This window comes from Actinomadura atramentaria DSM 43919 (assembly GCF_000381885.1).
GTDB lineage: Bacteria > Actinomycetota > Actinomycetes > Streptosporangiales > Streptosporangiaceae > Spirillospora > Spirillospora atramentaria.
Genome location: NZ_KB907210.1, coordinates 377,140 through 599,448, shown reverse-complemented (window position 1 = coordinate 599,448; position 222,309 = coordinate 377,140). Strand labels below are relative to the sequence as shown.

231 protein-coding genes, 1 tRNA gene and 3 riboswitches (1 of these 235 only partly in view) are annotated in these 222,309 nt (G+C 74.1%); of the genes, 141 read left to right on the top strand and 91 right to left on the bottom strand.

From position 1 onward, the window contains the following. Positions 1-11: 11 nt before the first annotated feature. Positions 12-179 carry a hypothetical protein gene (locus G339_RS38685; RefSeq protein WP_019630995.1) on the bottom strand — a complete coding sequence of 56 codons (168 nt, stop codon included), beginning with the start codon at positions 177-179 and terminating at the stop codon, positions 12-14. A 352-nt stretch (positions 180-531) separates the two neighbouring features. Continuing rightward, positions 532-690, bottom strand: coding sequence for a hypothetical protein (locus G339_RS38680; RefSeq protein WP_019630994.1), 159 nt, complete (start codon positions 688-690; stop codon positions 532-534). Between the two features lie 236 nt (positions 691-926). Here G339_RS38680 and G339_RS0110275 point away from each other — a divergent pair, with 236 nt between their 5' ends. The 3 genes from G339_RS0110275 (at position 927) to G339_RS37620 (ending at position 2,790) form a co-directional block, all read left to right on the top strand. After that, positions 927-1,760: a helix-turn-helix domain-containing protein gene (locus G339_RS0110275; protein ID WP_019630992.1), complete on the top strand. Its 834-nt coding sequence runs from the start codon at positions 927-929 to the stop codon at positions 1,758-1,760. Beyond that, on the top strand, positions 1,757-1,966 hold the full coding sequence (locus tag G339_RS0110270) for a DUF397 domain-containing protein (RefSeq protein ID WP_019630991.1): 210 nt from the start codon (positions 1,757-1,759) through the stop codon (positions 1,964-1,966). The genes G339_RS0110275 and G339_RS0110270 overlap by 4 nt, the downstream gene beginning before the upstream one ends. A gap of 446 nt (positions 1,967-2,412) precedes the next feature. Then, positions 2,413-2,790, top strand: coding sequence for a DUF397 domain-containing protein (locus G339_RS37620; protein ID WP_084693187.1), 378 nt, complete (start codon positions 2,413-2,415; stop codon positions 2,788-2,790). A gap of 183 nt (positions 2,791-2,973) precedes the next feature. On the opposite strand, the gene G339_RS0110265 is transcribed toward G339_RS37620, so the two are convergent. From G339_RS0110265 to G339_RS0110255, 3 genes are all read right to left on the bottom strand, one after another. Continuing rightward, positions 2,974-3,507 carry a hypothetical protein gene (locus G339_RS0110265; protein WP_240489772.1) on the bottom strand — a complete coding sequence of 178 codons (534 nt, stop codon included), beginning with the start codon at positions 3,505-3,507 and terminating at the stop codon, positions 2,974-2,976. Positions 3,508-3,512: 5 nt separating this feature from the next. Continuing rightward, positions 3,513-5,054, bottom strand: a complete 1,542-nt coding sequence (locus G339_RS33200) for an asparagine synthase (RefSeq protein ID WP_157407450.1) — start codon at positions 5,052-5,054, stop codon at positions 3,513-3,515. Between the two features lie 90 nt (positions 5,055-5,144). Then, complete coding sequence (locus G339_RS0110255; protein WP_019630988.1) at positions 5,145-5,345, bottom strand: hypothetical protein; 201 nt, start codon at positions 5,343-5,345, stop codon at positions 5,145-5,147. 131 nt (positions 5,346-5,476) lie between these two features. Here G339_RS0110255 and G339_RS0110250 point away from each other — a divergent pair, with 131 nt between their 5' ends. Then, positions 5,477-6,820: an NsdA family TPR-like regulatory protein gene (locus tag G339_RS0110250; RefSeq protein WP_205625514.1), complete on the top strand. Its 1,344-nt coding sequence runs from the start codon at positions 5,477-5,479 to the stop codon at positions 6,818-6,820. Between the two features lie 507 nt (positions 6,821-7,327). Here the strand turns inward: G339_RS0110250 and G339_RS0110240 are convergent. After that, positions 7,328-8,134, bottom strand: coding sequence for a siderophore-interacting protein (locus G339_RS0110240; RefSeq protein ID WP_019630985.1), 807 nt, complete (start codon positions 8,132-8,134; stop codon positions 7,328-7,330). After that, positions 8,131-9,150, bottom strand: a complete 1,020-nt coding sequence (locus G339_RS0110235; RefSeq protein ID WP_019630984.1) for an ABC transporter substrate-binding protein — start codon at positions 9,148-9,150, stop codon at positions 8,131-8,133. The genes G339_RS0110240 and G339_RS0110235 overlap by 4 nt, the downstream gene beginning before the upstream one ends. A 124-nt stretch (positions 9,151-9,274) precedes the next feature. On the opposite strand from G339_RS0110235, the gene G339_RS0110230 reads away from it, so the two are divergent. Genes G339_RS0110230 through G339_RS0110210 form a run of 5 tightly spaced genes read left to right on the top strand, consistent with a single transcriptional unit; the run spans position 9,275 to position 14,042 of the window. Beyond that, the gene (locus G339_RS0110230; RefSeq protein WP_019630983.1) at positions 9,275-10,306 is read left to right on the top strand and encodes a FecCD family ABC transporter permease; all 1,032 of its coding nucleotides are present in this window, start codon (positions 9,275-9,277) and stop codon (positions 10,304-10,306) included. Further along, a complete protein-coding gene (locus tag G339_RS0110225) occupies positions 10,303-11,331 on the top strand; it encodes a FecCD family ABC transporter permease (protein WP_019630982.1) in 1,029 nt (342 codons plus the stop codon). Before G339_RS0110230 ends, G339_RS0110225 begins: the two co-directional genes overlap by 4 nt. Further along, positions 11,332-12,132: an ABC transporter ATP-binding protein gene (locus G339_RS0110220; protein WP_019630981.1), complete on the top strand. Its 801-nt coding sequence runs from the start codon at positions 11,332-11,334 to the stop codon at positions 12,130-12,132. A gap of 45 nt (positions 12,133-12,177) precedes the next feature. After that, positions 12,178-13,620 (top strand): MFS transporter, encoded by a 1,443-nt coding sequence (locus G339_RS0110215; RefSeq protein WP_019630980.1) that lies wholly within the window; start codon positions 12,178-12,180, stop codon positions 13,618-13,620. Then, the gene (locus G339_RS0110210; protein WP_019630979.1) at positions 13,617-14,042 is read left to right on the top strand and encodes a MarR family winged helix-turn-helix transcriptional regulator; all 426 of its coding nucleotides are present in this window, start codon (positions 13,617-13,619) and stop codon (positions 14,040-14,042) included. The genes G339_RS0110215 and G339_RS0110210 overlap by 4 nt, the downstream gene beginning before the upstream one ends. 19 nt (positions 14,043-14,061) lie before the next feature. Here the strand turns inward: G339_RS0110210 and G339_RS0110205 are convergent, their stop codons facing one another. From G339_RS0110205 to G339_RS0110190, 4 genes are all read right to left on the bottom strand, one after another. Further along, positions 14,062-14,730 carry an Rv1733c family protein gene (locus G339_RS0110205; RefSeq protein WP_019630978.1) on the bottom strand — a complete coding sequence of 223 codons (669 nt, stop codon included), beginning with the start codon at positions 14,728-14,730 and terminating at the stop codon, positions 14,062-14,064. Between the two features lie 154 nt (positions 14,731-14,884). Next, positions 14,885-15,877 carry an alpha/beta hydrolase gene (locus tag G339_RS33195; RefSeq protein WP_019630977.1) on the bottom strand — a complete coding sequence of 331 codons (993 nt, stop codon included), beginning with the start codon at positions 15,875-15,877 and terminating at the stop codon, positions 14,885-14,887. 67 nt (positions 15,878-15,944) lie between these two features. After that, positions 15,945-17,480: an MFS transporter gene (locus G339_RS0110195; protein WP_019630976.1), complete on the bottom strand. Its 1,536-nt coding sequence runs from the start codon at positions 17,478-17,480 to the stop codon at positions 15,945-15,947. Then, positions 17,477-18,166: an LppX_LprAFG lipoprotein gene (locus tag G339_RS0110190; protein ID WP_019630975.1), complete on the bottom strand. Its 690-nt coding sequence runs from the start codon at positions 18,164-18,166 to the stop codon at positions 17,477-17,479. Before G339_RS0110190 ends, G339_RS0110195 begins: the two co-directional genes overlap by 4 nt. A 255-nt stretch (positions 18,167-18,421) precedes the next feature. On the opposite strand from G339_RS0110190, the gene G339_RS0110185 reads away from it, so the two are divergent. The 3 genes from G339_RS0110185 (at position 18,422) to G339_RS0110175 (ending at position 19,309) form a co-directional block, all read left to right on the top strand. Next, positions 18,422-18,495, top strand: a tRNA-Ile gene (locus tag G339_RS0110185). A 118-nt stretch (positions 18,496-18,613) separates the two neighbouring features. Continuing rightward, on the top strand, positions 18,614-19,000 hold the full coding sequence (locus G339_RS0110180; RefSeq protein WP_019630974.1) for a DUF7715 family protein: 387 nt from the start codon (positions 18,614-18,616) through the stop codon (positions 18,998-19,000). Between the two features lie 12 nt (positions 19,001-19,012). Further along, positions 19,013-19,309 (top strand): MTH1187 family thiamine-binding protein, encoded by a 297-nt coding sequence (locus G339_RS0110175; protein ID WP_019630973.1) that lies wholly within the window; start codon positions 19,013-19,015, stop codon positions 19,307-19,309. A gap of 51 nt (positions 19,310-19,360) precedes the next feature. Here the strand turns inward: G339_RS0110175 and G339_RS0110170 are convergent, their stop codons facing one another. Together G339_RS0110170 and G339_RS0110165 are read right to left on the bottom strand one after the other, a co-directional pair. Continuing rightward, positions 19,361-20,197 (bottom strand): hypothetical protein, encoded by an 837-nt coding sequence (locus G339_RS0110170; RefSeq protein ID WP_019630972.1) that lies wholly within the window; start codon positions 20,195-20,197, stop codon positions 19,361-19,363. Positions 20,198-20,252: 55 nt separating this feature from the next. Then, complete coding sequence (locus G339_RS0110165; RefSeq protein ID WP_019630971.1) at positions 20,253-20,810, bottom strand: TetR/AcrR family transcriptional regulator; 558 nt, start codon at positions 20,808-20,810, stop codon at positions 20,253-20,255. Positions 20,811-20,912: 102 nt separating this feature from the next. Between G339_RS0110165 and G339_RS33190 the strand changes: the two genes are divergently transcribed. Next, the gene (locus G339_RS33190) at positions 20,913-22,031 is read left to right on the top strand and encodes a PucR family transcriptional regulator (protein ID WP_019630970.1); all 1,119 of its coding nucleotides are present in this window, start codon (positions 20,913-20,915) and stop codon (positions 22,029-22,031) included. Here G339_RS33190 and G339_RS0110155 read toward each other — a convergent pair. After that, positions 22,021-23,976, bottom strand: a complete 1,956-nt coding sequence (locus tag G339_RS0110155) for a hypothetical protein (protein ID WP_019630969.1) — start codon at positions 23,974-23,976, stop codon at positions 22,021-22,023. The genes G339_RS33190 and G339_RS0110155 overlap by 11 nt on opposite strands. 219 nt (positions 23,977-24,195) lie before the next feature. Between G339_RS0110155 and G339_RS0110150 the strand changes: the two genes are divergently transcribed. The 8 genes from G339_RS0110150 to G339_RS37615 all read left to right on the top strand — a co-directional run bounded on the left by G339_RS0110150 (position 24,196) and on the right by G339_RS37615 (position 27,006). Further along, positions 24,196-24,591 carry a VOC family protein gene (locus tag G339_RS0110150; RefSeq protein WP_026341314.1) on the top strand — a complete coding sequence of 132 codons (396 nt, stop codon included), beginning with the start codon at positions 24,196-24,198 and terminating at the stop codon, positions 24,589-24,591. Positions 24,592-24,761: 170 nt separating this feature from the next. Continuing rightward, positions 24,762-25,595, top strand: coding sequence for a helix-turn-helix domain-containing protein (locus G339_RS0110145; RefSeq protein WP_019630967.1), 834 nt, complete (start codon positions 24,762-24,764; stop codon positions 25,593-25,595). After that, positions 25,592-25,801, top strand: coding sequence for a DUF397 domain-containing protein (locus tag G339_RS0110140; RefSeq protein WP_019630966.1), 210 nt, complete (start codon positions 25,592-25,594; stop codon positions 25,799-25,801). Before G339_RS0110145 ends, G339_RS0110140 begins: the two co-directional genes overlap by 4 nt. A gap of 28 nt (positions 25,802-25,829) precedes the next feature. Next, a complete protein-coding gene (locus tag G339_RS0110135) occupies positions 25,830-26,039 on the top strand; it encodes a DUF397 domain-containing protein (RefSeq protein WP_019630965.1) in 210 nt (69 codons plus the stop codon). A gap of 28 nt (positions 26,040-26,067) precedes the next feature. Next, entirely contained in the window at positions 26,068-26,277 is a 210-nt protein-coding gene (locus tag G339_RS0110130) for a DUF397 domain-containing protein (RefSeq protein ID WP_026341313.1), read from the top strand. 28 nt (positions 26,278-26,305) lie between these two features. Beyond that, positions 26,306-26,515: a DUF397 domain-containing protein gene (locus G339_RS0110125; protein WP_026341312.1), complete on the top strand. Its 210-nt coding sequence runs from the start codon at positions 26,306-26,308 to the stop codon at positions 26,513-26,515. Positions 26,516-26,543: 28 nt separating this feature from the next. Then, positions 26,544-26,753, top strand: coding sequence for a DUF397 domain-containing protein (locus tag G339_RS0110120; RefSeq protein ID WP_026341311.1), 210 nt, complete (start codon positions 26,544-26,546; stop codon positions 26,751-26,753). Positions 26,754-26,796: 43 nt separating this feature from the next. Continuing rightward, positions 26,797-27,006, top strand: coding sequence for a DUF397 domain-containing protein (locus G339_RS37615; RefSeq protein ID WP_019630962.1), 210 nt, complete (start codon positions 26,797-26,799; stop codon positions 27,004-27,006). Positions 27,007-27,165: 159 nt separating this feature from the next. Here the strand turns inward: G339_RS37615 and G339_RS0110110 are convergent, their stop codons facing one another. The 5 genes from G339_RS0110110 to G339_RS0110090 are packed head-to-tail and all read right to left on the bottom strand — an operon-like array spanning position 27,166 to position 31,544. Further along, on the bottom strand, positions 27,166-27,411 hold the full coding sequence (locus G339_RS0110110; RefSeq protein ID WP_019630961.1) for a hypothetical protein: 246 nt from the start codon (positions 27,409-27,411) through the stop codon (positions 27,166-27,168). A gap of 32 nt (positions 27,412-27,443) precedes the next feature. Continuing rightward, positions 27,444-28,763 (bottom strand): adenylosuccinate synthetase, encoded by a 1,320-nt coding sequence (locus G339_RS0110105; RefSeq protein WP_019630960.1) that lies wholly within the window; start codon positions 28,761-28,763, stop codon positions 27,444-27,446. Then, positions 28,760-29,734, bottom strand: a complete 975-nt coding sequence (locus G339_RS33185; RefSeq protein WP_019630959.1) for a hypothetical protein — start codon at positions 29,732-29,734, stop codon at positions 28,760-28,762. Before G339_RS33185 ends, G339_RS0110105 begins: the two co-directional genes overlap by 4 nt. Then, entirely contained in the window at positions 29,734-30,732 is a 999-nt protein-coding gene (locus G339_RS0110095) for a protein kinase family protein (RefSeq protein ID WP_019630958.1), read from the bottom strand. Before G339_RS0110095 ends, G339_RS33185 begins: the two co-directional genes overlap by 1 nt. After that, entirely contained in the window at positions 30,729-31,544 is an 816-nt protein-coding gene (locus G339_RS0110090) for an NUDIX hydrolase (protein WP_019630957.1), read from the bottom strand. Before G339_RS0110090 ends, G339_RS0110095 begins: the two co-directional genes overlap by 4 nt. Before the next feature lie 146 nt (positions 31,545-31,690). Between G339_RS0110090 and ggt the strand changes: the two genes are divergently transcribed. Further along, entirely contained in the window at positions 31,691-33,487 is a 1,797-nt protein-coding gene (gene ggt, locus G339_RS0110085) for a gamma-glutamyltransferase (protein WP_019630956.1), read from the top strand. A 161-nt stretch (positions 33,488-33,648) separates the two neighbouring features. Next, positions 33,649-34,509 carry an oxygenase MpaB family protein gene (locus G339_RS0110080; RefSeq protein WP_019630955.1) on the top strand — a complete coding sequence of 287 codons (861 nt, stop codon included), beginning with the start codon at positions 33,649-33,651 and terminating at the stop codon, positions 34,507-34,509. 39 nt (positions 34,510-34,548) lie between these two features. On the opposite strand, the gene G339_RS0110075 is transcribed toward G339_RS0110080, so the two are convergent. After that, complete coding sequence (locus tag G339_RS0110075) at positions 34,549-36,093, bottom strand: DHA2 family efflux MFS transporter permease subunit (RefSeq protein WP_019630954.1); 1,545 nt, start codon at positions 36,091-36,093, stop codon at positions 34,549-34,551. 156 nt (positions 36,094-36,249) lie between these two features. Here G339_RS0110075 and G339_RS0110070 point away from each other — a divergent pair, with 156 nt between their 5' ends. Further along, positions 36,250-36,732 carry a MarR family winged helix-turn-helix transcriptional regulator gene (locus tag G339_RS0110070; RefSeq protein WP_019630953.1) on the top strand — a complete coding sequence of 161 codons (483 nt, stop codon included), beginning with the start codon at positions 36,250-36,252 and terminating at the stop codon, positions 36,730-36,732. Here G339_RS0110070 and G339_RS0110065 read toward each other — a convergent pair. The 6 genes from G339_RS0110065 to uraH form a co-directional block, all read right to left on the bottom strand. Further along, on the bottom strand, positions 36,729-37,037 hold the full coding sequence (locus G339_RS0110065; RefSeq protein WP_019630952.1) for a metal-sensitive transcriptional regulator: 309 nt from the start codon (positions 37,035-37,037) through the stop codon (positions 36,729-36,731). The genes G339_RS0110070 and G339_RS0110065 overlap by 4 nt on opposite strands. Positions 37,038-37,135: 98 nt before the next feature. Then, positions 37,136-37,726, bottom strand: coding sequence for a histidine phosphatase family protein (locus G339_RS0110060; RefSeq protein ID WP_019630951.1), 591 nt, complete (start codon positions 37,724-37,726; stop codon positions 37,136-37,138). A 15-nt stretch (positions 37,727-37,741) separates the two neighbouring features. After that, positions 37,742-38,860 (bottom strand): alanine dehydrogenase, encoded by a 1,119-nt coding sequence (ald, locus tag G339_RS0110055; RefSeq protein WP_019630950.1) that lies wholly within the window; start codon positions 38,858-38,860, stop codon positions 37,742-37,744. A 75-nt stretch (positions 38,861-38,935) separates the two neighbouring features. Further along, the gene (locus G339_RS0110050) at positions 38,936-40,111 is read right to left on the bottom strand and encodes a glycerate kinase (protein ID WP_019630949.1); all 1,176 of its coding nucleotides are present in this window, start codon (positions 40,109-40,111) and stop codon (positions 38,936-38,938) included. Positions 40,112-40,181: 70 nt separating this feature from the next. Further along, the gene (locus G339_RS0110045; RefSeq protein ID WP_019630948.1) at positions 40,182-41,636 is read right to left on the bottom strand and encodes an NCS2 family permease; all 1,455 of its coding nucleotides are present in this window, start codon (positions 41,634-41,636) and stop codon (positions 40,182-40,184) included. A 135-nt stretch (positions 41,637-41,771) separates the two neighbouring features. Then, positions 41,772-42,113 (bottom strand): hydroxyisourate hydrolase, encoded by a 342-nt coding sequence (gene uraH / locus G339_RS0110040; RefSeq protein WP_026341309.1) that lies wholly within the window; start codon positions 42,111-42,113, stop codon positions 41,772-41,774. Positions 42,114-42,359: 246 nt separating this feature from the next. Here uraH and G339_RS0110035 point away from each other — a divergent pair, with 246 nt between their 5' ends. The 5 genes from G339_RS0110035 to G339_RS0110015 all read left to right on the top strand — a co-directional run bounded on the left by G339_RS0110035 (position 42,360) and on the right by G339_RS0110015 (position 48,515). Then, positions 42,360-43,658, top strand: a complete 1,299-nt coding sequence (locus tag G339_RS0110035) for a helix-turn-helix domain-containing protein (RefSeq protein WP_019630946.1) — start codon at positions 42,360-42,362, stop codon at positions 43,656-43,658. A 180-nt stretch (positions 43,659-43,838) separates the two neighbouring features. Continuing rightward, positions 43,839-44,477 (top strand): copper resistance CopC family protein, encoded by a 639-nt coding sequence (locus G339_RS36570; protein WP_019630945.1) that lies wholly within the window; start codon positions 43,839-43,841, stop codon positions 44,475-44,477. Further along, entirely contained in the window at positions 44,470-46,581 is a 2,112-nt protein-coding gene (locus tag G339_RS0110025; RefSeq protein ID WP_019630944.1) for a bifunctional copper resistance protein CopD/cytochrome c oxidase assembly protein, read from the top strand. The genes G339_RS36570 and G339_RS0110025 overlap by 8 nt, the downstream gene beginning before the upstream one ends. A 51-nt stretch (positions 46,582-46,632) precedes the next feature. Then, positions 46,633-47,871 carry a sensor histidine kinase gene (locus G339_RS0110020; protein ID WP_026341308.1) on the top strand — a complete coding sequence of 413 codons (1,239 nt, stop codon included), beginning with the start codon at positions 46,633-46,635 and terminating at the stop codon, positions 47,869-47,871. Further along, positions 47,868-48,515, top strand: a complete 648-nt coding sequence (locus tag G339_RS0110015) for a response regulator transcription factor (RefSeq protein WP_019630942.1) — start codon at positions 47,868-47,870, stop codon at positions 48,513-48,515. Before G339_RS0110020 ends, G339_RS0110015 begins: the two co-directional genes overlap by 4 nt. On the opposite strand, the gene G339_RS33175 is transcribed toward G339_RS0110015, so the two are convergent. Beyond that, positions 48,485-49,414: a TIGR03564 family F420-dependent LLM class oxidoreductase gene (locus G339_RS33175; protein ID WP_019630941.1), complete on the bottom strand. Its 930-nt coding sequence runs from the start codon at positions 49,412-49,414 to the stop codon at positions 48,485-48,487. The two genes, G339_RS0110015 and G339_RS33175, sit on opposite strands and share 31 nt — an antisense overlap. Before the next feature lie 89 nt (positions 49,415-49,503). Here G339_RS33175 and G339_RS0110005 point away from each other — a divergent pair, with 89 nt between their 5' ends. Further along, positions 49,504-50,034, top strand: a complete 531-nt coding sequence (locus G339_RS0110005; RefSeq protein WP_019630940.1) for a TetR/AcrR family transcriptional regulator — start codon at positions 49,504-49,506, stop codon at positions 50,032-50,034. Between the two features lie 95 nt (positions 50,035-50,129). Then, positions 50,130-51,263, top strand: a complete 1,134-nt coding sequence (locus tag G339_RS0110000; protein ID WP_019630939.1) for a baeRF3 domain-containing protein — start codon at positions 50,130-50,132, stop codon at positions 51,261-51,263. Positions 51,264-51,266: 3 nt separating this feature from the next. Here G339_RS0110000 and G339_RS0109995 read toward each other — a convergent pair whose 3' ends face one another. Continuing rightward, on the bottom strand, positions 51,267-51,980 hold the full coding sequence (locus tag G339_RS0109995) for a metal-dependent hydrolase (RefSeq protein ID WP_033322771.1): 714 nt from the start codon (positions 51,978-51,980) through the stop codon (positions 51,267-51,269). A gap of 131 nt (positions 51,981-52,111) precedes the next feature. On the opposite strand from G339_RS0109995, the gene G339_RS0109990 reads away from it, so the two are divergent. Beyond that, the gene (locus tag G339_RS0109990; protein ID WP_019630937.1) at positions 52,112-52,732 is read left to right on the top strand and encodes an NAD(P)-dependent oxidoreductase; all 621 of its coding nucleotides are present in this window, start codon (positions 52,112-52,114) and stop codon (positions 52,730-52,732) included. Here the strand turns inward: G339_RS0109990 and G339_RS0109985 are convergent. The 3 genes from G339_RS0109985 to map are packed head-to-tail and all read right to left on the bottom strand — an operon-like array spanning position 52,716 to position 55,365. Beyond that, positions 52,716-53,759 carry a DNA polymerase ligase N-terminal domain-containing protein gene (locus G339_RS0109985; protein ID WP_019630936.1) on the bottom strand — a complete coding sequence of 348 codons (1,044 nt, stop codon included), beginning with the start codon at positions 53,757-53,759 and terminating at the stop codon, positions 52,716-52,718. The two genes, G339_RS0109990 and G339_RS0109985, sit on opposite strands and share 17 nt — an antisense overlap. A gap of 32 nt (positions 53,760-53,791) precedes the next feature. Then, complete coding sequence (locus tag G339_RS0109980) at positions 53,792-54,460, bottom strand: ComEA family DNA-binding protein (protein WP_019630935.1); 669 nt, start codon at positions 54,458-54,460, stop codon at positions 53,792-53,794. 53 nt (positions 54,461-54,513) lie between these two features. Further along, positions 54,514-55,365, bottom strand: coding sequence for a type I methionyl aminopeptidase (gene map / locus G339_RS0109975; RefSeq protein WP_019630934.1), 852 nt, complete (start codon positions 55,363-55,365; stop codon positions 54,514-54,516). 70 nt (positions 55,366-55,435) lie between these two features. On the opposite strand from map, the gene G339_RS39365 reads away from it, so the two are divergent. Further along, complete coding sequence (locus G339_RS39365) at positions 55,436-55,612, top strand: hypothetical protein (protein WP_019630933.1); 177 nt, start codon at positions 55,436-55,438, stop codon at positions 55,610-55,612. A gap of 34 nt (positions 55,613-55,646) precedes the next feature. Here G339_RS39365 and G339_RS0109965 read toward each other — a convergent pair whose 3' ends face one another. Continuing rightward, positions 55,647-56,234 carry a hypothetical protein gene (locus G339_RS0109965; RefSeq protein WP_019630932.1) on the bottom strand — a complete coding sequence of 196 codons (588 nt, stop codon included), beginning with the start codon at positions 56,232-56,234 and terminating at the stop codon, positions 55,647-55,649. Between the two features lie 119 nt (positions 56,235-56,353). Between G339_RS0109965 and npdG the strand changes: the two genes are divergently transcribed. The 4 genes from npdG (at position 56,354) to G339_RS0109945 (ending at position 59,529) form a co-directional block, all read left to right on the top strand. Beyond that, entirely contained in the window at positions 56,354-57,046 is a 693-nt protein-coding gene (gene npdG / locus G339_RS0109960; protein ID WP_019630931.1) for an NADPH-dependent F420 reductase, read from the top strand. A gap of 88 nt (positions 57,047-57,134) precedes the next feature. Then, a complete protein-coding gene (locus G339_RS0109955) occupies positions 57,135-58,271 on the top strand; it encodes a potassium channel family protein (protein ID WP_019630930.1) in 1,137 nt (378 codons plus the stop codon). A gap of 131 nt (positions 58,272-58,402) precedes the next feature. Then, a complete protein-coding gene (locus G339_RS0109950; RefSeq protein WP_019630929.1) occupies positions 58,403-58,810 on the top strand; it encodes a winged helix-turn-helix domain-containing protein in 408 nt (135 codons plus the stop codon). Further along, positions 58,807-59,529, top strand: a complete 723-nt coding sequence (locus tag G339_RS0109945) for a hypothetical protein (protein ID WP_019630928.1) — start codon at positions 58,807-58,809, stop codon at positions 59,527-59,529. Before G339_RS0109950 ends, G339_RS0109945 begins: the two co-directional genes overlap by 4 nt. Here the strand turns inward: G339_RS0109945 and panB are convergent. Beyond that, positions 59,520-60,368 carry a 3-methyl-2-oxobutanoate hydroxymethyltransferase gene (panB, locus tag G339_RS0109940; RefSeq protein WP_019630927.1) on the bottom strand — a complete coding sequence of 283 codons (849 nt, stop codon included), beginning with the start codon at positions 60,366-60,368 and terminating at the stop codon, positions 59,520-59,522. The genes G339_RS0109945 and panB overlap by 10 nt on opposite strands. A 247-nt stretch (positions 60,369-60,615) precedes the next feature. On the opposite strand from panB, the gene G339_RS0109935 reads away from it, so the two are divergent. Further along, positions 60,616-62,724: a SpoIIE family protein phosphatase gene (locus G339_RS0109935; RefSeq protein WP_019630926.1), complete on the top strand. Its 2,109-nt coding sequence runs from the start codon at positions 60,616-60,618 to the stop codon at positions 62,722-62,724. 603 nt (positions 62,725-63,327) lie between these two features. Here G339_RS0109935 and G339_RS0109930 read toward each other — a convergent pair. Continuing rightward, positions 63,328-65,118, bottom strand: coding sequence for an NAD+ synthase (locus G339_RS0109930; RefSeq protein WP_019630925.1), 1,791 nt, complete (start codon positions 65,116-65,118; stop codon positions 63,328-63,330). A 34-nt stretch (positions 65,119-65,152) separates the two neighbouring features. Next, on the bottom strand, positions 65,153-66,376 hold the full coding sequence (locus tag G339_RS0109925) for an MDR family MFS transporter (RefSeq protein ID WP_019630924.1): 1,224 nt from the start codon (positions 66,374-66,376) through the stop codon (positions 65,153-65,155). 72 nt (positions 66,377-66,448) lie between these two features. Between G339_RS0109925 and G339_RS0109920 the strand changes: the two genes are divergently transcribed. After that, a complete protein-coding gene (locus tag G339_RS0109920; RefSeq protein WP_019630923.1) occupies positions 66,449-67,447 on the top strand; it encodes an ArsR/SmtB family transcription factor in 999 nt (332 codons plus the stop codon). On the opposite strand, the gene G339_RS33170 is transcribed toward G339_RS0109920, so the two are convergent. Further along, positions 67,386-68,396 carry a terpene synthase family protein gene (locus G339_RS33170; RefSeq protein WP_157407447.1) on the bottom strand — a complete coding sequence of 337 codons (1,011 nt, stop codon included), beginning with the start codon at positions 68,394-68,396 and terminating at the stop codon, positions 67,386-67,388. The genes G339_RS0109920 and G339_RS33170 overlap by 62 nt on opposite strands. A 153-nt stretch (positions 68,397-68,549) precedes the next feature. Here G339_RS33170 and G339_RS0109910 point away from each other — a divergent pair, with 153 nt between their 5' ends. From G339_RS0109910 to G339_RS0109890, 5 genes are all read left to right on the top strand, one after another. Next, a complete protein-coding gene (locus G339_RS0109910) occupies positions 68,550-69,362 on the top strand; it encodes an ABC transporter substrate-binding protein (protein ID WP_019630921.1) in 813 nt (270 codons plus the stop codon). 2 nt (positions 69,363-69,364) lie between these two features. Beyond that, positions 69,365-70,189: an amino acid ABC transporter permease gene (locus G339_RS0109905; protein WP_019630920.1), complete on the top strand. Its 825-nt coding sequence runs from the start codon at positions 69,365-69,367 to the stop codon at positions 70,187-70,189. Further along, positions 70,186-70,953 (top strand): amino acid ABC transporter ATP-binding protein, encoded by a 768-nt coding sequence (locus G339_RS0109900; RefSeq protein ID WP_019630919.1) that lies wholly within the window; start codon positions 70,186-70,188, stop codon positions 70,951-70,953. The genes G339_RS0109905 and G339_RS0109900 overlap by 4 nt, the downstream gene beginning before the upstream one ends. Before the next feature lie 267 nt (positions 70,954-71,220). Continuing rightward, positions 71,221-72,582, top strand: coding sequence for a type I glutamate--ammonia ligase (gene glnA / locus G339_RS0109895; RefSeq protein WP_019630918.1), 1,362 nt, complete (start codon positions 71,221-71,223; stop codon positions 72,580-72,582). Between the two features lie 71 nt (positions 72,583-72,653). Beyond that, positions 72,654-75,752 carry a bifunctional [glutamine synthetase] adenylyltransferase/[glutamine synthetase]-adenylyl-L-tyrosine phosphorylase gene (locus G339_RS0109890; RefSeq protein WP_019630917.1) on the top strand — a complete coding sequence of 1,033 codons (3,099 nt, stop codon included), beginning with the start codon at positions 72,654-72,656 and terminating at the stop codon, positions 75,750-75,752. On the opposite strand, the gene G339_RS33165 is transcribed toward G339_RS0109890, so the two are convergent. From G339_RS33165 to glnA (G339_RS0109870), 4 genes are all read right to left on the bottom strand, one after another. Then, on the bottom strand, positions 75,737-76,525 hold the full coding sequence (locus G339_RS33165) for a phosphatase PAP2 family protein (protein WP_019630916.1): 789 nt from the start codon (positions 76,523-76,525) through the stop codon (positions 75,737-75,739). The genes G339_RS0109890 and G339_RS33165 overlap by 16 nt on opposite strands. Before the next feature lie 13 nt (positions 76,526-76,538). Beyond that, positions 76,539-77,333, bottom strand: a complete 795-nt coding sequence (locus G339_RS33160; RefSeq protein ID WP_019630915.1) for a phosphatase PAP2 family protein — start codon at positions 77,331-77,333, stop codon at positions 76,539-76,541. 342 nt (positions 77,334-77,675) lie between these two features. Next, complete coding sequence (locus tag G339_RS0109875) at positions 77,676-78,071, bottom strand: OsmC family protein (RefSeq protein WP_019630914.1); 396 nt, start codon at positions 78,069-78,071, stop codon at positions 77,676-77,678. A 173-nt stretch (positions 78,072-78,244) separates the two neighbouring features. Then, positions 78,245-79,669, bottom strand: coding sequence for a type I glutamate--ammonia ligase (gene glnA, locus G339_RS0109870; protein ID WP_019630913.1), 1,425 nt, complete (start codon positions 79,667-79,669; stop codon positions 78,245-78,247). 213 nt (positions 79,670-79,882) lie between these two features. Here glnA (G339_RS0109870) and G339_RS0109865 point away from each other — a divergent pair, with 213 nt between their 5' ends. Next, positions 79,883-80,365, top strand: a complete 483-nt coding sequence (locus G339_RS0109865; RefSeq protein WP_019630912.1) for an RDD family protein — start codon at positions 79,883-79,885, stop codon at positions 80,363-80,365. Between the two features lie 105 nt (positions 80,366-80,470). On the opposite strand, the gene G339_RS0109860 is transcribed toward G339_RS0109865, so the two are convergent. Both G339_RS0109860 and lipA read right to left on the bottom strand, forming a co-directional pair. Beyond that, entirely contained in the window at positions 80,471-81,160 is a 690-nt protein-coding gene (locus G339_RS0109860) for a DUF4191 domain-containing protein (protein WP_019630911.1), read from the bottom strand. Positions 81,161-81,203: 43 nt separating this feature from the next. After that, positions 81,204-82,124 carry a lipoyl synthase gene (lipA, locus tag G339_RS0109855; RefSeq protein WP_420804489.1) on the bottom strand — a complete coding sequence of 307 codons (921 nt, stop codon included), beginning with the start codon at positions 82,122-82,124 and terminating at the stop codon, positions 81,204-81,206. A gap of 179 nt (positions 82,125-82,303) precedes the next feature. Between lipA and G339_RS0109850 the strand changes: the two genes are divergently transcribed. Beyond that, on the top strand, positions 82,304-82,801 hold the full coding sequence (locus tag G339_RS0109850) for a YfbM family protein (RefSeq protein WP_240489771.1): 498 nt from the start codon (positions 82,304-82,306) through the stop codon (positions 82,799-82,801). On the opposite strand, the gene lipB is transcribed toward G339_RS0109850, so the two are convergent. Continuing rightward, positions 82,798-83,517, bottom strand: a complete 720-nt coding sequence (gene lipB, locus G339_RS0109845) for a lipoyl(octanoyl) transferase LipB (protein WP_420804488.1) — start codon at positions 83,515-83,517, stop codon at positions 82,798-82,800. The two genes, G339_RS0109850 and lipB, sit on opposite strands and share 4 nt — an antisense overlap. 18 nt (positions 83,518-83,535) lie before the next feature. Further along, positions 83,536-84,276: a Type 1 glutamine amidotransferase-like domain-containing protein gene (locus G339_RS0109840; protein ID WP_019630907.1), complete on the bottom strand. Its 741-nt coding sequence runs from the start codon at positions 84,274-84,276 to the stop codon at positions 83,536-83,538. Between the two features lie 339 nt (positions 84,277-84,615). On the opposite strand from G339_RS0109840, the gene G339_RS0109835 reads away from it, so the two are divergent. Further along, the gene (locus G339_RS0109835) at positions 84,616-84,918 is read left to right on the top strand and encodes a hypothetical protein (protein WP_019630906.1); all 303 of its coding nucleotides are present in this window, start codon (positions 84,616-84,618) and stop codon (positions 84,916-84,918) included. A gap of 117 nt (positions 84,919-85,035) precedes the next feature. On the opposite strand, the gene sucB is transcribed toward G339_RS0109835, so the two are convergent. From sucB to G339_RS0109815, 5 genes are all read right to left on the bottom strand, one after another. Further along, positions 85,036-86,499, bottom strand: a complete 1,464-nt coding sequence (sucB, locus tag G339_RS0109830; protein WP_019630905.1) for a 2-oxoglutarate dehydrogenase, E2 component, dihydrolipoamide succinyltransferase — start codon at positions 86,497-86,499, stop codon at positions 85,036-85,038. A gap of 37 nt (positions 86,500-86,536) precedes the next feature. Beyond that, positions 86,537-87,922, bottom strand: coding sequence for a dihydrolipoyl dehydrogenase (gene lpdA / locus G339_RS0109825; protein WP_019630904.1), 1,386 nt, complete (start codon positions 87,920-87,922; stop codon positions 86,537-86,539). A gap of 96 nt (positions 87,923-88,018) precedes the next feature. Then, positions 88,019-89,500, bottom strand: a complete 1,482-nt coding sequence (locus G339_RS0109820) for a leucyl aminopeptidase (RefSeq protein ID WP_019630903.1) — start codon at positions 89,498-89,500, stop codon at positions 88,019-88,021. A 289-nt stretch (positions 89,501-89,789) separates the two neighbouring features. Beyond that, positions 89,790-90,545 (bottom strand): adenosylcobinamide-GDP ribazoletransferase, encoded by a 756-nt coding sequence (locus G339_RS37610; RefSeq protein WP_084693185.1) that lies wholly within the window; start codon positions 90,543-90,545, stop codon positions 89,790-89,792. Next, positions 90,542-91,489, bottom strand: a complete 948-nt coding sequence (locus tag G339_RS0109815; protein ID WP_019630902.1) for a bifunctional adenosylcobinamide kinase/adenosylcobinamide-phosphate guanylyltransferase — start codon at positions 91,487-91,489, stop codon at positions 90,542-90,544. Before G339_RS0109815 ends, G339_RS37610 begins: the two co-directional genes overlap by 4 nt. A gap of 124 nt (positions 91,490-91,613) precedes the next feature. Between G339_RS0109815 and G339_RS0109810 the strand changes: the two genes are divergently transcribed. Further along, entirely contained in the window at positions 91,614-91,808 is a 195-nt protein-coding gene (locus G339_RS0109810) for a hypothetical protein (protein WP_019630901.1), read from the top strand. 46 nt (positions 91,809-91,854) lie between these two features. On the opposite strand, the gene G339_RS0109805 is transcribed toward G339_RS0109810, so the two are convergent. After that, positions 91,855-92,856: an aldo/keto reductase family protein gene (locus G339_RS0109805; protein WP_019630900.1), complete on the bottom strand. Its 1,002-nt coding sequence runs from the start codon at positions 92,854-92,856 to the stop codon at positions 91,855-91,857. Between the two features lie 37 nt (positions 92,857-92,893). Further along, the gene (locus G339_RS37605; RefSeq protein ID WP_026341304.1) at positions 92,894-93,472 is read right to left on the bottom strand and encodes a DUF3043 domain-containing protein; all 579 of its coding nucleotides are present in this window, start codon (positions 93,470-93,472) and stop codon (positions 92,894-92,896) included. A gap of 135 nt (positions 93,473-93,607) precedes the next feature. On the opposite strand from G339_RS37605, the gene G339_RS0109795 reads away from it, so the two are divergent. The 5 genes from G339_RS0109795 to G339_RS33155 all read left to right on the top strand — a co-directional run bounded on the left by G339_RS0109795 (position 93,608) and on the right by G339_RS33155 (position 97,134). Beyond that, positions 93,608-94,411, top strand: a complete 804-nt coding sequence (locus G339_RS0109795; RefSeq protein ID WP_205625513.1) for a PspA/IM30 family protein — start codon at positions 93,608-93,610, stop codon at positions 94,409-94,411. Continuing rightward, complete coding sequence (gene pspAA / locus G339_RS0109790) at positions 94,408-94,686, top strand: PspA-associated protein PspAA (protein WP_019630897.1); 279 nt, start codon at positions 94,408-94,410, stop codon at positions 94,684-94,686. Before G339_RS0109795 ends, pspAA begins: the two co-directional genes overlap by 4 nt. Positions 94,687-94,850: 164 nt before the next feature. Beyond that, entirely contained in the window at positions 94,851-95,768 is a 918-nt protein-coding gene (gene htpX / locus G339_RS0109785) for a zinc metalloprotease HtpX (RefSeq protein ID WP_019630896.1), read from the top strand. Position 95,769: 1 nt separating this feature from the next. Then, entirely contained in the window at positions 95,770-96,339 is a 570-nt protein-coding gene (pspAB, locus tag G339_RS0109780) for a PspA-associated protein PspAB (protein ID WP_019630895.1), read from the top strand. A gap of 12 nt (positions 96,340-96,351) precedes the next feature. Continuing rightward, positions 96,352-97,134 carry a maleylpyruvate isomerase family mycothiol-dependent enzyme gene (locus tag G339_RS33155; protein ID WP_019630894.1) on the top strand — a complete coding sequence of 261 codons (783 nt, stop codon included), beginning with the start codon at positions 96,352-96,354 and terminating at the stop codon, positions 97,132-97,134. Positions 97,135-97,170: 36 nt separating this feature from the next. Here G339_RS33155 and nadA read toward each other — a convergent pair whose 3' ends face one another. Then, positions 97,171-98,343 (bottom strand): quinolinate synthase NadA, encoded by a 1,173-nt coding sequence (nadA, locus tag G339_RS0109770; RefSeq protein ID WP_019630893.1) that lies wholly within the window; start codon positions 98,341-98,343, stop codon positions 97,171-97,173. 371 nt (positions 98,344-98,714) lie between these two features. On the opposite strand from nadA, the gene G339_RS0109765 reads away from it, so the two are divergent. Together G339_RS0109765 and G339_RS0109760 are read left to right on the top strand one after the other, a co-directional pair. Continuing rightward, on the top strand, positions 98,715-99,077 hold the full coding sequence (locus G339_RS0109765) for a HesB/IscA family protein (RefSeq protein ID WP_019630892.1): 363 nt from the start codon (positions 98,715-98,717) through the stop codon (positions 99,075-99,077). 139 nt (positions 99,078-99,216) lie between these two features. Beyond that, on the top strand, positions 99,217-100,194 hold the full coding sequence (locus G339_RS0109760) for a carbohydrate kinase family protein (RefSeq protein WP_019630891.1): 978 nt from the start codon (positions 99,217-99,219) through the stop codon (positions 100,192-100,194). Between the two features lie 41 nt (positions 100,195-100,235). Here the strand turns inward: G339_RS0109760 and G339_RS0109755 are convergent, their stop codons facing one another. Next, complete coding sequence (locus G339_RS0109755; protein WP_033322755.1) at positions 100,236-100,499, bottom strand: sulfurtransferase TusA family protein; 264 nt, start codon at positions 100,497-100,499, stop codon at positions 100,236-100,238. A 121-nt stretch (positions 100,500-100,620) separates the two neighbouring features. After that, positions 100,621-101,790: a cysteine desulfurase family protein gene (locus G339_RS0109750; protein WP_019630889.1), complete on the bottom strand. Its 1,170-nt coding sequence runs from the start codon at positions 101,788-101,790 to the stop codon at positions 100,621-100,623. A 181-nt stretch (positions 101,791-101,971) separates the two neighbouring features. On the opposite strand from G339_RS0109750, the gene ctaC reads away from it, so the two are divergent. The 4 genes from ctaC (at position 101,972) to G339_RS0109730 (ending at position 106,224) form a co-directional block, all read left to right on the top strand. Continuing rightward, on the top strand, positions 101,972-102,751 hold the full coding sequence (gene ctaC, locus G339_RS0109745) for an aa3-type cytochrome oxidase subunit II (RefSeq protein WP_019630888.1): 780 nt from the start codon (positions 101,972-101,974) through the stop codon (positions 102,749-102,751). A gap of 74 nt (positions 102,752-102,825) precedes the next feature. After that, positions 102,826-104,415: an aa3-type cytochrome oxidase subunit I gene (gene ctaD / locus G339_RS0109740; protein WP_019630887.1), complete on the top strand. Its 1,590-nt coding sequence runs from the start codon at positions 102,826-102,828 to the stop codon at positions 104,413-104,415. 3 nt (positions 104,416-104,418) lie between these two features. Further along, on the top strand, positions 104,419-104,829 hold the full coding sequence (locus tag G339_RS0109735; RefSeq protein ID WP_019630886.1) for a cytochrome c oxidase subunit 4: 411 nt from the start codon (positions 104,419-104,421) through the stop codon (positions 104,827-104,829). Between the two features lie 108 nt (positions 104,830-104,937). After that, positions 104,938-106,224 carry a L,D-transpeptidase gene (locus G339_RS0109730; RefSeq protein ID WP_240489770.1) on the top strand — a complete coding sequence of 429 codons (1,287 nt, stop codon included), beginning with the start codon at positions 104,938-104,940 and terminating at the stop codon, positions 106,222-106,224. 50 nt (positions 106,225-106,274) lie between these two features. On the opposite strand, the gene G339_RS33150 is transcribed toward G339_RS0109730, so the two are convergent. The 5 genes from G339_RS33150 to G339_RS0109705 form a co-directional block, all read right to left on the bottom strand. Next, positions 106,275-107,600, bottom strand: a complete 1,326-nt coding sequence (locus G339_RS33150; protein ID WP_019630884.1) for a M48 family metallopeptidase — start codon at positions 107,598-107,600, stop codon at positions 106,275-106,277. Next, on the bottom strand, positions 107,597-108,868 hold the full coding sequence (locus tag G339_RS0109720; protein ID WP_019630883.1) for a hypothetical protein: 1,272 nt from the start codon (positions 108,866-108,868) through the stop codon (positions 107,597-107,599). The genes G339_RS33150 and G339_RS0109720 overlap by 4 nt, the downstream gene beginning before the upstream one ends. Positions 108,869-108,949: 81 nt before the next feature. Beyond that, complete coding sequence (locus tag G339_RS36560; protein ID WP_019630882.1) at positions 108,950-109,939, bottom strand: CHAP domain-containing protein; 990 nt, start codon at positions 109,937-109,939, stop codon at positions 108,950-108,952. Between the two features lie 13 nt (positions 109,940-109,952). Then, positions 109,953-110,097: riboswitch (cyclic di-AMP (ydaO/yuaA leader) on the bottom strand. 370 nt (positions 110,098-110,467) lie between these two features. After that, positions 110,468-110,635, bottom strand: a riboswitch (cyclic di-AMP (ydaO/yuaA leader). Between the two features lie 417 nt (positions 110,636-111,052). After that, positions 111,053-111,976 (bottom strand): C40 family peptidase, encoded by a 924-nt coding sequence (locus tag G339_RS0109710; protein WP_019630881.1) that lies wholly within the window; start codon positions 111,974-111,976, stop codon positions 111,053-111,055. A 227-nt stretch (positions 111,977-112,203) separates the two neighbouring features. After that, entirely contained in the window at positions 112,204-113,595 is a 1,392-nt protein-coding gene (locus G339_RS0109705) for an NYN domain-containing protein (protein ID WP_019630880.1), read from the bottom strand. A gap of 127 nt (positions 113,596-113,722) precedes the next feature. Between G339_RS0109705 and G339_RS0109700 the strand changes: the two genes are divergently transcribed. From G339_RS0109700 to G339_RS0109690, 3 genes are read left to right on the top strand one after another with little or no spacing between them, the layout of a single operon-like run. After that, positions 113,723-115,528 (top strand): DEDD exonuclease domain-containing protein, encoded by a 1,806-nt coding sequence (locus G339_RS0109700; protein ID WP_019630879.1) that lies wholly within the window; start codon positions 113,723-113,725, stop codon positions 115,526-115,528. Between the two features lie 43 nt (positions 115,529-115,571). Continuing rightward, positions 115,572-116,315, top strand: coding sequence for a rhomboid family intramembrane serine protease (locus G339_RS0109695; RefSeq protein ID WP_019630878.1), 744 nt, complete (start codon positions 115,572-115,574; stop codon positions 116,313-116,315). 44 nt (positions 116,316-116,359) lie between these two features. Then, positions 116,360-116,641 carry an Lrp/AsnC family transcriptional regulator gene (locus G339_RS0109690; RefSeq protein WP_019630877.1) on the top strand — a complete coding sequence of 94 codons (282 nt, stop codon included), beginning with the start codon at positions 116,360-116,362 and terminating at the stop codon, positions 116,639-116,641. Between the two features lie 40 nt (positions 116,642-116,681). On the opposite strand, the gene trpD is transcribed toward G339_RS0109690, so the two are convergent. Continuing rightward, entirely contained in the window at positions 116,682-117,731 is a 1,050-nt protein-coding gene (gene trpD, locus G339_RS0109685) for an anthranilate phosphoribosyltransferase (RefSeq protein WP_019630876.1), read from the bottom strand. Positions 117,732-117,818: 87 nt separating this feature from the next. Further along, a complete protein-coding gene (locus G339_RS0109680; RefSeq protein WP_019630875.1) occupies positions 117,819-118,241 on the bottom strand; it encodes a type 2 periplasmic-binding domain-containing protein in 423 nt (140 codons plus the stop codon). 278 nt (positions 118,242-118,519) lie between these two features. On the opposite strand from G339_RS0109680, the gene ctaE reads away from it, so the two are divergent. The 6 genes from ctaE (at position 118,520) to G339_RS0109650 (ending at position 125,026) form a co-directional block, all read left to right on the top strand. Then, positions 118,520-119,182, top strand: a complete 663-nt coding sequence (gene ctaE, locus G339_RS0109675) for an aa3-type cytochrome oxidase subunit III (protein WP_084693183.1) — start codon at positions 118,520-118,522, stop codon at positions 119,180-119,182. 31 nt (positions 119,183-119,213) lie between these two features. After that, positions 119,214-120,125: a cytochrome bc1 complex diheme cytochrome c subunit gene (qcrC, locus tag G339_RS0109670; protein ID WP_019630873.1), complete on the top strand. Its 912-nt coding sequence runs from the start codon at positions 119,214-119,216 to the stop codon at positions 120,123-120,125. Then, positions 120,122-121,240, top strand: coding sequence for a cytochrome bc1 complex Rieske iron-sulfur subunit (qcrA, locus tag G339_RS0109665; RefSeq protein WP_019630872.1), 1,119 nt, complete (start codon positions 120,122-120,124; stop codon positions 121,238-121,240). Before qcrC ends, qcrA begins: the two co-directional genes overlap by 4 nt. Continuing rightward, on the top strand, positions 121,237-122,865 hold the full coding sequence (qcrB, locus tag G339_RS0109660) for a cytochrome bc1 complex cytochrome b subunit (protein ID WP_019630871.1): 1,629 nt from the start codon (positions 121,237-121,239) through the stop codon (positions 122,863-122,865). The genes qcrA and qcrB overlap by 4 nt, the downstream gene beginning before the upstream one ends. A gap of 90 nt (positions 122,866-122,955) precedes the next feature. Continuing rightward, positions 122,956-124,083, top strand: a complete 1,128-nt coding sequence (locus G339_RS0109655) for a glycosyltransferase family 4 protein (RefSeq protein ID WP_026341296.1) — start codon at positions 122,956-122,958, stop codon at positions 124,081-124,083. Between the two features lie 139 nt (positions 124,084-124,222). After that, positions 124,223-125,026 carry a hypothetical protein gene (locus G339_RS0109650; protein WP_019630869.1) on the top strand — a complete coding sequence of 268 codons (804 nt, stop codon included), beginning with the start codon at positions 124,223-124,225 and terminating at the stop codon, positions 125,024-125,026. A gap of 56 nt (positions 125,027-125,082) precedes the next feature. On the opposite strand, the gene G339_RS0109645 is transcribed toward G339_RS0109650, so the two are convergent. After that, positions 125,083-126,294, bottom strand: coding sequence for an MFS transporter (locus G339_RS0109645; RefSeq protein WP_019630868.1), 1,212 nt, complete (start codon positions 126,292-126,294; stop codon positions 125,083-125,085). A gap of 87 nt (positions 126,295-126,381) precedes the next feature. Between G339_RS0109645 and G339_RS33140 the strand changes: the two genes are divergently transcribed. Together G339_RS33140 and G339_RS0109635 are read left to right on the top strand one after the other, a co-directional pair. Next, complete coding sequence (locus tag G339_RS33140; protein WP_019630867.1) at positions 126,382-127,035, top strand: TetR/AcrR family transcriptional regulator; 654 nt, start codon at positions 126,382-126,384, stop codon at positions 127,033-127,035. Next, a complete protein-coding gene (locus G339_RS0109635; RefSeq protein ID WP_019630866.1) occupies positions 127,032-127,697 on the top strand; it encodes an SDR family oxidoreductase in 666 nt (221 codons plus the stop codon). Before G339_RS33140 ends, G339_RS0109635 begins: the two co-directional genes overlap by 4 nt. A gap of 41 nt (positions 127,698-127,738) precedes the next feature. Here the strand turns inward: G339_RS0109635 and G339_RS0109630 are convergent, their stop codons facing one another. Beyond that, positions 127,739-129,526 carry an AMP-dependent synthetase/ligase gene (locus tag G339_RS0109630; RefSeq protein WP_026341295.1) on the bottom strand — a complete coding sequence of 596 codons (1,788 nt, stop codon included), beginning with the start codon at positions 129,524-129,526 and terminating at the stop codon, positions 127,739-127,741. 218 nt (positions 129,527-129,744) lie between these two features. Here G339_RS0109630 and G339_RS0109625 point away from each other — a divergent pair, with 218 nt between their 5' ends. From G339_RS0109625 to G339_RS0109600, 6 genes are all read left to right on the top strand, one after another. Continuing rightward, the gene (locus G339_RS0109625) at positions 129,745-130,467 is read left to right on the top strand and encodes a copper homeostasis protein CutC (RefSeq protein ID WP_019630864.1); all 723 of its coding nucleotides are present in this window, start codon (positions 129,745-129,747) and stop codon (positions 130,465-130,467) included. Positions 130,468-130,499: 32 nt separating this feature from the next. Beyond that, on the top strand, positions 130,500-131,267 hold the full coding sequence (locus G339_RS0109620; protein WP_026341294.1) for a metallophosphoesterase family protein: 768 nt from the start codon (positions 130,500-130,502) through the stop codon (positions 131,265-131,267). A 72-nt stretch (positions 131,268-131,339) separates the two neighbouring features. Then, positions 131,340-131,777 carry an SRPBCC family protein gene (locus G339_RS0109615; protein ID WP_019630862.1) on the top strand — a complete coding sequence of 146 codons (438 nt, stop codon included), beginning with the start codon at positions 131,340-131,342 and terminating at the stop codon, positions 131,775-131,777. Between the two features lie 115 nt (positions 131,778-131,892). After that, positions 131,893-132,285 carry a hypothetical protein gene (locus tag G339_RS36555; protein WP_019630861.1) on the top strand — a complete coding sequence of 131 codons (393 nt, stop codon included), beginning with the start codon at positions 131,893-131,895 and terminating at the stop codon, positions 132,283-132,285. A gap of 116 nt (positions 132,286-132,401) precedes the next feature. Then, a complete protein-coding gene (locus G339_RS0109605; protein ID WP_019630860.1) occupies positions 132,402-133,346 on the top strand; it encodes an ROK family glucokinase in 945 nt (314 codons plus the stop codon). A 5-nt stretch (positions 133,347-133,351) separates the two neighbouring features. Beyond that, entirely contained in the window at positions 133,352-134,056 is a 705-nt protein-coding gene (locus G339_RS0109600) for an endonuclease/exonuclease/phosphatase family protein (RefSeq protein ID WP_019630859.1), read from the top strand. Here the strand turns inward: G339_RS0109600 and G339_RS39775 are convergent. Continuing rightward, positions 134,053-134,997 (bottom strand): hypothetical protein, encoded by a 945-nt coding sequence (locus G339_RS39775; RefSeq protein WP_019630858.1) that lies wholly within the window; start codon positions 134,995-134,997, stop codon positions 134,053-134,055. The genes G339_RS0109600 and G339_RS39775 overlap by 4 nt on opposite strands. Before the next feature lie 318 nt (positions 134,998-135,315). Between G339_RS39775 and G339_RS0109590 the strand changes: the two genes are divergently transcribed. From G339_RS0109590 to thiI, 5 genes are all read left to right on the top strand, one after another. After that, complete coding sequence (locus tag G339_RS0109590; RefSeq protein ID WP_019630857.1) at positions 135,316-136,032, top strand: lysophospholipid acyltransferase family protein; 717 nt, start codon at positions 135,316-135,318, stop codon at positions 136,030-136,032. After that, positions 136,019-137,200, top strand: a complete 1,182-nt coding sequence (macS, locus tag G339_RS0109585) for a MacS family sensor histidine kinase (protein WP_026341293.1) — start codon at positions 136,019-136,021, stop codon at positions 137,198-137,200. Before G339_RS0109590 ends, macS begins: the two co-directional genes overlap by 14 nt. A 42-nt stretch (positions 137,201-137,242) precedes the next feature. Further along, positions 137,243-137,881: a response regulator gene (locus tag G339_RS0109580; protein ID WP_033322741.1), complete on the top strand. Its 639-nt coding sequence runs from the start codon at positions 137,243-137,245 to the stop codon at positions 137,879-137,881. A 136-nt stretch (positions 137,882-138,017) separates the two neighbouring features. Continuing rightward, a complete protein-coding gene (locus G339_RS0109575; protein ID WP_019630854.1) occupies positions 138,018-139,043 on the top strand; it encodes a 6-phosphofructokinase in 1,026 nt (341 codons plus the stop codon). Positions 139,044-139,207: 164 nt separating this feature from the next. After that, positions 139,208-140,446 (top strand): tRNA uracil 4-sulfurtransferase ThiI, encoded by a 1,239-nt coding sequence (gene thiI, locus G339_RS0109570; RefSeq protein ID WP_019630853.1) that lies wholly within the window; start codon positions 139,208-139,210, stop codon positions 140,444-140,446. Between the two features lie 4 nt (positions 140,447-140,450). Here thiI and G339_RS0109565 read toward each other — a convergent pair whose 3' ends face one another. The 3 genes from G339_RS0109565 to aroF all read right to left on the bottom strand — a co-directional run bounded on the left by G339_RS0109565 (position 140,451) and on the right by aroF (position 143,830). After that, a complete protein-coding gene (locus G339_RS0109565; protein WP_157407445.1) occupies positions 140,451-141,440 on the bottom strand; it encodes a DUF5954 family protein in 990 nt (329 codons plus the stop codon). 119 nt (positions 141,441-141,559) lie between these two features. Continuing rightward, a complete protein-coding gene (locus tag G339_RS0109560) occupies positions 141,560-142,495 on the bottom strand; it encodes an EamA family transporter (RefSeq protein ID WP_019630851.1) in 936 nt (311 codons plus the stop codon). Between the two features lie 273 nt (positions 142,496-142,768). Further along, a complete protein-coding gene (gene aroF / locus G339_RS0109555; RefSeq protein ID WP_019630850.1) occupies positions 142,769-143,830 on the bottom strand; it encodes a 3-deoxy-7-phosphoheptulonate synthase in 1,062 nt (353 codons plus the stop codon). 301 nt (positions 143,831-144,131) lie between these two features. On the opposite strand from aroF, the gene G339_RS0109550 reads away from it, so the two are divergent. The 5 genes from G339_RS0109550 to G339_RS0109530 all read left to right on the top strand — a co-directional run bounded on the left by G339_RS0109550 (position 144,132) and on the right by G339_RS0109530 (position 148,995). After that, a complete protein-coding gene (locus G339_RS0109550; protein WP_026341292.1) occupies positions 144,132-144,755 on the top strand; it encodes a molybdopterin-dependent oxidoreductase in 624 nt (207 codons plus the stop codon). Between the two features lie 93 nt (positions 144,756-144,848). After that, on the top strand, positions 144,849-146,144 hold the full coding sequence (locus tag G339_RS0109545; protein ID WP_019630848.1) for a sensor histidine kinase: 1,296 nt from the start codon (positions 144,849-144,851) through the stop codon (positions 146,142-146,144). A gap of 68 nt (positions 146,145-146,212) precedes the next feature. Continuing rightward, positions 146,213-146,965, top strand: coding sequence for a LytR/AlgR family response regulator transcription factor (locus G339_RS0109540; protein WP_019630847.1), 753 nt, complete (start codon positions 146,213-146,215; stop codon positions 146,963-146,965). Further along, on the top strand, positions 146,949-147,251 hold the full coding sequence (locus tag G339_RS33130) for a hypothetical protein (RefSeq protein ID WP_019630846.1): 303 nt from the start codon (positions 146,949-146,951) through the stop codon (positions 147,249-147,251). The genes G339_RS0109540 and G339_RS33130 overlap by 17 nt, the downstream gene beginning before the upstream one ends. 10 nt (positions 147,252-147,261) lie before the next feature. Next, a complete protein-coding gene (locus G339_RS0109530; RefSeq protein ID WP_019630845.1) occupies positions 147,262-148,995 on the top strand; it encodes a sodium:solute symporter family transporter in 1,734 nt (577 codons plus the stop codon). A gap of 375 nt (positions 148,996-149,370) precedes the next feature. Here G339_RS0109530 and G339_RS0109525 read toward each other — a convergent pair whose 3' ends face one another. The 5 genes from G339_RS0109525 to thiO form a co-directional block, all read right to left on the bottom strand. Next, complete coding sequence (locus G339_RS0109525; protein ID WP_026341291.1) at positions 149,371-150,219, bottom strand: deoxyribonuclease IV; 849 nt, start codon at positions 150,217-150,219, stop codon at positions 149,371-149,373. 69 nt (positions 150,220-150,288) lie between these two features. Next, positions 150,289-152,211, bottom strand: coding sequence for a Stk1 family PASTA domain-containing Ser/Thr kinase (pknB, locus tag G339_RS0109520; protein ID WP_019630843.1), 1,923 nt, complete (start codon positions 152,209-152,211; stop codon positions 150,289-150,291). A 63-nt stretch (positions 152,212-152,274) separates the two neighbouring features. Next, on the bottom strand, positions 152,275-153,054 hold the full coding sequence (locus G339_RS0109515; RefSeq protein ID WP_019630842.1) for a thiazole synthase: 780 nt from the start codon (positions 153,052-153,054) through the stop codon (positions 152,275-152,277). 5 nt (positions 153,055-153,059) lie between these two features. Then, positions 153,060-153,269: a sulfur carrier protein ThiS gene (gene thiS / locus G339_RS0109510; protein ID WP_019630841.1), complete on the bottom strand. Its 210-nt coding sequence runs from the start codon at positions 153,267-153,269 to the stop codon at positions 153,060-153,062. Continuing rightward, positions 153,266-154,387, bottom strand: coding sequence for a glycine oxidase ThiO (thiO, locus tag G339_RS0109505; protein WP_019630840.1), 1,122 nt, complete (start codon positions 154,385-154,387; stop codon positions 153,266-153,268). The genes thiS and thiO overlap by 4 nt, the downstream gene beginning before the upstream one ends. 184 nt (positions 154,388-154,571) lie before the next feature. Here thiO and G339_RS0109500 point away from each other — a divergent pair, with 184 nt between their 5' ends. The 4 genes from G339_RS0109500 to G339_RS39360 all read left to right on the top strand — a co-directional run bounded on the left by G339_RS0109500 (position 154,572) and on the right by G339_RS39360 (position 157,233). After that, positions 154,572-155,783 (top strand): NAD(P)/FAD-dependent oxidoreductase, encoded by a 1,212-nt coding sequence (locus tag G339_RS0109500; RefSeq protein ID WP_026341290.1) that lies wholly within the window; start codon positions 154,572-154,574, stop codon positions 155,781-155,783. 82 nt (positions 155,784-155,865) lie between these two features. Further along, positions 155,866-156,249 carry an Rv2175c family DNA-binding protein gene (locus G339_RS0109495; protein ID WP_019630838.1) on the top strand — a complete coding sequence of 128 codons (384 nt, stop codon included), beginning with the start codon at positions 155,866-155,868 and terminating at the stop codon, positions 156,247-156,249. A 95-nt stretch (positions 156,250-156,344) separates the two neighbouring features. Continuing rightward, on the top strand, positions 156,345-157,016 hold the full coding sequence (thiE, locus tag G339_RS0109490; protein ID WP_019630837.1) for a thiamine phosphate synthase: 672 nt from the start codon (positions 156,345-156,347) through the stop codon (positions 157,014-157,016). A gap of 52 nt (positions 157,017-157,068) precedes the next feature. Next, positions 157,069-157,233 (top strand): hypothetical protein, encoded by a 165-nt coding sequence (locus G339_RS39360; protein ID WP_019630836.1) that lies wholly within the window; start codon positions 157,069-157,071, stop codon positions 157,231-157,233. A 10-nt stretch (positions 157,234-157,243) separates the two neighbouring features. On the opposite strand, the gene G339_RS0109480 is transcribed toward G339_RS39360, so the two are convergent. The 4 genes from G339_RS0109480 to G339_RS0109465 form a co-directional block, all read right to left on the bottom strand. Next, the gene (locus G339_RS0109480) at positions 157,244-158,179 is read right to left on the bottom strand and encodes a protein kinase domain-containing protein (protein WP_019630835.1); all 936 of its coding nucleotides are present in this window, start codon (positions 158,177-158,179) and stop codon (positions 157,244-157,246) included. A 111-nt stretch (positions 158,180-158,290) separates the two neighbouring features. After that, positions 158,291-160,429, bottom strand: a complete 2,139-nt coding sequence (locus G339_RS0109475) for a glycoside hydrolase family 3 C-terminal domain-containing protein (protein WP_019630834.1) — start codon at positions 160,427-160,429, stop codon at positions 158,291-158,293. Beyond that, positions 160,426-160,965: a carboxymuconolactone decarboxylase family protein gene (locus G339_RS0109470; protein ID WP_026341287.1), complete on the bottom strand. Its 540-nt coding sequence runs from the start codon at positions 160,963-160,965 to the stop codon at positions 160,426-160,428. Before G339_RS0109470 ends, G339_RS0109475 begins: the two co-directional genes overlap by 4 nt. A gap of 87 nt (positions 160,966-161,052) precedes the next feature. Next, positions 161,053-162,105 (bottom strand): polyprenyl synthetase family protein, encoded by a 1,053-nt coding sequence (locus G339_RS0109465; RefSeq protein ID WP_019630832.1) that lies wholly within the window; start codon positions 162,103-162,105, stop codon positions 161,053-161,055. Between the two features lie 128 nt (positions 162,106-162,233). On the opposite strand from G339_RS0109465, the gene metF reads away from it, so the two are divergent. Beyond that, complete coding sequence (gene metF / locus G339_RS0109460) at positions 162,234-163,166, top strand: methylenetetrahydrofolate reductase [NAD(P)H] (RefSeq protein ID WP_019630831.1); 933 nt, start codon at positions 162,234-162,236, stop codon at positions 163,164-163,166. Here the strand turns inward: metF and G339_RS0109455 are convergent. Genes G339_RS0109455 through G339_RS0109435 form a run of 5 tightly spaced genes read right to left on the bottom strand, consistent with a single transcriptional unit; the run spans position 163,103 to position 165,759 of the window. Further along, positions 163,103-163,705, bottom strand: a complete 603-nt coding sequence (locus tag G339_RS0109455; RefSeq protein ID WP_019630830.1) for a GNAT family N-acetyltransferase — start codon at positions 163,703-163,705, stop codon at positions 163,103-163,105. The genes metF and G339_RS0109455 overlap by 64 nt on opposite strands. A 9-nt stretch (positions 163,706-163,714) precedes the next feature. Then, positions 163,715-164,044, bottom strand: coding sequence for a hypothetical protein (locus G339_RS0109450; RefSeq protein WP_019630829.1), 330 nt, complete (start codon positions 164,042-164,044; stop codon positions 163,715-163,717). A 12-nt stretch (positions 164,045-164,056) separates the two neighbouring features. Continuing rightward, the gene (locus G339_RS0109445; RefSeq protein ID WP_026341286.1) at positions 164,057-164,881 is read right to left on the bottom strand and encodes a hypothetical protein; all 825 of its coding nucleotides are present in this window, start codon (positions 164,879-164,881) and stop codon (positions 164,057-164,059) included. A gap of 45 nt (positions 164,882-164,926) precedes the next feature. Beyond that, positions 164,927-165,295: an arsenate reductase family protein gene (locus G339_RS0109440; protein ID WP_019630828.1), complete on the bottom strand. Its 369-nt coding sequence runs from the start codon at positions 165,293-165,295 to the stop codon at positions 164,927-164,929. Further along, positions 165,295-165,759: a YbaK/EbsC family protein gene (locus G339_RS0109435; protein WP_019630827.1), complete on the bottom strand. Its 465-nt coding sequence runs from the start codon at positions 165,757-165,759 to the stop codon at positions 165,295-165,297. The genes G339_RS0109440 and G339_RS0109435 overlap by 1 nt, the downstream gene beginning before the upstream one ends. A gap of 280 nt (positions 165,760-166,039) precedes the next feature. Here G339_RS0109435 and G339_RS0109430 point away from each other — a divergent pair, with 280 nt between their 5' ends. The 4 genes from G339_RS0109430 to G339_RS0109415 all read left to right on the top strand — a co-directional run bounded on the left by G339_RS0109430 (position 166,040) and on the right by G339_RS0109415 (position 167,741). Next, entirely contained in the window at positions 166,040-166,471 is a 432-nt protein-coding gene (locus tag G339_RS0109430; RefSeq protein WP_019630826.1) for a hypothetical protein, read from the top strand. Positions 166,472-166,486: 15 nt separating this feature from the next. Continuing rightward, positions 166,487-167,038 carry a phage tail tube protein gene (locus G339_RS0109425; protein ID WP_019630825.1) on the top strand — a complete coding sequence of 184 codons (552 nt, stop codon included), beginning with the start codon at positions 166,487-166,489 and terminating at the stop codon, positions 167,036-167,038. Continuing rightward, the gene (locus tag G339_RS0109420) at positions 167,035-167,346 is read left to right on the top strand and encodes a hypothetical protein (RefSeq protein ID WP_019630824.1); all 312 of its coding nucleotides are present in this window, start codon (positions 167,035-167,037) and stop codon (positions 167,344-167,346) included. Before G339_RS0109425 ends, G339_RS0109420 begins: the two co-directional genes overlap by 4 nt. Positions 167,347-167,444: 98 nt before the next feature. Next, entirely contained in the window at positions 167,445-167,741 is a 297-nt protein-coding gene (locus tag G339_RS0109415) for a hypothetical protein (RefSeq protein ID WP_205625512.1), read from the top strand. 75 nt (positions 167,742-167,816) lie between these two features. Here the strand turns inward: G339_RS0109415 and G339_RS33125 are convergent, their stop codons facing one another. Next, positions 167,817-168,311 (bottom strand): helix-turn-helix transcriptional regulator, encoded by a 495-nt coding sequence (locus G339_RS33125; protein WP_019630822.1) that lies wholly within the window; start codon positions 168,309-168,311, stop codon positions 167,817-167,819. 206 nt (positions 168,312-168,517) lie between these two features. Between G339_RS33125 and G339_RS0109405 the strand changes: the two genes are divergently transcribed. The 4 genes from G339_RS0109405 to G339_RS33115 all read left to right on the top strand — a co-directional run bounded on the left by G339_RS0109405 (position 168,518) and on the right by G339_RS33115 (position 170,006). Next, positions 168,518-168,739, top strand: a complete 222-nt coding sequence (locus G339_RS0109405) for a helix-turn-helix domain-containing protein (protein ID WP_084693182.1) — start codon at positions 168,518-168,520, stop codon at positions 168,737-168,739. Between the two features lie 61 nt (positions 168,740-168,800). Then, the gene (locus tag G339_RS0109400) at positions 168,801-169,070 is read left to right on the top strand and encodes a WhiB family transcriptional regulator (RefSeq protein WP_019630820.1); all 270 of its coding nucleotides are present in this window, start codon (positions 168,801-168,803) and stop codon (positions 169,068-169,070) included. A gap of 64 nt (positions 169,071-169,134) precedes the next feature. Then, positions 169,135-169,818 (top strand): hypothetical protein, encoded by a 684-nt coding sequence (locus G339_RS33120; RefSeq protein ID WP_019630819.1) that lies wholly within the window; start codon positions 169,135-169,137, stop codon positions 169,816-169,818. Beyond that, a complete protein-coding gene (locus G339_RS33115) occupies positions 169,815-170,006 on the top strand; it encodes a helix-turn-helix domain-containing protein (protein ID WP_019630818.1) in 192 nt (63 codons plus the stop codon). The genes G339_RS33120 and G339_RS33115 overlap by 4 nt, the downstream gene beginning before the upstream one ends. Before the next feature lie 97 nt (positions 170,007-170,103). Here G339_RS33115 and G339_RS38670 read toward each other — a convergent pair whose 3' ends face one another. Next, entirely contained in the window at positions 170,104-170,550 is a 447-nt protein-coding gene (locus G339_RS38670; protein WP_169514722.1) for a hypothetical protein, read from the bottom strand. Positions 170,551-170,745: 195 nt separating this feature from the next. Here G339_RS38670 and G339_RS38665 point away from each other — a divergent pair, with 195 nt between their 5' ends. The 12 genes from G339_RS38665 to G339_RS0109320 all read left to right on the top strand — a co-directional run bounded on the left by G339_RS38665 (position 170,746) and on the right by G339_RS0109320 (position 181,764). Next, complete coding sequence (locus G339_RS38665) at positions 170,746-171,477, top strand: hypothetical protein (RefSeq protein ID WP_157407442.1); 732 nt, start codon at positions 170,746-170,748, stop codon at positions 171,475-171,477. Between the two features lie 387 nt (positions 171,478-171,864). Next, the gene (locus G339_RS33110; protein ID WP_157407441.1) at positions 171,865-172,764 is read left to right on the top strand and encodes a phage tail protein; all 900 of its coding nucleotides are present in this window, start codon (positions 171,865-171,867) and stop codon (positions 172,762-172,764) included. 3 nt (positions 172,765-172,767) lie between these two features. After that, positions 172,768-173,754: a phage distal tail protein gene (locus G339_RS33105; RefSeq protein ID WP_157407440.1), complete on the top strand. Its 987-nt coding sequence runs from the start codon at positions 172,768-172,770 to the stop codon at positions 173,752-173,754. Next, on the top strand, positions 173,751-174,905 hold the full coding sequence (locus G339_RS0109365; RefSeq protein ID WP_019630811.1) for a siphovirus ReqiPepy6 Gp37-like family protein: 1,155 nt from the start codon (positions 173,751-173,753) through the stop codon (positions 174,903-174,905). The genes G339_RS33105 and G339_RS0109365 overlap by 4 nt, the downstream gene beginning before the upstream one ends. 1 nt (position 174,906) lies before the next feature. Further along, positions 174,907-175,863, top strand: a complete 957-nt coding sequence (locus G339_RS0109360; RefSeq protein WP_019630810.1) for a hypothetical protein — start codon at positions 174,907-174,909, stop codon at positions 175,861-175,863. 104 nt (positions 175,864-175,967) lie between these two features. Continuing rightward, a complete protein-coding gene (locus G339_RS0109350) occupies positions 175,968-177,050 on the top strand; it encodes a hypothetical protein (protein ID WP_019630808.1) in 1,083 nt (360 codons plus the stop codon). Beyond that, positions 177,050-178,363, top strand: coding sequence for an alkaline phosphatase D family protein (locus G339_RS33100; protein WP_019630807.1), 1,314 nt, complete (start codon positions 177,050-177,052; stop codon positions 178,361-178,363). The genes G339_RS0109350 and G339_RS33100 overlap by 1 nt, the downstream gene beginning before the upstream one ends. A gap of 83 nt (positions 178,364-178,446) precedes the next feature. Beyond that, entirely contained in the window at positions 178,447-178,683 is a 237-nt protein-coding gene (locus G339_RS0109340; RefSeq protein ID WP_019630806.1) for a hypothetical protein, read from the top strand. Positions 178,684-178,786: 103 nt separating this feature from the next. Next, positions 178,787-179,863, top strand: coding sequence for a hypothetical protein (locus G339_RS0109335; RefSeq protein WP_157407438.1), 1,077 nt, complete (start codon positions 178,787-178,789; stop codon positions 179,861-179,863). A gap of 72 nt (positions 179,864-179,935) precedes the next feature. Further along, positions 179,936-180,181, top strand: a complete 246-nt coding sequence (locus G339_RS0109330) for a hypothetical protein (protein ID WP_033322619.1) — start codon at positions 179,936-179,938, stop codon at positions 180,179-180,181. A gap of 346 nt (positions 180,182-180,527) precedes the next feature. Further along, a complete protein-coding gene (locus G339_RS0109325; protein ID WP_019630803.1) occupies positions 180,528-181,073 on the top strand; it encodes an SAV_6107 family HEPN domain-containing protein in 546 nt (181 codons plus the stop codon). Positions 181,074-181,254: 181 nt separating this feature from the next. Then, entirely contained in the window at positions 181,255-181,764 is a 510-nt protein-coding gene (locus G339_RS0109320; protein ID WP_019630802.1) for a hypothetical protein, read from the top strand. A gap of 288 nt (positions 181,765-182,052) precedes the next feature. Here G339_RS0109320 and G339_RS33095 read toward each other — a convergent pair whose 3' ends face one another. Together G339_RS33095 and bldD are read right to left on the bottom strand one after the other, a co-directional pair. Continuing rightward, the gene (locus tag G339_RS33095; protein WP_019630801.1) at positions 182,053-182,847 is read right to left on the bottom strand and encodes a hypothetical protein; all 795 of its coding nucleotides are present in this window, start codon (positions 182,845-182,847) and stop codon (positions 182,053-182,055) included. A gap of 380 nt (positions 182,848-183,227) precedes the next feature. Further along, positions 183,228-183,722: a transcriptional regulator BldD gene (bldD, locus tag G339_RS0109310; RefSeq protein WP_019630800.1), complete on the bottom strand. Its 495-nt coding sequence runs from the start codon at positions 183,720-183,722 to the stop codon at positions 183,228-183,230. Between the two features lie 493 nt (positions 183,723-184,215). Between bldD and pyrR the strand changes: the two genes are divergently transcribed. The 13 genes from pyrR to metK all read left to right on the top strand — a co-directional run bounded on the left by pyrR (position 184,216) and on the right by metK (position 198,648). Beyond that, positions 184,216-184,710 (top strand): bifunctional pyr operon transcriptional regulator/uracil phosphoribosyltransferase PyrR, encoded by a 495-nt coding sequence (pyrR, locus tag G339_RS0109305; RefSeq protein WP_240489782.1) that lies wholly within the window; start codon positions 184,216-184,218, stop codon positions 184,708-184,710. Further along, the gene (locus G339_RS0109300; RefSeq protein ID WP_019630798.1) at positions 184,707-185,648 is read left to right on the top strand and encodes an aspartate carbamoyltransferase catalytic subunit; all 942 of its coding nucleotides are present in this window, start codon (positions 184,707-184,709) and stop codon (positions 185,646-185,648) included. Before pyrR ends, G339_RS0109300 begins: the two co-directional genes overlap by 4 nt. Next, a complete protein-coding gene (locus G339_RS0109295) occupies positions 185,645-186,931 on the top strand; it encodes a dihydroorotase (protein ID WP_019630797.1) in 1,287 nt (428 codons plus the stop codon). The genes G339_RS0109300 and G339_RS0109295 overlap by 4 nt, the downstream gene beginning before the upstream one ends. Further along, positions 186,928-188,055, top strand: coding sequence for a glutamine-hydrolyzing carbamoyl-phosphate synthase small subunit (gene carA / locus G339_RS0109290; RefSeq protein WP_019630796.1), 1,128 nt, complete (start codon positions 186,928-186,930; stop codon positions 188,053-188,055). Before G339_RS0109295 ends, carA begins: the two co-directional genes overlap by 4 nt. After that, positions 188,056-191,385 carry a carbamoyl-phosphate synthase large subunit gene (carB, locus tag G339_RS0109285; protein WP_019630795.1) on the top strand — a complete coding sequence of 1,110 codons (3,330 nt, stop codon included), beginning with the start codon at positions 188,056-188,058 and terminating at the stop codon, positions 191,383-191,385. Between the two features lie 90 nt (positions 191,386-191,475). Then, positions 191,476-192,366, top strand: coding sequence for a dihydroorotate dehydrogenase electron transfer subunit (locus tag G339_RS0109280; RefSeq protein ID WP_019630794.1), 891 nt, complete (start codon positions 191,476-191,478; stop codon positions 192,364-192,366). After that, entirely contained in the window at positions 192,363-193,433 is a 1,071-nt protein-coding gene (locus tag G339_RS0109275; RefSeq protein WP_019630793.1) for a dihydroorotate dehydrogenase, read from the top strand. Before G339_RS0109280 ends, G339_RS0109275 begins: the two co-directional genes overlap by 4 nt. Next, positions 193,430-194,125 (top strand): orotidine-5'-phosphate decarboxylase, encoded by a 696-nt coding sequence (gene pyrF, locus G339_RS0109270; protein ID WP_019630792.1) that lies wholly within the window; start codon positions 193,430-193,432, stop codon positions 194,123-194,125. Before G339_RS0109275 ends, pyrF begins: the two co-directional genes overlap by 4 nt. Before the next feature lie 487 nt (positions 194,126-194,612). Beyond that, positions 194,613-194,939, top strand: coding sequence for an integration host factor, actinobacterial type (gene mihF, locus G339_RS0109265; RefSeq protein ID WP_019630791.1), 327 nt, complete (start codon positions 194,613-194,615; stop codon positions 194,937-194,939). 94 nt (positions 194,940-195,033) lie between these two features. Next, positions 195,034-195,624 (top strand): guanylate kinase, encoded by a 591-nt coding sequence (gene gmk / locus G339_RS0109260; protein WP_026341282.1) that lies wholly within the window; start codon positions 195,034-195,036, stop codon positions 195,622-195,624. 44 nt (positions 195,625-195,668) lie between these two features. Continuing rightward, complete coding sequence (gene rpoZ / locus G339_RS0109255; RefSeq protein WP_019630789.1) at positions 195,669-195,926, top strand: DNA-directed RNA polymerase subunit omega; 258 nt, start codon at positions 195,669-195,671, stop codon at positions 195,924-195,926. 91 nt (positions 195,927-196,017) lie between these two features. Continuing rightward, positions 196,018-197,298 (top strand): bifunctional phosphopantothenoylcysteine decarboxylase/phosphopantothenate--cysteine ligase CoaBC, encoded by a 1,281-nt coding sequence (gene coaBC / locus G339_RS0109250; RefSeq protein ID WP_019630788.1) that lies wholly within the window; start codon positions 196,018-196,020, stop codon positions 197,296-197,298. Between the two features lie 156 nt (positions 197,299-197,454). Next, a complete protein-coding gene (gene metK / locus G339_RS0109245) occupies positions 197,455-198,648 on the top strand; it encodes a methionine adenosyltransferase (RefSeq protein WP_019630787.1) in 1,194 nt (397 codons plus the stop codon). Between the two features lie 54 nt (positions 198,649-198,702). On the opposite strand, the gene G339_RS0109240 is transcribed toward metK, so the two are convergent. Further along, a complete protein-coding gene (locus G339_RS0109240; protein WP_205625511.1) occupies positions 198,703-200,361 on the bottom strand; it encodes an MFS transporter in 1,659 nt (552 codons plus the stop codon). Between the two features lie 95 nt (positions 200,362-200,456). Here G339_RS0109240 and G339_RS0109235 point away from each other — a divergent pair, with 95 nt between their 5' ends. The 14 genes from G339_RS0109235 to G339_RS0109165 all read left to right on the top strand — a co-directional run bounded on the left by G339_RS0109235 (position 200,457) and on the right by G339_RS0109165 (position 213,632). Further along, entirely contained in the window at positions 200,457-202,565 is a 2,109-nt protein-coding gene (locus tag G339_RS0109235; RefSeq protein WP_019630785.1) for a primosomal protein N', read from the top strand. 49 nt (positions 202,566-202,614) lie between these two features. Then, positions 202,615-203,874 carry a hypothetical protein gene (locus G339_RS0109230; protein WP_019630784.1) on the top strand — a complete coding sequence of 420 codons (1,260 nt, stop codon included), beginning with the start codon at positions 202,615-202,617 and terminating at the stop codon, positions 203,872-203,874. 97 nt (positions 203,875-203,971) lie between these two features. Continuing rightward, positions 203,972-204,517, top strand: a complete 546-nt coding sequence (def, locus tag G339_RS0109225) for a peptide deformylase (protein WP_019630783.1) — start codon at positions 203,972-203,974, stop codon at positions 204,515-204,517. Further along, entirely contained in the window at positions 204,518-205,444 is a 927-nt protein-coding gene (gene fmt, locus G339_RS0109220) for a methionyl-tRNA formyltransferase (protein ID WP_019630782.1), read from the top strand. Continuing rightward, positions 205,444-206,889, top strand: a complete 1,446-nt coding sequence (locus G339_RS0109215; RefSeq protein ID WP_019630781.1) for an RsmB/NOP family class I SAM-dependent RNA methyltransferase — start codon at positions 205,444-205,446, stop codon at positions 206,887-206,889. Before fmt ends, G339_RS0109215 begins: the two co-directional genes overlap by 1 nt. A 91-nt stretch (positions 206,890-206,980) precedes the next feature. Beyond that, complete coding sequence (gene rpe / locus G339_RS0109210; protein ID WP_019630780.1) at positions 206,981-207,661, top strand: ribulose-phosphate 3-epimerase; 681 nt, start codon at positions 206,981-206,983, stop codon at positions 207,659-207,661. A 174-nt stretch (positions 207,662-207,835) separates the two neighbouring features. Beyond that, positions 207,836-207,966: riboswitch (FMN riboswitch) on the top strand. Positions 207,967-208,058: 92 nt separating this feature from the next. Next, positions 208,059-208,661: a riboflavin synthase gene (locus G339_RS0109200; RefSeq protein ID WP_019630779.1), complete on the top strand. Its 603-nt coding sequence runs from the start codon at positions 208,059-208,061 to the stop codon at positions 208,659-208,661. Continuing rightward, positions 208,658-209,311: a nicotinamide riboside transporter PnuC gene (pnuC, locus tag G339_RS0109195; protein WP_019630778.1), complete on the top strand. Its 654-nt coding sequence runs from the start codon at positions 208,658-208,660 to the stop codon at positions 209,309-209,311. The genes G339_RS0109200 and pnuC overlap by 4 nt, the downstream gene beginning before the upstream one ends. Further along, positions 209,308-210,579, top strand: a complete 1,272-nt coding sequence (locus tag G339_RS0109190) for a bifunctional 3,4-dihydroxy-2-butanone-4-phosphate synthase/GTP cyclohydrolase II (protein ID WP_019630777.1) — start codon at positions 209,308-209,310, stop codon at positions 210,577-210,579. The genes pnuC and G339_RS0109190 overlap by 4 nt, the downstream gene beginning before the upstream one ends. Further along, a complete protein-coding gene (ribH, locus tag G339_RS0109185) occupies positions 210,576-211,088 on the top strand; it encodes a 6,7-dimethyl-8-ribityllumazine synthase (protein ID WP_019630776.1) in 513 nt (170 codons plus the stop codon). Before G339_RS0109190 ends, ribH begins: the two co-directional genes overlap by 4 nt. 44 nt (positions 211,089-211,132) lie before the next feature. After that, entirely contained in the window at positions 211,133-212,008 is an 876-nt protein-coding gene (gene hisG, locus G339_RS0109180; RefSeq protein WP_019630775.1) for an ATP phosphoribosyltransferase, read from the top strand. Further along, positions 212,001-212,447 carry a PH domain-containing protein gene (locus G339_RS0109175; RefSeq protein ID WP_026341281.1) on the top strand — a complete coding sequence of 149 codons (447 nt, stop codon included), beginning with the start codon at positions 212,001-212,003 and terminating at the stop codon, positions 212,445-212,447. Before hisG ends, G339_RS0109175 begins: the two co-directional genes overlap by 8 nt. Before the next feature lie 58 nt (positions 212,448-212,505). Further along, the gene (locus tag G339_RS0109170; RefSeq protein WP_033322615.1) at positions 212,506-213,087 is read left to right on the top strand and encodes a Uma2 family endonuclease; all 582 of its coding nucleotides are present in this window, start codon (positions 212,506-212,508) and stop codon (positions 213,085-213,087) included. Positions 213,088-213,119: 32 nt separating this feature from the next. After that, positions 213,120-213,632, top strand: coding sequence for a Uma2 family endonuclease (locus G339_RS0109165; protein WP_019630772.1), 513 nt, complete (start codon positions 213,120-213,122; stop codon positions 213,630-213,632). Positions 213,633-213,635: 3 nt separating this feature from the next. Here G339_RS0109165 and G339_RS0109160 read toward each other — a convergent pair whose 3' ends face one another. From G339_RS0109160 to G339_RS0109150, 3 genes are read right to left on the bottom strand one after another with little or no spacing between them, the layout of a single operon-like run. Further along, positions 213,636-214,292 carry a hypothetical protein gene (locus tag G339_RS0109160; RefSeq protein ID WP_019630771.1) on the bottom strand — a complete coding sequence of 219 codons (657 nt, stop codon included), beginning with the start codon at positions 214,290-214,292 and terminating at the stop codon, positions 213,636-213,638. Next, entirely contained in the window at positions 214,289-215,689 is a 1,401-nt protein-coding gene (locus tag G339_RS0109155) for a selenium-binding protein SBP56-related protein (protein WP_019630770.1), read from the bottom strand. The genes G339_RS0109160 and G339_RS0109155 overlap by 4 nt, the downstream gene beginning before the upstream one ends. A gap of 14 nt (positions 215,690-215,703) precedes the next feature. Further along, positions 215,704-216,921, bottom strand: a complete 1,218-nt coding sequence (locus G339_RS0109150) for a sulfite oxidase (RefSeq protein ID WP_019630769.1) — start codon at positions 216,919-216,921, stop codon at positions 215,704-215,706. A 166-nt stretch (positions 216,922-217,087) separates the two neighbouring features. Between G339_RS0109150 and G339_RS0109145 the strand changes: the two genes are divergently transcribed. Further along, positions 217,088-218,209 (top strand): XdhC family protein, encoded by a 1,122-nt coding sequence (locus G339_RS0109145; RefSeq protein WP_019630768.1) that lies wholly within the window; start codon positions 217,088-217,090, stop codon positions 218,207-218,209. Beyond that, complete coding sequence (locus tag G339_RS0109140; protein ID WP_019630767.1) at positions 218,206-218,775, top strand: nucleotidyltransferase family protein; 570 nt, start codon at positions 218,206-218,208, stop codon at positions 218,773-218,775. Before G339_RS0109145 ends, G339_RS0109140 begins: the two co-directional genes overlap by 4 nt. A 3-nt stretch (positions 218,776-218,778) precedes the next feature. Here the strand turns inward: G339_RS0109140 and G339_RS0109135 are convergent, their stop codons facing one another. Both G339_RS0109135 and G339_RS0109130 read right to left on the bottom strand, forming a co-directional pair. After that, on the bottom strand, positions 218,779-220,002 hold the full coding sequence (locus tag G339_RS0109135; protein WP_019630766.1) for a DUF6986 family protein: 1,224 nt from the start codon (positions 220,000-220,002) through the stop codon (positions 218,779-218,781). Positions 220,003-220,063: 61 nt separating this feature from the next. After that, on the bottom strand, positions 220,064-221,002 hold the full coding sequence (locus tag G339_RS0109130; RefSeq protein WP_019630765.1) for an oxamate carbamoyltransferase subunit AllH family protein: 939 nt from the start codon (positions 221,000-221,002) through the stop codon (positions 220,064-220,066). A gap of 205 nt (positions 221,003-221,207) precedes the next feature. Between G339_RS0109130 and G339_RS0109125 the strand changes: the two genes are divergently transcribed. Beyond that, positions 221,208-222,309, top strand: the 5' portion of a protein-coding gene (locus G339_RS0109125; protein WP_019630764.1) for a PucR family transcriptional regulator. 638 nt of this gene lie beyond the right edge of the window; 1,102 of the gene's 1,740 nt are visible here — the first part of the coding sequence; it begins with the start codon at positions 221,208-221,210; its stop codon lies off the right edge, out of view.

Genomic DNA, 222,309 nt, shown 5'->3' with positions numbered 1-222,309 from the left:
GGTTCACGGGGTCAGCGGCGGAGTTCGCGGACGACCGCGCGCGCGAGCCCGTCCACCGACGAGGCGTGGACGAGGCGGTCGCGCCGGGGCGTCCGGACGAGCGCCCACCACTCGCGGGTGAACGTCCCCCACCAGCAGGGCACGCCGGGGAAGCTGCGGCGGAACTCGGTGATCGTCATGGCGGGTCTCGATCGGTGTGCGGTGACGGCCGGACGTGCGTCGGCCGGACGTGGGTCGGCCGGACGTGCGTCGGCCGGACGTGCGTCGGCCGGACGTGCGTCGGCCGGACGTGCGTCGGCCGGATGTGCGTCGGCCGGACATGGGCGTCGCGGCCCGCGCGTTGGCGGCGGCGTCGCGGGCGGGGAGCCGGTGGTGGCGCCGGGCGGGGCCGCGCGGGCGGTGCGCCCGGGGGGACGCCCACCGTCCGTGCGGCCCCCTCCCGGAGGTGGGGGCCGCGCCGCCCCGAATGGGCGCGGCCCCCGGCCACGGCCCGCGGCGGACTCCCCAGCCGCCCGCGGGTCGTGGGGTTCTCTAGAGGCGCAGCGGGTTGGGCAGCCCGACCCTCGCCTTCTCGTTCACCAGGGCGTCGCGGAGCTTGGCGGCGCTACCGGCCATGACGGTCGCGTCCACGCCCTCGTCCGGGTCGCGGAGCGTCGCGACCCAGTCGCCGAGACGATCATCCGAGCGCACACTTCGCCAAATGCGGTGACCTGGGAATTCTTCCTGAAGGCGGGCCAGAGCCTCGGCCTCCGCCGCTTCCGCTTTGATCACGAGACGCACCCCGATTCCGCTGATTTCTTTCGGTGACGGGCCACAAGCCTGCCGTGACGGCGCTATCGTCGGAAGCCCGAGAGCCCCGGATGACGAACAACCCGCGGCACACTCCCCATCGCCGTTGGTTTGGAACCCTCAGCGCGGAGGTGCATATGCCCCGACGTCCGTCCATACCGGACCCCCCGAAGACGCCGAACGAGTTCTTCGGGGTCGAGTTGTTCAATTACCGCAAGCTCGCCGGCCTCGGCCGCGTCGCGCTCGGTGAGCTGCTCGGATACACCGAGCAGTGGATCGGCCAGATCGAATCCGGCAAGTACCCGCCGTCCGAGGACTTCGCGAACGACTGCGACACGTTCTTCGAGACGAACGGGTCATTCCACCGCAAATGGGAATGGATCAAGAAGGTCGAGCGCCTCCAGATCTACCTCCCCGGCTTCGCGGAATGCTTGGAGCGCGAGAAGGAGGCGGTCGTCATCCACGCCTTCGAGCTGTCCGCCGTCTCGGGCATCCTCCAGACGCCCGAGTACGCCCGCGAGCAGATCGAGAAGGACGGGTCGGTGCTCCCGGAGAAGGTCAACGAGGTGGTCGAGTCCCGGATGGCGCGCAAGGAGATCCTCACCGGGGAGGACCCGTGCCATCTCGTCGCGGTCTTCGATGAGACGGTCCTGCGCCGCCAGGTTGGCGGACCGGAGGTCATGCGCGGGCAGATCGAGTACCTGATCAACGCGGCCGAGCGCCACAACATCACGATCCAGATCGTCCCGTTCTCGCGTGGCTCGTACCCTGGCACGATGGGGTCGTTCGAGATCCTCGGGTTCGAGGGCGAGCCCGACGTCGTGTACGCCGAGGGGCATCTCGACGGCCAGCTCGTCCAGCGCGCCGACCACGTGCGGGGCTATAGCCTTCGGTACGACCGGATCAGGGCTTTGGCGCTGCCCGCCGACGAGACCCTGAAGCTCCTTCACGAGATCCTGGAGAGCATGTGAACATTCACGTTCCGTCGGCCGCCCAGTGGCGCAAGAGCAGCTACAGCGGAGGCAATGCCGGTAACTGCGTCGAGGTCGCGAGCTTCGCTCCCGTCACCGGCGTCCGTGACTCCAAGAACCCGGACGGCCCGAAACTGCTGATCACGGCCGCCACTTGGCGCGCCTTCACCGCCCAGGTGAAGTCCGGCACCCACGACCTCCCCTGACCACCCCGGACCCCCAGGCCCGCGCCTGGGGGTCCCCCCACATCCCCACCCGAGTCGCAGACCCAAAGAGTCAAGGGACACGTGGTTCGTATCGACCGCCAATACCGCGCGGACGTCCCCACGTGAGTAGTGAAACCCAACTAAATAAAACCGGCCCGTCGCGCTACTAAAACACCAGGTCAACAAGCCTCCGCCCCGCACGCGCGGGGATGCCCCTTCCGCTCAACGGGCCGCGCTTTGGCGCAAGAGCTCTGCCCCGCGCATGCGGGGACGGCCTGGAGACATTGACGTGGACGACGACATCAGGAGTCTCGACCACGCCCCGCGAGCGGTCCTGTCGTGAACCCCAGAATCGGTCACCGACCCAAACTCCAGAACGACACCGGGCCCGGCGAACGGGGTATGCCCTCCCCGACCGGCTTACCCCGAGCCCATCCGGAGCCCCCATGCCCGCGAACGATCTCCACTGGCGCAAGAGCACGTACAGCCACGGCAACGGCGGCAACTGCGTAGAGGTGGCCGCCTGGCGCAAGAGCACTCACAGCGGCGGCAACGGCGGCGACTGCGTAGAGGTAGCCGCCGCCTGGCGCAAAAGCACTCACAGTCACGGCAACGGCGGTGCCTGCGTAGAAATCGCCCCCGCCTGGCGCAAAAGCACCCACAGCGGCGGCAACGGCGGTGCCTGCGTAGAGGTCGCAGGCTTCACCCCCGCCACCGGCATCCGAGACTCCAAGGACCCCGACGGCCCAGCGCTGTTCCTCACCGCCAACGCCTGGCACACCTTCACCACCCAAACAAAATCCGGCACCCACGACCTCCCCTAGCCACCCAACGCTCAAGAGACCGTCATCGCCCGCGCGCCCATCCAAACGAAATCGGGTCTCCGCACTGGTGACACGCCGGGTCGGCAAGCTCTGCCCGCGCTGGGATGGTCCCGGCCCGGCGTACTCGCCGCTGCCAATCAGGCCGCGCGCTCCTGCCTGCGGGCGGCGGCTTTGATCAGCCGACTACTCCGCAGACAGTTCTCGTTGAACAGTGGCCCTGCGGGCTAGGAGATAAGCGGTTTCGCCGTGCCGTTCAACGGTGTGGGAAAGCGTCCAGCCCTGAACGTCGCGGTAATAACGCACCAAGCCAAGGGAGCCGCATCCTCGCCGCACCCACCGGTAGCCGTTTCGGGCGGCATGGCCGAGCGCCCACCAGGCGATGACGCAACCAGGGCGATCCGCGCGAAGTTCCGGGTCGGTGACCGTGGACGCGAGAAAAAGCGCGCTTTCAGCGCGCTCATCCTCAGTCCACCCCCAAGGCGGCGTCTGGGTGAAAACGCTCGTGACCCCCGCCACCCGCCCATCGGCGACACGCGTCAGCGCCCACACGGGAAACCGAGGATCGGTGATCTGCGCCGCGAGCCGCACCGCGCCATCGGCCCAACCCTGCGCCCCATCCAGATCACGTTCGGCCATCCACCGCGCGCGAGCAAGGATCAGCGCCCCAACCGCATCGACGTCATCGGACCGCGCCGGACGCATCGCGTACTCGCTCACGACCGTCACCGTAGCGTCAGGGCAGGATCGTCGGTCAGTGTTCGGATGGCGTGTTCGACGGCGAGAGCGTCGAACACCTCCCGTTGCCGGTTGCGCGGCCACGGTGTGCCCGCCTCGATCCGATCGCACGCATCGGTGAGCCGGTCCGGGTCGATGAGGCCCTCGTCGACCAATCGGAACCCATCGCTCAACAATCGGCGCAAGAGTGGGACGCCATACCGGACGAGCGCGAGGTCCATCGTCTCGGCGAAACTTTCAGTGACCTTCGGGTGGGTGACTCGGTCAGGAAGGCCCCGTCGGGTGAGGCGTTCGCGAGGGAGCCGCTTGTTGCGGCGCCACTCTTCAGGGAGCCACTCTCCGAACCGGATCAAGCGGGGGTGGGTGAACGGGTGGTAGGGCCATAGTCCGGCCTTGAGTAGGGAAGGAGCGCTGTACCCCATTGCGATGAGCGACATCTCGTTTATGGCTGATGTCGGTGCAAGGCCTTCGTCCGAATGCTGGGCGGCCTGGCAAGTTTTCGCAGTCAGCCACGGCATGAAAACGCGGTCACTGCCGACCGGCTGAGCCGTTATTTCTGTACGGTTCAACGCGACCATCTCGTCGCCGCCCACCCCGGTGAACACGTATCTGGCGCCGCGGTCGGCGAAGCGGCGGTGCAACGTGGTCAGCGCTTCCTCGTATTGCTCATCGTACGGGCTCAACCGTTCGCCGCCCGCCCGCGCACCCTCCGGACAGAAAGGAAGGTGCGCCGACGCGGTGACCTGCTCGTCCGGAACTGCGAAACCGGCCCGGTCGATGAGCAGCCGCCTTCGCTCGGCCTGCAACTCGCCCCGTCTTCCCCCAACGACGACCGCCCCGGGAACAATCGTCCGACCGCCTGGCCGACTGCCGAGGCTGAGTGCGATGTTCGCCGAATCCAGCCCTCCGGAAACCTGCGCGGCGGTCATGTCTGGGATGAAGGAGTACTCGGCGAGGACCTGGTCGAGGACGGTCTCGTAACCGGCGACGACATCGGCTTCCGGAGCCAACTCGCGCGGTGCCCAGTGCTGCGCGGGCTCGGGATAGACCACCAGCGGCGTGCCCGTGAAGTCGCTGCGGATCGTGGCCCGTTCGGTGAGTCGTAGGAGCCCGGTGAACAACGTTTCGGCGGTGTAGCGGAACCGCATCGTTAACAGCCGTGCCGCCTCGCGTTCGTTGAGCGGTGAACCGCGTAGAGGGAGACGAGTCAGATCCCACGACCCGAACAAGCACTGGTCGCGCTCCAGGATGAACAGGGGTGCAGTTCCCCATGAGCCAGCGGTGATGGTGACATATTGAGCGGTGGCGGCGACGCGGCAGAACTCGCCGCTGATCGCGTTCACCGTGTCGCGGCGTTCCCGGACTGTAAAAGTCCAGCCGCCGCCGTCCGCTTCGGGAAGCGGCTCACAGGATGCGGTAAGAGCGGGGTGGTCGAACGGCTCGATGAATGATTCGCGGCACGTCCATCTTTTTCCCGACCATGTCCAGTTTCCGGAGAGGTCGATGTGATTTATGTGCAGGTCCAGCATGGTTGATTGCCGTTCTACTCGGCTGGCCATATAGGCGATGGCCCCGGTGTCGACGTTCGAATGAAACGCGACACCGGGACTGGTGGCCGATCAGGTCTTGATTTCGTCGGAGGTGTGGGCCGTGTCAGCGTGGCCCGGCTCCTTCTTGTAGTCGTAGCGGTCGGTCAGTGTCGGAACGCGTTCGATGGTGTCGCCGGCGAAGATCGTGTCCTCGACATGACTGGGGGGCGCGCTCACGTGCTCGTCTCCGTCCAGTTGAGCGGATTGGCTGATGTAGAAATAGAACTCCACGTGCCGCCGGGCTGGAAGGGGGATGCGTTTTGCTTCGTTTTCCCTTGTTCTCCCGCGCGCGTTCGTGATCCTTGTGACTGGGGGGCGACGCCTCCGCGGTAGCGCCGAGGCGCAGCAGTTGAGGAGAGGCCGTGCCGCGACCACGTACACAACCGATCAGCAACTCCGCGCTCGCTGACGCCATCGAGCGGACGGGTGCGACATACTCGGCCATCGCCGACATGCTCAACCAGGTCGCCGCCGAGAACGATCACCTAGTCCGTGCCACCGCTGCAACGTTGGGTAAATGGCTCAACGGGGCAACCCCCTCGCCAGCGATGATGGCGGTGGCCGTCGAGGCGTTCGCGCGGCTACTGGACGAGCCCGAACTGTCTTCCACCGGCCTCGGATGGGAGCTGCCGGGTGGCCGCGACGCCTCGTCGGACCCCTGGTCCGGAGACCCCGTGACCTGGCTCCTGCGACTGGGACGGGACGACATGCTCAACCGGCGCACACTGATGGCCTCTGCCGCCCTCTACTCCCTCACGGCCGCGACGCCTCCAGCCCACGCGGCGATCTTCGAGAGAACCGGCCCGGCGCGGTCGGCCGGGCGATCCGACGTCGAACGCATCCGCACGGCCACCCATCAGTTCGGGGTGATGGACGACCTCTATGGTGGCGGGCACGCCCGTACAGCCGTTGCCGCGTACCTCGTCCATGACGTCGCTCCGCTTTTGCGCGGCACCAGTGGCCGAGCCCGCCCTTCGCTGTTCAGTGCAGCCGCCGAGTTGGTCTACCTCCTGGCATGGATGGCCGCTGACGACCTGAAAACCGGACTCGCCCAGCGGTATTACGTCCAGGCCGTACGCCTCGCCGACGAGGCGGGCAATCCCGTTCTGCGGTCCACCGCGCTCCGTAGTCTTGCTGTCCAAGCCGTCGAACTCGGGCACGCCGAAACGGCGCTGGATCTCGCCGACGCCGCTGCATCCGGCCTTCGCGCCGGTGCGCCAACGCGTACCCGCGCATGGGTCACTGGAATGCGTGCCGAAGCACTCGCTGCTCGCGATCGGGACGGCCACCGTTCCGTCGCCCTCCTGCGCTCGACCGAAATCCTCCTCGACCGCGCCGACTCCCTGCCCGAAGCCGAACTGACCGGAACCTACCGACAGGAGGCGTACCAGCATCAGGTTGGACTCACCCTCACCCAGCTCGGTGACCTGCCCGGCGCTGAGCAGGCGTTCGCGGCATCCATCGCCTCGCGGCGCCCGACCGAACGCCGGACTCTCGCGCTTGTCGCTGCGCGGTTGGCCGAAGTGCAGCTTCGCCAAGGCAGACCCGTGGACGCCGCTCGTACTGTGCTGGACAGTCGCGGTGCCTTTGACGTCTCCTCCCAACGTGTGATCAACACCTTGCGAAAGCTCCGCGCGGGATGGCAGGTCGCCCGCACGGACGACAAGGTCCAGCAGGCAGACCAGCTCCTCGCCTGCCTCGTATGAGCCGACGGCCGCTAGTGAGATTGTGACCGCGTGAGCCTGTGCCCCGCGGTCGCGGGGATGGCCCCAGGACCGCGATCTGCTCGGCCTGGGCGATGAGTTCCGCCCCGCGCCCGCGGGGATGAGGGCTTCTTTTCTGCGCTGCGCTTGGTCTCGCCGCGTTGTCGGAGGTGGTGCGTAGCGTTCTATGTGTGGATGAATCCAGAGTGGACGAGGTCGCGGCGTTCATCGTCGACGGGTTGCGTCGGGGAGCGGATAGTTGCGACTTTGGATACGACTCCGAGGAACGGGCTGAGCGTCTCCGGGCTGCGGCTCGGCGGGCTGAGGAGAGTCGCGGGCGTTCCGTGGTGGTCGAGGACCGGGGTTTTCAGCCGAACGGTTATGGGTTTTTTAAGGTGCGTGACGCGGAGCGGTCGGGTGCGCGTCCGGGGCGGGGCAAGATTCCGGACGAGGTTATTCGCGCGTATGAAGCTGCGCACTGGCAGGGCTGAGCCCCGCCGGGCGGTGGGATTATTCCTCGGTGTGCGGGGTTCTGCCTGCGGCTACTTCGGCCAAGAGGTCTTCTTCGGTGTCGCCTTTGCGCCAGTAGCCGGTGAAGGTCACTGTTCGGCGGTCCATGCCGAGGGTTTGGACCAGGTGGCGGCGGAGTGCTTTTACCGTGCTGGACTCGCCGGCGATCCAGGCGTAGTCGGGGACAGTGATCGAGGCTGCGGGGAGGGCTTCGGTCAGGTGTTCGTTGTTTGTTCGGGTCAGCCAGTGGATCGGTGTTGACGGCAATTCCTGGCGGTCGGCTGGGTCGGGGACTTCGATCCAGGTCTCGGTGGAGACGTCGGCGGGCAGGCTTTCCAGGATTCCGCCGATTGCGGGGAGGGCTGTTTCGTCTCCGGCCAGGAGGATTCGGGTGGCGGTCGGTGGGGGGCGGAAGTCCACGCCTGAGTTGTCTGCGGTGAGTGGGGCGAAGATCGTTACTTGGTCGCCTGGGCGGGCCTTGCTGGCCCAGTGGGACGCTGGGCCGGTTTCGCCGTGCAGGGCGAAGTCCACGTCCAGTTCGCCGGGGCGCTGGGCTCGCACCGTGTAGGTGCGCATGATGGAGCGGATTGACGGGTCCAGCGCTCGCCAGGCTGTGAACCAGTCGGGGTCATCCACCGGGACTACCGGTCGTTCCTGGCCTGGCAGGGGGAGGAACAACTTCAGGCGCTGGTCGAAGCCGCCGGAGGCGCATTCGTCCACCCGTTCGCCGCCGAATGTCACGCGGGTCATCGTCGGGCCGAGGCGCGCGGTGTGCAGGACGTGCAAGGGCAGGAACGCGTAGCTCACGCGACCTTCTTCGCCGACCGGATCGCCTTGGCGAGGTTCTCCAGCAGCGGCGCGCAGCCGAGGTACGAGAAACGCGGCTCCGCCTCCCACTGGATGACCTGGCCGGCCTTCACCGCGGGCAGCTCCTTCCACGACGCCTTCGAGCCGAGGTCCTTCGGCTGGAGCGCCTGGGTGCGGGAGTCCAGGAGAATGACGTCCGCCTTGTACTTGTCGGCGTTCTCCCAGCTCAGTTCCTCGAAGTACCCGTCCTTGCTGATCTTGTTAGGCGTGATCAGGTTGACGCCGAGCTGCTTGTAGTAGATGAGGTCGGTGTTCTTTCCCGGGTTGGACGCGTAGAACAGGTCCGGGCTGGCGGACGCCGCGAGCACCTTCACCCCGGGGTTCTCCTTGACGGCCGCACGCACGTCCTCAGCCGCCTTCTCGAAGCGCGCCTTTGCCTCGGTGACGAGCGGCGACTTGAGGTCCGCGCCCAGTGAGGCGGCCAGTTCGGAGTACCGCTTGATCGGCTCGGTCAGCGGCACGGCCCCGGTGGAGATCCCCACGGACGGGGCCAGCTTGAAGATCTTGTCCTTGCTCTCGGCCGGGACGTAGAACAGGTCCTTGCCGACGAACACGTTGTCGATCAGAAGCTGCGGCCGCAGCGAAGCGTATTTCTCGATGTTGAACTCGCCGTAGGCGTTCCCGATGATCGTGACCTTGTTCACGTCCACGTTCCCGGCCTGCGGGTCCGGCGACCCGTCCTTGAGCTTCGTCGGCCCGTAGACGCCGACGATCGGCTTCACCACGCCGAAGTCGTGCAGCGCGGCCGCCGCGCCGATGTAGGCGACGACCCGCGTCGGACGGGAGTCCGCGCGCGCCGTCGTGCCCCGGTCGTCGGCGAAGGACCACGCCGTCCCGCCGGACGACGCGCCGCCGCTCCCGCCGCAGGCGGCCAGCAGCGCGCCGAGGGCGAGCGCGCCGCCCGCCGACAGGAACGCGCGGCGGCGGGTGGTCTGAGAACGGGGCGAAGACGACATGGTTCGTTCCAATTCGATCGCGGGGTACCGTGATGCGGAAGGATTCCGGACGGAGGGTTAGGCTAGCCTAACCTAAGTAAGAGCGGCACGCCCGCCCCCGACCCGACCGGAAGCCCCCACCACGGTGTCCCTCGCGCAATCCCCGCCCGCGCTCGCGGCCGAGCACCGAAGACCCCGCCGCACCGCCCGCGCCACCGGGCTCCTGGCCGCGTTCGTCATGCTCGCCGCCGTCGCCGCGCTCAGCCTCGCGGTCGGCGCGCGCCCGCTCTCGCTCGCCGAGGTCTGGGCCGGGCTCACCGACCCGCACGCGCCCGCGTACACCGTCGTCCACGACATGCGGCTGTCCCGCACGTGCCTCGGCCTGCTCGCCGGGACCGCGCTCGGCCTCGGCGGCGCGGTCATGCAGGCCCTCACCCGCAACCCCATCGCGGACCCCGGCCTGCTCGGCATCAACGCGGGCGCGTCCGCCGCCGTCGTCACCGCGATCTCGCTGCTCGGCGTGACGTCCTTCCTCGGCTTCGTCTGGTTCGCGTTCGCGGGCGCGGGCCTCGTCGCGGTGCTGCTGTACGCGGTCGGCGGCGGACGCGGCGCGACCCCGGCGCGGCTCGCCCTCGCCGGGTCCGCGCTGAACGCCGCGCTGTACTCCTACGTCAACGCCGTCGAACTCCTCGACACCGCGTCGCTGGACAAGATGCGGTTCTGGACGGTCGGCTCCCTCGCCGCCGCGCAGGGCTCCACCGCCTGGCGCATCCTGCCGTTCGTCGCCGCCGGGACGGTCCTCGCGCTCGCCCTCGCCCGCCCGCTCAACGCGATGGCGATGGGCGACGACGCCGCGCGCGGCCTCGGCGCGCACCCCGCCCGCGCCCGCGCCGCCTCGATCGTGGCGATCACGCTGCTGTGCGGCGCGGCCACCGCCGCGTGCGGCCCGATCGTGTTCGTCGGGCTGATGATCCCGCACGTGGTCCGCGTCCTGACCGGCCCGGACCTGCGCTGGCTGCTGCCGTACTGCGCGGTGCTGTCGCCGGTCGTGCTGCTCGGCGCGGACGTCGTCGGACGGGTCCTGGCCCGTCCGTCGGAGGTCCAGGTCGGCGTCGTGACGGTCGTGCTCGGCGGCCCGTTCTTCCTGTACTTCGTCCGCCGGAGGAAGCCCGCGTGACCGTCCTGCACATCGCGCGCGTCTCGCTGCGGTTCAGCCCGCGCGCCCTGCTCGTCACGCTCGCGCTGGCGACCGCCGCGTGCGCGCTGGCCGTCGTCGCGATCGGCAGCGGCGACTTCCCGATCGGCCCCGGCGGCGTCGTGCGGGCGCTGCTCGGCGGCGGCGATCCCTCGGACGCGTTCATCGTCCGCGAGCTGCGGCTGCCGCGCGCGGCGACGGCGCTCGCGGTCGGCGCGGCGCTCGGCCTGTCCGGGGCGGTGTTCCAGTCGCTCGTGCGCAACCCGCTGGGCAGCCCGGACGTGCTCGGGTTCAGCCAGGGCTCGGCGACGGGCGTCCTCGCGGTCATCGTGCTCGGCGGCGCGGGCGGCATCGGCGTCGCGGCGGGGGCGGCGGCGGGCGGCGCGGCCGCCGGGCTCGTCATCTACGCGCTCGCCGGACGGCACGGGCTGCACGGCCAGCGGCTCATCCTGCTCGGCGTGGGCATCGCCGCGATCCTGACGGGCGTCAACGGCTACCTCGTCACCCGCGCCCAGATCACCGACGCCGCGCGGGCCGTGCTGTGGCTCGCCGGGAGCCTCGACGGCCGCGACTGGTCCGACACCGCGCCGCTGCTGACGGCGCTCGCCGTCCTCGTCCCGCTCGTCCTGGCGTGCTGCGCGCGCCCGCTGCGGATGCTGGAGATGGGCGACGACGCCGCGCACGGCCTCGGCATCGGCGTCGGGGCCGTCCGGACGGCGGTGCTCGCGGCGGCCGTCCTGCTGACGGCGCTCGCCGCCGCCGCGGCCGGTCCGGTGTCGTTCGTCGCGCTCACCGCGCCGCAGCTCGCCCGCCGCCTCACCCGCGCGCCCGGCCCGAACCTGCTGCCGTCCGCCGCGATGGGCGCGGCGCTGCTGGCGGCCGCCGACCTCGCCGGGCAGCGGGTCGTCCCCGGCCACCAGCTCCCGGTGGGCGTCGTGACGGGCCTGCTCGGCGGCTGCTACCTGATCTGGCTGCTCGTCACCGAGCGCAAGTCCGGGAGGATCTGAATGGACGGCCGTCTGCGCGCCGACAAGCTCACCCTCGCCTACGACCGGCGGACGATCGCCGAGGGCCTGTCCGTCGCTGTCCCCGACGGCTCGTTCACCGTGGTCGTCGGCCCGAACGCGTGCGGCAAGTCGACGCTGCTGCGGGCGCTCGCGCGCATCCTCAAGCCGACCGCCGGGACCGTCGTCCTGGACGGCGAGTCCGTCGCGGGCTGGCCCGCCAAGAAGCTCGCCCGCACCCTCGGCCTGCTGCCGCAGTCGTCGGTCGCGCCGGAGGGCATCACCGTCGCGGACCTGGTCGCGCGCGGCCGCTACCCGCACCAGGGCCTGCTGCGGCAGTGGTCGCGCGAGGACGAGCGGGTCGTGGCCGAGTCGATGGCCGCGACGGGCGTCGCCGCGCTCGCGGACCGCGGCGTGGACGAGCTGTCGGGCGGCCAGCGCCAGCGCGTCTGGATCGCGATGGCGCTCGCCCAGCAGACCCCGATCCTGCTGCTGGACGAACCCACGACGTTCCTGGACATCGCCCACCAGATCGACGTCCTGGACCTGTGCGCCGACCTCCACGAGAGCGGTCGGACGGTCGTCGCGGTGCTCCACGACCTCAACCACGCCGCCCGCTACGCCACGAACCTCGTCGTCATGAAGGACGGCCGGATCGTCGCGGAGGGCCCGCCCGGCGAGGTCGTGACGGCCGAACTCGTCGAGGACGTCTTCGGCCTGCCGTGCCGGGTCATCGACGACCCGGAGACCGGGACGCCGCTGGTCGTCCCGGCCGCGCGCCGCCCCGCGGTCCGCGCGGAATAGTTGTGTGCCTACAATGGTTTTAGTCGTACAACCATTGGAGGTCCGTTGCCCGAACTCAGCTACCGGCGCCGCCTGCTGGTCCTCGCGATCTGCTGTACGAGCCTGCTCATCGTCAGCCTCGACAACACGATCCTCAACTCCGCGCTGCCCTCGCTCCAGCGCGACTTCGACGCGTCCGTCCCCGGCCTCCAGTGGACCGTGGACGCGTACCTCATCGTCCTCGCCTCCCTGCTGATCTTCTCCGGCGCGACCGCCGACCGGATCGGCCGCCGCCGCGTCTTCCGCGTCGGCCTGTGCCTGTTCACGCTCGGGTCGGTGCTGTGCAGCCTCGCGCCCGGCCTCGGCTGGCTGATCGCCGCCCGCGTCGTGCAGGCGGTCGGCGGGTCGATGCTCAACCCCGTCGCCATGTCGATCATCACCAACGTCTTCACCGAACCCCGCGAACGCGCCCGCGCCATCGGCGTCTGGGGCGGCGTCGTCGGGTTCAGCATGGCCGCCGGGCCCGTCGTCGGCGGACTCCTGGTGGACGGCGTCGGCTGGCGCTCCATCTTCTGGCTCAACCTCCCGATCGGCCTGGCCGCGCTCGCGCTGACCACGAAGTTCGTCCCCGAGTCCAAGGCCCCGCTCGCCCGCCGCGCCGACCCGATCGGGCAGGTGTGCGCGATCGTCCTGCTCGGCGCGCTGTCCTACGCGATCATCGAGGCGCCCGTGCTCGGCTGGACCGCGCCGCGCGTCCTTGCCGCCGCCGCCCTCGCGCTCGCCGCCCTCACCGGCTTCGCGCTGCACGCGCGGCGCGCCGCCGAACCCCTCATCGACCCGCGCTTCTTCCGCAGCCTCCCGTTCAGCGGGGCGACGCTCATCGCCGTCTGCGGCTTCGCGGCGCTCGCGGGCTTCCTGTTCATGAGCAACCTGTACCTCCAGGGCGTCCGGCACATGTCGGCGCTGCACGCCGGGCTGTACCTGCTGCCGATGGCCGCGCTGACCGCCGTCACCGCGCCGCTGTCGGGACGCCTCGTCGGCAGCCGGGGGCCGCGGCTGCCCCTCCAGATCGCGGGCGTCTCGATGCTCGCCGCCGGAATCCTGTTCGCCGCGTTCGACGCCGCGTCCACCACCGGGCTGCTCATCCTCGCCAACGTCCTGTTCGGCATCGGGTTCGGGATGCTCAACTCGCCCATCACCAACACCGCCGTCTCGGGCATGCCGACCTCGCAGGCGGGCGTCGCGGCGGCCGTCGCGTCCACCAGCCGCCAGGTCGGACAGGCGCTCGGCGTCGCCGTCATCGGCGCGGTCGTCAGCGCCGGGACGGTCGCGGGCGGCGTGTCCGCGGGCTTCGTCGCGGCCGCCCGACCGGCATACTGGGTGATCGCCGGCTGCGCGGCGGCGGTCCTCGTCCTCGGCGCCTGGACGACGGGACGCCGCGCCGAGCGCACCGCCGAGCGGACCGCAGCCCTGTTCGACGCACCCCGGGACCCGGTGACGACGCCATGACCGCTCCATCGAACGACCCGGCCGTCCGCGCGTGGCACAACCTGCGCGTCCTGCTGCAGGAGCGCGGCGACCGGCGGCGGGAGGTCACCGAGGAGCTCGGGATGAGCTTCTTCCGCACCAAGGCGCTGCGGCGGATCGCGCAGCGGCCCATGACCCTGCGCGACCTCGCGGACGCGCTGATCACCGACCGGCCCTACACGACGCTCGTCGTGGACGACCTCGAACGCCGCGGGCTCGTCGAGCGGACGACCAACCCCGCCGACCGCCGCTCCAAGATCGTCAGCGCGACGGAGGCGGGCCGTGCCGTCGCCGCCCGCGCCGAGGAGATCCTGGGCCGCCCGCCCGCGTCGCTCTACGCGCTGCCGCCCGAGGACCTGGCCGCCCTCGACCGCATCGCGGCGGTCCTCGTCGCGGCGGACTGACGCCCGCCCGGACGCCCGCTCAGGACGGGCGGCTGTTGCCCGCGTCGGTGTCCATCCGCGCCCACGCCGACTCCCAGTCCCGGTCGCGCAGCCGGTCGCAGCGCGCCCGCAGCCCCCAGTAGGCCAGGCCCACCGGGACCAGCGCGCCGATCCCGCCGACGATCCCGGCGTACACCGCGTCGGTGACCGTGCGGCTGTGCGGGCGCGGCCGGACGGTCGGCATGCCGTCCCGGTCCATCCACACCCGGTGCCGTTCGCCGACCTCCGCGCCCTTCCAGGCGGGCAGCGTCCCGACGCGGGGGCGGCCGTCCGGACCGGTCCAGGTGCCCTGCACCGTCTCGTGGACGTACCGGTCGCCGGTCGTGCCGAGCCCGCCCGTCGCGGTGACGGTCACCGGCACCAGCGCGCGGCCCGCCCGCTCGGCGCGCTCCGCGCCGACGCCCGCCGCGTACGCCCAGCCGCCCAGCCAGATCCCGACGGCCGGGGCGGCGGCCAGCGCGAGCGCCAGCAGCCCGGCCGCGCACCAGCGCTGGAACCGGTCGACGCGGCGGCGCAGCGGACTGCGCACCAGACCGAGGCGCCGCAGCGCCCGCAGGGGCAGCGGGCCCCGGACGCGGCGCACCGCGAGCCGCGCGCGGCGGCGTTCGAGCCGTGCGGGGCGGCGGCCGCCCTCACCGGATACGCGCATCGTCCTCACCTCCCCGGGGACCTTCCCGGTAAGAGGCATGTTGCCTTCTTCTCCCAGAGTATTCCGGCGGCGCATGATCGAACAGGCTCCGCGGGCACGGGATCGTGGCCGCCCGTCACGGGCCGGGCTCCGGGGACGCGCGGGACGCGTGCGGTCAGGCCGCCGAACGCGCGCGCCGACGCCTGCGCGCCCGCGGAACCTCCCGCCGCGCGCTCGTGTGCTCCCGCACGAACGCCCCCACCTCGTGCAGCGCCGCCAGCCCCTCCGGAACCAGGTCCGCGAACACCTGGAAGACGTGGACCTGCCCCTCCCACACCTGGAGGCGGCACGGCACCCCCGCCGCGGTGAGCCGGTCCGCCATCAGCTCCGCGTCCGGCAGCAGCATCTCCGTCGAGCCGACCTGGATCAGCACCGGCGGCAGCCCGGACAGGTCCGCGTTGACGGGGGAGACCGCCGGGTCCAGCGGGACCGCGCCCTCCGTCAGCAGCTCCGCGAGCCGCCGCACGCGCCGCGCGGGCAGGTACGCGTCCAGCCGCGCGTTGGCGTGCGCGGCCTTCTCGGTGTGGTCGAGGTCGGTCAACGGGGCCATCGCCACGATCGCCGCCGGGGCGGGCAGGCCTTCCGCCAGCGCCGCGAGCGTCGCCGCGAACGCCAGGAAACCGCCTGCCGAGTCGCCCGCGACGACGATCCGCGCCGGGTCGTGGCCGCGCTCCAGCAGCCACCGGTACGCGCGGACGCAGTCGTCCACCGACGTCGTCAGCGGCGCGGCGGGCAGTTGCCGGTACGCGACCGACAGCACGGCCGCGCCCGCCGCCGCCGAGATCCGCGCGACCATCCGGCGGTGCGTGCGCAGCCCGCACGAGAAGAAACCGCCGCCGTGGAAGTACAGGACGACCCGGTCGTCGTCGGCGCGCGGCGCCCGCACCCACTCGGCGCGGAAGTCGCGGAACCCGACGCGTTCCACGCTCGCCCAGCGCGGCCGGGGCAGCGCCACCGGGGCGGCCAGGTCGATCGCGACGGCCGGGCGCAGCCCGCGCGGGCCGAGCGGCCACAGCGCCAGGACGGGACCGGCCGTCAGCTTCAGGCCCGCCGCCGTCAACCGGGCGCGGACCGTCGTCCCGGGACGGTGTTCGACGAGCGGTTCCAAGGCTTCCCTCGCAGTGGTCCTCCCGGACTGCCCGTCAGCCGGTGAGTGACGAAAGCCTCTTCCCGCGTCAGCGGCCTGTCAAGAGGTGATCAGGGGACTTCCGCGGCGCGGGCGCTGCGGTGCGGCGGCCGGGGGCGGCGAGGGCGACGACGGCGCCGAGCGCGCACAGCGCGGCCGTGATCCAGAAGATCTCCTGGTACTCGGTGCGCAGCGCGGACTTCAGCGCGGCCTCGTACCGGGCCATCGCGGCGGCGAACTCGCTCTTGGACATCAGGAACGGCAGCGGCGTCTCCAGATGCGCCGTCAGCGTCTGGAACCGGCGCAGGCCCCACGCCGTGAGCGCCGCGATGCCGAGCAGCATGCCCATCATCCGCGCGACGACGACCGCCGCCGACGCGATCCCGAACTGCGCGGCCGGGACCGTCCGCAGGACCGCCGACGACACCGGCGCGATGACGAGCCCGAGACCGAGCCCGGTGACGACCAGGTCGGTCTGCATCCGGGGGAGCGGGCCGTACGCGGCGTCCGCGACGGCGGCGGGCCACGTCGCGATCAGCGCGTACCCGACGGCCGCGACCGCCATCCCGACGACCAGCGGCCACCGCTCGCCGATCCGCACCGTCACCAGCCCGCCGAGCACCGCCGCGACGAGCAGCGCGCCGAGGAACCAGGCGAGGGTCAGCGCCCCGCCGAGCGCGTCGTCGCCGAGCAGCGTCTGCGCGACGAGCTGGACGTCCACCAGCGTGACGATCAGCGCCGCGCCCGACAGGAAGCTCACGCCCAGCGTCGCGAACAGCGGGCCGCGCCGGGTGCCCGCCAGGTCCAGCAGGCGGGTGCGGGAGCGGATCTCCCACAGCACGAACGCGACGAGCACGACCGCGCCGCCCGCGAGCGTCGGCACGCCCCAGGACGGCAGCGCGGACTCGTCCGGCGCGGGGTTGTAGACGCCGACGACCAGCAGCCCGAGGCCGAGCGCCAGCAGCATCCCGCCGACGACGTCGATCCTCGGCCGGTCCTCCGGCGCGGGCCGCCCCGCCGGGACCGCGAGATGCACCGCGACCAGCGCCAGCACCGTCAGCGGGATGTTGATCCAGAAGATCAGCCGCCAGCTCGCCGCGCTCGCCACCGCCGCCCCGTAGAGCGGCCCGAGCGCGGAGCCCAGCTCCTGCGCCGACCCGACCGCGCCGAGCACGACCGGCCGCCGCTCCTCGTCCCACAGGTCGCCGGCGAGGGCCATCGTCACCGGCAGCAGCGCGCCGCCCGCCATGCCCTGCACCGCTCGGCCCGCCGTCATCACCAGCACGCCGTGCGGCGGCTCGGCCAGCGCCGTCACCGCCGACCCGACCGCGAAGACGATCAGGCACGCTTCGATCACCGGCCGCCGCCCCAGGCGGTCCGACAGCCGCCCGAGCAGCGGCATCGCCGCGACGTAGCCGAGCAGGAACCCGGTGACGACCGGGGTGATCCGCTCGATGTGGTTGATCGGCAGCCGCAGGTCGTCCAGGACGGTGACGAGGATGGTCGTCACCACGTAGGCGTCCAGCGCGGCCAGCAGCACGACCGCGCCGCCGACGCCGATCGCGACGCGGCGACGGGAGGTCACGCCGGGGCCGTGATCTTGTAGGGCTTGTCGAACTCGGTGAAGTCGATCGTGAGCGAGCCGCCGGAGACGTTCCCCTTCACCCGCAGCAGGCGGTGGTCGGCGTCGGAGATCCAGACCTTGCCCTTGAGGTCCTCGTTGACGCCGGGGATCAGGCCGTTCAGCGCCTCCTTCGGCAGCGTCGCCGCGACCCGGTGCGCCTTCTGGCCGCGGACGTCCTCGGACGCCTCCGCCTTCGGGTCCGTCACCGACGTCAGCAGCTTGGGGATGCCGCGGTTCGGGTCGAGCACCGCCGACGGGTCGTACAGCGACGCGGCCATCGCCTTCGGCACCTTCTTCCAGCCGCCGGTGACCGCCTTCACGTAGAACGTCGGGCCCAGCGAGACGATCTTCATCTCGACGGCCTGGCCGCTCTGCGCGATCTGCAGCGTGCCGTCCGCGTCGCCGTTCTTCAGCAGCCTCATCTCGCCGCCCTTGACGACGATCTGCGGGTTCCCGTCCGTCGTCAGCGTGAACGCCGTGCTGGACAGCGCGGACATCGCCTGCGCGGCCTGCTTCAGCGTGCCGGTCGCGTCCGGCTCGTTCGCGGCGGTCTTCCCGCCGTCGTCGCCGCCCTTGCAGGAGGCGACCGTCACCAGCGCCAGCAGCACCGGGACGAGGGCGGCGGCGCGGCCTCGGAGTCTCGACATGGCCGGGACCTTACCCGCCGGTCACCGGCCGCGTCACTCCGCGAAAAGGATGACGCCTCGGTGGTCCTCACGGGTGACACGTGCGCCGGAGGTTGCCGACAGTGGCCTCGGGGGTGGTATGCCCCGACCTTCGATATAGCGCTCCGTGACCGGTGCGCCATACACTGGCGCGGGTCGTCCTGGGGCCGTTGGAAGGAAATCCGCCGCTCCCTCATGCGGGGCAGACGGGTTCCAGCACGTCAGGACGGTTTTCACGGGGCGGTAGCTCAGCCGGTCAGAGCAGCGGACTCATAATCCGCCAGTCGTGGGTTCAAGTCCCACCCGCCCTACCGACCGCGTCGCCGCGCGCGCCGCCCTCGGGGAGGCGCGCGCCGCCCGCGCGCCCGCGCCGACTGTCGGACCCCCGACGTAGCGTGGGAGACGCGTTTCATGGGAAGGGGTCCGGCCTTGAAGCTGCTCACCGCCACCAAGACCACGCAGGGGTACCGGCGCAACGACTTCGACTGGTGCGTCGAGGGGGAGCTGGTCCACATCGGGGTCGTGTGCGCGCGCGACGAGAACGACCCGGACGGCGGCTGCGGCTGCGGCCGGGCCTTCGCGGGGCTCAACTCGCACCGCGCCACGACGACCGCGATGATCCGCGACGTCGCGGGGTTCACCGACGAGGACTACGTCGAGGCGCTGCGCAGCAGCCTCGAGCAGCAGGGGTTCGACGCGGCGAACGCCGAGCACGAGGCGGCGCTGCTGCGCGCGCTCGTCCGCGACTGGCCGGTGGGGGCGATCGTGGAGCGGCGGCTGGATGAGATCGTGGTACGGCAGGTGGCCCAACCGTAGACGGAGGTAGCGATGCTGGTCGCGTTCTCGGTGACCCCGCTCGGCACCGGCGAGGACGTCGGCGAACTGGTGGCGGAGGCGGTGCGCGTCGTGCGGGCGAGCGGCCTGCCGAACCGCACCGACGCCATGTTCACGACGGTCGAGGGCGAGTGGGACGAGGTCATGGCGGTCGTGAAGGCGGCGACGGACGCGGTCGCGGCCCGCGCGCCCCGCGTCAGCCTGGTCGTCAAGGCCGACATCCGCCCGGGCGTGACGGGCGCCCTGGACGCGAAGGTCGCCACGATCGAACGCCACCTCGCGGCCGACTGACCGGTCGGCGTCGGCTCGAAAGAGCCGGGCCCGGTCGCGGTCGCTGAGCGGTCACCGCGTCGTCAGGACCGCCAGGAAGGTCAGGAGCGAGATGAAAGCGAACCCCGAGCCCACGGCGAGGAAGACCGCCATCACCGCGTAGTGGACGAACCCCAGCGGGCCTCGGGCGATGCGGGGTCGCCGCGGATCGTAGGTGACGTCGATGGCTCCGCGACGAGGCGTCGAGAAACCGGTCACGGTGACCCCGGTGAACCGCCTTCCGTCAGCGGTCGTGAAATCGACGCGGTACTTTCCGTGATCGGAGCGGCGTCCGGCCACCGTCATCCCGCGTCGCCGCAGTGCGAACTCGTGCCGGATGCCTCCCTCGAACACGGCCCGGAAGATGAGCGCGCCGAACGTGGCGAACGGACTCATGAGCAACAGCGTGGCGAGGTTTCCAACGCTGGGGTGGACCAGCATCGGTATTCCGATGAACGGACCGGCCGTCTTCGCCAGGAAGATCAGTTTCAGCACGTTCGGGTCGGTGGGGGCGCGGCGGCCGCGGGTGACGGCGGTGACGAGTGCGTAACCGTCGGGAGCGGTGTCCTCGGCCAGGAGCGACCGTTCGATTCGTTCGGTGAAACTGGTCGCGTTCGGGATGCTGGACGTGCGGAAGCGCAGCGGCGGCGTGCGCTGGTCAGGGGCCGGTTCGCCGCTCAGGGTCATGTGGACCGTGCCTCGGTGGCGTTCGATGGATTGGATCGCGCGCGCGGGGATTTGCCAGGTGGTTCGGCCGCGGGTGATTTCCAGGCGTTGGCCGTTGAAGCGGGCGGAGGTTCGGCGGCCGCGCATCACCAGGTCGTCGGTGTAGACGATCTTGCTGGTGTGCTTTTTCTCGGTCGGGTTCACGCACGTCCTTTCACGGTGCCGTGATTGGGACGCGGGGGCGGGTTCGACGGTTCACTTACCGCTGTGGGAGGGCTCCTGTGAGGACCGTTTCGGTGAGGCGGGCCGCGAGATCCGGGGTGGGGCGCAGGCCGCGGAGGATCACGCGCATCCAGATCGCGCCGATGAGCAGGTCCGTGAGGATCAATGGGTCCGTGTCGGGTGGGAGTTCGCCTCGGGCGACGGCGCGGTCGAAGATGGGGCGTTCGCGGACGAGTCGGCCCGCGAAGTACGCGCGGACGTGGACGGCGAGTTCCGGGTGCTCGACCGCCGCGCCGAGGATCGCGACGGCGATGTCCGCGGTCGGCGGCGTCGTGAGCAGTTCGGCGAACGAGCCGGTGAGCGCCGCCAGGTCGCCGCGTAGCGATCCGGTGTCGGGAACGGCCAGTTCGAGCGGCATCCCCTGGTCGAGGGCCGCGCCGACGAGCGCCGCCTTGGACGGCCACCACCGGTAGATCGTCGTCTTGTTGACGCCGGAGCGCGCGGCCGCGCCCTCGATCGTCAGGCCCGCGTAGCCCTGTTCCGCGAGGAGGGCGAGGACGGCGTCGAAGATCGCCGAGGCGTGGCGTGGCGGCATGGCCCGCACTCTACCAAGAACACAACGCAACGTTGCGTTGCTGCCCGGCCGCCGCCGCACCCCGGATGCGCCCGCGCCGCAAGGGTTCGTAGCCTGTCCCAGATGAACGGGTCGGAGACGGCGGCGGCGGTCCTGCGCGTGCTGCGCGAGGACGTCGGAACGCTGACGGACCGCGTGCTCGACCGGATCGTCGCGGGCATCCCCTCGTACGCGGCCGTCGCGCCCGAGCTGCTGCGCCCCGGCGTCGAGAACAGCGTCCGCGACTGCGTCGCGTTCCTGCTGCACGGCCACGGCCGCGCCGAGGCGCTGGGCGCGGCGAGCGTCGGCGGCGACCGGGCCGCGCACGGCATCCCCGTCGAGGACATGCTGCGCGCGTACCGGCTCGGCGTCCGCACGGTGTGGGAGCGGTTCGCGGCGGAGGCGGCCCGCGCGGGCGCGGACCCGGCCGCCGTCCTCGCGCTCGCGGAGCGCATGTGGGACTGGGCGGACGGCGTCATGGTCCGCGCCGCCCGCGAGCACCGCCGCGTCGAGCTGGAGAACGCCCTGGACGCGCAGCTCCGGCGCGGCGCGTTCGTGCGCGGCATGCTGTCGGGCGGCCTCGACAGGGCGAGCGTCGCGCTCCAGGCGGCGGCGTTCGGCCTCGACCCCGACCGCGAGTACGTCCCGTTCCGGGCGCGGTCGGGACTGCCCGCGCGGACGGTCCTGGCCGCGCTCGAACCGCACCTGCCGCCCGTCGCGCCGCCGGTGGCGCTGCTGGACGGCGACGTCGCCGGCCTGCTCGCCCGCCGCCCGCGCACGCTGGAGGCGGGCATCACGGCGGGCGTCGGCCCGGCCGTGCGCCCGGAGGACGCCCCCGCCTCGTTCGCGCGCGCGACGCGGGCGCTGGAGACGGCCGCGCTGTTCGGCCTGACCGGCGTCCACGACCTGGCCGACCTCGGCCTGCGGGCGCTGGTCGCGGAGGACCGCGAGGTGGGCGCGCTGCTGGCCGAGCGCTACCTCGCGCCGCTCGCGGACCTGCCGGACGTGGAGCGCACGGTCGTCACCTACCTCGCGGGCGGGATGCACGTGGACGACGCCGCGCGCGCCCTCTACGTGCATCCCAACACGCTGCGCAACCGCCTGCGCCGGTTCGAGGACGCGACCGGCGCGGACCTCCGCGACCACGCGACGCTCGCGGAGCTGTGGTGGGCGCTGGCCTACAAGGGCCTGCTCAAGGAGTGATCACGCACGGCCCCCCTCCGCAGACGTCGACGACCTGGCCGGTCTCCAGGAACTCGGCCTTCTGCCGCCGCGCGTCGGCGTTGCCGCGCGGGTCCGAGTGGGGGTCGCGGCCCTCGGTCGGCGGCGTGTCGGTGAGCGGCGGCGCGGGCGACCCGCTGTCCCAGACGACCAGCGCCGATCCCGTGTACGGGTAGGACGGGATCGGCGGAATGCCCCAGAACGGCACCTTGTCGGGGTCGCGGCCGGGCGTGACGGCGGGCGCGTGGATCTTCGCGCCGATCGTCCGCGCCTCGACCTGCGCGGCGACGGGCGCGACCTGGTGGTCGCCGAACGCGACGTGCATCAGCACCCGGTGCGCGGGCGTCCCCGGCAGCGGATCGTCGGTGAGGTGCGCGGCATATCCGTCCGCTTCGCCCCGGTCCCACAGCATCTGGATGAGGCCGAGCCCGATCTGCTGATCGAGTTTGTCGGGGTAGAAGATGTTGAGCACCTGCGCGTATTCGGTGAAGTCGGCGCTGCGGTTGAGCAGCGTGCTGTAGTTCATCGCGGGGACGCCGAGGACGGCCCGGGGCAGGTCGGGTGAGATCGCGGTGAGCGCGCCGCCCATGATGCCGCCCTGGCTGTTCCCGTCGTAGGCCAGTTCGGCGGCGGGGTCGATGAGGGATTTCCCGGACGCGTCCTGGAACGCCTTGTTCTTCGCGAATCCGCGCGTCATGGCGCGGCCGAGGAAGATGAAGTTCAGGAATCCCTGCTGGGTGCGGTCCGCGATGGTGGAGAAGCGCGTCAGGTCGACCAGGGCGCTCGCGACGTTGACGATGTCCTCGGTGGCCATGCCGATCCACTTGGTGGCGCAGAACAGGAAGTCGTGCTCGTTCGCCATCGACTTCACGTTCCCCGCGCCGACCTCGTTCTCACCGCCGAGCAGGCCGTGCCCGTACAGCGCGGGTTTCGCGGGCTCGGTGAATGCGGCCTTCGGTATCTCGCACTGGAACGGGACGATCTGGTTGTTGCCGGGGAGTTGCGCGGGCAGCCCGTCCTTGCCCCGATGGAAATTGCCGCCTGGTGGGCCGCCGTACAGTTCCATATAGCTGGGCGCGACGACGAAACCCTTCACCTCGCGGGCGATCTTGTCGTCCACGTCGTCGGTGACCTGCGTGACGACGAAGTCGGGGGACTTGTTGCCCAGTTTCCCGAGCGCGTCGTCGCGGATCTTGAGGACGTTCCCGGTGAGGCTCTGGCGGCTCGCGACCGTGAAGTCCCACGCCAGGTACAGGCCCTCCGCCGTCACGCCGCGCGCCGCCAGATCGGACAGGACGCCCTTCGTCGCGCGCTGCCGCGCGGCGAGCGGATCGCTCGACGGCAGCGTCCCGCCGAGCAGTTTCGCGAACGTCGCGTTCGGGGCGATCAATGCGCCCGAAGCGTCGCGCAGATTCCGCAGCGCGACCGCGTACCGGTGGCCCTCCGTGAAGTTCTTCGCCGGACGGACGATCAGCGCCCGGCGATCCTCGGGCGCGTTCGCGTCCAGCTCGGCCCAGTACGGCCAGCGCTCGCCGGTCGCGGTGTCCACGACGACGATCGGGGCGTCCGCGTGGAGGGACGCGCCGATGTCGGTGATCGGCGCGGCCTTCGTCCGGGCCAGGTCCAGGCCCGGGACGCGGCTGAGCAGCGCCGAGCCCGGCGAGAAACCGTCCGCCCGGTTCCACTCGGCGGGCGCGATCGGCACGCCCAGGACGTTCTTCAACGTGGACTTCATGTCCACCCGGCGGCCGGTCGGCGTCGCCGCGTCGGCCTTCGTGTACCAGTCGCTCGGGAACGGCAGCAGGCACGCCGCCGGGTCGATCGGGTCGCAGCCGTCGCCCGGCGCGGCGGACGCGGCCGGGGGCGCGGCGACGCCGAGCCCGAGGGTGAGGACGAGCGCGGTGAGCACCGCGAGCAGCGCACGCAAGACGCACCTCCAGGGGGTTCCCGGAGATCAGATATCAACCGGAGTGTGACGTCAAGCACTCGTTCTCGCCTGTGGATAACCGCCCGGAAGTGGTGGGTCGGCGGGGTAGCGCGACGTCATGCCCAGCCGAAGCCCGTGCTGGCGCGGACCGACCGGCCGATGAGTTCACCGCTCGCGGACGGTCTGTCCGTCGAACCGACCGTTCTCGACAGGAGCGCCATGTCCACGATCCAGCCAGTGATCCTCACCGCCGACCACGACGTCCTGCTCGGCTTCTACACGGAGCTGTTCGGCGCCGAGGAGATCTTCCGGGTGCCGGAGAAGGGCCCGGCCTTCTACGTCGGACTGCGCGTCGGCGACACCGACCTCGGGCTGGTCACCAAGAAGGACCCGGGCGACGGGTCGGCGCCGCGCATCCTGCTCAGCGTCGCCGTCGAGGACGTCGACGCGATGCTCGACCGGGTGACGGTGCTGGGCGGCGCGGTGAGCGGCGGCCCCAACGACATGCCGTGGGGACAGCGCGTCGCCCACGTCAAGGACCCGGACGGCAACGCGCTGAACCTCACTCAGCAGATCCCGGCGGCGGGGGCCCGGGGGAGAGAAAAGCGCAAATAGCCCGAATTGGGAGCACGTAGGAAAGGGTGCTCTGTTTCTTTCCGTGACCGCTCGCGGGCCCGGCGTGACGGGTCTATCGTCGGACGCACGAGAACCCCGGATGACGAATGACCGGCGGCACGCTCCCTAATGCCGCCGGTTTGGAACCTCGCGCGCACGGAGGATGCGTTATGCCCCGACGTCCGTCCATCCCGGACCCCCCGACGTCCCCGAACGAGTTCTTCGGGGTCGAGCTTTACAACTACCGGAAGCTCGCCGGGCTCGGCCGGGTCGCGCTCGGCGAGCTGCTGGGATACACCGAGCAGTGGATCGGCGCGGTCGAGTCCGGCAAGAACCAGCCGTCCGAGGACTTCGCGAACGACTGCGACACGTTCTTCAAGACGAACGGATCGTTCCACCGCAAGTGGGAGTGGATCAAGAAGCTCGAACGCCTCCAGATCCTCCCGCCCGGCTTCCCGCAGTTCCTGGAGAAGGAGGAGGAGGCCGTCGTCCTGCACGTCTTCGAGACGATGTTCGTCACCGGAATCCTCCAGACGCCCGAGTACGCCCGTGAGCTGATCGAGAAGGACGGGACCGTCACGCTGGACAAGGTCGAAGAGATGGTCGAGACGCGGATGGCGCGCAAGACGCTCCTGACCGACGACGACCCCTGTCACCTCGTCGCGATCTTCGACGAGATGGCGTTGCGGCGCAGGATCGGAGATTCGGAGGTCATGCGCGGCCAGATCGAGCACCTGATCGAGATGGCTCAGCGCCACAATGTCACGATCCAGGTCGTTCCGGGCAGCGCCGGGGCGTACCCGGGGCTTCCGGGCGCGTTCGAGATCCTCGGGTTCGAGGATGAGCCCGACGCCGTCTACGTCGAGGGGCATCTCGACGGTCAGCTCATCCTGCGCGGCGACCAGGTCCGGGGCTATAGCCTTCGGTACGACCGGATCAGGGCTTTGGCGCTGACCGCCGACGAGACCCTGAGGCTCCTTCACGACATCCTGGAGAGCATGTGAGCAACCCCGTTCCGTCGGCCGCCCGGTGGCGCAAGAGCAGCTACAGCTCCGGCACCGGCGGCAACTGCGTGGAGGTCGCAAGCTTCGCCCCCGTCACCGGCATCCGCGACTCCAAGAACCCGGACGGCCCGAACCTCCTCGTCGCCGCGGAAACCTGGCGCGCGTTCACCGCTCAGGTGAAGTCCGGCGCGCACGACCTTCCCTGAAACTTCAGAACGAGATCCTGGAGGGCACGTGAGCAATCCCGTTCAGCCGCTCGCCCGGTGGCGCAAGAGCAGCTACAGCTCCGGCACCGGCGGTCAGTGCGTGGAGGTCGCGAGTTTCGCGCCCCTCGCGGGCGTCCGCGATTCCAAGAACCCGGACGGCCCGAACCTCCTCGTCGCCGCCGAGACCTGGCGCACGTTTACGACCCAGGTGAAGTCCGGCACCCACGACCTCCCCTGAAACTTCAGAACGAGATCCTGGAGGGCACGTGAGCAATCCCGTTCAGCCGCTCGCCCGGTGGCGTAAGAGCACCTACAGCGGCGGCACCGGCGGCCAATGCGTGGAGGTAGCGAGTTTCGCTCCCCTCGCGGGCGTCCGCGACTCCAAGAACCCCGGTGGCCCGAAGCTGTTCGTCGCCGCTGACACGTGGCGCGCGTTCACCGCTCAGGTGAAGTCGGGCGCGCACAACCTTCCCTGAGGCTTCCACACGAAATCCTGGAGGGTACGTGAGCACTTCCGTTCAGCCACCCGCCCAGTGGCGCAAGAGCAGCCACAGTGGCGGTACCGGTGGCAACTGCGTGGAGGTAGCGAACTTCGCGCCCCTCGCGGGCGTCCGCGATTCCAAGAACCCCGGTGACCCGAAGCTGTTCGTCGCCGGTGACACGTGGCGCGCGTTCACCGAGCAAGTGAAATCGGGCGCGCACGACCTCCCCTGACACGTCAGAACGAGATCCTGGAGGGCACGTGAGCAATCTCGTCCCGCCGCCCGCTCGGTGGCGCAAGAGCAGCCACAGCACCGGCACCGGCGGCCAATGCGTGGAGGTGGCGAGTTTCGCGCCCCTCGCGGGCGTCCGCGATTCCAAGAACCCGGATGGCCCGAAGCTGTTCGTCGTGGCCGACACGTGGCGCGAGTTCACCGCCCAGGTGAAGTCGGGCGCGCACGACCTCCCTTGAAAGCCCGCGCACAGCAAGCTCCTTCGAGATTCTGGAGGGCACGTTGAGCAATCTCGTCCCGCCGCCCGCCCGGTGGCGCAAGAGCAGCCACAGCACCGGCACCGGCGGCAACTGCGTGGAAGTAGCGAACTTCGCATCCCTAACGGGCGTCCGCGACTCCAAGAACCCGAGCGGCCCCAAACTGTTCGTCGCCGCTGACACGTGGCGCACGTTCACCGCTCAGGTGAAGTCCGGCATCCACGACCTCCCCTGACACCCGCACCGCAGAGCCCCCAGGAAGCACGACCACCCTGGGGGCTCTGGCGTACGACGGCTTCTGCCCGGCGGGCGCAAGGCGACGCGGTCGGCGATCAGAGTGCCAGGGCGTGGCGCAGCGTGCGGCCGACCTTCATCATCGTCGGCATCAAGGGCCTCAGCCGCGTCGGGCGGTGCGGTAGGCGCGGTCCTCGTCGTCCATCCCCGCCGCCCACGCCGCGTACCCGGTGGCCGCAACCTGCCGGTCTACGGCTTCCCGGCCCGCGCGGATCAATGCGGCGATGATCTCCGCGTCGGAGGCCCCGGCCGCCAGGTTCCGGCCGGTGAGCCGGGCCAGTGCGTCTCGCTCGGGCCTTCGGGGAGCGTGCATCCGCTCCAGGGCGATGAGGTCCTCTGGTCCCATTGGAACACTCTTGCGAACTCCCATGCGGCCCGTTATACAGCACCCGACGCGGCATGATTTGCCGCGCCGAATGCTGCATGACTGGGTCTCCCCGCGCCGGTCCAGTGTTTGTCCGATGTTCTTGGGCCGTGGGAGAGGAGGACGGCCGGGGCGTTCGTGGCTGTTTCGGCTGCTGTTATCGGGTCGCCTAGCGGTTCGTAGATCGGGCGGGCGGTCAGCAGGCGGGTGGTGAGGTGTTCGCGGGTTGTCAGGTCGTTGTGGTGAGGGAGTCGGGTCAGCGGGTTCTGTTCGTCTGGGAGTTCGTAGGCGGTGCAGCGGAGTAGGTCGGGGTTTGAAGCGGCGACGTCCATGTGGGTTATGGCCAGGGCGTCTATGCCGCCGCAGGCTTCTGCTGCGTAGCGCAGGGCTACTTCGTCCAGGTGGCCTACGCGGAAGGTGCCCTGCCAGGGGTTTTTGGTGTTGTGCGGGTCGGGCAGCGTGAGGGTCGGGTCTTCGGTGACGAAGGGGCCTGGGCCGTGGCGGGTTGTGTAGGTGCGGAGGACGCCCAGGCGTTGGGATGGGCGGGTTGTGCCTGATTCCGCGAGGAGGGCTTCGGCGTTTTTGAATGTTGTTGTGGACCAGGTTGTGTGGGGGTGGAAGCCGTGGTCTTCGTCCAGGAGGACGCCTTGGGCTCCTTCGAAGACGACCGGGCCTGCTGCCAGGAGAGCCGCCAGGTATGTGTCGTCTACCAAGGTGACGCGGTCGGCGAATGCTTGGAATGCTTTCGCGCAGTCTTCTGCTGGTGGGACCGGTGGGCCGTCCGGGAATTCCGCGCGGTAGCGGTCGTGTAGGGCGGTCAGAACTCGGTTCAGGCGGGTGGGGGAGTGGCAGTCGGCCGCTCGGGGGGCTTCGGTGGGGTGGGTCAGGGCGTAGGCGGCGGTTTCTCCGATGCCCATTCCGCAGGAGCCGTGGCGGGCCGCGCCCCGGGCCAGTTCGCGCGCTCGGTTCGCGGCTCGGTGGTACGGCGTGACGAGCAGCGCGCGTTCGTCCACCGTCAGGCGGGCGAAGGCGTCGGGTACGCCGACCGCGGCCAGGTGGTCGGCTTCGGCGGCCAGAGCCAAAGGGTCCACCAGGACGAAGCGTGAGAGGTGGGTTCGGACGCCCGGCGTGAACGTGCCCGAGCCGAACTGCGCGAACGTGTGGTGGCGGCCGTCGTCGGTCACCACGTTGTGCGCGGCCTGCGCGCCGCCGTTGAAGCGGACGACCGCGTGGACCGGCTCCGGCCCCCGTGCGCAGAGCCGGTCCACGACGGTGCCCTTGCCCGCGTCGCCGAAGCCGAGGTCGACGACGATCGTGTGCGGGCGCACGGTCACAGCCGCGTCGTCGCGGACGGGCCGTCGCCGGGCTCCAGTCCGGCGGGCGCGCCCGAGCGGACGACCGACGTCCGGGACTCCGCGAGCGGGGCGAGCGCCCGCGAGACGCTCGGCCCGGCCGTCGAGCCCGTCTCCGCGAGGTGGCCGAGCCCGGCGTCGAGGTCGATGGCGTCCTCCCCGAGCCCCACGGTCAGCGCGATGGTCTCGCAGACGGCCGCCGGATCGTCCAGGTACAGCACGTTCTGGCCGAGCAGGTCCCGCCAGAAGTCCCGCAGCCGCGCGTCGCCCGTGTGGTACGCGCCCTCGGGGATGATGAAGTACACGTCGTACAGGCGCTGCGCCTCCCGCAGGATCTCCGCGACGGGCACGTCCTCGCCGATGCCGGCGCCGATGACCTTGGCGACCTCGCGGGCCTTCACCTTCGGGTACGCCAGCTCGTCCCCGATGAGGAACAGGTAGCCGCGCCGCCCCCGTTTCTCGAAGCAGTCGAGCGCGGTGTGCCGCGCCATGAAGTGCAGCGCCAGCTCGTAGGACTCGCGCATCTGGCCGCCGCCCCCGCCCTCCAGCAGGATGCGGCCGAGGTCGTCGTCCATCCGGTTGTCGGCCTCGAACTGGCCGATCTGGAGCGGCGCGCGGTCGCACGTCGCGTCGCCGACCGCGCCGAACAGGATCTGCGGGTGCTCGACGTAGCCCTTGCGCAGCAGCAGCCCGAGCAGGCCCGGGAGCTTCTGCTGGAGGGCGCGCGGGACGCCGCCCATCGAGCCGGTCACGTCGAACAGGACGGCGATGCCGACCGATTCGGGGTGCTCGTCCGAATCGCGGCTCTCGCGCAGGGCGACGCCCTTCGGGTCGAGCGACGGGTGCGTCGAGGTCGCGCCGGAGTCGCTGTACGCGAACGCGCTCGCGCCGGTGGACCGGCGGTAGCTCTCGGCGGCGCTGTAGACGTCGGTGGACCAGGTTCCGCTTCCCATCAGGGATTCTCCTTCGCAGGGGGCATCGTGAACGGACGGAAACGGCGCGGGCCGTACAGCCGTTCGAGAAGTTCGTCGAGTTCGCCGAGCAGCGCCCAGGCGTCGCCGGGACGCGCGGCGGGGGACGGCAGCGTGCAGCCGCGCGCGAACCGGGCGAGTTCGGCGGGCGCGCGGTCGCCCATGAGGTCGGTCATGCACAGCGTCGCCAGATGGACGTCCGTGGCGGGCACGGCCGGGCGCTTACCGGTGACCTCCGGCGGATACCGGTCGGCGTACCGTGCGACGAGCGCGGGCACCCGGTCCCCGTCCAGCGCGCTGTAGCACCAGTCCACGAGCACCACGCCGTGCTCCGCCGGATGGATCATGACGTGCTCGGGCAGCACCGCGCCGTGGACGACGCCCGCGCGGTGCGCGAACCCCAGCGCGACGAGCAGCCGCCGCCACATCCACGCCGCGTCGCGCGCGTCGAGCCCGGCCGGGTACGCGGTGCGGACGTCGGCCAGCGACACGAACCCGTCGAGGCGGTTCAGCGCGTTGACGCGCCGCTCCGCGCCCGTCGCCGCGTCCCGGTGCCGGAACGACTCGACCAGGCGCGGCACGTACGGCAGGTACCGTGGGTCGCCGCGTTCGGCCAGCCGCCGGAGCGCGGCCGCCTCGCGTTCGAGCAGGTCGGAGTCGGCGGGGTCGCGCGGCATCTTGAGGACCGCGTCCGTGCCGTCGTCGGCGGGGGCGGCGTACAGGACGGCGAGGTCGCCGCGTGCGACGGGCGGGCCGAGCCTGTACGCGCGGCGGGATGTGGTGATGGTCCGCGCGCCCCGGTAGGCGCGCCACAGGTCCCCGAGGCGGACGAACCCGGCCGCGTCGCCGCCCGGCGCGTCCGGGTGCAGGACGCGGGCGAGCCGCCGGTACGTCCGCTCCGCCTCGGCCGCGTCCGCGCCGAACAGCTCGGCGGGACCGCGCGCCGCGTCGATCTCGGCCAGCGCCTCGGCGGCGTTCACCGGACCTCCTCCTCCCGGCTCGGCCGCAGCAGCGCCGGGTGCAGCAGGCGCGCGTCGCCCGCCCGATACAGGCGCGGGCGGGGGCCGCCGCGCCGGCCGGGCGCGTCCGAGGTGCCGCCCGTCCCCTCCACGAAGCCCGGGACGGACAGGACCTTCCGGTGGAAGTTGCCCGCGTGCAGCTCCTCGCCCCACACCGCCTCGTAGACGGCGCGCAGCTCGGGGATCGTGAACTCGGCGGCGCAGAACGCCGTCGCCAGCGGCGTGTACTCCAGCTTCGCGCGGGCGCGCTCCAGCCCGTCCGCGAGGATGCGCGCGTGGTCGAACGCCAGTGGGCGGGTCGTGCCGGGCGGCTGCGCGCCCGCCGCCGTCAGGCCGAGCGCGGCGACCGGCGTCCACGCCGCGTCGGCCGCGTCGCCGCCCGCCGCCGGGTCGGGCAGCGCGGGCGCGAACGCCAGGTAGGCGACGGACACGACGCGCATCCGGGGGTCGCGGCCGGGCGCGCCGTAGGTGCCGAGCTGCTCCAGGTGCAGGCGGTCCAGCGCGGCGTCGGCGGCGGCGAGGCCGGTCTCCTCGGCCAGCTCGCGGACGGCCGCGTCCGGCAGGTCCTCGCCGCCGCCGTCCGCGCCGCCCGCGACGACGAACCCGCCGGGCAGCGCCCACGCGTCCGCGAACGGCGGGTGCGCGCGGCGGACGAGCAGGACCGACAGCGCGCCGTCGCGGATCGTCAGCGCGACGACGTCCACGGTCACCGCGACGGGGTCGTAGGCGCGCGGGTCGTAGGACGCGAGGAATCCGGCCTCGTCGCGGGTCATCGCCGCCTCCTGTCGTTCTCAACCTGAGTTAATCTCGAATCGAGAATACGTCGGAACAGTCCCGGATGTCCAGTCCGCGCGGCTGGCCATCGCCGCGGATCGGTGAAACGGTGAACGCAGACCCGTGTGATCCGCAGGAGGCCCCCGTGTCCCGCCGCACGACGTTCGCCCTGGTCACCGCCGCCGTCACCGCCGCCGCCTGGCTCGTGCCGGCCCCCGCCCGCGCCGACGCCCGGCAGGCCGTCGCCACCGGCTACGGCGGCGCGGTCGCCACCGTGGACCTCGACGCCAGCCGCGCCGCGCTGGAAGTCCTCAAGGACGGCGGCAACGCGATGGACGCGGCCGTCGCCGCCGCCGCGACGCTCGGCGTCACCGAGCCGTTCGTCGCCGCGATCGGCGGCGGCGGGTACCTCGTCCACTACGACGCGCGCACCGGCCGCGTCGAGACGGTCGACGGGCGCGAGACCGCCCCGCGCGCGACCCGCGACGACGCGTTCGTGGACCCCGCCACCGGGCAGGCGCTCCCGTTCGACGACGCCGTGACCAGCGGACTCAGCGTCGGCGTCCCCGGCACCGTCGCCCAGTGGGACCGCGGGCTGCGCGAGTTCGGCAGCCGCCCGCTCGGCGCGCTGCTGCGGCCCGCGATCCGCGTCGCCGAGCGCGGGTTCACCGTCGACCAGGAGTTCCACGACCAGGCGGCGGTCAACCAGGCGCGGTTCGCCGACATCGTGCCGACGCGGAAGCTGTTCCTGCCCGGCGGCGAACCGCCGCGCGTCGGGTCCACGTTCCGCAACCCCGACCTCGCCGCGACGTACCGGGAGCTGGCGCGGCGCGGCCCGTCCTGGCTGTACGGCGGCGGGCTCGGCGCGGAGGTCGCGGCGACCGTCGCGCGGCCGCCCGTCGATCCGGCGGCGGCGCGGAAGGTCCGGCCCGGCCGGATGACGGTCCGCGACCTCGCCGCCTACCGCGCGCTGACACCGCCGCCGACGCGCGTCCGCTACGAGGGCCTGGACGTGTACGGCGCGCCGCCGTCGTCGTCGGGCGGCTCGACGGTCGGGGAGGCGCTGAACATCATCGCCGCGCTGCGCCCCGACCGGCGCGACCCGGTCGCGGTCCTGCACGCCTACCTGGAGGCGTCCAAGCTCGCCTACGCCGACCGCAACCGGTACGTGGGCGACCCGGCGCAGGAGGACGTCCCGCTGCGCGCGCTCCTGTCGAAGAGGTTCGCGGAAGGGCGCGCGTGCCTGGTCGGTCCCGCGAAGGCCGCGCCCGCGCCCGTCGCGCCCGGCGATCCGGCGCGGCCGGGCTGCACCGCGCCCGGCGTCGCCGCGCCGACGCCGTACGAAGGCCAGCAGACGACGCATCTCGTCGTCGCGGACCGGTGGGGGAACGTCGTCGCGTACAACGTCACGCTGGAGCAGTTCGGCGGCAGCGGCCTGACGGTTCCCGGCCGGGGCTTCCTGCTCAACAACGAGCTGACCGACTTCACGCTCCAGCCGCCCGCGCCCGGCGCGCCGCACGACCCGAACCTGCCCGGCCCCGGCAAGCGGCCGCGCAGCAGCATGGCCCCGACGATCGTCCTCGACCACGGCCGCCCACGGTTCGCGGTCGGGACGCCCGGCGGCTCGACGATCCCCACGACCGTCCTCCAGATCCTGCTGAACCGCCTCGACCTCGGCATGGACCTGCCCGCCGCGCTCGCCGCGCCCCGCGCGACGCAGCGCAACACCGCGCAGGTGTTCGCCGAGCCCGCGTTCATCGCGCGGTACAAGGCGAAACTCGCCGCGCTGGGCCACGACGTCGCCGAGTTCCCGGGGCCGCCCGCCGGGGTGATCGGGGCGGCGACGGCGCTGGAGTTCCTGCGGCCCGGACTCGTCCAGGCCGTCGCGGAGCCGGTCCGGCGGGGCGGCGGCAGCGCGCTGGCCGTCCGCCCGGCCCGCTGACCGCGCGGCGACGGACGTGTCACCTCGGGTGTGACCCACGTCATAAACGGGAATGTAAGTCTTCGGTTACCGTGGCGGGCGTGGTTTCCTCGGCCCGGAGAGAGAGCGCCCCGCCACGGGACGGGCGCGCCGCCGGGAACGTTCGGCGAGAGGGGCTGACCGTGCGGGAGAGCGAACGCGGGGACGAGGACTACGGCCTCTTCGGTCCCGGGTCGGTGACCTGGCACGTCATGGGCGAGCCGGTGCTGATCGTCGGCGGCGTGCGCGCGCTGCTGCTCCAGGCGCTGCATCCCCGGACGATGTGGGGCACCGCGCAGAACTCCGAGCTGATGGACCCGAGCGCCGCCTGGTCGCGGCTCGCCCGGACCGTCGAGTTCGTCCGCGTCCGCACCTACGGCACCCGCGACGAGGTCGAGCGCATCGGCCGCCGCGTCCGCAAACTCCACTCCAAGCTCACCGGCACCGACCCGCGCACCGGCGAGGCGTTCCCGGTGGACGACCCGGAGAACCTGCTGTGGGTCCACCTCGGCGAGGTCGACTCCTACCTCGACATCGCGCGCCGCGCCGGGGTGCCGCTCACCCGCGCCGACGCCGACGCGTTCGTGGACGAGCAGCGCCGGGCCGCGGCCGTCGTCGGCCTCGACCCGGCGGACGTGCCCGCGTCCGTCGCGGAGATGCGGGACTACTACGCGATGATGCGCCGCGACATCTTCGCCTGCGACGAGGCCCGGCTGGGCCTGCGCCGCATGTTCAACCCGGCCGTCCCGCGCAGGATGCTGCCGCTCAAGCTCGCCGCCCCCGCCGTCGGGACGCTCGTGGTGTCCACGCTGCCCCGCTGGGCGCGGCGGATGTACGGGCTGCCGGGCCTGCCCACGTCCGACCTGGCGGCCACGCTGACGCTCAAGGGCCTGTACCGCACGACGCGCGTCCTCCCCGAGCGGTACCGCTACTCGCCGGACGCGCGCCGCGCGCTGGAGCTGACCCGCGGCCTGGACGACGCCGGCTGGCCGGTCGCGTCCTGACCGCGGGCTTTACCACGGGCCGGACCACGGGCCGGACCGCTAGAGGTGCGGCGCGACCTCCGGCACCTGCTCGGCGGCGGGCTCGTGCGGCAGGTGCCGCGCGCCCCGCCGGGGCAGCAGCAGCGCCGGGACGATCAGCGCCGCCGTCAGCCCGAGCGCCAGCCAGAACGGCGCGTGGAACGACTCGGCCAGCAGCGGCGCGACCTTGACCCGCACCGCCTCGGGGATGTCGCCGAACCCGCCGTGCGACCCGGACGCCTGCGGCAGCCGGTCGCCGATCTGCCGGGACAGCAGCACCGCCAGCAGCGCCGAGCCGAGCGAGCCGCCGAGCTGCATGATGATGTTCAGCGAGCTGGTGGCCCGCGCGACCGCGCGCTGCGGGAGCGTCGCGATGGCGGAGCTCATCGTCGGCATCATCGTCGCGCCGAGGCCGAGGCCCCGGACGAACAGCGCGCCGCTCAGCAGCCAGTACGACGTCCCGGCGGAGACCTGCGTGAACGCGATCGTCCCGAGCGTCAGCAGCACGATCCCGAACGGGACGACGCGGCCCGCGCCGAGCCGGTCGGTGAGCTGCCCGGCGACCGGCATCGCCAGCGCCGCGCCGAGCCCCTGCGGCGCGAGCAGCAGCCCGGCGGCGAACGCGGTCTCGCCGCGCGCGGTCTGGTAGTAGAGCGGCAGCAGGAGCAGCGAGCCGATCAGCGCGACGCCGACGAGCAGCACCGCCACGGACGCGGTCGCGAACGTGCGGTCGGCGAACAGCCGGACGTCGATCAGCGCCCGGTCGCCCCGCTGGAGGCTGTGCGCGACGAACAGCGCGATGAGCACCGCGCCCGCCGCGAGCCAGCCGTAGGTGTCGGGCGAGCCGAAGCCGTGCGCGTTGGCCTGCGACAGGCCGTAGATGCTCAGCGCGAACGCGGGCGGCAGCAGCACCAGGCCGCGCAGGTCGAGCGCGGCGCGGCCCTCGTGCGGCTCCCCGGCGGGGATGCGCCACCAGGCGAGCGCCAGGGCCAGCGCGCCGACCGGCACGTTCACCAGGAAGATCCACCGCCAGTCGGCGTTGTCGACGAGCCAGCCGCCGATGACCGGGCCGAGGATCGGCCCGAGCAGCATCGGGACGCCGACGATGCTCATGACGCGGCCCATCCGGCGCGGCCCGGCGGCCATCGACAGGATCGCCATGCCGGTCGGCATCAGCATGCCGCCGCCGAGCCCCTGCAGGACGCGGAAGACGATCAGCGACTCGATGTTCCAGGCCGCCCCCGACAGCGCTGATCCGGCGACGAACAGGACGATCGACGTCATCCAGACGCGCCGCCCGCCGAAGCGGTCCACCGCCCAGCCGGTCAGCGGGATGACGGTGCCGAGCGCGAGCATGTAGCCGGTGACGACCCACTGGATCGTGGACAGGTCGGTCTTGAAGTCGTGGCCGAGCGTCTTCAGCGCGACGTTGACGATCGTGGTGTCCAGAATCGCCATGATCGTGCCGGAGACGATCACCAGCCCGAGCACCAGGATGCCGCGGTCCAGCCGGTCCGACGCGCCGGGCGGTCCCGGCGGCGCCGCCGCGGACGGGGTTTCGGACATGGGAGCCCCCTTGGGAAAGGTCGGCGGGCCTCGTCCCCCGAACGAGGCCGCGGGGAGATGCCTTGAAGTTCAAGGTATTGGCAGTGGGCCACGAAATATGTTGAACTTCAAGCCATGCGCGCGCAGTCTCCTTCCGACCCCGCTCGGTCGCCCCGGGTGGACGACGACACCGTCGAGCTGATCCAGCTCCTCGGCCGCATCATGCGCGCGCTGAAGAAGCCTGGTCACGGCGGCACCGGGCCGCCGAAACTCGTCGTCCGGCTGAAGGAGGCGGGCCTCGGGCCCCGGCACATGCCCGTCCTCATGACGCTCATCACAGCGGGGCCGTCGGCCGTGGGGGAGCTGGCGGCGCGGGTCGGGCTCGGCGCGGCCACCACGAGCCAGCTCGTCGGCGAACTCCAGCGCGCGGGGCTCGTCGAACGCGGCGTGGACGAGCGGGACCGGCGGCGCGCCCTCGTGCGCATCGCGGAACCGTGGCGGGCCGAGGCCGAGGAGGTCCTGCGCACCCGGCTCGACCCGGCGCGGCGGATGCTCGCCGCGCTCACGCCCGTCGAGCGCGAGCACTTCCTGCGCGGCCTCCGGCTGCTGGTCGAGGAACAGGAAGCCCAGGACGACCAGACGGGCTGCGGCGCTCCCTAGCCGCGCCGCATCAGGCGGCCGACCGCCGCCATCAGCTCGGTGGACATCGCGTCGCCCTTGCCCTCTTCGGCGCCCTCGGCGACGCAGTGCCGGACGTGCCCGTCGAGCAGGCCCAGCGCGACCTTGTCGAGGGCGGCCTGCACGGCGGAGATCTGGGTGAGGATGTCGATGCAGTACCGGTCGTCGTCCACCATGCGCTCGATCCCGCGCACCTGCCCCTCGATCCGGCGCAGCCGCGTCTGGAGCTGGTCCTTGGTCGCGGTGTAGCCGCGGACCGGGGTCTCGCCGGGGCTCGGGGTGGTCATCGTCGTCCTCGCAATCGTGCCGGTCGGAGCGCGCGGCCCGCGCTGCCATCCTATGCGGCTCGTCCCGGTTTCCCGCCGATCGCGAAGACCGCCGCCGGTCAGCCCGGCGGGACGTTCCAGGACGCGATCACCGGCCGTCCGTGCTCGTCGCCGAGCCGCGAGACCGTCCCGGTGTCCAGCGCGAACAGCCGGCCCAGCGACGGCTCCAGCCCGAGCCAGCGGGCCGTCAGCACCCGCAGCACGTGCCCGTGCGCGACCAGCGTGACGTCGCCCGAGGCCAGCAGCGGACGGCACCGGTCCAGCACGGCGTCCACCCGCTTGCCGACCTGCTCCACGCTCTCGCCGGGGTGCTCGGCGTCGCCGGGGACCACGCCGTCGTCCCACAGGTACCAGCCGGGCCGCCGCTCGCGGATCTCCGCGCTGGTGATGCCCTCGTACCCGCCGTAGTCCCACTCCCAGAGGTCGGGATCGACCGCGTCCACCGCCAGCCCGGCCAGCTCCGCCGTCCGCAGCGCCCGCCCCGCCGGGCTCGACAGCACCCGCACGGCCCCGCGCAGCGCCGCCGCGCCGCGCAGCGCGCGGGCCTGCTCCTCCCCGCGCGGGGTGAGCGGCAGGTCGGTGCGGCCGGTGTGGCGCCTGGCCCGGCTCCACTCGGTCTCGCCGTGCCGGAGAAGGATCAGTTCGCCCATGCGGCCACCTTACGGTCAGGACGCCAGGACGACCTCCAGCGGCGTGCGCTCCAGCCCGTGCGCCTCGGCGACCGGGCCGTTCACGACCCGTCCCGCGTGCGTGTTCAGGCCGAGGGCGAGCGCCGGGTCGGCGCGCATCGCCTCCCGCCAGCCGAGCGCGGCGATCTTCAGCGCGTACGGCAGCGTCACGTTCGTCAGCGCGTACGTGGACGTGTTCGGCACCGACCCCGGCATGTTCGCCACGCAGTAGAACAGCGAGCCGTGGACGCGGTACGTCGGGTCCGCGTGCGTCGTCGGACGCGAGTCCTCGAAGCAGCCGCCCTGGTCGATCGCGATGTCCACCAGCACCGACCCCTCCTTCATGTGCGCGACCAGCTCGCCCGACACCAGCTTCGGGGCCCGCGCGCCGGGGATCAGCACCGCGCCGACCACCAGGTCCGCCTCGACGGCCTGCTGCCGGACCGAGTACGCCGTCGAGACCAGCGTCCTGATCCGGCCGCCGTGCGCGGCGTCGATGGCGCGGAGGCGGTCGACGTCCACGTCCATCACCGTCACGTCCGCGCCCATCCCGGCGGCGATCCGCGCCGCGTTCAGCCCGGCCACGCCGCCGCCGATCACCGTCACGCGCGCCGGGGCGACGCCCGGCACCCCGCCCGGCAGCACCCCGCGACCGCCGTTGAACTTCATCAGGTTGTACGCGCCGACCTGCGCCGCGAGCCGCCCCGCGACCTCCGACATCGGCGCGAGCAGCGGCAGCGAGCCGTTCGGGAGCTGGACGGTCTCGTACCCGACCGCCGTCACGCCCGCCGCCAGCAGCGCGTCCGCGCAGTCCCGCGACGCGGCCAGGTGCAGGTACGTGAACAGCGTCTGCCCGCGCCCCATCCGGTGGTACTCGGCGGGGACGGGCTCCTTCACCTTCAGCACCAGCTCGGCCTCGCCCCACGCCGCGTCCGGGCCGTCGACGATCTTCGCGCCCGCGTCGGCGAACTCGGCGTCGGGCACCGCCGAGCCCGTCCCCGCACCCCGCTCCACGAACACCTCGTGGCCGTGCCGGGTCAGCTCGTGGACGCCCGCCGGGGTGATCGCGACCCGGTACTCGTTGTCCTTGATCTCGCGCGGAACGCCGATCCTCATGCCTACCTCCCGGGTCGGGCTCTCCCCGTGTATGCCCGGCCGCCGGGGGCGGCAGTCACGGCGCGGAGGCGCAGGTCACAGGGAGGCGAGGGGCAGCCACTCGTCCGCGATGGCGACGGTGAGCTGCTCCAGCAGCGGCCCCGCCCGGCGCATCGAGCGCTCGACGTCCTTCTCGATGTCCGCGAGCGCGTAGACGGCCTGGATGCGGCTGCGGCGCAACTGCTCGCCGGTCAGGCCGCGCCGCCCGGTGACGGCCACGACGGGCGTCCCGGCGCGCGCCGCCGACCGCGCCACCCCGGCCGGGGTCCGGCCGCGCAGCGTGCGGGTGTCCAGCGCGCCCTCGCCGGTGATGACGAGCCGCGCGCCGCGCGCCCGCTCGGCGAACCCGAGCAGGTCCAGCAGGAACACCGGGCCGGGCCGGACGGCCGCGCCGAGCAGCGCCAGCGCGGCGAAGCCCGCGCCGCCGCCCGCGCCCGCGCCGGGCAGGTCGCGGGCGGTGCGCCGGGCGGCGGCCTCGGCGAGGTCGGCCCAGCGGCGCAGGCCCGCGTCCAGCAGCCGGACGCCGTCGCGGCCTCCGGAACCCGCGTCGGTGCCCGCCGCCGGGACGCCGGACCGGCCGAGCAGCGGCCCGGCGGCCGTGCCCGCGACGATCAGCTCCGTCCGCGCCAGATCAGGAAGCCCGCGCAGGTCCAGCGCGTGCAGGTTGCGCAGCGCGGCCCCGCCGGGCGGCAGTTCGCGGCCGAGCGGGTCCAGCAGCCGCCCGCCGAGGCCCTGGACCAGCCCCGCCCCGCCGTCCGGGGCGGCGCTCGCGCCGAGCCCGAGGACGATCCGCCGCGCCCCGCCGCGCACCGCGTGCCCGAGGAGCTGCCCCGCGCCGAAGCTGGACGCCGTGAGCGGCCGCGGCCGCCCGTCCGGCAGCAGCCGCGGCCCGCACGCCTCCCCGAGGTCGACGACGGCGGTGTCCCGCTCGACCGCCAGCGACGCCGTCACCGGCCGCCCGGTCGGCCCCCGGACCTCCACCGGCACCCGCCGCCAGCCCGCCGCGACCGCCGCCTCGGCGAGCCCGTCCCCGGACGCGGGGACGGGCATCTCCACCACCGGCAGGCCGGGCCGGACGCGCCGCAGCCCGACCGCCAGGTGCCGGGTCACCGCCGCGGCCGACAGCGAGCCCTTGAACCGGTCGGCGGCCAGCAGGACGTGGCCGCGGACCCCGTGTCCGGCTGGCTCGGGGGGTTCGTCCGCGGGCGCCACACCACTGCCTTTCGCCGAGGAGGAGGGCGGCGAGCGTGAGACTCCGCCCTCTGTCTAGTTCATCTCGGCACTATTTAACGCCCAGGACTTCTTCCACGACGTTCAAACCGAAGTAGAGGACGAACACGATCGTCACGATCCACAGCAGCCAGCCCGCTTCGCGCGGCTTCCCGCGCGCGACCTTGATCAGCGTGTAGGAGACGATCCCGGCCCCGATGCCGTTGGTGATCGAGTACGTGTACGGCATCACCACGACGGTGAGGAACGCGGGGATCGCGAACCCGAGGTCGTTCCAGTCGATCTTGGCGACGCGCATCATCATCAGCGCGCCGACGACGACCAGCGCGGGCGCGGCGGCCTGCGCGGGGACGACCGCCGCGAGCGGCGTGAGGAACAGCGTCACGGTGAACAGCGCGCCGGTCGCGATGTTCGCCAGGCCCGTGCGCGCGCCCTCGCCGACACCGGCCGCGGACTCGACGAACACGGTGTTCGCCGAGGAGCTGGTGACGCCGCCGAGCGCGGCCGACAGGCCGTCGACCGACAGGATGCGGCCGAGGCGGGGGACCTGGCCCTTCTCGTCCACCAGGCCCGCCTCGTCGCTGACGCCGAGGATCGTGCCCATCGCGTCGAAGAACCCGGACAGCACCAGCGTGAACAGCACGACGATCGCGGTCAGCACGCCCGCCTCGGCGAACCCGCCGAACACGTCCACCTTGCCGAACAGCCCGAAGTCGGGCGTGGCGAAGTAGCGGTCGGGCAGGTCGGGGACGACCACGCCCCACGAGCCCGGCCCCTTCGCCGGGATCGACGCGTTCTTCTGGACGACCACCGCGACGACCGTGGACACCACGATCCCGATCAGGATCGCGCCCGGCACCCGCCGCACGTACAGGACGATCATCAGCAGCAGCGACAGCACGAACACCGCGGACGGCCAGCTCGCCAGCCGCCCGCCCAGGCCCAGCGCCAGCGGCGGGCTCTCGGCGCTGGACGAGATGAACCCGCCGTCCACCATGCCGACCAGCGCGATGAACGCGCCGATGCCGACCGCGATGGCGTGCTTGAGCGCCAGCGGGATCGCGTTCATGATCAGTTCGCGGACGCCGGTGACCGCCAGCAGCACGATCACGACGCCCTCGAGGACGACCAAGCCCATCGCCTGCGCCCACGTCATCTGCGGCGCGGCCTGGAACGCCACCACCGCGTTGATGCCGAGCCCGGACGCCAGCGCCAGCGGCACGTTCCCGACGAGCCCCATGATGATCGTGGTGATCGCCGCCGACAGCGCCGTCATCGTCGTGAGCTGCGGGATCGACAGCACGTCCCCGTGGACGTCCTTCGCCCCGCCCAGGATGATCGGGTTCAGCAGGATGATGTACGCCATCGCGAAGAACGTGGTGACCCCGCCGCGCAGCTCGCGCGGGACGGTCGTGCCGCGCCCGGTCAGCTCGAAGAACCGGTCCAGCGGGCCGCGCCGGCCGGGCGGCGGACGGTCTTTCGCGGCCGCGGGGGTGGGGTGGGACATCGGGCACTCCGAATCTGGCTCTGGAAAACGGACCGGCACACATTAACTGCCCGCGCCGGGCGCGGACCGAACCGGCGCCCGGCCCGGCCCGGCTCCCGTGATCATCCCGAAACCCGTCCGTGACCTGCGGGGACGTCAACCGCCCCGGTACGTCGAGTAGCCGAACGCGCCGAGCGAGAGCGGGACGTGGTGGTGCTCGCCGTCGTCGGGCGCGGCGAAGAGCACCGCGATCTCCGGGTAGAACGTCGGCTCGCCGCGCTCGGCGAAGTACGCGCCCGAGCCGAACCGGAGGCGGTAGGTGCCCGGCGGCGTCGCGCCCCCGGCGTCGCCCGGGGACGCGCTCCACCGCCCGTCCGCGCCGGTCGCGCCCTCGGCCACGGCCTCCCAGGTGTCGTTCTCGTAACGATCCAGCCGGACGGGCAGGCCCGCCGCGGGCCGCCCGCTCCGGCTGTCGAGCACGTGCGTCGAAACGGTCATGGCGCCAGTACAGCAGGAGATCGGGGCGGGCGCGGCGGGGGTCGTCCGCTATAGCCTGCGGTGGTGCGAATGCGAGCGGTGGCGGTGGACGGCGCGGCCGTCGGGCACGCTTCGGTACCGGATCGGGCGGATCAGGCGGATCGGGCGGCCCACGGGCCCGGACCTCGGCACACTGGACGACCGAGTCGACTTCTTCCTCGCCGCGCGCGCGACGCGCGCGGCGAGCACCTCTAGGCGGTGGTCACGATGGATCGGGAGACCCTGGGGCAGCGCATCCGCGCGCTGCGCATCCGGCAGGGGATCAGCCAGGCCCAGCTCGCTTTCCCCGAGCTGTCCGACAGCTACATCTCGCTGATCGAGAGCGACAAGCGGATTCCCGCGCCGAGCGTCATCGACCTGCTGGCGGGCAAGCTGAACTGCTCGGCGACGTACCTGGTGAGCGGCGTCAGCGAGGACGTCGTGGACGAGCTGCGCGTCACCCTCGACTACGCCGAGATCGCGCTGCGCAACGGCGCCCCCGGCGAGGCCCGCGCCCGGTTCGCCGACGTCCTGGCCAGCAGCGACGCCGTCGCGCTGCCCGAGATGCTGCGGCAGGCCCGGTGGGGCCACGCGCTGGCGCTGGAGGCCGCCGGGGAGCTGGCCGCCGCCGTCGACGAGCTGCGCGCGCTGGCCGGGGAGCTGCCGCTGGAGGCCGACCTGGAGCAGTGGTCGAACCTGCACGTCGCGCTGAGCCGCTGCCTGCGCGAGCGCGGCGACGTCGGCGAGGGCGTCCGGGTCGCGGAGGACGCGCTGCGCCGCCTCATCGCGGCCGGGGCCGACGCCACCGACGCCGCCGTCCGGCTCGGCGCCGCGCTGCTCGCCGCGTTCGTCGAGCGCGGCGACCTGGTGCGGGCCCGCCAGCTCGCCGCCCAGCTCGTGGAACGTGCCGAGCGCGTGGGCGGGGCCTGCGCGCGGCTGGCCGCCTACCGCGAGGCCGCGCACGTCGCGGAGATCCGCGGGGAGTACGAGGAGGGCGTCCGGCTCGCGGAGCTGGCGCTGCGCAGCGCCGACGACGAGCAGGACCCGCGCGTCGTCGCGCACGTGCGGATCTCCTACGCGGGCCTGCTGCTGCGGGCGCGCCCCGACCAGGCCGCGCAGGCCCGCGACCTGCTCGCGCGCGTGCGGGAGGAGACGCGGGTGGGCTCGGCCGGGGAGGCGCTGGTCGCGGCGTGCCTGACCGAGCTGGCCCGCGCCGAGACCGCGCTCGGCCGCCCCGGCGAGGCCGTCGCGCTCGCGGAGGAGGCGCTGGAGCTGCTGGGCGACGCGCCGCGCCGCGCGACGGCGTGGGCGCTGACCGTCCTCGGCGAGGCGTGCGCGCGGCTGGGCCGCCGCAACCGGGCCGTGGAGGTGCTGACCCGGGCCGCGACGCACCTGGAGGAGCTGGAGTCCTCGCGGGAGGCCGCGCAGACGTGGTTCGACCTGGCCGAGCTGCTGGCGGAGACGGGCGCGGAGGAGGACTCCCGGCTCGACGCGTACCGGCGGGCGCTCACGTGCGCGGGCATCTGAACGGCGTCCGGATGATTGCGGTCTGAGCGGAATGATCGGCCGTTAGGCTGGGGCGAGCACCCCGCGCGACCCCCGCCGGCCCGGCGTTCCGGGCCGCACCGGGGGGTTGCCGGGGCACCGTCGCCACCGGGCAATACGCTGGAGACGGCTTCCGTTCCCACCTGGAGAAACCGGCCCACCATGAGCTTCCGCACGCCCCGCCCGCGCCGTCTCGCGCCGCTCGGCCTGTCCGCCGCCACCGCCGTCCTCGGGCTCGGGGTCCTGTTCGCGTCCCCGGCGTCGGCGGACACGCGCCTGGTCGCCAGCGACCCGGCCGAGGGCGCGTCGGTCGCGGCGCCGGCGCAGGTGACGCTGACGTTCAGCGGCGCGGTCAAGTCGGCGCAGGTCACCGTCACCGACGCGGACGGCGGGGCGGTCCAGGACGGGACGGCCGCCGCGTCCGGCGCGAAGGTCGTCCAGAAGCTCAAGGGCGGCCTCGACGCGGGCGCGTACACGATCACCTACCACGCGGTCGGCGCGGACGGCGCGGCGCTGCCGGTCGGCGAGCTGGGCTTCCTCGTCGCCGACGGCGGGGCGACCGCGCCGCCCGGCCTCGCGCCCGCCGAGTCCACCGAGCAGCCGCAGGACGCGCCGCCGACCACCGAGGCGGGCAAGGCGATCGACACGAAGAAGGCCGCCGAGAAGGACTCCGGGTCGGGCGTCCCGGTCTGGGTCTGGATCGTCGGCGGCGGCGTGATCGGCATCGCCATCGGGGTCGGCATCGTCTTCCGCGCCAAGCGCCGCCACCCGGCGAGCGGCGGGGGAGCGGGCGATGACTAAGAGCGTCCCGGCCGCGGCGAAGGGCGCGCCGGTCCCCGCGCCGGGCGTCCCGGGCGTCGTGCGGGCCGCCGCCGTCGCCTCGGTCGCGGCCGTCGCCGGGCTCGTCCTGGCGCTGCTGGCGGGCGGCGCGGCCGCCGAGCAGGTCATCCCCGGCCTCGGCGACGCGGGCGCGGTCACCCGGTGGGGGCTGCCGTTCGCGCGGACCGTCATGGACCTGTCGTCGGCGCTGACGGTCGGCGCGCTGCTCGCCGCCGTCGTCCTGCTGCCGATGAACGCGGCGCGGCCGGGCCGCCGCGCCCGCGCGGCCGCCGCCAAGGAGGCGGGCGACGCCCCGAGCCCGCTGTCGGCGGACGCGATCTCCTACCTGCGGGCGGCGTCGTGGCTGTCCGCCGCCTGGGCCGTCGCGGCCGGGACCACGCTGGTGTTCACGGTCGCGGACGTGCTCGGGCAGCCCGTCCTGGACGTCCTCACCGGCAACGAGCTGAGCAGCTACATCGGCTCGCTGCCGCAGGGCAACGCGCTGATGTTCGTCGTCCTGCTCGCCGTCGTCGTCGCGCTGCTGGCCTGGACGACGACCACGCCCGGCGCCGCGTTCGGGCTGCTGGCGCTCGCCGCCGTCGCGCTGCTGCCGCCGCCGCTCACCGGGCACTCGGCGTCCGCCGCCAACCACGAGGTCGCCGTCACCGGCGTCGCGCTGCACGTCGTGGCCATCGCGCCGTGGGTCGGCGGGCTGGCGATGACGGGCGTCCACGCGCTGACGGGCCGCGCCGGGCTCGGCGTGATGGCGTCCCGGTTCAGCCGGATGGCGCTGTGGTGCTATGTCGTCGTCGGCGCGAGCGGCCTGGTGAACGTCGTCGCCCGGCTGCCCGACCCCGCCGAGCTGGTCACGACGAGCTACGGGCGGCTCGCCACCGCCAAGATCATCGCGTTCGCGGTCCTCGGCGTGTTCGGCTGGTGGCACCGCGAGCGGACGATCCCGGCGATCGAGGCCGGCAAGCCGCGCGCGTTCGCCCGGCTCGCGACCGTCGAGGCCGCGATCATGGCCGCGACGATGGGCCTGGCCGTCGCGCTCAGCCGCTCCGCGCCGCCCGCGCCGACCACCGACGAGAGCGCGGTCGCCACCCAGCTCGGCTACGCCATGCCCCCGCACGTCACCGCGCTGCGGCTGCTGACGCTCGGGCGCTTCGACCTGTTCTTCGGGGTGCTCGTCGTCGTCCTCGGCGGCCTGTACCTCGCGGGGATCGTCCGGCTGCGGCGGCGCGGCGACCACTGGCCGATGCCGCGCGCCGCCGCCTGGTTCGTCGGCCTGCTGACGATCGTCGCCGTCACGCAGACCGGCGTCGCGCGGTACGCGCCGATCCTGTTCAGCGTCCACATGGCGCAGCACATGGTGCTCAACATGCTGACGCCGATCTTCCTGGTCGCGGGCGCGCCGATCACGCTGGCGCTGCGCGCGCTCAAACCCGCCGCCGTCCGCGGCGACCGCGGCCCCCGCGAATGGCTGACGATCGCGCTGCACAGCCGGTACGTCCGGTTCATCGCGCACCCGGCGGTCGCGACGATCATCTTCGTGGCGAGCACGTTCGCGCTGTACTTCACGCCGCTGTTCGAGACGCTGATGCGCGACCACCTCGGCCACATCGCGATGATGGTCCACTTCCTGGCGTCGGGCTGCCTGTTCTTCTGGGTGCTCATCGGCGTCGACCCCGCGCCGTACAAGCTGCCGTACCCGGGCCGCCTGCTGCTGCTGTTCGTGACGATGCCGTTCCACGCGTTCTTCGGCATCGCGCTGATGAACATCAGCCAGGCGCTGGCGCGCGGCTGGTACACCGGCGTCCACCCCGACTGGGGCACGTCCATCCTCAAGGACCAGCACACCGGCGGGGCCATCGCGTGGGCGTTCGGCGAGGTGCCGACGTTCATCGTGCTGATCATCCTGGCGTTCCAGTGGTTCTTCGACGACCAGCGCCAGGCCCGCCGCCAGGACCGCCGGGCCGACCGCGCGGCCGCGCGCGGCGACGGCGACCCCGCCGACGACGAGCTGGCCGCCTACAACGCCCGGCTGGCGCGCCTCGCCCGCCGCGACGAGGCCGCCGAGGACTGATTCACCCGCGCGGGGGAGGGCCGCGCGCCGCCCGTCCGGGAGAATCGCCTGATGCGAGGGGTGCTGCGCGCGGTGATCGCGCGCGAGACGTGGCGGCGCTGGTCGTACCTGGTCGGGGGCGGCGCGCTGCTGATCCCGTACCTGCTCGTCGCGATGACAACGCTCGGGCCGCTGCCGATCAGCCCGCTCGCGCAGACGGTCCTGATCCTCGCGGCGGTCCCGGCGGCGGGGACGTTCGTGACGGGGCTCGTCCCGGCGGTGCGGCTGCTGGAGGGCGCGGCGGCGCGCGAACTGCTCGGCGGCCCGCTCGCGGCGCTGCCCGCCGCGCCCGCCCGCTCGGCGGCCGACCGGGTCCGCACCGGCTGCTGGTTCACGCTGCACCTGTTCCTCGGGTTCGCCGTCAGCGGCGTCAGCCTGGCGCTGCCGCCGTTCGCGGCGGTGCTGCTGGTGACGCCGTTCGTCCGGTGGGAGGTCGCCCGCTACCTGGGCGGCCTCGCGCAGGGCGGGTCGCGGTGGCTGCTGGTCCCGATCGGGCTGGCGCTGCTCGCGCTGTGCCTGGCGGTGATCATCGTGGCGGGGCGGCTGCTGGCGCGGCTGGCGCCCCGGTTCCTCGGGCCGTCGGCGGCCGACCGGCTCGCGGAGCTGGCCGAGGCGGCGGCCAAGCTCGCGGAGCGCAACCGGCTGGCGCGCGAGCTGCACGACTCGGTGGGGCACGCGCTGAGCGTCGTCACGTTGCAGGCGGCCGCGGCGGGCCGCGTCCTCGCGACGGACCCGGCCTTCGCGCGGGAGGCGCTGGGCGCCATCGAGGAATCGGCGCGGGCCGCGCTGGAGGACCTCGACCACGTCCTCGGCCTGCTGCGCGAGGACGCGCGGCCCGCCGCCGCGCCGCCCGCGCCGCAGCCGACGCTCGCGGACCTGCCCCGGCTGCTGGAGCGGACGCGCGTCGCGGGCGTCGCGCTGGACGCCGAGGTCGACCCGGCGGCGGACCGCGTCCCGGCCGCCGTGTCCCGGGAGGCGTACCGCATCGCGCAGGAGTGCCTCACCAACGCCCTGCGCCACGCCGGACCGGTCCCGGTGCGGTTCCGGCTCGCCGTGCGCGGCGACCGGCTGGAACTCGCGGTCGGCAATCCGCTCGCCGAACACGCCGTCCCGCCCGCCCGCCGCACGGGTGGCCGGGGCCTCGCGGGCATCCGCGAGCGCGTCACCGTCCTGCGCGGCACCCTCGACGCCGGACCGGCGGACGGACGGTTCGAGGTCCGCGTCGGCCTCCCGCTAGGGTCGCGGGCATGACGGTCACGGTCCTGCTCGCCGACGACGAGCGCCTCATCCGCGCGGGGCTCGCCGCGATCATCGGCGCGGAGCCCGACCTGGCGGTCGCGGGCGAGGCGGGCGACGGCGTCGAGGTCGTCGAGGCGGCGGCGCGGCTGCGGCCCGACGTGGTGCTGATGGACGTCCGGATGCCCCGGCTGGACGGCCTCACCGCCACCCGCCGCGTCCTCGCCGCCCCGGACCCGCCCAAGGTCATCGTCGTGACGACGTTCGAGAACGACGAGTACGTCTACGACGCGCTCAAGGCGGGCGCGTCCGGCTTCCTGCTCAAACGCGCCCGCCCCGAGGAGATCCTGCACGCCGTGCGGATGGTCGCGGGCGGCGACACCCTGCTGTTCCCCGCCGCGATCCGCGCGCTGGCCGCTGCGCACGGCCCCGACGCCGGGCCCGGCGCGGACTGGCACGCCCGGCTCACCGAGCGGGAGGCCGACGTCCTGCGGCTCGTGGCGCGCGGCCGGTCCAACGCCGAGATCGCCGCCGACCTGTTCGTCAGCCCGCAGACGGTCAAGACGCACGTCGGGAACCTGCTGGCCAAGCTCGGCGCGCGGGACCGCACGCAGGCGGTGATCCTGGCCTACGAGACCGGGTTCGTCACCCCCGGCTGAGCGAAGCGGTCCGCGACGAACGCCAGCGTGCGCTCGCGCAGCTCGTCGTCGCCGTGCGCGCTGACGAGCAGGTCGGTGACGCCCGCGTCGGCGAACCGGGCGAGGTCGCGTTCGAGGGTCTTCTCGTCGCCCGCGAGCAGGGTCTCGTGGACGCCGTCGAGGCCCTGCCGGTCGAGGATCGCCCGGTAGGCGGGCAGGTTCCCGGCGAAGCCGAGCTGCGCGCCGAGTTCGGCGCGCACGCCGTCCGGGTCGTCGGTCAGGGCGACCGAGATCCCGGCCAGGACGCGCGGCGCGGGCCGTCCGGCGGCCTCGGCGGCGCGCGCCGCGCTCGGCACGATGTGGTCGGCGAGCGCGGCGGCGCCGGTCCAGGTGGTGACGACGCCGTCCGCCAGCTCGCCCGCGATCTTCAACATGACGGGCCCGAGCGCGCTCAGGATGATCGGCGGCACGGCCGCTCCCGGCGCGCTGACCTGCGCCTTCGTGGACAGCGTCGCACCCTGGTATTCGACCTCCTCTCCGGCCAGCAGCGGACGCAACACGGTCAGGTACTCGCGGACGTGCCGGGCGGGCCGCTCGTACGACGCGCCGTACAGGTCCTGCACGAATCCCGGGTGGCTCGGCCCGACGCCGAGCGTGAACCGCCCGCCCGTCAGCGCCGACGCCGTCAGCGCGCGGCCCGCGAGCCCCACCGGGTGCTGGGCGTAGGTGTGGACGACGGCCGTCCCGACCTCCAGGCCGGGCGCGCGCCGCGCGGCCTCGGCGGCGACGGCGATGGCGTCCCAACCGGTGAGCTGGCCGAAGAAGGCCGAGGCGTAGCCGAGTCCGGCGGCGTGCCGGGCCTGGTCGGCGATGGTGTCGAGCGGTGCGCCGCCCGCGAGGAGGAAAACGCCGATGCGCATGGGTCGCTCCATAAGGTGAACCGGATGTTCCGCTTCCGGAGGCTAACATGAAGCGCCGATTCCGTTTGCCCGAATCCCCGGGAGGCTCCGTGCGCGCCGACGCGCGCCGCAACCGCGACCGCATCACCGCCGCCGCGCTCGACCTGTTCGCCGCGCGCGGCCCCGACGTGCCGATGGACGACATCGCGCGCGCCGCCGGACTCGGCGTCGGCACGCTCTACCGCCACTTCCCGGATCGCTGCGCGCTCGTCGAGGAGATCGCCGCCGCCGCGCTCACCGACCTGTGCGCCGCCGCCGAGGCCGCCCTCGACCGCCCCGGCCCGCGCTGGGACGCCTTCACCGCGCTCGTGGACCACTGCGCCGGCCGCCCGCTCGCGCTGGTCAAGTCGCTCAGCGACCGCGTCCCCGGGCCCGCCGAGAGCGACGGCCTCCAGCGGCGCTTCGCCGAACTCCTGTGCCGCCTCGCCGCGGACGCGCAGAGGGAGGGCGGCATGCGGACGGACCTCGCGCCCGCCGACGTGCTGGCCGTGCTGTCCACCGCCGTCTGCCGCCCCGGCGCGCGGGCGGGCGACCCGCTCGTCACCGTCGTCCTCGACGGGCTCCGCGCCCCGGCCTCCTGAACCCCGCGCGCGAACCTCAATCGCCCCTTACGCGCCATTTACCTCGCGCTCGTTACAAAGAAGACAGCAACGGAGGCGAACCGATCGGGGGGATCATGAACGAGCCGCGGCGCCGTCCGCCGGACGCCGTCACGCTGTCCGACCTGCGCAAGCCCCGGACCTTCCCCGCCGTGTCGGTGCTCATGCCGACCGAGCGGGGCGCGCCGGGCGACCGCCGGGACCGCGTCCGGCTGCGGAACCTGCTCGCCGAGGCGCGCCGCAGGCTCCGGCAGGACGCCCGGGTCGCCCCGGACGCCGCCGACCGGGTCGTCCGCGGCCTGGAGTCGGCCGCCGGACAGGTCGACCTGCGGCACCCCGAGGACGGCCTGGTCCTGTTCGCCACCCCGGACGGCGAGCACCACGCCTTCATGATCGACCAGCCGGTGGACGAGCGCGTCATCGTGGACACCACGTTCGCGACCCGCGACCTGATCGCCGCCGACGCCCGGCGCCCCAAGTACTGGGTCGTCACGCTGTCGGACCAGTGCGCGCGGCTGTGGGACGGCCGCGACGGCGAACTCGCCGAGCACGACGCGGACGGCTTCCCGGTCGGCGTCCCGCCCGCGGCCCGGCCCGCGTCGGCGGACGCGCCCGCGCGCCGCGACCGCCCGCAGCGCGGCGGCACCGCCGAGGAGCGCCACCGGCGGCTCGCCCGGGAGGTCGCGCACCGCCTCGAAACCGTCGTCGCGCACGACCCGCGGCCGGTCGTCGTCGCCGGGGTCACCCGCCACCAGGCGTTCTTCGACGAGGCCGCCGGACCGCACCTGACCATCGCCGGACGGATCGACGGCGCGCACGAGCACACGCCGCCCGCGCGGCTGGCGGAGCTGGCCCGGCCCGTCCTGCACGCCTACGACGACCTGCGCGAGGTCGCCGTCCTCGCCGAACTGGAGGCGGCGCGCGGGCTCCACCGGTACGCGGCCGGGCTCCGCGAGGTCGTCCCGCTGGTCGAGGCGGGCCGCGCCGAGCACCTGGTCGTGGAGCGCGGCTACTACGCCCCGGCCGTCCGCACGGACGGCGACGTCGTGCCGGTCGACGGGCCGCCCGGCGTCCTGCGCGGCGCGGACGTCGTGGACGACCTCGTGGACAACCTCATCGAGGACACGCTGGAGTACGGCGGCGAGGTCACGTTCGTCTCGGACGGCTTCCTGGTCGACCACGACCGCATCGCCGTGGTCGTGCGGTTCTAGCCGTCAGCCGCGCGTCAGCCAGCGCGCGCCGAGGTCCCCGAGCACCGACCGCATCGCCAGGATCGCCACGCCGAGCAGGAGGACCGGCGCGACGACCCAGCGCTCGACCTTCCCGTCCGTCTTCGGGACGAGCGGGACGTCGATCCGCCACGGGATCGGCCACAGCACCGGGCAGCCCTTGGGCGTCAGGCAGTCCCCGGCGACGTGCGCGAGGCACCCGAGCGTGACCGCGTACCCGGCGAAGCTCATGTCGAGGCCGTGCATCAGGTACACCGCGACGCCCGCGAGGACGCAGTCGGCGATGGCCGACTGCGGCTCCTTGCCCTCGAAGTCCAGCCCGATCCCGCGCAGCCCGAACCCGACGATGACGAACAGCGCCGCCCACCACCCGTACACGAAATGCACGGCGAGCAGGTGCATCGCGACGCCCATCAGCGCCGCGAACAGGATCGAGTGCGTCGCGTGCCGGTGCCCGCCGCTGATCTTGCCGACCCACTTGCAGAACACCTTGGTGATCGGCCCGTAGGTGTTGGCGATCCGCCCGTTGTGGTGGTCGATGTCGGGCAGGAGCCCGGCCCCGGCGCACACCACCGCGCCCGCGAGGAGCTGCTTGGCCGACAGGTCCACGGCGTACTTGCCGAGCAGGTCCTCGTTCGTCAGCAGCGGCGCGGCGGCCAGCCACGCCAGTGCGCCGCTGAGCGCGTGCGTCTTGCCCATCATCTGTGTCGTTCACCGCTTTCGCCCGGACGCCTCGCCGGACTCTAACCCGTCCAAATGATCAATAACGGGCGGCGCGCCGGAACCGGCCGCCGATCATCCCGGCGGGACCGGCGGATAACGTCGGGACCATGAAGATCCTGCTGATCGGCGCGACCGGGATGATCGGCTCCCGCGTCGCCGCCGAGGCCCGCGCGCGCGGCCACGAAGTCACCGGAACGACCCGGAGCGGCGCGGCCGGCACCGCGCGCCTGGACGCCGCCGACGCCGACCGCGTCGCGGCGCTCGCCGCGGGCCGCGACGCCGTCGTCCTGGCGATCTCGCCGCCCCGCGACGGCACCCCGCCCGCCCCCGCGCTGCTCGCCGCGGGCCGCGCGGTGCTCGCGGGCGTGCGCGCGGCGGGCGTGTCCCGGCTCGTCGTCGTCGGCGGGGCGGGCAGCCTGGAGGTCGCGCCCGGCCTCCGCCACGTGGACGAGCCCGACTTCCCCGACGAGTACAAGGCCGAGTCCCTGGCCCAGGCCGACCTGCTCGACCTCCTGCGCGCCGACGCCGACGACCTCGCCTGGACCTACATCTCGCCCGCCCAGGTCATCGCGCCCGGCGAGCGGACCGGCCACTACCGGCGCGGCGGCGACGCCCTGCTCCGCGACGCCGAGGACCGCAGCTTCATCTCCGCCGAGGACTACGCCCTCGCGCTCGTCGACGAGCTGGAGACCGGCCGGGCCGTCGGACGCATCACCGTCGCGTACTGACCGGCAGCCACCGCCAGTCCGCCGACTCCGCGCCCGGCCGGTACGGCGAGGCCAGCCGCTTCGCGACGATGCCCGCCAGGCCCTCGCGCTCCGCCGCGTCCCGGACCGCCCCGCCCGAGTTCTCGTCGCCCGGGAACCAGGGGGCGGTCCGGAAGCCGGGGCCGTCGAGGCCGAGCGCGTCCAGCCGCGCCCGGCGCTCCCGGTACGGGACGTCCAGCAGCGGACGGCCGTCCAGGTGCGGCACGTCGAAGACCAGGTACACCTCGTCGCCCGCGACCCGCGCGACCTCGCCGTCCAGCAGCGCGGGCCGCGCCCCGAGCGCCCCGCCCAGCGCCGTGCCGAGCCCCGCCGGGGCCTTCGCCGGGCGGCCGTCCGCGCCGGTGAACCGCGCCCGGCCCCCGGTGACGCGGGCCAGCAGCCGCCGCCCGCCCCACGCGAACTCGAAACCCCACGCGTCCTCGTCGCGCGGCAGCCGCGCCCGGCGCTGCGCGCGCATCGGGCGCAGGCCCTCCGGCGGCGGCTCCGCGTCCGGGTCGGCGGGCGGGTCCGTCCGGTGGATCATCCAGTCGTCGCCGCGCGTGCGGAACAGCACGTAGCGGCCCGTCACGCGGGTGCCGTGGAAGACGACCTTGACCTCGCGGTCGGTCCACTTCTCCGTCTCGTACGTCCCCCGGTCCCACAGGATCGCCCGGCCCGCGCCGTACTCGCCCGCCGGGATCTCGCCCTCGAAGGACGCGTACTCCAGCGGGTGGTCCTCGGTGTGGACGGCCAGCCGGTTCTCGCGCGGATCGTCCGGGACGCCCTTGGGCACCGCCCACGACACCAGCACCCCGCCGCGCTCCAGCCGCAAATCCCAGTGCAGGCTGCGCGCGTGGTGCTCCTGGACCACGAACGTGTCGTCCGCGTCGTGGGGGAGCGGCGCGTCCGCCGGGACGGGCTCGGGCGTGCGCCCCGGATCGCGGCGGCGGCGGTACTCCGCGAGCCGGTCGCCGCCCGCCCGGTCCGCCGCCCGCTTCTCGGCTGCCATGACCGCCGCCTACCCGCCGGGCGGCCCGCCACTCAGCGCAGGAACACCGCGTACTCGGCCAGATCCTCGGTGAGCGTCGCGGGCAGCCCCGCCACCGCCGCCAGCTCCTCCGCCGAGACGAACCCGCCCGTCTCCTCCCGCACCCGGATGATCCGGTCCGCGAGGTCGGCGGAGACGCCCGGCAGCAGCGTCAGCGCCTCGCGCGGCGCGTGGTTGACGTCCACCAGCCCGCCGTCCTTGTACTGCCGGGGGAGGTCCGGGCGGCCGATCCGCAGCTCGCGCGCCAGCCGGGGGTCGCCCGCCGCCAGCTCCCGCGCCTTGTCGCGCAGCACCCGCTGCCGCCGCACCCGCTCCACCACGGCCTCGTTGCCGACGCCCGACAGCCCGTGCGGGTCGAACACCTGCCGCCGGATCAGGAACGCGTGCGCGCAGCCGCCCACCGACAGCAGGAACATCACCGGCCCGAGCCCGAACCCCGCCAGCACGGCCAGCGCGAACAGCCCCCAGTACACCGCCGCCGACACCATCAGATGCCGCGAGCGCCGCCAGACGAACGCCGCCGTGAACGTCACCGGCGTCAGGTAGCCGAGCGACAGGAACGGCAGCGCCGCCCACGTCACGCTGAGCGCCGCGCGCCACTCCGGCATGCTGTCGGAGGGGACCCGCGGCTCGTACCGCTCGTACGGCTCCGGAGCGTTCATCGCGCTGCCCTCCCGGACGGGGACGTGGGTCCTGCCGCTCGTGCCCGCCGGCGTCAGGGCGACGTCAGGATCTCGTGTCCGCTTTCGGTCACGAGGATGGTGTGCTCGAACTGGGCGGTGCGCCTGCGGTCCTTGGTGACGACGGTCCACCCGTCGTCCCACATGTCGTAGTCGAACGTGCCGAGCGTCAGCATCGGCTCCACCGTGAACGTCATGCCCGCCTGGATGACCTGCGTCGCGCGCGGGTCGTCGTAGTGCGGCACGACGAGGCCGGAGTGGAACGTCGTCCCGATGCCGTGGCCGGTGAAGTCGCGCACGACGCCGTACCCGAACCGCTTGGCGTAGGACTCGATGACGCGGCCGATCACGTTCAGCGCCCGGCCGGGCCGCGCGGCGCGGATGCCGCGCATCATCGCCTCGTGGGTGCGCTCCACGAGCAGCCGCGACTCCTCGTCCACGTCGCCGCACAGGAACGTGGCGTTGGTGTCGCCGTGGACGCCGTCGATGAACGCCGTGATGTCGACGTTGACGATGTCGCCGTCGCGCAGCACGGTGTCGTCGGGGATGCCGTGGCAGATGACCTCGTTCACCGACGTGCAGAGCGACTTGGGGAACCCCCGGTACCCGAGCGTGGACGGGTAGGCGCCCCGCGCCGCCAGGAACTCGTGGCCGACGACGTCCAGCTCGTCCGTCGTGACGCCGGGCCGGACGTGGCGGCCCACCTCCTGCAGCGCCTGCGCCGCGATGCGCCCCGCGACGCGCATCCGCTCGACCATCTCCGGCGGCTTGACGTCCGGCTCGCCGGTCTTGGGACGCTTCTTTCCGACGTACTCCGGGCGCGGGATGTGCGCCGGGACCTTCCGCAGGGGGGAGACACGGCCGGGCCGGAGGAGGTGCGTCGTCATGCTTCTGGAGTGTAGTCAGCGTGGACCGGGCACGAATGGGGGTGCCCGCATGACCGTGAGGAGCGAGCGGATGAGCGACGACGACGGCGACTGGTGGTTCTGCCTGCGGCACGGGAAGGTCGAGCACGGCGCCGGGTGCCCGGACAAGGACCGGATGGGCCCGTACCGGACCGAGGCCGAGGCGGCGGGGGCGCTGGAGCGCGCCCGGCAGCGCAACGAGACCTGGGACGGCCAGGACGACGACTAGTCGGCTAATCCACCACGGGCTAGTCGACCACGGGTCAGTCCACCACGGGTCCGCTGACCGTCTCCAGCAGCCGCGCCAGCCGGTGCCGCAGCCCCGGCCGCCGCCCGGCCGCCGGCTCCGCGGCGGCGGCGCTCACCAGGTGCTGCGCGCCGTCGAACGACAGCAGCGCCTGGTCCGGCGGGACGGTCAGCGACTCGTGGGCGAGCCCGCCCAGCTCCCGGTCGCCGCCGTCGAGCGCCAGGATCGTCGCGCCGGTGCGCCGCGCGTCGTCCACCCGCTCCAGCAGCGGCACCGGCGCCTCGTCCTCGGCGACGACGAACAGCGTCTCGCCGCGCCGCGCCGCCTCCAGCCGCTCCAGCCCGACGCGCAGGTGCGCGGGCGCGTCCGGCGGCGGCGACCAGCGCACCAGCACCGGCGCGAGGCCCGGCAGCGAGTTCAGCCGGCTCTCGTCGTCCAGGTGCGCGGCCAGGTGCCACGGGTCGGCGGCCGGGGTGCCGACGAGCAGCAGGCCGCCGGGGGTGCGGGCGCTGCCGCGCAGCGCCCGGCCGAACTCGCGGGTGCGGCCGAGCCAGCCCGTGGCCGCCAGCACCTCGCGCAACATCATGACCTGGTCCCCGTCCACGGCTCCATCGTGCCGCACGGCCGCCCGCCCGGCCGGGCGTTCGCGGATACGGTCCGGTACCCCGTGAACGGCGGGGCCGCCCGCCCGGGGAAGAACGGCCGTTTGGCAGACTCGGCCGCATGACTGAGCAGCGCACCTCCCCCCACGACCTGCCCGACGTGACCGGGCTGACGATCGGCATCCTCGGCGGCACCGGCGACCAGGGCAAGGGCCTGGCCCGCCGGTTCGCGCTCGCCGGGCACCGCGTGCTGATCGGGTCGCGCAAGGCGGACCGGGCGCAGGAGGCCGCCGACGACCTCGGCGCGGACCTGCCGGTGAGCGGGGCCGAGAACGCCGTCGCCGCGCGCGAGTCGGACGTGGTGGTCGTCGCGGTGCCGTGGGACGGCCACCGCGCGACGCTGGAGTCCGTCCGCGCCGAACTCGCCGGCAAGATCGTCGTCGACTGCGTGAACCCCCTGGCGTTCGAGAAGGGCAAGGGCATGTACGCCCTGCCCGTCGAGGAGGGCAGCGCGGCGCAGCAGGCGGCGGCGATCCTGCCCGACAGCCGCGTCGTCGCCGCGTTCCACCACGTCTCGGCGGTGCTGCTGCTGGACCCGGCGGTGGACGCCATCGACCTGGACGTCCTGGTCCTCGGCGACGACCGCGCGGCCACCGACACCGTCCAGGCCCTCGCGGCCCGCATCCCGGGCGTGCGCGGCATCTGGGGCGGTCGGCTCCACAACGCCCACCAGGTCGAGGCGTTCACCGCGAACCTGATCTCCATCAACCGCCGGTACAAGGCGCACGCGGGACTGCGCGTGACGGACGTCTGACCCGGAGCGCCGCGTCCGGCCCGACACGCCGGACGCGGGCGGCGCGGCCCCGCGCGCCCGGTCGGTCCCGTTCAGTACCGTTGCGCGCGTGGAGAACGGGGGAACCGCGCGCCGTACGCGCGTCCTGCTGCCCTCCACCCGCGTCGGGCCCCTGCGGGCCGTGCTCACGCGGGTGGGGATCGCGGTGCTGCTGCTGGGAGCCGTCGTCGCCGCCGTCTACTTCGACCGCGACGGCTACCGGGACTCGACCGGCGGCCGCCTGTCCTTCCTGGACTGCTTCTACTACGCGACGGTGACCGCCTCCACCACCGGCTACGGCGACATCACGCCGGTCACGCCGGGGGCGCGGCTCGTCAACATCGTCTTCATCACGCCGGTGCGCGTGCTGTTCCTCATCGTCCTCGTGGGCACCACCCTGGAGGTCCTGGCGGAGCGCACCCGCGACGACTGGCGCCGGAACCGCTGGAGGAGCCGGGTGCGCGACCACATCGTGGTGGCCGGTTACGGAACGAAGGGCCGCAGCGCCATCCGGACGCTGCTGAACAGCGGCGAGCCGCACACCAGGATCGTCGTGGTGGACCCGGACCCGCGCGTGGTGTCGGAGGCCGCCGAGGCCGGGTTCGTCGGCATCGTCGGGGACGCGACGCGCAGCTCGGTGCTGCGCCGCGCCGAGGTCGAGCGGGCGCGGGAGATCGTCGTCGCCGCCCCGCGCGACGACACCGCCGTGCTGATCACGCTGACCGCGCGGCAGCTCAACCCGCGCGCGGGCATCCAGGCGGCCGTCCGCGAGGCCGAGAACGCGCCGCTGCTGCGGCAGAGCGGCGCGGACCGGGTCATCACGTCCTCGGAGGCGGCGGGCCGCCTGCTCGGGGTGTCGACGAGCCAGCCGCACGTCAGCGAGGTCATCGAGGACCTGCTGGAGCACGGCCGCGGCCTGGACCTGCTGGAGCGCGCCGTCACCCGCGACGAGGCCGGGCGGTCGCCGCGCGAGCTGGCCGAGCCGGTGCTGTCGGTCGTCCGCGACGGCCGCCCGCTGGCCTACGACGCCCCGGAGTGCGCGACGCTGCGCGCCGGCGACCGCGTCATCGTGGCCCGCTCCGCGCCGCACCGCCCGCACGGCTCCCCGGACGACCGGGTCGCGGACGAGTCCGGCGACGGCTTCTCCGTGGCCGCCGACGCCCAGCGCCGCGAGACCGCCGCCGCCGATGGCGATCGGGAGGACTGATCGTATTTACTGGTTCGTGGGCTTCCGGAAAACCCCCTCGCGTCACGGGGAAGTAACGGGAGCGCCAGCGGACTTCCATGCGTCGAATTGCCGATGATGGCGGGGACCGGTCGGACAGGGGACAGGTGACCATGAGGCACAACCATTCGGCTGATCCGTGGAGCGCGTTCCTCAACACGCCCCGGCGCCGGGGCGACGGCGTCGCGTCCGGCAAGGCGCGCGGCGAGCGCGGCGAGCCGGGGGAGCCGGGCGCGCGCGGCGAGGGCGGCGAGACGGGCGGCTCCGACGCGTCCGGGGGCTCCCGGCCGCGTCCCGAGGACCCCGACCCAGCCCGCGGCCGGGTGCTGGCGCAGCTCGGCTCCGGCCACGGACCCCAGACGTTCACCCAGATCTGCCGCGGCACCGGCCTCGGCCTGCTCGCGGTCGCCGACGCGGTCGAGCGGCTGCGCGACGACGGCCTGGTCGCCGTGGAGCGGCGGCCCGGCGCCGCCGACGGCGACGAGACCGTCCGGCTGGTGGCCGGTCCCGCCGCCGGATGACGGGATACCTCGTCGCGGTCTCGCTGAGCTGCCTCGTCGGGATCGCGGAACTGGTCAGCCGCTACCGCGACCGGCCGATGTCGCTGGTCCGCGTGCCCAGCACCTGGGCGTACGTGCTGATCAACGGCGGGGCGGGCGCGGCGTCGCTGCTGCTCATGCACACGTTCGGGTGGCGGTTCGGCGTGTCCTCGCCCGCCGTCGCGGGCGCGACGCAGGTGCTGGTGGCCAGTCTGGGCTCGATGATGGTGTTCCGCAGCGCGGTGTTCACCGTGCGGGTCGGGGACGAGGACGTCGCGGTCGGGCCGAGCACGCTGCTGCAGTCGCTGCTGGCCGCCGCCGACCGGGGCGTGGACCGGATGCAGGCCAGCACCCGGGCGCAGTCCGCCGGGAAGATCATGGAGGACGTGTCGTTCAAGCGCGCCCAGCTCGCGCTGCCGACCTACTGCCTCGGGCTGCTCCAGAACGTCTCCGCCGAGGACCAGCAGGCGCTCCGCACCGCCGTGGACGCCCTGGCGGCCAGCGAGATGACCGACCGGCAGAAGGCGCTCAACCTCGGCCTGCTGCTGATGAACATCGCCGGGCCGGACGTGCTCGAGGCCGCCGTGAAGACCCTCGCCCGCGAGATCAAGGGCACGGGCGACCTCCCGGAGCTGCCCGCCCCGCGCGACGGGGCGCGGCCGGAACCGCGCCCCGCCCCGGGCCCGGACCGTCAGCGGTAGCTGTGCGCCTCGGTCGGGAACGCGCCGGAGACGACCTCGGAGGCGTACTCGGCCGCGGCCTCGCCCAGCACCCGGTCGATGTCGGCGAACTTCTTGACGAACTTGGCGGTGTGCGGCGTCAGCCCGGCCATGTCCTGCCAGACGAGCACCTGCGCGTCGGTGCCCGGCCCGGCGCCGATCCCCACGGTCGGGATCGACAGCGCGGCGGTGACCTCGTTCGCCACGTCCGCCGGGACGCACTCCAGCACGACGGAGAACGCGCCCGCCGCCTCGATGGCCTTGGCGTCGGCCATCAGCTCGGCCGCGCCCTCGCCGCGCCCCTGGACGCGGTAGCCGCCGAACGCGTTGACCGACTGCGGCGTCAGCCCGAGGTGGCCCATGACGGGGATGCCCGCCGCGACCATCGCCTCGACCTGCGGCGCGACGCGGCGGCCGCCCTCCAGCTTGACGGCGTGCGCGCCGCCCTCCTTGAGGAACCGCGCGGCCGTGGTCAGCGCCTCGGGGACGCTCGCCTGGTAGGACCCGAACGGCAGGTCCGCGACGACCAGCGCCCGCTTGGAGCCGCGCACGACGGCGGCGGTGAGGGGGATCAGCTCGTCCACGGTGACGGGGATGGTGGACTCGTAGCCGTACACGACCATCGCGGCCGAGTCGCCGATCAGCAGGACGGGGATGCCCGCCTCGTCGAACACCCGCGCGCTCTGCGCGTCGTAGGCGGTGAGCATCGGCCACTTCTCGCCGCGCTCCTTGGCGAGGGCGATGTCGCGGACGGTGACCCGTCGCCCGCTCGTCCCGCCGTACAGGGCGGACGGCTGGCTCTTCTCGCTCGCAGCAGACATGAGAATACCTCCGGTCTTGAGGCGCCACGGTGGCGTACCCAGACCTCTCCGATGGTGCCACTAGAAGAACGATTCGGGTAGACCCGGTGATTCCGGACGGGCCGTCCCGCGCCGCGTCAAGCCCCCTGCCTGCGGTTTCCGAGGCGGTAAGACCGATCTTCTCCCCCTGTCCGCCCCCGATGCTCCATACTGGCGCGGGGGAGTGGTCCGACGACAGGCTGTGGGAGCGCGTCAGGTGAGATCCGTGATGGCGCCGCGAGGCGATGCGCCCACCGACGACGCGGCGTCGCGCACGCTGGTGCTGGGCGTCGACGGCGAGCGCAGGATCGTGCAGTGCGGCCCGAACGCCGAGTCGGTGGTCGGCCGCGGGGCCGCCGAGCTGATCGGCCGGCCCGCCGTCGAGCTGGTCGACGACGAGGCCAAGGCCGGCCTGGAGAACCTGCTGGAGGGCATGGCCGCCCGGCAGGAGCGCACCGCCGTGCTGGCCGTGCGCAACGGCGCGGCGGGCACGACGGACGCCGTCGTCACCGCGCAGCCGATGATCGCCGAGGCCGCGGACGGCCCGGCCGGGCTGCTGTTCGTCCGGGTGGCGCTGCCGCCGAGCGAGCGCTACCAGGACCCGGCGCGGATGCGCCGCGCCCTGCTGGACGACCAGCTCCAGCGGTTCGGCGCGTCGCTCGACCTCGACCAGAGCGCCCGCGCGCTGGTGAACGTCATCGTCCCGCACTTCTGCACGGCGGCGGAGGTCCTGGTGCTGGAGAGCCTCGTCGCCGCCGACGAGGTCCACGCCGAGAGCGGGTCGGCCGTGCTGCGCCGCCTCGCGGTGGCCTCCGACGACGGCAACCCGCTGTGGACCGCGACATTCCCGGAGGGGGAGGTCCTGGTCTTCCCGGACAACACGCCCTACCGGGAGCTGCTGGAGAGCGAGCGGGCCGTCCACCGGGCCACCCTCGACGCCGACACCGCGCAGGACATCGCGACCCGCTGGCGGCGCGCCCCGGTCGGGGAGCTGCTGACCGGCGCGTCGATGGTGCTGCTGCCGCTCATCGCGCACGACACGCTGCTCGGCTTCATGGCCTGCACGCGCATCCCGGGGTTCCGCCGGTTCGACGCCTACGACGTCGAGATCGGCATGGAGTTCGCGGCGCGCGCGGCGATCGTCATCGACAACGCGCGGCGGTTCAGCCGCGAGCGGGCGACGGCGCTGGCGCTCCAGCGCAGCCTGCTGCCGACCGGGCTGTCGCACCCGGGCCCGGTCGAGGTCCGGCACCGGTACCTGCCGGGCAGCAAGCTGGTCGAGGTCGGCGGCGACTGGTACGAGTCCATCGCGCTGCCGGGCGCGCGGGTCGCGCTGATCGTCGGGGACGTCGCGGGCCACGGCGTCAAGGCCGCCGTCACGATGGGGCGGCTCCGCACGGCCCTGCACACGCTGGCGAACCTGGAGCTGCCCCCGGCCGACGCGCTGCACGCCATGCACGAGCTGATGATCGAGCTGGGCGAGCAGGAACCGCACTTCGCGACGTGCCTGTACGCCGTGTACGACGCCGTCTCCGGGACGGTCGAGATCGCCTCGGCGGGCCATCTGCCGCCGCTGCTGGTCGCCCCGGACGGCACCAACGAGTACCTGCAGATCCCGCCCGCGCCGCCGCTCGGCGTGACCGGCGGCGCGGCGATCGAGAGCCGCGAGTTCCCCGTCGAGGACGGCAGCGTCTTCGTCATCTACACCGACGGCCTGGTCGAGAACCGGGGCCGCGACATCGACGACGGCCTCGCGCGGCTGCAGAGCGTCTTCGGGCCGGACACCGCGAACCGCCCGATGGAGGACATGGCCAAGGCCGTCCTCGCGGGCGTCTACGCCGACAAGCACCGCGACGACATCGCCGTGCTGATCTCCCGGCTGCGGCGCGTCCCGGCCGACCGGTTCGCGTCCTGGCCGGTGCCGTCCGAACCGGCGGCGGTCCGCCGGGCGCGCGGCTTCGTCCGCACCCAGTTGGAGGCGTGGGACCTGGGCGACCTCGTCTACGCCACCGAGCTGCTGGCGACCGAGCTGATCACCAACGCGATGCGGTACGCCAAGGACGCCAAGGGCCAGATCGAGCTGCGGCTGCTGTACGAGGGCTCACTGGTGTGCGAGGTCCTGGACGGCTCGGCGGCGCTGCCCCGGCTGCGCCACGCCGACGACGACGAGGAGGGCGGCCGCGGTCTGCTCGTCGTCAGCCAGCTCGCCGACCGCTGGGGCACCCGCCGCACGGCCGCGGGCAAGGTCGTCTGGTGCGAGCAGCTCGTCCCCGGCCACGAACACGACACGGACGAGCCCATCCCGGCCTGGCCCGGCGAAAACCACCACCGCGAGTAATTGTGGGAGGACGACCCCCCACACCCCCCGCGGCGCGGAGGATGCATCCTCGCTGCGCCCGGCTCCGCTGGCGCTCCGCAGGGCTTCGCTGCGGTGCATCCTCCGCGCTGTGGCCGCGCGCCGCGAGCCCTGGGGGCTCGCGGCGCGCGACCACGGGAGCCCCGGCCGAAGCCCGGCAACCGTCCCGGGCACAGGGGTTTGCCCGCGTGAGCACGACTGGGTGACCACCGTGGCCACAGGGGTTGCCCGCGTGCGCGCGGCTGGGTGACCACCGTGGCCACAGGGGTTGCCCGCGTGCGCGCGGCTGGGTGACCACCGTGGCCACAGGGGTTGCCCGCGTGCGCGCGGCTGGGTGACCACCGTGGCCACAGGGGTTGCCCGCGTGCGCGCGGCTGGGTGACCACCGTGGCCACAGGGGTTGCCCGCGTGCGCGCGGCTGGGTGACCACCCTGGCCACAGGGGGTTGCCCGGCGGGCGCACGGCCGCGAGCGCCAGCGAGTGGCCGGGCGCGCGCAGCGCGAAGGGTCGCACCGCAGCGAGCGCCAGCGAGTGAGGATGCGGCGCTTCGCGCCGCGGGGGGCGTGGGGGGTCGACCCCCCACAATTACACAGCAGGTTCCCGCCATTTCGTGGTGATCGGGACGCGGCGGTCGCGGCCGAAGTTCTTCGGGGTGATCTTGGGGCCGGGCGGGTACTGGCGGCGCTTGTACTCCGCCAGGTCCACCATGCGGATGACGCGTTCCACGAGCGCGGCGTCGTGGCCCGCGGCGACGAGCGCGTCGCGGCCCATGTCGTTCTCGACGTAGTCGACCAGCAGCGGGTCGAGGACCTGGTAGGGCGGCAGGCTGTCGATGTCGCGCTGGCCGGGCCGCAGTTCCGCCGACGGCTCCTTGACGATGATCGCCTCGGGGATCGGCTCGGCGGTGAACGGGTGCAGGAACGGCAGGTCCGCGCCGACCGCCGAGTTCCGCCACCGGGCCAGCTCCCACACGCGCGTCTTCACCAGGTCCTTGATGGGCGCGAAGCCGCCCGCCGAGTCGCCGTAGAGCGTCGAGTAGCCGGTCGCCAGCTCGCTCTTGTTGCCGCCGGTGAGGACGAGGTGGCCCTCTTCGTTGGACAGGCCCATCCACACGTTCGCGCGGACGCGCGCCTGGAGGTTCTCGGCGGCGAGCCCGTGCAGGTCGAGCTGCGCCTCGAACGCGGCGACCATGTCCGCGATGGGGACGATCCGCGAGCGGACGCCCTGCCGCTTCACGAGTTCCTCGGCGTCGGTCACCGAGTGCTCGGTCGAGTACCGGCTGGGCAGCAGGACGACGTGGACGTTCTCGGGCCCGATCGCGTCGGAGGCGATCGTCGTCACGAGCGCCGAGTCGATCCCGCCGGACAGCCCGAGGATCACCGAGGGGAACCCGTTCTTGCGGACGTAGTCGCGCGTGCCGAGGACCAGCGCCGCGTACATCTCGGCGGGGTCGTCCAGCGGCGCGCGCACGGCGGGCCGCGCGGGCTCCCCGGCCGGGGCGGGCGGCGCGTCGGGCAGGACGCGGCGGTCCACGGTGATCGTCGTGCCGTCGCGGGCGTCGACCGGCTCGTCCGTCGCGCCGTCCACGGCGTCGGGCAGGTCGAGGTCGCAGACCAGCAGGTTCTCGGCGAACTGCGGCGCGCGGGCGAGCAGGCCGCCGTCCGCGCCGACGATGATCGAGTCGCCGTCGAACACCAGCTCGTCCTGGCCGCCGACCATGTTGACGTAGGCGAGCGCGCACCCGGCCTCGCGGGCGCGCGCGGCGCACAGGTCGAGCCGGACGTCGTCCTTGGCGTGCTCGTAGGGCGAGGCGTTGATCGTCAGCAGCAGGCCCGCGCGGGCGGCCCCGGCGACGCCGACCGGCCCGCCGTCCTGCCACAGGTCCTCGCAGACGACGGTGGCGACGTCCACGCCGCCGACGCGCACGACCGGCAGCCGGTCGCCGCGCACGAACACGCGGTACTCGTCGAACACCCCGTAGTTCGGCAGGTGGTGCTTGGCGGACCGGACGACGACCTCGCCGCCGTGCAGCCACGCCGCGCCGTCCAGCGGCGACCCGGCGGGCTGCCCGGTGCGGACGGCCGCGCCGTCGGTGCGCCGGTCGAGGTAGCCGGTGACGACCGGCAGGCCGCCCAGCCCCTCGTCGGCGAGCCGCCGGGCGACGCGGTCGAGCGCGCGCCGCGACGCCGCGACGAACGACGACCGCAGCGCGAGGTCCTCCACCGGGTAGCCGGTGAGCGTCATCTCGGGGAAGGCCACGAGCTGTGCGCCGCGCGCGGCGGCGCGGCGCGTCCACTCCACGATGAGGTCGGCGTTGCCGTCGAGGTCGCCGACGGTCGGGTCCACCTGCGCGAGCGCGATCCTGAGCGTTGCCACGCGATCAAGCCTACGGGACGCCCCCGCTGTATCGTCAAACTGACGAGAAGTGGCGCCGCCGGATCGCCGGGCCGAGCGCGAGCTGCGCCGCCGCCGCGCCCAGCCCGAGCGCCCCGCAGGCCAGCCACAGCGCGGGCGCGCCGAGCCGCAGCAACTGGGTGCCGCCGAGCGGCGCGAGCAGGTACCCGCCCGACCACGCGACGCCGTACAGCGCGTTGTAGCGGCCGCGCAGGTCCGGCGGGGCGAGGTCGGCGACCACCGCTTGCAGTACGGCCGCCGCCGTCACCTCCCCGCACGTCCACAGCAGCACGGCGGCGACGTACCCGGCGAGCGAGTCCGCCAGCACCGTGGACGCGTAGCCCGCGCCGACGAGCAGCATCCCCGCCGCCAGGACGCGGCTGTGGTCGCGGCGGCCCAGCCACGCGTTCACCACCGGCTGCGCGACGACGATCAGCACGCCGTTCGCCCCGGCCGCGACGCCGTACCCGCTCGGCCCGATCCCGTGCTCGCGCATCGCCAGCGGCATCGTCGTCATGCCCTGGAGCAGCACGAACGTGTAGACGAGCGTGATCAGCACGTAGCCGACCAGCACGCGGTCGGCCAGCGCGGCGCGGAACCCGCCGTCGCGCGGCGCGTCCGCCGCCCGCTCCGGCCGCGTCTCGGGGACGGCGCGCCAGACCAGGAGCCCGTACGCGGCGCACGTCGCCGCGTCCGCCCAGAACAGCACCAGGAAGCCGTGCGCGGCGAGCGCCCCGCCGAGCACCATCGCGACGGCGAAGCCGAGGTTGACGGCCCAGAACAGCAGGCCGAACGCGCGCGTCCGGTCGGCGGGCCGGATGACGTCGGCGACGACGGCCGCCGACGCGGGCCGGTGCATGTCGAGGAACAGCCCGCAGGCCAGCGCCGCCGCGCAGATCGCCGGGACGCCGTCCGCGTACCCGACGGCCAGCATCGACGCGCCGGACGCGACGGTCGCGAGCGTCAGCGTCACCCGGCGGCCGACGCGGTCCGCGAGGAACCCGCCGACGACCTGCCCGGCCATCGAGCCCGCGCCGAGCAGCGCGACGACCGCGCCCGCCTGCCCGAGCGACAGCCCGCGCGCGGACACCAGGTACAGGCCGAGGAACGGTTCGACCATCGTGCCGAGCCGGTTGACCAGGGTGCCGGTCCACAGCACCCAGAAGACGCGGGGGAGGCCGCCCAGCCGGGGCGCCAGGAACGCGGCGAGCCGACCGGCGGGGAGAGCGGAGGTGGTCACGACGGCGATCCTCGGGGCGGCGGCGCGTCCGTCCAAATGATTTAGCCTGGGCTGAAAGCAGGAGGTCGCCGCTTGATCGAGTTCGAGTTCGGGCCGGGCGACGTGGCCCGCGTCCGGTTCGCGTTCTCGCCGCTGTGGGAGGCGGTGCGCAGCCTGCGCGTGCTGGCGGACCCGTCCGGGCACGCGCTGCACCTGCCGTGGGCGCGTGCGGTGCGGCCCCGGCTGCGCGGGCTCGACCTCGCGCCGCTGCGCGCCGTGATCCCGGCCGCGGGGTACATCCCGGACTTCCTGACCCCGCCGCCGCGCGGGCCGCTGCCGGACTTCGCCGCCGAGCTGGCCGCCGTCGCCGCGACCCCGCCGGAGACCGTCGCCGCCGAGCTGGCCGAGCTGCCGCGCGACCCCGCGCGCGACGCGCTCGCCGCCGACCCGGCCGCGCCCGCCCGGCTCGCGGAGCTGCTGGACCGGTACTGGGCGACGGCGCTCGCCCCGCACTGGGTGCGGCTGCGCGACCTGCTGGAGGGCGACGTGCTGCGCCGGACGCGGGCGCTCGGCGTCCGGGGCGCGGAGGGCGTCTTCGCCGACCTGCACCCGGGCGTCGCGTGGCGCGGCGGGAGCCTGTTCGTGGACCGCGAGTGGGACTACCGCGTCGCGCTGCGCGGCCGCGGCCTGCTGCTCGTGCCGAGCGCGTTCGTGTGGCCGCAGGCGTCGGTGATGGTCCCGCCGTACCAGCCGATGCTGAGCTACCCGCCGTACGGGGTCGCGACGCTGTGGGAGACCGCGCCCGCCGCGCCGCCGGACGCGCTCGCGGCGCTCGTCGGGAAGGTCCGCGCGGCGGTGCTGGTGGCCGTCGCGGCGCCCGTCGCTACGACGGAGCTGGCGCGGCGGCTGGCCGTCACGCCCGGCGCGGTCAGCCAGCACCTCGGCGTGCTGCGGGCCTGCGGGCTCGTCACCGGGCACCGGGTGGGCCGCCGCGTCCTGTACTCGCGGACCGCCGCCGGGGACGCGCTGGTCAGCGCGGGGACGGCACCGCCTCCGGCCACGCGGCCGTCGCGTACCGGCTCGACTCGATGAGCCAGTCCAGGTGCGCGCGCGGCGCGGCCAGCAGCACGCGCGCGACCCGCTCCGCCGCCAGGCGCTCGGTCGGCTCGTACCGCATCAGGTCCAGCGTGGCGGGCAGCGCGCGGCCCGCCGCCGCGAGGTCGGCGGCGCGCAGCCCGATCCGCTCGCAGACGGTGCGCGCCGCGCGCTCCGGCGCGAACCCGTACGCCGCGCCGAGCACCGTCACGTGGTTGTGGACGTCGCCGCGCCCGAACTCGCGCGGGTAGGACGCGATGTCGTTGCACCACGCGACCGTGTCGGCGGCGGCCTCGGCGAGCGCCGTCCAGCACGGCGTCCCGAACAGGGAGCCGGGCAGCTCCACGCCCAGCACGGGCTCGATCAGGTCGAACAGGAACGGCGCGCCCGCCCGGCGCCGCAGCGACGGGTAGCCGCGCAGGTCGGGGATCTCGCGCATCCGCCGGTGGACGGCCTCCTGCGCGCAGCCCGCCCGCTGCTCCTCCAGGCTCGTCAGGAAGCGGCGGCGCCACGCGCGGCCCTGCAGCCGTCCGGTCGCGCGCCACAGCTCGGCCAGCGCCGCCTCCAGCGGGCGCGCGCCGGGCCGGGCGCCGCCGCGCCGCAGCGCGCCGCCGAGGTCGTCGAACAGGGCGTGGACGGAGTTGGCGCTGCCGCCCAGCGGGTCCTCGTCCAGCAGGTCGTCCAGCGCGAACGCCCACGCCGTCCAGCACGCGAACAGCTCGACGCGGTCCGGCGGCGCGGTCGGGAACAGCCGCGCGGCCAGCCGCTCGCAGCGGGCGGGCGGCCGGGGCCCGGCCAGGCCGCGGGTGCGCGTCCACTCGTCGACGCGCGCGGCGAGGTCGTCGAACCGGGCTCGGACGTCGGCGCGCGGGACGGCGGGACCGGCGGGCGGGGCGGACACGGCCACGCGGTCCCCGAGCGAGTACAGCAAGGAGGAGACGTCCACAAGATGATCATGCAGTGAAGTCGGGTGGAAACAGGGAGATCGCCACGTCAAGTTCCGGGAAAGGGAAGGAAAGCGGCGAGCCGGGCGCCGCCTCGCGTCCGTCCGGTCCGCCATGACAGAGTTCGGTGATCTTCAACAGCGAAGGAGGACGGCTTGTCCGGACGCACCTGGTTCCGGTCCGCGCTCTGCGCGGGCCTCGCCGCCCTGACCCTGGGGTCGGCGGCGGCCTGCGGGGACGACTCGGCCACCGTGCAGGGGGCGAAGCTCGTCAGGAAGGGCGCGCTGACCACCTGCACCCACCTGCCCTATCCGCCGTTCCAGTCCGAGCAGGGCGGCAAGGTCGTCGGGTTCGACGTGGACGTCATCGACCTGGTCGCCAAGAAGCTCGGCGTCACCCAGAAGATCGTCGACACGCCGTTCGAGACCATCAAGACCGGCTCCGCGCTCAACGCGGGCAAGTGCGACATCGCGGCGGCGGGCATGACGATCAAGCCCGAGCGCGCGAGGTTCATCGACTTCAGCGAGCCGTACTTCACCGCGACGCAGGCGCTCATGGGCGCGAAGGACGGCAAGAAGTACACCGCGCTCGCGGACGCCGAGGGCGACGGCCTGAAGGTCGGCACGCAGGCGTCCACCACGGGCGAGGAGTACGCCCGCGCGCAGAAGCTCGACACCGTCTCGTTCAAGGACTCCACGTCCCTGCTGAACGGGCTGCGGACGGGCCGCGTGCAGGCCGTCGTCGAGGACTACCCCGTGATCCAGGGCTGGCTGAAGGACCCCGCCAACGCCAAGTACGGCGTTCTCGGCGACTACGACACCGGTGAGAAGTACGGCTTCGCGGTCCGCAAGGGCCAGAACCCCGGCCTGCTCAAGATCCTCAACGAGGTGATCACGGCGGCCCGCGCGGACGGCACGTACAAGGCGATCTACGAAAAGTGGATCGGCCCGATGCCGGCGGGCGAGTAGCCGTGGCCGCGAACCCGGCGCCGGCCCGGTCCGGCGCGGCGCGCCGCCGCCGGCGGCGGCTCGTGCGCGGCGGCGAGTACGGCCTGGTCGTCGCGGTGCTCGTCGCCGTCGGCGCGCTCGCCGACTGGAACTCGCTGCGGACCAACTTCTTCAACACCGACGTCATCGGCGGGCTGTTCCCCGACATCATCACCATCGGGCTGCGCAACACCGTCGTCTACACGGCGATCGGGTTCGTGCTGGGGCTGACGGCGGGGCTCGTGCTCGCGCTGATGCGGCTCTCGTCCGTCCCCCCATACCGGTGGTTCGCGATCGGCTACGTGGAGGTCTTCCGCGGCCTGCCCGCGCTGCTGATCTTCATCTTCGTGGGCGTCGGCGTCCCGCTGGCGTTCCCCGGGACGAGCCTGCCCGGCGGTGTCTACGGCCAGGCCGGGCTCGCGCTCGCCCTCGTCTCCGCCGCGTACATGGCCGAGACGATCCGGGCGGGCATCCAGGCGGTCCCGCGCGGCCAGATGGAGGCGGCCCGCTCGCTCGGGATGTCCCACTCCCGCGCGATGCGGACGATCATCGTCCCGCAGGCGCTGCGGACGGTCGTCCCGCCGCTCACCAACGAACTGGTCCTGCTCTTCAAGGACTCCTCGCTGGCCCTGTTCATCGGCGTCTCGCTGGACCAGCGGGAGCTCGCCAAGTTCGGGCAGGACCTCGCGGGCGAGAAGAACAACACGACGCCGATCGTCGTCGCCGGCCTGTGCTACCTGGCCGTCACGATCCCGCTGGGCTACCTGGCCCGGCGGCTGGAGGCGCGGCGCGGCGGGGAGGCGCGATGAGGGCGATCGAGATCGAGGGCCTGCGCAAGGCGTTCGGCGACGACGAGGTGCTGCGGGGGATCGACCTCGCGGTGGAGGCGGGCGAGGTGGTGTGCGTCATCGGCCCGTCCGGGTCGGGCAAGTCCACGCTGCTGCGGTGCGTGAACCTGCTGGAGGTCCCGACCGGCGGCACGATCCGGGTGGACGGCGACGAGATCACCGACCCCGACGCCGACCTGGACGCGCTGCGCCGCCGCATCGGCATGGTGTTCCAGCAGTTCAACCTGTTCCCGCACCTGACGGCGCTGGAGAACGTCATGGTCGCGCAGGTCAAGGTGCTGCGGCGGCCGCGCGCCGAGGCCGAGCGGATCGCCCGGGAGAACCTCGACCGGGTCGGCCTCGCCGACCGCGCCGACGCGTTCCCGACGCGGCTGTCGGGCGGGCAGCAGCAGCGCGTCGCCATCGCGCGGGCGCTGGCGATGGGGCCGTCGGTGATGCTGTTCGACGAGCCGACGTCCGCGCTGGACCCCGAGCTGGTCGGGGACGTCCTCGGCGTGATGCGCGGCCTGGCCGAGGACGGCATGACGATGCTCGTCGTCACCCACGAGATGAGCTTCGCGCGCGAGGTCGCGGACCGGGTGGTGTTCCTGGACGGCGGCGTCGTCGTGGAGGACGGCCCGGCCGCGCGGGTGATCGCCGAACCGGAGAAGCCGCGCACGCGGGAGTTCCTGGCGCGCGTCCTGGACCCGGCCGCCGCCGCGCCGCCCAAGCGGGGCAAGGAGTAGCGCGCGGGCCGCCGCTGTCGGCGGCCCGCGTCATATGGCAAAGTTCGTCCTGGTAGATCCCCTGGGGTCCGCCACCGCGTCACCGCCGGGCTCCCCGGCGGCGGACCGGACGTAACGTCGCGGTAACAGCGGCGGGGCATACTGCAGGTCGAGGCGTACCGGCGGCGGCGCCGCCCGGTCCCGGCCCGTTAGCCCCCCGCCGCCGCGGGGAAGGGGCCGACCGGCGCGGGTCCGCGCCGGGCGACCGCACCACCGAGGGAGAAGGCTTTGGACCGTCAGCAGGAGTTCGTGCTCCGCACGCTGGAGGAGCGCGACATCCGCTTCATCCGGCTGTGGTTCACCGACGTGCTCGGGTTCCTGAAGTCCGTCGCGGTCGCGCCCGCCGAACTGGAGGGCGCCTTCGGCGAGGGCATCGGGTTCGACGGCTCGGCCATCGAGGGCTTCGCGCGCGTGTACGAGGCCGACATGATCGCCAAGCCGGACCCGTCGACCTTCCAGGTCCTGCCGTGGCGCAGCGAGAGTCCCGGCGTCGCCCGCATGTTCTGCGACATCCTCATGCCGGACGGCACGCCGAGCTTCGCCGACCCCCGGTTCGTCCTCAAGCGCACTCTCGCCCGCGCCGCCGACCTCGGGTTCACCTTCTACACCCACCCCGAGATCGAGTTCTTCCTGTTCGCCGACCGGTCCGAGGACGGCCGCGAGCCCGTCCCGGTCGACTCCGGCGGCTACTTCGACCACACGCCGCACAGCTCCGCGCACGACTTCCGGCGCAACGCGATCACCATGCTGGAGGCGATGGGCATCTCGGTGGAGTTCAGCCACCACGAGGGCGCGCCCGGCCAGCAGGAGATCGACCTGCGGTACGCCGACGCGCTCACCACCGCCGACAACATCATGACGTTCCGGCTCGTCATGAAGGAGGTCGCGCTGGAGCAGGGCGTCTTCGCGTCCTTCATGCCCAAGCCGTTCACCGAGCACCCCGGCTCGGGCATGCACACCCACATGTCGCTGTTCGAGGGCGACCGCAACGCCTTCTACGAGCCCGGCGCCGAGTTCCAGCTCTCCAAGGTCGGCCGCGCGTTCATCGCGGGCCTGCTGCGGCACTCCGCCGAGATCACCGCCGTCTGCAACCAGTGGGTGAACTCCTACAAGCGGCTGTGGGGCGGCGTCGGGTCCACGGCGGGCGCGGGCGGCGAGGCCCCGTCCTACATCTGCTGGGGGCACAACAACCGGTCCGCGCTCATCCGCGTCCCGATGTACAAGCCCCACAAGGGCCACGCGACGCGGGTCGAGTTCCGCTCCCTCGACACCGCCGCCAACCCCTACCTCGCGTTCGCCGCGATGCTCGGCGCGGGCCTCAAGGGCATCGAGGAGGGCTACGAGCTGCCGCCCGGCGCCGAGGACGACGTCTGGGCGCTCACCCCCGCCGAACGCCGCGCCCTCGGCATCGAACCGCTCCCGCAGGACCTCGACGAGGCCATCCACGCGATGGAGCACAGCGAGCTGATGGCCGACGTCCTCGGCGAGCACGTCTTCGACTTCTTCCTGCGCAACAAGCGCCAGGAGTGGGAGGAGTACCGCCGCCAGGTGAGCGAGTTCGAGCGCAGGCGCCTCATCACGATCCTGTAGGGCGCGCGGCGCGGATCGAGACCGTCTCGTGTTCGCGTCCGCCCGCCCCGCGCGGCCCCGGCGGGACTACCGTGGAGGCCGTGAGCGAGCCGTGGACCTCTGAACGCCGCCCCTCCCTGACCGGCCGCCTCGCGCGGCTCGGGTTCACCGACGCGGCCCGCGCCGAGCGGCTGCTGACCGACGCCGACCGGGGCCCCGGCACCGTCCCCGGCGGCGAGCTGCTGGACGCGCTCGGCGCCGCCGCCGACCCCGACCTCGCGCTCGGCGGGCTGCTGCGGCTGTTCGCCGCCGCCGACGAGCGCGGCCTCGGCACCCGGCTGCGCGCCGCCCTGGCGACCGAGCCGGGCACCCGCGAGCGGCTGGTCGCCGTCCTCGGCGTCAGCGACGCCCTCGCCGACCACCTCGCCCGCCACCCCGGGCACTGGGAGGTGCTGCGCGACGGGGCGCTGCCCGCCCCGCCCGGCCCCGGCGCGGCGCTGCCGGACGGGGAGGACGTCGAGCCGTCCCGCGAGCTGCGCGCCGCCGCGCTGCGGGCCGCGCTGCTGCGCGCCGTCGGCGCGGACCCGGCCGACCCCGAGCCCGTCGCGGCGGCCGACGACGCGCTCGTCGCGCTGCGCGCCGAGTACCGCAGGCACCTGCTCGCCCTGGCCGGACTCGACCTCACCGGGGCCGCCGACGTGTCCGACGTCGCCGCCGACCTCGCCGACCTCGCCGCCGCCGCGCTGGAGGCCGGGCTCGCCCTCGGCCGCGCCGAGATCCCCGAGCACGCCGCGTGCCGCCTCGCCGTCATCGGCATGGGCAAGGCGGGCGGCCGGGAGCTGAACTACGTCAGCGACGTCGACGTCGTCTTCGTGGCCGAGGCCCGCGACGGCGCCGACGAGGACGCCGCGCTGCGCGCCGCGACCCGCCTGGCGTCCGCGATGATGCGCGCCTGCTCGGCCAGCACCGCCGAGGGCGCGCTGTGGGACGTGGACGCCGCGCTGCGCCCCGAGGGCAAGGCCGGGCCGCTCGTCCGGTCCCTCGCCAGCCACCGCGCCTACTACGAGCGGTGGGCGAAGACCTGGGAGTTCCAGGCGCTGCTCAAGGCCCGTCCGCTCGCGGGCGACCCCGGCCTCGGGCAGCGGTACCTGGCGACGACGGCCCCGCTGGTCTGGCAGGCCGCCGAGGGCGAGAAGTTCGTCGAGGACGTCCAGCAGATGCGCCGCCGCGTCGAGGCCGACCTGAACCGCCGCTCCGCCGAGGCCGACCGGCAGCTCAAGCTCGGGCCCGGCGGGCTGCGCGACATCGAGTTCGCCGTGCAGCTCCTCCAGCTCGTCCACGGCCGCGCCGACGAGTCGCTGCGCAGCCCCACCACGCTCGACGCGCTGGACGCGCTGTCGGCGGGCGGCTACGTCGGCCGCGACGACGCCGCCGCGCTCGCCTCGGCGTACCGGTTCCTGCGCCGCGTCGAGCACCTGGTGCAGCTCCACCGGCTGCGCCGCACCCACCTCGTCCCCGAGGACCCGGCCGACCTGCGGCGGCTCGGCCGCGCGCTCGGCCTGCGCGCCGACCCCGTCGGGGAGTTCACCGCGCTGTGGCGGCGGCACGCCCGCGAGGTCCGCCGCATCCACGAGAAGGTGTTCTACCGGCCGCTGCTGCGCGCCGTCGCCAAGCTGCCGGGGGAGGAGGCGCGGCTGACCGCCGACGCCGCCCGCGCCCGGCTCGTCGCGCTCGGCTACGCCGACCCGGCGGGCGCGCTGCGGCACATCGAGGCGCTGACGTCGGGGGTGTCGCGGCGCGCGTCGATCCAGCGGACGCTGCTGCCGGTCATGCTCGGCTGGTTCGCCGACGCCCCCGACCCCGACGCGGGCCTGCTCGGGTTCCGCCGCGTCAGCGACGAGCTGGGCGCGACCCCCTGGTACCTGCGGCTGCTGCGCGACGAGGTCACCGTCGCCGAGCGCATGGCCTGCATCCTCGGGACCAGCCGGTACGCCACCGACCTGCTGCTGCGCAACCCCGAGGCCGTCACGATCCTCGGCAGCAAGGCCGAGCTGACGCCGCGCCCGGTCGCGGCGCTGCGCACCGAGGCGCTGTCGGCCGTCCGGCGGCGCGCCGGGTCGGGCGGCGCGCCGCCCGCCGAGGACGCGGTCGCGGCGGTCCGCGCGGTGCGGCGGCGCGAGCTGCTGCGCGTCTCGGTCGCGGACGTGCTCGGCCTCGCCGACGTCGCGACGGTCGGGGAGGCGCTCACCGACATCACGACCGTCACGATCGAGGCGGCGCTGCAGGCGGCGATCGGCAAGATCGAGATGGAGCGGCGGTCGCCGCTGCCGACCCGGTTCGCCGTCATCGCGATGGGCCGGTACGGCGGCCACGAACTCGGCTACGGCAGCGACGCCGACGTCATGTTCGTCCACGACCCGCTGCCCGGCGCCGACGACGGCGACGCGGGCCGCGCCGCGCACGCCGTCGCGGAGGAGACGCGGCGGCTGCTCGCGCTGCCCGCCGCCGACCCGCCGCTGGAGATCGACCCGAACCTGCGCCCCGAGGGCCGCCAGGGTCCGCTCGTCCGCACCCTCGCCTCCTACGCCGCGTACTACGCGCGCTGGTCGGAGCCGTGGGAGAGCCAGGCGCTGCTGCGCGCCGACCCGCTCATCGGCGACCCGGAGCTGACCGAGCGGTTCCGCGCCCTCATCGACCCGATGCGCTGGCCCGAGGACGGCATCGACGACGCCGCGCTGCGCGAGATCCGCCGGATCAAGGCGCGCATGGAGTCCGAGCGGCTGCCGCGCGGCGTCGAGCGCCGCCTGCACATGAAGCTCGGGCCGGGCGGCCTGGCGGACGTCGAGTGGGTCGCGCAGCTCCTCCAGCTCCAGCACGCCTGGGAGACGCCCGCGCTGCGCACGACGCGGACGCTCGCCGCCCTCGACGCCGCCGTCGAGGCCCACCTGCTCGACGCGGCCGACGCCGAGGTCCTCGGCGACGCGTGGAAGCTCGCCACCCGGCTGCGCAACGCCATCATGCTCGTGCGCGGCCGCGCGTCGGACCTGCTGCCCACCGACCACCACCACGAGCGGACGTCCATCACCCAGATGCTCGGCTACGACGCGACCGGCGAGCTGCTGGAGGACTACCGGCGGCGCGCCCGGCACGCCCGGTCGGTGGTCGAGCGCGTCTTCTACGGGGCGGAGTGACCAGGCGCGCGGGCCGCCGCCGGGACGGTCCGCGCGACGCCGAGCACCAGCGCCGCCGCCGTCGCCAGCGTCGCCGCGCCGCCGACCGCGTCGAGCACGAAGTGGTTCGCCGTCCCCATGATCACCAGGACGGTCGCGGCGGGGTACAGGAACGCCAGCGCGCGCAGCCACACCCGGCGCGCGGCGACCGCGACGCAGATCGCGCACCACAGCGACCAGGCGGTGTGCAGCGACGGCATCGCGGCGTACTGGTTGGTGACGCTCGCGGTCGGGCCGGAGTCGTAGATCCCCCACGTCCCGAAGTAGGGGACGGTGTCCACGAAGCCGGGCAGCATCCGCGGCGGCGCGAGCGGGAACAGCCAGAAGCCGACCAGGCCGAGGACGGTCGTGGCGAACAGCAGCGTGCGCAGCGCGGTGTACCGGTGGGGCCGGCGGGCGTACAGCCACACGAGCACGCCGATCGTCACGACGAAGTGCAGCGTGCCGTAGAAGTAGTTCGCGGCCACCGCGAGCGGCGTGTGGGCGACGAACAGGTGGTTCAGCGCGGCCTCGACGTCCACGTGCATGCGGTACTCGACGGCTAACAGCTCGTACGCCCGGTGGACCGCTCCAGCGTGGTCGGTCGGGACGAGGTTGCGCACGGTCGAGTACGCCGCGTAGCACACCGACACCAGCAGCAGTTCGGGCCAGAGCCGGAGCCGGCCCGGCCCCCGGCCGGGCCCCGCGGAGGGATCGCGTCGCCTCTCCTCGGGCGCACCGGCCGTCTTCGTCATGCCGACAAGGTTGTCAGACTTCCGCCGTCGATGAGTCGCCCGCCGGTCCGCCGCGCGCCGTCGCGCCGCGGCGCACCCGCGCCGCCACCCGTCCCACCGCTCTTCCCGGCAGCCCGCGCAGGGGCGCCGGGCAGCGATGGTAGGCGAGCCAGGCGGCGCTCAGCGAGCCCGCGATCAGCACGATGCCCGCGACCGCGTCCAGCACGTAGTGGTTCGCGGTGGACAGGATGACGAACAGCGTCGTCGCGGGGTACAGCACCGCGAGCAGCTTCACCCAGCGCCGCGCCGCCAGCTTGATGATCACGAACCCGCACCAGATCGACCAGCCGGCGTGCATCGAGGGCATCGCGGCGTACTGGTTGGAGAACGAGCCGGACGCGTCGCCGGAGTACAGGCCGAGGGAGTGCAGCGCCGTCACCGGGTCGACGAAGCCCTCGGTGTGCAGGAAGCGCGGCGGCGCGAGCGGGTAGAGCCAGAAGCCGAACAGCGCGACGCCCGTCGCGAGGACGAACGACGTCCGCAGCCACCGGTAGTCCTGCGGATGCCGCCGCCACACCCACGCCATGACCGAGATGGTGACCACGAAGTGCGCGGTGGCGTAGAAGACGTTGGCGGCGCGTGCGAGCCAGGGCACGTGGAGCAGCGCCTGGTTCATCCAGAGCTCGACGTCGATGCCGAGGAACCGCTCGGCGGACAGGATCTCGTGGGCGTGGCGGAACGCGGGACCGGTGCCGTCCTCGACGAGCACGAGCCGCGTCAGCGAGTACCCGGTGTAGAAGAGCGCGATGAGCAGGAGCTCCCGCCACACGGGGGGAGCGCCGAGGCCAATGCCGGCCGCCGGACGGGTCGAGCGTTCGGGAGCGGGCTGGCCTCTGGGGGGCGCAGGGGCGGTTTGGGCCATGCTACCTATCTTTGCCGTGTGATCACCGGCTTGAGATCACCGCGACGAACGGTCTTCATCTCAGCCTTGAGTAGTAGGTCCTCGATGCGGCATACGGACCTTCGGTGGAGGCGGGGTGCGGGGGACTCGCGGGCGCCGCCTCGGCGGATCGCGCATCGTGCTCCCTTCGCCACTGTTCGGGGTGATTCGAGTGGTACGGCAGCCATACCCGATCTTTCCCCGGTCATGGCCGCCGGACGCCGCCGGGGGTCAGGGAAGCACCTGCTCGACGGTCATCGGCTCGCGCAGCGCGTTGCCGACCGTGCAGTACCGCTCGTGGACGCGGTGCGCGACGGCCTCGAACACCTCCGCGGCCTTCTCGTCGTCCGCGGGCAGCTCGACGTCGTACGTCAGCGTGATCTTCCCCAGCCGGCTCGTCTCGACCTTCTCGGCGGCCGCGACCGCCTCCAGCCGCACCAGCCGGTGCCCGCGCTGCGCGGTCAACGGCTCCACCGTCACCAGCTCGCACCCGCCGAGCGCCGCCAGCAGCAGCTCCACCGGGCTGAACACCCCGTCGTCCTCGGGACCGCCCACGGCCACGCGCGCGCCGCGGTCGTTGACCGCCTCGAAACCGTCCTCGGTCCGCCGGACCCGAACGCTGGCCATGCGCCCTCCCTTGATCGACATCTCCTAGGCGGCAACACCCCAATCTGCCCTGATCTTCCCCAAACCTCGACAACGGTTCAGCAACGGTCCACCTCCCCGCCCGCGCGCGGCCACCTCGCGAACGACGAAGCGCGGGCACCGGAGGACCGGTGCCCGCGCTTCGGGTGTGCGGATCAGACGTCGTAGTACATCTCGAACTCGTGGGGGTGGGGGCGGAGGCGGACCGGGTCGATCTCGAACTCGCGCTTCATGGAGATCCACGTCTCGATGAGGTCCGGCGTGAAGACGCCGCCCTCCAGGAGGTAGTCGTGGTCGGCCTCCAGCGCGTTCAGGACCGCGTCCAGCGAGCCGGGGACCTGCGGGATCGCGCGGGCCTCCTCCGGGGGCAGCTCGTAGAGGTCCTTGTCGACCGGCTCGGCGGGCTCGATCTTGTTCTTGATGCCGTCCAGCCCGGCCATCAGCATCGCCGAGAACGCCAGGTACGGGTTGCAGGACGGGTCCGGGACGCGGAACTCGATCCGCTTCGCCTTCGGGTTCGACCCCGTGATGGGCACGCGGATGCACGCCGACCGGTTCCGCTGCGAGTACACCAGGTTCACCGGCGCCTCGAAGCCCGGGACGAGCCGGTGGTAGGAGTTCAGCGTCGGGTTCGTGAACGCCAGCAGCGACGGCGCGTGCTTCAGCAGCCCGCCGATGTAGTAGCGCGCCGTGTCCGACAGGCCCGCGTAGCCGACCTCGTCGTAGAACAGCGGCGACCCGTCCTTCCAGAGCGACTGGTGGACGTGCATGCCCGAGCCGTTGTCGCCGAAGATCGGCTTCGGCATGAACGTGACCGTCTTGCCCGCCGCGCGCGCCACGCTCTTCACGACGTACTTGTAGAGCATGAGCTGGTCGGCGCTCTTGAGCAGCGTGTCGAACTTGACGCCGATCTCCGCCTGGCCCGCCGTGCCCACCTCGTGGTGGTGCAGCTCGACCTTGATGCCGACGCCCATGAGCTGCGCCGCCATCTCCGTCCGCAGGTCGGCGTAGTGGTCCATCGGCGGGACGGGGAAGTACCCGCCCTTGTAGGGCGGCTTGGCGCCGAGGTTGCCGCCCTCCTCCTCGCGTCCGGTGTTCCACGCGCCCTCGACCGAGTCGAGGAAGTAGTAGCCCGCGTTCTGCTTCGTCTCGAACCGGACGTCGTCGAAGATGTAGAACTCCGCCTCGGGCCCGACGAACACCGTGTCGGCGATGCCCGTGCCGCGCACGTAGTCCTGCGCCTTGCGGGCGACGTTGCGCGGGTCGCGGCTGTACGGCTCCCCGGTGAGGGGGTCGTGGACGAAGAAGTTCAGATTCAGCGTCTTGTGCCTGCGGAACGGGTCGATGACGGCGGTCGCCGGGTCCGGCAGGAGCAGCATGTCCGACTCGTGGATCTCCTGGAACCCGCGCACGGACGAGCCGTCGAACATCAGCCCGTTGGTGAAGAAGTCCGTGTCGAACCGCTCCGCCGGGAACGTGACGTGCTGCATCTTCCCCGGCAGGTCCACGAACCTGCAGTCGATGAACTGCACGTCATGATCCCTGATGAAGCTCAGGACCTCGTCGGCACTGCTGAACATTCAGCCTCCCTAGGGGCGCTCATGGCCGGGACTCCAGGCTAGGACCGGTCAGGTTTCCCGCTCGTGTCCCGTGTGTTTCGCCCGTGTTACATGTCACGCGAAGGCGCATCCCGGGGCCGTCCCACCGCAGGAACGGCACGAAAAAGGGGGAACGGACGCCCAGACCGCACGACGCAAGGATGATCCTTACCCAGGAACAGATAGCGTATTCGCATGAGCAGCGACGGACGGGGCGGCGCGGGGCCCCGGTGGACGCAGACCTGGCTGGGCGGCGCGCGATCGGCCGGCGTCGACCTCGGCGCCCCCGGCGAGCGGCTCGGCCTCCCCGCGACCGGCAGCGGTTCCGCCGCGTCCTACGGCCGCCGCCTCGGCGCGCTGTTCATCGACTGGGCGCTGTCGCTCCTCATCGCCAGCGTCCTCACCCGCGCGCTGGACCTCGACCCGTCCCAGCGCAGCCTCGTCGCGCTCGGCGTCTTCGGCGTCCAGGCGTGGCTGCTGACGGGCCTGGCGGGCCTGACGATCGGCAAGCGCCTGTGCGGCGTCCGCGTGATCCGCCTCGACGGCCGCCCCCTCGGCCTCGGCTGGGGCCTCGCCCGCGCGTTCCTGCTGGTCCTGTTCGTCCCGGCCCTCATCTGGGACCGCGACCACCGCGGCCTCCACGACCGCGCCGCCAACACGGCCGTCATCCGGATCTGAGCGGGAACGAAACCCTGGGGGTTGCCCCGCGCGCGCACGGCCGCGAGCGCTAGCGAGCGGCCGGGCGCGAACGGCTCCGGGGGATTCGTCGCCCGCGCCGGGGGGTCACTTCAACTTCGGGCCCTTGGGCATGCGGGCGCCCTTGGGGATGGGGCCCTTGGGCATCTGCATCGAGCGGGGGAGCGCCTGCAGCCGCCCGTTCAGCTCCGACACCTGCGGCTTGGTCAGGTTGCGGGGGAGCTTCATGATGTGCCGCTGGAGCTTGTCCACCGGGATCTGGCCCTCGTCGGTGCCGACCTGGATGTCGTAGATGGGCACCTGCTGCGCGGCGCGGGAGATGCGCTTCTTCTCCGCGCCGAGCAGCGCGCCGACCCGGCTGCGCGGGCCCTCGGAGACCAGGATGACGCCCGGCCGCCCGACGGCGCGGTGGACCATGTCGAGGTTGCGGTTGCCCGCGACGGCCTCGGTGACGGTCCACGCGCCGCGCATGTTCTTGAGGATGGCGGCGGCCGCGCCGGGCTGCCCGGCGATCATCTTGTACTGGGCGCGCTGCGCGAGCTGGCCGAAAACGATCATGCCCACCGCGACGGCCGCGAGGATCCCCAGCGGGATGAAGAACCACGGCTGGCCGATCAGCACCCCGATGAGGACGACGACGACCAGCGTGCCGATCGAGGAGGCGGCGACGATCGGGAGGGCCTTCGGGTCCGTCTGCCGGAGCACCTGGGCGACCATGCGGATCTGCTTCAGGCGGCCCGGGTTGTCCTGAACCCCGTCGGCGGGCGTTTTCGACATGCGTCCAAGGATAGTCGCGGCGGGCGGCGGCCCGGCCGCCCGGTCAGGCGTCGCGGGCCTCGATGGCCTGCCGGTACAGCCGCCCGGCGCGGTAGCTGGACCGCACCAGCGGACCGGACATCACGCCCGCGAAACCGATGCTCTCGGCCTCGGCGGACAGCTCCACGAACTCGTCCGGCTTCACCCAGCGCTCCACCGGGTGGTGCCGCGGGGTGGGCCGCAGGTACTGCGTGATCGTGATCAGTTCGCAACCGGCGGCGTGCAGGTCGCGCAGCGCCGCCGACACCTCCTCGCGGGTCTCGCCCATGCCGAGGATGAGGTTGGACTTGGTGACCAGGCCCGCGGCGCGCGCCTGCCGGATGACGTCCAGCGAGCGCTCGTAGCGGAACCCCGGCCGGATGCGCCTGAAGATCCGCGGGACGGTCTCGACGTTGTGCGCGAGCACCTCGGGCCGCGCGCCGAACACCTCCGCGAGCTGCCCGGGGTCGGCGTTGAAGTCCGGGATGAGCAGTTCGACGCCGCAGCCGGGGACGGCCGCGTGGATCTGCCGGACGGTCTCGGCGTACAGCCACGCGCCGCCGTCCGCCAGGTCGTCGCGGGCGACGCCGGTCACGGTGGCGTACTTCAGGCCCATCGACGCGACGGACTCGGCGACGCGGCGCGGCTCGTCCCGGTCGAGTTCGGCGGGGCGGCCGGTGTCGATCTGGCAGAAGTCGCACCGCCGGGTGCACTGGTCGCCGCCGATGAGGAACGTGGCCTCCCGGTCCTCCCAGCACTCGTAGATGTTGGGGCAGCCGGCTTCCTGGCAGACGGTGTGCAGACCCTCGGACTTCACCAGGCGCGTCAGCTCGCGGTACTGCGGGCCGGTCTTCAACCTGGTCTTGATCCATTCGGGCTTGCGCTCGATGGGGGTCTGGCTGTTGCGTGCCTCAATGCGGAGGAGTTTGCGCTCCCCAGGTGTCACCGTCGTCACCGCTCCAGCCTACGTCCGCGCCGCCGGTGCCGTTACCGCGGCCGTCATGTACCGAACAGGACTCGATTGGCGTGTTCCTCCCGCTGCGCAGCGCGGATCTCTCTAGGGTGACTCCCTGTCGTCACGCCGACCCCCCGTTTCATCGCAGGAGGACCACCGTGGGCCTGGCCATGTCGTATCTCAGGGTGCCGCCCGTGCTGGACGGTGAGTCCGACCCCGGGGCGGTCGCCCGGCTGCTGTTCGGCCCCGCCCGGCGGCGCGCGGCCGCGCCGGCGGGCTGCGCGCTGGACCTCGGCGGCGCGTGGCAGGCGCTGCACTACCTGCTGACCGGTGATCCGTGGGACGGCCCGCAGCCCGAGGGCGACGTCGTGTGCGGCGGGCGGCTGCTCACCGAGGACGGCGCGGACGAGCTCGGCCTGGACGTCATCTACCTGGACCCCGGCCGCGTGGGCCCGATCGCCGGATACCTGGCGGCGGCGCCGTTCGAGCGCGTCGCGGGCCGCTTCGACCTGACGGCGATGAAGGCGGCGGAGGTCCAGGACGCCGACGCGTTCGACGACGGGGTCCTGGACCGGGTGCTGCGGCCCGCGCACGCGGCCCTCGCGGACTTCTTCGCGCGGGCGGCGGCGGAGGGGCAGGCCGTCTACAAGGTGATGGCGGAGCGCTAGCCCGCGAGCTGCGCGACCGTGCGGTGCAGAATCCCGGGCGCGCCGAGCGCCTCGGCCAGCCGCCGCTCGACGATCGGCAGCACCTCGGCGACGGGGACCGGGCGGCCGGTCTCCTGCGACAGGTTGGTGGAGCCCGCGTCCCGGATGCCGCACGGGACGATCCGGTCGAACCAGCTCATGTCGTTGTCGCAGTTGAGCTGGAAGCCGTGCATCGTCACCCCGCGCGACACCCGGATGCCGATCGACCCGATCTTGCGGTCCGGCGTGCCGGGCACCCACAGCCCGCTGCGCCCCTCGACGGTCGTGGTCGCGAGGCCGAACTCGGCGCAGACGTCCATCATCATGCGCTCCAGCAGCCGCACGTACGCGACGACGTCCACCGGGTCGGGCAGCCGCACGATCGGGTAGCCGGTGAGCTGCCCCGGCCCGTGCCAGGTGATCTTGCCGCCCCGGTCGGTGTCGACGACGGGCGCGCCCGGGTCGCCGAACGGCCGGTCCAGCGGCTCGGTCCGCTTGCCCGCCGTGTAGACGGGCCGGTGCTCCAGCAACAGTGCGGTGTCGGGGATGCGGTCGTCGGCGCGCAGCGCGTGAGTGCGGCGCTGCAGGTCCCAGGCGTCCTCGTACGGGACGGCCGCGGACCCGAAGCCCGCGTGTACGACGACCAGTTCACCGGTGGAGGCGCCCGGGGATCGCCCGGCGGCCTCGCGTACGTCCAGTTCGCTCACGGGCCCACACTATGCCTCGCCGCCGAGCAGCCGCGGCGCGACCGGCGTCTCCTTCGCGCCGCCGCTCCCGTCCGCCTCCACCCGGTACGCGCTCGCGGACTCGCGGAACGCGACGGCCTGCACGAACTCGGTGCCGACGTAGTGCAGCGCGACGGACTCGTCGGCGGCGTACGCGGCGGGCAGCGTCCCGTCCCCGACGAGCCGCTGCAGCAGGGGGCGGCGCTGCGGCTCGCTGTCGTAGTGGACGCCGCACGCGTACGGCAGAAAGCCCAGGCCGTCCGTCAGCGGGGCCAGCTCGGGGCCGAACGAGTCGGTGTTCCCGCCGACGTGCCAGCACAGCGCGCCCGCGCTCTGCCCCGACAGCACCACGCCGCGCTCCCACGCCTCCCGCAGCGCGCCGTCCACGCCGTGCAGCCGCCACAGCGCCAGCAGGTTCGCGACGCTGCCGCCGAACACGTAGATCAGGTCCTGCGACAGCAGGTGCGCGCGGACGTCCTCGACGTTCGGCATCGGGAACAGCGCCAGGTGGCTCACCTCGGCGTCCAGGCGGCCGAACGCCTCGTAGCCGAGGGCCAGGTAGCGGTCGCCGTCGCCGAGCGCGGTGGCGAGGAAGCAGACGCGCGGCCGGTCCTGGCCGGTGAGGTCCAGCGCGTACCGCAGCAGCGGGCTCGGGCGCAGGCCGCCGCGCTCGTCGGCGAGGAACGAACCCCCGCCGATCGCCAGGATGTGCGGTTGCCCGTCGGTGCTCATGTGGAGGCACTCCAATCGTCGCGGTGAGGTCGTGGACGTCGTCACGCTAGGCGGTGTTTCAGAGTCCCGGCCCACGGCCCTCGCCTGGCGGCTCGGGCCTGACCGGGCCTGTGCGAGCGCGGCATCGCTCCGCGATCTGGCCGGTGAAGCTCGCCTCCGGCGTCGCTTCACCGGCCAGTCAACGCACTCGCGCTGTGGCTGAGGCGCTTTGAGACAGACCCTAGGCCCGTTGTTCCGTGCCATGTCCGCCTTTAGAGAATCTTGGAACAGATCGTCGGCGGCGGGCGCGAGGCGCGGGGGGCCGTCCCCGCGCGGGCGGCGCACCAATACGCTTCTCCCATGCCCAAGATCCCCACCGCGGCCGTCGCCGCGTCCGGTCTCGTCGGCGGCTACGCCGCCGCCCGCTTCACCCGCCGCCGCGAGCTGGGCGGCGCCGTCCTGGCCGTCGCCGGGGCCTGGTGCGCCCGCGAGTGGTCGCGCACCGCGGGCCCGAAGGGCGCGGCCGCGCTGACGGCCGTCTACCTGGCGGGTTTCGGCGGCTCGCACCCGCTGGCCAAGAAGGTCGGCGCGTGGCCCGCCGTCCTCACCGCCGCCGCCGTCTCCGCGGCCACCGCCTACGCGCTCTCCGACCGCCGCGCCTGACCTGAAAGAGGGGCACCCGGCCGCTCGCTGGCGCGCGCGGGCGGGCGGGCGCTGCGATGAAGCGGCCCCGCCGCTCCCTCGGAGAGGGGGTGGCGGGGCCGCTCGTGTCGCGGAAGGTCAGAGGCCCAGGTCGGCCTCGAAGTTGCCCTCCTCCAGGCGGTGCTTGATCGTCCCGAGGAAGCGGGCCGCGTCGGCGCCGTCGATGAGGCGGTGGTCGTAGGTCAGCGCCAGGTAGACCATCGACCGGACGGCGATGACCTCGCCGAGCGCCGGGTCGTCGATGACGGCGGGGCGCTTGACGACCGAGCCGGTGCCGAGCATGCCGACCTGCGGCTGGTTCAGGATCGGCGTGTCGAACAGCGCGCCGCGGCTGCCGGTGTTGGTGAGCGTGAACGTCCCGCCCGCCAGCTCGTCCGGGCTGACCTTGTTGGTGCGGGTCCGCTCGGCGACGTCCGCGATCCGCTGCGCGAGGCCGCCCAGGTTGAGCTGGCCCGCGTTGTGGATCACCGGGACCATCAGGCCGCGCTCGGGCACGTCCACCGCGATGCCGAGGTTCTCGACGTCGTGGTAGGTGACCTCGTTGGTCTCGCTGTTGATGACGGCGTTGACCTTCGGGTGCGTCTTCAGCGCCTCGATCGCCGCCAGCGCGAAGAACGGCAGGAACGACAGCTTCACGCCCTCGCGGGCGAGGAAGTCGGCCTTGGCGCGGTCCCGCAGCCGGGCGATCCTGGTGACGTCCACCTCGACGACCGTGGTGAGCTGCGCCGAGACCTGCAGCGACTCGACCATCCGGCGGGCGATCGTCTGCCGGATGCGGCTCATCTTCTCGGTCTTGCCGCGCAGCGCGAGCTGCTCGGCGGGCGCGGCCGTGGCGGCCGGGGCCGGGGCGGGCGCCGCGGGCTGCGCGGCGGGGGCGGCGGCGGGCGCGGACGGCGCGGGCTGGGCCTGCTTGGCGCGGGCGGCCTCCAGCACGTCCTGCTTGCGGATGCGTCCGCCGACGCCGGTGCCCTCGACGGCGTTCAGGTCGACGCCGTGCTCGGACGCGAGCTTGCGCACCAGCGGCGTCACGTACGGGCCCTCGCCCGCGGGCTGCGCCGGGGCCTCCTGCCGCGGCGCGGCCGGAGCCGGGGCCGGAGCGGGGGCGGGCGCGGGCGCGGGGGCGGGCCGCTCGGCGGCCGGGGCGGGCTCGGGCGCGGCGGGCTGCGCGGGCGGCCACGCCGACGGCGGCGGGGCCTGCTGCGCGGCGGGCGCCGGCTCGGGCTCGGGCGTCGGCTCCGGCGCGGGCGGGGCGGGCGGCGCGGCCTGCTCGGCGGCGGGCGCGCCGCCGCCGGCCGGGGCGTCGCCCTCGTCGCCGATGACCGCGAGTTCCGCGCCGACCTCGACGGTCTCGTCCTCGGCGACGGTGATGCTGGTCAGGATGCCCGAGGCGGGCGAGGGGATCTCGGTGTCGACCTTGTCGGTCGACACTTCGAGAAGCGGCTCGTCGGTCTCGACGCGCTCACCCTCCTTCTTCAACCAGCGGGTGACAGTGCCCTCGGTGACGCTCTCGCCGAGCTGGGGCATGGTGACGGAGACCGGCATGGCTCTCAGCGACTCCTTCGAAATACTGTGCCGGCGTTCAGCCGCGCACGTGCAATGGCTTGCCGGCGAGCGCCAGGTGTGCCTCGCCGACCGCTTCGGACTGGGTCGGATGGGGATGGATCAGCGAGGCGACCTCGCCGGGCAGGGCTTCCCAGTTGTAGATGAGCTGTCCCTCCGCGATGAGTTCGCCGACACGCGCGCCGACCATGTGGACGCCGAGGACGGGACCGCCGACGGCGGCGATGACCTTGACCTCGCCCTGCGTCCCGAGGATCTTGCTCCGGGGGTTGCCGGCGAGGTCGTAGGCCACCTCGTCGACCTCGTAGCCGCGCTCCCTGGCCGCCCTGGTGGTGAGTCCCACCGAGGCGACCTCGGGCGCGGAGTAGGTGATGCGGGGAACGCCGTCGTAGTCGATCGGCCGCGGGTCGAGCCCGCCGAGCCGTTCGGCGACGAGGATTCCCTCGGCGAATCCGACGTGCGCGAGCTGCGGCGTGGCGACCAGGTCGCCGACCGCCGAGATCGTGGGGACGCTCGTGCGGCAGTGCCCGTCGACGACGACGAACCCGCGTTCGGTCGCGACGCCCGCCGCGTCCAGCCCCAGTCCGTCGGTGACCGGGGCGCGGCCGACCGCGACGAGCATCAGCTCCGCGTCGATGGCGGAGCCGTCCGCGAGGACGGCCGAGACGCCGCCGGGCGTGGGCCGCACCTCCGACAGGCGCGCGCCCGTGCGGAACGCGATCCCGCGCCTGCGGAACGCGCGCTCCAGCCGCGCGGAGGACGACTCCTCCTCCAGCGGCAGCAGGTGGGGGAGGGCCTCGACGATCGTGACGTCCGCGCCGAACGACCGCCAGACGCTGGCGAACTCGACGCCGATGACGCCGCCGCCGAGCACGATCACCGAGGCGGGGACCTTCCCGAGCCGCAGCGCGTGGTCGCTGGTGATGATCCGCTCGCCGTCGACCTCGACGCCCGGCACCGCGCGCGGCTCGGAACCGGTGGCCAGCACCACATGCCGACCGGTCAGCGTCCGCTCGCCGTCCGGGCCGGAGACCGCGACGGTCGTCGGCCCGGTCAGCCGTCCCGTGCCCGGCACGATCTCGATGCCGCGCGAGCGGATCAGCCCGGTCAGGCCCTTGACCGTCGTGGCGACGACCCGGTCCTTGTAGGCGTGGACCGCGTCGATGTCGACGCCCTCGAACACCGCGCGCACGCCCACGGCGGCGGCCTCGCGCGTCTGGTCCGCGACCTCCGCCGCGTGCAGCAGCGCCTTGGTCGGGATGCAGCCGCGGTTCAGGCACGTGCCGCCGAGCGCGTCGCGCTCGACCAGCGCGACGGTGCGGCCCAGCTCCGCGGCGCGCAGCGCGCACGCGTAGCCCCCGCTCCCACCGCCCAGGACGACGATGTCGTAGGCGCCGTCGGCCACGAAGTCCCCTCTTCTCCCGGTTTCCGCGCTCAACCTATGCGCTCGTCAGGTCGCGCGGCACCGGAACCGTGTCACCGGACCGTTCCGCCGGACGCCTCACAGGTTCCCGGCGGCCATGTCCTCCGCGATCTGCACCAACGTACGCGTCGCGGCGCCGGTGCCGCCCTTCGGGGTGTAGCCGTAGGGCTCGCCCTTGTGGAACGACGGCCCGGCGATGTCCAGATGCGCCCAGCGGACGCCGTCCGGCACGAACTCCTTCAGGAACACGCCCGCGACCAGCATCCCGCCCCAGCGCTCGCCGCTGATGTTGGCGAGGTCCGCGACGGGCGAGTCCAGGCCCTTGCGCAGCTCGGCGGGCAGCGGCATGCCCCACGCGGCCTCGCCCGCGCGCGTCGCGGCGTCCACCACGCCCTCGCGGACGGCGTCCTCGTTGGCCATGACGCCCGTCGTGCGGGTGCCGAGCGCGACGAGCTGCGCGCCCGTCAGCGTCGCGACGTCCACGATCAGGTCGGGGCCGTCCTCGGCGGCGCGGACCAGCGCGTCGGCCAGGACCAGGCGGCCCTCGGCGTCGGTGTTCAGCACCTCGACGGTCGTGCCGCCGTAGATCGTCAGCACGTCGGACGGGCGCTGCGCGCTGCCGCTCGGCATGTTCTCGGCCATCGCCATGTAGCCGACGACGTTGACGGCGGGCTTCAACTCCGCGATCGACCGCAGCGCGCCCAGCACCGCCGCCGCGCCGCCCATGTCGGACTTCATCCAGTCCATCGCGTCGGCGGGCTTCAGCGACAGGCCGCCCGAGTCGAACGTGATGCCCTTGCCGACCAGCGCCAGCGTGCGCGTCGCGTCCGGGTGCGTGTAGGCGACGCGGACCAGGCGCGGCGGGTTCACCGAACCCTGGCCGACGCCGGTCAGGCCGCCGAAACCGCCCTCGGCCAGCTCCTTCTCGTCCAAGACCTCGATCGCGAGGCCGCCGTCCTCGGCGACCTGCCGCGCGATCCGCGCGAAGTCGTCCGGGACGAGGTCGGACGGCGGGGTGTTCACCAGGTCGCGGACCAGCGCGACCGAACCGGCCAGCGTCCGCGCGCGGTCCACCGCCGCGCCGTGGTCCGCGCCGCCCGCCACGATGACCTCCGCGACCGGGCTCTTGGCCTCGCCCGTCCGGTACGTCGTGAACGCGTACGCGCCGAGCAGCGCGCCCAGCGCCACCGCCTCGGTCTCCGCCGGCGTCCCGGCCGGGAGCGCCACCAGCACGCGGCCCGTGCCCGCCAGCGAACGCACCGCCGCGCCCGCCGCCCGGCGCAGCGCCTCGGCGTCCGGCGTGCCGCCCAGGCCCGCCGCGACGACGACCTTCGCCGGGACCGCGCCGAGCGTCGGCAGCCGGGTCAGCTCACCCGCCTCGCCCGTCGCGCCCAGCGCCGACAGGCCCGCCGCCAGCCGGCCGCCCAGCGCCTCGTCGAGCGCGGCCGCCAGCGGGTGCCCGCCCGGGCGCACCCCCGACGGGTCGGAGGAGACGCCGATGACGATCGCGTCGACGTCGAGGTCTGCGGGAGCTTCACTGGCAAGGCTGATGCTGGTCACGTAGCAGATGTTAGTGGGTGGGGGGGCGACCCCCCACACCCCCCGCGGCGCGGAGCATGCATCCTCGCTCCGCTGGCGCTCCGCTGTGTTGCTTGTGGGGGGACGACCCCCCACACCCCCCCGCGGCGCGGAGGATGCATCCTCACTCCGCTAGCGCTCCGCTGCGGTGCATCCTCCGCGCTGCGCGCGCCCGGCCGCTCGCCTGGCGGCTCGCGGCCGTGCGCGCGCGGGTGACCCCCTTTTGCTGGTGTGGGTGGTTCGTGTTCTCGTTTTTTCTACGAGGGTTTTTCTAGTGCGCTGCTTGTACTACCAGTGCTGTTGTCGTTGCTATTTCCACTAGGGCGCCTAGTACGTCACCGGTGATGCCGCCTAGGCGTTTGCGGGTGTGAGTCAGGACGGCCAGGGTCGCCACTGTTGCCGCTGCCACTGCTAGGGCCGTTTTGATCGGGTGGCCTGTTGCAAGGCCGATGAGAGCTGCGGCCGTGAGCCCTGCTGCGGTTACCGCGTAGGCGGCTCTCGGTCGGACTGTTTCGGCTACCAGGGCTCCTAGGCCGCTCGGCCGTGCTGATGGGACGCCCGTTCTGCAAGCCCACGGGAGGGCTAGGCGGCCTGCCATCGCCGCTACCAAGGCTGCTGTCGCCGCAGTTTCCCGGGTTGGTGCTGTGGCCAGTGCCGTTGCTTGTATTCCGAGTGTCAAGATCAGTGTTACTACGCCGAAGGGGCCGATGTCGGACTTCTTCATGATGGCCAGGGCCTCTTCGGCGGGTTTGGCGCTGCCGAGGCCGTCCGCTAGGTCCGCCAGGCCGTCCAGGTGGAGGGCTCGGGTGACGGCCGCCATTGCGCTGATCGCGAGGAATGCGCCCAAAAGGCGGGACAGTCCGGCCAGGTCCGCCAGAAGCAACGCCGCCGCCGCGGCCGTTCCCGGGATCAGGCCGACCAGGGGGGCGGCGAGCATCGCCGTCCGGGCCGTCGCGCGGTCCACGCGGTCGGCGCGGAGCGGGACGACGGTCAGCAGCGTCACCGCCAGCCGCAGGCCCGCGATCACGGCAGGTCCAGCACGCGGCCCGCGACGACCAGCGCCGCGTCCTCCGACTCGGCCGCCAGCCGCCGGTTCAGCTCCCCGAGCAGGTCGCGGAACGCCCGCCCGGACGCCGTCGCGGGCACCACCGACAGGCCCACCTCGTCGCTGACCGCCACGACCCGCGCCGCCGTCTCCCGCCAGGCCGCGACCAGGTCCGCGACGCGCGGCGCGGCGGCGCGGGCCGGGTCCGACCAGCCGTCCGCCGCGTCGATGGCGCCCGTCAGCCACGAGCCGAGGCCGTCCACGAGCACCGCGCCGCGCGCCGCGCGCAGGACGGCGGCGACGTCGTTCGTCTCGACCGTCGTCCACCACGCGGGGCGGCGCTCGCGGTGCGCGGCGATCCGCGCCGCCCACTCCGCGTCGCCCGCGCCGTCGCGGCCGGTCGCGACATAGGTCACGGCGGGTTCGGCGGCCAGCCGCAGCTCGGCCTCGCGCGACTTGCCGGAGCGCGAGCCGCCGAGCAGCAGCGTCCGGTGCGGCCCGTCGACGGGCGCGAGCCAGTGGCGCAGCAGGCGGTCGAGTTCGGCGCGGGAGCGCGTCCGGTGGTCCAGGTGGACGGCGTGGACGCGGGTGGCGGGACCGACCGCGCCCGCACGCCGCAGCCGACCCAGATGCTCAGGACGTCCGACGAGATCGAGCAGGACGGCGGAGTACCGGACCCCCGCCGAGGGCTCGGGCGCGTCCCCGGGCCTGGCCGCGACGAGCAGGACGGACCCGTCCGGCGCGGTCGCCTCGAACCCCCCGGCCACGTCGCGCCGGGGCAGCGCGTCCAGCGGAACCCCGTCCACGAGCACGCGCAACGCCGCCGCGCCCCGCCCGTCCCGCCGCAGCGCGGCGCACGACGCGCACCGGCACCCCGCCGCAGGCCATCCGCCCGCCGCGGCGTCTCCGAGAATGTCGATGTCCATAGCGAGAACAGACTGTAAGGGGCGATTCGTCGGCCGGGGGACCGGCGCGGGACGGGGCGGCCGCCCGAAAGAGCCATAAACTCGGCTCCGACCGACGAGACCGATCGAGCGGAGGCGGCGCGCGATGGCCTGGAGCTGGAAGCTGGAACGGGCGGACGGGGCGGACGAGACCGTCGAGGAGACGTTCCCGACCCGGTCGGACGCCGAATCGTGGCTCGGCGAGAACTGGCGCGCGCTGCGGGCGGACGGTGCGACGCGCGCGGTGCTGCTGGACGACGACGCGAAGGTCGCCGCGCTGGCCCTGGACGAGCCGACGTGACCGCGTCCCCGGCCGGACGCCCGTCCGGCCGGGGACGCGGCGCGCGTCAGGGGCGGCGGCGCGGGCTGACGGTCTTGGCGGGGTCGCGCACGACGACCGGGCCGAGCACGTCGTCGATGCGCGCGAGGACGTCGGCGTCGAGCTTGACCCCGGCGGCCTTCACGTTGTCGCGCACCTGCTCGGGCCGCGACGCGCCGATGATCGCGGCGGACACGTTCGGGTTCTGCAGCGTCCACGCGACGGCGAGCTGCGCCATGCTGAGCCCGAGGTCGGCGGCGATGGGCTTGAGCTCCTGCACGCGGGTGAGCACGTCGTCGTCGAGCAGGCGGCGGACGAAGTCGGCGCCGCCCTTCTCGTCGGTGGCGCGCGACCCGGCGGGCGGCGGCGTCCCCGGCAGGTACTTGCCGGTGAGGACGCCCTGCGCGATGGGGGACCAGACGATCTGCCCGATGCCCTCCCGCTCGCACAGCGGGACGACCTCGTCCTCGATGACCCGCCACAGCATCGAGTACTGGGGCTGGCTGGAGACGATCCGGTCGAAGCCCATCTCGTCGGCGATCTTCAGCGCCCGCTCGATCTCCTCGGCGCGCCATTCCGAGACGCCGACGTACAGCACCTTGCCCTGCCGGACGAGGTCGTCGAACGCGCGCAGCGTCTCCTCCAGCGGCGTCGCGTAGTCGAACCGGTGCGCCTGGTAGAGGTCGACGTAGTCGGTGCCGAGCCGCCGCAGCGAACCTTGGATCGACTCGAAGACGTGCTTGCGGGACAGGCCCCGGTCGTTGGGCCCGGGACCGGTCGGCCAGTACACCTTGGTGAAGATCTCCAGGCCCTCGCGGCGCTGGCCGGTGAGGGCGCGGCCGAGCACTTCCTCGGCGCGCGTCCCGGCGTAGGTGTCGGCGGTGTCGAACGTGGTGACGCCCTGGTCGAGGGCCTCCGCCACGCACGCGCGGGCGGCGTCCTCCTCGACCTGCGAGCCGTGGGTGAGCCAGTTGCCGTACGCGATCTCGCTGATCTTCAGGCCGCTTCGGCCCAGGTGTCGGAACTCCATGATCGGAGACCCTAGACCGGGCGCGGGGCGGGCCCGGTCAGGCGGTGGGCCGCTCGCCGAGCTTGACCTGCGGCGGGGGCTGCCGCAGCCGCCGGATCTGCATCGCGCGCAGGGCCGCGTACATGCCGATGCCCTTGGTGCTCTCGTCCGGGTACTTGGCCGCGGCGATCCGCTTGACGCCCGTGCTGAGGACGAACCCCTCGATGAACACCGCGACGAGCAGCACCGGCGGCGCGAGCAGGCCGAACAGCCGGGCCGCCGGGATCGGCAGCAGGCTCAGCACGATGATCGCGAACAGCACGTACATCAGGTACGAGCCGATGGTGCGCCGCGAGTCGACGTAGTCGCGGGCGAGCCGCCGCACCGGTCCCTTGTCGCGCTTGAGGAGGAACTTCTCCTCCCCGCGCGCCATGCCCTCGCGTGCCCGGGCGCGCTCGGCGGCCTGCTTCTCGCGCAGCCTCTTGTACGCCTCCTTCCGGTCGGAAGGAGGCGCGGTGATGGGCTGGAGGCGCTTCTTCTGCGCCTCGGACCGCTTGGGCGTGGGGCGCCCCTTGCCTCCCGGCTTTACGACCTGCGGAGGATCTTCAGGGGCTTCCTGGGTACGACGTCCGAACACGGGATCAGCCTACCGGCTGCGAACATCGTGACCGCCTCGCGCGTTAACGCGTAGGGTGATACAAGCCCAGCAGTGGTCATTGAGCCCAGTTTGCGACTGAAGCGGACAGCACACGAAGGGACCGGCGCCGGCGCGATGAGCGTGATGAAGCGAATGTCGATGATCTTCAAGTCCAAGGCCAACAAGGCCCTGGACCGCATGGAAGATCCGCGCGAGACTCTGGACTACTCCTACCAGCGCCAGCTGGAGATGCTGCAGAAGGTCCGCCGGGGCGTTGCCGACGTCGCGACCTCCCGCAAGCGCCTGGAACTCCAGATCAACCAGCTCGAACAGCAGCAGAACAAGCTGACCGAGCAGGGCAAGAAGGCGCTGCAGGTCGGCCGGGAGGACCTCGCCCGCGAGGCCCTGACGCGCCGGTCGGGCCTCGACTCCCAGCTCGGCGACCTGCGCGCGCAGTACCAGCAGCTCCAGGGCGAGGAGGAGAAGCTGACGCTGGCCTCGCAGCGGCTGCAGGCCAAGGTGGACTCCTTCCGCACCCGCAAGGAGACCATCAAGGCGACCTACACGGCCGCCGAGGCGCAGACGAAGATCAACGAGGCGTTCAGCGGCATCTCCGAGGAGATGGGCGACGTCGGCCTCGCGATCCAGCGCGCCGAGGAGAAGACCGAGAACATGAAGGCGCGCGCGGGCGCGATCGACGAGCTGCTGGCCTCCGGCGCCCTGGAGGACTTCTCCGGTCCCCGCGACGACATCCAGGCCGAGCTGGACCGGGTCGGCTCCGGCCCCGGCGTCGACCTCGAACTGGAGCGGTTGAAGGCCGAGCTGGGCCAGGCGCCCGCGCCCAAGCAGCTCAACCCGGGCCAGGAGCAGGCCCCCGGCCAGCAGGCCGCCGCGCCGCAGCAGGTGCAGTGGCCGCAGCAGCCCGGGGGTGCCCAGTGATCGTCCGCATCATGGGCGAGGGGCAGCTCGACGTCGCCGACGGCGACCTGGCGGCGCTGAACGCCCTCGACGACCAGTTGGAGTCGGCGATCGAGTCCGGCGACGAGGACGAGTTCCGGGGGGCGCTGAACGCGCTGCTGGACAACGTCCGCAAGGTCGGGCGGCCGCTGCCGCCCGACAGCCTGGAGCCGTCCGAGCTGATCCTGCCGCCGGTGGACGCGGCGATCGGCGAGGTCCGGCAGATGCTGGGCGACGAGGGGCTGATCCCGGACTGAGTCCGGATCGGACCGATCAGGTCGCACCGGGCGTGACCACGCCGCCGACGCGGCCGGGCCGCGGGGGCCGTCCCCACGCGACGGCCCGGCCGCCCGGGGTGCGACCGGCCCGGCGCCCGCCGACCGCGGGCGGCCGAGCCGCAGGCAAGTGAGAGGTGGAACCGATGGCACGGACCCGATACGCCGCCGACCGCGGACTGACGTCCCGGATGCTGCTGACGATGTTCCTGCTGGGGCTGGTGTACGTCGTCTTCGTCGGCGCCTTCTTCGTGCTCGTTCCGCGCTGGGGCGTGGTCGCGCTCGTCGTCGCCATGCTGTTCCTGTTCGCGCAGTACTTCTTCAGCGACAAGCTGACGCTGTTCGCGATGCACGCCCGCGAGGTGACGCCGCAGGAGGCGCCCGAGCTGCACGGCGTCATCGACCGCGTGTGCGCGCTGTCGGACGCGCCGAAGCCGAAGGTCGCCATCGCCGACACCGACGTCCCGAACGCGTTCGCGACGGGCCGCAACCAGTCCAAGGCGGTCGTGTGCGTCACGACCGGGCTGCTGCGCAGGCTGGACCCGGTGGAGCTGGAGGGCGTCCTCGCGCACGAGATGGCCCACGTCGCGCACCGCGACGTCGCCGTCATGACGATCGCGTCGTTCCTCGGGATCTGCGCGGGCCTGCTGACCCGGTTCGGGCTCCAGGCGGGCCTGTGGGGCGGGTTCAACCGGCGCAGCAACGACCAGAACACCGGGCTGATCCTGCTCGTCGTCGTGCTGGTCAGCGCCGTCGCGTACGCGATCAGCTTCCTGCTGACCCGCGCGCTGTCGCGGTACCGCGAGCTGTCGGCGGACCGCGCCGCCGCGCTGCTGACCGGGCGGCCGTCCGCGCTGGCCAGCGCGCTGACGAAGGTGTCCGGCGAGATGTCGCGCATCCCCAGCCGGGACCTGCGCTCCGCCGAGCCGTTCAACGCGTTCTTCTTCGCGCCCGCGCTGTCGGCGCGCAGCACGTTCTCGTCGCTGCTGTCCACGCACCCGTCGCTGGAGAAGCGCCGGGAGCAGCTTCAGAAGATCTCCGACCAGCTCGCCCGAGGGGAGTGACATGGGGTTCCTGGACTCGCTGCTCGGCCGCTCCAAGCCGGTCAAGCCCGACCTCGACCGGCTGTTCGGGCTGTCCACGGCGGCCGTGACGCTGGAGGCCGCGACGGGCTTCACCCCGACCGGGCTCGGCTCGGTGAGCTTCCGCGCGGCCGAGGGCGGCGCGTTCGCCCGCCTCCAGAAGGACGTCCAGGAACTCCTCGACGCCGACCAGGGCCCGCGCGTGGAGATCAGCGAGGACTCCTACGGCTACACGTGGATCCTCGCCCGGCACGAGCCGTCGGAGCTGCCCGACCTGGTCACCGACCTGCACGCGGTGAACTCGACGCTGGAGACGTCCGGGTTCGGGCCGCACCTGCTGTGCTCGCTCGCCGGGTTCACCGGGCCGGACGGGCGGCGGCTCGGCCTGGTCTACCTCTACAAGCGCGGCACGTTCTACCCGTTCGCGCCGCTGCCCGGCGACCGCCGGGACAACGCGCTGGAGCTGCAGGTGCGCGGCGCGGTCGGCGCGGACCTGCCGTTCGAGGACGACCTCGGCCGCTGGTTCCCCGTCTGGGGCGCCCCCGGCCTCTGAGCGGAGACGCGTGTGACCGACCCCCGGTGGACCCATGACGCCTACTGCGACGCCGTCGAGCGGGAGGTCGCGGCGTTCGGCGCGGCGGCTCGGGAACTGTCGCCGGACGCGGCCGTGCCGTCCTGCCCCGGCTGGAGCGCGGCGGATCTCGTCCGCCATCTCGGCGGCGTCCACCGGTGGGCGGCGGGACTGGTCGCGACGCGGACGGTCGAGCGCGCCGGGCGGCGCGCGATGGGCGTGACCGTCCCCGACGACGACGCCGAACTCCCGTCCTGGTACGCCGAGGGCGGCGCGGCGCTGCCGGCCGCGCTGCGCGGCGCGCCGCCCGCGACGCCCGTCTTCACCTGGGGCGACGAGGGGACGGCGGGGTGGTGGGCGCGCCGCATGGTCCACGAGACCGCCGTCCACCGCTGCGACCTGGACCTCGCCGCCGGGCGCGACCCGGCCGTGGACACCGCGACGGCCGTGGACGGCGTCGGGGAACTGCTCGCCAACCTGCGCGCCGCCGGGGCGTTCAGCCCGCGCGTCGCCGAACTGCGCGGCGCGGGCGCGCTGGCGTTCGCCGCGACGGACGCGGACGTCCGCTGGTGGTTCCGCCTCCACCCGGACGGCTTCACGTGGGAGCGCGAGGACGCCGGGGGAGGCCCGCCCGGCGCGGACGCCGTCGTCGCCGGCCCCGCCGCCGAGCTGTACCTGTTCGCGTGGGGCCGCCGCGCCCCCGGCGACCGGCGGCTCCACTGGCACGGCGACGACGCGCTGATCGCCCGGTTCGCCGACGACGCCGGGGTCATGTGACCCCGGCCGGACGCGGCGTCCGGCCGGGGCGCCCGCCTACGGCAGCGCGAGCATCCGGTCCAGCGCCGCGCGGGCGTGCGCGGCGGTGTCCGGGCCGACCTGGATGCGGTTCTCGACCTCGCCGCGCGCCAGCGCCTCCAGCGACAGCACCAGGTGCGGCAGGTCGATCCGGTTCATGGTCGAGCAGAAGCAGACCGCCTTGTCGAGGAACATGACGTTCTTGTCCGGGTGCGCGTTCGCGAGCCGCCGGACGAGGTTCAGCTCCGTCCCGACCGCCCACGACGTGCCCGCCGGGGCCTCGTCGAGGGTCTTGATGATGAACTCCGTCGAGCCGACCAGGTCGGCGGCGCGCACGACCTCGTGGCGGCACTCGGGGTGGACGAGCACGTTCACGCCCGGCACGCGCTCCCGCACGTCCCGCACGGACTCCAGCGAGAACCGGCCGTGGACCGAGCAGTGCCCGCGCCACAGGATCATCCGGGCGTCGCGCAGCGCCGCGTCCGGCAGGCCCCCGTTCGGCCGGTGCGGGTTGTAGACGACGCAGTCGTCGAGGGAGAAGCCCATCTCCAGCACGGCGGTGTTGCGGCCGAGGTGCTGGTCGGGCAGGAACAGCACCTTCGAGCCGCGCGAGTACGCCCAGTCCAGCGCGCGCTTGGCGTTGGACGACGTGCAGACGACGCCGCCGCGGCGGCCCACGAACGCCTTGATGTCCGCCGAGGAGTTCATGTACGTGACGGGGACGACCTCGTCGGCGATCCCCGCGTCCTCCAGCGCCTCCCAGCACTCCTCGACCTGCTCGAACGTCGCCATGTCGGCCATCGAGCACCCGGCGGCGAGGTCGGGCAGGACGACCTGCTGGTGGTCGGCGGTGAGGATGTCGGCGGACTCGGCCATGAAGTGGACGCCGCAGAACACGACGTAGGGCGCCTCGGGCCGCGCCGCCGCGAGCCGCGCGAGCTTGAACGAGTCGCCGGTCACGTCCGCGAACTGGATGACCTCGTCGCGCTGGTAGTGGTGGCCGAGGACGAACACGCGGTCGCCGAGCGCGGCCTTGGCGGCGCGGGCGCGCTCCACGAGACCGGGGTCGGACGCGGGCGGCAGTTCGCCGGGGCAGTCGACGCCGCGCTCGCTCGCCGGGTCGGCGCCGTCGCCGAGGAACAGCAGCGGAAGCCCGGGAAGGCCGGCCGGGGTCCGCACGGGGGTGGTCACGGGAAAGCTCCCTCCTGCGACGAGACTTATCGTCGCTTTGACACTATAGCCCAGCCCGAACAACCCCCCAGAAACCGCCCACCCCCCAAGACCGGCAGCGGCGGCGACCACGGGGGGTTGCCCGGCGGGCGCACGGCCGCGAGCCGCCAGGCGAGCGGCCGGGCGGCCGCAGCGCGAAGCGCCGCACCGCAGCGGAGCGAGGATGCGGCGCTTCGCGCCGCGGGGGGCGTGGGGGGTCGCCCCCCACAATGAGGGGAATGGGATTCCCGCAAGGTACGTTGTTCATCGGAAGAGGCGTGGGTACGCGTCCCTGAGGACCACTGACACACCGCCGCCGCGCGCGGCGCAGCGAAGACCCGGGAGCTGAAGACATGACGGTTTCAGGCGAGACGACGCAGGAGACCACCCAGCAGGGCGTCATCCTCACCGACGCCGCGGCCGAGAAGGCGCGGGGCCTGCTGGAGCAGGAGGGCCGCGACGACCTCGCGCTGCGCGTCGCGGTGCAGCCGGGGGGCTGCTCCGGGCTGATCTACCAGCTCTTCTTCGACGAGCGCGAGATGGACGGCGACCAGGTGCAGGACTTCGGCGGCCTGAACGTCCGGGTGGACCGGATGAGCGCCCCGTACCTGACCGGCGCGACGATCGACTTCGTCGACTCGATCGAGAAGCAGGGCTTCACGATCGACAACCCGAACGCGTCGGGCTCCTGCGCCTGCGGCGACTCGTTCAACTAGCGCGTCCCGCGGCGGCGGCCGCGCGAGGGGCGGTCCGGACCTGGTCCGGGCCGCCCCTTTCCGTGCGCGCGGGGGCGGCGGCGCGGCGGTCGGTACGCTGGTCCGGTCCCCGACCGCATCCGACGAGGAGAGCGACGCAGTGCGCATCGCCGTCACCGGCTCCATCGCCACCGACCACCTGATGACCTTCCCGGGCCGGTTCACCGACCAGCTCATGCCCGACCGCCTCGACCGGGTCTCGCTGTCCTTCCTGGCCGACGAGCTGGTGGTGCGGCGCGGCGGCGTCGCCGCCAACATCTGCTTCAGCATGGGCGTGCTGGGGCTGCGGCCGATCCTCGTGGGCGCGGTCGGCGCGGACTTCGCCGACTACCGGTCCTGGCTGGAGCGGCACGGCGTCGACACCGACTCCGTCCATGTCTCCGAGCTGAAGCACACGGCCCGGTTCCTCTGCACGACCGACGAGGACCAGAACCAGATCGCGACGTTCTACGCGGGCGCGATGAGCGAGGCCCGCGACATCGAGATCGGCCCGATCGCGGACCGCGCGGGCGGCCTGGACCTCGTCCTGGTCAGCCCGAACGACCCCGACGCGATGGTCCGGCACAGCGACGAGTGCCGGGACCGCGGCATCGCGTTCGCCGCGGACCCGTCGCAGCAGCTCGCGCGGATGGACGGCGCGGACGTCCGCCGCCTGGTGGACGGCGCGGCGTACCTGTTCACCAACGAGTACGAGAAGGCGCTGAGCGAGGAGAAGACCGGCTGGTCCGACGCCGACGTCCTGTCCCGCGTCGGCGTCCGCGTGACGACGCTCGGCGCGAAGGGCGTCCAGATCGACCGGTCCGGGGAGAACGGCCTGCACGTCCCGGCCGTCGCCGTCGAGAACGTGGTGGACCCGACGGGCGGCGGCGACGCGTTCCGCGCCGGGTTCCTGTCGGCGCTGCACTGGGGCCTGGAGCTGGAGCGCGCCGCGCAGGTCGGCAACGTCATCGCCGCGTACGTGCTGGAGACGGCCGGACCGCAGGAGTACACGTTCACCCGCGACGGCTTCACCGAGCGGCTGGCCGGGACGTACGGCGCGGCCGCGGCCGCGGAGGTCGCCGCGCACCTGCCCGCCTGACGCGCGCCGTCCCCGGGCGCGCCGCGCCCGGGGACCCGCCGTCAGTAGGTGCGGCGGATGTGGAACGCCCAGCCGCGCGGCAGCGTCTCCTCGCGGACGAAGTCCTGCGACTTCATCCGGCACCAGGCGGGCACGTCGGTGCGGGCCGCGACGTCGTCGGCCTGCACGGCGATGACCTCGCCGACCGGGACCTCCCGGATGCGCTCGGCCAGCATGATGATCGGGATCGGGCACTTGCGGCCCAGCGCGTCGATGACCAGCGCGGGCGCGGGCCCGGCGGGCGCCTCCGGTACGGGCTCCGGCACGGGCGCCGGGAGCGGCGTGCCGCGCTCGGCGCCCCGCCGCGAGCGGCCTTTGAACCTCATGGGAGCGTCCGCCTCCCTGGCGTCGGTACGGATCGGGGCGCGGCGCGGCCGGGGGAGGGGTTCACGCGCCGCCCACCCCCGCCGCCGCGCGGAGCCGGGCGACGGTCCCGGGCAGCGCGGCCAGGAACCGGTCGACGTCGGCGGCCGCGGCGCCGCGCGGCAGCGACACCCGGACGTTGCCGTGGGTCAGCACTCCCATCGCCTCCAGCACGTGACTGGGACGCAGCGTATCGGCCGTACAGGAACTTCCCGACGAAACCGCGAATCCCAGCCGGTCCAACTCGGTCAGCAGCGCCTCCCCGGCCACGTACAGGCACGAGAACGTCACCAGATGCGGCAGTCGCGCGACGGGATCGCCGACGACCTCCACGTCCTCGATCGTACGCGGCACCTCCGTCCGAATCCGCTCGACCAGCGCGGACAGCCGGGCCGATTCGGCGGCGCGGCCGGACTCGACGGCGGTGAGCGCGGCGGCGGCGGCCACGGCCCCCGGCACGTTCTCGAAGCCGGGCACGCGGCGGGCCCCGCGCTCGTCGTCGGGCAGCGGGGAGCGCCACCGCGTCCCCTTGCGGACCGCGAGGACACCGACGCCCGCCGGTCCGCCCCATTTATGGGCGCTCGCGGTGAGATACGACCATCCGTCGGGCGGATCGACACGCCCGACCGACTGGGCCGCGTCCACCAGCAGCGGAACGCCCGCCGCCCGGCACGCCGCCGCGACCTCCGCGACCGGCTGCACCGTCCCGACCTCGTGGTTCGCCGACTGCAGGCACGCCAGCGCGGTGTCGGGGCGCAGCGCCGCCGCGAACTCCGCCGGATCGACGCGGCCGAGCCGGTCCACGCCCACGGAGGTCACCTCGCCGCCGTCCGCCTCGTGCCGCTCGGCCGTGTGCAGGACGCTCGAATGCTCCACCGCGCTCACGACCAGGTGCCGCCCCGCGCGCCGCCGCGCCCGCAGCGCGCCGAGCATCCCCAGGTGGACGGCCTGCGTCCCGGACGTCGTGAACGCCACCTCGTCGGCGCGCGCCCCGAGCACCCCGGCGACGTCCGCGCGCGCCCGGTCCAGCGCGAGCCGCGCGGCGCGCGCCGCGCCGTACAGCCGCGCGGGGTCCGCCCACGCGCCGTCGAGCGCGGCGAGCAGCGCCGCGCGGGCGGCGGGGTGCAGGGGTTCGCCGGACGCCGCGTCGAGGTAGGCGCCGAACTGGTCGGAGGCCGGGCCGTGCGTAGCCACGCCAGAACACTAACCGGCACCCGATCAGGGGTCTGCGCGACCCTCGCGCTAATGTGTCCATCGCACGTGTGACAACTGATCTCTCCGCCCGGGTGACCCGGGCGTTCATCCGTGGGGAAGGCATTCCGTGAGTCCGACCCGCTCAAGGGAGCGGCGTACGCCTGTGCGCAGTCGCCGCGCATTGAAAAGCGCCGGCGCGCTGGGCCTGCTGGCGCTGACCGCCACCGCCTGCAGCGGTGAGGGTTCCCGCCTGGGCATGCCCGAGCCGATCAGCGACCAGGCCGAGCGCATGCTCAAGCTCTGGCAGGGTTCCTGGATCGCCGCGTTCACCGTGGGCGCCGTCGTGTGGGGCCTGATCATCTGGGCGGTGGTGTTCCACCGCAAGCGCTCCGATGACCTCCCGCCGCAGGTGCGCTACAACCTGCCGATCGAGATCCTTTACACGGCCGTGCCGTTCGTGATCATCGGTGTGCTGTTCTTCTTCACCGCGCGCGACGAGAACTTCGTCGAGAAGACCACGGACAACCCGCCCGTCGTCGTCGACGTCACCGCGTTCCAGTGGAGCTGGCAGTTCGACTACAAGGAGAAGGTCGCCGGCAAGGAGCAGACCGTCGCGTCGGTCGTCGGCGTGCCGGTCGCCCCGAACGGGCACACGCCGGGCAAGCCGGTGCTGACGATCCCGTCGGGCGAGAACGTCCGCGTGCGGCTCCACTCCAACGACGTCATCCACTCGTTCTGGGTCCCGGCGCTCCTCTACAAGAAGGACGTCATGCCGGGCTTCACCAACGAGTTCGAGTTCAAGGCGAACAAGACCGGCACCTATGAGGGCCGCTGCGCCGAACTGTGCGGCGTCGACCACAGCCGGATGCTGTTCCAGCTCCGCGTGGTGACCCCGGACCAGTACAAGAGCTACATCGACAACGCCAAGGCCCAGGCCAAGGCCGCGGGGGGTGCCCAGTGACCGCTGTGAGTCACGCACCGAGCGCGCCGGTCGCAGCGTCGCGGACGAGCAAGGGGCGCATCATCGCCTCCTGGATGTCGTCCACCGACCACAAGGTGATCGGCTACCTCTACCTCATCACGTCCTTCGTGATGTTCCTGATCGGCGGTGTCCTCGCGCTGCTGATGCGCGTGGAGCTGTTCAAGCCCGGTCTCCAGGTGCTGAGCAACGAGCAGTTCAACCAGCTCTTCACCATGCACGGCACGATCATGCTGCTGATGTTCGCGACGCCGCTGTTCATCGGTTTCGGCAACGTCATCGTGCCCTTGCAGATCGGCGCCCCCGACGTCGCCTTCCCGCGCATGAACATGCTGGCGTACTGGCTGTTCCTGTTCGGCAGCATCATCGTCATCGCCGGTTTCCTGACGCCCGGCGGCGCGGCGAGCTTCGGCTGGTTCGCCTACTCGCCGCTTTCCGACTCGGTGCGGTCGCCCGGCATCGGCGGCGACATGTGGGTCATGGGCCTGGCGATGTCCGGCTTCGGCACCATCATGGGCGGCGTCAACTTCATCACGACCATCCTGTGCATGCGCGCGCCCGGCATGACGATGTTCCGGATGCCGATCTTCACCTGGAACATCCTGCTGACCTCGATCCTGGTCCTGCTGGCGTTCCCGGTCCTGGCCGCCGCGCTGCTCGCGCTGGAGGCCGACCGCAAGTTCGGCGCCCACGTCTTCGACGCCTCGCACGGCGGCGCGCTGCTCTGGCAGCACCTGTTCTGGTTCTTCGGGCACCCAGAGGTCTACATCATCGCCTTGCCCTTCTTCGGCATCGTGACCGAGATCCTCCCGGTGTTCAGCCGCAAGCCGATCTTCGGCTACGTCGGCCTGGTGTTCGCGACGATCAGCATCGCGGGCCTGTCCATCACCGTGTGGGCGCACCACATGTTCGTGACGGGCCAGGTCCTGCTGCCGTTCTTCTCGTTCATGACGTTCCTGATCGCGGTGCCCACCGGCGTGAAGTTCTTCAACTGGGTCGGCACGATCTGGCGGGGGCAGCTCACGTTCGAGTCGCCGATGCTGTGGTCGATCGGGTTCCTGGTGACGTTCCTGTTCGGCGGTCTGACCGGCGTCATCCTCGCCTCGCCGCCGATGGACTTCCAGCTCTCGGACTCGTACTTCGTCGTGGCGCACTTCCACTACGTCGTGTTCGGCACGGTGGTGTTCGCGATGTTCGCGGGCTTCTACTTCTGGTGGCCGAAGTTCACCGGCAAGATGCTCAACGACCGGCTCGGCAAGTTCCACTTCTGGCTGCTGTTCATCGGCTTCCACGGGACGTTCCTCGTCCAGCACTGGCTCGGCGCGGAAGGAATGCCCCGCCGGTACGCCGACTACGCCGACCAGTTCACCGACCTCAACAAGGTCTCCAGCATCTTCTCGTTCGTGCTGGCCTGCTCCCTCCTGCCCTTCATCTACAACGTCTACATCACGGCGAAGAAGGGCAAGAAGGTCGAGGTCGACGACCCGTGGGGCTACGGCGGCTCGCTCGAGTGGGCGACGTCCTGCCCGCCGCCGCGGCACAACTTCAACTCGATCCCGAAGATCCGCTCGGAGCGGCCCGCGTTCGACCTGCACCACCCGCACGCGGGTGCCAAGTCGGAACTCGCCGCGGCGAAGGGGGAGTAGCCGATGCGCGTTCAGGCGTTCATGTTCTACGGGTGCGCGATCTTCTTCCTCGTCACCGACGTCGTCTACTGGCTGTGGTCCGGCGACTGGACGGGCACCACGGCGATGGCGCTGGCCGTCGGCCTGGCCGGTCTGATCGGCTTCTACATCCACTTCACGATCCGGCGGCTGGAGAACGCCAACGGCGGTCCCCTCTACGAGGACGACCCCGAGGGCGACATCGCGGACGCGGCCGGCGAGCTGGGCTTCTTCAGCCCGTACAGCTGGTGGCCGCTGTTCGTCGGCCTGTCGGCGGCGACGATCACGCTCGGCATCGTGTTCGGCTGGTGGCTGGTGCTCCTCGGCTTCGCCGCGATCATCATGTCCGTCATCGGATTCGTGTTCGAGTACTACCGGGGGCACTTCGCCCACTGACAGGCAAAGACACTCCCAGGGGGTCGGTGTTTCGCGTTCTGCGCGAGCATCGGCCCCCTTCGTCATGGGAACGACCGGTGGCACACAGTGACAACGGGGGAGTTGACGGTGCGAGTCGGCGTCTCAGGGACGAAAGGGAAGGGCCGTGCGGCCGCGGCGACGCTGATGGCGGGCGTCCTGGCGGCGGGCACGGCCGGGTGCGCGGGGGGCGGGAACCCCGGTGACGTGCTGGAGCTGGCGGTCGCGCCGGTGCAGAACGGCGGGGCGGCGCTGCGGCCGGACAGCCCCGTCACCGTGCAGGCGAAGAACGGGACGGTCGAGAACGTCACCGTCACCTCCAGGAACGGCGAGGTGCAGGGCGAGCTGAGCGCCGACCGCACCCGCTGGCGGTCCCGGTGGACGCTCGACCCCGAGACCGACTACCACGTCGCGGCGACGGGTCTCGGCAGGGACGGCCGGACCCGCACCGTCACCAGCAGCTTCCGCACGGCGAAGGCCGGTCCGTCGCTGGCCGTCTCGTTCGAGGCGCCCGACAACCGGGAGACGGTCGGCGTCGGGATGCCGATCATCATGCACTTCGACCGCGCGGTGACCGACAAGGTCGCGGCGGAGAACGGCCTGGAGGTGACGGCGAGCCGGCCCGTCGAGGGCGCGTGGCACTGGTTCGGGAGCCGGACGGTCGTGTTCCGGCCGCGCAGCTACTGGCCCGCGCACACCGACGTCACGTTCCGCTCGCACCTGGCGGGCGTCCGCGTCGCGGACAACCTGTGGGGCGGCCGGAACCAGGAGCTGCGGTTCCGCATCGGGGACGAGCACATCACCAAGGCCAGCGCGAAGAAGCACCAGATGTGGGTGTGGAAGAACGGCAAGTTCATGCGCAAGATCCCGGTCAGCATGGGGATGGGCGGTTCGCGGGAGCACACGACGACCAACGGCGTCCACCTGACGATGGAGAAGGCCAACCCGGTCATCATGGACTCGTCCACGACCGGCTGCGGGCCCGGCTGCCCCGGCTACTACCGGCAGACCGTGTACTCGGCGGTGCGGATCTCCAACAGCGGCGAGTACGTCCACGCCGCGCCGTGGTCGGAGGGCTCGCAGGGCAACAGCAACGTCAGCCACGGCTGCGTCAACGCCAGCGACTCCAACGCCGCCTGGTTCTACCGGTTCTCCTACCGGGGCGACCCGTACACGATCACCGGGACGAACCGGAAGCTGGAGCCGGAGAACGGCTGGGGCTACTGGCAGCTCAACTGGAACGACTGGCTGAAGGGCAGCGCGTCCAAGAAGTCGGTGCAGGTCGGCCCGCAGGAGGGCAGCCAGGCCGCGGCGGCGGGGACGGGCGGCGCCCCGACCGGGCCGGAGGCGGGCGCGGTGTCCAAGCCGGCGTCCTGAATCCGCGTCCCGAGCCCGCAGCACCGGGACCGCCCCCGTTCGTCCGCCGCTCAGCGGCCGGCGAGCGGGGGCGGTTCGCTATGGCGGTGCATGCGCGCCCAGGTGCGGGCCATCGCGATGCGCTCCGCGCCGGACGGGTGCGTCATCCACAGCAGCCGCTCCAGCGCGTTCGGGCCCGGGTCGTCGATGTTGCGGACGGCCAGCTCGTGCTGCATCTCCGCGAACGTCCCCGGGTCGCCGGTGAGGTCGAGGGCGTGCGCGTCGGCGCGGGCCTCGATGCGGCGGCTCACCAGGTTCTCCAGCGGCGCGGCGACGTGCATGGCGACGACGACGAGCGCGAGGACCAGCGCGACGGCGCGCGGGTCGGCGGTGCCGCGTCCCCCGTCGCCGGGATCGAGGCCCGCGCGGCGCCGCAGGCGCGGCGAGGACAGCAGCAGCCCCAGCAGGCACACGCCGCCCGCGACGGCGAGCGCGCCGACGAGCGTCCCGTACAGGACGTCCCCGCGCTTGGCGTGGCCCAGCTCGTGCGCGACCACCGACCGGATCTGCGGGGGCGGCGACGACAGCAGCGTGTCGTACACCACGATGCGGCGCGTGGAGCCGAACCCGGACACGTACGCGTTCAGCGCCGTGGTGCGGCGGGACGCGTCGGCGACGAGGACGTCCTTCACCGGCACACCGTCGCGCGCCGCCATCGACATCAGGTCGGTGCGCAGCGTCCCGGCGGGCAGCGGCCTGAAGTCGTTGAACATCGGCTCGACGACGACCGGGTAGGCGAACGAGCCCGCGACGACCAGCGCGAACGCGCCGAGCGCCGCGCCCGTCCACCAGTAGCGCGGGAAGCGGCGCAGCAGCGCGAACAGCAGCACCATCCCGACCGTCCACACGACCCAGGTGACGGCGAGGGACTTCGCCTGGTCCGCGAGCCACGCGGGGAGGGCCTGCGTGGACAGGCCGTAGTCGCGCAGCGTGCCGTGGCTCCAGATCCCGAACGGCAGCGACACCAGCCGCAGCAGCGTCGTCAGGACGACGACGGCGAGCGCGACGCGCAGCGGCCACCGGCGGACCCGCGCGGTCGCCCACCGCAGCAGGCGCGCGCCGAGCGGCGTCAGGCCCAGCACCAGCACGACGGCGAGTCCGAGCAGCAGCGACGCGTACGCGGGCGGGTTGATCGCGGCGTCGAACGCGCGGGCGCGGGCCAGCTCGGCGCTGGAGAAGTCCAGCGCGGAGTCGGGGCGGACGCGGCCGCCGGGCACCGCGCCGGGCAGCGGGTTCCAGGGGGTCGTCGCGGCGAGGACGCCGGCGACGGCGGCGAACAGCACGGCGGCGCAGCCCGCCGCCCACAGCCGGGGCCGGCGGGCGTCCGGTTCGCTCAACGCAGTTCCTTCCGGAGGTAGTCGCGCCACGCCGCGGTGAAGCGCGCCGCGCTGGTCCCGAGGACGTCGCGCAGCGCCGTGCCCTCGGCGTGCCGCCCGGCGGCCCGGTAGAGCCGGACGAGCGCCGCCTCACCGTACCGCTGGGCGATCATCCGGCACGCCAGCCAGGACTCCTGGTACGCCTGCGCGAGGCGGGGCGCGTCGGACCCGAACGCGTCCGCGCCGGGCAGCGCGCCGGGCACCCGCCCGGCCCGGACGTCGGCGGCCAGCTCCCCTGCGGCGGACCGCACGGACACCTTCGCGCCGCGGTACCCGACGTAGTCGGCGAAGCCCTCGATCAGCCACAGCGGCGTGCGGGAGTCGTGCGCGCCGCCCGTCGCGACGTGGGTCAGCTCGTGGGTGAGGACGACGCGGCGGCCGAGCGCGTTGAGGCGGTTGAACGTGCCGGGGGAGATCAGCACCCGGTCCTCGCCGCGCGCGCCCTTCCCGCCCGGCGCGACGGTCGCGAGCGCGGCGATCTGGGTGAGGTCCTGGTCGGCCCCGGCGAGCGCGGCGGCGACGGACGGCTGCGCGGGCGCGAGCGCGACGACGCGGCGCGCCCAGTTCCTGCCCGTCACGGCGGTGACGGCGGGGACGGCGCGGTCCAGCAGCCGGGACACGTCCGCGAGCCCGGCGGCGTCCCCGACGACGAGGCTGGACTTCCCGCGCACGACGGTGAGCGGGCCGCCGTCCCAGATCTCCGGGGCGTCCTTCGCGCCGGAGCCGGTGATCACCCACGTGCCGGAGCGGTAGGCGAACAGCAGGTGCCGGTCGCGGACGACGTCGGCGCGGTCGTACCCGGCGAACCGGTAGCGGAGCCGGACGTCCACGGCGCTGCCCGCGCCGGTCGAGGCGTCGCGGGACGGGCCGGTGTACTCCTCGGCCCAGTCCGCCAGCGGGAGCCTGCGGAGGTTGTCGAAGACCTGCGCCTGCGCGTCCCGGAACGCGGCGGGCGCGGCGGCGACGGTGGCGAGGAAGCGGGCCCGGTCCCCGTCCCGGACGGCCGCGGCGCGGTTCGCCAGGACGGTCCGCACGGCGGCGGGCTGCGGCGACCCGACGGCCGCCGCCGACGTGCTCGGGGCGGCCGCGGGGCCGTCCCCGCGGGTCACCGCGACGGCGAACGCCGCGATGAGGCACAGGACGGCGCAGAGCCCCGCGCCGAGGGCGATCCGCCGCCGGAGGGCGGCGGCCGCCGGGCGCGGGGCTCCGCGGTCGGGATCGCCGGTCATGCGGGCGATCCTAGTGAGCGGCCGGGGCGGGCCGGGCCACCCGGTCGCCCCGGACGATCCCCGTGCTGATCCCCGTGCCGGTCACTTGGCGTAGTCGGGGTACCCGTATCCGACGATCTGGTCGGTGTCCCGGGTCCTCATCTTCACCGCGTTGCTGGTGTTCCCCTCCACGGTCTCGACGGTTCCGTCGCCGTTGTCCTTGACGACGAAGCCGACGTGCTCGATCGAGTCGAGGGACTTGCCGCCGTCCCAGGAGAAGAAGACGACCGCGCCGGGCTTGGGCTTGGTGCCCCAGCGGCCCTCGTCCTTGAACCACTCGGCGTGCGCGATGGTCCAGGCGTCCTGGCCGACCTGGTCGGAGAACCCGACCTTGTTCCCGACCCAGGAGACGAACATCGAGCACCAGGACGCGTCCTTGTACCCGCTGATCGAGCCGCCGTCGCGGCGGACGGTCTCCTTGGCCCGGTCGGTGGACATGTACCAGTCCTGGAACTTGGTCTCGCCGCCGCCGTCCTCGTGGACGCCGACCTGCGACTCGGCCACCTTGAGCAGTTCCTGCGCGGTGGGCCGGTCGCCGCCGTCCCCGGGTTCGGCGGGGACGAGGTCGCGCTCGTCGGCCCGGCCGCCGAGGCGGTCGGCGCCGTCGCCGGGGGCGTCGAGCGTGCGGGGGCCGAGGTCGGCGCCCGGGTCGTCGTCGAGGCGGGAGGCGAGCGTGTCCGAGCCGGTGTCGGGCTCGGCGTCGCGGCCTCCGTCGAGCGGCGTGCCGAGACCGTCGCCGAGGTCGGCGGCCAGGCTCGGGCCGTCGTCGTGGCGGGCGTCGAACCGGTCCTGGACGTCCCCGGCGGGCGCGTCCGCGAGGCCGACGGCGCGGACGGCCCCGGTCCCGGCCGTCGCGGCCGAGACGCGGTCCGAGCCGCGGTCGCCGCCCCGGTGGTCCGGCCCCGGCACGGCGGCCTGGGCGGACGCGGCGGCGGTGCCCGCGAGGGCCGCGCCGGCGACCAGCGCGCCGGTCGTGCGGAGCGCGACGGCGAGCGGGCCGGGTTTGCGATGTCTTCCGATCTTGCCGGTCATGAGCGGGTGTGACTCCTCGCTTCCATGTCGCCTACCGGGTTAGCTGACGGGTTCGGGCGTGGAAGACGCCCTACGGCCCGGAGACGGGCCGATTCACCCCGTTGGGACAGGTGGGTCCCCGGCTCCGCGCTGGCGCGCGGACTCGGCGGGTGGGCGCGCGAAAAGCGCGCCCGTACGGTCGATGGACGTGCTTCTCCGGGCGCTCGGGCCGGGAGAAGGGGCCTCGCCGGTCCCGCCCGCGCGAGGGCGCGGACGGGACGGGTCGCGGCGGCGTCGGTGCCGTCGGCGGCTGAGGCGTGCGGTCGTCGCGCGTCCCCCTAGGGGACGCGGACCAGGCCGCCTCGCGCGCCGGTGCGGGGCACCCGCGGGGCGGGCGGCGCGCTCGTCAGCGAGCGCGTCGCGGCCGGTGGAAGGGCCTCGTGGGCCGGGCCCGCCGCGCGTGCGGCGGGTGAGGAGGTCGGGGGCGGTACCGCGCGTCCCCGCCGGGGGACGTCACGGATGACGTGGACTGCTCTGCTGGACAGGGTCGCTCCTTCTTCCAGACGCCTGCCGGGTTAGCTGACGGGTTCGGGCGTGGAAGTGGCCCTACGGCTCGCGTGGAGCCGATTCACCCCGTGCCCGCCGTCCTGTCGCGGACGTGCGGGCGGTTGGTTCCCCGGTTCCGCGATCGGTTCGCGGATTCGGCGTTGCCGCCTCGCCTGAGGCGTGATGGGGCCCGTCGCGCGGATCTTCCGCGCGGGGGGCGGGCGGCGCTGACATGGGCTGACTTGCTGGCGGACGGTCCCGTGGCGGGTCCGTCCTGGCCGGTCCCCGGATGGCCGCTCGCGGCGCGCTCTCGGCGCCATGCACGCGTCGGGCGTGCGCGCGGTACGGCCGGGCCGGCCGGTTCAGCAGGGCGCGGCGACTGGGGGACGCCGGGCCGGTCACGGCACCTGGGGTGTGTCGTGGGAATGTCGGCGCTCACCTGCGGCGATGCCGACGCCGCGGTACCTGGCTGGCACCGCAAGTAGGACACAAGGTACCAAACGTCCTTCGTATGGCAAATCTTCCATAAAAACGACAACGGCCCAGGTCAGAGCCCTGGACCGTTGACGCGGCGGGGGGTGACGTCCGTCAGGGCCGTCCCGCGCCGTAGTAACCGGGCATCGACGACAGCGGCACGACCTTCACCACGGTCCCCGTGTGGGGCGCGTGGATGATCTGGCCGCCGCCGACGTACATGCCGACGTGCGACAGGCCGTTGAAGAAGACCAGGTCACCGGGCTGCAGGTCGCTCTTGGCGACGCGCTTGGTGGCCGCCCACTGGCTGTTGGTCGTCCGGGTGATGCTGACCCCGGCCGCGGCCCAGGACTTCATCGTCAGACCCGAGCAGTCCCACGAGTTCGGTCCCGTCGCCCCGTAGCTGTACGGGTCGCCGAGCTGCGCGTAGGCGAACTGGAGCGCCGTGCGGGCGCTGCCGCTCGCGGGGCCGGTGTAGGTCCCGCCCGCGCCGCCGCCCGAAGGGCTGTCCTTCTGCCCGAGCTTCCGGAGAAGCTTCCGGGTCTGGGCGACGAGCTTGTCGACCTCGGCCTTCTTGGCCTTGAGGTCCTTGTACTTCGTCGCCATGTCGTCGTAAGCGCTCTGCAGTTGCGCTTGCTCGCGCTTGTACCGCTGGAGCGCGGCGACGTAGCCCGCCAGCTCCTTGTCGCGGTTCGACGACAGGTGCGTGATCAGCGCCGACTGGTCCAGCGCCGACTGCGGGTCGTCCCCGCCGACGAAGCCCGCGAGCCCGTCGGTGTCACTGTTCTTGTAGGCGGTGGCGGCGAGCTGAGCGATGTGCTGCCGCTGCTGCTCGAACTCCTTCTCCTCCGCCTTGGTGGTCTTCTTGGCGGCGTCGACCTTCTTCTTGAGCGCCTTGAGGTCTTCGGAGAGCTGGTTGAACTTCTCGACGACCTTGTCGGACTGCTCGTTGAGCTTGTCGAGCTTCTTCTGCGTTTCCGCGGCGGTGGGTTTGGGGGCCGCGTGCGCCGCCGTCGGCAGCGGCAGCGACAGGGCCACGGTCAGGCAGGCGGCCGCCGCCAGGCGTCGGCGCGTCCTCCCCGTCCAGGGCCCGCCCCGCGTGCTCCGCGACGGCGCGGAGCCCCCGGTGGATTGTTCTTCGGCCACGGTCCGGTACGCCCCTCTCATTGCACGACGTCAGCGGCCGACCCTAGCGAGACCCCAGGAGCCCCACAACTAAAACTGCACTAATCGCAGGAAATAGCAGGAGTTGCCCGGTTGATCGGCTAGCCCAGTCTGCGCAGGAGGAGCCGCGACGGCGCGGGGCGCGCGCCCGCGCGGCGGGCCGCGTCGGCGACCTCGCGGTCGGTCGAGACGACCACGACCGCGCGGCCGGGCGGCTCGGCGCGGACCAGCTCGCCGATCAGCTCGTCCGCGGTGACGCCGGGCGGGCTGAACTTCACCCGCACGCCGCGCGGCGCGGACAGCGCGACGGGCGCGTCCAGCTCGGCCCCGTCGAACACGCAGGTGACCTCCGCGCGGGTCTGCGCGGCGAGCCCGCCGAGCCCGGTGACGAGCCGGGCGCGCTGGTCGGCCAGCGGGAGGCCGCCATAGCCGGTCTTGGTGACGTTGTAGCCGTCCACGACGAGGTGGACCCGGGGGAGCGCGAGCAGCCGGTCCAGGAGCTGCGGGTCGTCGTCGGCGAGGGCGCGGCCGGGCAGCGAGCGCGGCGTCGGGGGACCGGGGTCGACGCCCCGGACGGCGTCGGCGGGCCGCTCGATCATCGACGGCAGCGCGAGCTCGCGGCGCAGCCCCTGCGCGGCGTCCACGAGCGCGTCCAGCAGCACGCGGAGCCGGACGTCGTCCACGTTGCGGCCCTCGCGGGCGGCCCGGCGGGCGGCCTCGGCGGCGGCCTCCGCGCGCTCGGTGCGCGTCCGCATCCGGCGCAGCTCCTTGCCCGCGGCGGCCGTGGAATCGCGCGCGGCGGACAGCTCCTCGGCGGCCTCGGCGGCGAGCGCGTCCGCCCGCTCCCGCTCGGTCCGCGCGCGGGTCCGCGCCTCGTGCAGCTTGCGGCGCAGCTCGGCGTTCTCGGCCTTGAGGGCGCGCAGGTCGGCGCGGAGCCGGTCGGTGTCGGCGGCGTGGTCGGCGCGCGCGTCGGCGAGGTCCCGCTTGAGCTGGCCGATCTCCCGCGCGGCGGCCTCCTCCTGCGACGCGCTCGCGGACGCGGTGAGCTCGGAGCGGGCCGCCTCCACCGCCTCCGTCCAGCTCCGCGGCCGCAGCAGGTAGGCCAGCGCCGCGACCTGCACCGGGTCGGCGGCGGGCGGCCGCTCCCCGGCGGCGACGGCCGCGACCAGCTCGGGCTGCGCGTCGCGCAGCCCGGCCGCGACGCGCTCGCGGAACGCGGCGTCGCCCTCCAGCACGGCCGCGATGCTGGCCGCGCCGAGCTTGCGGCGCTTGCGCCGCTCGAACCGGGCGAACGGGCGGAGCCGGGCCGGGACGGCGTCGAGCGGGAGCGCGCCGATGACCTCGGCGGCGGCCGCGACGACGCGCTGGCGGACGGCGTCGGGCAGCGGACGGTCCAGCCGTTCCGCCTCGTCCGGACCGCTGTCGATGATCCCGCTCCTCTCGGACCCGCCGCACTTCCCTGCGGCGGCGCGCGCTAACCGGGAAGTGAACACCCTAGCGCCGACACGCCCGGCCCCCGATTCCGCGCCGGAAGGCCCCCGGCGGCCCTTCGCGCGTCGGATCGGCCCCGTCGTGCCGGAGCCGGGCGGTCTGTCGGTGGTGTCCTCTACCGTCCCGGTCATGCCCGCGAACGCCGCCCCGCACGCGCCGCAGGCCGTCCAGGGAACCCTGGACGACCTCGGCACCCCCCTCGCCGACGTCACCTTCGTCGTGGTGGACCTGGAGACCACCGGCGGCTCGGCCCGCGACTCGGCGATCACCGAGATCGGCGCGGTGAAGGTGCGCGGCGGCGTCGAGCTGGGCGAGTTCGGGACGCTCGTGGACCCCGGCGCCCCGATCCCGCCGTTCATCACCGCGCTCACCGGCATCACCCAGCAGATGGTGTACGCCGCGCCGAAGTTCGCCGAGGTGCTGCCCGCCTTCCTGGAGTTCGCGCGCGGCTGCGTGCTCGTCGCGCACAACGCCCCGTTCGACGTGGGGTTCCTCAAGGCCGCGTGCGCCGCGCAGGACCGGCCGTGGCCGGGCTTCCCGGTCGTCGACACCGTCAGCCTCGCGCGCCGCGTCCTCAGCCGCGACGAGGTCCCCAACTGCAAGCTCGGGACGCTCGCCCGGCACTTCCGCGCCGCGACGACCCCGAACCACCGCGCCCTGGACGACGCCCGCGCCACCGTCGAGGTCCTGCACGGCCTGCTGGAGCGGATCGGCTCGTTCGGCGTCACCTCGCTGGAGGAGCTGCGCGGCTTCGCCCGCGCCCCCACGCCCGAGCAGCGCGGCAAGCGCCACCTCGCCGACGACGTGCCGAGCGCGCCCGGCGTGTACCTGTTCGAGGACGCGCGCGGCGAGGTGCTGTACGTCGGCAAGAGCGGCGACCTGCGCAGCCGCGTCCGCAGCTACTTCACCGGGGCGGAGACGCGGTGGCGCGCCCGCGAGATGGTCGGGCTCGCCGAGCGCGTCCGGCCGATCGTGTGCGCGACGGCGCTGGAGGCGGAGGTCCGCGAGCTGCGGCTGATCGCCGCGCACAAGCCGCGCTACAACCGGCGGTCCAAGCACCCCGAGCGGGCGGTGTGGCTGAAGCTGACCGACGAGCCGTTCCCGCGGCTGTCGATCGTCCGGGAGCGACGGGCGGACGGCGCGGCCTACCTCGGGCCGCTCGGCTCGCGGCGGCAGGCCGAGGAGGCGCAGGCCGCGCTGCACGAGGCCGTCCCGCTGCGGCAGTGTACGCAGCGGCTCACGCTGTCACTGGTGGCGCGCGGCAAGGCGCGGACGTGCGCGCTGGGCGACCTCGGCCGCTGCGGCGCGCCCTGCACCGGCGGCGAGGATGCAGGCGCGTACGCGGTCCACGCGGCGGCGGCGCGGACGGTCATGGCGGGCGACGTGCGGCCCGTCGTCGCCGCCGCGACCGCCCGCATCGGGCGGCTCGCCGCCGAGCTGCGCTACGAGGAGGCCGCCGCGCAGCGCGACCGGCTGGCGGCGTTCGTGCGGGCGGCGGCGCGGGCGCAGCGGCTCACCGCGCTGGCGGGCTGCGCGCAGCTCGTCGCGGCGCGGCCCGCGCCCGGCGGCGGCTGGGAGGTGTCGGTGGTCCGGCACGGGCGGCTCGCCGCCGCCGGAACGGTCCCGCGCGGAGCCGCGCCCCGCCCGTACGTGGACGCGCTCATCGCCACGGCCGAGACGGTCCTGCCCGAGCTGGGCGGCGGCCCGGACGGCATCCCCGCCGGGGCGGAGTCGGGCGGTGCGGGCGCGGAGGAGATGGAGTGCGTCCTGCGCTGGCTGGACGGCCCCGGGACGTTCCTGGTCGAACTGGACGGCGTGTGGACGTGCCCCGTCCACGGCGCGGAGGGCGCGCGCGAGCGGCTGGAACGCGCCTACGAGCGCGCGCACGCGCCGGTCGAGCCGTCCGCGCCGGTGTCCCACCGCCCACTAAGGTGACGGATAAATCCGTTAGATCCGTAGATCGGGGAGGACGTCCCGCATGGCGCTGCCGCTGTACGACAGCCAGCCCGCCCGCCGCGTGCCGTGGGTGACGTACCTGCTGGTCGCGGTCAACGTCGTGGTGTACCTGTTCACGCCGATGTCGAACGTCGCGTCCCTGCGGGAGAACGACGCCGTCCGCGAGTGCAAGGCCAGCTCGTTCACCTACCGGTACGGCGCGATCCCGCACGAGCTGACCACCGGCCGCCAGCAGCCCGCGCCCGCCGACCTCGTCAACCGGTGCGGCGAGCAGACGTTCCACAAGCGCCCGTGGGTGTCGGCGTTCACGTCGATGTTCCTGCACGCGGGGGCGCTGCACCTGCTCGGCAACCTCGTCGCGCTGTTCGTCATCGGGATGGGCGTCGAGGACCGCCTCGGCAGGCTGCGCTACCTGCTCAGCTACCTGTTCTTCGGGCTCGTCGCCGTCTACGGGTTCGCGCTCGCCGATCCGGGCTCGGGCGTGCCGCTGATCGGCGCGTCCGGGGCCATCGCCGGGGTGTTCGGCGCGTACCTCGTGCTGAACCCGCGCGGCCGGATCATCAGCATGGTGCCGCCGCTCGTCGTGCGGCTGCCGGTGTGGGTGCTGCTCGGGTCGTGGTTCGCGCTGCAGTGGCTGTCGCTGGGCGACGCCGAGAGCAACGTCGCCTACGTCGCGCACATCTGCGGGTTCGTCGCGGGCGTGGTGTTCGCGCTGCTCGCCCGCCGGGCCGGGCCCGCGCGCCGCCCGATCGCGCTGGCCCGCTGAACCGGTCGATAGAGTCGTACGGTACGCAAACTGGGAGGGACGCAGTGGTCACCGCTCTGGTGTTCGTCAAGGCCGAGGTCGCGCGCATCCACGAGGTCGCGGAGACGATCGCGGCGCTGGAGGGCGTCAGCGAGGTCTACTCCGTCACCGGCGAGCACGACCTGGTCGCCGTCGTGCGGGTCCGCCGCCACGACGACCTCAACGACGTGATCCCCGGCCGCCTCAACAAGGTCCCCGGCGTCCGCGACACCGAGACGCACATCGCCTTCCGGACGTACTCGCAGCACGACCTGGAGGCGGCGTTCTCGCTCGGCCTGCCCGAGTGACCCCGCCCGGCCGACCGGCCCGTGTGACCGGCCCGGCCGGTCAGCCGTTCAGCGCGCGCGCCGTGTCCACCCAGCGGTCCAGCAGCGCCGTCACCGCGCCCGAGTCCACCGACGCCGCCGCGCGCCCGTAGGCGTCCGCCAGCGCCGCCGTCAGCCCCGCCGCCGGGGGAGCGCCCTCGAACGCCACCATCACCGCCGCCGCGTTGAGCAGCACCATGTCGCGGACGGGACCGGTGCGGCCGCCGAACACCTCGCGGGCCACCCGCGCGTTGAACGCCGCGTCCGCGCCGCGCAGGTCCTCCGGGCGGGCCGGGGCGATCCCGAGGTCCGCCGGGTCGAACACGGTCTCGGTGGACGTGCCGTCCCGCACGACCCACACCGTGGACGTGCCCGTCGTCGTCAGCTCGTCCAGCCCGTCGTCGCCGCGGAACACCAGCGAGCTGTTGCCCCGCTCGGCGAACACGCCCGCCACGATCCCCGCCATGCGCGGGTGGAACACGCCCACGGCCTGCGCGGACGGCCGCGCCGGGTTCGTCAGCGGCCCGAGGAAGTTGAAGACGGTCGGCGTCCCCAGCTCCTTGCGCGGCCGCGCGGTGTACCGGAACGCGGGGTGGTACAGCGGCGCGAAGCAGAAGGTGATCCCGACCTCCTCCGCGCAGCGCGCGCACGCCTCCGGGGTCAGGTCGAGCGGGACGCCCAGCTCCTCCAGCAGGTCCGCCGCGCCGCACGACGACGACGCCGCCCGGTTGCCGTGCTTGACGACCCGCACCCCGGACGCCGCCGCGACGACCGCCGCCATCGTGGAGATGTTCACGGTGTGCGCCTGGTCGCCGCCGGTGCCGACGAGGTCCGCGATCGGCCCGGGGACGGAGATCGGCGTCGCGTGCGCGAGCATCCCCTCGGCGAGCCCGGACACCTCCGCGACGGTCTCGCCCTTGGCCCGCATCGCGACCGCGAACCCGCCGATCTGCGCGTCGGTGGCGTCGCCGGACATGATCTGGCGCATCGCCCAGGACGTCTCCTCGGCCGACAGCGCGTCGCCGTCGATCAGGGCGTTGAGCAGGGCGGGCCAGGTCGTACGGGCATCCATGTCGTCTACTCCCAGGGCGAGCGGCCGTTCCGGCGCGGGCGCGCGCCGACCGGGGGCCCGCCCGCGGCCCCCGGTGCGGCGGTGGTGTTACAGGACCGGCAGCCGGCTCGCGGCGCGCCGCCGCATGAGGTCGGCGGTCGCCCGCGCCACGGCCATCGGGTCGAGCGGCAGGGCGACGACGGCGTCCGCGCGGGACCAGGTCGCCAGCCAGCCGTCGTCGCGGCGGGCGATGACGGCCAGCACGGGCGGGCAGTCGTACACCTCGTCCTTGGCCTGGCGGCACACGCCGAGCCCGCCCGCGGGCTGCGCCTCGGCGTCCACGATCGCGACGTCGATGTCGCCCTGGTCGAGCCGGGCCACCACCGCGGGCTGCGTCGCGACCTCGACGTACTCGACGGCCGGGAGGTCGGCCGCGGGGCGGCGGCCGAGCGCGAGCCGGATCTGCGCGCGGGTGTTCGCGTCGTCGCTGTAGACGAGGACCTTCATCGGGCTCTCCGGGGCGGTGCTCATGCGCAGCAGGGTACCGGAGGGGGCGTCGTCCGCACGAGATCCGGATTCGATCACCGACAAACCGGGTATACGTGGCGAATCGGCCGGTCCACCGCGCGCCCCGCCGCCCCGCGCGCCGCACCGTGTCCGAATCGTGCCCTCTGGACGGCACGCGCCGCGCCCGCCGCCGGGAACCCCTGGTGCGCCGCCGATCCCGCGTGCGCCGAGGTCCGGACCGGACACGCGCGAAGGCCGCTGGAGGGGGGTCATGCGCGGGTCGCCGACCGGGTGACGTAATAATGCTGCCCGTGGCAACAGCATCCGCGATAGAGACAACACCTCACGCTCGGGAGAATCGTCCCATCTTGGTCAGCGTGGGGACGATCGTCTGGCTGTCGTCCGAGCTGATGTTCTTCGCGGCTCTGTTCGCGATTTACTTCACGATCCGCTCAGTGACGATCGGTCAGCAAGGCTCGCACTCATGGCCGGGGGCCGATCTCAACCTGGCGCTGTCCGCGGTGAACACCACCGTGCTGGTCCTGTCCTCGGTGACGTGCCAGATGGGCGTCTTCAAGGCGGAGAACGGCAAGGTGGGGCGCGACGGCGGCCTGCTGAACTTCCGGCGGTGGGGCCTGCGCGAGTGGTACGTGCTCTCGTTCCTCATGGGCGCGTACTTCATCGCCGGGCAGGCGTACGAGTACTACACGCTCGTCACCCATGACGGCCTGACGCTCTCGTCCTCGGCCTACGGCTCGGTCTTCTACCTGGCGACCGGGTTCCACGGCCTCCACGTGACCGGCGGGCTCATCGCGTTCCTCTTCGTGCTGGGACGCACCTACGCCGCCAAGCGATGGACGCACGAGCAGGCGACCAGTGCCGTGGTGGTCTCGTACTACTGGCACTTCGTGGACGTGGTCTGGATCGGCCTGTTCGCAGTCATCTACCTGCTCGACCTCCACTGACCAACGACGACATACCCGAACGGGGATTTCCGTGAAAAGGTTCACCGCATGGCGACGGCGCCCGTGGGCGGGCTACGCCGTCGTGCTGGCGGCCCTGGCGGCGATCGGCGTCATCTACGCCGGTTTCTCGCCCCGGACCGACCGCGCCGAGGCGGCGAACGCGACCCAGGCGGCCGCGGACCTCAAGAACGGCCAGCAGCTCTTCGAGAAGAACTGCGCGAGCTGCCACGGCCTGAACGCCGAGGGCACCAAGGACGCCAAGGGCCACCCGATCGCGCCGAGCCTGCTCGGCGTGGGCGCCGCGGCCGTCGACTTCCAGGTCGCGACGGGCCGCATGCCCGCCATGAACCCGGGCGCCCAGGTCCCGCGCAAGCGGCCGATCGCGGCCTTCGACACCACGATCCGGACCGACTACGAGGACGAGGCCAAGCGCAAGGCCGCTGAGGCGCAGAAGGCCCAGGCCGAGAAGAACCTCGCCGACCTGCGCGAGTACATCGCCCAGCTCGGCGGCGGCCCGTCGGTCCCGGCCGCGTCGGCCGTCGACCCGACCAAGGGCGACGTCGCGCTCGGCGGCAAGCTGTTCCGCACCAACTGCGCCCAGTGCCACAACTTCACCGGCCAGGGCGGCGCGCTGACCGGTGGCAAGTACGCCCCGCCGCTGGCCACCAAGGACGTCACGCCCACGCAGATCTACGAGGCGATGCTGACGGGCCCGCAGGCGATGCCGGTGTTCAACGACACCACGCTCACGCCGCAGGACAAGCAGGCGATCATCTCCTACCTCGTCCAGACCCGCGAGGAGCCCAACCCGGGCGGCAACGGCCTCGGCCGCATCGGCCCGGTCTCCGAGGGCCTCGCCGGCTGGCTGGTCGGCCTCGGCCTCCTCGTCCTGGCCGCCGCGTGGATCACCGCGAAGAAGCCGAAGAAGCTGAAGAAGTCATGAGCGAGAACAACGAGACTCCGGACGCGCCGGAGCCCAAGCCCGTCCCGGAGGACAGCGTCCCGCTCCGGTCCGGACGCACCCCGTCGCCGGCGCAGGACACGACGCTCCTCGCGCAGGACGACATCTCCGCCCCGGCGGGCATCGGCGAGGAGATCGACGAGCGGGCGGCCAAGCGCGCCGAGCGCATCGTCGCGACGTTCTTCCTGCTGGCGTTCGCCGCCAGCGTGGGGTTCCTCGTCTACTTCATCGGCTGGAGCGGCCGCCACGGCGGCATGCACGGCGTGGACCGCACCCGCGAGTCGAACCTGTGGTTCGGCGGGCTGATGGCGCTGGCGTTCCTGGCCATGGCGATCGGCGTCACCATCTGGGTGCGCCGCCTCATGACCAGCAAGCCGATCGTCCAGGAGCGGCACGCGCTCGGCGCGGACGCCGACACGCGCGCCTCGTTCACCGAGGCGTTCCTGGAGGGCGCCGACGACAGCGGGATCACCAAGCGCCCGCTGCTGCGCCGCACCCTGCTGCTGGCCGCCGCGCCGCTCGGCATCGCGCCGCTGTTCCTGCTGCGCGACCTCGGCCCGCTGCCGGAGAAGCGGCTGCGCCACACCTACTGGGCGGACGCGGTCAAGCGCGCCAGGGCCCAGGGCAAGAAGGGCGTCCGCCTCGTGGTGGACGGCACCGGGCAGCCGCTGAAGGTCAGCGACTTCTCCAGCCCCGGCGGGATGATCACCGTCCTGCCCGAGGGCCTGGAGGAGCACCTGCCCGAGGAGCAGGTGCTGACGCAGACCGCCAAGGCCGTCACCATCCTGATCAACGTCCCGGTCGACGAGTTCAAGCCCGTCGCCGGACGTGAGAACTGGCACGTCAACGGGATCGTCGCGTACTCCAAGATCTGCACGCACGTCGGCTGCCCCGCGGCCCTGTACGAGCAGACCACGCACCACATCCTGTGCCCGTGCCACCAGTCGACGTTCGACGCCACCGACGGGGCGAAGGTCGTGTTCGGCCCGGCCGCGCGCTCGCTGCCGCAGCTCCCGCTGAGCGTCGAGGACGGCTACCTCGTGGCCACCGCCGACTTCCCCGAACCGATCGGCCCGAGTTTCTGGGAGCGCGGATGAGCGAGGCCACGGCACCGAAGGCGGTCGAGGGACCGCTGAACTTCCTCGACGAGCGGCTGGGTTCCACCGGGTTCTTCAACCGGAACCTGAAGAAGGTCTTTCCGGACCACTGGTCGTTCATGCTGGGCGAGATCGCCCTGTACTCCTTCATCATCCTGCTGCTGACCGGGACGTTCCTGACGCTCTGGTTCAAGCCGAGCATGCTGGAGGTCGTGTACGACGGCTCGTACACGAAGCTGAACGGCGTGAAGATGTCCGAGGCCTACGCCTCGACGCTGCACATCAGCTTCGACGTGCGCGGCGGCCTGCTCATGCGGCAGATCCACCACTGGGCCGCCATCCTGTTCATGTCGTCGATCCTGGCGCACATGCTGCGGGTGTTCTTCACCGGCGCGTACCGCAAGCCGCGCGAGCTGAACTACCTGATCGGCATCGGCATGTTCGTCCTCGGCATGCTGGAGGGCCTGTTCGGCTACTCCCTGCCGGACGACCTGCTGTCGGGCACCGGTCTGCGGATCACGCAGGGCGTCGCCGAGGCGATCCCGATCGTCGGCACGTACGTCTACATGTTCCTGTTCGGCGGGGAGTTCCCCGGCCAGGACATCGTGCCGCGGCTGTTCACGCTGCACGTGCTGCTGATCCCGGCGCTGATCCTCGGCCTCGTCACGGCGCACATGATGATCATGTGGCACCAGAAGCACACGGCGATGCCGGTCAAGCACCAGACCGAGGAGCAGGTCTACGGCTACCCGTTCTACCCGGTCTTCATGGCCAAGACGGGCGCGTACTTCCTGTTCACGTTCGGCGTCCTGGCGCTGCTGGCGACGTTCGCGCAGATCAACCCGATCTGGCTGTTCGGGCCGTACGACCCGGGCGCGATCTCGGCGGGCTCCCAGCCCGACTGGTACATGGGCGTCCTCGAGGGCGCGCTGCGCATCATGCCGAACTGGGAGATCACGGCCTGGGGCCACACGCTCAGCCTGAACGTGCTGATCCCGGCGCTCGTCCCGCTCGGCATCATCTTCACCGGCGCGGCGGTCTGGCCGTTCGTCGAGGCGTGGGTGACCGGCGACAAGCGGGCGCACCACGTCAACCAGCGGCCCCGCAACGCCCCGGTGCGCACCGCCGTCGGCATCGCGGCCGTGACGTTCTACGGGCTGCTGTGGCTGGCGGGCGCGAACGACGTCCTCGCGGACAAGTTCCACGTCTCCCTGTACGCCACGACGTGGTTCTTCCGGGTGACGTTCTTCGTCGGCCCGGTGATCGCCTACATCATCACCAAGCGCGTCTGCCTCGGCCTCCAGCGCAAGGACGCCGAGATCGTCGCGCACGGCATGGAGAGCGGCACGGTGCTGATGTCGCCGGACGGCGAGTTCAGCGAGCGGCACGACCCCCTGCGGGACGAGCGGCGCGCGGTGCTGCTGTCGAAGGAGAACTCCCGGCCGGAGCCCCCGGCGACGGACGCCAACGGCATCCCGGCGCCGAACTCCAAGGGCCCGCTGGGTCACCTGCGGTCCCGGCTCAACCGCGCGTGGACGTTCGACGACATCCCCGTCGAGGAGCACGAGCACGACCACGGGCACGAGGTGGAGAGCGGGCGCGAGCCCGAGCAGCTCAACCACTGACGGCACGACGCTGTTCGCCACGGGCGCGGCCCGCCACCGGAACCGGTGGCGGGCCGCGCCGCGTTCGGGCCTGCGGCCTATCCTTGGCCGGTGACCAGGACCCTCGTGGTGACGAACGACTTCCCGCCGCGGCCGGGGGGCATCCAGGCGTTCGTCCACAACCTCGCGGTGCGCCGCCCGGCGGGCTCGGTCGTGGTGTACGCGCCCGCGTGGAAGGGCGCGGCCGCGTTCGACGCGGCGCAGCCGTTCCCCGTCGTGCGGCATCCGACGTCGCTGATGCTGCCGGAGCCGGGCGTGCTGCGGCGCGCCGCCGACCTGCTGCGCGGCGAGCGCTGCGACTCGGTGCTGTTCGGCGCGGCGGCCCCGCTGGGGCTGCTCGGGCCCGCGCTGCGCGGCCGGGGCGCGGCGCGGATCGTCGGGCTGACGCACGGGCACGAGGCGGGCTGGGCGTCGCTGCCGGTCGCGCGGCGGCTGCTGCGCCGCATCGGCGACGGCGCGGACGCGCTGACCTACCTCGGCGAGTACACGCGGTCGCGGCTGGCGCGGGCGCTGTCGCCCGGGGCGGCGGCGCGGTTGGCGCGGCTGGCGCCGGGCGTGGACGAGACGCTGTTCCGCGCGGGCGCGGGCGGTGCGGAGATCCGGGCGCGGCACGGCCTGTCCGACCGCCCGGTGGCGGTGTGCGTGTCGCGGCTGGTCCCGCGCAAGGGCCAGGACACGCTGATCCGGGCGTGGCCGCGCGTGCTGCGGTCGGTGCCGGACGCGGCGCTGCTGCTCGTCGGCGGCGGCCCGTACCGCGCCGACCTGGAGCGGCTCGCGCGTGCCACGGGCGTCGAGCGGTCGGTGGTGCTGACCGGCGGCGTGCCGTGGGAGGAGCTGCCCGCCCACTACGACGCGGGCGACGTGTTCGCGATGCCGTGCCGGACGCGCCGCCGGGGCCTGGACGTGGAAGGGCTCGGCATCGTCTACCTGGAGGCGTCCGCGACGGGCCTGCCGGTGGTGGCGGGCGACTCGGGCGGCGCGCCGGACGCGGTGCTGGACGGCGAGACGGGCACGGTCGTCCCGGGCCGCTCGGTCGCGGCGGTCGCGGACGCCGTCGCGGGCCTGCTGGCGGACCCGGCGCGGGCGCGCGCGATGGGGGAGAAGGGCCGGGGCTGGGTCGAGCGGGAGTGGCGCTGGGAGCTGCAGGCCGCCCGACTCGGCACGCTTCTGGATGGTTGATCCCGCGCCGCCGAAATTAGGGCGATAAGCCGCTTTTCGTGACGATCGGGCGGGTCCGGTCGGCGGTTCGGACACGGGGGCGCGCCTGGGACGGGCGTCCTGGCGGGATTCCGGCCGAATCGGTGGCAGGATGCCGTCCATGACGGACGTCGAGGACGCGTGGACGCCGGTCTCCGGGGACTCGGTCGGCTGGCTCGCCGCGCTGGACCCCGAGCACTGCTACTCGGGGTTCGAGCCGCCCGGCCGCCCCGACGCGGCCTGGCTGCTGCACGCGATGTACGTGTGGCGCGACGGCCTGGTCACCACCACCCACGACGACGTGTACCGCTCGGTGCGCGCCGCGGGCCTGGCCGAGCCCGAGGGCGGCGGCGACGGCGCGGAGGCCGAGGTCGGGGAGCTGCTGGAGGACGCCGTCGTCACCGGCAACCAGCTCGGCCGCAGCGGGCACCCCGGGCCGGGGTGGCGGCGGCTGCGCTGGTCGGAGCTGGCCGCCGGATTCGGCGGGCCGGTGGTGCCCGAGGGCGAGTACCCGGGGCACCGGTGCCTGCGCCAGGCCCACCCGACGGGGAGCTGGTCGGCGGCGGTCGAGCCGCCCGCCGAGGGCTGCCTGGACCGGGAGGGCTGGAACCGGCTGATGACCGTCCTGGCCCGGCACAGCCCGGACGGGTACGACACGCGCTGCCTGGCGTACTACTGCCCCCTGGTCACCGCCGACTGGGACCGCGAGACCGTCCTCGCGGGCCGCCTGGTGGACGCGCCCGCGCTCTACGACCACCCGGCGATGGCGAGCTGCCCGTCCGACCTGTGGGCGGCGGACCGCTCGTGGGTCGTGTACTGCGACTGGGACCTGTGGGGCACCAAGGTCGTCGGCCCGGCCGCGCTGGTCGAGGAACTGCTGGCCGACCCGGAGCTGGAGGCCCTGCGCCTGCCCTGGGCGGGCTGACGCGCGGGGGCCGCCGCCCGGCCCGGCCGGACGGCGTCCCCGCGGGCGGCCGCCGGTCATCCGGCGCGCAGCCCGCGCCGCGCCGCCGCGACGAGCCCGGCGGCGAGCGCGAGCAGCGCGGCCAGGACGAGCGCGACGGCGGCCAGGCCCCGTCCGGCGAGCGCGGCGGCGAGCTGCGGGCCCGCGCTGGCCCCCACGAACATCAGCGCGGTGTAGAGCGAGATCGCCGGGGCGCGCCGGTCGCCCGCCCGCGAGCCGACGAGGTCGATCATCCCCGGCGCGGCGACGCCGACCCCGGCGGTGACCGCCATGAGCAGCAGCGCGAGGACGCCGGTGCCGGGCGTCAGGACCCCGATGAGCGCGGTCCCGGCGGCGGTGACGAGCAGCGCGGCGGCGCAGCGGCGGACCGGGTCGAGCCGCGCGAGGCGGGCCGTGGCGAACGGGATCGCCAGGATCACCGGCAGCGCGGCGGCCCGCAGGCCGAGCAGCCCGCCGGTGCCGGTGAGCTGGAGGCCGGTGTAGATCGCGACGAACGAGCCGAGCAGGATCGGCACGGCGAGGTACAGCAGCCGCAGGCCCGGCGTGCCGAGCAGCCGCGGCATCGCCCGGTAGGCGGCGGCGGGGGAGCCGCCCCGGCCGGGCGCGTCCGGCAGCAGCACGCGGTGCAGCGCGAGCGCGCCCGCGGCGAACAGGACCGCGCCGAGCGCGAAGAACGAGCGCCAGCCGAGCAGTGCGAGCATCGCCTGGGCGAGGAGCTGCCCGACGACGGAGGCGGCCAGGAAGCCGGTCGTCATCGCGGTGACGGTGAGCAGGCGGCGGCGCGGCTCGACGCGCTCGCCGACGTAGGCCATCGCGACGGGCGGGAACGCGCCGATCGTCAGCCCCTGCAGCGCCCGCAGCGCGAGCGCGACGCCGAGGCCGGGCGCGAGCGCGACGAGCGCGGTGGTGACGGCCGTCGCGGCGACCCCGGCGACCATGACGCGGCGGCGGCCGAACCGGTCGGACAGCGGCCCGAAGAGCAGGAACCCGGCGGCGTAGCCGAGGCCGAACGCGGTGACCAGCCAGGTGAGCGGGCCGGGGCGGGTGTGCCAGTCGGCGGCGGCCGCGCCGACGAGCGGGATCGCGCCGTAGAGCTGGGACGTGGCGAGCAGCGCCACGACGGACAGGACGGCGACGGTGCGCGCGAACGGCGCGGTCGCCGGAACGGGACGGTCGGGCCGCGCGGATCGGGCCGCGCGGATCGGGGGGAGGGCCGTGGTCGAGGTCATGCCGAGAACCGTAGGCAACCAACCGGTTGGAAGTCAACTATTCAGTTGGAATCCAACCGGAAAGTTGGTTGGGGCTAGGATGGCGGCATGACCGACACCGACGCGGGCGGCGCCGCCCGCCCCCTCACCGGAGCCGCCGCCACCCGCGCCGCCCTGCTCGCCGCCGCCCGCGAGGAGTTCGCCGAGCACGGCGTCGCGGGCGCGCGCGTCGACCGGATCGCCGCGCGCGCGGGCGTCAACAAGGAGCGCATCTACGGCTACTTCGGCAACAAGGAGAAGCTGTACGACGCGGTGATGCGGATCGCGCTGGACGAGGTCGCGGCCGTCGCGGCGTCCCCCGGCGACGATCCCGCCGCCTACGTCGGCGCGATGTTCGACCACTACCGCACCCGCCCCGACCTCGTACGGCTGCTGATGTGGGAGTCGCTGCACCACCGCGACGGCACGCTGCCCGAGCAGGCGTGGCGCGAGGAGCGCTGCCGCGCCAAGGCGACGGAGCTGGCGGCCGGGATGGGCCGCGAGCCGACCGCCGAGGACGAGCGGCTGATGCTCACGCTCAAGGGCCTGGCCCTGATCCCGTTCGTCCTGCCGCGCATCGCCGAGCTGATGGGCGTCGGCGTGGACGACCCCGCCGACGTCGCCGCGCTGCGCGACCACGTCACCGGATTCGCGTGCGCCGCGCTGGGCGGCCCGCCCGAGTCCGGGGACGCCGAAGGCGAATCCGTAGTATCGGGATCATGAACATCGTGATCGCGGGAGGGCACGGCCAGATCGCGCTGCGGCTGGCCCGGCTGCTCTCCGCACGGGGGGACGTCGTCCACGGGCTGGTCCGCAACCCGGACCACGCCGAGGACGTGCGCGCGGCGGGCGCGGAGCCGATCGTGCTGGACCTGGAGTCGACGCCGGCCGACGAGCTGGCCGAGCGGATCGAGGGCGCGGACGCCGCCGTCTTCGCGGCGGGCGGGGGCCCGAGCAGCGGGGCGGCGCGCAAGGACACCGTCGACCGGGGCGCGTCGGTGCTGCTCGCGGAGGCGTGCGAGGGCGCGGGCGTGCTGCGGTTCGTGCAGATCTCGGCGGTCGGCGTGGACCAAGAGCCCGCGCCGGACGCGAGCGAGCAGTGGGCCGCCTACGTGCGGGCCAAGCACGCCGCCGAGGTGGACCTGCGCTCGCGCGACCTGGACTGGGTGATCCTGCGGCCCGGCACGCTCACCGACGACCCCGGCACCGGGCAGGTGACGCTGGAGGACTCCGGCGACGTGCCCGAGGGCGGGTACGGGCGCGTCACCCGCGACGACGTCGCCGCGGTGATCGCCACGCTGCTGCCCGCCAGGAACGTCCGGCACCGGACGCTCGACCTGTCCAACGGCCCGACCGCGATCGAGGACGCCGTCGCGGAGCTGTGACCGCGCGGGCGGGGACCGGGCCGGCCCCCGCCCGCGGCGCGTCAGGAGTAGATCGACTCGATCTCGTCCGCGAAGTCCTTGATGACGGCGTGCCGCTTCACCTTGAGGCTCGGCGTCATGTGGCCCGCCTCCTCGCTGAAGTCCACGCCGAGGATGCGGTACTTCTTGATCGCCTCGGCGTGCGAGACGGACTTGTTGGCCTCGGCGACCGCGCCGTCGATCTCCGCGACGACGTCGGGGTCCGTGCGGAGCTGCGCGACGGTCATGGCGGCGGGCTTGCCGTGCCGCTCCTTCCAGGGGCCGAGGGCCTCCTCGTCCAGCGTGATCAGCGCGCTGATGAACTTGCGGCCGTCGCCGACGACGAGGCACTGGCTGATCAGCGGGTGGGCGCGCAGGCGGTCCTCCAGCGGCGCGGGCGCGACGTTCTTGCCGCCCGCGGTGACGAGGATCTCCTTCTTGCGGCCGGTGATCTTCAGGAAGCCGTCGTCGTCGAGGGCGCCGAGGTCGCCGGTGTGGAACCAGCCGCCCTCCAGGGCCTCCTTGGTGGCGGTCTCGTTGTTCCAGTAGCCCTTGAGGATGTTGACGCCCTTGACGAGCACCTCGCCGTCCTCGGCGATCCGGATCGTCACGCCGGGGATGGCCTGCCCGACCGTCCCGATGCGCAGCGCGCCGGGCCGGTTGACGGTCGCGGGCGCGGTGGTCTCGGTGAGGCCGTAGCCCTCCAGGATCGTGATGCCGACGCCGCGGAAGAAGTGGCCGAGGCGCTCGCCGAGGGCCGCGCCGCCCGACACCGCGTACTGGACGCGGCCGCCGACGGCCTGCCGCAGCTTGCCGTACACGAGGACGTCGAACACCTTGTGCCGCAGTTTGAGGCCGAGGCCGACGTTCCCGTCCTGGAGCGCGCGGCTGTAGGCGATGGCGGTCTCGGCGGCGGCGTGGAAGATCTTGCCCTTGCCGTCCGCGGCGGCCTTCTGCTCCGCGCCGTTGTAGACCTTCTCGAACACGCGGGGGACCGCGAGCAGGAACGTCGGCTGGAAGGACGCGAGGTCCGGCAGCAGGCTCGGGACGTCGCTGTGGCCGAGGACGATCCCGGCCTCGACGGTCGCGACCTCGATCAGCCGCGCGAACACGTGCGCGAGCGGCAGGAACAGCAGCGTGGAGCTGCCGTCCACGGTGACCTCGGAGATCGCGCCCTGGATGGCGTTGCGGGCGGTGGAGACCAGGTTCCCGTGGGTGATCTCACAGCCCTTGGGCCGCCCGGTGGTGCCCGAGGTGTAGACGAGCGTGGCGACGTCGCCGGCCCCGCGCGTGCCGCGGCGCTCGGTGACGACCGCGTCGTCCAGGTCCGCGCCGGACGCGGTGACGGCGGCGAGGTCGCCCGCGTCGATGCCCCAGACGTGCGCGAGGGCGGGCAGCCGGTCCCGGACCCCCGCGATGGTGGCCAGGTGCTGCTCGGTCTCGGCGAAGACGGCCTTCGCGCCGGAGTCCCCGACGATCCACTCGACCTGCTCGGCCGAGGACGTCTCGTAGATCGGCACGACGACGCCGCCCGCCGCCCAGACGCCGTAGTCCAGGACCGTCCACTCGTACCGGGTCCGGGACATCAGGGCGACCCGGTCGCCGGGCTCGATCCCCGCCGCGACGAGGCCCTTGGCGATCCCGGTCACCTCCGCCGCGAACTCGCCGGCCGTGACCGCGCGCCAGGCCGCGCCGGTCCGGCGGCGCAGCACGATCGTGCCGGGTGCCTCCGCGGCCCGGCCGAACGGCGTGTCGGTCAGGTTGGCGGAGCCGGGCACCTCCACCACGGGCGGGACGCTGAACTCGCGCACGGCCACTCCTCAAGGATTTGTCACTGCAGGGCGGGGAAGACGCTACCGGTTCCTCAATCGCCGATGATACCCGCGAGTAGCAAGAGGGCCCGCCGCCCGCTTCACCACCCCTTCGAGCTGGGCGCCTAACGGACCGGCAAAGTCCCGCGCCGCCACCCCGGACCCCGCGACCGGCTCGCCTACCCTCGACGCGGAGCGGACCGCCGGAGGGGAGACGCGTGGCGCTGCTGGAAGTGGTCGCCCTGACGCCCGCCGACGCGCGGGCGGCGCAGGCGGGCGGCGCCGACCGGATCGAGGTCGCCGCGGACCTGGCGGCCGACATGGCCGCCGACGGGCTCACCCCCGACCCCGACCGCGTCGCCCGCATCCGCGACGCCACCGCGCTGCCGATGCGGGTCGTGCTGCGCGCCAACGCGGGCCTGCGCACCGGCGGCCCCGAACTCGACCGGCTCCGCCGCGCCGCCGCCGCGCTGGCCGCCGCCGGGGCGGACGGGTTCTGCTTCGGCTTCCTGGACGAGCGCGGCGCGCCCGACACCGCCGCCGCGCTGCGGCTCGCCGACGCCGCCCGCCCGCTGCCGTGGACGTTCCACCGCGCCGCGGACCACGCCGCCGACCCGGCCGCCGCGTGGACGGCCGTCCGCGCGCTCGCCGCCGAGCCGGGCGGCGGCCTCGACGCCGTCCGCACGGCGGGCTCGCCGCGCGGCGTGGACGCGGGCCTGCCCGTGCTGGCCCGCCGCGCCGCCGAGGACCCGCGCGCGGCCGGGCTGATCGTCGCCGGGGGCGGCCTGCGGCGGCGGCACGTCGCGGTGCTGGCGGCGGCCGGGATCACCGCGTTCCACGTGGGCGCGGCCGTCCGCCCGGACGGCGCGTGGGACGCGCCCGCCGACCCGGCGCTGGTCGCGGAGTGGCGGGCGCTGGTCCGGGCGGCGACCGGCGGCTGACCGAACCGGGTTCGACGCATTACATTCGCAACATGCGCATCCACGTCGTGAGCGACGTCCACGGCCGCGCCGACGCGCTCGCGGGCGCCGCCGAGGGGGCGGACGCCCTGATCTGCCTCGGCGACCTCGTCCTGTTCATCGACTACGCCGACCACGGCCAGGGCATCTTCGCCGACCTGTTCGGCCAGGAGGCCGCGGACCGCTTCATCGAGCTGCGCACCGGCAAGCGGTTCGAGGAGGCCCGCGCGTTCTCCCGCGAGAAGTGGGCGTCGCTCGGCGGCGACGCGTGGCCGCACATCGAGCGGGCCGTCCGCGCCCAGTACGCGCGGCTGTTCGCGGCGATGCCGTCGCCCGCGTACCTCACGTACGGGAACGTGGACGTCCCGTCGATGTGGGCCGAGCACCTGCGGCCCGGCCACCGGGTGCTGGACGGGGAGGCCACCGAGATCGGCGGGCTGCGCTTCGGGTTCGTCGGCGGCGGCCTGCGCACCGAGTACCGCACCCCCTACGAGCTGGACGACGACGCCTACGCGGCGAAGGTCGCGGCGGTCGGCGCGGTCGACGTGCTCTGCACGCACATCCCGCCGGAGATCCCCGAGCTGCTGTACGACACCGTCGCGCGCCGGTTCGAGCGCGGCAGCCGCGCCGTGCTGGAGCTGATCGAGGAGACCCAGCCCCGCTACGCGCTGTTCGGGCACGTCCACCAGCCGCTCGCGCGGCGGATGCGGGTGGGCCGCACCGAGTGCGTCAACGTCGGCCATTTCCGGGCCAGGGGCGTGCCGTTCGCGCTGACGGTGTGAAACGGGCGCGCCAGTGTGAAAGATAGGGACCGCCAATCACGCGACGGCGCAGGCCGGGAGGACGGGAAAGTCATGGCGGAGCGGACCAGTTCGACCATCCACATCGCGGCGAGTCCAGCCGAGGTCATGGCGGTGATCGCCGACCTGGCGGACTACCCGTCGTGGGCGAGCGGCATCCGGGGCATCGAGGTCCAGAGCACCGACGGCGACGGACGGGCCGAGCGCGCCCGGCTCACCTTCGACGGCGGGCCGTTCAGCGACACGGTCGGCCTCGAGTACACCTGGACCGGCGACACGGCCGTGACCTGGCGGCTCGTCGAACCCGGCGCGGTCGTCACGGGCCTGCACGGCTCCTACGAGCTGGCCGCGTCCGGCGACGGCGCGGACGTGACGTACCAGCTCGCGGTGGACGTGCGCATCCCGATGATCGGGATGGTCAAGCGCAAGGGCGAGAAGCGGATCATCGACTCGGCGCTCAAGGGGCTGAAGAGGCACGTCGAGTCCGCCTAGCGGCGCGACCCGTGCTGCGACCCGTGCCGCGACCCGTGCCGCGACGAGAGTAAGAGCTTCGTTACCACGGTGGAGCGATACCGTTTCACGCCCACAACGGATGGAAAATGTTCTGATGACCGAGCAGCAGCCAGGCGACGTCCTCGACGAGGCGGTGCAGCTCCTCGACGTGCTCCGGCGGCGGTTCGCGGGCGGTTCCGGCGGCCCGTCCGCCGCCGGCGACGCGTGGGGCCGGGCCACCGCGCGGGTGCCGCACATCGCGACAGGGGCTCCCGAATGCACGAACTGCCCCCTCTGCCGGGCGGCCGCGCTGGTGCGCGCGGCCGGGCCCGGGGTGCGGCGGCGCGTCCGGGACGCGGGCGGCTCGCTGCTCGCGGCGGCGCTGGCCGCCGCCGCCGCGTTCGACCCGGCCCGGGACGGCGTCCCGGGCCCGGGCGCGGAGTCGGCCCGGGGGGAGCGGGGCGGTCCGTGGGCCGCCGCGACCCGCGAGGCGGCGGAGCGCGGCTGACGCCGCCGGTCCGTCCGTCGGCGCGGGCGGGGGTCGCGGCGCTCGGGCCGCCTGCGGGGCGGCGCGTCGCGACGGTCGCGTCCGCCGGGTGAGACGAAAGCTGAGGAGGAGCGTCCATGAGCCTGACCATCGGTGTCGATGTCGGCGGAACGAAGGTGGCGGCGGGCGTCGTCGACGACGACGGGGCGATCGTGGAGAAGGTGCGGCGGCCCACGCCCTCCACGGACCCGGAGGAGACGGCCCACGTCATCGCCGAGGTCGTGGAACTGCTCAAGGGCAAGTACCCGGACGTGTCGGCGGTGGGCCTGGGGACCGCCGGGTTCGTGGACGAGGACCGTTCCACGGTGCTGTTCGCGCCGAACCTCGCCTGGCGGGACGAGCCGATCAAGAAGAAGGTCGAGGGCCTGGTCGGGCTCCCGGTCGTGGTCGAGAACGACGGCAACGCCACCGCGTGGGGCGAGGCCCGCTACGGCGCGGGGCGCGGCCAGGACTTCATGGTCTGCATCACCCTCGGCACCGGCATCGGCGGCGGCATCATCGTGGACGGCGAGCTGAACCGCGGCCGGTTCGGCATCGGCGCGGAGTTCGGGCACTTCCGCGTCGTCCCGGACGGGCGGCGCTGCGGCTGCGGCAACCGGGGCTGCTGGGAGCAGTACGCCAGCGGCAACGCGCTCGTCCACGAGGCCCGCGACCTGGCGCGCGTCGCGCCCGCGATGGCGGGACGGCTGCTGGACCTGGCCGAGGGCAGCCCCGAGCGCATCCACGGCCCGCAGATCACCCAGGCCGCGCGGGAGGGCGACGCGGCGGCGCTGGAGTGCTTCGACTCGGTCGCCCGCTGGACCGGGCAGGGGCTGGCCGACCTCAGCGCCATCCTCGACCCCGGCGCGTTCGTCATCGGCGGCGGCCTGTCGGACGCGGGCGACCTGCTGCTGGAGCCGATCCGCGAGGCGTTCCAGGCCGCGCTGACCGGGCGCGGGCACCGGCCGCTGCCCGACATCCGCATCGCCGAGCTCGGCCCGGCCGCCGGGATCGTCGGCGCGGCGGACCTCGCCCGGATCTGACCGGCGTGCCCGTCGTCCGGGTCCTCGGCTACAACCTGCGGTCGCTGCGCGACGACGAGGCCGCCGCCGTCCGCGTCGTCCGCGCCCTGGACCCGGACGTGGTGTGCCTCCAGGAGGTGCCCCGCTTCGGGGCGTGGCGGCTGCGGCGGCGGCGGTTCGCGGCGGCGTGCGGGCTGCGCGTCGCGGCGGGCCGCCGGGCGTGCGGGCTCGCGGTGCTGGCCGCGCCGCGCGTCCGCCGCGTCGCCCGCGAGTTCCACCTGCTCGCGCCCGCGCCCGGACTGCACCGGCGGGCGCTGGCCGTCGCGGTGCTGGAGGCGGGCGGCGTCCGGTTCGCGGCGGCCAGCACGCATCTGGACCTGCGGCCCGCGCCGCGCCTCGCGCACGCGCGGGAGGTCCTGGCGCTGCTGGACCGCGCGGCGGCGCGGCACGGCGCCCCGGCGGTGCTCGCGGGCGACGTCAACGAGGAGCCGGGCGGCCCCGCGTGGACGCTGCTCGCGGCCGCGCTGCGCGACGCGCACGCGGCCGCCCCGGCGGGGGAGTCGGCGACGTTCCCCGCGCGGAACCCGCACCGGCGCATCGACGGGATCTTCGCCGCCGACGCGTTCACCGTCGTCGGCTGCGGCGTGCCCGCCGACGCCGGCGCCGCGCGGGACTACCCGCTCGCCACCGACCACCGGCCCGTCCTCGCCGAGCTGGAGCTGCCCGGCTAGACGACCGCGCCGCCGTCCGGGTCGCGCGGCTCGTCGCCCATCCGCAGCACCAGCGTCACGAACCCGCCGATGAACGCGGCGACGGCCAGGAACGCGGCCCAGCCGGGGACCTCCCAGTCGAGGATGACCGTGACGAGCAGGTACAGCGGGCCGCCGACCAGCGCGATCCACGCGCCCTTGGTCACCGGGTCGGCGTTGGGCAGCGGCGCGGGCGGCGGCGGGACGTAGTGGCCCTCGTCGTCGGCGGCGGGGAACTCCTCGTCCTCGTCGTCGGCGGGGCGGATCACCCGGGCGCGCGGCAGGCGGCCGGTGCGGTCCGCGCCCGGCGGGGGCGGGGCGGGCTCGCGGACGTTCTCCTCGTCGGGCCAGGGGGTCTCGCCCTCGGGGACGGCGCGGTCGAAGCCCGCGACGATCTCCGCCCAGATGGCGTCCTCGTCGCGCACCGCCGCGCCGCCGCCCGGCTCGGCGTCGGGCTCGTCCGCCTCGGCGTCGGCCGGCGGCTGGTCGGGCGGGAGGGCCGCGCCGGACTCGCGCAGCCGCGTCAGGTGGACGCGCAGCACGCCCTCGGCGGTCGGCTTCATCGCGACGTCCACGTACAGGCGGTCCAGCGGCTCGCCGTCCTCGCCGGTCGGCTCGGCCGCCTGCTCGTCGGCGGGGGCGTCCGCGCACTCGGCCCGGGGCTCGGTCGCGCGCGACTCGGTCGCCCGGGGTTCGTTCGTCCGTGGTTCGTTGGTTCGGGGTTCGTTGGCACGGGGTTCGGTGGTCCGGGGTTCGGCGGCGCGCGGCTCGGCGTGCTCGTCCGCGCGCGGCGCGCCGCCGGTCGCGTACGCGGCGACGCCCGCGTCCCGCAGGGCCGCCAGCAGCGCGTCGGCCAGGTGCGGCGCGAGATCGACGAGCGGCGCGTAGGCGTCCGCTGAGAGTCCGTTGCCTCGGCGATTCACGGGGGCGGTTCCTCCGTCGATTGCGCGGCGGCCGACAGCACCGGCATGAAGGCCCTCCGCTCCGCACAGGAAAAGGTGTGTCCCACGGTATGCGCTGAGCCGCCGGGGACAACCCCCCGAGGGCCGCGAACACACGGCCGCGTGCTCCGAGCCTACGTTCCCCCGGGCGTGCGCGGGGCGCGCGGGCGGCGGGATCGGCGGGAGCCCGTTCTGCGCGGTGCGACGGGGATGGGAAGATGTCCCATCATCCCCCGGGCCGGGCGGGGGATGCGACGTGTGCGCCGCGATCCCCGAGGCGGAGTGGAGGAAGGTACCGGAATGCTGTGGTTCTGGATTCTGCTGAGGATCGTCCTCTCGCCCATCATGTACGCGGTGTGGCGGCCGAGGAACTCCGGGATGCGCAACGTCCCCAAGCGCGGACCGGCCCTGCTGGTGAGCAACCACCTGTCCTTCGCCGACCACTTCTTCGGCCCGCTGCCGCTGATGCGGCCGATCTTCTTCATCGGCAAGGAGGACTACTTCACCGGGTCGGGGATCAAGGGCCTGGTGAGCAAGGCGTTCTTCACCGGCGTCGGCGTCGTCCCGGTCGACCGGACGGGCGGCAGCGCCGCCGAGGCCGCGCTGGACACCGGGCTGCGCATCCTGCGCGAGGGCAAGCTGCTCGGCATCTACCCCGAGGGCACCCGCGCCCCCGACAACCGGCTGTACCGGGGCAAGACGGGCGTGGCGCGGCTGGCGCTGAAGTCCCGCGTCCCGGTCGTCCCGATGGCGATGATCAACACGTTCGAGCTGATGCCGCCCGGCAGCCGGCTGCCCAAGGTCGGCGTCCGCCCCGGCGTCCGGTTCGGCGAACCGCTCGACTTCTCCCGGTACTACGGCCAGGAGGACGACCGCGAGGTCCTGCGCAAGATCACCGACGAGATCATGCAGGCGATCCGGCAGCTCTCCGGCCAGGAGTACGTCGACCGGTACGCGGCGGACGTGAAGGCGGAGCAGGCGGGCCGTGACCCGCGTCCCGCCGATGACGACGACTGACGGCCGCGCCGTCGGCGGGCTGGAACCCGCCCTGTGGCGGGCGGTCGCCGTCTACCGCTGGCTGGCCCTCGCCTACGCCGCCGTGATGATCTCGGTGAACGCGGGGAAGTACGCGCACCCGCTCGGCGGCTGGGCCGCGCTCGGCGCGATGACCGTCTGGACGGCGGTCGCCACCGTCCTGTTCGCCGACCCGCGCCGCCGCACGCCCGCCGCGCTCGCCGCCGACATGGCCGTCGCGCTCGGCTGCCTGCTCGCGACCGCCTACGTCGAGACGCCCGAGGGCCTGGCCGAGGGGCGGCCGACGCTGCCGGTGTCGTGGGTCGCCGCGACCGTCCTGGCCTGGGCGGTGCGCGGCGGCCGCCGCGTCGGCCTGGCCGCCGCCGCGCTCATCGCGGCGGGCAACGTCGCCCTGCACCTGCTGGCCGGGAACGGCCTGTCGTTCGGCCGCAGCATGTTCAACGGGATCGTGCTGCTGTTCCTCGCCGGGCTCGTCGTCGGGCACGTCGTGCGGCTCGCCCGCGACGCCGAGGCGCGGCTGTCGCGCGCCGTCGAGCTGGAGGCGGCGACGCGCGAGCGCGAGCGCCTGGCGCGCGGCATCCACGACTCGGTGCTCCAGGTCCTCGCGATGGTCCGCCGCCGGGGCGCGGAACTGGGCGGCGAGGCCGCCGAGCTCGGGCGGCTGGCGGGCGAACAGGAGACCGCGCTGCGCGCCCTGATCGGCGGGGACGCGCCCGCGCCCGCGTCCGGCACCGCCGACCTGCGCGCCCTGCTCGCCGCGCACGGCTCGACGACCGTCACCGTCGCGACGCCCGCGACGCCCGTCACGCTGCCCGCGCCCGCCGCCCGCGAGATCGACGCGGCCGTCGCCGCCGCGCTCGACAACGTCGCGCGGCACTGCGGGCCGGACGCGCGCGCGTGGGTGCTGCTGGAGGACGGCCCCGACGGCGTCGTCGTCAGCGTCCGCGACGACGGCCCCGGCATCGCGCCCGGCCGCCTCGCGGCGGCCGAGTCCGCCGGGCGGCTCGGCGTCGCGCAGTCCGTGCGGGGCCGCGTCCGCGACCTCGGCGGCACCGTGGAGATCGTCTCCGCGCCCGGCGCGGGCACCGAGATCGAGATGGTCCTGCCCGCGGATATCAAGGACTTTCCGGGTGTCCCGCCCCGCCCGTAGGGTGGCCGGGTGACCGACGAGACACCGACCCCGCTGCGCGTCATGGTCGTCGACGACCACCCGATGTGGCGGGACGCCGTCGCCCGCGACCTCGCCGAGGCGGGCCACGAGGTCGTCGCGACCGCCGGGGACGGCCGCACCGCCGTCCGCGTCGCGCCCGCCGCCCGGCCCGACGTGCTCGTCGTGGACCTCCAGCTCCCCGACATCAGCGGCGTCGAGGTCACCCGGCGGCTCGCCGCCGCCGACCCGCCCGTCCGGGTGCTGGTGCTGTCGGCCAGCGGCGAGCAGCAGGACGTCCTGGACGCCGTCAAGGCCGGGGCCACCGGCTACCTGCTGAAGTCGGCGGGCCGCGCCGAGTTCCTGGACGCCGTGCGCCGCACCGCCGCCGGGGACGCGGTGTTCACCCCTGGCCTGGCCGGGCTCGTCCTCGGCGAGTACCGGCGGCTCGCCGCCGCGCCCGGCGGGGCCGACGACGGCGCGCCGCGCCTCACCGACCGCGAGACCGAGGTGCTGCGGCTCGTCGCCAAGGGCCTCACCTACAAGCAGATCGCCGCGCGGCTCGTCCTGTCGCACCGCACCGTGCAGAACCACGTCCAGAACACGCTGCGCAAGCTGCAGCTCCACAACCGCGTCGAACTCGTCCGGTACGCGATCGAGCGGGGGCTCGACCAGGACGGCTGACCCGGCCGCGCCGTCCTGACCGTTGTCCCGGCGGGGCGCGCCCGGACGCACTATGGTCCAGACCAGTGGCGGCGCGCGGGACGACGCGGGCCGCGCCGGTGCAGGAGGGAGCACGGTGTCCGGACAGGGAGAGGGCATGCGCGTCGGGGTGCTGACCGGGGGCGGCGACTGCCCCGGCCTGAACGCGGTGATCCGCGCCGTCGTGCGCAAGGGCGTGCAGGTCTTCGGCTACGAGTTCGTCGGGTTCCGGGCGGGCTGGCGCGGCCCCCTCGAAGGGGACACCGTCGCGCTCGACGTCCAGGCCGTGCGCGGCATCCTGCCCCGGGGCGGCACCATCCTCGGCTCGTCGCGCACCAACCCGGTCAAGGTCGACGGCGGCATCGAGCGGATCAAGGACAACCTCGCCGGGCTCGGCGTGGACGCGCTCGTCGCGATCGGCGGCGAGGACACCCTCGGCGTCGCGCGGACCCTGTTCGAGAACGGCGTCAACGTCGTCGGCGTCCCCAAGACGATCGACAACGACCTCGGCGCGACCGACTACACCTTCGGCTTCGACACCGCCGTCAACATCGCCACCGAGGCCATCGACCGCCTCCACACCACCGCCGAGAGCCACCACCGCGCGCTGATCTGCGAGGTCATGGGGCGGCACGCGGGGTGGATCGCGCTGCACGCCGGGATGGCGGCGGGCGCGAACGTCATCCTCATCCCCGAGCGGCCGTTCGACATCGAGAAGGTCGTCGAGTACGTCGAGAGCCGGTTCCGCACCCGCTACGCGCCGATCATCGTCGTGTCGGAGGGCGCGCACCCGATCGACGGGCAGATGGAGCTGCAGACCGGCGAGCTGGACGCGTTCGGGCACGTCCGCCTCGGCGGCATCGGGCAGCGCCTCGCCGACGAGATCGAGAAGCGCACCGGCAAGGAGGCGCGCGCGACCGTCCTCGGCCACATCCAGCGCGGCGGCACGCCGAGCGCGTTCGACCGGGTCCTGGCGACGCGGTTCGGGCTGAGCGCCATCGACGCCGTCCGGGCGGGCGAATTCGGGACGATGGTGGCGCTGCGCGGCACCGACATCGTCCGCGTCGGGCTGGAGGACGCGGTGAAGGAGCTGAAGACCGTTCCGGCCGAGCGGTACGAGGAGGCCGAGGTCTTCTTCGGCTGACGGTTCCCGGCGGACCCGGCCCGACGCGGGCCGGGTCCGTCCGCGTTCCCGGGAACATCCCGCGCCGGTCGCGGCATTGTCCAGTGTGGGCCAGACTAGACGTCGGCCTTGTCCGGACTTCCCGTCCCGGGCCCATCCCGTCCGGTCCCGTTGGAGGAACCCCCATGACCACGCTCGACACGGCGCCCGCCGGTGCGGCCGGGGAGCACGCGCCGGTCGACGGCGAGCCGTGCGTCCTGATCAAGCTCGGCGAGGTCGTCCTCAAGGGCAAGAACCGCGAGCTGTTCGAGCGGCGGCTGGCCGACAACGTCCGCGCCGCCGTGCGCCCGATCGCCCGGGTGGACGTGATCCGGCGGCACGGCGTGTTCATCGTCCGCACCAAGGACGCCGACGTCGCCACGGTCGACCGGCTGGCCGCGCGGATCAGCGACGTGATGGGCATCGTCTGGGCGCACCGCGCCTGGCGGGTCGGCAAGGACGTCCCGAGCGTCGAGCGCGCCGCGCTGGAGCTGATGGACGGCCGCACCGGCAGCTTCGCCGTCCGGTCCCGGCGCCGCGACAAGCGGTTCCCGATGACCTCCACCGAGCTGGACCGCCACATCGGCGGGCAGCTCGCGGACGCCTACGGCCAGCCGGTCCGGCTGAAGAACCCCGACCACACGCTGTCGATCGAGGTGGACCGCGACGAGGTCTTCGTCTACTCGGGCGGGTTGCCCGGCGCGGGCGGGCTGCCGGTCGGGATGAGCGGCCGCGCGCTGGTGCTGATGTCGGGCGGCATCGACTCGCCCGTCGCCGCGTACCGGATGATGCGGCGCGGCCTGCGCGTGGACTACCTGCACTTCTCCGGGATGCCGTTCACCGGCCCCGAGTCGATCTACAAGGCGTACGCGCTGGTCCGCGAGCTGGACAAGTTCCAGGGCGGGTCGCGGCTGTTCGTCGTGCCGTTCGGCAAGGCCCAGCAGCAGATCAAGTCCTCCGGCGCGGACCGGCTCGCGGTGATCGCGCAGCGGCGGCTCATGCTGCGGACCGGCGAGCTGCTCGCCCGCCGCCTCGGCGGCGGCGCGCTGATCACCGGGGACGCGCTCGGCCAGGTGTCCAGCCAGACCCTCGCCAACATCACCGCGCTGGACGACGCGGTGGAGCTGCCGATCCTGCGGCCGCTCGTCGGCATGGACAAGATCGAGATCATCGAGCAGGCGCGGCGCGTCCGCACCCTGGAGATCTCCGAGCTGCCCGACGAGGACTGCTGCACGCTGCTCGCGCCGCGCCGCGCCGAGACCCGCGCCAAGATCGACGACCTGCGGCAGATCGAGAAGCGGCTGGACGTCGGGGAGCTGGCCGAGCAGCTCGCCGCGTCGGTGCAGGAGCACCGGCCCGTCTACGGCGACGCCGGGGCGGCCTGAACCGCTAGCGGACGCCCGGGTCGCCGGGGCGCGGCGGCTCCGGCCCGTCCGGGCCGAACAGGGTGATCCGTTCGAGGCGGACGATCCGGAAGCGCCGCCCGGCGACCTCGATGCCGTTGCGGCGCGTGCCGTCGTCCATGAGCGCGGCGGCGTAGGCGTACTCGGCGAGCGTCGTGCGGTCGGGATGCTCCAGGACCGGCGCGATGTGCCGGAAGTAGTTGGCCAGGGACTCGCGGGCCCGGCCGGGCAGTTCGTGCAGGCGTCCGGTGGGCCGCCACTGGCCGTCGCAGCGCTCGGCGACGGTGAACATCGGCGCGAGGGCGACCGGGGTGCCGTACGCGTCGGCGGGGCCCGGGGGCGCCGCGGCCTCGCGGAGGCGGTCCAGCAGGTCGGCCGCCCCGGCGTCGGGGACCGGGCCGTCGTCGCGCAGGACGTCCCACGGACGGGGCGCGGGCGGCCGGAGGCCGTGCGGGCGCGGGTCGGGGTCGCTGGGGCGGGGCGGTTCGGGGCCGTCCAGGCCGGTCCGGACGAGCTGTTCGATGCGCACGACGCGGAACCGCGATCCGGCGGCGGCGACCTCGTCGGGCGGGTCATCCCCCGAGCCCGTGCCCGAGCCGGAGCACGTGCCGTCGCAGAAGCCGTCGCAGGGCGCGTCCGCCGGGCAGCCCCGGACCCGCCGCGCCGCCGCGCGGTAGGCGTCCGCCTCGGCCGGGGTGAGCCCGGTGAGCGCCGCCCGGTCCGCGAGGACGTCCGCCAGGATCTCCCGCGCCCCCTGCGGCAGCGGGTCGCACGCGCCGACGATCCGCCACTCCCGCGCGGCCCGGCCGCCGCCCGCCCGCTCGGCGGGGGCGAACAGCGGCCCGACCGCGACCAGCTCGGGATAGGCGGCGGCCGCCCGGCGCGCGTCCGCGAACCGCACCGCCGCGACCGGGTCGACGCGGTCCAGATCGTCGGGGAAGAGCCTGCCGCCGGCGTCGCCGTCGCCTGTGGTCATGCCGAGCATCATCCTCGCCGGGGCCCGGTTTGGCGAGTGGTTCAGACCAATTCGGGACGCCGCGGACCCGCCGCCGCGCGGCCCGGCCAGCGCGTTCTCACGGCGGTGCCAGGGTCGTGTCACCCGGCCCGCGAGCGTCTGCGCGCGGGGACGGCGAGTACCAGCAGCGCCGCCCCGAGCAGTGCGATCCCGGCGAACGCCGCGCCGCCGAGCCGTTCGCCGAGGACCGCGAGGCCCACCAGCGCGGCGACGGCGGGTTCGGCGAGGGTGAGCGTCATCGCGGTCGCGGCGGGCGTCCCGCGCAGGCCGCGGGTGAACAGGGCGTAGGCGACGGCGATCGTGATCGCGCCGAGGTAGAGCGCGATGGCGAGGCCGCGTCCGGACAGCGCCCAGCCGGGGCGCGCGAACGCGAGCGCCGGGAGCATGATCAGCGCCGCGCCGCCGAACAGCGCGCCGGTGACGGCGCTGTTCTCCGCGCCCGTCCGGACGAGCCGGCTGATCGCCAGGCTGTAGAGCGCGTACACGAACCCGCACAGCAGCGCGAGCGCGACGCCGACCGGCTCGGCGCCCGCCCCCGGCCCCGCGCCGACGAGCAGCGCGCAGCCCGCGACGGCCGTCGCCGTGGCCGTGTACCAGCGCCGGGTCAGGCCGCGCCGCTGGAGCAGCCCGGCGAACGCGGGCGCGCTCCCGAGCGCGACGACGGTCGAGACGGCCACACCGGTGCGGTCCACCGACGCGTAGTAGGCGGTCTGGTACGCCGCCGCGCACACGGTGCCGACCGCGAGGACGGCCCGCGTCCGGCCGCCCGCGCGCAGCAGCGCGGCCAGCCCCGCGCGGCGCGGCCCGGTCGCCGCGAAGGCGAGCAGCAGCAGGCCGCCGAGCGCGACCCGGACGGCGGACACCGCGACCGCCGACGTGTGCTGCGGCGCGAGCGTGGCGACCGGCCCGGCGGTGCCCCACAGCACGGCGGCGAGCAGCACGTCCGCGGTGCCGCTGCGCGCCCGGACGGGCGCCGCGCTCGGGCGCGCGGGGGTTTCGACGATGTTCTCGGACACGAGGATGCGTCTCCTGGACTCGAATCGGGTGTGCTGATCCGTGTCCGGGGCGCGGTGGGACCGCCGCGCGCTCAGCGCTCGGCGTCAGAAGGGCAGGACCGCAGGGGCCGATCGCGCGGGGGCCGGGCCCGGCCGCGCGAGGCCGTGGGAGACCGTGTTACCGCGCCCCGGTCAGGAGACCGGCGGGCCGCAGTTCGAGGTCCAGTAGTCCATGCCGTCGACCGTACCGGACGGGAACGACCCCTTCGGCCGCCCCCGTCCGGAACGCCCTGCTCAGGCGGGCACGCCGTCGCGGTCCGGCGCGGTGGTGAGCGTGCGCCCGACGACCTGCGGCAGCGTCCGCACGAGCTTGGCCAGCTCGCGCAGGTCGCCGTTCACCAGCGCCTGCGGCCCGTCGCACAGCGCGGTCTCCGGGTGCGGGTGGACGTCGATGATCACGCCGTCGGCGCCGACCGCGATGGCCGCGCGGGTCAGCGGCAGCACCAGGTCGCGGCTGCCGCCCGAGTGCGACGGGTCCACGATCACCGGCAGGTGCCCGAGGCGCTGCGCGACCGGGACGGCGGAGATGTCGAGGGTGTTGCGGGTGGCCTTCTCGAACGTCCGGATGCCGCGCTCGCACAGCACGATGTCGAGGTTGCCGCGCTGCGCGACGTACTCGGCGGCCATCAGCCACTCCTCGATGGTGCCGTTCATGCCGCGCTTGAGCATGACGGGCTTGCCGGACTCGCCGGCGGCCTGGAGCAGCGCGAAGTTCTGCGCGTTGCGGGTGCCGATCTGGAGCATGTCGGCGTAGGACGCGACGAGGTCGACGTCCGCGGCGTCGACGACCTCGGTCACGATCGGCATCCCGGTCTCCTCGCGCACGTCCGCGAGGATGCGCAGCCCCGCCTCGCCGAGCCCCTGGAACGCGTACGGGGAGGTGCGCGGCTTGAACGCGCCGCCGCGCAGCAGCGTCGCGCCCGCGGCCTGCGCCATCTGCGCGGCGGCGAGGGTCTGCTCGGGGGTCTCGACGGCGCACGGCCCGGCGATCAGCGTCATCGTGCCCGGCCCGATCGGGACGCCGCCGACGCGGACGATGGAGCGCTCCCCGTGGTGGCCGGCACTGCGGTTCTCGCGGCTGACGAGCTTGTAGGGCGCGGAGATCCGCACGACGTCCGCGACGCCGCGCTGGCCGCGCAGGTTCAGGGTGCCGAACTGCTGGACGTCGCCGACCAGGCCGATGATGGTGCGCTCCACGCCGCGGCTGACGAAGGCGTCGCCGCCCGCCGCCTCGACCAGGGCGACGACGCCCTGGACATCCGCCTCGGTGGCCTCGGGAGCCATGACGACGACCATGTTGCTGCCTCTTCTCGTGCTGGCGCGCGCCGCGCGCCGGAATCGGGTGGGGTGCCGCGGCATCGGGCGGGGGACCGGTGCGGCCGGCCCGGGAACGACGAGAGCCCCGGGCCGTCCGGCCCGGGGCTCTCGCTCGATGGTCTGTCAGCGCAGCGTCTGGCAGACCAGCCGCCCGGGCTGGCCGTACCAAAAGAAATAGACGACGTTGCGCACGGGCTCAGCGTAGCCGATGGGCGGTGGTGCGGGGGACCGGGGGCCGAATATGGCTCAGCTCACGTCGGATGGCAGGATGGCCCGCGTCATGGACGCGTCCGAGGATTCCGCCGCCCCCGACCGGAAGCTCCCGCCGGGGCAGTACGTGCCGCGCGGTTGGCCGGTCCTGCACTACGGTCCGGTGCCGAAGTTCCGTCCGCGCGACTGGGACTTCCGCGTCTTCGGGATCACCGCGGACGGCGGGCAGTACCGCTGGACGTGGGACGAGTTCGACGCCCTGCCCCGCGTCCGGACGGTCGCCGACTTCCACTGCGTCACCAAGTTCACCATCCCGGACAACACGTGGGAGGGCGTCGCCGCCGCGTCGATCGCCGCGCTCGCGCCGCCGCACCCGAGCGCGAGCCACGTGATGATCTGGGCGGAGTACGGCTACAGCGCGAACCTGCGGATGAGCGACTTCCTCGCCGCCGGCACGCTGTTCGCCACCCACCGCGACGGGGAGCGGCTCACCGCCGACCACGGCCACCCGGTGCGGATCGTCGTCCCGCACCTGTACGCGTGGAAGAGCGTCAAGTGGGTGCGGGCCGTGGAGTACCTGGCCGAGGACCGGCGCGGCTTCTGGGAGGAGCGCGGCTACCACAACGTCGCGGACCCGTGGACGGAGCAGCGCTACTCCTACCAGGAGGAGCCGGGCGAGGCCCCGCCGCTCTGACGCCGCGTCCCGTCCGGCGCGGCCGGTTCCGGGCGCGGCGCGCGGCCCCGATCCGCTGCGGAACGGCACGCGGGAGGGTTACGGTCGGTCGTCATGGCCGTACCGTCCGTTTTCGACCTGGCGTCGTGCGCCGCCGCGCTGCTCGGCGGGGGAGCGCTGCTGCGCGGGGGCCGTGTCGGGGGGCGCGGCGGGCGGTGGCGCGGCCCGCGCCGGGACGCGCGCGGCGAACCGTGCGCCGCCGCCGGCGCCGACGCCGACGCGTTCGCCGCGCTGCACACGCTGACCCGCGCCGCCGCCCCGCTGCGCGGCGGGCTGGACCGCGCGTCCGCGCGCCGCGCGTCGCGGCACCTGCGGCACCTGCTGCGCGCCGAGGCGGTCGCGATCGTCGGCGCGTGGCCGGACGGCCCCGCCGACGACGGCGACGGACCCGGCGGCGAGCACGGCGGCCGCCTGCTGGTCTGGGACGGCACCGGCGCGCACCTGCACGCCACCGACGCCCCCGACGACGCGCTGCCCGTCCTGGAGACCGGCCGCCCGCGCGTGGTGCCGCCCGAGGGGCTGGACTGCGACGTCCCGCTGTGCCCCGTCCGGGTCGGGATCATCGCGCCGATCACCGTGGACGGCCGCGTCGAGGGCGCGTTCGCCGCCTACGGCCGGACCGTCTCGCCCGGTCTGGTCCGCGCGGTCGGCGACGTCGCGCGCTGGATCGCCGCGCAGCTCGAACTCGCCGAGCTGGACCGGTCGCGGGCGCGCGCCGCCGAGGCCGAGATGCGGGCGCTGCGCGCGCAGATCTCGCCGCACTTCGTCTACAACTCGCTGACGACGATCGCCTCGTTCGTCCGCACCGACCCCGAGCGGGCGCGGGAACTGCTGGTCGACTTCGCCGACTTCGCCCGCTACTCGTTCCGCAACCCGCGCGACTTCACCACCCTCGCCGACGAGCTGCGCTCCATCGACCGCTACCTGCTGCTGGAGCGGGCGCGGTTCGGGGACCGGCTGCACTTCACCGTCGAGGTCGCGCCGGAGGTGCTGCCCGTGGAGGTGCCGTTCCTGTCGCTCCAGCCACTGGTGGAGAACGCCATCCGGCACGGGATGCAGGGCGTGTCGGGGACCGTCCACATCGAGATCGTCGCGCGCGACGCCGGGGCCGAGGCGGCGATCACCGTCGCCGACGACGGCGTCGGGATGGAGCCGGGCCGCCTCCGCGAGATCCTCGCCGCCGGGACGCGCGAGCGCGGCTCCGGCGGGATCGGCCTGGCGAACGTCGACGAGCGCCTGCGCCAGGTCTACGGCGACGAGTACGGCCTGTCGGTGGAGACGGCGCGCGGGGCGGGGACGCGCGTCCGGCTGCGCGTCCCCAAGTACCGCCCGCCGATCTTCCCGGACTGACCTGCGGAACCGCCGCCTACCCGGCGAAACCGATTGCGGACGGACCGTGATCGGTGCAGAGTCGTCGCATGCTGCGCGTCCTGGCCGTCGACGACGAGCTGCCCGCCCTGGAGGAGCTGACCTACCTGCTGCGCGAGGACCCGCGCGTCGGCGACGTGACGGGCGCGAACGAGGCGGCGGGCGCGCTGCGCGGCCTCAGCCGGATGCTGGCGGCGGGCGAGCGGCTGGACGCGGTGTTCCTGGACGTCCGCATGCCGGGCCTGGACGGGCTGGACTTCAGCCGCCTGCTCACCGGCTTCGCCGCCCCGCCGAAGGTCGTGTTCGTCACCGCCCACGACGACTGCGCCGTCACCGCCTACGAGCTGGGCGCGGTGGACTACCTGCTGAAACCGGTGCGCCGCGAGCGGCTGGCGGAGGCGGTGCGGCGGGTCGCGGGCGCGGCCGCGCCGCCCGGCGACGCCCCCGCCGAGGACGACGAGGACGAGCTGATCCCCGTCGACCTCGGCGGCCGGACCCGCCTGGTCCCGCGCCGCTCGGTCACCCACGTCGTCGCGCACGGCGACTACGTGCGGCTGCACACCGCCGAGTCCCGCTACCTGGTGCGGATGCCGCTGGCCGCGCTGGAGCGCCGCTGGGAGGAGGCCGGGTTCGTGCGCATCCACCGCAGCACGCTGGTCGCGTGCGCGCACATCACCGAGCTGCGGTTCGACGGCGGGCGCGCGCTCGTCCAGGTCGGCGACGCGCTGCTGCCGGTCAGCCGCCGCCACACCCGGCAGGTCCGGGACCTGCTGGTGCGGGGTTTCCGTGGCCCGGAGGGCTGAGCCGGGCGGGGCGGCCCGCCCGCTGATCCGCGCGCAGCGCCGCGCGGCGCTGCGGACGGCCGCGTTCGTGCTCGCGGTGCTGGCCGCGCTGCCGGTCGCGCCCGCGCTCGCGCCGGTGCTCGGGCACGTCCGCGCGTGCGGGGTGCCGCTGCCGTGGCCGCTGCTCGCGGTCGCCGTCCAGCCGGTGCTGATCGCGGCCGCGGTGCGGCAGGCGCGGCGCGCGGAGCGGATCGAGCGCGAGTACCTGCGCGGCCCGGCGGCGGACGACGCGACCGCCCGCCCGTGATGGAGGGCGGGTGATCGGCGCGGCGCTCGCCCTGCTGCTCGGGTCGGCCGCGCTCGTCGGCGGCCGCCGCACCCGGCGGACCGGCGACGTGCGGCGCGCGACGTGCCCGGTCCGCCCGGTGTGGAACGCGGCGGCGATCAGCGGCGAGTACGTTTCGGCGGCGGCGTTCCTCGGCACCGCCGGGCTCGTCCTGGCCTACGGCCCCGAGACGCTGTGGCTGGCCGCCGGGGCGACCGCCGGCTACGTGCTGCTGCTGGCGTTCGTCGCGGGCCCGCTGCGCCGGTCGGGCTCGTTCACCGTCGCGGACTTCGCCGAGTGGCGGCTCGGGTCGCGGCCGGTCCGCCGGATCGTGTCGGGCTGCGTCTGCTGCGTCGGCTGGTTCTACCTGCTGCCGCAGTTCCAGGGCGCGGGGATGACGCTGCGGGTGCTGACGGGCGCGCCGGAGTGGGCGGGCTGGGCGCTGGTCGCGGCGGCGTCGTTCGTCCTGGTCCTGACGGGCGCGCTGCGCGGCGTCACCGCCGCGCAGGCCGTGCAGTTCTGGGTGAAGCTCGCCGCGCTGGCGGTCCCGGCGGTCGCGCTGGCGACGCTGCTGCTCCTGCCCGTCGCGGACGGCGGCGTCCCGGTCCGGCCCGCCGCGCCGCGCTTCGAGCGCGCGACGGCGGTGACGGTCCGCAGCGCGGCCGGGGTACGGGTCGCCGAGGACGTCGCCGTCCGCGCGACGGGCGTCGTGGACGGCCGGGCGGTCGCGGACGCGCCCGTCCGCCTGACCGCGGGCGTCCACGCCGTCGCGGCGGGCGCGCGGCTGGTGTTCCCGGCGGGCGCGGCCGTCCCGCGCCCGGAACGCCCCGCCGACACCGGGTTCGCCGCGCCCGGCGACGGCCACGGCCTGTTCGCCGTCTACTCGGCGCTGCTCGGCGTGCTGCTCGGCACGGTCGGGCTGCCGCACATCCTGATGCGCCTCTACACCGCCGGGGGCGGCCGGGCGGCGCGCCGCGCGGCGACGCTCGTCCCGGCGCTGCTCGCGGTGTTCTCGCTGTTCCCGGCCCTGTACGGGGTGCTCGGCCGCGTCTACACGCCCGAGCTGCTGCTGTCGGGCGACACGGACGCGACGATCCTCATGCTGCCGGGGCGGCTCGTGCCGGGCCCGCTCGGCGCGGCGCTCACCGGGTGCGTCGCGGCGGGCGCGTGCGCGGCGTTCCTGTCGACGTCCTGCGCGGTCGTCGCGGCCATCGCGGGACTCGCGGCGCGGATCGCGCCCGCGCGGGGCGCGCTGGCGTTCCGGACGGGCGCCGCGCTGGCGCTCGCCGTCCCGCTCGCGGTGGTCCCGGCGCTCCTCGCGGGCGATCCGGCCGCGGACGGCGCCCACGGCTTCGCGCACGGCTTTTCGCACGGTTTCTCGCACGGGGCCGCGGGCCTGGTCACGATCGCGCTCACCGTCTCGGCGTGCTCGCTCGGCCCGCTGCTGCTGCTCGGCATCTGGTGGCGCGGCCTCACGCCCGCCGGGGCGGCGGCGGGCCTGCTCACCGGCGGCGGGACGGCCGTCGCGGCGGGCGCGGCGTCGCTGTCCGGCGCGGCCGGGACGGGCGCGTTCGGCGCGGTCGTGGAACAGCCCGCGCTCGTCCTCGCGCCGCTGGCGACCGGGGTGATGGTCGCCGTCTCGCTGCTGGGCCGCCGCTCCGTCCCCGCACACGCCGATCTTGCGATGGCAAGGTTGCATCTGCCCGACGAGCCCGACGCGCGCTGAACCGCCGTCCGGAGCCGACCGCTCGACGTGCCAAATCGGCCATTCGTCGCATGGCTACGGAACGTATGGCGATGACTACTCACCGTTTACCGATCCTTGTGCATCACAAGTCCCGAACGGTATCCGTCTCCCTCTAGTGTTCTCAGTGGCAGCACACGCCGCCCCGTTCCCGGGAACGGACGGACCGCAGGTCCGTGAACTCCCGCCACAAGACAACACTGGAGATCCGCGCCGTGAGCGATCACGCCGGATCAGTCGCCGCATCCCGTACCGGGGGGGTGGGATGCGGTGACCTTACGGCCCGGGCGGCCGCTGAACAGTCGGGGGGTTGTTCAGCGGCGCCCGGGCCGCTTCTCTTTCCCCGGGGCCGCCGCCTCAGGCGTCGCGCAGGCGCTTCAGCGTCTCGACGTCGGCGCGGTGCGGGTCGGCGGACCGGCCCGGCGTCTCGATGACGAACGGCACCCCCGCCACCGCCGGATGCCGCAGCAGCTCCCCGAACGGCGCCTCGCCGATCTCGCCCGCCCCGATGTTCTCGTGCCGGTCCTTGGCGGAGCCGCACACGTCCTTGGAGTCGTTGGCGTGGACGAGCTTGAGCCGGTCCGGTCCGACCGTCGCGACCAGCGCGTCGATCGCCGCGGCGGCCCCGCCGGGCGCGGCGAGGTCGTGGCCCGCCGCGAACGCGTGGCAGGTGTCCAGGCAGACGCCCAGCCTGGGGTGCGCGTCGAGCCGGTCGAAGAACGCGCCCAGGTCCTCCACGCGGGCGCACAGCATCTTCCCCTGCCCGGCCATCGGCTCCAGCAGCAGGTCGGGGCCGTCGTCGGGGATCTCGGCCAGCAGCGGCAGGACGTGCTCGCGGACCTGGTCCATCGCCGCGTCGTAGCTCTGGCTGACCGCCGACCCGGTGTGGACGACGACGCCGCGCGCCCCGATCGCCCGGCCGCGCTCCAGCGAGTGCCGCACGGTCGCGATCGACTTGGCCAGCGTCTCCCCGCTCGGCGACCCGAAGTTCACCAGGTACGGCGCGTGGACGAACACCGGCAGCCCCGCCTCGCGCAGCCGCGCGTCCTCGGCGGGCTTCCCGGCGGGCAGCGCCCAGCCGCGCGGGTTGGACACGAACACCTGGACGGTCTCCGCGCCGATCTCGGCGGCGTACTTCAGACCGCCCGTGGCGAGCCCGCCCGCCACCGGCACATGGCCCCCGATCGGGCTCTTCGCAACGCTCATAGGCCAGCGAGCCTAGCCGCCGTGCCGGGGTGCCCGTGCCGGGGTGCCCGTGCCGTGCGACCTGCCGGATCACCCGTAGACGGTGATCTCCCCGCCGCGCGCCGCCTCGGTGTTGGGCAGCGGCGTCTGGCCGATGACGTGGTCCCCGACCCGGGTGCCGATCTTCATCGTGAAGCCGGAGCTCTCGATCGCGCGGCGCGCCTCGTCGAAGGACTTCCCGATCACCGACGGGACCGGGATCTTGTCCTGGTCGCTCTTGCCGCCGCTGCAGAACCAGTTGCCGATCAGGCAGTCCCGCGGCGTGACGTACAGGGTGGCGCGGTCGCCGCGCGAGACGCCCGACCCCGGCGCGGGGTCTTGGCCGACGACGGTGCCGGGGGCCTTGCCGTCCTGCTTGCGCTCCTTGACGTCGACCTTGAGGCCCATCGCGGTCAGCGCGTCCTTGGCGTCGCCGGAGGAGCGGCCGGACAGGTCCGGCATCGTCATGCCGCTGCTCAGCACGAGCGCGACCGGGTCGTCCGGGGAGACCTTCTCCCCGGCGACGGGCTTGGTGCGGATCGCCTGGCCCTTGGCGACCGTCTCGGACGGCACCGACGCGACGGACCCGACCGTGAAGCCCTTGTCCTCCAGCAGCGACCGCGCGTCCGCCTCGGACTTGCCCTTGACGTCGGGGACCTCGCGGGGCTTGCGGCCCTTGGAGACGTGCAGCGTGACCGTCATGCCCTTGGACACGCGCGCGCCCGGCTCGGGGTCGGTCTCGGCGACCTCGCCCCGGTGGACGCGGTCGCTGAACACCTGCGCGCCCTGGCGGACGTTGAGGCCCGCGCCGCGCAGCTCCCGGGTCGCGGCGGCGGGCTTCATGCCGATGACGTCATCGGGGACGTGGTCGTACTGCCCGGAGAACTGGTACCAGACCGTCCAGCCGAGGACGATCGCGGCGACGACGGCCAGCGCGAGCAGCAGGTAGCGGCGGCCCGCGCCCGAGAGGAACCCCCCGCGCCGCTCCGGCGGCGGCGGTCCGGCGGCGGCCGGGTCGAGCACGGCGGTGCGCCCCTGCGGCGGGGCCGGGGTCTGCAGGACGGCCGTCGGCGTCGGCGTGGACGCCGCGAGCCGCCGGTCGAAGTCGGCGGGCAGCCCGTTGCAGACCTCCGCGACCTCCGCCAGGAACGCGTTGGCGTCGGCGGGCCGGTCGGCGGCCTCGCGCGCGGTGGCCCGCGCGACGAGCGCGTCCACCTGAGCGGGCAGCCCCGGCACCAGGTCCGAGGGCGGCGGGACGGTCTCGTTGGCGTGCTTGTAGGCGACGGCGAGCGGCGTGTCGCCCTCGTACGGGAGCCGACCGGTCAGCATCTCGAACAGCATGACGCCCGCCGCGTACACGTCGGAGCGGACGTCGGCGTGCCCGGTGAGGACCTGCTCGGGCGCGAGGTACCCGACCGTCCCGATGATCATCCCGGTGCGGGTCATCTTGCTCGCGGTCTCGGCGCGGGCGAGCCCGAAGTCCGCGACCTTCACCTGCCCGCCGGGGCCGCCGTCCGGGTCCTCGGCGATCAGCACGTTCTCGGGCTTCACGTCCCGGTGGACCAGCCCCGCCCGGTGCGCCGCGCCGAGCGCCGCCAGCACCGGCTGCATGATCCCCAGCGCCTCGCGCGGGCCGAGCCGCCCGCGCTCGGCGAGCACGTCGCGCAGGGTGCGCCCGGCGACCAGCTCCATGACCAGGAACACGTGCTCGCCGTCGGTGCGCTGGTCGTAGACGGCGACGACGCTCGGGTGGGAGAGCGCGGCGGCGGCCTTGGCCTCGCCGATGAAGCGGCGCACGAACTCCTCGTCGGCGGCCAGGTGCGCGTGCATCACCTTGATCGCGACGGTCCGGTCGAGCCGGATGTCGCGGGCCGTGTAGACGGTGGCCATGCCGCCGCGGGCGATCCGCGACTCAATGCGGTACCGACCGTCGAGCACCTGCCCGACGAGCGGGTCCGCGCTCGGGTTGTCCATCGCAGGGAGTCTAGAACGCGATCCGGAGCGGTCTCATCAGCCGTAAGGATGAGTCCCCGCCGGTCAGGTCCCGCTCCGCCCCTCGAACGGCGAGGACGCCCGCGCGTACCGGCGCTTGGGGATGCGCCCGGCGAGGCGCGCGAGGCGTCCGGCGGCGACCGCGTGCCGCATCGCGCGGGCCATCGCGACCGGGTCCTGGGCGCGGGTGACTGCCGTGGCGAGCAGGACGGCGTCGCAGCCCAGCTCCATCGCCAGGGCGGCGTCGCTGGCCGTCCCGATCCCGGCGTCCAGGATGACCGGGACGCCCGCCTCCTCCACGATCAGCTCGATGTTGTGCGGGTTGCGGATGCCGAGCCCGGAGCCGATGGGGGAGCCGAGCGGCATGACCGCCGCGCAGCCCGCCTGCTCCAGCCGCCGCGCCAGCACCGGGTCGTCGTTGGTGTAGGGGAGGACGGTGAAGCCGTCCGCGACGAGCTGCTCGGCGGCCTCGACCAGCTCGATCGGGTCGGGCAGCAGCGTCCGCTCGTCCGCGATGACCTCCAGCTTCACCCAGGACGTGCCCAGCGCCTCGCGGGCCAGCTTCGCGGTCAGCACCGCCTCGCCCGCCGTGAAGCAGCCCGCCGTGTTCGGCAGCACGCGCACGCCGCGCTCGCGCAGGACGTCCAGGACCGAGCCGCGCGCGGCCGGGTCCACCCGCCGCATCGCGACGGTCGTCAGCTCCGTCCCCGACGCGGCGAGCGCGTCGCGCAGCACGTGCAGGCTCGGCGCGCCGCCGGTGCCGGTGATCAGCCGGGAGCCGAACTCCTCGCCCGCGATGATCAGCGGGTCCTCGATTGGGTTCATCGCGTTCACCCTCCCTGTACGGCGGTCAGCACTTCGAGGCGGTCGGCGTCCCGCAGCGGCGTCGCGGCCCAGTCGGCGCGCCGGACGACCTCGCCGTTGAGCGCGGCCGCGACCCCGGCGGCGCTGGCGGCGACGGCCGCGACGACGTCGGCGACGCTCGCGCCGGCCGGGACCTCGCGCGGCGCGCCGTTCACGACGACGGTGAGGGCGGTCACGCGCGCACCCCGAACCGCTCGGGCAGGAACGGGCGGCCGACCTCGGGGACGGTCCCGTCCAGCAGCGCCGACGCCAGCACGTCCGCGCTGACGGGCGCGAGCAGCACCCCGTTGCGGTAGTGGCCGGTGCCGAGGACCAGCCCCGGCACCGCCGACGGGCCCATGAGCGGCGCGTTGTCCGGCGAGCCGGGCCGCAGCCCGGCGGTGGCCTCGGTGAATTCGAGCTCGGTGACGCCCGGCACGAGTTCGCGGGCGTCGCGCAGCAGCTCCCAGACGCCCCCGGCGGTGACGCGGGTGTCGAAGCCCAGCTCCTCCTGCGTCGCGCCGACGACGACCTCGCCGTCCGCGCGCGGCACCAGGTACACCGACGAGCCGCGCACCAGGCCCCGCACGGTCCGGTTGAGGAACGGGACGCGGGTCCGCAGCCGCACGACCTGCCCCTTCACGGGCCGGACGGGCGGCACCGCGCCCGGCGGCAGCCCGCCGACGCCGCCCGACCACGGCCCGGCGGCCAGCAGCACGCGGTCGGCGGCGAGGACGGTCCCGTCGTCCAGCTTCACGCCCGTGGCCGCGCCGCCCGTCACGACGACCTCGGCGGCGCGCCGCCGCACGAGCCGCGCGCCGTGCCGCTCGGCGGCGGCCAGCAGCGCGGGCGCGAGCCGCCGGGGGTCCACCGAGCCGTCGCGCGGCGCGAGCAGGCCGCCGCGCACGCCGGGCGCGAGCAGCGGTTCGAGCTTCCGGGCCTCGCGGCCGGTCAGCGCCTCGGCGGGCAGGCCGAGGGACTCCTGGAAGCGGCGCAGGTCGTCCAGGTGGGCGAGGTCGTCGGCGTCGAAGGCGACCTGGAGCGATCCGGTGTCGAGGAACCCGGCGGACAGGCCGGTCTCGTCCTCCAGCTCCGCGACGAACGCCGGGTAGCGGTCGCGGGAGGCCAGGCCGAGCCGCAGCAGGTCCTCCTCGCCGTAGGCGAGCTCCCCGAGCGGCGCGAGCATCCCGGCCGCGACGGACGTCGCCCCGCCCGCGGGCTCGGGGTCGACGAGCGCGACCGACGCGCCGCGCGCGGCGGCCCGCCACGCGGTGGCGAGCCCGACGATCCCCGCGCCGATGACGGCGATCCGCATGAGCGCTCCCTTCGCCGGTGTGATCCGGATCAGGTTCCGACGGTCGGCGGCCCCGGACCGGGTGCGTCCCCAGCCGCCCTCTCAGCCCGGTCGTACCGGACTCCCGTGCTTTGTCCTGTTTCACCATAATGCCGGGGGCCGGTCGCCGAAACCGCCGGGCGAGCGCCCGGTTACGCTGCCCGGCATGGACCGTGAGACGGGACGCGTGGTCGTCGTGGGCGGCGGGCTGGCCGGGGTGCGCGCGGTGGAGGCGCTGCGGGCCCGGGGGTTCGGCGGCGGGCTGACGCTGGTGTCCGCCGAGGCCCACCGGCCCTACGACCGGCCGCCGCTGTCCAAGGCCGTCCTCGCCGGGGACGCCGACGACACCGCCGTCGACGCCGACTGGGACGCGCTGCGCTGCGACCTGCTGCTCGGCGAGCGCGCCACGGCGCTGCGGCTGGACGGACGCGGCGGCGCGGTCGCGACGACGGCCGGGGAACTGCCGTTCGACGGGCTGGTCGTCGCGACCGGCGCGACGCCCGTGACGCTGCCCGGCCCGGGCCGCCAGCACGTCCTGCGGACGCTGGAGGACGCCCGCGACCTGCGCGCCCGGCTCGTCCCCGGCGCGCGCGTCGTGATCGTCGGCGCGGGCTGGATCGGCGCGGAGGTCGCCACCGCCGCCGCGAGGAAGGGCGGCCGCGTCACCGTCGTGGAGGCCGGTCCCGCGCCGCTCGGCCACGCGCTCGGCGCGGAACTGGGCGCGCGCACCGCGCCCTGGTACGCCGAGGCGGGCGTCGAGCTGCGGACGGGCGCGGGCGTCGCGTCCGTCGAGGACGGCGGGCTGCTGCTCGCCGACGGGACGCGCATCGACGCTGACGCGGTCGTGACGGGCGTCGGCGTGCGGCCGAACGTCGGCTGGCTGTCCGGCTCGGGTCTGGACGTCGAACGCGGCGTCCTCACCGACTCGGCCCTGCGCGCCTCGGTGGACGGCACCGCCCGCCCGGACGTCGTCGCGGTCGGGGACTGCGCCGCGTGGTGGTCGCGCCGGTACGGCCGCCGCCTGCTCGTCGAGCACTGGGACACCGCGCTGAACGCGCCCGAGACCGCCGCCGCGACGCTGCTGGGCGAGGCCGCCGAGTACGACGCCGTCCCGTACTTCTGGTCCGAGCAGTTCGGCCGGATGGTCCAGTACGCGGGCCGCCACGAGGGCGCGGAGCGGCGGGTCGACCGGGGCGACCCGGCCGCCGGGCCGTGGTCGGCGCTGTGGCTGACCGGGGACCGGATCGACGCGGTGCTGGCCGTCGACCGGCCGCGCGACCTCGTCCAGGCGCGCAAGATCATGACGACGGGCGCCGCCGTTGATTCCGAAAAGGTGACAGACCCCAACATTCCACTACGCCAGTGCGTCCGGGCCTGACGCCCGTTCCGCGCCTGAAAACGGCGTCCGCACGGTCCTCCCGGCGGGTTTGAGCGCTCGCGCGACGTGGTAGCAAGGGGGCGTGACGCAGACGCACGCAACCGTTGAACAGGTTCTCGACCCCCACACCGACGGCCTGGTCGGAGACTGGATCTCCCTCGCGGAGGCGGCCGACCGCCTCGGCATCCGCCCCAACCGCGTCCGGCAGCTCCTCAGCGAGCGCAAGCTCCTCGCCGTGCGGCGCGGCGGACAGCCGGAGGTCCCCGCGGCCTTCATCCACGACGGCCAGGTCATCAAGGGCCTGTCCGGCACCCTCACCCTCCTGTCGGACGCGGGCTTCGACGACGTCGAGACCCTGCGCTGGCTGTTCACCGCCGACGACACGCTCCCCGGCACCCCGGTGCAGGCGCTGACCGAGAACCGGGGCACCGAGGTGCGCCGCCGCGCCCAGGCGATGGCCTTCTGACGGGCCCCCGGAACCGCGCGTGACAGGATGGCGCGGCCCCGCGCGACCGGGGCCGCGCCACCCGCGCCCAGCGCCCGCATGGAAGGAAACCCCCCGTGTCCAGGCACCTGCCCACCGACCGCGGCGTCGCGCTGCGCGCGCGGCTCGATCGCGCCCGCCTCTACCTCTGCACGGACGCCCGCGAAGACCGGGGCGACCTCGCCGACTTCCTCGACGCGGCCCTGGCGGGCGGCGTCGACATCGTCCAGCTCCGGCAGAAGGGGCTGGAGGCGCGGCGGGAGCTGGCGCACCTGGCCGTGTTCCGCGCCGCGTGCGACCGGCACGGCGCGCTGCTGGCCGTCAACGACCGCGCCGACGTGGCGCGCGCGGCCGGGGCGGACGTCCTGCACCTCGGCCAGGACGACCTGCCCGTCCCCGACGCCCGCGCGATCGTCGGCGGGGACGTGCTGATCGGCCGGTCCACCCACTCGGCGGAGCAGGCCGACGCGGCGGCGGCGCAGGACGGCGTGGACTACTTCTGCACCGGGCCCGTCTGGCCGACGCCGACCAAGCCCGGCCGGGCCGCGCCAGGCCCCGGCCTCGTCGCGCACGCGGCGGCGCAGGGAAACCCGCGGCCGTGGTTCGCGATCGGCGGCATCGACGCGGGCAACGTCGGCGAGGTGCTGGCGGCGGGCGCGCGGCGGATCGTGGTCGTCCGGGCGATCACCGAGGCCGCCGACCCGGAGAAGGCCGCCGCCGAGCTGGCCGCCGCCCTGCCGCCCGCGTGACGATCGTCACCGAACGCGCCCACCGGGCCGGGGCATGGCCGACAATGGGGCCATGAGCTCACCCGACGACGACCGCATCGTCGAGCAGGACGACGACGACCTGGTGGTCCTCCCGGACCAGACCGGCGACGACACCGACGTCGGCTGGGGCGAGTGGCGCGGCGGCGGCGAGGACGACGACGACCGCCTGCTCGCCGAACGCCCGCCGCACTGGTGATCGCGCGCCGCTAGATCAGCACGCCGAGCGCGAACCCGAGCACCACGACGGCCGTCAGCGCGACCATCATCCGCCACCGGTAGCGGGGGATGCGCGTCGGGCGCGGCCGGGGCGCGACCGCGCTGTTGTCCCGCAGCGCCCGCGCCAGCGTGCGCGCGGCGGGCCGCGCGGCGGGGTTCTTGTCCAGGCAGCGCAGCGCGAGGTCGCGCAGCGGGCCGTCGAGCGTCCCGAGGTCGGGGCGGCGCGAGGTGACGCGCCGCGCGACGGACGCGTCCGGGCCGGTGCCGAACGGCGGCCGCCCGGTCGCGGCGAACACCATCGTCGCCGCCCAGGCGAACACGTCGGCGGCCGGGCCGACCGGCTCGTCCTCGATCTGCTCGGGCGCGAGATAGGCGGCCTCGCCCGCGCCGGGCACGCCGAGCCCGGCGACCTTCGGCCCGTCCGGGCCGAGCAGCACCGCGCCGGGCCGGAACGCGCCGTGCGTCAGGCCCGCCCGGTGGACGGCGGCCAGCCCCGCCGCCGTGCGCAGCGCGACGCGGTGCAGCGCCGCGCCCGCCAGCGGCCCGTCCGCCGCGACGGCCGCCGCCAGCGACGGCCCGCCGACGTGCTCGGCGACGACGAACGCCCTGCCCCGGCTCACCCCGGCGTGCAGCACCGCCGCGACGTGCCGTCCCGCGACGTCCTGGAACGCCGCCGCGTGCGCCCGCGCCCGCGCCGCCGCGCGGCCCTCGCCGCGCAGCACCCGCACCGCGACCGGGTCGCCGCCGGGCGCGCGGCCGAGGAACAGGCCCGCCGGTCCGGGCGGCCCGTCGTCGAGCCGGCCGGTCAGCCGGTAGCGGCCGGCGCGCTCGGGGTCGGCGGGGCCGAGCCGGTGCCGGGCGCGCGGATCGCGTACCGCGTGCGCGGGGCGGGGCGTCGCCCTCCCACGGGAGGGTTCGTGCGGCAAGGGGGGCTCCGGCTCGGGGGGAGGACGGACGGGGTGGCTCCTTTGTACCGCGCGCCGCCGCCGCCCGGCAGGCGAACCCCCTTGATCTTGCCGGGGCCCGCCCGCCGCGGCTCAGCAGCGGCCGCCGCCCTGCGCGAACGCGCCCGTCAGCGGCAGGTCCCGCGAGGACGAGCCGACGCCGACCCGGTAGCAGCCGGGCGCGACCTTCCAGCCGTGCGAGGCGGTGTCCCAGTACGCCAGCGACCGGGACGTCAGCGGGAACGTCACCGTCGCGCTCGCGCCCGGCGCGAGGGCCACCTTCTGGAAGCCCTTGAGCTGCCGGGGCGGCTGCGGGACCGACGTCCCGGGCGAGGGCAGTTCGAGGTAGAGCTGCGGCACGGCCGTCCCGGCGCGGGAGCCGGTGTTGGTGACGGTCGCCGTCACCTTGCCCGACGAGACCGTCAGCTTGCTGTACGCGAACGTCGTGTACGACAGGCCGAACCCGAACGGGTAGCGCGGCGCGATCCCGGCGGCGTCGTAGTGCCGGTACCCGACGTTGACGCCCTCCGAGAAGACGGCCTTCTTCCCGCTCGCGACGGTCGCCGGGACGTCCTTCTCGGCCACCGGGAACGTCACCGGCAGCCGCCCGCCCGGATCGACGTCGCCGTACAGCACGCGGGCGAGCGCGTTCCCGCCCTCCTGTCCCGGGTACCAGGCCGCGACGATCCCGGCGACCTCGTCGGCCCACGGCATCAGCACCGGGCCGCCGGTCTCCAGCACGACGATCGTGCGCGGGTTCGCGGCGGCGACGGCGGAGATCAGCGCGTCCTGGTCGCCCCACAGCGGGTCACCGCACGGGAGGCTGAGGCACGACCGGTCGAAGAACTCGCCCTCGCCGTCCGTCGCGAACACGACCGCGACGTCGGCCTTGCGCGCCGCCTCGGCCGCCGCGCGCTGGTCGCGGCCGTCCACGGCCGTCACGGACGCGCCCGCGCGCGCAGCGAAGCCCTGCTTGGCCGACACCGTCGTGAACGGCTGCACCTGCGACGAACCGAACCCGCTGACCAGGCCCGTCGTCGCGTGCCCGACGAGCGCGACGGACGTCCCCGAGCGCAGCGGCAGCACGTTTCCAGTGTTGCGGAGCAGCGTGATGCCGCCCTCCTCGACGGCGCGCGCGGTGGCCTCGCTCGCCGTCCGGTCCGCGCGGGACAGGTCGTTGGGGTAGGCGTCCCGGTCGAACACCCCGAACGCGAACATCGTCCGCAGGACGTTGCGGACGTGCCCGTCGATCGTGGCCTGCGCGACCTTCTTCTGCGCGACGGCCGCCTTGAGCAGCCACGCGTTGTACTTCATGCCGATCGGCAGCTCCATGTCCAGGCCGCCGTTCGCCGACCCGACCGCGTCCTGCACGGCCGTGTGGTCGGACGCGGTGAAGCCCGTGAAGCCCCACTCGCCGCGCAGGATCGAGGTGAGGACGCCGCCGTCCTCGCACGACCAGCGCCCGTTCACCTTGCCGAACCCGCACATGACGGTGGCCGCGCCGCCGTCCTTCACCGCCGCCTCGAACGGCGGCAGGTAGACCTCGCGCAGCGTCCGCTCGTCCACCGCCATGTCCAGCGCGAGGCGGTCGGTCTCCTGCGTGTAGACGGGCAGGTGCTTCACCGACGCCATCACGCCCTGCCGCTGCGCGCCCTTCACCCACGCCGCGCCGAGGCTCGCCGACAGGTACGGGTCCTCGCCGAAGCCCTCGAACGCGCGGCCGTTGCGCGGCGTGCGCAGGACGTCCACGGTCGGGCCGAAGATCAGGTCGTTGCCGCGGTGCCGCGCCTCCCACCCCACGGCCCCGCCGTAGCGCGCGGCGGCGTCGGGATCGAAGGACGCGGCGAGCGCGATCGGCGCGGGCAGCGCGGTGGCCCTGCCCTGGCGGACGCCCGCCGGGCCGTCCGCCATGTAGAGCGGCGGGACGCCCAGGCGCGGGACGCCCGCGTTGGTGTCGGCGTGCGCGTTCTCGGAGAAGCCGCCGAGCGGGCCGCCCAGCGGGTCGTCGGCCGCGAGCAGCGCGATCTTCTCGTCGTCGGTGAGCTTCGCCAGGACGAGCTTCGCCCGCTCGTCCGGCGATTTGCCCGGGTCGCACCACGGCCGGGCGGCCGGGTCGCCGCAGCGGGACGGGGCGGCCTGCGCGCCGGACGGGACGGCGGCCAGCGCGGCGGCCCCGGCCGCGAGCGCGGCGGTCAGCGCGGCGCCCAGCCTGGCGGCGGCGCGGCGGGTCACGCTCCCTCCTCGGTCTGGACGCGCAGGGCGTTCAGCGCGAACGCGACGAGGTGGTAGAAGCCGACCAGCGTGACCAGCTCGATCAGCTCCCGCTCGTCGAACCGGGCGGCGAGCGCGGCCCAGGTCGCGTCGGAGACCGTCCCGTCGGCGTGCAGCTCGTCGGCGGCGGCGAGGACGGCGCGGTCGGCGTCGTCGAACGGGCCTTCCGCGGGATCGCCGCGCAGCGCCTCGACCTGCTCCTCGGTGAGGCCCGCCGCCAGGCCGAGGACGCGGTGGTGCGTCCACTCGTACGCGCAGCGGCGGTGGTGCGCGGTGCGCAGGATCGCCAGCTCGCGGACGCGCGCGTCCAGCAGCCCGCCGGTCAGCAGCCGCGAGCCGAGGCCGAGCCAGGAGCGGAACAGGTCGGGGTGGCGGCCGAGGGTGGTGAAGACGTTGAGCGGGCCGGTCGTCGCGGCGACGGCGCGGAGCGTGTCGTCCCAGTCGGCCTCGGGGAGCGGCGGGATGCGGGGCTCGCCCACGGGGGTGCTTTCGGGCATGGCACCATTTGTGCCACTGATCGGTGGCACAATTCCAGTCCGGCGCGACAATGTGGCCGGATCGTGTCACACCGGTTCTCGTGAGCCTCAGGCGCTCCGGGTGATCGCGGCCACCGAGAGATCGGCCAGCGCCGCCTGCGCGTCGGCCGCGACGGGCGCGGCGGCGAGCGCGGCCGACGCCTCCGCGGCGTACCGGTCGATCAGCGCCTCGCAGGCCGCCAGGCCGCCGGTCTCGGTGATGACGCCGCGCAGCTCGTCCACCCCCGACTCGTCCAGCTCCGGGTCGCCCAGCAGCCGGGCGACGGTCGCGGCCTGCGCGGGAGAGGACCGCTCCAGGGTCAGCGCGACGAGCACCGTCCGCTTGCCCTCGCGCAGGTCGTCGCCCGCGGGCTTGCCGGTCAGCGCCGGGTCGCCGAAGACGCCGAGGACGTCGTCGCGGAGCTGGAACGCGATGCCGACCGGCAGGCCGTAGCCGGTGAGCGCGGCGAGCACGTCGTCGTCGGCCCCGCACAGGGCCGCGCCGAGGTGCAGCGGGCGCTCGATCGTGTACTTGGCGCTCTTGTACTCCACGACGCGCAGCGCCTCGGCGACCGACGCCTCGCCGCGCGCGCCCGCCAGCAGGTCCAGGTACTGCCCGCACATGACCTCGGTGCGCATGAGGTCGTAGACCGGGCGGCCGCGCGCCAGCCGCGCCGCGCCGAGGCCGCTGGTCTCGAACATCTCGCCCGACCACGACAGGCACAGGTCCCCGAGCAGGATCGCCGCGCCCTCGCCGAACGCCGCCGCGCCCGCCCAGCCGCCCCGCTCCGCCAGCGCCTCGAACCTGCGGTGCGCGGACGGCTGCCCGCGCCGGGTGTCGCTGGAGTCCATGACGTCGTCGTGGATCAGCGCGCTGGCCTGCAAGAACTCCAGGGACGCGACCGCGTCCACCAGGCCCGGCTCGGTCCCGTCGCCGCCCGCCGCGCGCCAGCCCCAGTAGGCGAACGCCGGACGCAGCCGCTTGCCGCCCGCCAGGAGCGCGTCCAGCGCCTCGCCGAGCTGCGCCAGCTCCGCGCCGACCGCGAGGAGCCGGGGCCGCTGGCGGTCGACGAAGGCGGCGAGGGCGTCGTCGATCTCCTTGCGCACGCGCGTGAGGGGCATGGCAGGGATCGTATACAGATCCGGCGGATCGTCCATACCGGACCAAAGTGTGAGATTGCGTATTTGTAAGGATAATGAGTGGTTTGGCGAGTTCGGTCGGTCGCGGAGCCCGGCGGTAAGCTGGTCCAATGCGCCAAGCCCGCCCCGACCGCGCCCCGACGATCCGCGAACTGCTCGCCGCCGGTCCCACCTTCTCGTTCGAGTTCTCGCCGCCCAAGACCGAGCAGGGGATGCGCAACCTCTGGCGCGCCGTCCGCGACCTGGAGACGCTGCGGCCCGCGTTCGTCTCGGTCACCTACGGCGCGGGCGGCGGCACCCGCGACACCACCGTCGACGTCGTCGAGCGCATCGCCACCGAGACGACGCTGACGCCCGTCGCGCACTTCACCGCCGTCAACCACTCCGTCGCCGAACTGCGCCAGCTCGTCGGCCGGTTCGCCGCCGCCGGAATCCGCAACGTCCTCGCGCTGCGCGGCGACCCGCCCGGCGACCCGACGGGCGAGTGGGTCAAGCACCCCGAGGGCATCGAGTACGCCGGGGAACTGGTCCGGCTCGTCCGCTCCTACGGCGACTTCTGCGTCGGCGTCGCCGCGTTCCCCTACAAGCACCCGCGCTCGGCCGACGTCGAGACCGACACCCGCTACTTCGTCGAGAAGTGCCGCGCGGGCGCGGACTACGCCATCACGCAGATGTTCTTCCGCGCCGACGACTACCTCGCCCTGCGCGACCGCGTCGCCGCCGCGGGCTGCGACACCCCGATCATCCCGGGCGTCATGCCCGTCACCCAGCTCAGCACCATCGAGCGGTCCGAGCAGCTCTCCGGCGCGCCGTTCCCGCCCGAGGTCCGCGCCCGGTTCGAGGCCGTCGCGCACGACCCCGAGGCCGTCCGGCGGCTCGGCGTCGAGCACGCCGCCGAGATGTGCGCGACGCTCCTGGAGCAGGGCGCGCCCGGCATCCACTTCGTGACGTTCAACCGCTCCGCCGCGACCCGCGAGGTCTACGAACTGCTCGACGCCGGGCGGTACGCCGCCAGCGGCAGCGCCCCGCCCATCACCGCGTAGGGCGGCCCGCCGCCGGGGAACGCGAAACCGGTGAACAGGTCCGTCAGCCCGACGGACCGGTACAGCCGCCGCGCGGGGGACTCCGGGTCGAGGTCGAGGGTGGACAGCACCACCGTCGCCTCCTCCCGGCCCTCGCACGCGGCCGTCAGCAGCGCGCGGCCCAGGCCCCGGCCCTGCGCGTCCGGGCGGACGTGCAGCTCCGCCACCTCGAACGAGTCCGCCATCCAGCGGTCCGCGTGCTCCGGGCCGCCCAGCCGCTCCAGCTCCCGGTACACCACGTCGTGCCACCACTGCCCGCCGCAGCCCCGGAACCCGTAGCAGAACCCGGCGATCCGCCCGGCGCGGCCCGGCAGCCGCGCGGGCTCCTCCGCGACCAGCGCGCGGAACCGCGGGTGCCGGGCGTGCCGGGCCATGATCGTGTTGCGGCCGGGCAACTGGTCCTCCGGCGGGCGCATCGCCGCCGCATACACCCGCAGGATCGGGTTCAGGCGGCGCAGGAAGGCGCGCTCGTCCAGCTCACGGAGCTTGGGGTCCTTCACTCCGTCAGACTAGACCTTCGGGATCGTGCGCGCGGTCGAGCTGAGCCGCCCGTAGATGTCCCAGAGGATCTGGTCGGCGGCGCGGCGCAGCACCGACCGCTGCCGCTCCAGGTCGCCGCCCCACGCGCGGGCCTCCGGGCCGAGCCACGCGTCGGTCGCGCCGAACGTCCGCACCGCCGGGTCCAGCGCGGAGCGGACCTTCTCCAGGCCGCCCCAGGCGTCGGAGTACGCGCGGTACAGCGTCGCGTACTCGGGGTTGGGGCGCTGGTCGGGCGGCAGCTCGGCGGCGACCGCGTCCAGCGGGGCCGGGACCGCGCCCGGCGGCGGCGGGATGCTCATGGGGGGTCTCCGTCAGGTGGCCGGGGCGGCGGACAGGTCGACGCGGGCCAGCGCCGCCCGCGAGCGCTCGGCCAGCGGCGCGCCGGTCAGCACCGCGACGGCGGCGGGGCGGACGCCCGCGCGGTCGGCGTCGGCGAGGAACGCGCGCATCCACGCGGCGTCCAGCGGCGTGTGGCGGCTCGCGGTGCCGAGCGCCGTCCGGACCGCGGCGAGCCGCGCCGAGTCGCCCGCCGCGGCCGCGACCAGCGCCGCCGCGCCGGACGGGCCGAGCCGTTCGACCAGGGCCTCGGTGTAGTCGGGGTCGGCGGCGCAGGACTCCAGGCGCGTCCAGACGGCGGCGGGGACCTGCTCGTCCGGCGCGGCGCCGGTGATGGCGCGGGCGTCGGCCCGGCCCGCCCTCAACGCGACGGGACGGGTCGGGAACTCGCCGAGGTCGCCCGCGCCGTGCGGCGTGACCGAGCGGGCGGGGGACAGGCGCGGCGCCGCGACGACGGGGGGCGCGTCGTGCCCGCCGGACGGGGCCGGGTCGGGCGTGCCCGAGCGCGGCGGCGGCGCGGCGGGCGGCGCGCCCATGCCGCCGCCCGCGTCCGGATGCGTGATCGCGAAGCCGTACCGCCGCGACAGCATCCCGAGCTGGTCCACGAGCCAGACCTTCACCTGCTCGGCCTGCCGGTAGCCGCCCGTCGGCACGCCCGGCGGCGGCGGATGCCCGGCGAGCCACACGGTGACGGCCGTCCGCGCGTCCTGCACCTGCTTGATCAGGTGGTCCAGCGCGGGCGGGTCGATGCCCCGGAACTCGGGGTCGCGCGCCGCGGCGGCGCGCATGTCGCCCGTCATCGCCCCTCCCGTGGCCCCGGTCGGCTCTTCAGGATCACACGCCGCTCACTCGCTGTCGAGGGCCCGGTCGAGGGCGGCCCGCACCGACTCCGGGTCGCGCGCGACGAGGGCGCGGCCGTCCGTCGCGACGATCGGGCGCTGGATCAGGACGGGGTGCTCGACCATCACCGCGATCCACTTCGCTCGGTCGTGCTCCAGGTCCTTCAGGTTCAGCTCCCTGGCGACCGGCTCGGCGAGGCGCGCGGCCTCCCACGGCTCCAGCCCGGCCTGCGCGAGGACGGCGTCCAGCTCCCCGGCGGTCGGCGGGCGGTCGAGGTAGCGGCGCTCGGTGTAGTCGACGCCCGCCTCGTCCAGGGCGGCCTTCGCGGCGCGGCTCTTGGAGCAGCGCGGGTTGTGCCAGAACTCGGTCGCCATCACGCCACCTCCGCGGGGTCGCCGCCGGTGACGCGCACCAGCTCGTCGTACGTCGTCGGGAACACGGTGTGCGGCACGCCGCCCGCGGCCCACACCTCGTCGAACTCCTCCAGCGCGACGTCCACCAGCGTGCGGATCGGGGCCGGGTGCCCGAGCGGCGCGACGCCGCCGATCGCCTGGCCGGTGGCCGCCTTCACGAACTCCGGCGTCGCCCGCCGGACCTTCGCCGCGCCGACGATCGCGGCGACCTTCGCGGTGTCGACGCGGTGCGCGCCGCTGGTCAGCACCAGCAGCGGCGCCCCGTCCGCGTCGAAGACGAGGCTGTTGGCGATGGCCCCGACCGCGCAGCCCACCCGCTCGGCCGCCGCGGCGGCCGTCGGCACCGCCTCGCCCAGCTCGATGATCTCGCCGGTCGCGCCCCGGGCCGCCAACTCGGCCGCGACGCGCTCGATGTTCGGATGCATGCCAGCACTGTAGAACGGCCCGCCCCCGCCCCGCGCCGTTCCAGTCAATTGAGCGCCGCCCGGCCGGGCGTCACGATGAATCCCGATGGTGGTCCTCTCATTGGAGAGCGCCGCCTCGGCCCCGGGCGGAGAAAGGCGTTGCGCCAGTCAATTGCCCGGGGCGAGCGGGCATGTCACGCTCGATTCCGACGGTGGTTCGCTGTTTCCCCGCCGTCGGCGTCCCCGAAAGCCCCCGTCGTCCGCGGCGGGGGCTTTCTCTTTCCCCGAGAAAGGAGGTGCGGTGACGGAATCGCCCCAGGTTCCGGTCGCGGCGGTGTTCCCCGACGTCGAGGCGGCCGTCGGTGAATACCTGGAATCCAGGTCCGAACTCGCCGGCGTCCCGGTCGAGCCCGTCCGGCCGAGCGCGTTCGACGGGACGACCGAGCTGGTCGTCCTGATCAGGGACGGCGGCTCGTACCGCGAGGACGAGCTGCTCGACGACGCCCAACTGCGGATCGAGACCTACGGTCCGACCGTGACCGACGCCCACCGGGTCATGCGCACGGTCCGCGCGCTGCTCGCCGGACTGCACCGGACGGCGTTCCCCGGATTCGTGGTCACCGACGTGACCGAGGAGACCGGGCTGCGCGGGCTGCGCCGCCTGACCGACCGCAATCGACCGGAGTTCACGCGTTACTGCCTGAACGTCCGGCTGCTCATCCGACTGCAGTGACCGAAGGAGAATAAAATGGCTGGATGGAATGCGACCGAGATCCGCGTCGCCGGCACCGGCAACGTCTACATCGCGCCGAAGAACACCGACCTCGGCGCGCCCGGCGTCGCGGTGGGCGGTGACTGGAAGAACCTCGGTTACACGACCAACGACGGCATCAAGTTCACCAAGAAGGACAAGCTCGACCCGGTCGACGTCTGGCAGTCGTCGGCGGCCGTGCGCTTTCTGCAGAGCGACCGGGACCTGACCGTCAAGTTCCAGCTCATGCAGATCAACGCGGACACGCTGCCGTTCTTCATGGGCTCGGGCCAGACCGCCCTCACCCCGACCGACGGCGTCCTGCGCTACGACATCTCCGCGACCCCGACGCCCGTCGAGTTCGCGCTCGGGATCGAGTTCCTGGACGGCGAGAGCCAGACCCGGTTCTACGTGCCGCGCGCCGTCGTCACCGACGCCGACGAGGTGCAGTTCACCAAGTCCGGCCCGGTCAAGCTCGGCGTGACGATCAACGCCATCGCCTCCGACGCCGTCCCCGCGCTCCCGCTCGCGAGCTGGATGTCCAAGTGAGCGGCCGGTACAGCGTCAACGCGGCGCGCGCCCAGCGGCTGGAGGCCCTCGGCCGCCAGTGGGAGTTCGAGATCGACGGCGAGACCTACGCGCTGCCGACCGAGCTGCCGCACCAGGTGGTGCGGCGGCTCGGCGACCTCGACCCGTCCGACGTCGCCGGGATGCTCGAACTGCTGCTCGGGGCCGAGCAGTACGAGCGGTTCCGGCGGCACGACGTCAGCGTCCAGGACGTGCAGGCGCTGGTCGAGGCGTACGGCGAGGAGTCGGGCATGTTCCCGGGGGAAGACTCGGCCTCGACGAGCTCCTGACCGAGCACGCCGAGGCGGTCGAGGCCGATCTGCTCCGCTACTACGGGGTCGACCTGCTCGATCACTACCGGGGGACGCTGTCGGCGCGGCGGGTGTGGGTGCTGCTGCGGCACCTGCCGCGCGACAGCGCGTTCGCGCGCGCCCTGCACGGCGAGGAGTCGGCGTGGGGGCTCGGCGAGCACCTCCTGGCGTCGGTGGTCGACCATCTCGCGATCGGGAACTGGCTGTTCACCTCGGCCCACACGGCCGAGGGGGAGAGCCCGCCGGACCCGCCCGTCCCGGTGCCGCGACCCGGTGTGGACGACGGGGACGACGAGGGCGCGGCGGAGGGCGCGGCGGAGCCCGCGGCGCCGGTCGGCGAGCAGGATCTCGCGTGGTTCTTCGCTGATCTCTAGCGGGTCGGGCCTGGTCAGGGGCGGTTCAGTCATGTGACAGGGACGTTCCCGCGGGGCTAGTGTCGAACGTATGTTCTATTGCGTGAGGTTCTCCTCCTCCGCGGCGGCGCGCAGCCGGCGCCGGACGCCCTCCCAGCGTCCGGCCCGGCGGCGCCGCCCGGAGCCGTCGGTGGCGGGCGGGGCCGTCTCCAGCGCCAGCACGATCACGCGCAGGCTCTCGCCGAGGTCGACGACGTCGGAGTCGAACAGGTCGTGCTCGGCCAGCTCGTCCTGGATGCGGCGGGGGAGGCGGTCCGTCCACGCGCCGGGCGTGCCCGGCTGCGCGGCCGGGCCGCCCTCCGGGGGCTGCCCGCCCGCGCTCAGCGTCTCGAAGGAGCCCGGCGGCCAGCCGAGGGCCCGCTCCACCAGCGGCCACTTGGTGGGCCGGCCGCCGATGCGGCCCGCCTCGATGTTGCGGATGGTCGTCTCCGACACGCCTGCTTCGCGTGCGAGGTCGCTCTGACGCAGGCCGAGCCGGACGCGGCGGGTCGCCACCGCGTTTCCGACGGACGCGTGCTGTTGCTGGGACATCGCGTCATTCTGTCGCAGCCGGGTGACGGATCGGTGCCGCTTCGCCGTCAAAGGCGGCGGCGCTGCGGACGTCGAGTCGGCGCACGTGAAAGGGGGTGGACCTATTTGGTTTACCGGGGATATCCGATTGTCATGTGACGACAATCACACCTGAGCGTCAGAAAGTCACCGGTTGATGATGCGGAAAGTTGCCTATATTTGCCGCCATGAAACGTCATGATCTTGTCTTCGTGAACGGGGCCGGGCTCCGCGCCCTGCGCCTGGCGCAGGGCCTGCGGCAGGCGGACCTCGCCGTCCTCGCCGGGATCGACACGTCGTACCTGTCGATGCTGGAGACCGGACGGCGGCCGCGCGCCTCGGCGGGCGTCGCGGCGGAGCTGGCCCGCGCGCTGGCCGTTGACCTACCGTCAATAATCGTCAAGAAATAACAAGTTCCGGCCGGAACCATCCTCGGAAGAAGATCGCCATGCATCTGCTGGGAGACCGGTGATGTTCGCCGCGGCGGCGGACTGGCACGCACGCGCCGTGTGCCGCGACGCCGATCCCGACCTGTTCTTCGCCCTCGCGGGCCAGCGCGCCGCCATCGCCGACGCCAAACGGGTCTGCGCCCGCTGCCCGGTGCGCGCGGACTGCCTCGACCAGGCCCTCGCCGACGAGACCCTCGAAGGCGTCTGGGGCGGAACCACCGACCGCGAGCGCATGGCCGTCCGGCTGCGCGCCCGCATCGCCGAGACCCGCCGCCGCGACGTCCCGGCCTGAGGCCGGCCGCGCCGTGCGCCCCCACCCCGCACGTCCAACCCCCCGCCCCTCCCAGAGGAGTTCCATGTCCGCATGCCCGGGCCCCTGCAACGATCCGCGCCGCCGCGCCCGCCGCCCCGACGACGCGCCGCCGACCGCGACGCAGGGCGATCCCGTCTGGTGCGGAGCCTGCCGGTCGCTGCTGCGCTCCCGCCTCGCCGAGCTGGACGACCTCGCCGCCCGGGTCGGCGCGGCCCTCGACCAGCGGTCCGCCGGTCTCACCGAACGCGTGTCCGGTTCCCGCTCGCGCCCGTCGCCGTCCGCCGCCGTGGACGACCTCGACGAACTGCTCCACACCCTGCTGAGCTGGGAGGACGCCTACCGCGAGGCGCGCGGCTTCGCCACCCGCCCGCGCCGCGGCCGGTACGCCCCGACGCTCGCGGCATGCGTGGCCTGGCTCGGCGCGCACCTGGACGGCCTGCTGACCTTCCCGGGCGCGCGCGACTTCGGCCGCGAAATCCTGACCCTGCACCGCCGCCTCCGCGCCCGCGCCTCCCTCGGCGGCCCGCCGCGCCCGGCCGCCCGCCCGTGCCCCGAGTGCGACCTGCTGACCCTGCAACACGACCCGTCCACCGACGAACTCCGCTGCCGAGCCTGCTCCTGGACCACGACGGCCGACGCCGACGGCGGCGGCAACCCAGGCGGCGACAATCCCAGGAACGCCCCACACCCACGCCCCCGCCGCCGCCCCCTCCGGAGGGCGTCATGACCGACCTGGCCCACAACTACCTCTCGGTGGCCCAGGCGGCGGCCCTGGTGGGCGTGACCCCCGCGACGATCCGCCAGTGGATCCACCGCGGCCACCTCCCGGCCCTCCACATCAACCGCCGAGTCTTCGTCAGCGAACTAGCAGTCCTCAAAGCCGAACAAGCAACCCGCAACCGCACCCGCCACTAGCCCCACCCGCCGGACGGCGCGCCCTGCGCGCGCCGTCCGGCACCCCGGCCGACTCGTCGCCGCCCGGCACGGTCCGCAAGACCGCGCCGGGCCACCCTCATTGGAACGACGTGATGCGCCAAGTCCCCGCCTGTTTTTGGAGTACGCACCGGGCGATACCGAGTGGATTCTGCGGGAGTTTGAGGGTGAAACTTCCTGTATTCTGTTCCTTTTCGATGTCATCGGAAGAGAACCGGGCCAGTGCGTTTCGGTCGGTGTCTGAAAGCGACTCGGCCAATTTCCGTACACTCGCCGCACATCCCGTTGGGCCGGCGGCTCCTCCTGCGGCCGCTTGGGCGTTGACAGTGAGATATTTGCAAGCCTCGCGGCCGTCAGACGATGCCACTGCTCTCATGTAACCTTCCACTGCCTTGTAGGCGCCTTGATTGTGTGATCGATCGACCATCGACATAATGATCACGAACGCAAAGATGCCCACCCATAGCGCGAAGATGGCCATCAAGATCGCGCATGAAAAAAATGCCTTCCGACGTTCTGAAGTCACTCGGGCTCCGGTGGCTCGTATCCCTGGCGACGATGTTATTCCGTCCCGGTTTATGGTTTCAGATTGTATCACACCGAAATAGACGGGTGATCACCGATGACTGAGCATGGCCCTGTGGTGTCGCCACTGCCGCCACTGCCGCCACTGCCGCCGATCGTGCGGCCGATAATGGAACGGGAACCACTCCATTCGTGGGTGAACAAGGAATTCGTTCCATGGTTCAAAAAGACCTTCTCGAACGCGTGGTGGAAAGTCCCCGAAGCGACTGGCGCAAAAGGCGAGATAACTGGCCTCAAGGGAGAGTTCACAGGCGCCGGGTTCGCAGGTGGAATTTTTAGTTCCGACATCAAGCTCTTCAAGGCCGATTACGCTGTTTTCGACAAGTCTGCCCAGCTTGAAAAGCTTATCGATAAACATGTTTTTCGGGGTAAGATCAAAAGATCAGACCCGGTAGGTGATGTAGAGACGAAACTTCTCGATGTCAAGCGGGAACTGGACACGGAACTGCATGGGGTAAAGTCGCGAATCGAAAGTCTTGCGCCGGAGACGAAACTTCTCGATGTCAAGCGGGAACTGGGCGCGGAACTGCATGAGGTAAAGTCGAGAATCGAAAGACTTGCGCCGAAGGTCGAGAAAGCAAGATATCTTGCCAGCTCTGCCAAGTCGATTGCGAACGACACTGGGCAACTCGCGAAGGGGAACAGGGGCAAAATAAAAGCTACAAATAGGCGGGTAAATCGGCTCGAAAACAAGGTGGGTCGAAATTCTGGGCGCAAGTCGTCTGGGAGCTCGTCCGGTGGTGCCCGTGGGCAGGTGGACGATATCGAACGGGCGAGGCAGGCCACACAAAAGCTCAAAGACGAGCTTGCCCTGGTCTCGCAGGGGATCGATGGGATCGAATCCCGTTTGAACCGGATGAGCAACTGAACGGATTGGTGAGTTGGCATGGCGCAAGGAATTTCGAAGGCGGTCCAGGCCTTCGGGCGGCTGGGCGGTGCGGCGAAACGAGCGGCCACCGCGTTGGGCAGCGTTGATCGGGCTGCGGATCGTGCTTCCTCGGGGCTGTCCGGGGTGCAGGCGAAGGCTAATCAGGCCGCCGCCGGGGCCACGCGGGTTCGGGCGCAGGCCACGTCGGCCGGGAGCGCGGTGGGGACGTTCGGGTCACGGGCGCGGTCGGCCGGGTCCGGGCTTGTTTCGCTCGTTCGGAGTGCTACGCAGACCGGTAAGGCGTTCCTTGGCTTCCAGAAGGACGTCACGAAGGCCGGGACGGAGGCGACCAAGAGCGGCAAGAACCTCGACGGAGCCGCTAAGAACGTGACGAAGCTCGGGCCGGCAAGCCAGAAGGCGAGCAAGGGGATGAAGCTCCTCGGCGCCGGGTTCAAGTCGGCGATGGGGCCGGCCGGGCTGATCCTGATGCTGCTCCAGCCGTTCATCGAGAAGCTCATCGAGAGCGTCATGAAGTCGAAGACGTTCCAGAAGATGGTCTCCGGGGCCATGAAGGCGGTGTCCAAGGCCATCAAGTGGGTCAAGGACGCCGCGAAGTTCGTCTGGGACTGGATCAAGAAGAACTGGCCGCTGCTGCTCGCGATCATCATCGGGCCGTTCGGCATCGCCGTCTACATGATCAAGAAGTACTGGAGCAACATCAAGGCCGGCGCGGTCGCGGCGAAGAACTACGTCGTCGGCAAGTTCACCGCGCTGGTCTCCTTCTTCCGCGGGCTGCCCGGAAAGATCCTGCACGGGCTCGGGAACGTCGGGAAGACGCTCTTCAACAAGGGCAAGGACCTCATCCTGGGGTTCGTCAACGGCATCAAGTCGATGGCGAGTCACATCGTGGACGCCATCAAGAGCACCGTCACCGACAAGATCCCCGGATTCGTCAAGAAGATGCTCGGGATCAACTCGCCGTCGCTCGTCATGATGGCGCTCGGCGAGAACGTCGGCGAGGGCATGGCGGTCGGCATCGGCAACAGCAAGAAGCACGTCGACAAGTCGCTCGGGCAGCTCGTGGACGTGCCGAAGCCGGGGGCCGTGCGGGCGCAGGGGTCGGTGCTCGGGGCCGCCGTCGCGGGGGCGGGCGGCGCCGCCGCGCGTACGAAGGGCGCCGGGGCGTACGAGTTCCATTTCCACGGCGCCGTGAAGGACCCGAAGGAGACCAGCCGCCAGTTCGCCTCCCGGCTGCGGAGCTGGGAGATTCTCAACGCTGTGAGGTAGACCGTGCCCATTCTTTACACGCCGCCGCAGTCGCCGACAGGGCCGCCGATCACGGCGGAGAAGGAGACCGCCACCGTCACGTGGACGTCCCGTTCGGGCGTCGAGACCATCATCTCGGACTGGCGGAGGGGCTTTCTCATCACGGCCGGGGCCAAGGGCCTCGGCATGCCGCAGTACCAGCTTTACCTGCGTGAATCCGGGGCGCTGGACGGGGACGTCGTGACCGGCGTCCGCGCGAAGCCCCGCGAGATCTTCCTGCCGATCGCCGTTTTCGGCGCGGACCGCGCGGAGGCGCTCGCCCGGCGGGCGCGGCTCGCGGCCGTCCTGGACCCGCTCTCCGTCAACGGCGGCGGCGAGGGAATTCTCAGCGTCGCCGAGCCGGGCGCGCAGCCGCGGTCCATCCGCGCCTATTACACCGAGGGAATGGAGGGCACCGAGGGCAAGGACGAAGCGGGCTGGAACTGGGCGAAGTTCGGCATCACCCTGCACGCCAGCGAGCCTTACTGGCAGGGCGTGGAGACGTCGATGCGGTGGGGGATCGGCGGTGCGGAGGAGACGTTCCTGCCGATCGGCCCGCCGAAGTACCTGAAGGTCCGCACCGCGCAGGTCATCGGGACGAGCATGCCGATCTCGTGCCCCGGCGACGTCCGCTCGTACCCGCGCTGGACGATCCGCGGCCCCGTCGCGTCCGGTGCGCGGTTCGTCAACCAGACGCTCGGCGTGAGCTGGCAGCTCAACCGGGCGCTCGCCGGAACCGACGTGGTCGTGGTCGACACCCGTCCGCGCGCCCGCACGATCGTGCTCAACGGCACCGAGAACCTGTGGCCGTCGCTGCAGCCCGCGTCGGACCTGTGGCCGCTGGCCCCCGGAGAGAACGTGGTCGACATGGAGGTCGGCGGCGCGGGCGACACCACGTCCGTCGAGCTGAGCTTCGTCCCGCTCTACAAGACCGCGTACCCGAACGCCGCGCTCACGGCGAGGAAGGCGTGAGCGGCTGGCAGGTCCTCGTCCGGGACGCCTCGCGGCGCATCGTCGGCGAGGTCGCGGGCGAGGCCACGATGGAGATCATCGACCGGCACCTGGCGCTGGGCTCGTGGACGGTCACGGTGGACGCCGCGTCCCACGACGCCGCGCTGCTCCGCGACGGCGCGGGCATCGTGTTCGTCCGGGACGGGCAGATCGCGTTCTCCGGCCCGACCCGGCTGGTCGAGCGCGAGCACAACGTCGACGACGGCGGCCACGGCACGCTCACCGCGTCCGGCCCGTGCGACAAGGGCTGGCTGACGCGGCTGATCTACCCGAACCCGGCGATCGACTGCCTTCCCGCCGGAACCGTCTACAGCACCGCGAACTACGTGGTGGCGCAGCCGGCGAAGGCCGAGACGGTCCTGCGGCGGCTGGTGGACGACCACGCCGGCCCGAGCGCGCGCCCGTCCCGGCGGGTGCCGGGGCTGCGGCTCGGCGCGGACGGGGGCCGCGGCGCGACGACGGGCGTCAAGTCCCGGTTCGGCGTGCTCTGGGACGAGATGGTGGACGTCGCCAACCGCGGCGGCGTCGGCTTCGACGTCGTCCAGACCTGGGACGCGGCCCTGGAATTCGGCGTCTACGCGCCGCGCGACCAGTCCAGCGCCGCGCGGTTCTCGATCGACCTCGGCAACCTGCGCTCCTACCACTACACGCTGAACCCGCCCGAGGCGACGTTCCTGGTCGTCGGCGACCAGGAGGGCGACGTCCAGCGCAAGTTCTACGGAATCGAGGAGTCCGACCCCGACTGGCCGGGCCTGCGGATCGAGGAGTTCCTGGACGGCACCGACTCCGGCAGCGACGCCCAGTCGCTGACGCCCGCGCAGCTCGCGGCGGGCCGGTTCGAGGAGGCGCGCGGCAAGGCCAGCATCACCTTCGAGCCGATCGACACCGACGCCGTCGTGCTCGGCCGCGACTACCGCAAGGGCGACACGGTCACCGTCGAGATCGACGGCATCCCGTGGAGCGACACGGTGCGCGAGATCCGGTACACGCGCGACCCCGACGACGGCGAGGTCGTCACGCCCGTCATCGGCGACGACGAGGAGTCGCCGCGCATCTACCGGCGGTTCGCCGAGCTGCGGCGCAAGGTCCACACCATGCAGACGAGGAGATGAGATGACCGAGAAGTCCGGTGTTTTCGAGGGCCAGCCGATCGCGACGGAGATCGAGCTGGCCCGACTGTTCCAGGGTTTCCAGCTCGACGGCGTGCGCGGCAACCCGGGCGACACGGCCTGCAAGATCGCGCCCGCGGGCGGCATGACGGTGAAGATGTCGCCCGGCTACGCGCACGTCGGCGGCTACTGGTACGAGTCGACGGACGGCGGCGAGACGATCACCACGATCGCGCCCGGCGCGTCCCAGGCGCGCAACGACCTGGTGGTGCTGCGCGCGGACCCGGCCAACGACCGGGTGACCGTCGCGGTCGTCGCCGGGACGCCGAACCAGCCGACCCCGGCGCCGACCCGCACGGCCGGGGGCGTCTGGGAGCTGCCGCTGGCGGTCGTCAACGTCCGGGCGGGCGTGACGTCGCTCGGCGCGGGCGACATCGCGGACGCCCGCGAGTTCGTCGGCGCGGGCGTCGCGCCCAGCTTCTCGACCAACCGCCCCGACCGGCCCGCGACCGGCCAGCTCATCTACGAGCACGACACCCAGCGGTGGGTCGGAAACGTCGGAACCACCGCGTCGCCGCAGTGGCGGATCGTCGCGGAGGACAGCGGGTGGGTGAACCTTCCGGTGTCGTGGCCGTCGGTGTGGGAGTCGACGTGGCAGCCGCGCGTCCGGCGGCTCAACGGCATCGTCTACATGGAGGGCGCGCTGCGCCGGATCAACAAGGCGTACGGCAGGACCGACGCGGACGGGACGCTGCTCACCGTCCTGCCGAACGCGAAGTTCCGCCCGGTGTACCGGCATTCGCCCGCCGTGGTGTGCGACAGCGGGAGCAAGGGCGGCTACGTCGTCCCCGGGCGGCTCAACATCGACCCGTCCACCGGCGAGGTGCTGCTGAACCACGTCGCGGCCGACGTCCCGATCGGCAACTACGTCTACCTGTCGAACACGTGGATCGGCGCCTGACCGCGTCCGACCCCTCCGACCACGGCCCCGAGCGCTGCGCGCCGGGGCTTTCGCGCGTCCGGGAGGCGCTGATGAACGAGTTGTGCAGTCAGGAAGTGGTGTGAATGGCACGGCATTCTTTCGGCGGCGGCATCGCCGACTACGTCGTGCAGCGGGGCGACGCGGGCGAGCTGACCCTCGCCGGGAACGCGCCGGTCACGTTCTGGACGGCGGAGTCCGACGGGGAGCAGATCACCGACCTCGTGGACGGGACCGGCACCGCCATCCCCGGCGGGGTCGTGACGTCGGACGCCGCCGGGGCCATCCCCGCGTTCGGGATGGGCCCGGAGGACGTCCGCGCGATGTGGGCCAGCGCGTCGCCGACCGGCGCGGGCGCGCGCCGGCTCGTCACCGCGACCGACCTCGGCGACGAGGTCGGCGACCTGCGGACGCGGCTGGCGGCGCTGGAGACCCGGCTGTCGGGCGTCGGACGGCTCACGGCGGGCCCCGTCGCACCCGACGAGCCGGGCATCGGGGACGTCTGGTTCGACACGTCCGCGCCGACCGAGGGCAGCCCCGTGGCGTTCCGCTCGGCGTCCGGGGCCACGGCGAAGGCCCCGACGCTGACGTGCATGCTCCCGGACCAGCTCGCGCCGGGGGACTACATGATCGCGCTCCTGGTCTTCTCCACGAACGCGGGGGAGTCCCTGAGCGAGGCGCCGGACGGCTGGACGGTGCTGCAGGGCGTCCAGGAGTTCGGCGGCGACACCAAGGCCGCGATCTTCGGGAAGGTCTACCAGGCGGGGGACACGGCGCCGTCCTGGACGTTCGCGGGGACCACCAGCGCCGTGGCCGGGATCGTCGCGTACGCCAACGCCGACCCGGCCGTGCAGATGGGCGCCTACGCGGTCCGGTCGAACAGCACCGCGGTCACCGACGCCCCGTCGATCAGCACGACCGCGCCGGACATGGTGGTGGCCTGCGCCTACCTGGTGAAGACGCCGGGACCGGCGGCGTCGGTCGACCCGGCCGGGACGACGCGGCGCCTGCTCCAGGTGGGCCTCGGCACGAGCGAGGTGCCCGCGGTGCTGGTCTGCGACCTCGCCCAGCCCGTCGTCGGGCCGACGGGCGTGAAGACCGCGACCGTCACGCCGACGTCGAACAACGGCATGGGCGTCCAGATCGGGCTGAAGCGGAGGGTGGGCTGATGCCGGCGCTGTCCTATGGCTGGGTCGGCGGCACGACGGAGTCCGCGGTCCGGTTCACGGTGCGCACGACCGAGGCGTCGCGCGTCCGGGTCCTGGTGTCGCCCGCCGACGAGACGACGCCCACGGCGTCCTCGTCCATCCAGACGCCCGACGCGCGGGGCGTCACCAAGCACGAGATCACCGGCCTCGCCCCGGCGACGCGGTACCGCTGGACCGTGGAGGCGGACGGCGCGGCGCTCCCAGAGCCGGGGGCGTTCCGGACGCTCCCGGTCTCGGGCGCGCAGGCCGACTTCGCGTTCTGCTTCGGCGGCGACCGCGTGCGGCTGTCCGACCACGTCGTCTACGACCAGATCCGGGCGATGGACCCGCTGCAGTTCCTCTTCCTCGGGGACCTGCATTACGCCGACGTGAACTCCGCGAACCGGGCCGACTACGACGCGGTCTTCGAGACAGCCCTGGGGATGCCCCGGTACAGCAGGCTCATCCGGGAGGTCTCGACCGTCCACACGTGGGACAACCACGACTTCACCGGACCGTTCGGCTGGGCGGGTTCCGTCGGCGCGAGCGCGGTCCAGCAGTCGCTCCGCAACCACGGCACGTTCTACCCGCTGCCCGCGTCGGGCCTGTACACCACCTGGGTCGTGGGCCGCTGCAGGTTCATCATGCTCGACACCCGCAGCTTCCGGTCGGACCCGAAGGACCCCGACGGCGCGAACAAGACGCTCCTCGGCGCTGAGCAGAAGCGGTGGTACTTCGACCTGCTGCGCTCCTCGGCGGAACCGGTGCTGTTCGTCTGCGAGTCGTTCCCGCACCGGCCGAGCGCCGTCGGCGGCGACCGCTGGGGCGACTACCGGACGGAGTTCGCGGAGATCAACGCGTTCGTCGGCGCGAACGGGATCGGCCCGAAGATGGTCATCCTCAGCGCCGACATGCACGCCGTCGCGGCCGACGACGGGACCAACTCGCCGATCGGCGCGATGGAGCTCGTCGCCGCGCCGCTGGACCAGACGTCCAGCGGCTCGGGGACGTGGAAGGTCGGGCCGGTCGTCGCGCCGGCCGGGACCGGGCAGTTCGGCCGGGTCGAGGTCACCGACGCGGGCGACGCGATCACCGTCGCGTTCACCGGTCACGACCACACCGGCCAGGTGGTCGGGCAGCTCGGCAAGACGTTCGACGCGACGGCGTACCGCCCGCGGCCCGACACGACGACGCACGTCCGCACCGACGACGGCTGGACCGAGCCCGTCCTGCGGGTCGGCCCGGAGAAGGCGGTCGTGGACGCGCGCGTCTGGCAGGGCGACGGCTGGACGTGAGCCGCCGCGAAGGAGAGGGGAGGAACCGATGCCGCTGATCATCATTCGGACGCCCGAGGAGGACGTCCCCGAACCGGATGCCCATGACTGAGCCGCCCGGCGTCGTCATCACGGCGCGGGACATCTACGACAAGCTCGTCGCGCTCGGCGGGAAGGTGGACGGGATGCTCACCACGTTCGAGCAGATCCGCGCCCAGCTCGCCGACCACGAGCAGCGGCTGCGCGCGAGCGAGCGGTGGCGGTACGCACTGCCGCTGTCGGTCGTGCTCGGTCTGCTGTCCGCGGTGGCGTCGGTCGCCGCCGGCGTCGCGGGCTCCTGAGACGGGCGCGCCGCCGGTCCGGCGGCGCGCCCGCCGCTCCCGTCGCGAGGTCCGTCCGCGCCGGAGCGACTGCTGTGAAGAAAGCGAACGGAGGCTGATGCGCATGACGCGGTACAGGTTCGGCGGCGGGATCGCCGACTACGTGGTGAGCCGCGGTGACTCCGGCGAACTGACGCTCGCCGGGAACGTGCCGGTGACGTTCTGGTCGGCGGAGTCCGGCGGGGCGCAGTACACCGACCTGCTGGACCGGACCGGCACGCCGATCCCGGACGGGGTGGTGTCGTCGTCGGCGACTGGGGCGATCCCGGCGTTCGGGACGGGACCGGACGGGGTCCGGGCGATGTGGGCGAGCGCGTCGCCGACCGGGGACGGGCAGCGCTGCCTGATCACGACGACCGACCTCGGCGAGACGGCCGGTGACCTGGAGGACCGGATCGCGGTCTTGGAGTCGCGGCTGACCGGCGTCGGGCGGCTCACGGCGGGCCCGGTCGAGCCGGAGGGTTCCGCCGTGGGAGACGTCTGGTTCGACACGTCGGCGCCCACCGGCGGGAACCCGGTCACCTACCGGGCGTCGGGCGGGGCGGCCGTGCGGTCGGCGAGCCTGGTCTGCCCGCTGCCCGTCGGGATCGAGCCGGGCGACTACCTGATCGCGCTGATGGTCTACTCGTCCACGAGCGGCGAGACGATGACGGCGCAGCCGGACTGGGCGCAGCTCGTCCCGACACAGCAGTTCGGCGGCGACACGACCGCGACGGTGTACGGCAAGGTCTACGCGGCGGGCGACGCCGCGCTGTCCTGGACGCTGAGCGTCCCGGTGGGCGCGACGGCCGCCATCGTGGCCTACGCCAACGCCGCCGCGGACGTCGTCGTCGGGCCGGCCGCCGCGCGCACCACCACGACGTCGGTCACCGACGCCCCGTCGCTGACCACGACGGAGCCGGACGCGCTGGTGGCGTGCCTCTACGCGGTGAAGAACAGCGGAACCCCGGCCGCCACCGACCCGGTGGGGACGGTCCGCCGGATCTTCCAGGCCGGCGCGGGCACGTCCGCGGTCCCCTCGGCGCTGGTCTGCGATTTTTCCCAGCCCGTGCCGGGCCCGACCGGGCAGCGGAGCGCCGTCATCGGTCCCGATTCGAACAACGGCCTGGGCGTCCAGATCGCCCTGCGGCGGCGCGCCTAGCGCCGCCGCATCCCTGCCGCCGCCGTGCCCTCTTCGGGTGCGGCGGCGGCTTCTTCTTTTGGGAGGTTTCTCATGGTGGACAGTGTTATCCGGACTCTCGTGCCGATCGTCGTCGGCGCGCTGCTCGCGCAGGCGGCCCGGCTCGGCTTCGACCTGCCGGAGGGCGCGGTGAGCGAAGTGCTCACCGCCGTGCTGGGCGGCGCGTACTACGTGGTGGTCCGCGCGGTCGAGCACCGAGTTCCGCTGGTGGGACGGGTGCTGCTGGGGCTCGGCGTCGCGCGGGGGACGCCGGTCTACCGGCCGTCGCGCAAGTCCTGACGGCTCTTCCGGCGTTCGAGCGCGTTCGGGGCGGGTGTTCGAACGCCGGGGGTGTGGTCTTCGGCACGGTGGGGTGTTCGAGTGGTGGGTGGGGTGGGTGTTGTCGCTGGTCGTGGGGTTGGTGGGGCGGGGACGCGGAGGTGGTGTTCGAACATATTGACGAACGGGCGTCAGGGCGGTTTACTGGGTTTCGCATCGAACCTTTGTTCGATGCGGTGCGGGACTCGCGGACCGCGCCAGGGCGGTTCCGCCCGCCGTGCGCGACGGCGGCGGGACCGGCCGGCCGGGCGGAGAGAGGGGAAGCTCTCCGCCCGGCCGGCCCGGCCCGACCCCGGAAGGAGGCAGCATGTCCGGAACCACGCGTGCGACCCCGGCCACCCCGATCCCGACGACCGCGCCGCCCGCCACCGACCCCCTGGCCGCGCCGCCGGCGGGGCGCGGCGGGCGCGCGCCCGTGCGGCGCGCCGCCGCGCCCCGGCCCCGGCCGCTCCCGGCGCCCCGGCCGGCGCACACGGCCGTCGGTCAGGTGCGCGCCGCGCGGACGAGCCTCGCCGAGGCCGCCGAGGCGACCTCGCCCGCCGTGCGCTACGTGTGCGCGCACCTGGCGGCGCTGCGGGCCGCCGCAGCCGTGCTCGCGGCGAGCGAGCCCGTGGAGACGCACCGGCGCGGGCGGCCGCGCAGCGTGTGGGTGCTGCTCCCGGAGGCCGACCCCGCGCTGCGGGAGTGGGCGGCGTTCTTCGCCGCCGGGGCCGACAAGCGCGCCGCGGCCGAGGCGGGCCTGCCGCGCGCGGTCACGCAGCGGGAGGCCGACGAGCTGCTCCAGGACGCCGACGTCTTCGTCTCGCTCGTCGAGGACGGCCTCGGCATCCCCGGCCAGGCGACGCTCGGCTGACCCGCGAGCCCGGCGACCGGTCGCACCCCCCGGCGGCCGGTCGCCGTCCACCCGCGCGGTCCGGGCGTCTCGGACGCTGTTGACGCAATGTGACCGGTTGTGGCCGTTCCGTGTCGGTGACGGAGTGTGCGCGAGTAGATTCGCCGCGTACGTGTCCTGAGGAACCAGGGGGAACGCTCACATGCGTGCGATCAACAAGGTCACCTCGGCCGCCGCCGTCGCAGGGCTGGCGGTCGCGCTGCTCCCCGGCGTCGCCGCCGCCGCGCCGTCCGCCGGGCCCGGCCCCGTCGTCACCGCCCGGCCCGGCGTCGGCAAGTCGAAGGTCTCCGTCCGCGACGTGATCACCTGCAAGATCACGGCGCACAACCCGCACTACTCCCACCACGCCCACGCGGCTGACAAGCACCGCGTCAACGTCACCGCCGACGTGAAGTGCTCGAAGAAGGTCGCCTCGATCCGCCTCAAGGTCGTCCTCTACAAGAACGGCCAGAAGTACAAGGAGAGCGGCTGGAAGACCGCGACGGGGAAGAACCGCGTCAGCCAGAACGCGGCCCGCCGCTGCGTCAAGAAGCAGACGTACCGCGCCCAGGCCCTCGCCACGGTCGCCTTCCCGCCCGGCTACCGCCCGCCCACGGCCAGCGGCACCGCCTGGAGCGCCAGCGTCCGCATCAACGCCTGCAAGAAGAGCTGACGAGAAACCCGCAGACAACGCCGACCCCCGCGTCGGCCGCTCGCCCAGGCGAGCGGCCGACGCGGGGGTCTTTGCCCGCACGAGTGTTCACAGCAACCGGAGGGGGTTGCCCGCGCGCGCACGGCCGCGAGCGCTAGCGAGTGGCCGGGCGGGCGCAGCGCGAAGGGTCGCACCGCAGCGGAGCGCCAGCGGAGCGAGGATGCGGCGCTTCGCGCCGCGGGGGGTGTGGGGGGTCGTCCCCCCACAAGTGACACGTCCCCCCACAAGTGACACCCCCCCCACAATGACTCAATTCACCGGGTCGCCGTGTTCTCCCGCCGGGTCGTCCGGGCGGGCGGGGAGGGCTTCGAGGGTGTCGGTGGCGAGGATGGCGCCGACGAGTTCGCGGGAGCCCGCCACGTAGGTGGAGGTCAGGTCGACGTCGGTGGCGACGCACCAGGCGCGGTCGTCGGGCCAGAAGAGGTTCGGGGACTGCGGGAAGAAGTAGTCCTCGCCGCGGTCGCCGAGGTCGGCGGCGGCGCGGAGCGGGCCGTGGAACAGCAGGTAGCCGCGCGCGGGGAGGTGGACGCGGGGCGCGTTCGGGGGGAGGCGGACGCCGGGCGGGGTGACGGTGGCGGCGTCGTCGGCGCGGGTGCCGCGGCCGGCGCGCAGCGTCGTCTGCGTCTCGGGCGACGCGAGCCAGCCCCAGCCGTCCCAGACGCAGAACCAGCAGTCGCCCGCGGTGTCGGTGTGCGCGGCGAGGACGGGGAGCAGCGCCCCGAGGTCGTCGGCGGTGAGGCTGCCGGGCCACGGCGGGTCGTCGAACGGCGGCGGCCCGGTCTCGGTGGCCGGGACGGGGTGGGCGAGCGCGTCGAAGCGCGCGAGCGGGTGCAGGACGCGGGCGGACCAGCGGGCGACGTCGGCCCAGCGGACGGGTTCCCCGTCGGGCGACTCCGCCGGATGAAGAATGCGGGCATAAGCCGCATATCCAGCCGGAAGCAGCGAGCGGACCGTGTGCTCCGCGTGCGCGAGTCCGTTGACGAGCCACTCGGCCGGATCGGAGTCGGCGGCCGGTTCCATGCGCGGAGCGGAGAACGTGTCCATGCCTCCACCATCGCCGCTCGGCCCGCCGCGTGCAATGTCCCGCGCGCCTTCTTCCATGATCCGGCGGGCCACGACACCCACAAGTCGGGGCAATTTAGCGAATATAGGGCCAGTCCTACCGCCGGCGCGCACCAAAATCCGCTCCTACCAGCGGAAACGCCAGCCCGGACGGTCCGGGATCGCTCCATCCCGCCGCCCCGAACCGCCGTTCAGGCCACCCGCTCAAGATCCGCACCGCCGCCCCGCAGGCCATTCCCGAACCCCGACCGCATAAAGGAAGGGAAACCCGGCAGCGAAGACCGCCCCGAAAACGCGGCATGCCGGGGCGCCGCAGATTCGCGGCGGCCCCGGCACGCGGTGAGCCGGTTCTGTCAGATCTGTCAGAAGGACTCGACGGCGCGGCGCGCCTCCGGGTCCAGAACGCCCCAGCCGATCAGCTCCTCGGTCAGCTCGGTCGGGGACTTGTCGTAGATGACGGCGAGGGAACGCAGATCCTCCTGCCGGATCGACAGGACCTTCCCGTTGTAGTCGCCCCGCTGGCTCTGGATCGTCTGGGCGTAACGGGCGAGCGGACCGGCCTTGTCCTTCGGAAGCTGCTGCAGGCGCTCAAGGTCGATCACGAGCTTGGGCGTCGGCCCGAGCGGGCTCGGCGCGTGACCGCCGGGCAGCAGCTCGGAGACCGGCACGCCGTAGAAATCGGCGAGCTCGGCCAGCTTCTGAACGGTGACGGCGCGGTCGCCCCGCTCGTAGGAACCCACGACGACGGCCTTCCAGCGGCCTCGGGACTTCTCCTCCACTCCGTGCAGGGACAGGCCCTGCTGGGTGCGGATCGCGCGCAGGCGCGCGCCGAGAGCCTTTGCGTATTCAGACGGCATGGTGCGGCCCCCCAGGCTCACTTTCGATCGTCGTTCGCGGAGGCAGGTTCAGGGGGCCGGAGCGGTCCGCAAGAGTCTGCCTCCCGGGATGGTTACGGACAGTGACGGTAAAACGGGGACGGCCGAAGGTCAAGCCGATTGGAAAAAAGCGGTCGAATCCGTAGGTCTCTCCGGGTCGGTGCGGTAGGGGCGCCGGCCCGCCCCCGCGACCGTCCGGCCCTGCCCGGCGAGCGCCCGCATGACACCTGTATACCCCGGTGTGACCCCTCTCACCAGGCAAGACGGTGGGATGGGCGGTTACGGCCCACCTCCGGCCGGCTGCTACGGTGAACGGGACAAGCGTCCTTTAAGACCCGTCCCGTGAGGCGGGAAAGGAGGTTCGGCGGTGAATGCTGCCTTCCGCGACCCGGACCCGGGCGGCGCGGCGGAGCGGACGGTCGACCCGGACCCGCGGCCCAAGGCCGTGCTGGAGGGTCCCGACATCCGCCGCGCGATGACCCGCATCGCGCACGAGATCCTCGAACGCACCAAGGGCGGCGCCGACGTCGTCCTGCTCGGCGTCCAGACGCGCGGCGTGACGCTCGCCGCGCGGCTCGCCGCCGCGCTCCAGGAGGTCGAGGGCCGCCCGTTCCCGTGGGGCTCGATCGACGTCACCATGTACCGCGACGACCTGCGGATGAAGCCCGCCCGCGCGCTCGGCCGCACCGAGCCGCCGCCGGAGGGCGTGGACGACCGCGTCGTCGTCCTGGTGGACGACGTGCTCTTCTCCGGCCGCACCGTCCGCGCCGCGCTGGACGCCCTGGGCGACCTCGGCCGCCCGCGCGCGGTGCAGCTCGCCGTCCTGGTGGACCGGGGCCACCGCGAGCTGCCGATCCGCGCCGACTACGTGGGCAAGAACCTGCCGACGTCCATGCGCGAGACCGTCCGCGTGCTGCTCGCCGAGAACGACGGCCGCGACGAGGTCCTGCTCGGGGAGGAGGCCCGATGAACCGCCACCTGATCTCCGCCGCCGACCTGTCCCGCGACGACGCCCTGCTGGTCCTGGACACCGCCGAGGAGATGGCGCAGGTCGCGAGCCGATCGGTGAAGAAGCTCCCGACGCTGCGCGGCCGGACGGTGGTGAACCTCTTCTACGAGGACTCCACCCGCACCCGCATCTCGTTCGAGGCGGCCGCCAAGCGGCTGTCGGCGGACGTCATCAACTTCTCCGCCAAGGGCTCCAGCGTCTCCAAGGGCGAGTCGCTGAAGGACACCGCGCTGACGCTGGAGGCGATGGGCGCGGACGGCGTCGTGATCCGGCACGGCGCGTCGGGCGCGCCGCACCGGCTGTCGAGTTGGGTGCGCGGCAGCGTCGTCAACGCGGGCGACGGCACGCACGAGCACCCGACGCAGGCGCTGCTGGACGCGTTCACGATGCGCCGCCGCCTGGGCGAGCTGGCGGGCCGCCGCGTCACGATCGTCGGGGACGTCCTGCACAGCCGCGTCGCCCGCTCGAACGTGCTGCTGCTGGCCACGCTCGGCGCGGAGGTGACGCTGGTCGCGCCGCCCACGCTGTTCCCCGTCGCGGTGGGGACGTGGCCGTGCGAGATCTCCTACGACCTCGACGCGGTCCTGCCCAAGAGCGACGCGGTGATGATGCTGCGCGTCCAGCAGGAGCGCATGAACGCCGCGTACTTCCCGACCGTCCGCGAGTACAGCCGCCGCTACGGCCTGGACGCCGAGCGGTTCGCGCGGCTGCCCGAGCACGCGATCGTCATGCACCCCGGGCCGATGAACCGGGGCGTGGAGATCGCCGCCGAGGTGGCCGACTCCGTCCGGTCCACGATCGTCGAGCAGGTCGCCAACGGCGTCAGCGCCCGGATGGCCGTGCTCTACCTGCTGCTCGGAGGCTCCGAGCCCGCCATCGGCAAGGAGGTCTCCCCGTGACCGCGTACCTGATCACCGGCGCCCGCGTGCTGGGCGGCGAGCCCGCCGACCTCCTGCTGGAGGACGGCGTCATCGCGGCCGTGGGGCGGAACCTGGCCGCCGAGGGCGCGGAGCGGGTCGACGCCGCCGGGCTCGTCGCGCTGCCGGGCCTCGTCGACCTGCACACGCATCTGCGCGAGCCGGGCCGCGAGGACGCCGAGACGGTCGAGACCGGCACCCGCGCCGCCGCGCTCGGCGGGTACACGGCCGTCCACGCGATGGCCAACACCGACCCGGTCGCGGACACCGCGGGCGTGGTGGAGCAGGTGTGGCGGCTCGGCCGCGAGGCCGGGTACTGCGACGTCCACCCGGTCGGCGCGGTCACCGAGGGCATCCGCGGCGAGCAGCTCGCCGAGCTCGGCGCGATGGCCGACTCCGCCGCCCGCGTCCGGGTGTTCTCCGACGACGGGCACTGCGTGTCCGACGCCGTCATCATGCGGCGCGCGCTGGAGTACGTGAAGGCGTTCGACGGCGTCGTCGCCCAGCACGCCCAGGAGCCGCGCCTCACCGAGGGCGCGCAGCTCAACGAGGGCGAGATGTCGGCGGCGCTCGGGCTGCGCGGCTGGCCCGCCGTGGCCGAGGAGGCGATCATCGCGCGGGACGTGCTGCTGGCCGAGCACGTCGGGTCGCGGCTGCACGTCTGCCACGTCTCCACCGCCGGGTCCGTCGAGATCATCCGGTGGGCCAAGAGCCGGGGCTGCCAGGTCACCGCGGAGGTCACCCCGCACCACCTGTTCCTGGACGACCGCCGCGCCGCCGGGTACGACCCGATCTTCAAGGTGAACCCGCCGCTGCGCACCGCCGACGACGTCGCCGCGCTGCGGCACGCCCTCGCGGACGGCACCGTCGACTGCGTCGCCACCGACCACGCCCCGCACCCGGTCGAGGCGAAGGAGACCGAGTGGGCCGAGGCCGCGATGGGCATGATCGGCCTCGAGACGGCGCTGTCGGTCGTGCAGGAGGCCATGATCGAGACCGGCCTGCTCGACTGGGCCGGCGTCGCGGACCGCATGTCCGCCGCCCCCGCCCGGATCGGCCGCCTCGCCGGCCAGGGCCGCCCGCTCGCTGCGGGGTCGCCCGCCAACCTCGTGCTCTTCGACCCGTCCCCGCGCCGCCCGGTGGACCCGGCGGCGATGGCGTCCAAGAGCCGCAACACGCCCTACGCGGGGCTGACGCTGCCCGGCCGGGTCGTCGCCACGTTCCTGCGGGGACGCCCCACCGTCCTGGAAGGGAAGCTCCAGTGAACCCCATCCCCGAAACGGCCGTATTGGTCCTGGAGGACGGCCGCGTCTTCCGCGGCACGCCCTACGGCGCGGTCGGCGAGACGGTCGGCGAGATCGTCTTCAACACCGGCATGACCGGCTACCAGGAGACGCTGACCGACCCGTCGTACGCGCGGCAGATCGTCGCGATGACCGCCCCCCACATCGGCAACACCGGCGTCAACGAGGAGGACCCGGAGTCCTCCCGCATCCAGGTCGCCGGGTACGTCGTCCGCGAGCCCGCCCGGATCGCCTCGAACTGGCGCGCCACCGGGTCGCTGGGCTCGGCGCTGCGCGAGCAGGGCGTCGTCGGGATCGCGATCCCCGGCACCCGCGCGCTGACCCGCCACCTGCGGGACCGGGGCGCGATGCGCGCCGGGATCTTCAGCGGGGACGCCGCGACCGCGCCCGAGGGCGACCTGGTCGAGCGCGTCCTGGCCAGCCCCGGCATGGCGGGCGCGGACCTGGCGAAGGAGGTCGCGACCCGCGAGCCCTACGTCGTCCCCGCGATCGGCGGGAAGCGTCACACGGTCGCCGCGGTGGACCTCGGCATCAAGTCGATGACGCCGCACCGGATGGCCGAGCGGGGCTGCGAGGTCCACGTCCTGCCCGCCGCCGCCACCGCCGAGGAGATCCTCGCGCTGAACCCCGACGGGGTGTTCTTCTCCAACGGCCCCGGCGACCCGGCCGCCGCCGACGACGCGGTCGCCGCGCTGCGCGGCGTGCTGGACGCGGGCGTCCCGTTCTTCGGGATCTGCTTCGGCAACCAGATCTTCGGCCGCGCCCTCGGGCTCGGCACCTACAAGCTGCGGTTCGGGCACCGGGGCGTCAACCAGCCCGTCCAGGACCGCCGCACCGGCAAGGTCGACGTGTCCGCGCACAACCACGGGTTCGCCGTGGACGCCCCGGTGGACGGGCCGTTCGACACCCCCTACGGCCGCGCCGAGGTCAGCCACGTCAACCTCAACGACGGCTGCGTGGAGGGCCTGCGCCTGCTGGACCGCCCCGCGTTCAGCGTCCAGTACCACCCGGAGGCGGCGGCGGGACCGCACGACGCCACCGGCCTGTTCGACCGCTTCTGCGAGCTGATGAAGGGGGCGGAGTAGATGCCGCGCCGCACGGACCTCTCCAGCGTCCTGGTGATCGGCTCCGGCCCGATCGTGATCGGCCAGGCGGCCGAGTTCGACTACTCCGGCAGCCAGGCGTGCCGGGTGCTGAAGGCGGAGGGCCTGCGGGTCATCCTGGTCAACAGCAACCCGGCGACGATCATGACCGACCCCGAGCTGGCGGACGCGACGTACGTCGAGCCGATCACGCCCGACGTCGTCGAGAAGATCATCGCCAAGGAGCGCCCGGACGCGCTGCTGCCGACCCTCGGCGGCCAGACCGCGCTGAACACCGCCATCGCGCTGTACGAGAGCGGCGCGCTGGAGCGGTACGGCGTCGAGCTGATCGGCGCGGACGTCGAGGCGATCCAGGCGGGCGAGAACCGCGAGCGCTTCAAGGGCGTCGTCGCCAAGGTCGCCGCCGAGCAGGGCCTGAACGCCGAGTCGGCGCGCTCGCTGATCTGCCACACGATGGACGAGTGCCTGGCCGCCGCCGCCGAGCTGGGCTACCCGATGGTCGTCCGCCCGTCGTTCACGATGGGCGGCGCGGGCTCGGGCTTCGCCCACGACGAGAAGGACCTGCGCCGCATCGCCGGGTCCGGCCTGGCCGCCAGCCCCACCAGCGAGGTGCTCCTGGAGGAGTCGATCCTCGGCTGGAAGGAGTACGAGCTGGAGGTCATGCGCGACCGCGCCGACAACGTGGTCATCGTGTGCTCCATCGAGAACCTGGACCCGATGGGCGTCCACACCGGCGACTCGATCACGGTCGCGCCCGCGCTGACGCTGACCGACCGCGAGTACCAGAACATGCGGGACGTCGCCATCGCGGTCATCCGCGAGGTCGGCGTCGACACCGGCGGCTGCAACATCCAGTTCGCCGTCCACCCCGGCACCGGCCGGATGATCGTCATCGAGATGAACCCGCGCGTGTCGCGGTCGTCGGCGCTGGCGTCCAAGGCGACCGGCTTCCCGATCGCCAAGATCGCCGCGAAGCTCGCGATCGGCTACACGCTCGACGAGATCCCCAACGACATCACCGCCGAGACCCCCGCGTCGTTCGAGCCGACGCTCGACTACGTCGTGGTCAAGGTGCCCCGGTTCGCGTTCGAGAAGTTCCCCGGCGCGGACGCGGGCCTCACCACCCACATGAAGTCCGTCGGTGAGGCGATGGCGATCGGCCGCAACTTCGCCGAGGCGCTGCAGAAGGCGCTGCGGTCGCTGGAGCAGAAGGGGTCGGCGTTCTCCTGGGCGGGCGACCCCGGCGACCCGGTGGCGCTCCTGGAGTCGGCGGCCAGGCCGCACGACGGGCGGCTGCGCGACGTCCAGCGGGCGATGTGGGCGGGCGCGACGATCGAGGAGGCGTACGCCGCCACCTCCATCGACCCTTGGTTCCTCGACCAGATCGCGGGCCTGAACGCCATCGCCGAGCGCGTCCGCACCGCCAGCGACGCCCTGACGCGCGACGCGCTGCTGCACGCCAAGCGGCACGGGTTCTCCGACGCGCAGATCGGCGAGATCCGCGGCCTGTCGGAGGAGGTCGTCCGCGAGCTGCGGCACGCCCTCGGCGTCCGGCCGGTGTACCTGACGGTGGACACCTGCGCGGCGGAGTTCGCGGCGCGGACCCCGTACCTGTACTCGTCCTACGACGAGGAGACCGAGGTCCCGCCCGGGCGGAAGCCCAAGGTGATCATCCTCGGGTCCGGGCCGAACCGGATCGGGCAGGGCGTGGAGTTCGACTACTCCTGCGTCCACGCGTCGTTCACGCTGGCCGAGGCGGGCTACGAGACCGTCATGGTCAACTGCAACCCCGAGACGGTCTCCACCGACTACGACACCTCCGACCGGCTGTACTTCGAGCCGCTGACGCTGGAGGACGTCCTGGAGGTCGTCCACGCCGAGCAGGAGTCCGGCACCGTCGCGGGCGTCATCGTCCAGCTCGGCGGGCAGACGCCGCTCGGCCTCGCGCAGCGGCTCAAGGACGCGGGCGTGCCCGTCGTCGGCACCTCCCCGGAGAGCATCCACCTCGCCGAGGACCGGGGCGCGTTCGGGCGCGTCCTGCAGCGCGCCGGGCTGCTCGCGCCCAAGCACGGCACCGCGACGTCCTTCGAGGACGCCCGCGACATCGCCGCCGAGATCGGCTACCCGGTGCTCGTCCGGCCGTCGTACGTCCTCGGTGGGCGCGGCATGGAGATCGTCTACGACGACGACACGCTGCGCTCCTACATGGCCAAGGCGACCGAGGCCAGCCCCGACCACCCCGTCCTGGTCGACCGGTTCCTGGACGAGGCCATCGAGATCGACGTGGACGCCCTCTACGACGGCGACGAGCTGTACCTCGGCGGCGTCATGGAGCACATCGAGGAGGCCGGCATCCACTCCGGCGACTCGGCGTGCGCGCTCCCGCCGATCACCCTCGGCCACGACGACCTGCGCCGCATCCGCGAGGCCACCGAGGCGCTCGCGGCGGGCATCGGCGTGCGCGGCCTCATGAACGTCCAGTACGCCCTCTCCGCGGGCGTCCTGTACGTGCTGGAGGCCAACCCGCGCGCGTCCCGCACGGTGCCGTTCGTGTCCAAGGCGACGGCCGTGCCGCTCGCCAAGGCCGCCGCCCGCGTCATGATGGGCGCGACGGTCGCCGAGCTGCGCGCCGAGGGCCTGCTGCCCGCGACCGGCGACGGCGGCGAGCTGCCGCTGGACGCGCCGATCGCCGTGAAGGAGGCCGTGCTGCCCTTCGACCGCTTCCGCACGCGCGGCGGCGAGTTCGTCGACACCGTCCTCGGCCCGGAGATGCGCTCCACCGGCGAGGTCATGGGCATCGACGAGGTGTTCGGCACCGCCTACGCCAAGTCCCAGCAGGCCGCCTACGGGTCGCTGCCGACCAAGGGCCGGGTCTTCGTGTCCGTGGCCAACCGCGACAAACGGCACATGATCTTCCCGGTCAAGCGCCTCGCTGACCTCGGCTTTGAGATTCTTGCCACGGAGGGGACCGCGGAGGTCCTGCACCGCAACGGCGTGCGTGCCAAGATCGTTCGCAAGCACGGCGCCGGACCCGGTCCGGACGGCGAGCCCACCATCGTGCGGCGCGTCCTGGACGGCGAGGTGGACCTCATCGTCAATACTCCGTTCGGCAGCCCCGGCCAGTCCGGGCCGCGCCTGGACGGCTACGAGATCCGCACCGCGGCGGTGCTGCGCGGCGTACCGTGCGTCACCACGGTGCAGGGCCTCGCGGCCGCCGTGCAGGGCATCGAGGCCGTCGCGGGCGGCCACGTGGGCGTGCGCTCCCTCCAGGAGCACGCCGCGCGGCTGCGCGGCGCGCTCGACCGGGACTGACGCCCGGCCGCCCCCGCCCGCCGGGCGGGGGCGGCCGGTCCCGGCGGCGCGGTGCGACGACGGTGTGACCACGACGAGAGGGAGACCCGGGTGTCCGACACGCCGGTGCAGACGTCGGCGACGGTCCTGACGGTCCGCCGGGTGCAGGACTACCACGCGATGACGCTGGTGGCCCCGGCGGTCGCGGAGCGGTTCCGGCCCGGCCAGTTCGTCGCCGTCGCGGCGGGCGGCGCGTACTCGGCGCGGCTCGTCCGCCGCATGTTCGGCGTGTACGAGGTGAAGCCCGACTACGGCGGCACCGTCGAGATCGTCTTCGCGAACACCGAGCCGGGCACGGCGTGGCTCGCCGACCGCAGCTCCCGGGACCGCATCGACCTCGTCGGGCCGCTCGGGCGGCCCTTCCGGCTGCCGCGCGACCCCGTCCACTGCCTGCTCGTCGGCGGCGGCCCCGGCGGCGCGGCGCTGTTCGCGCTCGCGGACACGCTGCGGCGGCGCGGCTGCCAGATCCACTTCGTGCTCGGCGGCGCGACCGGGCGGCACGTGTTCGGCTCCCGAATGGCGCAGCGCGTCGGCGACAGCGCCGTCGTCACCACCGAGGACGGCTCGACGGGGGAGCGCGGCACCGTCCGCGAGGTCCTGCCCCGCGTCATCGCCGAGACCGGCGCGGACGTCGTGTACGCGTGCGGGCCGACGCCGCTGCTGCGGACCGTCAGCCGCACCGCCGCCGAGTTCGGGCTGCCGTCCCAGGTGTCGGTGCAGGAGTTCCTCGGCACGACCGGCGCGTGCGGCGTCGGCACCTGCATGACCTGCGTGCTGCCCGTCCACGGCGAGGACGGCGTCACCCGGATGGCGCGGGCCTGCGCGGAGGGGCCCGTCCTGCGCGGCGACCGCGTCCGCTGGGGCGACCTCGGCACGATCCCGTTCGACGCCCTCGGCGCGCCCCGCGCCCTCGGCCTTCCCGACGGAGGCGCACGGCAGTGAGCAACGGACCGGCGAACCAGGACACCGCCCCTGCCCCGGGCAAGGGCAAGGCCCCCGCCCCCGCGAGCGACCGGCTCCGCACCCGGCTCGGCCCCCTCGACCTCGCCGCGCCCGTCCTCACCGCCGCGGGCTGCGGCGGGACGGGCCGCGAGCTCGCCCCGTTCGTCGAGCTGTCGCGGCTCGGCGCGTTCACGACCGCGTCGGTGACGCTGCGGCCCCGCGCCGGCCGGCCCACGCCGCGCGTCGCGGAGACCCCGAGCGGCCTGCTCACCGCCGTCGGCCTGCCCGGACCGGGCGTCGAGGGCTTCCTGGAGCGGGACCTGCCGTGGCTCGCCGAGCAGGGCGTCCCCGTCATCGTGTCCATCGCGGGCGACAGCGCCGCCGAGTTCGGCGAGCTGGCCGCGCGGCTGCGCGGCGCGCCCGGCGTCGCCGCGATCGAGGTCAACGCCACCTGCCCCAACGTCGCCGACCGGGGCCGCATGTTCGCCCGGCACCCGGCCGCCGCCGCGGCCGTCGTGCGGGCCGCCCGCGCCGGGGCCGCGCCCGGCACGCCGGTGCTGGCCAAGCTCGCGCCGGACGTCACCGACCTCGCCGGGGTCGCGCTGGCGTGCGCGGACGCGGGCGCGGACGGCCTCACCCTCATCGGGACCGTCCAGGGCGCCGCGATCGACACCACGACGCTGCGGCCCGCCCTCACCGGCGTGTCGGGCGGCCTGTCGGGGCCCGCGATCCGCCCGGTGGCGCTCCGCTGCGTCTACGAGGTCCACGCGGCGCTGCCGGGCCTGCCGATCGTCGGCGTCGGCGGCGTCACCTCCGGGCTGGAGGCGCTGGAGTTCCTGCTCGCGGGCGCGTCGGCCGTCGCGGTCGGCACCGCCCTGTTCCACGACCCGGGGGCCGTCCCGCGCATCCTGCGCGAGCTGGACGAGGCCCTGGCCGCCCGCCGCCTCGGCCGGATCGCCGACGCGGTGGGGCTCGCCCACCGACCCGCCGGGCACCTGCCGCCGCTGGCGGGGGTTGAGCCCGCCCCAGCCCCCGAGCCCGCCGAGTTGAAGGAGACCGCCCCATGACCCCCGCCCCGATCGCCGTCGCGCTGGACGCCCCCGACCTGGACACCGCGGCGCGCTGGGCGTCGCTCACCGCCCCGCACGTCACCACGCTCAAGGTGGGGCTGGAGCTGTACCTGCGGTACGGGCCGGACGTCGTGGCGGCCGTGCGGGAGGCCGCCGGGCCCGCGCCGGTCGAGCTGTTCCTGGACCTCAAGCTGCACGACATCCCGGCGACGGTCGCGGGGGCGGCGCGGTCGGTGGCGGGGCTGCGGCCCGCATACCTGACCGTCCACGCCTCGGGCGGCCCGGCGATGGTCCGCGCGGCCGTCGAGGCGGCCCCGGACGCCCGCGTGGCGGCCGTGACGGTCCTCACCTCGTTCGGGGACGCCGACCTCGACGTGATCGGCCTGGCCGGTCCCGCGTCGGACGCCGTGCGGCGGCTGGCCGTCCTCGCGGTCGGGGCGGGCGCGCGGGCGCTGGTGTGCTCGCCGCGCGAGGCCGCGGCCGTCCGCGCGGAGGTCGGCCCGGACGTGGTGTTGATCACGCCGGGCGTCCGGCCCGAGGGCGCGGCCGCGCAGGACCAGACGCGGGTCGCCACGCCGCGCGGCGCGCTCGCCGCCGGGGCCGACGTGCTCGTGATCGGCCGCCCGATCACCGGCGCGCCCGACCCGGCCGCGGCGGCGGCGGAGATCGCGCGTTCGCTCCGCGATTAGCGTGCCGCGCGCGGGGTTCACCGGACGGACCGCGCGCTTTTCTGCGCGTGTCAATTGTTCTTTTTGTCGCTTTTAAACGGGTGTTCCGGAGTCGTCCGCGAGTGGCGCGCGGGGTCCCCGGGGTGATCGCGAGAGGGGCTTTCCGAGGCCCGCCGAGGGTCCGCCGCGGACCCCGGCGGGGGTTTCCCGGACGCGATATGGAACGATCCAATGACGCGTCGGAGCCGGTTCCGGCGCGGGTGATCGGTCACACATTCACGTCCCGGATGGGCGATTTTTCACGATCATGCGAAAGTCCCAGGATGGCGGGGGGATGGCCGACCGACCGGCCCGAGTTGGGTACACTCTGTATTCGGGACACTTCAAGGAGTGATTTTCGTGATTTTGTGGCGGGCTAAACGGGGCTTCACGTTGCCTTATGGGGCGTGAACTCGCTAGTTTCCCGTCCCGTCCGACTCCGTCGAGTGGAAACCTGAGGTGACCCGGCGTGGCTCTTCCGCCCCTGACCCCCGAACAGCGCGCCGCAGCCCTGGAGAAGGCTGCCAAGGCCCGCAAGGAGCGGGCCGAGGTCAAGAACCGGCTCAAGCACGGGGGGACCTCGCTCGCCGAGGTCCTCAAAGAGGGGCAGGCCGACGACGTCATCGGGAAGATGAAGGTGTCGGCCCTCCTCGAATCGCTGCCCGGTGTGGGCAAGGTCCGTGCGAAGCAGATCATGGAGCGCCTGGGCATCGCCGAGTCCCGCCGTGTGCGGGGCCTCGGCGCGAACCAGCGCGCCTCCCTGGAGCGTGAGTTCGGCGGCGGTGGAAACCGCTGACCCGCGCCCCCTGGACGGGCGCGACGGCGAGGCCGTCGCGGCCGGATCGGGCGTGCCCGCGTCCGGCTCCATCCCGTCCGGTTCCGCGGCATTCATGACTGCCCGGGACGGCTCCAACGCGCAAGCTCCCTCCCACCGGCGGCTGACGGTCCTCTCCGGCCCGTCAGGCGTCGGGAAGAGCACGGTCGTCGCCGAGATCCGGCAAACCCGCCCCGAGGTGTGGCTGTCGGTCTCGGTGACCACCCGGTCTCCCCGGCCGGGGGAGCGGCACGGCGTGCAGTACTTCTTCGTCGACGACGCCGGTTTCGACCGGCTCGTCGCCGAAGGGGAGCTGCTCGAGTGGGCGGAGTTCGCCGGGAACCGCTACGGCACCCCGCGCGGCCCCGTCGTCGAACGGCTCGCCCGCGGCGAGCCCGTGCTGCTGGAGATCGACCTCCAGGGCGCCCGGCAGGTCCGCGAGACCATGCCCGACGCGCGCCTGGTGTTCCTCGCCCCGCCCTCGTGGGACGAGCTGGTGCGCCGCCTGACGGGCCGCGGCACCGAACCGCCCGACGTGATCGAGCGGCGGTTGGCCGCCGCCCGCGTCGAGCTGGCCGCCGAGAAGGAGTTCGACGTGACGCTCGTCAACACGTCGGTCCGGGACGTGGTCGACGAGCTGCTAGCCTTGATGGTCGTCCAGCACTGAGCTAGCCCGGCTAGCTCCGGCTCGTCCGAACGGAAGGCCACGGCGTGGCAGCCAGCAGCAACGAAGGCATCACCAACCCGTCGATCGACGAACTGCTCGAAGTGGTCGACACCAAATACGGCCTGGTCAGCATCGCGGCCAAGCGCGCCCGGCAGATCAACGCCTACTACGCGCAGCTCGGCGAGGGCCTCCTGGAGTACGTCGGCCCGCTCGTGGAGACGCAGGTCCAGGAGAAGCCGCTGTCCATCGCGCTCCGCGAGACGCGCGAGGGCCTGCTGCACGCCGAGCCCGTCGAGGGCTGACGCCCGCACCGAACGGCGCCGGTCCCCGGCGCCCGTCCCGGCGTGCCGGTGACCGCGCCCGCGGGCGCGGCGGCACGGGAAGGCGAACCGCATGACTCCCCGCAACGCGCCGGACGGCGCCGCCGCCGACGCGCGCCCGCGCGTCGTGCTGGGCGTCGGCGCGGGCATCGCCGCGTACAAGGTCTGCGAGCTGCTGCGGCGGCTCACCGAGTCCGGCCACGCCGTGACCGTCGTCCCCACCGAGGACGCCCTGCGGTTCGTGGGGGAGCCCACCTGGGCCGCGCTGTCCGGCCGCCCGGTCGCGACCCGCGTCTGGGACGGCGTCGCCGAGGTGCCGCACGTGCGCATCGGCCAGACCGCCGACCTGGTGTTCGTCGCGCCCGCCACGGCCGACCTGCTGGCCCGCGCCGCGCACGGCCTCGCGGACGACCTGCTCACCAACACGCTGCTCACCGCCCGCTGCCCGGTGGTGTTCGCGCCCGCGATGCACACCGAGATGTGGGAGCACCCCGCCACCCAGGCGAACGTCGCGACGCTCCGCGCGCGCGGCGCGATCGTCGTGGACCCGGCGTCCGGCCGCCTCACCGGCCGGGACACCGGGCCGGGGCGGCTGCCCGACCCGGCGGAGCTGTTCGAGGTCGCCCGGCGCGTGCTGGCGCGCGGCGCGGTCGGTCGCGATCTGGCCGGGCGGCACGTCGTGGTGTCGGCGGGCGGCACCCGCGAGGCGCTGGACCCGGTGCGGTTCCTCGGCAACCGCTCGTCCGGCCTCCAGGGGTACGCGCTGGCGCGCACGGCCGTCGCGCGCGGCGCGCGGGTCACGCTGGTCGCGGCGAACGTCGCGCTGCCCGATCCGGCGGGCGCGGCGGTCGTGCCGGTCGAGTCGGCGGCGCGGCTCCGCGACGCGGTCCTGGCCGCCGCCGAGGACGCGGACGCGGTCGTGATGGCCGCCGCCGTCGCGGACTTCCGGCCCGCCGAGTACCAGGACGCCAAGATCAAGAAGGTCGAGGGCGCGGGGCCCGCGCCGATCGAGCTGGTGCAGAACCCCGACGTCCTCGCGGAACTGGGCGCGCGCCCGCACGCGGGGCAGGTCGTGGTGGGGTTCGCCGCCGAGACCCACGACGTCCTCGAACACGGCCGCGCCAAGCTCGCCCGCAAGGGCTGCGACCTGCTCGTCGTCAACCAGGTCGGCGCGGACCTGACGTTCGGCCGCCCCGACAACGCGGCCGTGGTGCTGGGGGCGGACGGCTCGGCCGTCGAGATCCCGCGCGGCCCCAAGGAGGACCTGGCGGACGTCGTGTGGGACCTGGTCGCCGCGCGCCTCGCCCCGCCGACGCCGGGGGAGCGCGACGTCCCCGGGCGCACCGGCCCGTGAAACGGGATGGCACGCTCCCTCGCCCGCGCGGAGCCTCCCTATAGACTTTCCGGGAAACCGAACCCGGACGGGGGCGGGCGTATCCCCCGGCCGTGCCGATGACCACCATCCGCTCTGCGACGTCAGTCAGCAGCCGCTGCAAGGAGTCCACGCAACGTGTCTCGCCGCCTGTTCACCTCCGAGTCCGTCACCGAGGGGCATCCCGACAAGATCGCCGACCAGATCAGCGACACGCTCCTGGACGCGATGCTCAAGGACGACCCGGGCAGCCGGGTCGCCGTCGAGACCCTGATCACCACGGGTCAGGTCCACGTCGCCGGTGAGGTCACCACCGAGACCTACGTGGACATCCCCGGCGTGATCCGGGAGAAGATCCTGGAGATCGGCTACGACTCGTCCAAGAAGGGCTTCGACGGGCACTCCTGCGGCGTGTCGGTGTCCATCGGCGCGCAGTCGCCCGACATCGCGCAGGGCGTCGACGACGCCTACGAGACCCGCGAGGGCGGCGGCTCCGACGACCTCGACCGGCAGGGCGCGGGCGACCAGGGCCTGATGTTCGGCTACGCCACCAACGAGACGCCCGAGCTGATGCCGCTGCCGATCACGCTGGCGCACCGGCTCGCGCAGCGCCTGTCGGCGGTCCGCAAGGGCGGCGTGGTGCCCTACCTGCGCCCCGACGGCAAGACCCAGGTGACGATCGAGTACGACGGCGCGCGCGCCGTCCGCCTCGACACGGTCGTGGTGTCCAGCCAGCACGCGCCGGACATCGACCTCAAGGAGCTGCTGACCCCGGACGTCAAGGAGCACGTCGTCGACCCGGTGCTCGCCGAGTTCGACATCGACTCCGACGGGTACCGGCTGCTGGTCAACCCGACCGGGCGGTTCGAGATCGGCGGCCCGATGGGCGACGCGGGCCTGACCGGCCGCAAGATCATCGTGGACACCTACGGCGGCATGGCCCGGCACGGCGGCGGCGCGTTCTCCGGCAAGGACCCGTCCAAGGTGGACCGCTCCGCCGCGTACGCGATGCGCTGGGTCGCCAAGAACATCGTCGCCGCGCAGCTCGCGGACCGCGCCGAGGTGCAGGTCGCGTACGCGATCGGCAAGGCGCAGCCGGTCGGCGTGTTCGTGGAGACGTTCGGCACCGAGAAGCTGCCGGTCGCCAAGATCCAGGAGGCCGTGCTCGACGTGTTCGACCTGCGGCCGGCCGCGATCGTCCGCGACCTCGACCTGCTCCGGCCGATCTACTCGCAGACGGCCGCCTACGGGCACTTCGGCCGGCCGGAGCCGGACTTCTCCTGGGAGTCCACCGACCGCGCCGACGCGCTCGCCTCGGCCGCCGGTCTCTGATCGGGCGCGTGCGACACGAGGACCCCGGGGCGGTGCCCCGGGGTCCTCGCCGTCTCAGCGCGGGCAGGGAGTGCCGCGCGGGAGGCGGTAGCGCGCGCCGATCGTGTAGCGGCCGGGGCCGGGGGCGTGGAGGCGGACGAACTCGCCGTCGCGCTCCAGGCACCCGCCGCCCGTCCCGGTGACGCCGAGCCACGGGGACCAGGCGACGCGGATCAGCACCGAGCCGCGCGACGGCACGTCCACCGCCAGCTCGTCGGCGCGGGCGCGGGCCACCGTGGACGGCAGCTCCACCAGCGGCACCGCGTCGGCGACCGCGTACAGCCGCCAGTAGGCGTCGCGGTAGACCTCGCGCAGGTACGGCTGCCCGGCGCGGACGAGACCGGCCTCGCCGGTCGCGGCCCAGTCGGTCTCCTGCTCGGGCAGCACGACGAACCGCACCGCCCAGGTGCGCAGCCACGCGTGGTAGGACGCGGGCGTCAGCGCGCCCTCGTCGTAGAAAAGCGGGTACCGCTCGGCGTCCACCTGCCGGTTCCAGCCGCGCGCCAGCAGGTAGTTCCGGGCGAGGCCGGACGTCTCCCAGTGCGAGCGCAGCGGCACGACCTCGATGCGGCCCCGGTCCGCGCCGTAGCGGTCGAGTTCGGCGCGGAGCCCGGCGACGGTCCCGGCGGTGGCGGCGGCGGGCCGGGTGTGGATGATGTCGTCGATCGGCTTGACCATCATCCAGGCGGCCGACACGACGAACGCGACGCTCATCACGGCGAGCCGCCACAGCCGCGTCGTCCCGGCGATGGCCGACAGCAGCAGCATCCCGCCGAACAGCAGCGACAGCCGCTCGACGTTGCTGCCGATGGGGGAGGGGATCAGGTAGGTCAGCAGGACGCCGACCGCGTACACGCCCGCGCCGATCCGCACGATCCGCCACGAGCGCGGCGCGCACAGCAGCAGCGCCAGGACGCTGGCCATCGCGGGCGCGACGATCGACCCGAACCCGATCGGCTGGACGCCGGTGAACGGGAACAGCGCCGTCGTCACGCCGACGACCAGCGGCGGCCCCGCGCCGATCGCGACGCCCGCGCGCCAGCGGCCGGTGAGGATCAGCGCGGCGGACACCACCATGAGGAACAGCCCGGCGACGGGGCTCGCGAGCGTCGCCAGCAGGCCGAGGGCGAACATCCCGGCGGCGCGCGGGACGGGACGGCCGTGCGGCGTGAACGCGATGAGGACCGCGAGCAGCGCGAACGCCAGCCCGAGGCCGAACGTGACGCGTCCGGACCCGGCGTTGCAGGAGATCGCGAACGCCGCCCACAGCGCGGCGGGCAGCGTCGCCGGGGCGCGGAACCGCACGAGCAGGACGGCGGCGAGCGTCGCCGACAGGGTGCCCGCGACCGTCGCGACGGTGCGGATGCCGAACCACGCCATGATGTACGGCGACAGCACGCTGTACGACACGGGGTGGATGCCGCCGTACCAGGCGAGGTTGTAGGCCGAGCCGGGGTGCTCCCCGGCGAAGTGCGTCCAGAACGCCTGCGCGGCCAGGTCGCCGCCCTCGGCGGCGAGCCACCGCGCCCACACCAGGTGCAGGACGGCGGCGAAGAGCGTCGCGGCCGTCACCGGGTGGCGCGGGTCGGCCAGCCGCCGCCAGCGCGGGCGGGGCCCGGCGGGGCGGCCGGCGCGCGGGGCGCCGACGCGTTCGGGTAGGTGTGCTGTCGTCACGCTGCCTGCTGCTCTCGTCGCTGCCTGGTCGCCGCCGCGCGGTCCGCCCGGCCGGACGGGGCGGCGCTGTCCCCGCGGTCTGGTAGGACGGGACGGTGACGAGCGACGGCGGCGGCACGGGCCTGATCCCGGGACTGGACGAGGTCGCGGGCCGCCCGACGAAGACCCTACCGTCCGCCGCGCGGGGGGCGGCGGGGGCGACACGCGGCGCGCGCCCGGCCCCCAAGGGCGGGCGGGTCGCTGCCGGTGAGCTGCCGGTGGCGCGCGTCGCGGTGGACGTGCCGCTGCCGCACCTGGACCGGACGTTCGACTACCTCGTCCCCGACAAGCTCGCCGCCGAGGCCGTGCCGGGCGTCCGCGTCCGGGTGCGGTTCGCGGGCCGCCTGGTGGACGGCTACCTGCTGGAGCGCGCCGCCGACAGCGGGCACGACGGCAAGCTGCTGTTCCTCGAACGCGTCGTCTCGCCCGAACCGGTGCTCGCCCCGGACGTCGCGGCGCTGGCGCGGGAGGTCGCGGACCGGTACGCGGGCACCCTCGCGGACGTGCTGCGGCTCGCCGTCCCGCCCCGGCACGCGCGCGTGGAGGCGGAGGAGCCGAAGGCGCCCGCGCCGGTCGCGGGCCCGGACGCCGAGCCCGTCGCCGGGCCGGGGCCGTGGGCGCGGTACCCGGCCGGGCCGTCGTTCCTCGCCGCGCTGCGCGAGGGCCGCGCGCCGCGCGCCGTGTGGTCGGCGCTGCCCGGCCCGGCGTGGCCCGCCGCCGTCGCGCGGGCCGTCGCGGCGGCGCTGGCGGGCGGGCGCGGCGCGCTGGTCGTCGTCGCGGACGGCCGCGACGTCGCCCGGGTGGACGCGGCGCTGGCGGCCGAGCTGGGGGAGGGGCGGCACGTCGCGCTGACCGCCGACCTCGGCCCGACCGTCCGGTACCGGCGCTGGCTGGCGGTGCGGCGCGGCGCGGTCCGGGCCGTCGTCGGGACGCGCGCCGCGATGTTCGCGCCCGTCGCCGACCTCGGGCTCGTCGTGCTGTGGGACGACGGCGACGACGTCCACGCCGAGCCGCACGCCCCCTACCCGCACCCGCGCGAGGTGCTGGCGCTGCGCGCGCACCGGGCGGGCGCGGGCGCGCTGTTCGGCGGGTACACCCGCACGACCGACGCGGCGCGGCTCGTCGCGACCGGGTGGGCGCGGGCGCTGGCCGCCGACCGCGACCAGGTCCGCGCCGCGATGCCGCGCGTCCGGCCCGCCGGGGACGACGCCGAGCTGGCCCGCGACCCGGCGGCCCGCACCGCGCGGCTCGGGGAGCTGGCGTTCCGCACCGCGCGGGCCGCGCTCGCGGACGGGCCGGTGCTCGTCCAGGTCCCGCGCCGCGGCTACCTGCCGGGCCTGGCGTGCGGGCGGTGCCGGGAGGCGGCGCGGTGCGCGGCGTGCCGCGGGCCGCTGGCGCTGGCGTCGTCGCACGCCGCGCCGTCGTGCCGCTGGTGCGGGCGGATCGCGGGGGACTGGCACTGCCCCGAGTGCGGGCACTTCCAGGTGCGGGCCGTCGCGGTCGGCGCGCGGCGCACCGCCGAGGAGCTGGGCCGGGCGTTCCCCGGCGTCCCGGTGCGGACGTCGGGCCGCGACCAGATCCTCGCCGACGTCGCCGCCGATCCGGCGCTGGTCGTCGCGACGCCCGGCGCGGAGCCCGTCGCGGCGGGCGGGTACGCGGCGGCGCTGCTGCTGGACGGGCGCGCGCTGCTCGGCCGCGCGGACCTGCGGGCGGGCGAGGAGGCGCTGCGCCGGTGGCTGAACGCCGCCGCGCTCGTGCGGCCCGGCGGACCGGTCGTCGTCGCCGCCGACGGGGCGCTGCGGCCGGTGCAGGCGCTCGTCCGCTGGGACGCCGCGACCTACGCCGACCTGGAGCTGGCGGAGCGGCGCGAGGCCGGGTTCCCCCCGGCGGCGCGGATGGCGTCGCTGACCGGGACGCCCGCCGCGATCCGCGACCTGCTCGCCGAGGCGCGGCTGCCGGCCGGCGCGGAGGTGCTCGGCCCGGTCCCGGTCGAGGACGACCGGCCCGGCGAGCGCGCGGCCGGGCGGGAGCGCGCGCTCGTGCGGGTGCCGCCCGGCGCGGCGGCGGCGCTGGCCCGCGCGCTGCGCGACGCGGCGGCCGTGCGCAGCGCCCGGCGCGAGCCCGAGGCCGTCCGCGTCCAGATAGACCCGCTGGAGTTGATCTGACCCGCTGATCCGGCCCGCGCGCGGACGCCGGTTGCTCTAGGGTTTGCGGGTGGCCGACGACTGGGTAGACGACACCGCCGCCGACCTGCGGCGCTGGGCCGACGAGCAGGACGACGCGGTGGACGTCCTCGGCGTCCGGCTGCTGCTGGACCTGGCGCGCGAGGAGATCGGGCTGACCGGCCCCGAGGCGTTGGACGCGGCCGGGCTGCGCCGCCTGCTGCTGGAGGCGTTCCCCGCGGCGGTCGTCGCGGACGTCGCGGAGATCCCCGCGATCCTGGCGGCCGTCCGGCACCTGGTCGCCTACCTCGCCGCGGCGGCGGGCGCGGACGCCGCCGCGCTGCGCGCGGCGCTGGCCGAGATCGAGCCCGAGTTCGCCCGCGCGGTCGCCGCCGCCGAGACCGACGAGCGCCGCGCCGCCGCCGAGATCATGACGGCGCTGATGCGCGCGGACGGCGTCGACCCCGCCGACGCGGCCGCCGCCGACCGCTGGGTCGAGGCGTTCGAGGTGCTGCCCGAGGACGAGCGGTTCGCGCGCGTGGACGCCCATCTGCGCGCCACCGGCCAGGACGTGGACGACCTGCGCGTCCCGCCCGTCCGGCTCGCGCCGCGCGCCGAGCTGGCCGCGGCCGCCGCCGCGTCCGGGCTGGCCCGGCAGGCCCGCGCGCTCGCCGCGTGGGCGGTGAGCCGGCGGCTGACCGCCGGGGCCGAGCCGTCCGCGCAGGACGCGCTCGCCGCCGTCGCCGCGCTGGAACTGGCCTGCCCGCGCCGCGCCGCGACCGTCGCGGCGCTGGCCGACCTGCCCGAGCTGCACCGGCTGTGGTGGGCGGCGGCGCGCGCCGAGGTGATCGACACCGCGGGCGGCGTCGGCGCGCTCGGGCCCGTCCACGCGGGCCTGGCCGGGACGGGCGACGACCTGCTCGCCGCGTGGCTGGCGCTGTTCGAGCACGCCGTGGCCCCCGCCGAGCAGCCCGCCGGGGCGGACGCGGGCGCGCTCGTCCGCGCGGAGCTGCCCGGCATCCTGCTGTACCTGTACGAGCAGGACGGGCCGACGCCCGCCGCCGAGCTGGCTGCTGCCCTCGCCGAGCATGTCGAGGCGGCCGACGCGGAGGGCGACGCGGGCGCCGCGCCCGCCCCGGCGGCCGTCGCGGAGGCGCTGGCCCTGGAGCTGGCCGACCTCGCCGCCTGGGACGTCGCCGCCCGCTCCGGGGACGGCTGGGCGCTCACCCCGCTCGGCGTCTGGGGCGTCCGCGAGATGCTGCTGGCCGACGGCTACACCGCGCCGCTCGTCGCCGGGACCGCGTCCGCCTGACCCGCTCGCGGGTGCGCGACAGCCGTCCGGGCCTCCGTAGACTGGGGGCACACGAACCTTCCGGCGCCGCCGCGCCGTCCCGAGAACGGAGTGCCCGTTGGCCGTCAAGCCCATCCGCATCTTCGGCGACCCGGTGCTGCGCACCGCCGCCGAGCCGGTCCGGGATTTCGACAAGGAACTGCGGCAGCTCGTCAAGGACCTCACCGACACGATGATCGACGCGCCGGGCGTCGGGCTCGCCGCGCCGCAGCTCGGCGTCGGCCTGCGGGTGTTCACCTACTACGTGGACGACGTCCTCGGCCACGTCGTGAATCCCGCGCTGGACCTGTCCGACGAGCAGGAGACCGACGACGAGGGCTGCCTGTCGCTGCCCGGCCTGGCGTTCCCCACCCCGCGCTCGGTCCGGGCCGTCGCGCGCGGGTTCAACATGCACGGCGAGCCGATCACGCTGGAGGGCACGCACCTGCTGGCGCGCTGCGTCCAGCACGAGACCGACCACCTGGACGGGATCATCTTCATCGACCGGATGGACGCCGAGCAGCGCAAGGCCGCGATGAAGGCGATCCGCGAGGCCGAGTGGTTCGGCGAGCCCGCGCCCGTGGTGAAGCAGTCCCCGCACCGCACCTACGGGAAGGCGATCTGAGTGCGCCTCGTCTTCGCCGGCACCCCCGAGACGGCGCTCCCCGCCCTGGACGCGCTGCTGGCGTCCGCGCACGAGGTCGCGGCGGTCGTCACCCGGCCCGACGCGCCCGCCGGACGGGGGCGGCGGCTCGTCGCCAGCCCCGTCGCCGAGCGCGCCGCCGAGGCCGGGATCGAAGTCCTCAAGCCCGCCAAGGCGGGCGACCCGGAGTTCCTGGACCGGCTCCGCGCCATCGCGCCCGACTGCTGCCCCGTCGTCGCCTACGGCGCGCTGCTGCCCGAGGCCGCGCTGGCGATCCCCCGGCACGGCTGGGTGAACCTGCACTTCTCGCTGCTGCCCGCGTGGCGCGGCGCGGCCCCCGTCCAGCACGCCGTCCTGCACGGCGACGACATGACGGGCGCGGCCACCTTCCAGATCGAGAAGGGCCTGGACACCGGCCCGGTGTACGGCGTGCTCACCGAGCCGATCCGGCCCGACGACACCGCCGGGGCCCTGCTGGACCGCCTCGCCGTCGCGGGCGCGCGGCTGCTCGCCGACACGATGGACGGCATCGAGGCCGGAGCGCTGGACCCGCGCCCGCAGCCCGCCGAGGGCGTCTCGGTCGCCCCCAAGCTCACCCCCGCCGACGCCCGCGTCGACTGGCGCGCCCCCGCGCACCGGGTGGACCGGCTCGTCCGGGCCTGCACGCCCGCGCCCGGCGCGTGGACGGAGTTCCGCGGCGCGCGGCTCAAGCTCGGCCCGGTCCGGCCCGTCCCGGACGGCCCCGCGCTCGCCCCCGGCGAGCTGGCCGCGGGCAAGCGCGAGGTGCTCGTCGGCACCGCCACCCACCCCGTCGCGCTCGGCGAGGTCCGCCCCGAGGGCAAGCGCCCGATGGCGGCGGCCGACTGGGCGCGCGGCGTCAACCTCGTCGGCAAGGACGCCCTGCTCTGATGGCCCCCGCACGCGACGACCGGTCGCGCTCCCACCGCTCCCGCGACCAGCGCGACAACCGGCGGCCCGGCGGGCCGCGCCGCACCGGTCGGCCCGAGGACCTGGTCCGGCGCACCGCGTTCGACGTCATCCGCGCCGTCGAGACCCGCGACGCCTACGCCAACCTGCTGCTGCCCGCGCGGCTGCGCGACCGGCGGCTGACCGGCCGCGACGCCGCCCTGGCGACCGAGCTGACCTACGGCACGCTGCGCGGGCGCGGCACCTACGACGCCGTCCTCGCTTTGTGCAGCGACCGCGAGCTGCGCCGGATCGACCCGCCGCTGCTGGACGTCCTGCGGCTCGGCGCGCACCAGATCCTCGCGACCCGCATCCCCGCGCACGCCGCCGTCGGCACCGCCGTGGACCTCGCGCGCACCGTCGCCGGGCCGGGGCAGGCGAAGTTCGCCAACGCCGTCCTGCGCAAGGTCGCGGGCCGGGACCTGGACGCCTGGCTGGCGATCATCGCGCCCCCCGACGCGGACCTCACCACCCGGCTGTCGGTCGCGCACAGCCACCCCAAGTGGATCGTGTCGGCGCTGCGGGACGCGCTCGGCCCCGACTCGGCCGAGATCGCGGACCTGCTCGCCGCCGACAACGCCCGGCCGCGCGTCGCGCTCGTCGCCCGGCCCGGCCGCGCCGACGTCGCCGAGCTGACCGGGGCGGGCGCGGAGCCCGCGCCGTACTCGCCGTACGGGGCGGTGCTCGCCGAGGGCGACCCGGCCGCGCTGCCCGCCGTCCGCGAGGGCCGCGCCGCCGTGCAGGACGAGGCGAGCCAGCTCGTCGCCGCCGCGCTCGGCGCCGCGCCGCTCACCGGCCCCGACGACCGCTGGCTGGACGTGTGCGCCGGGCCGGGCGGCAAGGCGGGCCTGCTCGCGGGCCTGGCCGCCGGGCGCGGCGCGCGGCTGCTGGCCGCCGACGTGCAGCCGCACCGGGCCGGGCTCGTCCGGCGCACGGTCGACCGGCGGACCGGCGTCGTCGCCGCCGACGGCACCCGGCCCGCGTGGCGGCCCGGCGCGTTCGACCGCGTCCTGCTCGACGCGCCCTGCACCGGGCTCGGCGCGCTGCGCCGCCGCCCGGAGGCGCGCTGGCGGCGCGGGCCCGGCGCGGTCGCCGAACTCGGGCCCGTCCAGCGGGACCTGCTCGCCGCCGCGCTCGACGCGCTGCGGCCCGGCGGCGTCGTCGCGTACGTGACGTGCTCGCCGCACCTGGCCGAGACCCGCGTCGTCGTGGACGACGTCCTCGCGCGCCGCGACGACGCCGAACGCCTCGACGCGCCCGCCGCGCTGGCGGCCGTCGCGCCGTCGCTGACCGGCGTCGCGGCGGGGGAGTCGGGGGAGTACGCCCAGTTCTGGCCGCACCGGCACGGCACCGACGCGATGTTCCTGGCGCTGCTGCGCCGCCGCTGACGCGCGGGGCCCGGGGGTGCGGTCCGTCACCCCCGGCGTCCCCCGGCCGGGTGAGGGCCGGGCCGGGGGCCGCCTCTAGACTCGGGGCATCATGGCTCCGCAGATCTCACCCAGCATCCTGTCCGCCGACTTCGCCCACCTCGCCGACGACGTCGCGCGCGTGGCCGACGCCGCCGACTGGGTCCACGTCGACGTGATGGACAACCACTTCGTCCCCAACCTCACCATCGGGCTGCCGGTGGTCGAGGCGCTGCTGCGGACGAGCCCGCTGCCGCTCGACTGCCACCTCATGATCGAGGACCCGGACCGGTGGGCCCCCCAGTTCGCCGAGGTCGGCGCGAAGAGCGTCACCATCCACGCGGAGGCGGCCAAGGCCCCCGTCCGCACGCTGCGGGCCATCCGCGCGGCCGGGGCGCGCGCGTCGCTCGGCATCAACCCGGCGACGCCCGTCGAGCCGTACGCCGACCTGCTCGGCGAGGTCGACATGCTGCTGCTGATGACGGTGGAGCCGGGGTTCGGCGGGCAGAAGTTCCTCGACGTCGTGCTGCCGAAGATCCGCCGCGCGCGCGAGCTGATCCGCGACCGCGAGCGCCCGGTCTGGCTCCAGGTCGACGGCGGCGTCAGCGCCGAGACGATCGAGCGCTGCGCGGCGGCGGGCGCGGACGTGTTCGTGGCGGGCAGCGCCGTCTACGGCGCCGACGACCCGGCCGAGGCGGCGCGCCGCCTGCGCGCCCAGGCCGAGAAGGCGACCGCCTCGGCGGACTGGGCGTGACGTTCCCGCCGTGCGCGGCGGGGCTGCCCGGCGCGCACGGCACACGGGTCGGCTCGACCGCGGGCGGGCCGCGCCCGCTAGCAACCGAGCGCTTGCTTGGCCACATTCGGCCGTGGGCAATCCCACATAGGGCGCGGAACACCGGACGTGGCACACTGGTTGGCAAGCAGTGAAACGCGTGCTCCGGGGTCGGTGAAATTCCGAACCGGCGGTGACAGTCCGCGACCCGGCCGAAGCCATCGGCCGGTTGATCCGGTGGAATTCCGGGACCGACGGTGAAAGTCCGGATGGGAGGCAGCGCGCGGGTCGCCCCTGCCCGGGGGCGGCGTTCTTCGCACGTCCCACCGCGCGTCCGCGCGGCACAACCCCCGGAGCCTCGATCTAGGAGGCTCGGGACATGTTCACCGGCATCGTCGAGGAACTCGGCGAGATCACGGCCGTCGAGACGCTCGCCGACTCCGCGCGGCTCACGATCCGCGGGCCGATCGTCACCGGGGACGCGGTCCACGGCGCGTCGATCGCCGTCAACGGGGTCTGTCTCACCGTCGTGGACGGTCCCGAGGGGGACTCCTTCACCGCCGACGTGATGAAGGAGACGCTGGATCGATCCACCCTCGGGCTCCTGAAGGCCGGGGCGCGCGTCAACCTCGAACGGCCCGTCCGGCTCGCGGACCGGCTCGGCGGCCACCTCGTCCAGGGCCACGTGGACGGCGTCGGCACGCTGCTGTCCCGCGAGCCCGGCGAGAAGTGGGACGTCGTCACGTTCGCGCTCCCGCCGGAGCTGTCCCGCTACGTGGTCGACAAGGGCTCCATCACGGTCGACGGCATCAGCCTCACCGTCGTCGAGGCCGGCGCGGACCGGTTCAGCGTCTCGCTCATCCCGACGACGCTGGAACTCACCACCCTCGGCCGCAAGGCGCCCGGTGACCCCGTCAACCTGGAAGTCGACGTCGTCGCCAAGTACGTCGAGCGGATGATCGGCGATCGGGTCGTGTCGTGAGCTGGCTCAACGCCCACTTCACGCTGTTCGGCAAGCCGGTCCTGTGGTCCGACCTCGCCGGGAACGCCCTGTCGCTCGCCGTCGTGTGGCTGGCGATGCGCAAGACCATCTGGACCTGGCCGGTGCAGTTCGCCGGGGCCGCGCTGCTGCTCGCCGCGTCGCTGGACGCGCACGCGCCCGGCAACGCGCTCAAGCAGGTGCTTTTCGGCTTCCTCGCCGTCTACGGCTGGGTGATGTGGGCGCGCGGGAAGCGCAGCGAGGGCGGGCTGCCCGTCCGCGCCGGGACGGGCCGGGAACGCCTCGCGCTGCTCGCCGCGCTCGCCGTCGGCACGGTCGCCGTCGCGCAGCTCTTCGCGCACCTGGCCTGGCTGCACGTCACGTGGTCGCCGTGGGCGAACGCGTACATCTTCGTCGGCAGCGCCGTCGCGACGTTCGCGCAGAGCCGCGCGCTGACCGACTTCTGGATCATCTGGGTCCTCGTCGACCTGGTCGGCGTCCCGCTGGCCCTGAAGTCCGGGCTGTACGTGTCCGGGCTCGTCTACGGGATCTTCTTCGTCATGGTGCTCGCGGGCTACCGCAACTGGCGGCGCGAGGCACGGGGGCGGCGGCACGCCCCGCAACACTCCGAGAACAAGGCGGTGACCACATGAGTGGCAACGACGTGCGCGACCAGGAGAGCGGGATCTTCGACCCGATCGAGAAGGCGGTGGCCGAGATCGCCGCCGGGCGGCCCGTCGTCGTCGTGGACGACGAGGACCGCGAGAACGAGGGCGACGTCATCTTCGCCGCGTCCCTCGCGACGCCCGAACTGCTCGCCTTCACCGTCCGGTACACCAGCGGCGTGATCTGCGTCCCGATGACCGGCGACGACCTGGACCGGCTCCAGATCCCGCTGATGACCGCGCAGAACGCCGACCGGATGCGCACCGCCTACACCGTCAGCGTGGACGCCGCCGCCGGGGTCAGCACCGGCATCTCCGCCGCCGACCGCGCGCACACGATCCGCCTGCTCGCCGACGCCGCTTCCGTCCCCGGCGACTTCAACCGGCCCGGCCACATCTTCCCGCTGCGCTACCGCGAGGGCGGCGTGCTGCGCCGCCGCGGGCACACCGAGGCGGCCGTGGACCTCGCGCGGCTCGCCGGGCTGCCCCCGGCGGGCGTCCTGGCCGAGGTCGTCAACGACGACGGCACGATGGCGCGGCTGCCCGAACTCCAGGTGTTCGCCAAGGAGCACGGGCTCGCGCTGATCTCCGTCGAGCAGCTCGCGGAGCACCGCCGCCGGACGGAGTCCACCGTCGCGCGCGTCGTGGAGACCGTCATCCCCAACCGGTACGGGCACTGGCGCGCGGTCGGGTTCGCCAACCCGGTGACCGGCGACGAGCACGTCGCGCTCGTCCTCGGGGACCTGGGCGACGGCGCGGACGTCCTCACCCGCGTTCACTCCGAATGCCTCACCGGCGACGTCCTGCACTCCGAGCGCTGCGACTGCGGCGCACAGCTCGACGCGGCGATGGAGCGCATCGCCGCCGAGGGCCGCGGCGTCGTCGTCTACCTGCGCGGACAGGAGGGCCGGGGCATCGGGCTGCTGGCCAAGCTCCGCGCGTACGCGCTGCAGGACGCGGGCGCGGACACCGTGGACGCCAACGTCGAACTGGGGCTGCCGGTGGACGCGCGGCAGTACGCCGACGCCGCGCACGTCCTGCGGGACCTCGGCGTCGGATCGGTCCGGCTGCTCACCAACAACCCGGCCAAGGTCGCGGGGCTGGCCGGATTCGGCCTCGACGTGCGGGCGCGCGAGGCGATGGCGCCCGTTCTCACCGGGCACAACGTGCGGTACCTGACCGCCAAGCGGGACCGGCTCGGCCACGCCATCGACGGGCTCGACGGGCTCGACGGGCTCGCGGAGGCCGCGCGATGAGCGGGGCGGGCCGTCCCGAGGACCGGACCGTCGACGCCGCCGGGCTCACGCTCGGCATCGTCTGCGCGCGCTGGCACGACCAGATCACCGGCCGCCTCCTCGCCCGCGCGCTCGACGCGGCGAAGGCGTGCGGGACGGCCGAACCGGTCGTCGCGCGGGTCGCGGGCACGCTGGAGATCCCCGTCGTCGCGCAGCAGCTCGCCCGCGACCTCGACGCCGTCGTGTGCCTCGGCGCGGTCATCCGCGGCGAGACCGCCCATTTCGACTACGTCTGCGACTCCGTGACCGCCGGGGTGACCCGCGTCGCGCTCGACGAGTCCACTCCGGTGGGCAACGGGGTCCTCACATGTGACACCATTGACCAGGCGCTGGACCGCGCCGGGCTGCCGGGCAGCCGCGAGGACAAGGGATGGGAGGCGACTGTGGCCGCACTCGACACGGCACTGACCCTGCGAGGGCTGCGGCATCACGGTCACGCCGGGCGCCGCGCGGAGCATCTGGGCTCCTGACCGCCCCGGTACCGAACGTCCCTCATCGCTGAAAGGTTCACACCGTGCTGTCTCTCGTCCTGCCCAAGGGGTCGCTGGAGAAGGCGACCCTGGAGCTGTTCGACGCCGCCGACCTCACCGTCCGGCGCACGTCCGACCGCGACTACCGCGCCTCCATCGACGACCCGCGCATCGACCGCGTCCGGGTCCTGCGGCCGCAGGAGATCCCGACCTACCTCGAACAGGGCCTGTTCGACCTCGGCATCACCGGCCGCGACTGGATCACCGAGACCGACTCCGACGTCGTCAGCCTCGGCCAGCTCCAGTACTCCAAGGCCACGGCCAACCCGGTCCGCGTCATCATGGCGGTGCCCAACGACGCGCCGTGGCAGTCGGTCGCCGACCTGCCCGAGGGCGTCCGCATCTCCACCGAGTTCCCGGAGATGACGCGGCGCTTCCTGGAGAAGCACGGCGTGAAGGCCAAGGTCGTCCCGTCCTACGGCGCGACCGAGGCGAAGGTGCCCGACATCGTGGACGTCATCGTCGACCTCACCGAGACCGGCTCGTCGCTGCGCAAGAACGGGCTGCGCATCCTCGACACGCTGCTCACCAGCTACACCGAGCTGGTCGCCAACCGCGAGGCCTACGAGGACGCCGACAAGCGCGCCGCGATGGAGGACGTCTCGCTGCTGCTGCAGGGCGCGATCCGGGCGCGCGGGAACGTGCTGCTCAAGCTGAACGTCGCGCAGGCGGACCTGGCGGCCGTCCTGGAGATCATGCCGTCCATGTCGTCGCCGACCGTGACGGCGCTCGCCGGGGGCGAGAGCAGCGCGGTGGAGAGCGTCGTCGCCAAGCGCGGCGTCAACACGCTGATCCCGGCGCTCAAGGCGGCGGGCGCGCACGACATCCTCGAAATCCCCATCGCGAAGATCGTTGACTGACGTTCCGGCGCTCCCGGTCGTGTGGCGTCCGCGCACGACCCGGATCACCGCCTACACCGCGGCGGGCGTGATGGTGCTCGGCATGATCGTGCTCGCCGTGGTGGTGGCGCCGCAGTTCAAGACGTTCGACCGCGTGATGATGGTGCTGTTCGGCCTGTTCTGCGGGTGGGTGCTGCACATGCTGGCGCGCTGCCGCGTCACCGCCGACGCCGCCGGGCTGACGGTCGTGAACGCGTTCCGCACCCGCCGCCTGGCCTGGGCGCAGGTCGTCGCCGCCGAGATGAACGAGGGCGACCCGTGGCCGACCCTCGACCTCGCGGACGGCACGTCGGTCGGCGCGATGGGCATCAACGGCGCGGAACGTGCCCGCGCCGCCCGCGACCTGGCCCAGCTCCAGGCCCTCCTCCGCTCCCACGCCGAGACCCCCGACCCGGCCTAGCCGTCTACACTGGGCCGTGTCAGCTCTGTGTACGGGGTTTCTCACGGAAAGTGAAGGCATGGGTGCTGAATCACTGACACACTGGCTCACCCCCCCGCCGGGCGGCTTCACCGTCGACGACTTCCTGAGCATGCGTGACCTGCCCCGGCACACGGAGCTGATCGACGGGAGCCTCGTCTTCGTGAGCCCGCAGCAGATCTGGCACGTCCGGATCATCGACCTGATCAGGGAGGAGCTGAAACGGCAGGCTCCCCCCGAGTGGCGGGTCGAGCGCGAGATGTCCGTACGGCTGGCGAAGCACGAGATGCCGGAGCCGGACCTCATCGTGGTGACGGCCGAGGCGTACGCGAACCAGGCGAGGACGTCCACCTACTACACCGCGGACGACCTCGTCCTCGCGGTCGAGGCGGTCTCGCCGGAGTCGGTGAGCCGCGACCGGCTCGTCAAGCCCCTGAAGTACGCCGCCGCGGGGATCGAGCACTTCTGGCGGGTGGAACAGGACGGCGACCGCACCGTCGTCTACGTCTACGTACGCGACCCGGCCACCGCCGAATACGCGCTCACGGGCATCTTCCACGAGCACATGAAGCTGACCGTCCCCTTCGAGATCGACCTCGACCTGACCCGGGTGATGGGCTGACACCGCCGGACGGGTTCACGTTCGACGACTTCGTGAACCGGTGCGATCCGCCCCGGCACGCGGAACTGATCGACGGGAACCTCGTCGTCCCCCGCCGGCGGCGCAAGTGGCACGTGTCGGCCGTCGATCGGCTCAAGGCGGAGCTCGATCGGCAGGCGCCGGCGGGGCTTCGGGCCGATCGGGAGATGACGGTGCGGCTGGCCAGGCGGCAGGCGCCGGAGCCGGACATCATGGTGGTGACGGCCGAGGCGTTCGAGCGGCCCGAGCCGGACACGTACTACTTCGTCGAGGACGTGGTGCTCGCCGTCGAGGTCGTGTCGCCGGATTCCGAGGAGCGCGATCGGGACACCAAGCCGCGCAAGTACGCAGCCGCCGGGATTCCGCATTTCTGGCGGGTGGAGCGGCAGGACGGGCGGACGGTCGTCTACGTGTACGAGCGTGACCCGGCCACCGGTGGGTACACGCCGACGGGTATCTACCACGAGCGGTTGAAGGTGGCCGTGCCGTTCCCGATCGACGTTGATCTGGCGTTCGTCGGGCGGTGAGGGTCAGGCGGTGGCGAGGGTGACGGCGCCCGCGCCGAGGAGGGCGACGGCCCAGACGCGGTCGAGGTCGAGCCACGCGCGGCGCAGGATCGACAGGCCCAGGACCTCGTAGACCAGCACCGCGATCAGGCCCGCCGTCGCGAACATCGCCAGGGTGTGGACGGCCGTGACGAACAGGGCCGTGTCGATCGCCGAGCCCGCGCCCGCCGTCAGGCCGTGGTCGTGGCCCGTGTGGAGACTCGTGTGGGCGGGCGCGGCGCGCGTGCCGTCCGTGAGGACGGGCAGCAGCATCAGGCCCGCCCCGTGGACCGACGACATCAGGAACGACCAGCCCGCGAGCTGCCACAGCGACAGCCGCATCCCCACCCAGCGGAAGTGCCGCCTCGACAGCAGCCGCCACAGCCCGAACCCCACGAGGACGATCCCGCCGGCGACCGCGACCCAGCGGGTCGCGACCACCGAGCGGGTCAGCGTGACGAGCACCGCGACGATCCAGATCGACGCGGCGTGCCCCGCCGCGATGGCGGGCAGCGACCGCAGCAGCAGCGCGCGGCTGCGCTCCTGGAGGCCGCGCGCCACCGCGAACAGCCACCCCATGCCGGGGTTCAGCCCGTGGAACGCGCCGAGCGCGACCAGGGCGGCCAGCGAGCCGTCGGTCACGGGTAGCAGTAGGAGTCGGAGGAGGCGTCGCCGCCCTGGAGGCGGGTCTGGTGCGGGCGCAGGCCGCGGAACGCGTCGCCGTGCGGGAAGAACCGCTCGTCGAAGGCGAACGAGTCGTCGGCGGCGTCGAGCTTGGCCATCCAGGCGCCGACGCCGTCCGGGTAGAACTGGTCGTCCCACGCGCCGTACAGGGAGTTGGTGACGTAGACGCGGCGGCCGTCGCGGCTGACCTCGACCATCTGCGGGCCGCCCGCCAGCGGCAGGTCCGGCGCGGCCGGGTGCGGCGTGCGGTTCACGATCCCGCCGATCCGCACCGATCCGGCCTCGACGGGGTGGAACGGGTCGGACACGTCGTAGCGCTTCAGCTCGCCGGTGCCCCAGCAGGAGACGTACAGCCACCGGTCGTCCACCGACAGGTCGATGTCGGTGACCAGCGGCGGGACCGCGCCGAACGGCTCGATGACGGGCGGCAGCGCGGCCGGGTCGGCGGGAGCCTCGGCGGGGATCGTGATGACCTTCGTCGCGGCGAACCGGTCGCCGTCGCGGTGCCACAGCCACACCGACGCCGACAGGTCCTCGACGTTGACCACGACGCCCGCGAACCCGTACTGCTTCGTCGGGTCGTGCGCGGGCCGCAGTTCCAGGACCATCTGGTGCTCGTCGCCGAGGTCCACGCTCTGCACGTGGCGGCGCTTGCGCAGGTCCCAGAAGTGCAGCGAGTGCCCGTACTTGCGGCCGAGGAGCAGTTCGGCGACGACACCGTCCTCGATCATCAGCGGCGTGCCCCACTCGGAGCTGACGAGCACGTCGTGCGCGATGTGCCACCACGCGTCGTAGGCGAAGTGCTGCGGCCCCCGGTCGACCTCCCAGCGGCCGAGGACGTCGAAGGACGTGTGGTCGAGCAGCGCGATCCCGCCCGGCCCCTCGGTGGAGCCGCCGCCGAGCGCGGTGACGTACAGGCCCTCGGGCCCGCAGTGGACGGTGTGCGGGCGCGAGTAGCCGGCGCGGTCGGCCAGTTCCGCGGCCTCGATCGTCCGGACGAGCTTCGGCGACGCCGGGTCCGGCTTGGTGTCCAGGATGTGGATGTTCGACGAGCGCAGCCCCGGCACGATGAGGTACCGGCGCTCGACGTGCGGGTGCGGCGCGTACGGGCACAGCGCGCTGCTGCACGCGTTCCACCCGAAGTGGTGCAGCTCGTCGCCGGTGCCGGGCATGTCCGTCCAGCCGACGACGGTCCCGTAGTCGGGGGAGCCCGGGTCGGTGTCCAGGACGGCGATGGCGTCGGGCCGCCGCGCCGACCGGTCGAACGCGGCGACGTAGGCCAGCTTCTCGGCGGGCGCGCCCGCCGCGTCGCGGGGCGAGGGGTAGAACGTGGGGTCGGGCTTCCAGAGCGCCATCAGGTCGGAGATCCTCACTTCACGGTGACGGGGTGCCGGGCGACCGCGCCGAACAGGTAGCCGAGCGTGTTGTACGGGGCGGTGTCGGGTTGCGCCGCGCCGGTCTCGTCGGCGGCGCGGGCGAGGAGTTCGTGGCGGCCGGGGCCGGGCGGGCGCCACGGGATCGTCCAGCGGGTCCAGGCGCGGGCGAGGGACGGGCCGTGCGGGCGGGCGCGGCGCCAGGTCGCGCCGCCGTCCGCGCTGACCGCGACGCTGGTCACGCGGCCGTTGCCGGACCACGACCGGCCGTGCAGGACGCGCGTGTCGCGCGGGATCTCGCCGTCCCACGGCAGCTCGAACGCGCTCTTGGTGTTCATGCGGGTGAGCGGCGCGCTGCCCTCGGGCGGGTAGTCGGGGCCGAACAGCCGGTAGTACTGGGTGTTCCACGGCGAGGCGAGCGGCGTCGTGGAGACCTCGATGTCGCCGAGCCACTTGACGGACGCGACGCCGACCCAGTCCGGCACGACGAGCCGCGCGGGGAAGCCGTGGTCGGGCGGCAGCGGGCGGCCGTTCATCTCGTAGGCGACCAGGACGTCCTTGCGGGCCTTGGCGACGGGCAGCGGGCGGCGGACGCGGCCGAGGTTCACCCCGCCGTCGACGTAGTCGGCGTCCAGGCCGCGCGGCATGACGTCCACGGCGCGGCGGCTGATCCCGGCGCGTTCCAGCAGCACCGACAGCCGCACGCCCCGCCACCGCGCGACGCCGACCGCGCCGAGCCCCCACGCGGTGCCGGACACCCGCTGGCCCTGCTGCGTCGTGAACAGCGAACGGGCGTTGCCGGTGCATTCGATCCGCGCGGTGAGCGTCTCGGCGGGGAGGCGGCGCAGCGCGTCGTAGGTGAACTCGACGGGTCCGCCGCGCAGGCCGTCCCCCCAGATCCGCAGCCGCCAGGCGCGCGCGTCGATGCGGGGGGTCGCGACGTGGTTGCGGACGAAGAAGCGGTCGACGGGCGTGAGGTAGCCCTGTCCGAGCATCGCCTCCCAGCGGGTCTCGGCGTTGGTGCCGCGCGGGACGAACAGCTCGGGCGGGAGCGGTTTGACGATCCCCGCGCCGTCTTCGGCGGCCGCCGCGTCGGGGAGGAACGGGAGGGTCAGCGCGCCGCCGAGCCCGTAGCCGGAGAGCCGGACGACGGCGCGGCGGGACAGTTCGTACGCGGCCTCGTCGGTGAGGTCCGCGTCTGGGGATCGGGCCATGAGGGCATCGTGCTGACGCGCGCGCAGTAAGTCAACTTTCCCTACAGAAATCGCATGGATTACGCGTGGGTACAGTGATCGTGCCGGGCCCGTCCCGGTTCCGGCGGCGAGCGTGGAACGATCCAGCGGGGCCGCGCGGCCCCGGTCCATCCGTCAGGGAGCGCCCATGCGAGACGTCCTCGGCGACATCGCCGCCTGGTACGCCGACGGCCGCACGTTCGGCCTCGCCACCGTCGTCGGCGCGTTCCGCAGCGCGCCCCGGCCGCCCGGCGCGGCGATGGCCGTCGACCCCGGCGGCGAGGTCGTGGGCAGCGTGTCCGGGGGCTGCGTCGAGGGCGCGGTGTACGAGCTGGCGCGCGAGGTCGTCGCGTCCGGCGAGCCGGTCGTGCGGCGGTACGGCGTCAGCGACGACGACGCATTCGCGGTGGGGCTGACCTGCGGCGGCGTGCTCGACATCCTCGTCGAGCCGGTCGGGGCCGCGACGTTCCCCGAGTTCCCCGACGTCGCCGCGTCGATCGCCGCGCGCGAGCCCGTCGCCGTCGCGTCCGTCGTCGGCGGCCCCGGCCGCACCGGCGCGCGCCGCGTCGTCTGGCCCGGCCGCGCCGCCGGGAGCCTCGCGCCCGGCGCGCCGCACGAGGCCCGGCTGAACGCCGCCGTGGACGACGACGCGCGCGGCATGCTCGCCCAGGGCCGCACCGGGACGCTGCGCTACGGGCCGGACGGGCAGCGGCGCGGCGACGACCTCGCGGTGTTCGTCCACTCCTTCGCGCCGCCGCCCCGGCTGCTGGTGTTCGGCGCGATCGACTTCGCGGCGGCCGTCGCCCGCGTCGGCAAGTTCCTCGGCCACCACGTCACCGTCTGCGACGCCCGCCCGGTGTTCGCCACCCGCAAGCGGTTCCCCGACGCCGACGAGGTCGTCGTGGACTGGCCGCACCGGTACCTCGCCGGGACCGACGTGGACGAGCGCACCGCCATCGCCGTCCTCACCCACGACCCCAAGTTCGACGTCCCGCTGCTGGAGGTCGCGCTGCGCACCCCCGCCGGGTACATCGGCGCGATGGGCTCGCGCCGCACCCACGACGACCGGCTGGCGCGGCTGCGCGCCGCCGGGCTCGCCGACGCCGAGCTGGCGCGGCTCCGCTCGCCCATCGGACTCGACCTCGGCGCGCGCACGCCGGAGGAGACGGCCGTGTCCATCGCCGCCGAACTCGTGCAGCTCCGGTGGGGCGGGACCGGGCGGCCGCTCACCGAGACCGGCGGGCGCATCCACCGCGAGCCGGTCGCGTGAGCGGCGTCGCGGGGCTGCTGCTGGCGGCGGGCGCGGGGCGGCGGCTCGGCCGGCCGAAGGCGCTGGTCGAGATCGGCGGGGAGCGGCTGGTGGACCGGGGCGTCCGGACGCTCGCGGACGGCGGGTGCGCGCCCGTCCTGGTCGTCACCGGGGCCGCGCCCGTCGAGCCGGACGGCGCGACGGCCGTCCACAACCCCGACTGGGCGACGGGTATGGGGTCCTCGCTGCGCGCCGGGCTCGCCGCGCTGCCGGACGAGTGCGCGGCCGTCGTCGTCGCGCTCGTGGACCAGCCGGACGTCACGGCCGCCGCCGTCCGCCGCCTGCTCGCGGCGCACGCGGCGGGCGCGTCCGTCGCCGTCGCCGCCTACGGCGGCGAGCCGCGCAACCCCGTGCTGCTCGCGCGGGAGCACTTCGCGGCCGTCGCGGAGTCCGCGCGCGGGGACCGGGGGGCGCGCGCGTTCCTGCGCGCCCGCCCCGGACTCGTCACGCCCGTGCCGTGCGACGACGTGGCCGCGCCGGACGACCTCGACACGGCCGCCGACCTGGCGGCCTACCTCGCCCGCTGACGGTCAGGCCGTGGCGCCGGGCGGCAGGACGTCCTCGTCCAGCGCGCCGCAGTCCACGGCGCGGCGCAGCCGGGCGGTCAGCGCGCGGATCGTCGCGGGCTCGTCCAGCACGCCGGACGCGGCCGCCGCCTGCTCGTGCCAGGCGCGGACGCGGGCGACGACCTCGTCCGCGCCGTCCAGGTGGAAGCCGTACACGGCCGCGTACCGGCTCGGCAGGTGCGCCGGGTGCAGGTCCCAGCCCTGGTAGAAGCCGTGCGCCAGCGAGTGGCGGACCTGGGCGGCGTGCGTCGTCCAGGTGCGGTTCACCTCGTCCGCGCCGTCGTCGCGGGGGACGACGTTGCTGGAGCCGTCCGACAGCCGGATGCCGGTGCCCGCGAGCGTCACCTGCATGACGTGCCGCGCGAAGTCGCAGGCCGGGTGGTCCAGGCGCTGCTCCTGCGGCGGCAGCCCGAGCGCCGCCGTGTAGTCGAAGACGCCGAAGTGCGCGGCGGTGATGCGGCCGTCGCCCGCGTCCGCGATGGCGCGCAGGCCCGCGCGGCCCTCGGCGTCGACGATCGCCTCGGTCGTCTCGATCTGCGCCTCGAACCGCAGGATGCGCGCCGGCAGGCCCAGCGCCTCCTCCAGCCCGTCGAGGTACTCGGCGAACAGCGCGACGTGCGCCGCCGACACGATCTTGGGGAACGTGATCGTGAACCCGCCGGGCAGGCGGCCGAGCCGGTCGCGCAGCGTCGTCAGGAAGCCGTCCAGGGTGCGCATCGCGCGCTCGTGGCCGCCGTCGGCGAACGACTTGACGCGCAGGCCCCAGTACAGCGGGAGCGTCTGCGTCTCGTAGGCGGCGGCGACGGCCTCGACGGCCTGGCCGACGTGGCCGTCCTCCTCGGCGTCGGAGCGGACGCCGTAGCCGTCCTCGAAGTCGATCCGCAGGTCCTCGACCGGCTCGCGGGCGAGCTTGGCGGCGACGCGCTCGCGGACCGTCCCGGCGATCTCCGGGTCCAGGCCGAACGCGCCGCCGAACGACCCGTCGCCGGGCGTGTGGGCGTTCAGCAGCCGCAGCGCCTCCGCGCCGAAGTCGGCGGGCGTGGTCGGGGAGAGCCGGTCGGCCGGGACGTAGACGGTGTGGACCGGCTGGCGGTCCGTCGGCGGTCCGGGGAACCGCGCGGCGTGCTCGGCGCGGACGGACTCGATGCGGGCGGCGAGGTCCTCGATCGCGGAGAAGCTGAGATTCACCCCGGCATGATCTCGCAATCCGGGGCACCCTGGACACCCGAACGGCCGGGAAACCGCCAGATCAGCCGCCGCGCGCCGCGCGCTCGGCCGCGGCGAGCGCGAGCGCGGCCCGCGCGCCCGCCACCGCGCCCCGCACGAGGTCGGGCCCGGACGAGCGGCCGACCGCCAGCAGCCGCCGCACCGCCGGGACCGCCGCCTCCCGGCCGACGACGGCGCGCAGCACCGCGCCGACCTCGGCGCCCGCCGCGCCGCGCGCCGCGCAGTGCAGCAGCGTCGCGGACGGGGCGGTGGTGCGCGTCCCGGCGTCCTCGGTGACGGCCGCGCCGAGCCAGGCGGCGAGCCGCACCGCCCGGCCGCCGTCCCGCAGCGCGCCGCCGACCAGCAGCAGCGACGCCAGCAGCCCGGCGAGGATGTCGTCGCCGCTCGGCGTCAGGCCGGGGCCGAGGCCGACGATCCGCTCGGCGGCCTCGACGGCCCCGGCCAGGTCCCCGGCGGCGCAGCGGTCCGCGAGCCGCTCGGGGGCGGGGTGCCCGGCGAGGCCGCCCCGGCCGCCCGCGTCCGCCAGCGCCCGTTCGACGGACCGCAGCCCGCGCGCGCAGGGGCCCGGCGCGGGCGTGCCGAGGGCGGGGCGCGGGTCCCAGCGGCGGCGGGCCCGGACGAGCAGGCCGCCCGCCTCGATCCGGCCCTCGCCGACGCGGACGTCCGCGCCGTCCCCGACCCGCCGGAACGGCCGGTCGCGGACCGCCGCCGCGAGCACGACGGAGTTCGGCGGCCGGGCCGCGTCGGCGGCGACGACCGCGACGACGCGGGGCTCGGCGGCCCCGCGCAGCTCCAGGTACAGCGAGCCCGGATACCGGGCGAGGACGCGGGCGGCGCGCGGCGGCCCGGCCAGCACCCCGCGCAGCGCGGTGCTCGCGGAACCGGGCAGCGGCGGCGCGCCGGGCGGGGGAGCGGCGGTCTCGGGGCGGGTCGGGAGCGGGCGGGCGGGGGCTGCGGTCACTCATCCCTCCGGGGAGCGGGAGCGGTCGATGGAAACCGTAAGGAACCCGTACGGAACCGTAGACGGCCGGTTCCGGGACGCCGTACGGGAAAAGGTGCCAAGCCCTGTTGTCAGCCTTGTCGTTTGTTGTCAGTCTTGATCAGTGAGCGGTAGCGATCTGGCCGTACCCGGCGATGAACGCTCCAAAAGCGAGGTGACCCCACGCATGAGCCACATTCCCGTGGACCCGGCGCCCCCGGCCCTCCGGCTGGCGAGCACCGGCGCCCTCACCCTCGGCCTGTCGGTCGGGGAGGTCCTGGGCGTGCCGAGCCTGCGCGGCGCGCGGGTCGTGGCGGGGCGGAGCGGGCTCGGCCGGGTGGTGCAGCGGCTCGACGTGCTGGCGGTCGCGGACGCGCTGACGTTCGTCAAGCCCAACGAGCTGCTGCTGACCACCGGTTACTCGCTGCGCGGCGCGGCGGGGCTCGCGGGGCTGGTCGGGGAGCTGGACGCGCGCGGGGTCGCGGCGCTGGCCGTCCGGCCGGGTCCGGACACGGGTGCCCTGCCCGCCGCGATGCTCGCGCGGGCGGACCGGCTCGGCTTCCCCGTCATCGCGCTGCCGGACGACGTCGGGTTCGACGACGTCCTCAACCAGGTCCTCAGCGACATCCTCAACCGGCAGGCCGCCGTCCTGGCCCGCACCGAGGAGGTCCACCGGGCGCTGGTGCAGATCGTGCTGGGCGGCGGCGAGGTGCAGGAGGTCGTGGACGAGGTCGCGGCGGTGCTCGGCGCGGCCGTCGCGCTGGTGGACGGCGACGGGCGCGTCGTCGCCCGCGCGGGCCGCGCCGACCATCTCGCGGAGCTGACGGCGCCCGTGGTAGGTGAGCCCGTGGTGAGCGAGCCCGTGTTCGCCGAGCCCGTGCCCGAGACGGTCGCGCCGCTCGTGCCCGGGACGCGGTTCGCGGCGTTCGTCGGCGGGGCCGCGCCGCGCGGGACGCGGTTGTCGGCGCGGGTCGTCGCGGGCGGCCTCGACCACGGCCGGATCGTCGCCTACGCCCCGCGCGGCGCGCTCGGCGACGCCGACCTCGGCATCCTGGAGCGCGCGGCGACGGTCGCGGCGCTGGTCGTCACCAAGCAGCAGGCCGTCGCGGCGGTGGAGAGCAAGTACCGGGCGGACTTCCTGCGCGAGGTGCTCGCGGGGCGGGCCGGGGGCGAGGACCGGGTCGTCGCGCACTGCGCCGGGTTCGGCTGGGACCTGGACCGCCCGCTCGCGGTCGTCGTCGCCGAGCTGGACGACGCGCCGGGCGGGCGGGGCCCGCAGGAGCGCGCCG

Bases quoted from the DNA above. Each gene is read 5' to 3' on its own strand.
- G339_RS0109935 (WP_019630926.1), top strand. From the start codon at position 60,616: ATGGCGCCGCGAGGCGATGCGCCCACCGACGACGCGGCGTCGCGCACG.
- G339_RS0109605 (WP_019630860.1), top strand. From the start codon at position 132,402: ATGAGCCTGACCATCGGTGTCGATGTCGGCGGAACGAAGGTGGCGGCG.
- G339_RS0109360 (WP_019630810.1), top strand. From the start codon at position 174,907: ATGACCGAGAAGTCCGGTGTTTTCGAGGGCCAGCCGATCGCGACGGAG.
- G339_RS0109350 (WP_019630808.1), top strand. From the start codon at position 175,968: ATGGCACGGCATTCTTTCGGCGGCGGCATCGCCGACTACGTCGTGCAG.
- G339_RS0110145 (WP_019630967.1), top strand. From the start codon at position 24,762: ATGCCCCGACGTCCGTCCATCCCGGACCCCCCGACGTCCCCGAACGAG.
- G339_RS0109465 (WP_019630832.1), bottom strand. From the start codon at position 162,105: ATGCCCCTCACGCGCGTGCGCAAGGAGATCGACGACGCCCTCGCCGCC.
- G339_RS0109945 (WP_019630928.1), top strand. From the start codon at position 58,807: ATGACGGGATACCTCGTCGCGGTCTCGCTGAGCTGCCTCGTCGGGATC.
- G339_RS0109695 (WP_019630878.1), top strand. From the start codon at position 115,572: ATGGCGCTGCCGCTGTACGACAGCCAGCCCGCCCGCCGCGTGCCGTGG.
- G339_RS0109810 (WP_019630901.1), top strand. From the start codon at position 91,614: ATGGCCTGGAGCTGGAAGCTGGAACGGGCGGACGGGGCGGACGAGACC.
- G339_RS0109815 (WP_019630902.1), bottom strand. From the start codon at position 91,489: ATGGACATCGACATTCTCGGAGACGCCGCGGCGGGCGGATGGCCTGCG.
- G339_RS36570 (WP_019630945.1), top strand. From the start codon at position 43,839: ATGAGCTTCCGCACGCCCCGCCCGCGCCGTCTCGCGCCGCTCGGCCTG.
- G339_RS0109990 (WP_019630937.1), top strand. From the start codon at position 52,112: ATGAAGATCCTGCTGATCGGCGCGACCGGGATGATCGGCTCCCGCGTC.
- G339_RS33185 (WP_019630959.1), bottom strand. From the start codon at position 29,734: ATGGGAAGCGGAACCTGGTCCACCGACGTCTACAGCGCCGCCGAGAGC.
- G339_RS0109980 (WP_019630935.1), bottom strand. From the start codon at position 54,460: ATGAACGCTCCGGAGCCGTACGAGCGGTACGAGCCGCGGGTCCCCTCC.
- coaBC (WP_019630788.1), top strand. From the start codon at position 196,018: ATGACTCCCCGCAACGCGCCGGACGGCGCCGCCGCCGACGCGCGCCCG.
- G339_RS0110205 (WP_019630978.1), bottom strand. From the start codon at position 14,730: ATGCGCGTATCCGGTGAGGGCGGCCGCCGCCCCGCACGGCTCGAACGC.
- G339_RS0110150 (WP_026341314.1), top strand. From the start codon at position 24,196: ATGTCCACGATCCAGCCAGTGATCCTCACCGCCGACCACGACGTCCTG.
- G339_RS0109330 (WP_033322619.1), top strand. From the start codon at position 179,936: ATGGTGGACAGTGTTATCCGGACTCTCGTGCCGATCGTCGTCGGCGCG.
- htpX (WP_019630896.1), top strand. From the start codon at position 94,851: ATGGCACGGACCCGATACGCCGCCGACCGCGGACTGACGTCCCGGATG.
- map (WP_019630934.1), bottom strand. From the start codon at position 55,365: ATGACGACGCACCTCCTCCGGCCCGGCCGTGTCTCCCCCCTGCGGAAG.
- ctaD (WP_019630887.1), top strand. From the start codon at position 102,826: ATGTCGTCCACCGACCACAAGGTGATCGGCTACCTCTACCTCATCACG.
- G339_RS33095 (WP_019630801.1), bottom strand. From the start codon at position 182,847: ATGGACACGTTCTCCGCTCCGCGCATGGAACCGGCCGCCGACTCCGAT.
- G339_RS0109435 (WP_019630827.1), bottom strand. From the start codon at position 165,759: ATGCATCCGAACATCGAGCGCGTCGCGGCCGAGTTGGCGGCCCGGGGC.
- G339_RS0109720 (WP_019630883.1), bottom strand. From the start codon at position 108,868: ATGACCGGCGATCCCGACCGCGGAGCCCCGCGCCCGGCGGCCGCCGCC.
- thiI (WP_019630853.1), top strand. From the start codon at position 139,208: ATGACCACGCTCGACACGGCGCCCGCCGGTGCGGCCGGGGAGCACGCG.
- G339_RS0109865 (WP_019630912.1), top strand. From the start codon at position 79,883: ATGAGCAGCGACGGACGGGGCGGCGCGGGGCCCCGGTGGACGCAGACC.
- G339_RS0109860 (WP_019630911.1), bottom strand. From the start codon at position 81,160: ATGTCGAAAACGCCCGCCGACGGGGTTCAGGACAACCCGGGCCGCCTG.
- macS (WP_026341293.1), top strand. From the start codon at position 136,019: ATGACGACGACTGACGGCCGCGCCGTCGGCGGGCTGGAACCCGCCCTG.
- G339_RS0109545 (WP_019630848.1), top strand. From the start codon at position 144,849: ATGGCCGTACCGTCCGTTTTCGACCTGGCGTCGTGCGCCGCCGCGCTG.
- G339_RS0109835 (WP_019630906.1), top strand. From the start codon at position 84,616: ATGCCCAAGATCCCCACCGCGGCCGTCGCCGCGTCCGGTCTCGTCGGC.
- G339_RS33175 (WP_019630941.1), bottom strand. From the start codon at position 49,414: ATGCGCATCGGCGTTTTCCTCCTCGCGGGCGGCGCACCGCTCGACACC.
- G339_RS0109170 (WP_033322615.1), top strand. From the start codon at position 212,506: ATGGGTGCTGAATCACTGACACACTGGCTCACCCCCCCGCCGGGCGGC.
- glnA (WP_019630913.1), bottom strand. From the start codon at position 79,669: ATGTTCAGCAGTGCCGACGAGGTCCTGAGCTTCATCAGGGATCATGAC.
- G339_RS38685 (WP_019630995.1), bottom strand. From the start codon at position 179: ATGACGATCACCGAGTTCCGCCGCAGCTTCCCCGGCGTGCCCTGCTGG.
- G339_RS0109525 (WP_026341291.1), bottom strand. From the start codon at position 150,219: ATGAGCGTTGCGAAGAGCCCGATCGGGGGCCATGTGCCGGTGGCGGGC.
- panB (WP_019630927.1), bottom strand. From the start codon at position 60,368: ATGTCTGCTGCGAGCGAGAAGAGCCAGCCGTCCGCCCTGTACGGCGGG.
- G339_RS0110000 (WP_019630939.1), top strand. From the start codon at position 50,130: ATGAACGAGCCGCGGCGCCGTCCGCCGGACGCCGTCACGCTGTCCGAC.
- trpD (WP_019630876.1), bottom strand. From the start codon at position 117,731: ATGGATGCCCGTACGACCTGGCCCGCCCTGCTCAACGCCCTGATCGAC.
- G339_RS0109320 (WP_019630802.1), top strand. From the start codon at position 181,255: ATGCGTGCGATCAACAAGGTCACCTCGGCCGCCGCCGTCGCAGGGCTG.
- G339_RS0109440 (WP_019630828.1), bottom strand. From the start codon at position 165,295: ATGGCGACCGAGTTCTGGCACAACCCGCGCTGCTCCAAGAGCCGCGCC.
- metF (WP_019630831.1), top strand. From the start codon at position 162,234: ATGCGCCAAGCCCGCCCCGACCGCGCCCCGACGATCCGCGAACTGCTC.
- G339_RS0110025 (WP_019630944.1), top strand. From the start codon at position 44,470: ATGACTAAGAGCGTCCCGGCCGCGGCGAAGGGCGCGCCGGTCCCCGCG.
- G339_RS0109995 (WP_033322771.1), bottom strand. From the start codon at position 51,980: ATGGGCAAGACGCACGCGCTCAGCGGCGCACTGGCGTGGCTGGCCGCC.
- G339_RS0109795 (WP_205625513.1), top strand. From the start codon at position 93,608: ATGAGCGTGATGAAGCGAATGTCGATGATCTTCAAGTCCAAGGCCAAC.
- G339_RS33140 (WP_019630867.1), top strand. From the start codon at position 126,382: ATGACCGACACCGACGCGGGCGGCGCCGCCCGCCCCCTCACCGGAGCC.
- G339_RS39365 (WP_019630933.1), top strand. From the start codon at position 55,436: ATGAGCGACGACGACGGCGACTGGTGGTTCTGCCTGCGGCACGGGAAG.
- G339_RS0109335 (WP_157407438.1), top strand. From the start codon at position 178,787: ATGACGCGGTACAGGTTCGGCGGCGGGATCGCCGACTACGTGGTGAGC.
- G339_RS0110275 (WP_019630992.1), top strand. From the start codon at position 927: ATGCCCCGACGTCCGTCCATACCGGACCCCCCGAAGACGCCGAACGAG.
- G339_RS37620 (WP_084693187.1), top strand. From the start codon at position 2,413: ATGCCCGCGAACGATCTCCACTGGCGCAAGAGCACGTACAGCCACGGC.
- G339_RS0109150 (WP_019630769.1), bottom strand. From the start codon at position 216,921: ATGGCCCGATCCCCAGACGCGGACCTCACCGACGAGGCCGCGTACGAA.
- G339_RS0109680 (WP_019630875.1), bottom strand. From the start codon at position 118,241: ATGAGCACCGCCCCGGAGAGCCCGATGAAGGTCCTCGTCTACAGCGAC.
- thiO (WP_019630840.1), bottom strand. From the start codon at position 154,387: ATGCGGATCGCCGTCATCGGCGCGGGGATCGTCGGGCTCGCCACCGCG.
- G339_RS0109200 (WP_019630779.1), top strand. From the start codon at position 208,059: ATGTTCACCGGCATCGTCGAGGAACTCGGCGAGATCACGGCCGTCGAG.
- G339_RS33125 (WP_019630822.1), bottom strand. From the start codon at position 168,311: ATGTCCCAGCAACAGCACGCGTCCGTCGGAAACGCGGTGGCGACCCGC.
- G339_RS0109450 (WP_019630829.1), bottom strand. From the start codon at position 164,044: ATGAGCATCCCGCCGCCGCCGGGCGCGGTCCCGGCCCCGCTGGACGCG.
- pyrF (WP_019630792.1), top strand. From the start codon at position 193,430: ATGACCCCCGCCCCGATCGCCGTCGCGCTGGACGCCCCCGACCTGGAC.
- G339_RS0110045 (WP_019630948.1), bottom strand. From the start codon at position 41,636: ATGTCCCACCCCACCCCCGCGGCCGCGAAAGACCGTCCGCCGCCCGGC.
- G339_RS0110075 (WP_019630954.1), bottom strand. From the start codon at position 36,093: ATGTCCGAAACCCCGTCCGCGGCGGCGCCGCCGGGACCGCCCGGCGCG.
- G339_RS33165 (WP_019630916.1), bottom strand. From the start codon at position 76,525: ATGACGAAGACGGCCGGTGCGCCCGAGGAGAGGCGACGCGATCCCTCC.
- carB (WP_019630795.1), top strand. From the start codon at position 188,056: ATGCCGCGCCGCACGGACCTCTCCAGCGTCCTGGTGATCGGCTCCGGC.
- G339_RS0110210 (WP_019630979.1), top strand. From the start codon at position 13,617: ATGACCGCTCCATCGAACGACCCGGCCGTCCGCGCGTGGCACAACCTG.
- G339_RS0109620 (WP_026341294.1), top strand. From the start codon at position 130,500: ATGCGCATCCACGTCGTGAGCGACGTCCACGGCCGCGCCGACGCGCTC.
- qcrB (WP_019630871.1), top strand. From the start codon at position 121,237: ATGAGCGAGGCCACGGCACCGAAGGCGGTCGAGGGACCGCTGAACTTC.
- G339_RS0110110 (WP_019630961.1), bottom strand. From the start codon at position 27,411: ATGGGACCAGAGGACCTCATCGCCCTGGAGCGGATGCACGCTCCCCGA.
- G339_RS0109805 (WP_019630900.1), bottom strand. From the start codon at position 92,856: ATGGAGTTCCGACACCTGGGCCGAAGCGGCCTGAAGATCAGCGAGATC.
- G339_RS0110175 (WP_019630973.1), top strand. From the start codon at position 19,013: ATGCTGGTCGCGTTCTCGGTGACCCCGCTCGGCACCGGCGAGGACGTC.
- G339_RS0109765 (WP_019630892.1), top strand. From the start codon at position 98,715: ATGACGGTTTCAGGCGAGACGACGCAGGAGACCACCCAGCAGGGCGTC.
- G339_RS39360 (WP_019630836.1), top strand. From the start codon at position 157,069: ATGAGCTCACCCGACGACGACCGCATCGTCGAGCAGGACGACGACGAC.
- ctaE (WP_084693183.1), top strand. From the start codon at position 118,520: ATGCTGCCCGTGGCAACAGCATCCGCGATAGAGACAACACCTCACGCT.
- G339_RS0109700 (WP_019630879.1), top strand. From the start codon at position 113,723: ATGCCCGCGAACGCCGCCCCGCACGCGCCGCAGGCCGTCCAGGGAACC.
- G339_RS0109405 (WP_084693182.1), top strand. From the start codon at position 168,518: ATGAAACGTCATGATCTTGTCTTCGTGAACGGGGCCGGGCTCCGCGCC.
- G339_RS0110020 (WP_026341308.1), top strand. From the start codon at position 46,633: ATGCGAGGGGTGCTGCGCGCGGTGATCGCGCGCGAGACGTGGCGGCGC.
- pyrR (WP_240489782.1), top strand. From the start codon at position 184,216: ATGACCCGCATCGCGCACGAGATCCTCGAACGCACCAAGGGCGGCGCC.
- G339_RS0109500 (WP_026341290.1), top strand. From the start codon at position 154,572: ATGGACCGTGAGACGGGACGCGTGGTCGTCGTGGGCGGCGGGCTGGCC.
- G339_RS0110220 (WP_019630981.1), top strand. From the start codon at position 11,332: ATGGACGGCCGTCTGCGCGCCGACAAGCTCACCCTCGCCTACGACCGG.
- pknB (WP_019630843.1), bottom strand. From the start codon at position 152,211: ATGGACAACCCGAGCGCGGACCCGCTCGTCGGGCAGGTGCTCGACGGT.
- G339_RS0109340 (WP_019630806.1), top strand. From the start codon at position 178,447: ATGACTGAGCCGCCCGGCGTCGTCATCACGGCGCGGGACATCTACGAC.
- G339_RS0109145 (WP_019630768.1), top strand. From the start codon at position 217,088: ATGCGAGACGTCCTCGGCGACATCGCCGCCTGGTACGCCGACGGCCGC.
- G339_RS0110015 (WP_019630942.1), top strand. From the start codon at position 47,868: ATGACGGTCACGGTCCTGCTCGCCGACGACGAGCGCCTCATCCGCGCG.
- G339_RS0109515 (WP_019630842.1), bottom strand. From the start codon at position 153,054: ATGAACCCAATCGAGGACCCGCTGATCATCGCGGGCGAGGAGTTCGGC.
- G339_RS33190 (WP_019630970.1), top strand. From the start codon at position 20,913: ATGAACGGGTCGGAGACGGCGGCGGCGGTCCTGCGCGTGCTGCGCGAG.
- G339_RS33100 (WP_019630807.1), top strand. From the start codon at position 177,050: ATGCCGGCGCTGTCCTATGGCTGGGTCGGCGGCACGACGGAGTCCGCG.
- G339_RS0110165 (WP_019630971.1), bottom strand. From the start codon at position 20,810: ATGCCGCCACGCCACGCCTCGGCGATCTTCGACGCCGTCCTCGCCCTC.
- G339_RS0109615 (WP_019630862.1), top strand. From the start codon at position 131,340: ATGGCGGAGCGGACCAGTTCGACCATCCACATCGCGGCGAGTCCAGCC.
- G339_RS0110090 (WP_019630957.1), bottom strand. From the start codon at position 31,544: ATGACCCGCGACGAGGCCGGATTCCTCGCGTCCTACGACCCGCGCGCC.
- uraH (WP_026341309.1), bottom strand. From the start codon at position 42,113: ATGACCGTTTCGACGCACGTGCTCGACAGCCGGAGCGGGCGGCCCGCG.
- G339_RS33200 (WP_157407450.1), bottom strand. From the start codon at position 5,054: ATGCTGGACCTGCACATAAATCACATCGACCTCTCCGGAAACTGGACA.
- G339_RS0110060 (WP_019630951.1), bottom strand. From the start codon at position 37,726: ATGGGCGAACTGATCCTTCTCCGGCACGGCGAGACCGAGTGGAGCCGG.
- G339_RS0109550 (WP_026341292.1), top strand. From the start codon at position 144,132: ATGGACGCGTCCGAGGATTCCGCCGCCCCCGACCGGAAGCTCCCGCCG.
- qcrA (WP_019630872.1), top strand. From the start codon at position 120,122: ATGAGCGAGAACAACGAGACTCCGGACGCGCCGGAGCCCAAGCCCGTC.
- G339_RS0109425 (WP_019630825.1), top strand. From the start codon at position 166,487: ATGGCTGGATGGAATGCGACCGAGATCCGCGTCGCCGGCACCGGCAAC.
- G339_RS33120 (WP_019630819.1), top strand. From the start codon at position 169,135: ATGTCCGCATGCCCGGGCCCCTGCAACGATCCGCGCCGCCGCGCCCGC.
- G339_RS36555 (WP_019630861.1), top strand. From the start codon at position 131,893: ATGACCGAGCAGCAGCCAGGCGACGTCCTCGACGAGGCGGTGCAGCTC.
- G339_RS0109735 (WP_019630886.1), top strand. From the start codon at position 104,419: ATGCGCGTTCAGGCGTTCATGTTCTACGGGTGCGCGATCTTCTTCCTC.
- G339_RS0109840 (WP_019630907.1), bottom strand. From the start codon at position 84,276: ATGAGCACCGACGGGCAACCGCACATCCTGGCGATCGGCGGGGGTTCG.
- G339_RS0109325 (WP_019630803.1), top strand. From the start codon at position 180,528: ATGTCCGGAACCACGCGTGCGACCCCGGCCACCCCGATCCCGACGACC.
- G339_RS0110235 (WP_019630984.1), bottom strand. From the start codon at position 9,150: ATGTCGTCTTCGCCCCGTTCTCAGACCACCCGCCGCCGCGCGTTCCTG.
- G339_RS0109650 (WP_019630869.1), top strand. From the start codon at position 124,223: ATGACGGACGTCGAGGACGCGTGGACGCCGGTCTCCGGGGACTCGGTC.
- G339_RS0109155 (WP_019630770.1), bottom strand. From the start codon at position 215,689: ATGGCGCTCTGGAAGCCCGACCCCACGTTCTACCCCTCGCCCCGCGAC.
- sucB (WP_019630905.1), bottom strand. From the start codon at position 86,499: ATGCCGGTCTCCGTCACCATGCCCCAGCTCGGCGAGAGCGTCACCGAG.
- G339_RS0109875 (WP_019630914.1), bottom strand. From the start codon at position 78,071: ATGGCCAGCGTTCGGGTCCGGCGGACCGAGGACGGTTTCGAGGCGGTC.
- G339_RS0110035 (WP_019630946.1), top strand. From the start codon at position 42,360: ATGGATCGGGAGACCCTGGGGCAGCGCATCCGCGCGCTGCGCATCCGG.
- rpe (WP_019630780.1), top strand. From the start codon at position 206,981: ATGGCTCCGCAGATCTCACCCAGCATCCTGTCCGCCGACTTCGCCCAC.
- G339_RS0109540 (WP_019630847.1), top strand. From the start codon at position 146,213: ATGCTGCGCGTCCTGGCCGTCGACGACGAGCTGCCCGCCCTGGAGGAG.
- G339_RS0110190 (WP_019630975.1), bottom strand. From the start codon at position 18,166: ATGTCGAGACTCCGAGGCCGCGCCGCCGCCCTCGTCCCGGTGCTGCTG.
- aroF (WP_019630850.1), bottom strand. From the start codon at position 143,830: ATGGTCGTCGTCATGGCTCCCGAGGCCACCGAGGCGGATGTCCAGGGC.
- G339_RS0109635 (WP_019630866.1), top strand. From the start codon at position 127,032: ATGAACATCGTGATCGCGGGAGGGCACGGCCAGATCGCGCTGCGGCTG.
- G339_RS0109850 (WP_240489771.1), top strand. From the start codon at position 82,304: ATGTCGTATCTCAGGGTGCCGCCCGTGCTGGACGGTGAGTCCGACCCC.
- G339_RS0109645 (WP_019630868.1), bottom strand. From the start codon at position 126,294: ATGACCTCGACCACGGCCCTCCCCCCGATCCGCGCGGCCCGATCCGCG.
- G339_RS0109300 (WP_019630798.1), top strand. From the start codon at position 184,707: ATGAACCGCCACCTGATCTCCGCCGCCGACCTGTCCCGCGACGACGCC.
- G339_RS0109985 (WP_019630936.1), bottom strand. From the start codon at position 53,759: ATGGCAGCCGAGAAGCGGGCGGCGGACCGGGCGGGCGGCGACCGGCTC.
- G339_RS0109900 (WP_019630919.1), top strand. From the start codon at position 70,186: ATGAGGGCGATCGAGATCGAGGGCCTGCGCAAGGCGTTCGGCGACGAC.
- G339_RS0109565 (WP_157407445.1), bottom strand. From the start codon at position 141,440: ATGACCACAGGCGACGGCGACGCCGGCGGCAGGCTCTTCCCCGACGAT.
- bldD (WP_019630800.1), bottom strand. From the start codon at position 183,722: ATGCCGTCTGAATACGCAAAGGCTCTCGGCGCGCGCCTGCGCGCGATC.
- G339_RS0109190 (WP_019630777.1), top strand. From the start codon at position 209,308: ATGAGTGGCAACGACGTGCGCGACCAGGAGAGCGGGATCTTCGACCCG.
- G339_RS0109445 (WP_026341286.1), bottom strand. From the start codon at position 164,881: ATGACGGGCGACATGCGCGCCGCCGCGGCGCGCGACCCCGAGTTCCGG.
- gmk (WP_026341282.1), top strand. From the start codon at position 195,034: ATGACTGCCCGGGACGGCTCCAACGCGCAAGCTCCCTCCCACCGGCGG.
- G339_RS0109580 (WP_033322741.1), top strand. From the start codon at position 137,243: ATGGTCGTCGACGACCACCCGATGTGGCGGGACGCCGTCGCCCGCGAC.
- G339_RS0109575 (WP_019630854.1), top strand. From the start codon at position 138,018: ATGCGCGTCGGGGTGCTGACCGGGGGCGGCGACTGCCCCGGCCTGAAC.
- pspAB (WP_019630895.1), top strand. From the start codon at position 95,770: ATGGGGTTCCTGGACTCGCTGCTCGGCCGCTCCAAGCCGGTCAAGCCC.
- G339_RS0109470 (WP_026341287.1), bottom strand. From the start codon at position 160,965: ATGCCCGAAAGCACCCCCGTGGGCGAGCCCCGCATCCCGCCGCTCCCC.
- npdG (WP_019630931.1), top strand. From the start codon at position 56,354: ATGACTGAGCAGCGCACCTCCCCCCACGACCTGCCCGACGTGACCGGG.
- G339_RS0109950 (WP_019630929.1), top strand. From the start codon at position 58,403: ATGAGGCACAACCATTCGGCTGATCCGTGGAGCGCGTTCCTCAACACG.
- G339_RS33115 (WP_019630818.1), top strand. From the start codon at position 169,815: ATGACCGACCTGGCCCACAACTACCTCTCGGTGGCCCAGGCGGCGGCC.
- ribH (WP_019630776.1), top strand. From the start codon at position 210,576: ATGAGCGGGGCGGGCCGTCCCGAGGACCGGACCGTCGACGCCGCCGGG.
- G339_RS0109400 (WP_019630820.1), top strand. From the start codon at position 168,801: ATGTTCGCCGCGGCGGCGGACTGGCACGCACGCGCCGTGTGCCGCGAC.
- G339_RS0109590 (WP_019630857.1), top strand. From the start codon at position 135,316: ATGCTGTGGTTCTGGATTCTGCTGAGGATCGTCCTCTCGCCCATCATG.
- ald (WP_019630950.1), bottom strand. From the start codon at position 38,860: ATGAGGATCGGCGTTCCGCGCGAGATCAAGGACAACGAGTACCGGGTC.
- G339_RS0110065 (WP_019630952.1), bottom strand. From the start codon at position 37,037: ATGACCACCCCGAGCCCCGGCGAGACCCCGGTCCGCGGCTACACCGCG.
- G339_RS0109215 (WP_019630781.1), top strand. From the start codon at position 205,444: ATGGCCCCCGCACGCGACGACCGGTCGCGCTCCCACCGCTCCCGCGAC.
- G339_RS36560 (WP_019630882.1), bottom strand. From the start codon at position 109,939: ATGACCGGCAAGATCGGAAGACATCGCAAACCCGGCCCGCTCGCCGTC.